Origin of the sequence: Lysobacter gummosus, assembly GCF_001442805.1 — a bacterium.
Classification (GTDB): domain Bacteria; phylum Pseudomonadota; class Gammaproteobacteria; order Xanthomonadales; family Xanthomonadaceae; genus Lysobacter; species Lysobacter gummosus.
Genome location: NZ_CP011131.1, coordinates 1321066 through 1549396, shown reverse-complemented (window position 1 = coordinate 1549396; position 228331 = coordinate 1321066). Strand labels below are relative to the sequence as shown.

General features: G+C 65.9%; 197 protein-coding genes and 8 pseudogenes (2 of these 205 running past the window's edge). 113 read left to right on the top strand and 92 right to left on the bottom strand.

Annotated elements, in window-relative coordinates; genetic code table 11:
* A protein-coding gene (locus tag LG3211_RS06315; protein WP_057942079.1) for a MerC domain-containing protein crosses the window boundary here: on the bottom strand, window positions 1–186 show its beginning. It extends 222 nt beyond the left edge of the window; the window shows 186 of its 408 coding nt (coding positions 1–186); the start codon lies at window positions 184–186; its stop codon lies beyond the left edge, outside the window.
* Between the two features lie 92 nt (window positions 187–278).
* Here LG3211_RS06315 and LG3211_RS06310 point away from each other — a divergent pair, with 92 nt between their 5' ends.
* From LG3211_RS06310 to LG3211_RS06300, 3 genes are all read left to right on the top strand, one after another.
* Window positions 279–2321, top strand: coding sequence for a TonB-dependent receptor (locus tag LG3211_RS06310; protein WP_057942078.1), 2043 nt, complete (start codon window positions 279–281; stop codon window positions 2319–2321).
* A gap of 179 nt (window positions 2322–2500) precedes the next feature.
* Window positions 2501–2983, top strand: coding sequence for a MarR family winged helix-turn-helix transcriptional regulator (locus tag LG3211_RS06305; protein WP_057942077.1), 483 nt, complete (start codon window positions 2501–2503; stop codon window positions 2981–2983).
* A 716-nt stretch (window positions 2984–3699) separates the two neighbouring features.
* On the top strand, window positions 3700–4950 hold the full coding sequence (locus LG3211_RS06300; RefSeq protein WP_057942076.1) for an MFS transporter: 1251 nt from the start codon (window positions 3700–3702) through the stop codon (window positions 4948–4950).
* 148 nt (window positions 4951–5098) lie between these two features.
* On the opposite strand, the gene LG3211_RS06295 is transcribed toward LG3211_RS06300, so the two are convergent.
* Both LG3211_RS06295 and gltX read right to left on the bottom strand, forming a co-directional pair.
* The gene (locus LG3211_RS06295; protein WP_057942075.1) at window positions 5099–5593 is read right to left on the bottom strand and encodes a transcriptional repressor; all 495 of its coding nucleotides are present in this window, start codon (window positions 5591–5593) and stop codon (window positions 5099–5101) included.
* 60 nt (window positions 5594–5653) lie between these two features.
* Window positions 5654–7051 (bottom strand): glutamate--tRNA ligase, encoded by a 1398-nt coding sequence (gltX, locus tag LG3211_RS06290; RefSeq protein WP_057942074.1) that lies wholly within the window; start codon window positions 7049–7051, stop codon window positions 5654–5656.
* A 128-nt stretch (window positions 7052–7179) separates the two neighbouring features.
* Here gltX and lpxH point away from each other — a divergent pair, with 128 nt between their 5' ends.
* A complete protein-coding gene (gene lpxH / locus LG3211_RS06285) occupies window positions 7180–7914 on the top strand; it encodes a UDP-2,3-diacylglucosamine diphosphatase (protein ID WP_057942073.1) in 735 nt (244 codons plus the stop codon).
* A 63-nt stretch (window positions 7915–7977) separates the two neighbouring features.
* Here the strand turns inward: lpxH and LG3211_RS06280 are convergent, their stop codons facing one another.
* From LG3211_RS06280 to serA, 10 genes are all read right to left on the bottom strand, one after another.
* The gene (locus LG3211_RS06280; protein WP_057942072.1) at window positions 7978–9204 is read right to left on the bottom strand and encodes a hypothetical protein; all 1227 of its coding nucleotides are present in this window, start codon (window positions 9202–9204) and stop codon (window positions 7978–7980) included.
* A gap of 223 nt (window positions 9205–9427) precedes the next feature.
* A complete protein-coding gene (locus LG3211_RS06275; protein ID WP_057942071.1) occupies window positions 9428–11707 on the bottom strand; it encodes a TonB-dependent receptor in 2280 nt (759 codons plus the stop codon).
* A gap of 368 nt (window positions 11708–12075) precedes the next feature.
* Complete coding sequence (locus LG3211_RS06270) at window positions 12076–12891, bottom strand: ferritin-like domain-containing protein (protein ID WP_057942070.1); 816 nt, start codon at window positions 12889–12891, stop codon at window positions 12076–12078.
* Window positions 12892–12907: 16 nt separating this feature from the next.
* Window positions 12908–14377, bottom strand: a complete 1470-nt coding sequence (purF, locus tag LG3211_RS06265) for an amidophosphoribosyltransferase (protein ID WP_057942069.1) — start codon at window positions 14375–14377, stop codon at window positions 12908–12910.
* A gap of 212 nt (window positions 14378–14589) precedes the next feature.
* The gene (locus LG3211_RS06260) at window positions 14590–15447 is read right to left on the bottom strand and encodes a CvpA family protein (RefSeq protein WP_057942068.1); all 858 of its coding nucleotides are present in this window, start codon (window positions 15445–15447) and stop codon (window positions 14590–14592) included.
* A 68-nt stretch (window positions 15448–15515) separates the two neighbouring features.
* Window positions 15516–16628, bottom strand: a complete 1113-nt coding sequence (locus LG3211_RS06255; RefSeq protein WP_057942067.1) for an SPOR domain-containing protein — start codon at window positions 16626–16628, stop codon at window positions 15516–15518.
* 234 nt (window positions 16629–16862) lie between these two features.
* Window positions 16863–18152: a bifunctional tetrahydrofolate synthase/dihydrofolate synthase gene (gene folC / locus LG3211_RS06250; protein WP_057942066.1), complete on the bottom strand. Its 1290-nt coding sequence runs from the start codon at window positions 18150–18152 to the stop codon at window positions 16863–16865.
* Window positions 18153–18212: 60 nt separating this feature from the next.
* On the bottom strand, window positions 18213–19157 hold the full coding sequence (locus LG3211_RS06245; protein WP_187313143.1) for an energy transducer TonB: 945 nt from the start codon (window positions 19155–19157) through the stop codon (window positions 18213–18215).
* A 152-nt stretch (window positions 19158–19309) separates the two neighbouring features.
* The gene (locus tag LG3211_RS06240; RefSeq protein WP_057942064.1) at window positions 19310–19954 is read right to left on the bottom strand and encodes a histidine phosphatase family protein; all 645 of its coding nucleotides are present in this window, start codon (window positions 19952–19954) and stop codon (window positions 19310–19312) included.
* Between the two features lie 2 nt (window positions 19955–19956).
* Window positions 19957–21519 carry a phosphoglycerate dehydrogenase gene (gene serA / locus LG3211_RS06235; protein WP_057942063.1) on the bottom strand — a complete coding sequence of 521 codons (1563 nt, stop codon included), beginning with the start codon at window positions 21517–21519 and terminating at the stop codon, window positions 19957–19959.
* 457 nt (window positions 21520–21976) lie between these two features.
* Between serA and LG3211_RS06230 the strand changes: the two genes are divergently transcribed.
* Both LG3211_RS06230 and LG3211_RS06220 read left to right on the top strand, forming a co-directional pair.
* Entirely contained in the window at window positions 21977–22204 is a 228-nt protein-coding gene (locus LG3211_RS06230) for a DUF6289 family protein (protein ID WP_057942062.1), read from the top strand.
* A gap of 334 nt (window positions 22205–22538) precedes the next feature.
* Window positions 22539–22772: a DUF6289 family protein gene (locus LG3211_RS06220; RefSeq protein WP_057942060.1), complete on the top strand. Its 234-nt coding sequence runs from the start codon at window positions 22539–22541 to the stop codon at window positions 22770–22772.
* Window positions 22773–22938: 166 nt separating this feature from the next.
* Here the strand turns inward: LG3211_RS06220 and LG3211_RS06215 are convergent, their stop codons facing one another.
* From LG3211_RS06215 to LG3211_RS06205, 3 genes are all read right to left on the bottom strand, one after another.
* Window positions 22939–25056: a S46 family peptidase gene (locus tag LG3211_RS06215; RefSeq protein WP_187313186.1), complete on the bottom strand. Its 2118-nt coding sequence runs from the start codon at window positions 25054–25056 to the stop codon at window positions 22939–22941.
* Window positions 25057–25541: 485 nt separating this feature from the next.
* Window positions 25542–27632, bottom strand: a complete 2091-nt coding sequence (locus LG3211_RS06210; protein ID WP_187313185.1) for a S46 family peptidase — start codon at window positions 27630–27632, stop codon at window positions 25542–25544.
* A gap of 354 nt (window positions 27633–27986) precedes the next feature.
* On the bottom strand, window positions 27987–30140 hold the full coding sequence (locus tag LG3211_RS06205; protein WP_425479938.1) for a S46 family peptidase: 2154 nt from the start codon (window positions 30138–30140) through the stop codon (window positions 27987–27989).
* A 138-nt stretch (window positions 30141–30278) separates the two neighbouring features.
* Between LG3211_RS06205 and tdh the strand changes: the two genes are divergently transcribed.
* The 3 genes from tdh (at window position 30279) to kbl (ending at window position 33794) form a co-directional block, all read left to right on the top strand.
* Window positions 30279–31313, top strand: a complete 1035-nt coding sequence (gene tdh / locus LG3211_RS06200; RefSeq protein WP_187313142.1) for an L-threonine 3-dehydrogenase — start codon at window positions 30279–30281, stop codon at window positions 31311–31313.
* A 129-nt stretch (window positions 31314–31442) separates the two neighbouring features.
* A complete protein-coding gene (locus LG3211_RS06195; protein ID WP_057942057.1) occupies window positions 31443–32498 on the top strand; it encodes a hypothetical protein in 1056 nt (351 codons plus the stop codon).
* Between the two features lie 90 nt (window positions 32499–32588).
* On the top strand, window positions 32589–33794 hold the full coding sequence (gene kbl, locus LG3211_RS06190; protein WP_237049840.1) for a glycine C-acetyltransferase: 1206 nt from the start codon (window positions 32589–32591) through the stop codon (window positions 33792–33794).
* Between the two features lie 96 nt (window positions 33795–33890).
* On the opposite strand, the gene LG3211_RS06185 is transcribed toward kbl, so the two are convergent.
* The 7 genes from LG3211_RS06185 to LG3211_RS06155 form a co-directional block, all read right to left on the bottom strand.
* Window positions 33891–34421 (bottom strand): hypothetical protein, encoded by a 531-nt coding sequence (locus LG3211_RS06185; RefSeq protein ID WP_148648774.1) that lies wholly within the window; start codon window positions 34419–34421, stop codon window positions 33891–33893.
* Between the two features lie 173 nt (window positions 34422–34594).
* Complete coding sequence (locus tag LG3211_RS06180; RefSeq protein ID WP_057942054.1) at window positions 34595–35065, bottom strand: hypothetical protein; 471 nt, start codon at window positions 35063–35065, stop codon at window positions 34595–34597.
* Between the two features lie 434 nt (window positions 35066–35499).
* Window positions 35500–36237, bottom strand: a complete 738-nt coding sequence (locus tag LG3211_RS06175; protein WP_057942053.1) for a pseudouridine synthase — start codon at window positions 36235–36237, stop codon at window positions 35500–35502.
* Window positions 36238–36634: 397 nt separating this feature from the next.
* A complete protein-coding gene (locus LG3211_RS06170; RefSeq protein ID WP_057942052.1) occupies window positions 36635–37162 on the bottom strand; it encodes a hypothetical protein in 528 nt (175 codons plus the stop codon).
* Window positions 37163–37437: 275 nt separating this feature from the next.
* The gene (locus tag LG3211_RS06165) at window positions 37438–38517 is read right to left on the bottom strand and encodes an OmpA family protein (protein WP_057942051.1); all 1080 of its coding nucleotides are present in this window, start codon (window positions 38515–38517) and stop codon (window positions 37438–37440) included.
* Between the two features lie 408 nt (window positions 38518–38925).
* Entirely contained in the window at window positions 38926–40005 is a 1080-nt protein-coding gene (locus LG3211_RS06160) for an OmpA family protein (RefSeq protein ID WP_057942050.1), read from the bottom strand.
* 246 nt (window positions 40006–40251) lie between these two features.
* Complete coding sequence (locus LG3211_RS06155; protein ID WP_057942049.1) at window positions 40252–41709, bottom strand: bifunctional 2-methylcitrate dehydratase/aconitate hydratase; 1458 nt, start codon at window positions 41707–41709, stop codon at window positions 40252–40254.
* A 231-nt stretch (window positions 41710–41940) separates the two neighbouring features.
* On the opposite strand from LG3211_RS06155, the gene LG3211_RS06150 reads away from it, so the two are divergent.
* Window positions 41941–42732 carry a DODA-type extradiol aromatic ring-opening family dioxygenase gene (locus LG3211_RS06150; protein WP_057942048.1) on the top strand — a complete coding sequence of 264 codons (792 nt, stop codon included), beginning with the start codon at window positions 41941–41943 and terminating at the stop codon, window positions 42730–42732.
* Between the two features lie 206 nt (window positions 42733–42938).
* Here the strand turns inward: LG3211_RS06150 and LG3211_RS06145 are convergent, their stop codons facing one another.
* Window positions 42939–43853: a LysR family transcriptional regulator gene (locus tag LG3211_RS06145; protein ID WP_057942047.1), complete on the bottom strand. Its 915-nt coding sequence runs from the start codon at window positions 43851–43853 to the stop codon at window positions 42939–42941.
* A gap of 100 nt (window positions 43854–43953) precedes the next feature.
* Between LG3211_RS06145 and LG3211_RS06140 the strand changes: the two genes are divergently transcribed.
* Window positions 43954–45234 carry an MFS transporter gene (locus tag LG3211_RS06140; protein WP_187313141.1) on the top strand — a complete coding sequence of 427 codons (1281 nt, stop codon included), beginning with the start codon at window positions 43954–43956 and terminating at the stop codon, window positions 45232–45234.
* A 218-nt stretch (window positions 45235–45452) separates the two neighbouring features.
* Here the strand turns inward: LG3211_RS06140 and LG3211_RS06135 are convergent, their stop codons facing one another.
* Window positions 45453–46358 (bottom strand): LysR family transcriptional regulator, encoded by a 906-nt coding sequence (locus LG3211_RS06135; protein ID WP_057942046.1) that lies wholly within the window; start codon window positions 46356–46358, stop codon window positions 45453–45455.
* A gap of 131 nt (window positions 46359–46489) precedes the next feature.
* Between LG3211_RS06135 and LG3211_RS06130 the strand changes: the two genes are divergently transcribed.
* Together LG3211_RS06130 and LG3211_RS06125 are read left to right on the top strand one after the other, a co-directional pair.
* Window positions 46490–47737, top strand: a complete 1248-nt coding sequence (locus LG3211_RS06130) for an SGNH/GDSL hydrolase family protein (protein ID WP_057942045.1) — start codon at window positions 46490–46492, stop codon at window positions 47735–47737.
* A gap of 107 nt (window positions 47738–47844) precedes the next feature.
* Window positions 47845–48861, top strand: coding sequence for a zinc-binding alcohol dehydrogenase family protein (locus LG3211_RS06125; protein ID WP_057942044.1), 1017 nt, complete (start codon window positions 47845–47847; stop codon window positions 48859–48861).
* 281 nt (window positions 48862–49142) lie between these two features.
* Here LG3211_RS06125 and fusA (LG3211_RS06120) read toward each other — a convergent pair whose 3' ends face one another.
* The 4 genes from fusA (LG3211_RS06120) to LG3211_RS06105 all read right to left on the bottom strand — a co-directional run bounded on the left by fusA (LG3211_RS06120) (window position 49143) and on the right by LG3211_RS06105 (window position 57212).
* A complete protein-coding gene (gene fusA / locus LG3211_RS06120) occupies window positions 49143–51191 on the bottom strand; it encodes an elongation factor G (RefSeq protein ID WP_057942043.1) in 2049 nt (682 codons plus the stop codon).
* A gap of 699 nt (window positions 51192–51890) precedes the next feature.
* Entirely contained in the window at window positions 51891–54695 is a 2805-nt protein-coding gene (locus LG3211_RS06115; protein WP_057942042.1) for an AAA family ATPase, read from the bottom strand.
* Window positions 54688–55680, bottom strand: coding sequence for a hypothetical protein (locus tag LG3211_RS06110; RefSeq protein ID WP_187313140.1), 993 nt, complete (start codon window positions 55678–55680; stop codon window positions 54688–54690). Before LG3211_RS06110 ends, LG3211_RS06115 begins: the two co-directional genes overlap by 8 nt.
* Window positions 55677–57212 (bottom strand): hypothetical protein, encoded by a 1536-nt coding sequence (locus tag LG3211_RS06105; RefSeq protein WP_057942041.1) that lies wholly within the window; start codon window positions 57210–57212, stop codon window positions 55677–55679. The genes LG3211_RS06110 and LG3211_RS06105 overlap by 4 nt, the downstream gene beginning before the upstream one ends.
* Window positions 57213–57426: 214 nt before the next feature.
* Here LG3211_RS06105 and LG3211_RS06100 point away from each other — a divergent pair, with 214 nt between their 5' ends.
* The 3 genes from LG3211_RS06100 (at window position 57427) to LG3211_RS06090 (ending at window position 61500) form a co-directional block, all read left to right on the top strand.
* The gene (locus tag LG3211_RS06100; RefSeq protein ID WP_083512346.1) at window positions 57427–59532 is read left to right on the top strand and encodes an NADPH-dependent 2,4-dienoyl-CoA reductase; all 2106 of its coding nucleotides are present in this window, start codon (window positions 57427–57429) and stop codon (window positions 59530–59532) included.
* A 717-nt stretch (window positions 59533–60249) separates the two neighbouring features.
* A complete protein-coding gene (locus LG3211_RS06095; RefSeq protein ID WP_057942040.1) occupies window positions 60250–60708 on the top strand; it encodes a cell wall hydrolase in 459 nt (152 codons plus the stop codon).
* Window positions 60709–60888: 180 nt separating this feature from the next.
* Window positions 60889–61500 carry a glutathione binding-like protein gene (locus LG3211_RS06090; RefSeq protein ID WP_057942039.1) on the top strand — a complete coding sequence of 204 codons (612 nt, stop codon included), beginning with the start codon at window positions 60889–60891 and terminating at the stop codon, window positions 61498–61500.
* Window positions 61501–61772: 272 nt separating this feature from the next.
* Here LG3211_RS06090 and LG3211_RS06085 read toward each other — a convergent pair whose 3' ends face one another.
* From LG3211_RS06085 to LG3211_RS06050, 8 genes are all read right to left on the bottom strand, one after another.
* Window positions 61773–62282 carry a hypothetical protein gene (locus LG3211_RS06085; protein WP_057942038.1) on the bottom strand — a complete coding sequence of 170 codons (510 nt, stop codon included), beginning with the start codon at window positions 62280–62282 and terminating at the stop codon, window positions 61773–61775.
* Window positions 62283–62577: 295 nt separating this feature from the next.
* A complete protein-coding gene (gene prpC, locus LG3211_RS06080; protein ID WP_057942037.1) occupies window positions 62578–63729 on the bottom strand; it encodes a bifunctional 2-methylcitrate synthase/citrate synthase in 1152 nt (383 codons plus the stop codon).
* 243 nt (window positions 63730–63972) lie between these two features.
* Window positions 63973–64860, bottom strand: a complete 888-nt coding sequence (prpB, locus tag LG3211_RS06075) for a methylisocitrate lyase (protein WP_057942036.1) — start codon at window positions 64858–64860, stop codon at window positions 63973–63975.
* 264 nt (window positions 64861–65124) lie between these two features.
* On the bottom strand, window positions 65125–66207 hold the full coding sequence (locus LG3211_RS06070) for a suppressor of fused domain protein (RefSeq protein ID WP_057942035.1): 1083 nt from the start codon (window positions 66205–66207) through the stop codon (window positions 65125–65127).
* 109 nt (window positions 66208–66316) lie between these two features.
* A complete protein-coding gene (prpE, locus tag LG3211_RS06065; RefSeq protein ID WP_057942034.1) occupies window positions 66317–68212 on the bottom strand; it encodes a propionate--CoA ligase in 1896 nt (631 codons plus the stop codon).
* A gap of 303 nt (window positions 68213–68515) precedes the next feature.
* Window positions 68516–69202: a glycine zipper 2TM domain-containing protein gene (locus LG3211_RS06060; RefSeq protein WP_057942033.1), complete on the bottom strand. Its 687-nt coding sequence runs from the start codon at window positions 69200–69202 to the stop codon at window positions 68516–68518.
* Between the two features lie 103 nt (window positions 69203–69305).
* Complete coding sequence (locus LG3211_RS06055) at window positions 69306–70022, bottom strand: alpha/beta hydrolase (RefSeq protein ID WP_057942032.1); 717 nt, start codon at window positions 70020–70022, stop codon at window positions 69306–69308.
* A gap of 167 nt (window positions 70023–70189) precedes the next feature.
* Window positions 70190–70621, bottom strand: coding sequence for an OsmC family protein (locus tag LG3211_RS06050; RefSeq protein ID WP_057942031.1), 432 nt, complete (start codon window positions 70619–70621; stop codon window positions 70190–70192).
* Between the two features lie 414 nt (window positions 70622–71035).
* Here LG3211_RS06050 and fusA (LG3211_RS06045) point away from each other — a divergent pair, with 414 nt between their 5' ends.
* The 8 genes from fusA (LG3211_RS06045) (at window position 71036) to LG3211_RS06010 (ending at window position 78801) form a co-directional block, all read left to right on the top strand.
* Window positions 71036–73084 carry an elongation factor G gene (gene fusA / locus LG3211_RS06045; RefSeq protein ID WP_057942030.1) on the top strand — a complete coding sequence of 683 codons (2049 nt, stop codon included), beginning with the start codon at window positions 71036–71038 and terminating at the stop codon, window positions 73082–73084.
* Window positions 73085–73118: 34 nt separating this feature from the next.
* Window positions 73119–74021, top strand: coding sequence for a tetratricopeptide repeat protein (locus LG3211_RS06040; protein WP_057942029.1), 903 nt, complete (start codon window positions 73119–73121; stop codon window positions 74019–74021).
* Window positions 74022–74244: 223 nt separating this feature from the next.
* On the top strand, window positions 74245–74616 hold the full coding sequence (locus tag LG3211_RS06035) for a DUF4087 domain-containing protein (RefSeq protein WP_222837579.1): 372 nt from the start codon (window positions 74245–74247) through the stop codon (window positions 74614–74616).
* Between the two features lie 31 nt (window positions 74617–74647).
* The gene (locus tag LG3211_RS06030) at window positions 74648–75919 is read left to right on the top strand and encodes a mechanosensitive ion channel family protein (protein WP_057942028.1); all 1272 of its coding nucleotides are present in this window, start codon (window positions 74648–74650) and stop codon (window positions 75917–75919) included.
* 79 nt (window positions 75920–75998) lie between these two features.
* Window positions 75999–76379, top strand: coding sequence for a thioredoxin family protein (locus LG3211_RS06025; protein WP_057942027.1), 381 nt, complete (start codon window positions 75999–76001; stop codon window positions 76377–76379).
* 221 nt (window positions 76380–76600) lie between these two features.
* Window positions 76601–77233, top strand: coding sequence for a LysE family translocator (locus tag LG3211_RS06020; protein WP_057942026.1), 633 nt, complete (start codon window positions 76601–76603; stop codon window positions 77231–77233).
* A gap of 148 nt (window positions 77234–77381) precedes the next feature.
* On the top strand, window positions 77382–77903 hold the full coding sequence (locus tag LG3211_RS06015; RefSeq protein ID WP_057942025.1) for a hypothetical protein: 522 nt from the start codon (window positions 77382–77384) through the stop codon (window positions 77901–77903).
* Window positions 77904–78093: 190 nt separating this feature from the next.
* Window positions 78094–78801, top strand: a complete 708-nt coding sequence (locus LG3211_RS06010) for a hypothetical protein (protein ID WP_057942024.1) — start codon at window positions 78094–78096, stop codon at window positions 78799–78801.
* Here LG3211_RS06010 and LG3211_RS06005 read toward each other — a convergent pair.
* The 6 genes from LG3211_RS06005 to LG3211_RS05980 form a co-directional block, all read right to left on the bottom strand.
* Entirely contained in the window at window positions 78791–80017 is a 1227-nt protein-coding gene (locus LG3211_RS06005; RefSeq protein ID WP_057942023.1) for a type III PLP-dependent enzyme, read from the bottom strand. The genes LG3211_RS06010 and LG3211_RS06005 overlap by 11 nt on opposite strands.
* Complete coding sequence (locus tag LG3211_RS06000) at window positions 80014–81783, bottom strand: IucA/IucC family protein (RefSeq protein WP_057942022.1); 1770 nt, start codon at window positions 81781–81783, stop codon at window positions 80014–80016. The genes LG3211_RS06005 and LG3211_RS06000 overlap by 4 nt, the downstream gene beginning before the upstream one ends.
* Entirely contained in the window at window positions 81761–82939 is a 1179-nt protein-coding gene (locus LG3211_RS05995) for an MFS transporter (protein WP_057942021.1), read from the bottom strand. The genes LG3211_RS06000 and LG3211_RS05995 overlap by 23 nt, the downstream gene beginning before the upstream one ends.
* Window positions 82936–84771, bottom strand: a complete 1836-nt coding sequence (locus tag LG3211_RS05990; RefSeq protein ID WP_057942020.1) for an IucA/IucC family protein — start codon at window positions 84769–84771, stop codon at window positions 82936–82938. Before LG3211_RS05990 ends, LG3211_RS05995 begins: the two co-directional genes overlap by 4 nt.
* Entirely contained in the window at window positions 84768–85973 is a 1206-nt protein-coding gene (locus tag LG3211_RS05985; protein ID WP_057942019.1) for an ATP-grasp domain-containing protein, read from the bottom strand. The genes LG3211_RS05990 and LG3211_RS05985 overlap by 4 nt, the downstream gene beginning before the upstream one ends.
* A gap of 173 nt (window positions 85974–86146) precedes the next feature.
* A complete protein-coding gene (locus tag LG3211_RS05980; RefSeq protein ID WP_057942018.1) occupies window positions 86147–86875 on the bottom strand; it encodes an HpcH/HpaI aldolase family protein in 729 nt (242 codons plus the stop codon).
* Between the two features lie 343 nt (window positions 86876–87218).
* On the opposite strand from LG3211_RS05980, the gene LG3211_RS05975 reads away from it, so the two are divergent.
* The 4 genes from LG3211_RS05975 (at window position 87219) to LG3211_RS05960 (ending at window position 91855) form a co-directional block, all read left to right on the top strand.
* Window positions 87219–87683: a PIN domain-containing protein gene (locus LG3211_RS05975; protein WP_057942017.1), complete on the top strand. Its 465-nt coding sequence runs from the start codon at window positions 87219–87221 to the stop codon at window positions 87681–87683.
* Between the two features lie 45 nt (window positions 87684–87728).
* The gene (locus LG3211_RS05970; RefSeq protein WP_057942016.1) at window positions 87729–88556 is read left to right on the top strand and encodes an AraC family transcriptional regulator; all 828 of its coding nucleotides are present in this window, start codon (window positions 87729–87731) and stop codon (window positions 88554–88556) included.
* A 58-nt stretch (window positions 88557–88614) separates the two neighbouring features.
* Entirely contained in the window at window positions 88615–89589 is a 975-nt protein-coding gene (locus tag LG3211_RS05965; protein ID WP_057942015.1) for a DMT family transporter, read from the top strand.
* Between the two features lie 202 nt (window positions 89590–89791).
* Window positions 89792–91855, top strand: a complete 2064-nt coding sequence (locus LG3211_RS05960) for a TonB-dependent receptor family protein (RefSeq protein WP_083512345.1) — start codon at window positions 89792–89794, stop codon at window positions 91853–91855.
* Between the two features lie 135 nt (window positions 91856–91990).
* On the opposite strand, the gene LG3211_RS05955 is transcribed toward LG3211_RS05960, so the two are convergent.
* The 4 genes and pseudogenes from LG3211_RS05955 to LG3211_RS05940 all read right to left on the bottom strand — a co-directional run.
* Window positions 91991–94219 (bottom strand): DUF5916 domain-containing protein, encoded by a 2229-nt coding sequence (locus LG3211_RS05955; protein WP_148648773.1) that lies wholly within the window; start codon window positions 94217–94219, stop codon window positions 91991–91993.
* A 406-nt stretch (window positions 94220–94625) separates the two neighbouring features.
* A complete protein-coding gene (locus LG3211_RS05950) occupies window positions 94626–96089 on the bottom strand; it encodes a DUF3734 domain-containing protein (protein ID WP_083512344.1) in 1464 nt (487 codons plus the stop codon).
* A gap of 171 nt (window positions 96090–96260) precedes the next feature.
* Window positions 96261–97046, bottom strand: coding sequence for a 3-hydroxybutyrate dehydrogenase (locus tag LG3211_RS05945; RefSeq protein WP_046655840.1), 786 nt, complete (start codon window positions 97044–97046; stop codon window positions 96261–96263).
* A 511-nt stretch (window positions 97047–97557) separates the two neighbouring features.
* Window positions 97558–98022: pseudogene (locus LG3211_RS05940) on the bottom strand (SET domain-containing protein); the annotation flags it as partial.
* A gap of 274 nt (window positions 98023–98296) precedes the next feature.
* On the opposite strand from LG3211_RS05940, the gene LG3211_RS05935 reads away from it, so the two are divergent.
* From LG3211_RS05935 to LG3211_RS27420, 18 genes are all read left to right on the top strand, one after another.
* Window positions 98297–98755: an SUF system Fe-S cluster assembly regulator gene (locus LG3211_RS05935; RefSeq protein ID WP_057942012.1), complete on the top strand. Its 459-nt coding sequence runs from the start codon at window positions 98297–98299 to the stop codon at window positions 98753–98755.
* Between the two features lie 16 nt (window positions 98756–98771).
* Window positions 98772–100247 carry a Fe-S cluster assembly protein SufB gene (sufB, locus tag LG3211_RS05930; protein WP_057942011.1) on the top strand — a complete coding sequence of 492 codons (1476 nt, stop codon included), beginning with the start codon at window positions 98772–98774 and terminating at the stop codon, window positions 100245–100247.
* Entirely contained in the window at window positions 100244–100447 is a 204-nt protein-coding gene (locus LG3211_RS05925) for a hypothetical protein (RefSeq protein ID WP_057942010.1), read from the top strand. The genes sufB and LG3211_RS05925 overlap by 4 nt, the downstream gene beginning before the upstream one ends.
* Window positions 100431–100877 (top strand): hypothetical protein, encoded by a 447-nt coding sequence (locus LG3211_RS05920; RefSeq protein ID WP_148648771.1) that lies wholly within the window; start codon window positions 100431–100433, stop codon window positions 100875–100877. The genes LG3211_RS05925 and LG3211_RS05920 overlap by 17 nt, the downstream gene beginning before the upstream one ends.
* Before the next feature lie 19 nt (window positions 100878–100896).
* Window positions 100897–101661 carry a Fe-S cluster assembly ATPase SufC gene (gene sufC, locus LG3211_RS05915; RefSeq protein WP_057945310.1) on the top strand — a complete coding sequence of 255 codons (765 nt, stop codon included), beginning with the start codon at window positions 100897–100899 and terminating at the stop codon, window positions 101659–101661.
* 31 nt (window positions 101662–101692) lie between these two features.
* Complete coding sequence (sufD, locus tag LG3211_RS05910; protein WP_057942008.1) at window positions 101693–102988, top strand: Fe-S cluster assembly protein SufD; 1296 nt, start codon at window positions 101693–101695, stop codon at window positions 102986–102988.
* 8 nt (window positions 102989–102996) lie between these two features.
* Entirely contained in the window at window positions 102997–103356 is a 360-nt protein-coding gene (locus LG3211_RS05905; protein ID WP_057942007.1) for a cupin domain-containing protein, read from the top strand.
* Entirely contained in the window at window positions 103353–104600 is a 1248-nt protein-coding gene (locus LG3211_RS05900) for a cysteine desulfurase (RefSeq protein ID WP_057942006.1), read from the top strand. The genes LG3211_RS05905 and LG3211_RS05900 overlap by 4 nt, the downstream gene beginning before the upstream one ends.
* On the top strand, window positions 104597–105133 hold the full coding sequence (locus tag LG3211_RS05895) for a GNAT family N-acetyltransferase (protein WP_057942005.1): 537 nt from the start codon (window positions 104597–104599) through the stop codon (window positions 105131–105133). Before LG3211_RS05900 ends, LG3211_RS05895 begins: the two co-directional genes overlap by 4 nt.
* Before the next feature lie 124 nt (window positions 105134–105257).
* Complete coding sequence (locus tag LG3211_RS05890) at window positions 105258–105581, top strand: Rieske (2Fe-2S) protein (RefSeq protein WP_057942004.1); 324 nt, start codon at window positions 105258–105260, stop codon at window positions 105579–105581.
* A 388-nt stretch (window positions 105582–105969) separates the two neighbouring features.
* Complete coding sequence (locus LG3211_RS05885; protein ID WP_057942003.1) at window positions 105970–108270, top strand: TonB-dependent receptor; 2301 nt, start codon at window positions 105970–105972, stop codon at window positions 108268–108270.
* A 117-nt stretch (window positions 108271–108387) separates the two neighbouring features.
* Complete coding sequence (locus LG3211_RS05880; RefSeq protein WP_057942002.1) at window positions 108388–109074, top strand: Fe2+-dependent dioxygenase; 687 nt, start codon at window positions 108388–108390, stop codon at window positions 109072–109074.
* Between the two features lie 110 nt (window positions 109075–109184).
* A complete protein-coding gene (locus LG3211_RS05875) occupies window positions 109185–109760 on the top strand; it encodes a PepSY-associated TM helix domain-containing protein (RefSeq protein ID WP_057945309.1) in 576 nt (191 codons plus the stop codon).
* Between the two features lie 31 nt (window positions 109761–109791).
* Complete coding sequence (locus tag LG3211_RS05870; RefSeq protein WP_057942001.1) at window positions 109792–110307, top strand: DUF2271 domain-containing protein; 516 nt, start codon at window positions 109792–109794, stop codon at window positions 110305–110307.
* A gap of 140 nt (window positions 110308–110447) precedes the next feature.
* Entirely contained in the window at window positions 110448–111257 is an 810-nt protein-coding gene (locus tag LG3211_RS05865; protein ID WP_057942000.1) for a DUF4198 domain-containing protein, read from the top strand.
* A 126-nt stretch (window positions 111258–111383) separates the two neighbouring features.
* Window positions 111384–112298: an FAD:protein FMN transferase gene (locus LG3211_RS05860; protein WP_425479963.1), complete on the top strand. Its 915-nt coding sequence runs from the start codon at window positions 111384–111386 to the stop codon at window positions 112296–112298.
* 86 nt (window positions 112299–112384) lie between these two features.
* Window positions 112385–113977, top strand: a complete 1593-nt coding sequence (locus tag LG3211_RS05855) for a sulfite reductase subunit alpha (RefSeq protein WP_237049839.1) — start codon at window positions 112385–112387, stop codon at window positions 113975–113977.
* Window positions 113974–114156 (top strand): DUF6053 domain-containing protein, encoded by a 183-nt coding sequence (locus LG3211_RS27420; protein ID WP_222837578.1) that lies wholly within the window; start codon window positions 113974–113976, stop codon window positions 114154–114156. The genes LG3211_RS05855 and LG3211_RS27420 overlap by 4 nt, the downstream gene beginning before the upstream one ends.
* A 1-nt stretch (window position 114157) precedes the next feature.
* Here the strand turns inward: LG3211_RS27420 and LG3211_RS05850 are convergent, their stop codons facing one another.
* Both LG3211_RS05850 and LG3211_RS05845 read right to left on the bottom strand, forming a co-directional pair.
* Window positions 114158–114778 carry a HutD/Ves family protein gene (locus LG3211_RS05850; RefSeq protein ID WP_057941998.1) on the bottom strand — a complete coding sequence of 207 codons (621 nt, stop codon included), beginning with the start codon at window positions 114776–114778 and terminating at the stop codon, window positions 114158–114160.
* A gap of 353 nt (window positions 114779–115131) precedes the next feature.
* On the bottom strand, window positions 115132–115470 hold the full coding sequence (locus tag LG3211_RS05845) for a ComEA family DNA-binding protein (RefSeq protein ID WP_057941997.1): 339 nt from the start codon (window positions 115468–115470) through the stop codon (window positions 115132–115134).
* 221 nt (window positions 115471–115691) lie between these two features.
* Here LG3211_RS05845 and LG3211_RS05835 point away from each other — a divergent pair, with 221 nt between their 5' ends.
* Both LG3211_RS05835 and LG3211_RS05830 read left to right on the top strand, forming a co-directional pair.
* Complete coding sequence (locus LG3211_RS05835; protein ID WP_057941995.1) at window positions 115692–117185, top strand: M20 family metallopeptidase; 1494 nt, start codon at window positions 115692–115694, stop codon at window positions 117183–117185.
* A 302-nt stretch (window positions 117186–117487) separates the two neighbouring features.
* Window positions 117488–117733 carry a GlsB/YeaQ/YmgE family stress response membrane protein gene (locus LG3211_RS05830; protein WP_057941994.1) on the top strand — a complete coding sequence of 82 codons (246 nt, stop codon included), beginning with the start codon at window positions 117488–117490 and terminating at the stop codon, window positions 117731–117733.
* Between the two features lie 94 nt (window positions 117734–117827).
* Here the strand turns inward: LG3211_RS05830 and cysN are convergent, their stop codons facing one another.
* Both cysN and cysD read right to left on the bottom strand, forming a co-directional pair.
* A complete protein-coding gene (gene cysN, locus LG3211_RS05825; protein ID WP_083512340.1) occupies window positions 117828–119825 on the bottom strand; it encodes a sulfate adenylyltransferase subunit CysN in 1998 nt (665 codons plus the stop codon).
* Window positions 119825–120811 carry a sulfate adenylyltransferase subunit CysD gene (gene cysD, locus LG3211_RS05820; protein ID WP_083512339.1) on the bottom strand — a complete coding sequence of 329 codons (987 nt, stop codon included), beginning with the start codon at window positions 120809–120811 and terminating at the stop codon, window positions 119825–119827. The genes cysN and cysD overlap by 1 nt, the downstream gene beginning before the upstream one ends.
* Window positions 120812–121211: 400 nt before the next feature.
* On the opposite strand from cysD, the gene LG3211_RS05815 reads away from it, so the two are divergent.
* Genes LG3211_RS05815 through LG3211_RS05800 form a run of 4 tightly spaced genes read left to right on the top strand, consistent with a single transcriptional unit; the run spans window position 121212 to window position 125795 of the window.
* Window positions 121212–123062: an assimilatory sulfite reductase (NADPH) flavoprotein subunit gene (locus LG3211_RS05815; RefSeq protein WP_237049838.1), complete on the top strand. Its 1851-nt coding sequence runs from the start codon at window positions 121212–121214 to the stop codon at window positions 123060–123062.
* Complete coding sequence (locus tag LG3211_RS05810; protein WP_057941993.1) at window positions 123062–123310, top strand: hypothetical protein; 249 nt, start codon at window positions 123062–123064, stop codon at window positions 123308–123310. Before LG3211_RS05815 ends, LG3211_RS05810 begins: the two co-directional genes overlap by 1 nt.
* Window positions 123307–125046: an assimilatory sulfite reductase (NADPH) hemoprotein subunit gene (gene cysI, locus LG3211_RS05805; RefSeq protein ID WP_057941992.1), complete on the top strand. Its 1740-nt coding sequence runs from the start codon at window positions 123307–123309 to the stop codon at window positions 125044–125046. Before LG3211_RS05810 ends, cysI begins: the two co-directional genes overlap by 4 nt.
* Window positions 125043–125795, top strand: coding sequence for a phosphoadenylyl-sulfate reductase (locus LG3211_RS05800; RefSeq protein WP_057941991.1), 753 nt, complete (start codon window positions 125043–125045; stop codon window positions 125793–125795). Before cysI ends, LG3211_RS05800 begins: the two co-directional genes overlap by 4 nt.
* 220 nt (window positions 125796–126015) lie before the next feature.
* Here the strand turns inward: LG3211_RS05800 and LG3211_RS05795 are convergent, their stop codons facing one another.
* Entirely contained in the window at window positions 126016–126999 is a 984-nt protein-coding gene (locus LG3211_RS05795; protein ID WP_057941990.1) for a LysR family transcriptional regulator, read from the bottom strand.
* Between the two features lie 335 nt (window positions 127000–127334).
* Between LG3211_RS05795 and cysG the strand changes: the two genes are divergently transcribed.
* The 6 genes from cysG (at window position 127335) to LG3211_RS05765 (ending at window position 133143) form a co-directional block, all read left to right on the top strand.
* Window positions 127335–128789, top strand: coding sequence for a siroheme synthase CysG (gene cysG / locus LG3211_RS05790; RefSeq protein WP_057941989.1), 1455 nt, complete (start codon window positions 127335–127337; stop codon window positions 128787–128789).
* 30 nt (window positions 128790–128819) lie between these two features.
* Complete coding sequence (cysK, locus tag LG3211_RS05785; RefSeq protein ID WP_057941988.1) at window positions 128820–129800, top strand: cysteine synthase A; 981 nt, start codon at window positions 128820–128822, stop codon at window positions 129798–129800.
* Between the two features lie 417 nt (window positions 129801–130217).
* On the top strand, window positions 130218–131237 hold the full coding sequence (locus tag LG3211_RS05780; RefSeq protein ID WP_057941987.1) for an aminoglycoside phosphotransferase family protein: 1020 nt from the start codon (window positions 130218–130220) through the stop codon (window positions 131235–131237).
* A complete protein-coding gene (gene murU, locus LG3211_RS05775) occupies window positions 131234–131971 on the top strand; it encodes an N-acetylmuramate alpha-1-phosphate uridylyltransferase MurU (protein WP_057941986.1) in 738 nt (245 codons plus the stop codon). The genes LG3211_RS05780 and murU overlap by 4 nt, the downstream gene beginning before the upstream one ends.
* A 112-nt stretch (window positions 131972–132083) precedes the next feature.
* Window positions 132084–132638, top strand: a complete 555-nt coding sequence (locus LG3211_RS05770; RefSeq protein ID WP_057941985.1) for an RNA 2'-phosphotransferase — start codon at window positions 132084–132086, stop codon at window positions 132636–132638.
* Window positions 132639–132642: 4 nt separating this feature from the next.
* Complete coding sequence (locus tag LG3211_RS05765) at window positions 132643–133143, top strand: O-acetyl-ADP-ribose deacetylase (RefSeq protein ID WP_057941984.1); 501 nt, start codon at window positions 132643–132645, stop codon at window positions 133141–133143.
* 1020 nt (window positions 133144–134163) lie between these two features.
* On the opposite strand, the gene LG3211_RS26280 is transcribed toward LG3211_RS05765, so the two are convergent.
* The 4 genes from LG3211_RS26280 to LG3211_RS05750 form a co-directional block, all read right to left on the bottom strand.
* Window positions 134164–134340, bottom strand: coding sequence for a hypothetical protein (locus tag LG3211_RS26280; protein WP_187313139.1), 177 nt, complete (start codon window positions 134338–134340; stop codon window positions 134164–134166).
* Between the two features lie 114 nt (window positions 134341–134454).
* Window positions 134455–135180 (bottom strand): DnaA regulatory inactivator Hda, encoded by a 726-nt coding sequence (hda, locus tag LG3211_RS05760; protein ID WP_057941983.1) that lies wholly within the window; start codon window positions 135178–135180, stop codon window positions 134455–134457.
* Window positions 135177–136373 (bottom strand): AI-2E family transporter, encoded by a 1197-nt coding sequence (locus LG3211_RS05755; protein ID WP_057941982.1) that lies wholly within the window; start codon window positions 136371–136373, stop codon window positions 135177–135179. Before LG3211_RS05755 ends, hda begins: the two co-directional genes overlap by 4 nt.
* A 3-nt stretch (window positions 136374–136376) precedes the next feature.
* Window positions 136377–137453 carry a DUF2066 domain-containing protein gene (locus tag LG3211_RS05750; protein WP_148648770.1) on the bottom strand — a complete coding sequence of 359 codons (1077 nt, stop codon included), beginning with the start codon at window positions 137451–137453 and terminating at the stop codon, window positions 136377–136379.
* A 320-nt stretch (window positions 137454–137773) separates the two neighbouring features.
* On the opposite strand from LG3211_RS05750, the gene purM reads away from it, so the two are divergent.
* The 9 genes from purM (at window position 137774) to LG3211_RS05705 (ending at window position 144759) form a co-directional block, all read left to right on the top strand.
* Window positions 137774–138838, top strand: a complete 1065-nt coding sequence (purM, locus tag LG3211_RS05745) for a phosphoribosylformylglycinamidine cyclo-ligase (RefSeq protein ID WP_057941980.1) — start codon at window positions 137774–137776, stop codon at window positions 138836–138838.
* 20 nt (window positions 138839–138858) lie between these two features.
* On the top strand, window positions 138859–139488 hold the full coding sequence (locus LG3211_RS05740) for a DUF2238 domain-containing protein (RefSeq protein ID WP_057941979.1): 630 nt from the start codon (window positions 138859–138861) through the stop codon (window positions 139486–139488).
* Between the two features lie 58 nt (window positions 139489–139546).
* Window positions 139547–140014, top strand: a complete 468-nt coding sequence (locus tag LG3211_RS05735; protein WP_237049837.1) for a hypothetical protein — start codon at window positions 139547–139549, stop codon at window positions 140012–140014.
* A 35-nt stretch (window positions 140015–140049) separates the two neighbouring features.
* The gene (locus LG3211_RS05730) at window positions 140050–140460 is read left to right on the top strand and encodes a hypothetical protein (RefSeq protein ID WP_057941978.1); all 411 of its coding nucleotides are present in this window, start codon (window positions 140050–140052) and stop codon (window positions 140458–140460) included.
* 26 nt (window positions 140461–140486) lie between these two features.
* On the top strand, window positions 140487–140915 hold the full coding sequence (locus LG3211_RS05725; RefSeq protein ID WP_057941977.1) for a hypothetical protein: 429 nt from the start codon (window positions 140487–140489) through the stop codon (window positions 140913–140915).
* Window positions 140916–140992: 77 nt separating this feature from the next.
* Window positions 140993–141400, top strand: a complete 408-nt coding sequence (locus LG3211_RS05720; RefSeq protein ID WP_057941976.1) for a DUF4259 domain-containing protein — start codon at window positions 140993–140995, stop codon at window positions 141398–141400.
* Between the two features lie 198 nt (window positions 141401–141598).
* On the top strand, window positions 141599–142288 hold the full coding sequence (locus LG3211_RS05715) for an HAD family hydrolase (RefSeq protein WP_057941975.1): 690 nt from the start codon (window positions 141599–141601) through the stop codon (window positions 142286–142288).
* Window positions 142285–143580: a DUF5690 family protein gene (locus LG3211_RS05710; RefSeq protein ID WP_057941974.1), complete on the top strand. Its 1296-nt coding sequence runs from the start codon at window positions 142285–142287 to the stop codon at window positions 143578–143580. Before LG3211_RS05715 ends, LG3211_RS05710 begins: the two co-directional genes overlap by 4 nt.
* Window positions 143581–143601: 21 nt before the next feature.
* Window positions 143602–144759: a TIGR03364 family FAD-dependent oxidoreductase gene (locus LG3211_RS05705; protein WP_057941973.1), complete on the top strand. Its 1158-nt coding sequence runs from the start codon at window positions 143602–143604 to the stop codon at window positions 144757–144759.
* 128 nt (window positions 144760–144887) lie between these two features.
* On the opposite strand, the gene LG3211_RS05700 is transcribed toward LG3211_RS05705, so the two are convergent.
* On the bottom strand, window positions 144888–145613 hold the full coding sequence (locus LG3211_RS05700; protein WP_057941972.1) for a hypothetical protein: 726 nt from the start codon (window positions 145611–145613) through the stop codon (window positions 144888–144890).
* A gap of 1204 nt (window positions 145614–146817) precedes the next feature.
* On the opposite strand from LG3211_RS05700, the gene LG3211_RS05695 reads away from it, so the two are divergent.
* A complete protein-coding gene (locus LG3211_RS05695) occupies window positions 146818–147261 on the top strand; it encodes a hypothetical protein (RefSeq protein ID WP_057941971.1) in 444 nt (147 codons plus the stop codon).
* A 56-nt stretch (window positions 147262–147317) separates the two neighbouring features.
* Here LG3211_RS05695 and LG3211_RS05690 read toward each other — a convergent pair whose 3' ends face one another.
* From LG3211_RS05690 to phnF, 3 genes are all read right to left on the bottom strand, one after another.
* Window positions 147318–149462: a tetratricopeptide repeat protein gene (locus LG3211_RS05690; RefSeq protein WP_187313138.1), complete on the bottom strand. Its 2145-nt coding sequence runs from the start codon at window positions 149460–149462 to the stop codon at window positions 147318–147320.
* A 220-nt stretch (window positions 149463–149682) separates the two neighbouring features.
* The gene (locus tag LG3211_RS05685) at window positions 149683–151722 is read right to left on the bottom strand and encodes a hemopexin repeat-containing protein (RefSeq protein ID WP_083512338.1); all 2040 of its coding nucleotides are present in this window, start codon (window positions 151720–151722) and stop codon (window positions 149683–149685) included.
* 99 nt (window positions 151723–151821) lie between these two features.
* Entirely contained in the window at window positions 151822–152661 is an 840-nt protein-coding gene (gene phnF / locus LG3211_RS05680) for a phosphonate metabolism transcriptional regulator PhnF (protein WP_057941968.1), read from the bottom strand.
* A gap of 122 nt (window positions 152662–152783) precedes the next feature.
* On the opposite strand from phnF, the gene LG3211_RS05675 reads away from it, so the two are divergent.
* From LG3211_RS05675 to LG3211_RS05655, 5 genes are all read left to right on the top strand, one after another.
* Window positions 152784–153920 (top strand): alpha-D-ribose 1-methylphosphonate 5-triphosphate diphosphatase, encoded by a 1137-nt coding sequence (locus tag LG3211_RS05675; protein ID WP_057941967.1) that lies wholly within the window; start codon window positions 152784–152786, stop codon window positions 153918–153920.
* 376 nt (window positions 153921–154296) lie between these two features.
* Window positions 154297–156573 carry a TonB-dependent receptor gene (locus LG3211_RS05670; RefSeq protein ID WP_057941966.1) on the top strand — a complete coding sequence of 759 codons (2277 nt, stop codon included), beginning with the start codon at window positions 154297–154299 and terminating at the stop codon, window positions 156571–156573.
* Between the two features lie 245 nt (window positions 156574–156818).
* Window positions 156819–157502 (top strand): phosphoribosylglycinamide formyltransferase, encoded by a 684-nt coding sequence (purN, locus tag LG3211_RS05665; protein ID WP_057941965.1) that lies wholly within the window; start codon window positions 156819–156821, stop codon window positions 157500–157502.
* Window positions 157503–157582: 80 nt separating this feature from the next.
* Window positions 157583–158302, top strand: coding sequence for a DUF3108 domain-containing protein (locus LG3211_RS05660; RefSeq protein WP_148648768.1), 720 nt, complete (start codon window positions 157583–157585; stop codon window positions 158300–158302).
* Window positions 158299–158988, top strand: coding sequence for a DUF3108 domain-containing protein (locus tag LG3211_RS05655; RefSeq protein WP_057941964.1), 690 nt, complete (start codon window positions 158299–158301; stop codon window positions 158986–158988). The genes LG3211_RS05660 and LG3211_RS05655 overlap by 4 nt, the downstream gene beginning before the upstream one ends.
* Before the next feature lie 298 nt (window positions 158989–159286).
* Here the strand turns inward: LG3211_RS05655 and murA are convergent, their stop codons facing one another.
* Window positions 159287–160543 carry a UDP-N-acetylglucosamine 1-carboxyvinyltransferase gene (gene murA, locus LG3211_RS05650; protein WP_057941963.1) on the bottom strand — a complete coding sequence of 419 codons (1257 nt, stop codon included), beginning with the start codon at window positions 160541–160543 and terminating at the stop codon, window positions 159287–159289.
* Window positions 160544–160654: 111 nt separating this feature from the next.
* Window positions 160655–160897, bottom strand: a complete 243-nt coding sequence (locus LG3211_RS05645; RefSeq protein WP_057941962.1) for a BolA family protein — start codon at window positions 160895–160897, stop codon at window positions 160655–160657.
* Between the two features lie 244 nt (window positions 160898–161141).
* Here LG3211_RS05645 and LG3211_RS05640 point away from each other — a divergent pair, with 244 nt between their 5' ends.
* From LG3211_RS05640 to ptsP, 15 genes are all read left to right on the top strand, one after another.
* The gene (locus LG3211_RS05640; protein ID WP_057941961.1) at window positions 161142–162164 is read left to right on the top strand and encodes a KpsF/GutQ family sugar-phosphate isomerase; all 1023 of its coding nucleotides are present in this window, start codon (window positions 161142–161144) and stop codon (window positions 162162–162164) included.
* Window positions 162165–162267: 103 nt separating this feature from the next.
* Window positions 162268–162816: a KdsC family phosphatase gene (locus tag LG3211_RS05635; protein WP_057941960.1), complete on the top strand. Its 549-nt coding sequence runs from the start codon at window positions 162268–162270 to the stop codon at window positions 162814–162816.
* Window positions 162813–163379 carry an LPS export ABC transporter periplasmic protein LptC gene (lptC, locus tag LG3211_RS05630; RefSeq protein WP_057941959.1) on the top strand — a complete coding sequence of 189 codons (567 nt, stop codon included), beginning with the start codon at window positions 162813–162815 and terminating at the stop codon, window positions 163377–163379. The genes LG3211_RS05635 and lptC overlap by 4 nt, the downstream gene beginning before the upstream one ends.
* Window positions 163360–163929 (top strand): lipopolysaccharide transport periplasmic protein LptA, encoded by a 570-nt coding sequence (gene lptA, locus LG3211_RS05625; RefSeq protein ID WP_057941958.1) that lies wholly within the window; start codon window positions 163360–163362, stop codon window positions 163927–163929. Before lptC ends, lptA begins: the two co-directional genes overlap by 20 nt.
* Window positions 163929–164648 (top strand): LPS export ABC transporter ATP-binding protein, encoded by a 720-nt coding sequence (gene lptB / locus LG3211_RS05620; protein WP_057941957.1) that lies wholly within the window; start codon window positions 163929–163931, stop codon window positions 164646–164648. The genes lptA and lptB overlap by 1 nt, the downstream gene beginning before the upstream one ends.
* Window positions 164649–164744: 96 nt before the next feature.
* Window positions 164745–166199, top strand: coding sequence for an RNA polymerase factor sigma-54 (locus LG3211_RS05615; RefSeq protein ID WP_057941956.1), 1455 nt, complete (start codon window positions 164745–164747; stop codon window positions 166197–166199).
* A 443-nt stretch (window positions 166200–166642) separates the two neighbouring features.
* Window positions 166643–166969: a ribosome hibernation-promoting factor, HPF/YfiA family gene (hpf, locus tag LG3211_RS05610; RefSeq protein WP_057941955.1), complete on the top strand. Its 327-nt coding sequence runs from the start codon at window positions 166643–166645 to the stop codon at window positions 166967–166969.
* A 56-nt stretch (window positions 166970–167025) separates the two neighbouring features.
* On the top strand, window positions 167026–167490 hold the full coding sequence (locus LG3211_RS05605) for a PTS sugar transporter subunit IIA (RefSeq protein WP_057941954.1): 465 nt from the start codon (window positions 167026–167028) through the stop codon (window positions 167488–167490).
* Window positions 167491–167791: 301 nt separating this feature from the next.
* Entirely contained in the window at window positions 167792–168742 is a 951-nt protein-coding gene (gene hprK / locus LG3211_RS05600; protein WP_057941953.1) for an HPr(Ser) kinase/phosphatase, read from the top strand.
* 77 nt (window positions 168743–168819) lie between these two features.
* Complete coding sequence (rapZ, locus tag LG3211_RS05595) at window positions 168820–169686, top strand: RNase adapter RapZ (protein ID WP_057945302.1); 867 nt, start codon at window positions 168820–168822, stop codon at window positions 169684–169686.
* 273 nt (window positions 169687–169959) lie between these two features.
* Window positions 169960–170343 (top strand): EF-hand domain-containing protein, encoded by a 384-nt coding sequence (locus LG3211_RS05590; protein ID WP_148648767.1) that lies wholly within the window; start codon window positions 169960–169962, stop codon window positions 170341–170343.
* 95 nt (window positions 170344–170438) lie between these two features.
* On the top strand, window positions 170439–170738 hold the full coding sequence (locus tag LG3211_RS05585; protein ID WP_057941951.1) for a hypothetical protein: 300 nt from the start codon (window positions 170439–170441) through the stop codon (window positions 170736–170738).
* 316 nt (window positions 170739–171054) lie between these two features.
* On the top strand, window positions 171055–171447 hold the full coding sequence (locus tag LG3211_RS05580; protein WP_057941950.1) for a PTS sugar transporter subunit IIA: 393 nt from the start codon (window positions 171055–171057) through the stop codon (window positions 171445–171447).
* A gap of 139 nt (window positions 171448–171586) precedes the next feature.
* Window positions 171587–171856 (top strand): HPr family phosphocarrier protein, encoded by a 270-nt coding sequence (locus tag LG3211_RS05575; RefSeq protein WP_057941949.1) that lies wholly within the window; start codon window positions 171587–171589, stop codon window positions 171854–171856.
* Between the two features lie 13 nt (window positions 171857–171869).
* Entirely contained in the window at window positions 171870–173579 is a 1710-nt protein-coding gene (gene ptsP / locus LG3211_RS05570) for a phosphoenolpyruvate--protein phosphotransferase (RefSeq protein ID WP_057941948.1), read from the top strand.
* A gap of 100 nt (window positions 173580–173679) precedes the next feature.
* Here the strand turns inward: ptsP and LG3211_RS05565 are convergent, their stop codons facing one another.
* Complete coding sequence (locus LG3211_RS05565; protein WP_057941947.1) at window positions 173680–174903, bottom strand: hypothetical protein; 1224 nt, start codon at window positions 174901–174903, stop codon at window positions 173680–173682.
* A 342-nt stretch (window positions 174904–175245) separates the two neighbouring features.
* Here LG3211_RS05565 and mgtE point away from each other — a divergent pair, with 342 nt between their 5' ends.
* Window positions 175246–176607 (top strand): magnesium transporter, encoded by a 1362-nt coding sequence (mgtE, locus tag LG3211_RS05560; RefSeq protein WP_057941946.1) that lies wholly within the window; start codon window positions 175246–175248, stop codon window positions 176605–176607.
* Between the two features lie 345 nt (window positions 176608–176952).
* On the opposite strand, the pseudogene LG3211_RS05555 reads toward mgtE, so the two are convergent.
* From LG3211_RS05555 to LG3211_RS05540, 4 genes and pseudogenes are all read right to left on the bottom strand, one after another.
* A pseudogene (locus LG3211_RS05555) lies at window positions 176953–177162 on the bottom strand (alkylphosphonate utilization protein); the annotation flags it as partial.
* A gap of 78 nt (window positions 177163–177240) precedes the next feature.
* Window positions 177241–178176, bottom strand: coding sequence for an aspartate carbamoyltransferase catalytic subunit (locus LG3211_RS05550; RefSeq protein WP_057941945.1), 936 nt, complete (start codon window positions 178174–178176; stop codon window positions 177241–177243).
* A gap of 13 nt (window positions 178177–178189) precedes the next feature.
* Complete coding sequence (ruvX, locus tag LG3211_RS05545) at window positions 178190–178678, bottom strand: Holliday junction resolvase RuvX (RefSeq protein WP_057941944.1); 489 nt, start codon at window positions 178676–178678, stop codon at window positions 178190–178192.
* Window positions 178675–179241, bottom strand: coding sequence for a YqgE/AlgH family protein (locus LG3211_RS05540; RefSeq protein WP_057941943.1), 567 nt, complete (start codon window positions 179239–179241; stop codon window positions 178675–178677). Before LG3211_RS05540 ends, ruvX begins: the two co-directional genes overlap by 4 nt.
* 267 nt (window positions 179242–179508) lie before the next feature.
* Here LG3211_RS05540 and LG3211_RS05535 point away from each other — a divergent pair.
* Window positions 179509–180057 (top strand): annotated as a pseudogene (locus LG3211_RS05535) (DNA-3-methyladenine glycosylase I); the annotation flags it as partial.
* A 319-nt stretch (window positions 180058–180376) separates the two neighbouring features.
* Window positions 180377–182182 (top strand): DUF4153 domain-containing protein, encoded by a 1806-nt coding sequence (locus tag LG3211_RS05530; protein WP_057941942.1) that lies wholly within the window; start codon window positions 180377–180379, stop codon window positions 182180–182182.
* A 66-nt stretch (window positions 182183–182248) separates the two neighbouring features.
* On the opposite strand, the gene LG3211_RS05525 is transcribed toward LG3211_RS05530, so the two are convergent.
* From LG3211_RS05525 to LG3211_RS05515, 3 genes are all read right to left on the bottom strand, one after another.
* The gene (locus LG3211_RS05525; RefSeq protein ID WP_083512335.1) at window positions 182249–183262 is read right to left on the bottom strand and encodes an aromatic ring-hydroxylating oxygenase subunit alpha; all 1014 of its coding nucleotides are present in this window, start codon (window positions 183260–183262) and stop codon (window positions 182249–182251) included.
* Window positions 183263–183335: 73 nt separating this feature from the next.
* A complete protein-coding gene (locus LG3211_RS05520; RefSeq protein WP_057941941.1) occupies window positions 183336–184448 on the bottom strand; it encodes a GNAT family N-acetyltransferase in 1113 nt (370 codons plus the stop codon).
* On the bottom strand, window positions 184445–185602 hold the full coding sequence (locus tag LG3211_RS05515) for an ATP-grasp domain-containing protein (protein WP_057941940.1): 1158 nt from the start codon (window positions 185600–185602) through the stop codon (window positions 184445–184447). Before LG3211_RS05515 ends, LG3211_RS05520 begins: the two co-directional genes overlap by 4 nt.
* Before the next feature lie 462 nt (window positions 185603–186064).
* Between LG3211_RS05515 and LG3211_RS05510 the strand changes: the two genes are divergently transcribed.
* Window positions 186065–186994 (top strand): hypothetical protein, encoded by a 930-nt coding sequence (locus tag LG3211_RS05510; protein WP_057941939.1) that lies wholly within the window; start codon window positions 186065–186067, stop codon window positions 186992–186994.
* A 372-nt stretch (window positions 186995–187366) separates the two neighbouring features.
* Here the strand turns inward: LG3211_RS05510 and LG3211_RS05505 are convergent, their stop codons facing one another.
* The 3 genes from LG3211_RS05505 to LG3211_RS05495 form a co-directional block, all read right to left on the bottom strand.
* A complete protein-coding gene (locus tag LG3211_RS05505; RefSeq protein ID WP_083512334.1) occupies window positions 187367–192226 on the bottom strand; it encodes an RHS repeat-associated core domain-containing protein in 4860 nt (1619 codons plus the stop codon).
* A 271-nt stretch (window positions 192227–192497) separates the two neighbouring features.
* On the bottom strand, window positions 192498–193664 hold the full coding sequence (locus LG3211_RS05500) for a PilT/PilU family type 4a pilus ATPase (RefSeq protein WP_057941937.1): 1167 nt from the start codon (window positions 193662–193664) through the stop codon (window positions 192498–192500).
* A gap of 120 nt (window positions 193665–193784) precedes the next feature.
* A complete protein-coding gene (locus tag LG3211_RS05495) occupies window positions 193785–194822 on the bottom strand; it encodes a type IV pilus twitching motility protein PilT (RefSeq protein ID WP_057941936.1) in 1038 nt (345 codons plus the stop codon).
* 212 nt (window positions 194823–195034) lie between these two features.
* On the opposite strand from LG3211_RS05495, the gene LG3211_RS05490 reads away from it, so the two are divergent.
* From LG3211_RS05490 to LG3211_RS05480, 3 genes are all read left to right on the top strand, one after another.
* Window positions 195035–195709 carry a YggS family pyridoxal phosphate-dependent enzyme gene (locus LG3211_RS05490; RefSeq protein ID WP_057945300.1) on the top strand — a complete coding sequence of 225 codons (675 nt, stop codon included), beginning with the start codon at window positions 195035–195037 and terminating at the stop codon, window positions 195707–195709.
* A gap of 419 nt (window positions 195710–196128) precedes the next feature.
* Window positions 196129–196965, top strand: coding sequence for a pyrroline-5-carboxylate reductase (gene proC / locus LG3211_RS05485; protein ID WP_057941935.1), 837 nt, complete (start codon window positions 196129–196131; stop codon window positions 196963–196965).
* Window positions 196962–197435, top strand: coding sequence for a DUF4426 domain-containing protein (locus LG3211_RS05480; RefSeq protein ID WP_057941934.1), 474 nt, complete (start codon window positions 196962–196964; stop codon window positions 197433–197435). Before proC ends, LG3211_RS05480 begins: the two co-directional genes overlap by 4 nt.
* 13 nt (window positions 197436–197448) lie before the next feature.
* Here LG3211_RS05480 and LG3211_RS05475 read toward each other — a convergent pair whose 3' ends face one another.
* Window positions 197449–198444, bottom strand: a complete 996-nt coding sequence (locus LG3211_RS05475; protein WP_057941933.1) for a lipase secretion chaperone — start codon at window positions 198442–198444, stop codon at window positions 197449–197451.
* A gap of 3 nt (window positions 198445–198447) precedes the next feature.
* Window positions 198448–199392 (bottom strand): lipase family alpha/beta hydrolase, encoded by a 945-nt coding sequence (locus tag LG3211_RS05470; RefSeq protein ID WP_057941932.1) that lies wholly within the window; start codon window positions 199390–199392, stop codon window positions 198448–198450.
* A gap of 253 nt (window positions 199393–199645) precedes the next feature.
* Here LG3211_RS05470 and LG3211_RS05465 point away from each other — a divergent pair.
* Both LG3211_RS05465 and LG3211_RS25465 read left to right on the top strand, forming a co-directional pair.
* A pseudogene (locus tag LG3211_RS05465) lies at window positions 199646–200104 on the top strand (ABC transporter substrate-binding protein); the annotation flags it as partial.
* 269 nt (window positions 200105–200373) lie between these two features.
* A complete protein-coding gene (locus tag LG3211_RS25465; protein WP_148648766.1) occupies window positions 200374–201168 on the top strand; it encodes a hypothetical protein in 795 nt (264 codons plus the stop codon).
* Window positions 201169–201175: 7 nt separating this feature from the next.
* Here LG3211_RS25465 and LG3211_RS05460 read toward each other — a convergent pair.
* The 3 genes from LG3211_RS05460 to LG3211_RS05445 all read right to left on the bottom strand — a co-directional run bounded on the left by LG3211_RS05460 (window position 201176) and on the right by LG3211_RS05445 (window position 202859).
* Window positions 201176–202317, bottom strand: a protein-coding gene (locus LG3211_RS05460) for an IS3 family transposase (protein ID WP_148648703.1) whose coding sequence is annotated in 2 segments (ribosomal slippage) — window positions 201176–202080 and window positions 202080–202317 — 1143 coding nt in all. Because the reading frame shifts where the segments join, the coding sequence is not laid out codon by codon here.
* 60 nt (window positions 202318–202377) lie between these two features.
* Window positions 202378–202566 carry a hypothetical protein gene (locus LG3211_RS05450; protein WP_057941931.1) on the bottom strand — a complete coding sequence of 63 codons (189 nt, stop codon included), beginning with the start codon at window positions 202564–202566 and terminating at the stop codon, window positions 202378–202380.
* Between the two features lie 53 nt (window positions 202567–202619).
* Window positions 202620–202859 carry a hypothetical protein gene (locus tag LG3211_RS05445; protein WP_057945299.1) on the bottom strand — a complete coding sequence of 80 codons (240 nt, stop codon included), beginning with the start codon at window positions 202857–202859 and terminating at the stop codon, window positions 202620–202622.
* 64 nt (window positions 202860–202923) lie between these two features.
* Between LG3211_RS05445 and LG3211_RS05440 the strand changes: the two genes are divergently transcribed.
* The 5 genes from LG3211_RS05440 to LG3211_RS05420 all read left to right on the top strand — a co-directional run bounded on the left by LG3211_RS05440 (window position 202924) and on the right by LG3211_RS05420 (window position 210456).
* Window positions 202924–203532, top strand: a complete 609-nt coding sequence (locus tag LG3211_RS05440) for a restriction endonuclease subunit S (RefSeq protein WP_237049836.1) — start codon at window positions 202924–202926, stop codon at window positions 203530–203532.
* A gap of 19 nt (window positions 203533–203551) precedes the next feature.
* A complete protein-coding gene (locus LG3211_RS05435) occupies window positions 203552–205129 on the top strand; it encodes a type I restriction-modification system subunit M (RefSeq protein ID WP_057941930.1) in 1578 nt (525 codons plus the stop codon).
* A gap of 145 nt (window positions 205130–205274) precedes the next feature.
* Window positions 205275–206417: a restriction endonuclease subunit S gene (locus LG3211_RS05430; RefSeq protein ID WP_148648765.1), complete on the top strand. Its 1143-nt coding sequence runs from the start codon at window positions 205275–205277 to the stop codon at window positions 206415–206417.
* Entirely contained in the window at window positions 206414–209710 is a 3297-nt protein-coding gene (locus LG3211_RS05425) for a type I restriction endonuclease subunit R (RefSeq protein WP_057941928.1), read from the top strand. Before LG3211_RS05430 ends, LG3211_RS05425 begins: the two co-directional genes overlap by 4 nt.
* Complete coding sequence (locus LG3211_RS05420) at window positions 209707–210456, top strand: M48 family metallopeptidase (protein ID WP_057941927.1); 750 nt, start codon at window positions 209707–209709, stop codon at window positions 210454–210456. Before LG3211_RS05425 ends, LG3211_RS05420 begins: the two co-directional genes overlap by 4 nt.
* Window positions 210457–210556: 100 nt before the next feature.
* Here LG3211_RS05420 and LG3211_RS05415 read toward each other — a convergent pair whose 3' ends face one another.
* Complete coding sequence (locus LG3211_RS05415; RefSeq protein WP_148648764.1) at window positions 210557–211102, bottom strand: hypothetical protein; 546 nt, start codon at window positions 211100–211102, stop codon at window positions 210557–210559.
* Between the two features lie 49 nt (window positions 211103–211151).
* Here LG3211_RS05415 and LG3211_RS05410 point away from each other — a divergent pair, with 49 nt between their 5' ends.
* A complete protein-coding gene (locus LG3211_RS05410; protein ID WP_148648763.1) occupies window positions 211152–211952 on the top strand; it encodes a GNAT family N-acetyltransferase in 801 nt (266 codons plus the stop codon).
* Window positions 211953–212361: 409 nt separating this feature from the next.
* Window positions 212362–212649, top strand: coding sequence for a DUF7673 family protein (locus tag LG3211_RS24735; RefSeq protein ID WP_083512332.1), 288 nt, complete (start codon window positions 212362–212364; stop codon window positions 212647–212649).
* A gap of 385 nt (window positions 212650–213034) precedes the next feature.
* Here the strand turns inward: LG3211_RS24735 and LG3211_RS05405 are convergent, their stop codons facing one another.
* The 4 genes from LG3211_RS05405 to LG3211_RS05390 form a co-directional block, all read right to left on the bottom strand.
* Window positions 213035–213403: a DNA-binding protein gene (locus tag LG3211_RS05405; RefSeq protein WP_148648762.1), complete on the bottom strand. Its 369-nt coding sequence runs from the start codon at window positions 213401–213403 to the stop codon at window positions 213035–213037.
* A gap of 366 nt (window positions 213404–213769) precedes the next feature.
* The gene (locus tag LG3211_RS05400) at window positions 213770–214498 is read right to left on the bottom strand and encodes a hypothetical protein (RefSeq protein ID WP_057941923.1); all 729 of its coding nucleotides are present in this window, start codon (window positions 214496–214498) and stop codon (window positions 213770–213772) included.
* A 126-nt stretch (window positions 214499–214624) separates the two neighbouring features.
* Window positions 214625–215053 (bottom strand): helix-turn-helix domain-containing protein, encoded by a 429-nt coding sequence (locus LG3211_RS05395; protein WP_057941922.1) that lies wholly within the window; start codon window positions 215051–215053, stop codon window positions 214625–214627.
* A gap of 78 nt (window positions 215054–215131) precedes the next feature.
* Complete coding sequence (locus LG3211_RS05390) at window positions 215132–216823, bottom strand: AIPR family protein (RefSeq protein ID WP_057941921.1); 1692 nt, start codon at window positions 216821–216823, stop codon at window positions 215132–215134.
* 161 nt (window positions 216824–216984) lie between these two features.
* On the opposite strand from LG3211_RS05390, the pseudogene LG3211_RS27005 reads away from it, so the two are divergent.
* Window positions 216985–217173 (top strand): annotated as a pseudogene (locus tag LG3211_RS27005) (transposase); the annotation flags it as partial.
* A 31-nt stretch (window positions 217174–217204) separates the two neighbouring features.
* Here LG3211_RS27005 and LG3211_RS05380 read toward each other — a convergent pair.
* Together LG3211_RS05380 and LG3211_RS05375 are read right to left on the bottom strand one after the other, a co-directional pair.
* Window positions 217205–218323, bottom strand: a complete 1119-nt coding sequence (locus LG3211_RS05380) for a hypothetical protein (RefSeq protein WP_057941919.1) — start codon at window positions 218321–218323, stop codon at window positions 217205–217207.
* 934 nt (window positions 218324–219257) lie between these two features.
* Window positions 219258–219608 carry a hypothetical protein gene (locus LG3211_RS05375; RefSeq protein ID WP_057941918.1) on the bottom strand — a complete coding sequence of 117 codons (351 nt, stop codon included), beginning with the start codon at window positions 219606–219608 and terminating at the stop codon, window positions 219258–219260.
* An 83-nt stretch (window positions 219609–219691) separates the two neighbouring features.
* On the opposite strand from LG3211_RS05375, the gene LG3211_RS05370 reads away from it, so the two are divergent.
* Window positions 219692–219916, top strand: coding sequence for a helix-turn-helix domain-containing protein (locus LG3211_RS05370; protein WP_057941917.1), 225 nt, complete (start codon window positions 219692–219694; stop codon window positions 219914–219916).
* Window positions 219917–219982: 66 nt separating this feature from the next.
* Here the strand turns inward: LG3211_RS05370 and LG3211_RS05365 are convergent, their stop codons facing one another.
* Entirely contained in the window at window positions 219983–220777 is a 795-nt protein-coding gene (locus tag LG3211_RS05365; protein WP_057941916.1) for a cobalamin-binding protein, read from the bottom strand.
* Between the two features lie 162 nt (window positions 220778–220939).
* Between LG3211_RS05365 and LG3211_RS05360 the strand changes: the two are divergent.
* Together LG3211_RS05360 and LG3211_RS05355 are read left to right on the top strand one after the other, a co-directional pair.
* Window positions 220940–221289, top strand: a pseudogene (locus tag LG3211_RS05360) (ABC transporter substrate-binding protein); the annotation flags it as partial.
* Between the two features lie 189 nt (window positions 221290–221478).
* Window positions 221479–221898 (top strand): GNAT family N-acetyltransferase, encoded by a 420-nt coding sequence (locus tag LG3211_RS05355; protein WP_057941915.1) that lies wholly within the window; start codon window positions 221479–221481, stop codon window positions 221896–221898.
* On the opposite strand, the pseudogene LG3211_RS27415 reads toward LG3211_RS05355, so the two are convergent.
* The 3 genes and pseudogenes from LG3211_RS27415 to pdxH all read right to left on the bottom strand — a co-directional run.
* A pseudogene (locus tag LG3211_RS27415) lies at window positions 221860–221988 on the bottom strand (hypothetical protein); the annotation flags it as partial. The gene LG3211_RS05355 and the pseudogene LG3211_RS27415 overlap by 39 nt on opposite strands.
* A pseudogene (locus tag LG3211_RS05350) lies at window positions 221984–222400 on the bottom strand (GNAT family N-acetyltransferase); the annotation flags it as partial. The pseudogenes LG3211_RS05350 and LG3211_RS27415, both read right to left, overlap by 5 nt.
* The gene (pdxH, locus tag LG3211_RS05345; RefSeq protein ID WP_057941913.1) at window positions 222373–222978 is read right to left on the bottom strand and encodes a pyridoxamine 5'-phosphate oxidase; all 606 of its coding nucleotides are present in this window, start codon (window positions 222976–222978) and stop codon (window positions 222373–222375) included. The pseudogene LG3211_RS05350 and the gene pdxH, both read right to left, overlap by 28 nt.
* Before the next feature lie 17 nt (window positions 222979–222995).
* On the opposite strand from pdxH, the gene LG3211_RS05340 reads away from it, so the two are divergent.
* Together LG3211_RS05340 and LG3211_RS25460 are read left to right on the top strand one after the other, a co-directional pair.
* Entirely contained in the window at window positions 222996–223886 is an 891-nt protein-coding gene (locus LG3211_RS05340; protein WP_237049835.1) for a kinase, read from the top strand.
* Between the two features lie 93 nt (window positions 223887–223979).
* Complete coding sequence (locus LG3211_RS25460; RefSeq protein WP_148648760.1) at window positions 223980–224426, top strand: hypothetical protein; 447 nt, start codon at window positions 223980–223982, stop codon at window positions 224424–224426.
* 184 nt (window positions 224427–224610) lie between these two features.
* Here LG3211_RS25460 and LG3211_RS05335 read toward each other — a convergent pair whose 3' ends face one another.
* Window positions 224611–224814, bottom strand: a complete 204-nt coding sequence (locus LG3211_RS05335) for a dodecin family protein (protein WP_057941912.1) — start codon at window positions 224812–224814, stop codon at window positions 224611–224613.
* Window positions 224815–224968: 154 nt separating this feature from the next.
* Between LG3211_RS05335 and LG3211_RS05330 the strand changes: the two genes are divergently transcribed.
* Both LG3211_RS05330 and aroB read left to right on the top strand, forming a co-directional pair.
* Window positions 224969–225532 carry a shikimate kinase gene (locus LG3211_RS05330; RefSeq protein WP_057941911.1) on the top strand — a complete coding sequence of 188 codons (564 nt, stop codon included), beginning with the start codon at window positions 224969–224971 and terminating at the stop codon, window positions 225530–225532.
* A complete protein-coding gene (gene aroB, locus LG3211_RS05325) occupies window positions 225529–226632 on the top strand; it encodes a 3-dehydroquinate synthase (RefSeq protein WP_057941910.1) in 1104 nt (367 codons plus the stop codon). Before LG3211_RS05330 ends, aroB begins: the two co-directional genes overlap by 4 nt.
* Window positions 226633–226706: 74 nt before the next feature.
* On the opposite strand, the gene LG3211_RS05320 is transcribed toward aroB, so the two are convergent.
* Window positions 226707–227378, bottom strand: coding sequence for a hypothetical protein (locus LG3211_RS05320; RefSeq protein ID WP_057941909.1), 672 nt, complete (start codon window positions 227376–227378; stop codon window positions 226707–226709).
* Between the two features lie 335 nt (window positions 227379–227713).
* On the opposite strand from LG3211_RS05320, the gene LG3211_RS05315 reads away from it, so the two are divergent.
* Window positions 227714–228169, top strand: coding sequence for a hypothetical protein (locus LG3211_RS05315; protein WP_057945296.1), 456 nt, complete (start codon window positions 227714–227716; stop codon window positions 228167–228169).
* A gap of 78 nt (window positions 228170–228247) precedes the next feature.
* Here the strand turns inward: LG3211_RS05315 and LG3211_RS05310 are convergent, their stop codons facing one another.
* Window positions 228248–228331, bottom strand: the end of a protein-coding gene (locus LG3211_RS05310; protein ID WP_057941908.1) for a cysteine hydrolase family protein. 558 nt of this gene lie beyond the right edge of the window; the window shows 84 of its 642 coding nt (coding positions 559–642); the start codon falls outside the window, past its right edge; it ends in the stop codon at window positions 228248–228250.

The following is a 228331-nucleotide window of genomic DNA, read 5'->3' as shown; positions in this document are numbered from 1 at the left end:
GCTGAAACTGCCCAGCAGGGTCGCGAACATCACGAAGCCCATTTCGAAGCCGTCGCCGAACCACACGGCGATACCCAGCGAGGGCAGCACCGCGATCAGCAGCGGCAGGGCAGCGCAATGCACGGCGCAGGCCAGCGAGCCGACAGCGCCGATACGGTCGAGCAGGCCACGTAGGAATGAAGGCATGAGGGGATGACTTCTGGGACGGTTGTCAATCAGGTATTGTTACTCTATAACATTTCAACCTCCCCTGCCAGTTCAGAATCTGCCAATTCGACATGCCCAAGCCCATCGCCAACTCCCGTCGTGTCCGCCGTAGCGCGCTCGCCATCGCATTGACCCTCGCCCTGCCGTTCGGCCAGGCCGCCGCGCAGGACGCGTCCGCCGCCGCTCAGGGCGCCTCTCCCGGCAACCCCAGCGACACCCGACACGACAAGGCTACCAGCCTGGACGCGGTCGTCGTCACGGCCACGCCCCTGCAGTCCAGCGCGGAAGAACTGGCCCAGCCGGTGGAAGTGCTGTCGGGCGAAAAGCTCGATGAAGCGCGCGGCGCCACCCTGGGCGAAACCGTCGGCAAACTGCCCGGCGTGCAGAGCTCCAATTTCGGCGCCGGCGTCGGCCGGCCGATCATCCGCGGCATGGAAGGCCCGCGCGTGGGAGTAATGACCGGCGGCCTGGCCAGCCAGGACGTGTCCACCGTCAGCCAGGACCACAACGTCGCGGTCGAGCCGTTCCTGGCCGACCAGATCGAAGTGCTCAAGGGCCCGGCCACCTTGCTTTACGGCAGCGGCGCGATCGGCGGCGTGGTCAACATCGTCGATGGCCGCATCGCCGAGAAGCCGCTGGAGGAAACCGTCTCCGGCCGCGCCGAAGTGCGCCGCAGCACGGTCAGCGACGGCGTCACCGGCATGGCCCGCGTCGATGCCAGCGGCGCCGACGGCGCGCTGGTGCTGCACGCCGACGGCGTGTACCGCAACAACGACGACTACGAAACCCCGCTCGGCCGCCAGCGCAACAGCTTCGTCGATACCAAGACCGGCGCGCTGGGCGCCTCGCTGGTCGGCGATGTGGGCTTCCTGGGCTTCTCCGCCGCGCGCTACGAAGACAAGTACGGCAATCCCGGCGAGCCGGGCAATGCCGAAGAAGGCGAATCGCCGGTGCATATCGACATGCGCCAGAACCGCTTCGAGCTCAAGGGCGGCATCAACCAGGAATTCGGCATCTTCAGCGGCCTGCGCGCGAGCCTGGCCAACACCGAATACGAGCACACCGAATTCGAAGGCAGCGAGGTCGGCACGCGTTTCCTCAACGACGCCACCGAAGGCCGTTTCGAGCTGACCCACAAGCCGCTGGGCGGCTGGATCGGCGCGCTGGGCGTGCAAGGTTTCGAGCGCACCTTCCAGGCGATCGGCGAAGAAGCCTTCATTCCCAAGACCAAGACCCGCGCGGGCGGTTTGTTCCTGACCGAACAGCGCAAGTGGGATCAGCTGCAGCTCGAACTGGGCGCGCGCGTGGATCGCGTGGAAAGCTCGCCGCAGGGCGAGGCCAAGCGCAGCTTCAGCCCGCTGAGCCTGTCGGCCGGTGTGTTGTGGAAGTTCAACGATGCCTGGCGCCTGACCTTCAACGTCGATCGCGCCGAACGCGCGCCGGCGGAGGAAGAACTGTTCGCCAACGGCCTGCACGCGGCGACCGCGTCGTTCGAGATCGGCGACGCGAATCTGCGCAAGGAGCGCGCCAACCAGTTCGAAGTCGGCCTGCATTACCACGGCTCGATGTTCGAGGCGAAGCTGGCCGCGTACCAGACCCGGTTCGACGGCTTCATCTATCTGGTCGATACCGGCGCCACGGTCGAGGACAACCCGGTGCGCCAGTGGAGCCAGGCCGATGCGAAGTTCACCGGTTTCGAGGGCGAGGCGATCGCGCACCTGTTCGATGGCGCGGCCGGCAAGTTCGACGTGCGCGTGTTCGGCGACACCGTGCGCGCCAAGCTCGACAACGGCGGCGGCAATCTGCCGCGGATCGCGCCGGGTCGCATCGGCGGCGAGCTGCGCTGGGACGCCGACAGCTGGCGCGCCTCGCTCGGCGCGACGCGCTACATGAAGCAGGACAAGGTCGCGGTCAACGAAACCCCCACCGACGGCTACACCCTGGTCGACGCGCACCTGGCCTATCACTGGGACTCGGGCAACCTGGGCTACGAGTTGTTCCTGGACGGCAACAACCTCACCGACGAAACCGCGCGCGTGCACACCTCGTTCCTCAAAGACACCGTGGTGCTGCCCGGCCGCGGCGTGGACTTCGGCGTGCGGGTGTTCTTCTGATCCGCGTGGGGCCGGGCGGCGCGTCGCCTAGCTCCATCGTTTCGGTATCGACCAGCGATTGCACGCGGGGTTGTTTCGACTCTCTCCAAGTCGTCCGGTAGCGCCCTTCCCGCGGCCCCAGACGCCGGCCTTCGCGCCGGCGTTTGCGGTTGCGGACGAAATAGGTGTATATACACACAATGAGCACGATCAGCGAAACCGTCCGCGCCGAGAACGCCGCCCCGAGCGTGTGCACCTGTTTTCGCATGCGCAAACTCGCGCGGCTGATGACTCAGCGCTACGACCAGGCGCTGGCGCCGGCCGGGGTCAACCTCAACCAGTACTCGATCCTGCGCCGCACCGGCGGCCGTGGCCGCCCGCTGGGCGAGGTCGCGCACGAGCTGGGCATGGACCGCAGCACCCTGAGCCGCGACCTCAAGTCGCTGGTGGAATCGGGCTGGATCGAATCGGTGCCCGGCGCCGACGCGCGGCAGCGCTGCCTGCGCATCACCGACAGCGGCCGCGCGGTCATCGAACGCGCGCAGCCGCTGTGGCGGGTGGTGCAGGACGAGATCGATCGCGGTCTGGGCCAGGACGGGATCGATGCGCTGCATGCGCATTTGGATCGGGCGATCGCGCAGTTGCAGGCGGATGCGGCGTCTGTGCAACGGGGTTCGCGGTGATGGTGTTGGCCGCTGCGATGGCGTCGCCGTTTGGTTGCCGTCCGATGGCATCGCCTTCTGGTTACCGTCATTCCCGCGAACGCGGGAATCCAGGGACTTTCGAGCGAGAGCGCTTGAGGTCTTACGCGCTGGCCTTGATGGGGAAAAGCACGCCTACACCGTCGTCCGTCGCATGTGGACGAAAGTCGCTGGATTCCCGCGTTCGCGGGAATGACGGCAAAAACAGAGGCGCGGCGGCTTCGTACTCTTTCGCACGAAAAGCCCTGGATTCCCGCCTTCGCGGGAATGACGGCAAGAGCAGGAACGCGGCGGCTTCGCAGTCTTTCGCACGAAAAGCCCTGGATTCCCGCGTCCGCGGGAATGACGGCAAGAGCAGAGGCGCGGCGGCTTCGTACTCTTTCGTACGAAAAGCCCTGGATTCCCGCGTTCGCGGGAATGACGGCAAGAGCGCGGGCGCTGCGGCCTCACGGTCTTGTGGACGAAAGTCGCTGGATTCCCGCGTCCGCGGGAATGACGGCAAGAGCAGAGGCGCGGCGGCTTCGTACCCTTACGCACGAAGAGCCCTGGATTCCCGCCTACGCGGGAATGACGGCGTGGAGTGTCCGTATTCGCCGGAGTCAGGGAAGACCCACGCCGCAGATAAATAACGGCCCTCCGATCGACCGCATCACCGAACATCCTCCCCTCCCTCCGCCCCACTTGCCGCCGAGACTTCAATGAGCGCCACTGCCCCCGCGTTACCCGGCCAGAAACCCGTCTCTTACTGGCCATTGCTGCTAGCCGCGACCGCGATGCTGATGATCACCATGGGCATCCGCCAATCGCAGGGGCTGCTGATCAAGCCGATCGGCCACAGCACCGGGCTGGGCATCGCCGAAATCAGTTTCGCCCTGGCGATCGGCCAGTTCGTGTGGGGCGCGGTGCAGCCGGTGTTCGGCGCGCTCGCCGATCAGCGCGGGCCGGGGCGCGTGCTGGTGTTCGGCGGCATCTTGCTGATGGCCGGCATGGGCCTGACGCCGTTCGTGTCGTCGCAATGGGGCTTGATGGTCACCCTCGGTATTTTCGGCGCCGCCGGCGCGGGCGCGGGCAGTTTTTCGATATTGATCGGCGCCACCGCGCAAAGCTTGCCGGCCGAAAAACGCTCGATGGCGGCGGGGGTAATCAATGCCGGCGGCTCGCTGGGTCAGTTCCTGTTCGCGCCGCTGGTGCAGGCGGTGATCGCCGCGGCGGGCTGGATGGCGGCGATGTGGACGCTGGCGGCGGCGGCACTGGCGACGTTGCCGCTGGCATGGCCGCTGCGCCGGCGCGAATCGGCGACGCCCTCCGGCGGCGCGGTCGCAACCGCGCCGCCCGGCATCGGTCTGCGCGAGCAGTTGCGCATCGCGCTGCGCGAGCCCAGCTACTGGATGCTGCACCTCGGCTTCTTCACCTGCGGCTTCCACATCGCCTTCCTGGTCACTCACCTGCCCGGCGAAATCGCTCTGTGCGGGCTGTCGGACAACGTCTCGGCGATGTCGCTCGCGCTGATCGGCCTGTTCAATATCGGCGGCAGTCTGGCCGCGGGTTGGCTTGGGCAGCGCTATCGGATGAAGCATCTGCTCGCGTTGATGTATGCCAGCCGCGCGCTGCTGATCGGCATCTATCTGATCTCGCCGCCGACGCCGCTGACGTTCTACTTGTTCGCCGCCGGACTGGGCGTGACCTGGCTGGCGACGGTGCCGCCGACCGCGGGACTGGTCGGAAAATTGTTCGGGCCGCGCTACCTGGGCACGCTGTTCGGTTTCACCTTGCTCTCGCACCAGATCGGCGGCTTCTTCGGCGCCTGGCTCGGCGGTCTGGCGATGGCCAACTTCGGCGACTACACCTGGATGTGGTACGCCGACATCGCGCTGGCGTTGCTGGCCGCGGCGGCGAATCTGCCGATCCGCGAGGCGCGCATGCCGCGTGCGGCGCTGGCGCCGGCCTGACCCGCTGCAAGCAAAGACCCCGCGAAAACGCGGGGTTTTTGTAGGAGGGGCTTCAGCCCCGATGCTGTTCGTTCCGGCGATGCGATCTGAAAGAAAAGCATCGGGGCTGAAGCCCCTCCCACAACAGCGCTGGAAATTCCGCGAGCGGCTAGGCGTTCGCCTTGGCCTGAACGCAATCGGCGCACATGCCGTGCACTTCCAGCGTCTGCGCCTGCGGCACGAAGCCTAGCGCGCGTGCGCGCGCTTCGAGCAGATCGACGATGCGCTCGTCCTCCAGTTCGGTCGCCGACTGGCACGAGTCGCAGATCAGGAACGGCACCGCATGCTGCGCGCCGCCAGGATGATGGCAGCCGACGAAGGCGTTGATCGACGCCAGCTTGTGGATGAAGCCGTGTTCGAGCAGGAAATCCAGGGCCCGGTAGATGGTCGGCGGCGCCGCGGCATCGTGAGTGGCCTTCATCTGGTCAAGCAGATCGTAGGCCTTCATCGGCCGGCCGGCGTCGGCGATCAGGCGCAGCGCGTGCGCGCGGATCGGCGTCAGGCGCAGGCCGCGCTGCTCGCAGGCCCGCTCCACTTCCTGCACGAAGGCGGTGCCGTCGTGGACGTGGTGCTGGGGGTCGGTGCAGGCGTGGCTGGTGCTCATGGCGGGCTCCTCGTTCGCGGCGCGGGTCCTGGCGCCGGCGCAGGGCCGGCGCGAAAACCCCTACGCAGGAATCTTAGTAAGGGCGGCGTCGATACGTTGCAAGGCCTGGGCCTGCCCGGCCAGGTAGACCGTATGCGAGATGTCCGGGCTGACCTGGGTGCCGGTGATGGCCACGCGCAGCGGCTGGGCGACCTTGCCCATGCCCAGTCCCAGCGCTTCTGCGGCCTCGTGCAGGGCCGCGGAGACGCTGTCGGCGCTCCACACCGCCAGCGCGGTCAGACGCGCGCGCGCCTCGCTCAACGGCGCCTGCGCGGCGGCGTTCAGGTGCTTGGCGACCGCGGCCTCGTCGTAAGTCTGCAGCGGGCGATACCAGACCGCCGCGCGCTCGGCCATGTCCTTCAGGGTCTGCACGCGGTCGCGCAGCGCGATCACCACGTCGGCCGGCGCCGGGCCGGCAGCCAGATCCAGGCCCTGCTGGCGCAGATGCCATTCCAGGTGCTTGCCGACCTCGGCCGGATCGTCGCTCTTGAGGTACTGCTGGTTCATCCAGCCCAGCTTGGCCGCGTCCAGGCGCGAGGCGCTGGAGTTGACGTCCACCAGTTGGAACAACCGGGTCATTTCCTCGATCGAGAAAATTTCCTGATCGCCGTGCGACCAGCCCAGGCGGACCAGATAGTTCAGCAGCGCGTGCGGCAGATAGCCTTCGTCGCGGTACTGCATGACGTCGGCCGCGCCGGTGCGCTTGGACAGCTTGGCGCCCTCGGAATCGAGAATCATCGGCAGATGGGCGAAATGCGGCACCGGCGCGCCGAGTGCTTCATAGATGTTGATCTGACGCGGGGTGTTGTTGACGTGGTCGTCGCCGCGCACGACATCGGTGATGCGCATGTCCAGATCATCGACGACGACGGCGAAGTTGTAGGTCGGATAGCCGTCGGCGCGGAAGATCACCAGATCGTCGAGCTCGCTGTTGGCGATCTCGATGCGGCCCTTGACCTTGTCCTCGAACACCACCGTGCCGCCCAGCGGATTCTTGAAGCGGATGACCCGGTTCGGATCGTCGCGGTAGGGCTCGTTGCGATCGCGGTAGGCGCCGTTGTAGCGCGGCTTTTCCTTGGCGGCCAACGCCGCGTCGCGCGCGGCGGCCAGCTCATCGCGGGTTTCGTAGGCGTAGTAGGCGGTGCCGGCCGCGACCATCTGCTCGGCGACCTCGCGGTAACGCTCCAGGCGCTGGGTCTGGTAGATCGGGCCTTCGTCGTAGCTCAGGCCGAGCCAGTCCATCGCCTCCAGGATCGCGTCGATCGCCGCCTGGGTGCTGCGCTCGCGGTCGGTGTCCTCGATGCGCAGTATGAACTGCCCGCCCGCGCGGCGCGCTTCCAGCCAGCAGTACAGCGCGGTGCGCGCGCCGCCGATGTGCAGGTATCCGGTGGGGCTGGGGGCGAAGCGGGTGCGGGTCATGCGGGGCTCGGGTGGATCGGGGAATCGGGCATTTTAGCGGAGTGGCCGTGGGGATGGCGGGAGGATCGCGGAAAACAGCCTTTCGCCGCTTGAAACCGGCCTGGGCGGCCGTGCCCTAAACTATCCCCATGACGACCCTCTTCATCTCCGATCTCCACCTCGACGCCGAGCGCCCGCAGATCACCGAGCTGTTCGGCCGTTTCGTGCGCCATGAAGCGCGCGGCGCCGATGCGCTGTACGTCCTGGGCGATCTGTTCGAAGCCTGGGTCGGCGACGACGATCCGTCCGAGACCGGCGCCTTCGTCGCGCGCGAGCTCAAGGCGCTGGCCGACAGCGGCGTGCCGGTGTATTTCATCCGCGGCAATCGCGATTTCCTGCTCGGCGCCGACTACGCCGCGCGCGCCGGCATGCGCGTGCTGGCCGATCCGTCGGTGATTTCGCTGTACGGCCAGCCGGTGCTGATCGGCCACGGCGATCTGCTGTGCACGGACGATATCGCCTACCAGCAATTCCGCGCCCAGACCCGGCATCCGCTGTGGCAGGCGCAATTCCTCGCTCAGCCGCTGGCGGCGCGGCTGGCCTTCGCGCAGCAGGCGCGCGCGGCGAGCAAGGCGCATCAGGCCGGGCTCAAGGACGAGGGGCGCATGGAAACCATCACCGACGTCGCCCCGGCCACGGTCGCGGAGACCTTCGCCCGCTACGGCATCGACACGATCATCCACGGCCACACCCATCGCCCCGCGGTGCACACGCTGGAGGTCGGCGGACGCGCGCGCACGCGCGTCGTGCTCGGCGACTGGTACGAACAAGGCTCGGTGTTGCGGGTCGATCGCCACGGGATGCAGTTGCAGAATCTGAGCTGAGGCCGGCGGCCGCGCGAGCGGTCGCTAACCGCGCGCGGTCTTCCCGGACTCGACGCGCCCGCGTTATTCCGCCCGCCGCACCGATCGCGCCACCGCTTCGGCCCAATCGCGCGGCGCGCCGATCTCGTTGCTGATGGTCAGCAACAACAGCTGCCCATCGACGGCGAAGGCCGCGTACAGATGCCGCGCCGAATCGGCGGGATCGTCTTCCCAGCGCGCGCTGGCGATGATCGCGTCCTGGGTCCAGCTCAGATCGGCCGGTTCGCCGCGGCCGGCGGTTTCCAGCAGTTCGGCGGCCGGCGGCAGGCTCGCGTCGGCCGAGGTGATGCTCAGCGAACTGACATAGACCGCGCGCCGGTCGCCGACGTATTGCAGGTTGTTGCCGTCGTTGAGCACGTGCTCGATGAAATGCCCCGGCACTTCCACGCTCCACGGCCCGCCGTAGAGGCAGTGGCGGGTCGGCAGGCGCTTGTAGCCCGGGCCTTCGCGATGCGGCAGTTCGATCTCGGCGCCGCGATCGAGCAGCCAATGCAGTTCGTCGCGCAGCGAGGCGTCGAGCGCGTGCGCCGGGTCCAGCGCGGCCGCGCGGCGGTCGTAGTCGAGCACGCGGCGCAAGGTGTCGCGCTCGTTCTGATCGCGCGGGCCGACCCAGGCCACGTCGCACCACACGCCCACCCGCGCCAGTCCGCTCCAGAAATCGGCGCCGAAACCCGGCGTCCACCAGGGAAAGAAGTCCGGCGATGCTGCGCCCGCGGCATCGCGGTTCTCGGCGATCTGGCGCAATCGCGATTCGCTCCAGATTCCCATGGGCGAGCCGACGAAGCCCGGCAGGCGCGGCAACGGCCCGATCGGCATGCACAGGAACAGGTTCTCGGCGCCGCGATGTTCGAACAACACGCCGGCGACCGTATGCAGCCAGCCCGCCATCTGCGCCTGCAGATGCTTCGCGTCGCGAGCGAGCGCGTAACCGCATTCGTCGCCCTCGCCCGCGGCGGCGGCTTCGTCCCAGTTCCAGCGCACGCCCCATTGCGCGGCGATACGGTCCAGCAGCTCGACCAGGAAAGCGTGATAGCCCGGCCCGACCGTGTTGGTCTTGGCCCAGGCGGTCATTCGCCCGTCGGCATGCAGATCGATCGACAGCCCTTCTTCGGCCGGATGCCACGACGCGGTCACCCCGCCCTCGCGTTCCCACACGCTCAGGCACTCGCGCAGCACGCCTTCGGGCAAGGCGTCCAGGTAGGTACGGCGCAGCTCGCGCCCCAGTGCGCGCAGACTCGGTTTGGCCCACATGCGCCGCTTCCACGGCGTGCTGCTGACTTGGAAGCCAAGACCCATGGTCGCCCCGTCACCTTTGATTTCCCCGCCCCAATGCTAGCGATTTGCGCCTTGCCGAACGAGGGGGTTCGAAGGCACAAAACCCACACACGCGAACGCCCGGATTCGACCCGGGCGTTCGCCTGTTGCTCGTGCATTCGCGCGTACCGGCGCTATGCGCGCCGATCCGCGGTTTGCCTCAGAAACGCACTTCCGCGGTCAGGAAGGCCTGGCGCGGCGCGCCCGACTGCAAGGTGTAGTTCAAGCCGAGCGGATCGGAAGCGACGAAACCGTTCGTGCCGATGCTGCCGAAGTATTCCTTGTCGAACAGATTCGTGATGTTCAACTGCAGCTTGAACGAATCGGCCCAGGACACGTCCTTCCACTCGTAGGACGCCGACGCGTCCACCACCCAGAAACCGGACACCTTGGAATCGTTGAGGTAGGTCAGGTAGCGCTTGTCGGTGTACTTGGCGCCCAGTTGCAGCGACAGGCCGTCCTGTTCCCAGCGGATCTCGGTCGCGTACAGACGCTTGGGCGCATCGACCACCTGCTTGCCCTTGGTGCGGACCAGGGTGGTGCCGTCCAGGTAATCGGACTCGTACTGCGAATCGTTGAAGGCCAGCGAGTTGTACCAGCTCAGCCCGGCGATCGGCTTCCACAGCACGGTGACTTCCGCGCCGCGACTTTCCACGTCGCCGACGTTGGCGAAGCTGGACGCACAACCCACGATGCCGGCGCAACGCGCGATGGCGAGCAGGCGGTTCTCGAAGTTGACGCGATACACCGCGACCGAGGCCTCGACGCTGTCGCGGCTGGTGCGCAGGCCGGCTTCCAGAGTCTTGGAGGTTTCCGGTTCAAGCGTCTTCACCGCCGCGTCGAACGCCGCCTGCGAGGTCGAATGCGGGCCGTTGACGCCGGTGCGGAACGCCGACAGATTTTCGCTGTAGGAGCCGAAGATTTCCTCATGCTCGCTGAGCTGCCAGCGCGCGCCCAGTTGCGGCAGGAAGTTGTCTTCCGACACCAGCTTTCCGCTGGCGCGGCTGGCGCCACCGATCAAGGTCTTGCCGTCGGTCTCGACCTTCAGACCCTTGAAGCCGGCGTCGATGGCCAGGCGGCCGTCGGCGAACTCCATGTGGTCGAGCACGTAGTACATGCGCGTGTCGGTGTCGAAGCGCTGGCGGAACACGCGCTGGCTGGGATTGCGGTAGAAGAAGATATCGTCCGGCGGCTCGGTCGCGCTGAGATCGTAGAAGTTGCGCTGCACGCCGTGATCGTTCTTCTCCAGCCACAGGCCGGCCTGCAGGCGGTGATTGCCGATCTGCCAGCTCAGGCTGGGCATGAAGCCGGTGCGCTCGATGTCGTACTCGGTGGTGCGCATGCGGATCGGAACCGTCGGCGACTTCGAATACGGCGTCGCCCAATGGCCCTGGCCTTCGTTGTTGTGGTAGTAGACCGTCGCCGCCAGGGTCAGGTCCGGATTGACGTTCCATTCGCCGCTCAGGTACGCCAGATCGTCGTCGCGCACGCCGCGGGCGATGTAGTACGCATCGTCCAGGCTGGTCACGCCGCCGCGGAAAATGCCGTTGGCCGCGTCGATGGCGCGCTGCCAGTCCTTGGCGTAGTTGTCCCAATCCATGCCCAGACGCTTGGCCGATTCCAGCGACAGATCGGCGTAGTCGGTTTCGCGGCGACGCGAGGAATCGGCGTAACCGGTGATCTTGAAGTCGTCGCCGGCGTAGATGAACTTGCCGTTGAACTGGGTGTTGCGCTGCGGGCCTTCGCCCTTCCACTTGTCGGTGGTGTGGAACACGCCGCTGAGGTAAGCGCTGAAGCCGTTGTGATCGCCGGTGTCCATGCGCACGTAGCTGCGGCTGGTGGAATCGCTGCCGATGGTCTGGGCCAGGCGCACGCCGAAATCGGCCGACGGATCGGCGCTGAAGAAGCGCAGCGTGCCGCCGAGGTTGCCAGAGGACGCGGTGTCGATGGCGCCGCTGCCTTGCGAGAGTTCGGCGCCGGACAGGTTTTCGGCGGTGATCGCGCGGCTGATGTGCAGGCCGTTGTGGTTGCCGTAGCTCATGTCGCCCAGCGGCACGCCGTCGAGGGTGAAGCCGAGCTGCTGCTGCGAAAAGCCGCGGATGCTGAGCTTGCTGGACCACTCGTAGTTGCCCCAGGGATCGGAGCTTTGGAAGTGCACGCCGGGCAGCTTGGCCATGACCTTCAGCGGGCTGGTGCCGGCGGCTTGGCGCTGCAGATCGGCCTTGCCCAGCGCCTGTACCTGGCGGGTCTGGCCGGTGCCGACGACCGAGACTACGTCGAGCGTGGTGGCGTCGTGCGCGGCGTCGGCGGAGCCGGTGGCGGCGCCTGCATCGGCGGCGCTGGCGTCGGGAGTGTTGGGCGCGAGTTCTGCGGCGAGGCCGTTTCCGGCATGCAGGCACAGCAAAATCGAGGCGGCGAGGAGCGTCGTCTTCGTCGTCATGGGACTTCCATTGGTGAGTGGCCGCCGCGTGCGATGCAGAATCCGCTGCGCTTAATCACTCTTGGGCGGCTTGAGAGCGAAGCCCGGAAGTCTGTGGGTGGCGTGTGAAAGGGGTATTTCAGATCGGCGTCAGTTGATCGACTGGCGCTTGGGGTGTGCGGGGGGCTGAAAGAGCAAATCCCCCCTGCCCCCCTTTTTCAAAGGGGGGAACAGCACGGGCTTGGGAGGGGGATCGCTGGCGTGTGCGATCTGGTATTGGCGGCATTCGATCTGAAAGAACGCCGCGTCATGTTGCCCCCTTTGAAAAAGGGGGCGGCGCGTTGCGCAAGTCCAAAACACCCGGAAAACAACCGCGCGGGGGATTCGCTTCAGCGCGCCACGAACGCCTCGAGCATCCGCAGTTCCTCATCGTCGAACCCCGCCGCGCTGCGCGCTTCGAAGTTGAACGGCCCATACAACACCGCGCGCGCGTATTCGGCCAGCAGTTCGCGGAAACGCGGCACCGGGTCGATTCCGGCGCGTTCGCAGTACCAGCGATACCAACGCGAACCGGCGGCGACGTGGGCGACTTCCTCGCGCAGGATCGTTTCCAGGATCGCCACCGTGGCGCTGTCGCCGAGCGAACGCAGCTTGACGATCATCCCCGGCGTCACGTCCAGGCCGCGCGCTTCCAGCACGCGCGGCACCAGCGCCATGCGCGCCAGGCCGTCGTGCGCGGTCTTCTCGGCCATTTCCCACAAGCCGTTATGGGCGTCGAAATCGCCGTAGTCGAAACCCAGCTCGCGCAGGCGCTCGCGCAACAGGCTGAAGTGGCGCGCTTCGTCGTTGGCGACGCCGACCCAGTCGGCATAGAACTGCGCCGGCAGGCCGCGGAAGCGATAGACCGCGTCCCAGCCCAGGTCGATGGCGTTGAATTCGATGTGCGCGATCGCGTGCACGAACGCGGCGCGGCCCTCGGCGGTGCCGAAGCCGCGCTTGGGCAACTCGCGCGGATGCACCAGCGCCGGCCGCGCGGGGCGGCCGGGCATGCGAATGGGTTCGGGCGCCGGCGCGTCGTCGGGAATACACAGTTCGCCGCGCGCGTAGGCCTGCGCGCAGGCGAAGGTCAGTTCGACCTTGGCCTGCGGCGTATCGGCGTCGAGGCAGGCGCGCGCGGCGTCGAACAGCGACTTCGAACTCGACATGGCCGCGCGCCCGCGCTTACGAGGCGCGGCGGGTCTTCTTGGCTTCGTCCGAGCGCAGTTGCTGGATGCGCTCGAAATAGCCCGGTTCCACGCCGGTGACGTATTCGCCGTTGAAGCACGAGGAATCGAAATGGTCGATGCGGTGCTTGGGACCGGACACCGCCTGCTCCAGCGCGTCGAGGTCCTGATAGATCAGCCAGTCGCAACCCAGCAGCGTCTGCACTTCGTCGTCGGTGCGGCCATGCGCGACCAGTTCGTCGGTCGAGGGCATGTCGATGCCGTAGATGTTCGGGAAACGCACCGGCGGCGCGGCCGAGGCCAGGTACACCTTGCGCGCGCCGGCGTCGCGCGCCATCTGCACGATCTGGCGCGAGGTGGTGCCGCGCACGATCGAGTCATCGACCAGGAGCACGACGCGATTGCGGAATTCCAGCGGAATCGGATTGAGCTTGCGCCGCACCGACTTGGCCCGCTCGCCCTGCCCGGGCATGATGAAGGTGCGGCCGACGTAGCGGTTCTTGATGAAGCCTTCGCGGTACTTCACGCCCAGGGTGTTGGCGATTTCCAGGGCCGAGTCGCGCGAGGTATCGGGAATCGGGATGACCACGTCGATGTCGTGCTGCGGACGCAGGCGCAGGATCTTCTCGCCGAGCGTCTGGCCCATGCGCATGCGCGCCTTGTGCACGGAGACGTCGTCCATCATCGAGTCGGGGCGGGCGAAGTACACGTATTCGAAGATGCACGGCGCGTGCTGGCGCGGCTGCGCGCACTGGCGCGAGAACATCTCGCCGCGCGCGTTGATCACGATGCCCTCGCCCGGACGCACGTCGCGCAGGCGTTCGAAGCCGAGCAGGTCCAGCGCCACCGATTCGGACGCGACCGCATATTCGTCCTGGCCGCCGGTGTTGCGCTTGCCCAGCACCAGCGGGCGGATGCCGTGCGGGTCGCGGAACGCGATCAGGCCCAGGCCGAGCACGGTGGCGACCACCGCGTAGCCGCCGATGCAGCGGCGGTTGACGCCTTCGATCGCGCCGAACGCGGCCTCGGCGGTCAGCACGCGCTGGCGGTCGAGCTCGTGCGCGAACACGTTGAGCAGCACTTCCGAATCGGATTCGGTGTTGACGTTGCGGCGATCCTGTTCGAACACTTCGCGGCGCAAAGTGTCGGTGTTGATCAGGTTGCCGTTGTGGGCCAGGGCGATGCCGTAGGGCGAGTTGACGTAGAACGGCTGCGCCTCGTCGGAGCCCTCGCTGCCCGCGGTCGGGTAGCGGCAATGGCCGATGCCGACCCGGCCTTCGAGCAGGCGCATGGCCTTTTCGTCGAACACGTCGCTGACCAGACCGTTGCCCTTGTGCACGCGCAGGCGCGCGCCGTCGGCGGTGGCGATGCCGGCCGCATCCTGGCCGCGATGCTGCAGCACCGTGAGTCCGTCGTAGAGCTGAGCGGCGACATCCGTGTTGCCGACGATACCGAGAATGCCGCACATAGCGCTGGTCCTGCCTGAGTGTCGAAAGTGCCGCGTGGCCGCGGCGGCGAATTATCGCCGCTGCGGACCGGGAATGCAGTGGCCGCGTGGATAGCGGACCGTTTAAGAACGTAGCGCCGCCGTCGTGAGCGGACGGTATCGGGGCGCGAAACCGGATTTCGATGGCGCCGCGCGCGATGTAGCGTTGCGGCGGCGGCGATGGCTGGATCGGATCAATGCACCTGTTTGTCGTCGCGCCGCCTGTCATCGACCTGGGCCGGATCGCCCTCGATCTGGTTGCCTTCGGCGCGGTTCTGCCCAGTTTTTGGCAGCAAATCGCGCATCGCGCCGGGCAGCAGACCGGTCAGGCCGGACAGGTCGCCCGATTGCTGCTCGCCGACCGGTTCGGGCAATACGCCCATCGGTTCGCGCGGATCGCCCTGGGCGTTGCCCTGCGCGTTGCCGCGGCCCAGGCCGCCCAGGCTGCCGGCCATGGCGTCGGTGAAACCACCCGGCAGCGCTCCGCCCGGGACTTTGCTCTTCAGATTCTTTTCCAGATCCTGCGCCTCGGCCTGGACGGTGGCTTGCAGCGAGGTGCCGCGGCCTTCCAGATCGACCTTGCGCGCCATCGCGTCGGGCAAGGCGCTGCGCATCAGCTGGGCGCCGGGCATCAGCACCGCGGCCAGGCCCGAGTCGCGCCAGGCGCGTTCGCGCGGCAGCGTGGTCATGGCCGCGAACACCATCGCCATGCAGGCGAAAATCACCCCGCGCACCGCGCCCAGGCCCAGGCCCATCAGCCGGTCCATCTCCGACAGACCGTAGGAATGCGCGACTCGTCTGATCACCATGCCGATCAGGCCGACGCCGACCCAGATCACCGCGAAGCTCAACGCGTAGCCGCCCAGGTAGGCGCCCCAGCCCAGGTGGCCGTCGGTCAGGCTGCGGCCGACGTCGCCGCCGAACAGGAATGCGCCCAGGCCGGCCAGCAACCACGCCGCCAGCGACACCGCCACGCCGATCAGGCCGCGGGCCATGCCCAGCAGCGCCGACAGGCCGACGATAATCAGCAATCCCCAATCCACAGCCGTCATAGCGCCCCGCTCCCTAGTGTGTCCGGCCGCCGATCACTGGCGGCCCCGCCCGCACCCGCCGTCCGCGTTCACGGATGCGGTTTGACCAGGGCGTCGCCGATCCCGAGCTTGCCCGCGACCTGGGCCTTGAGCTTGTCGGCATCGGCGCGGTTGACCACCGGACCGATGCGCACGCGGTTGAGCGTGCCCTTGTCGGTGCGGACCTGTTCGACGAATGCGCTGAAACCGGCCGCGCGCGCGCGGTCGCGTAATTTGTTCGCCTCATCGGCGTTGCCGAACGCGCCGAGCTGTACCGCGAAACCGGTGCCGGCGGCGGCGGGCTTGGCCGGCTCGGCCGGTTTGGCGGCGACCGGCGCCGGCTTGGGCGTCTCGGCCGGCAGCGGTTCGATCTTGACCGCCTTGGTCGCGGCGGGCTTGGGCGCCTGGGCGACGGGCGGCGCGGGCTTGACCGGTTCGGGCTTGGCGGCCGCAGTCGGCGCGGGCTTGACCGGCTCGGGCTTGGCGGCCTGGGCCACGGGCGGCGCGGGCTTGATCGGTTCCGGCTTGGATACCGCGGCCTCGGGCTTGCTGGGCGTGGCCGCCGGCGAAGCCAGATCGGCCGCGTCGGCGTTGAGCACCACGACCTTGGCGCCGATGTCGTTGCGGACCTTGGTCGAGCTCAGGCGCGCGGCTTCGGCGTCGGCCTGGGTCGCGAACGGCCCGATCCGCACCCGGTACACGGTGCGGCCGTTGGCGCCCGCGGCGGTTTCCTGATAACCCGGCAAACGCGCGGCCTGCAGCGCGGCGATCACCCGGTCGGCGTCGCTGGAGCTGGCGTAGCTGCCGAAACTCACCGCGTAATCGCCGCCGGCGGTGGACGGACGCATCATCGTGTCCTGGCGTCCGGCCGCGGTATCGACCGTCGGCAGCGTCTGGCCGTCGCCGGCCGGCTGCGCGCCGGCATCGGCCGGGGTCGGATGCTCCATGCCGACCATGCCGCCCTGCGGCGCGTCGCCGGGGGTGACCAGGGGCAGTTCGCGGGTTTCGGTATCGCCGGCTTGCGGCTGGTCGGGCAGGGTCAGCGGAACATCGGACGCGCCACTCTGCGGCGCGGGACCCTTGATCAGCATGGGCAGGAAGATGACCGCCAGTGCGATCAGCACCATCGCACCGATCAATCGCTGTTTCAGGGCAGGTTCCATCGCTACTCGATCACTCGCAGGCCGGTTACCGGCGCGAATTATACCCTCGCGCGGGCATCGAGCCGGTGTACGCGGGTGGGCCGGAGCGATGCGTTCAGAAAATCGGCGCGCGGCGAGGCTGCAATTCGCGGCTGCGCGAGAGGCGCGAGCGGCGAACGCGAGCGCTCGGACACGCCGCAAAACGGCCGGTGCGGTCGCGGCTCGCGCCGCCGCCGGCAGCGCGCGGACGACGGCTCAGTCCGGATGCGCCGCCAGCCACTCCAGCGCCGCGGCGGCGGTGTGGAACGAGCCGAACACCAGGATGCGCTCGCCGGCATGGGCCTGCGCGGTGGCCGCCGCCAGCGCCGAGCCGACGTCGGCATGGCGGCTGCCCTCGCCTGCCGCGGTATCGCGCAGGCGTTCGGCGAAGGCCTCCACGCTCACCCCGCGCGGGCCGCTGTCGGCCAGACCGGCCAGATGCCAGGCATCGACCGGCCCGGCCAGCGCCGCGACCACGCCGGGCGCGTCCTTGTCGCCGAGCGCGGCGAACACCGCATGCGTGCGCCGCGCCGGCTGCGCCGCCAGCCACGCCGCCAGCGCGCGCGCGGCCTGCGGGTTGTGGCCGACATCGAGCAGGATCTCGATCCCGCCGCGTTCGAAGCGCTGCAGCCGTCCGGCCACCCGCGCCGCGGCCACGCCTTGCGCCAGTTCCTCGTCGCTGGGCGCGCGCTCCAGCGCGCGCAGCGCGGCGATCGCGACCGCGGCGTTGCGCAGCTGCACCGGCGCGCTCAGTGCCGGCATCGGCAGTTCGGCCTCATAGCCGACTTCGCGCCAGCGCCAATGCGCGCCGTCGTCGCCGGCCTCGAAGAAGAAATCGCAGCCCGCGCGCAGCGCCGAGGCGCCGATCGCATAGGCATGGCGCAACACGCTCGATGGCGGATCGTCGTCGCCCAGCACCAGCGGCTTGAACGCGCGGGCGATGCCGGCCTTCTCGAAGCCGATGCTTTCGCGGTCCTCGCCGAGGTAATCCTGATGATCCAGATCGACGGTGGTGACCACCGCCACGTCGGGATCGACGAGGTTGGTCGCGTCCAGGCGCCCGCCCAGGCCGACTTCCAGGATCGCCAGATCCAGCCCGGCGCGTTCGAACAGCCACAGCGCGGCCAGGGTGCCGTATTCGAAATACGTCAGCGCGATCTGCGCATCCTCGCCGCCGCCCAGGCGCGCGGCTTCGATGGCTTCGAACGCGGCGACGATGTCGGCATCGCCGGCGTCGCGCCCGTCGATGCGGATGCGCTCGTTATAGGCCAGCAAATGCGGCGAGGTGTAGGCGCCGACCTTGCGGCCGCCGGCGCGCGCGATCGCCTCGATGAAGGCCACCGTCGAGCCCTTGCCGTTGGTGCCGCCGACGGTGATCACCTCGCGGCCCGGGCGTTGCAGGCCCAGGCGTTGCCAGACGATGCGGATGCGCTCCAGCCCCATGTCGATGGACTTGGGGTGGATGCGTTCGATGTAGGAGAGCCAGTCGGCGAGAGTGCGTTGCATGGTGCGAATTCTCGCAGATACGCCGGCCCGGTTGCTCGGCCGGCGCGGGCGGACGAAGCCTCAGCCGCGCTGCCACGCCGGACGCGCCGCCGGATCGGTGGGATGGTTGGGATCTTCCGGGACCAGCCGCGAGCGGCCGAGCGGATGCTCCGACGGGGTTCGCCGCGGCGGCGCGGACACCTTCTGCGGCAGCGGATCGCCCGGTTGTTGCCGCGGCCACTTCCGCACCATCTTCTCCAGCTTCGCGCAGTCCGAGGGCTTGGCCGCGCCACACAAAATACGGCTGGCGTAGAAGGATTTCTTCCCGTCGCTGACCAGACGCTGGCGGATCAGCGAGGGCGCGGCCGGATGACTGTCCTCGATCAACAGCCACTGGAATGCGCCGCGGTCGTTGGTGACGCGCACCGCCGGCCAGCCCAGTTCGCCGCCGGGCACCTCGCGGCCTTCGCGCCGCGCACCGTCCATCAAGGACAGCAACTCGGTCGCACTGCCCTCATCCATCGGCGAGGCATCGGGCACGAAACCATCGACGCTGCCGTCGCGCGCGGCGGCCACTTCAGGCACCTGCGCCAGCGACCAGACCAGGTCCCACTTGGCCTGCGCGCGGGCCTGATGGTCGGCCAACTGCTGCGGCGAAGGCGGGGCGAAGTCGACCGGTACGCGCACCCGCGACGGCACCGCGACGCCGTCGCGGAACTCGGGCGTCAGGCGCCATTTCGTTGCCGTCTCGATCGCGGCGCGGTCGAGCGCCTGGTAACCCGAATCGGTCTCGATCCAGAGCTGATCGACCTGACCGCAGCGGTCGAGATCCAACACCAGCGTCACCGTGCCGCTGGCCCCGTAGATCTCGGTCGGATACTTCGGCGGCGGCATCGACTGCCCACCGCCCGGACAGCCGGATGGCATCGGCGCAATGCCGGCGCCGGGAAGAATCGATTGCGCCGCCACCGGCGCGGCGAACAGCACGGCCAGCCACACCGCGCACCCGCATGCGAATTCGAACACCGCCATCCCCTGCTCTTACGCCGCGTCCTGCGGCGACGGGTATTGCACCACAAGCGCGGGCGCGCAGGGCGACCAAGACGACGCAGCCTCAGTCGTTCCAAACAAAAACGGGCGCCTGCGTGCAAGCGCCCGTCCCGCTCAAGCAGAACCCGTCACAAGGCCCGATGCACCGCCTCGCCGAACAACGCCGTGTGATGGCTGCAATCGTTGAGCCGCACCACGTCCAGATGATCGACGTCGTCGCCTTCGAGCAGATTCAACGTGGTCGGCGCCTGCCGGAACGTCCACAGCTTGGCCAGCGGGATGCCGAGTATCTTGCACAGCAACACGCGATTGACCGCGTCGTGGGCGACCACCAGCAAGGTGTCGTCGGCCTGCAGGCCTTCGCAGGCGCGCGCGAACGCCGGCCAGGCGCGATCGAGCACGTGCACGATCGATTCGCCGCCGGGCATCAGCACCTCGTGCGGGGTATCGCGCCAGGCGCGCAGGCGGTCGCCGTCGCGCTCGCGGATTTCGCTGGCCAGCAAGCCTTCCCAGGTGCCGTGGGCGATTTCCATCAGGCCCGGATCGAGCTTGAGCATCGAGGCGCGTTCTTCGCCGAGCGCGAACTGGGCGGTGTGGCGCGCGCGCGACAGCGGCGAGGCCACCGCGCGGGTGATGGAGACTTCGCGCAGGCGCGCGCCGAGCGCACGCGCCTGGGTTTCGCCGACCGGCGACAGGGCGATGTCTTCCTGCCCCTGATAGCGGCCTTCGGCATTCCACGGCGTCTCGCCGTGACGGGCTAACAAAATTCGCATGCTTACACCTGTGCCAGAGAAAGGATGCCCGGGGTCGCGCGCAGCGCGGCGAGCTGTTCGTCGTTGACCGGACGGTCGACGGTGATCGCCGCGCGCGCCTGGCCGTCGCCGGCCGCGCCCAGGGCGAAGTTGACGATATTCACGCCGGCCGCGCCCAGGGTGGAACCGACCACGCCGATCATGCCCGGCCGGTCTTCGTTGCGCAGCAGCAGCACGTGCGCCTGCGGGTCGAATTCGATTTCGACCCCGTCCAGACGCACCACGCGCGGGCCGCGATGCAAGGTGGCCTCGATCTCGCGGGTGCGGTCTTCGCCGACCACGCGCAGCTTGAGCAGACGATCGAAACCGTCGCCGTCGCCGCCGAGGGTTTCCGACACCACCAGACCGCGCGCGGCCGCTTCCTGCAAGGCGTTGACCGGCGTGACGCGGCCCGAGGCGGTGCCCAGCAATGCGGCGACCAACAAACGCGACAGCGGCCGCGTATCCAGCGCTTCGGTGCGGCCGGCGTAGGTGATATCCAGGCGCGTCGGCGCCGGTACCAGACGCGCGGCGAGGCGGCCCAGCGACGACATCAGCGGAATCCACGGGCCGACTTCGCGCGCGGCTTCGGCGGTCAGCGGCGGCAGATTGACGCAGCCGGCGACCGCGCCGGTGGCGACGAAGTCGATGATCTGCCGCGCCAGGATCGTGCTGACCGCTTGCTGCGCTTCGCTGGTGGATGCGCCCAGATGCGGGGTCAGGATCAGCTTGGCATTGCCGCGCAGCGCCGAGTCGGCCGGCAAGGGTTCGGTGACGAAGGTATCGAGCGCGGCGCCGGCGATATGGCCTTCTTCGATCAGCGCCAGCAGCGCGGCTTCATCGACCAGTCCGCCGCGCGCGGCGTTGATCAGGTAGGCGCCCTTCTTCATCGAGCGCATGCTGGTTTCCGACAGCAGGTTGGTGGTTTCCTTCGTGCGCGGGATGTGCAGGGTGACCACGTCCGCCCAGGCCAGCAGCTCGTCGAGCGTCTTCAGCGGCACGCTGCCCTTGCCGGCGGCGGCGGCGGGCAGGAACGGATCGTGCGCGGCCACTTCCATGCCGATGCCCTGCGCCTTGCGCGCGACCGTGCCGCCGATGCGGCCCAGGCCGATCACGCCGAGCTTCTTGCCTTCCAGTTCGAACCCGGTGAGCCCGGCCTTGGGCCATTGCCCGGCCTTCATGCCGGCGTCGGCGCGCGGGATGTGGCGGGCCAGCGCGAACAGCAGCGAAATGGCGTGTTCGGCCGCAGCCAGGGTGTTGCCGTCGGGCGCGTTCATCACCGCGATGCCGCGCTGCGTGGCGGCATCGACATCGATGGTGTCCACGCCGGCGCCGGCGCGGCCGATCACGCGCAGTTGCGCGGCGTCGGTCAGCGCTTCGGCCGGCACCTTGGTCGCCGAACGCACCAGGATCGCGTCCACGTCCTTGAGCGCGGCGGCGAGCGCGGCGGGTTCCTTGATCGGATCGGACACGACGACCTCCCAGCCCGCATCGCGGAACAGGGCCAGGCCGTCTTCGTGGATGCCATCGCAGGCCAGCACTTTCATCGCAGCTCCAGGTCGTGAGGGATCAGACGGGAGACATTGCGGGCCGGCACTGCGGGTAAGAACGCCTGACGGGAGTTCCGGCCTGTTCACCTGGAGGGTGAACGGGGCGGGAGCGCCTGCGGCGGCGCCGCGTCGAAGCGGCATCTGACACGGGTCGGGAGACGGGGCCGGCTGGCATGGGAATCCGCGACTGCCCGCGAAGACTAAGGCAGCGCTGTCGCGCTTGGCAAGCCGCGATGGCGGCGCGTGGGGGCGGCGACGACGCCGTCGCGATTGTCCCGATCGAGCGATTTCGATTGCCGGCCGCGTGCAACCCAAATATGCAGTCACGCCAGCGACGGAACCTCGTCACAAAGATACGTTCAGGTGTTACTTGTCACGTTGAGTAATCACGCACTGCGTCCTAGTTTCGTGGCGCCGGCGATCTGCCGGCACCTTCGAGAGAGAGAACGTCATCATGCGTAAGAAACTCGCTCTGGCGCTCGGCTTGGCGGCGATCGCCGCGGTCGGCGCCGCGGTCGCCGCGATCGGTCCCACCGGTCCGGGCCAGATCTACACGTACTACGACGCCAACGGTTCGGTGGTCGGACAATCCTCCATCCACTGCGACGGCACGCCCGAGTTCTGGGGCAAGGCAACCAAGGATTACGGCGTCGGCTACTACATCTGCGATCCGGAACCGTGATCGGCGCGGATCGGCGCCGTAGTGCTCACGCAGCGCGCGATGCCGATCCGGGACGTCGCTTCCATGCATCGCCGGTTCGCGCGCGTCGCGATATCGGTCGGTCCGGCACGATCCAGACCGGTTCGCACGCCGCGTCGCGTCGCGTGATGCACACGATGCAGACTCAGCAGCAAACGCAACACCGGCTTGAACGATAGCCGCACCGCGCGATTCGCCACGACGCGAGCGACGCCGGAAGCGAGCCGCGCCGCGCTATCGAACCGGCCACCGTCCGCATCGCGGCCTTCGCCGCAACGGACATCCCTCTTTCGCCATTTAGAAACAGGAGTTCGCCATGCGTAAGTCTTTCGCCATCGGTATCGGCCTCGCCGCCGCCCTCGTCGCCACCGTCGCCCTCGCCCGTCCGCCGGGCCCGGATGAAATCGGCGAGTTTTATTTCTATTACGACGCCGCCGGCAATGTCGTCGGCTCGGCCGAGCTGAGCTGCGACGGCGTGCTCACCGAATCGGGTGTGCGCACCGCCAAGTACAGCTCGGGCCACATGATCTGTCCGCCGCCGCGCGACTGATCGAAACCTGCGAAGTAAAACGCAACGGGCCGGCAATGCCGGCCCGTTGTTTTTGCGATGATTGGGTGTTGCAACGAGGTCTTTTGCAGGCGGGGCCGAAGCACCTCCCACAAAAGACTTCGCCGCTGCGTCGCGACTCGACCTCACTTCTCGCTTAAAACCAGAATCACTTCGCCGAAGCCGGCACACCCATCTCCGCCAGCAATCGCGGCGCCGGAAACACTTCCTGCAGGATCCAGCGCATGTAGCGCTGATCGACCGAGATCGTGCGGGTCGCGGCCGGATCGAACAGCCAGCTGGAACTCACCGATTCCCAGTTGTTGTCGAAGGCGATGCCGGCCAGCTTGCCCTGCCCGTCCAGCACCGGCGATCCGGAATTGCCGCCGCTGATGTCCAGGTCGGCAAGAAAATTCACCGGCACCGATTCGAGCCGCTTGTCGAGCAGCGCCACGCTGTAGCGCTTGGCCGCGACCGCATCGAGCAAGGCCTGCGGCGCATTGAACGGCGCGGTGCCGGTGCTGCGCGCGGCGATTTCATCGACGCGGGTGAACGGCAGTTGGCGCACGCCGTTGTCCTTGGTGTACGGGGTGACGGTGCCGTAGCTGACGCGCAAGGAACCGTTGGCATCGGGATAGGCGAGCTTGCCCACGCTCTTGCGGAAATCCGCCAGCGCCTTGAGGTACACCGGCCGCACCAGCAGTGTCTCGCCGGCGCGGCCGCGGATTTCCTGCTCCATCTGCAGCAAGGTCGGCATGATCGCGACCGCGAAGGAAATCGCGCCGTCCTTGCTCGCGTCCTTGCCCTGCTCGAATCCGGCGCGGTCGGTCTTGAGCCAGTTGGCGCGCTGCTCGGGATTGTTCAAGCGCGACTTGGCGATGCGGTCCAGCGCGCGCTTGATCGATTTTTCGTCGTCGCCTTCCAGCCAGGCGTCGATCGCGGCGACGCGATGTTCTTTCGGCAGCTTGACGTATTCGTGCAGCCAGTAATTCTGCAACTGCCGGTCCATGCGCGGATCGGTGCGCCGGTCCATCTGCTTGAGGCCGTTTTCGAAGGCGGCGCGGTCGCGGTCGCGATAGCCGTTTTCGCGCTGCGCATCGGGCTTGGAGCGTTCGATCGCCGAGCGATACAACTGCGAAGCCGCGGCGAGCGAACCGGTCGCCGACAACTGGCCCAGGACCAGATCGCGATCGCGTTGCTCGCGCGCCTGCTGGCCCAGTTCGACCAATCGCGCGTGCGCGGCCAGCGCGGACTGGCCGGTGGCGCCCTTGCCGCGCAGCCATTGCAGCAGCTCGGTTTCTTCGTTGCGCTTGATCTGCGTGGTGCCGGCGCGGCGGATGCTCTCGATCTGGCTTTCGTAGTTCTTCGCCGCGCCCTGCCAACCGCGCAGGGTGGAGGCGTACTTGCTCGCGATCTGCGGATTCTTGCGGCTTTCCGCGTCGATCAGCGCGGCCAGGCGCTTGTAGTGCGCGGCGACGGTGGGATACGTCCACTCGGCGTTGGCCTGGAAATCGTCGGCCATCGCGTAGCGGTTGGTCAGCGAAGGAAAGCCGGCGAGCATGATGAAGTCGCCCGCGCCCAGCGGCTTGTCGGCGATCTTGAGCCAGCGCTTTGGCTGATACGGCACGTTGTCGATCGCATACGGCGCAGGCTTGCCGTCCTTGCCGACGTAGGCGCGGTAGAAAGCGAAATCGCCGCTGTGGCGCGGCCACAGCCAGTTTTCGCTTTCGCCGCCGAAATTGCCGATCGCTTCCGGCGGCGCGTAGACCAGGCGCAGATCGCGGATTTCCAGGCTGCGCTGCAATTCGTAGCGGTTGCCGCCGGAGTAGCTGTACAGGCGGCAGCCGTAGTCGGATTGTTTTTCGCAATCGCCGACCAACTGCCGCTCCAAGGCGTCCAGCGCGGCGATCCGCGCCAACGGATCGGCGGCGCCGTTCAGCGCCGCCTGCACCCTGGCGGTGACGTCCTGGACCGAGTCGAGCACGAAGATGCGCGCGTTCGGGCCGGCCGAGACTTCTTCGTTGTTGGTGCCGCTCTTGAAGCCGTCGCGCGAGAGATTGCGTTGCGGGGTGGAATTGAGCCCGATCGCGCCGAGCGCGCAATGGTGGTTGGTCAGCAGCAGGCCCTTGGGCGAGACGAAGCTGGCGGTGCAACCGCCCAGCGGCACCACCGCGCCGAGCGGATCGCCTTTCGGATCGGCCCATTGCGCCAGTTGCTTGGGCGTGGCGCGCGCGCCCGATTGCTTGAGCTGGGACGCCAGTTCCGGCAATTGCTGGGGTGTCCACATGCCTTCGACCGCCTGCGCGGCCTCGTGCCAGCCCAGCGCGCACAGCAACGTCCCTGTCATGGCCATGGCTCTGGCCAGCACCGTGTATCGCATCAAAACGTCCTGGGTCCGCGGGAGGTCGAGTCTAGCCCGTTGAAATCTGTGAACGCCATGGCGGAAGCGAGAGCTGGCCGGATCGGCATGGGGGTTACGGGTGGGGTTTTAGTTTGCGCTCAGTTTTTGTGGGGATGGGGAGGGTTAAAGCTAAAATTTCGTTAGCGCTTGCGGGAAAAGCTAAATCCCCCCTGCCCTCCGGCCCGCAGGCACAGCCTGCGGGCGTTCAGTGCCGCGCGAACCTGCGGTTCGCAAGCGCGGCCCTTCACCCTTTTTCAAAGGGGGGAACAGCATTGGCAGACTGGGGAACACGTGGCGTGATCGATCACCGCAAACAAAACGCCAGCCGGAAACCCGGCTGGCGTTTGCTTGTGGCGCGATGACCGCGGCGTTTACTTCTTCGCCGGCACGCCCAGTTCGGTCAGCAGCTGCGGCGCCGGGGACACTTCCTGCATGATCCAGCGCATGTAGCGCTGATCGACCGAGATCATGCGGGTCATGGTCGGATCGAACAGCCAGTTCGAGCTCACCGACTCCCAGTTGCCGTCGAACGCCAGGCCCACCAGCTTGCCTTCGCCGTCGAGCACGGGCGAGCCGGAGTTGCCGCCGGTGATGTCCAGGTCCGAAAGGAAATTCACCGGCACCGACTTCAAGCGCTTGTCGGCCAGGCCGCCGTAACGCTTGTCGGCGATGGCTTCCAGCAAGTTGGCGGGCGCGTCGAACGGCGCTTGGCCGGTGGCCTTGGCCGCGACTTCTTCCAGCTTGGTGAAGGCGGCCTGCTTGCTGCCGTCGAGCTTGGTGTAGGCCTTGACGTTGCCGAAGGTGATGCGCAAGGTCGAGTTCGCATCCGGGTACACCGACTGCTTCTTGCTCTTGCGGTAGTCGATCACGCCCTGCAGATACGCTGGACGCGCGGTCAGGGTCTCGCCCTCGATGATCTTCGCGTCCTGCTCCAGGCGCAGCGCCGCCGGCATCAGCGCCTTGGCGAACTGGATCGCCGGGTCCTTGCTCTTGTCCAGGCTGGCGCGGCTGGCGTCGAGCAGGGCCAGACGTTCCTTGCCGCTGCCCAGCTTGGTCTTGGCCAGCTTGTCCAGGCCGCGCTTGATCGCCTTCTCGTCGGAACCGCCGAGCCAACGATCGAGTTCGGCCACGCGCTCGCCGGCCGGCAGCTTCACGTATTCGCGCAGCCAGTACGCCTGCAGCTCACGGTCCATGCGCGGGTCGTAGCGGCGGTCCATCTGCTCCAGCCAGGCCTTGACCGAGGGCAGATCGCGCTGCTGATAACCGGGCTCGCGCTCGGCATCGGGCTTGTCGCGCTCCAGCGCGAAGCGATACAGCTGGCTCGCCGCCGAGATCGCGCCGCCCCGGCGCAACTGGCCGAAGACGAAATCGCGCTGGCGATGGGCGATGGCGCTTTCGCCGAGCGTCACCAGCTTGTCGTGCGCGGCCAGCGCCGGCGCACCCTGAGCGCCGCGCGTGCGCAGCCAGGCGAGCACGGCTTCTTCGTCGGCGCGCTTCTTCTGCGCCGCGCCGATGCGCTTGAAGCCTTCCAGCTGGCCGTCGTAGTTCTTCATCGTGTTCTGCCAGCCGCGCACGGAACTGGCGTACTTCACGCCGATTTCCGGGTCTTTCTTCGCGGTTTCCTCGACCAGCGCGATCAGGTTCTTGTAGTGCGCGGAGGTGGTCGGATAGGTCCAGTTCGCGGTGGCGTCGAAGTCGCTGGCCAGCGCGTAGCGGCTGGTGCGGCCCGGGTAACCGGCGACCATCACGAAGTCGCCCTCGCCCAGCGGCTTGTCGGCGAGCTTGAGGTAACGCTTGGGCTGATACGGGACGTTGTCCTTGGAATACTCGGCCGGCTTGCCGTCCTTGCCGACGTAGGCGCGGTAGAACGAGAAGTCGCCGGTGTGGCGCGGCCACATCCAGTTGTCCACTTCGCCGCCGTAGTTGCCGACGCTGCCGGGCGGCGCGTAGACCAGGCGCACGTCCTTGATCTCGATGCGGCGGAACAAGCGGTAGGTGGCGCCGCCGAAGAAGCTGTACAGCTCGCAGCCGTAACCGGCCTCGGCTTCGCACGAAGCGATCAGGCGCTTTTCGATCGTCTCCAGCGCGTGGGTGCGGTCGATCGGCTCGACCACTTCGTCGATCGCGCTCTTGACCTGCGCGGTCACATCCTGGATCGAATCGAGCACATAGATGCGCGAGGCCGGACCGGCAGACAATTCTTCGCCGGGCGTGGCGGCGTTGAAGCCGTCGCGCATCAGATTCTTCTGCGCGGTCGAGTTGAGCTGGATCGCGCCATAAGCGCAGTGGTGATTGGTCACCACCAGGCCGCGCGGGGACACGAAGCTGGCGGTGCAGCCGCCCAGCGAGACCACCGCGCCCATCGGGTCGCCGGTCAGGTCGGCCAATTGCTTGGCGTTGAGCTTGAGCCCGGCCTTCTTCAACGGCGCGGAGATCTCCGGCAATTGCTGCGGCACCCACATGCCTTCGACGGCGCGCGCCGTGGTCGCGACGCCCAGTGCCAGCGTCCCTGCCGCGACGGCGGCGGCTAATACGGTGTAGCGCATCGTGTTCCCCTTACCCAATGAAATGGCGATGAATCGGTTCGGACGGATCGGTCGGAGCTTCGATTCGAACAAAATCGGCCGGAAAGTCTAGCCCGATCATGCCGGCCCCGCCACGAACGCACTTGCCCCCCGATGGCGCGAAGCCCTTATCAGAAAGGGCTTTCGCGCTGAAAAGCCGGCGGCGCAAGTGGATAAATGCGGTCCTGAAGTGGAGCGCATCACAAATCCGCGCGGCGGCGCCCCGGAGCCGGGGCGCCGCCGCGGACGGGCTCACTGCGCCGGCAGCTTCATTTCCCGCAGCAGCTGCGGCGCCGGATAGACCTTGGCCAGCAGCCAGCGCAGATAGCGCATATCGACGTGGATCGCGCGCTTGTAGCGCGGATCGAACATCCAGCTGGCGCTGACCGCTTCCCAGTTGCTGTCGAAGTTCAGGCCGATCAGCTTGCCGTTGGCGTCCAGCACCGGCGAGCCGGAGTTGCCGCCGGTGGTGTCCAGGTTGGTCAGGAAATCGACGGTCTGGGTCTTGAGCTCGGCATCGACGGTGCTGCCGAAATCGCCGTTGGCGATCGCATCGCGCAAGGCCTGCGGCGCGTCGAAGGGTTTGACGCCGGTGTGTTTCTCGACGATGCCCTGCACCGTGGTCAGCGGGCGATAGCGCACGCCGTCGCGCGGGTCCATGGCGCTGACCGCGCCGAAGCTCACGCGCAGGGTCGAGTTGGCGTCGGGATACACCGCGCGGCCCTGCGATTTGCGGAACGCGATCAGCGCGCGCATGTAGGCCGGACGCAGGCGCAACAGCTCGCCTTCGCGGCTCTTGCTTTCCTCCTCGATCCGCAGCACCGCCGGCAGCAGCGCGGCGGCGGCCTTGAGCAGGCTGTCGTCGCTGGCCTGCAATTGCTTCGCGTCCTGGTTCATCGCCTGCAGGCGCACGGTTTCCTCGCCGAGCTTGGTGCCGGCGTACAAGGCATCCAGGCCGCGCTGCAACGAGGCGCGATCCTCGCCTTCGAACACGCGGTCGAACTCGGTCACCCGCGCGGCTTTCGGCAGCGCCTTGTACTGGCTCAGCAGCTCCAGCAGCAGCGCCTTTTCCACCTGCGGCGCGTAGCGGCGTTGCACCTGCTTGAGCTTGCCGGCGATCAGCGCTTCGTCGCGCTGCTGATAACCCGACTCGCGCTGCGCATCGGGCTTGGCGCGCTCCTGCGCCAGACGCTGCACGGTCAGCGCGGCGTTGAGCAACTGCGGCATGCCGCGGATCGCGCTGAGCAGTTGATCGCGATCGCGCATCGTCGCGCCGGCATCTAACACCTTCTGGGCCGCGTCGATGTCGGCGCGGATCGCTTTCGCATCGGCCTGCTTGTCCAGCCACGCCAGCATCGCCGCCTCATCCGCGCCGCGCACGCGTACCGCGTCGCTGCGGCGCAGGCCGTCGAGTTCGCCCTGGGCGCGCTTGAGCGTGTTCTTGAAACCGGCGACCTGCGCGGCGTAGCGCACCTTGGCTTCGGCATCGCTCGCGCTGGCCGCGTCGATGGTCTTGATCATGTCGCCGTACAGCGCCACGCGCGACGGCAGCTGCCATTGGATCTGCTGCGCGAACTCCGAGGCCATGCGGTGACGGAAGGTCACGCCCGGATAGCCGGCCAGCATGGCGTAATCGCCTTCGCGCACCGGGTCGGTGGAAATCTGCAGATGCCCCGGCGGCGTATACGGCACGTTGTCGGGCGAGTAGTCGGCCGGCTTGCCGTCCTTGCCGACGTAGGCGCGCAGCAGGGTGAAATCGCCGCTGTGGCGCGGCCATACGAAGTTGTCGACCTCATCGCCGTAGTTGCCGATGCTGTTGGGCGGCGCGTACACCAGACGGATATCGCGCAGTTCCAACTGGCGGATCAGATAGAAATCGGTGCCGTAGTACATGTTGGCGACGCTGCAGCGATAACCGGCTTCGCGTTCGCACTCGGCCACCACCGCCTTGGTCGCCGCGTCCACCGCGTCGAAGTAGGCGCGGCCGTGCTTGCCGCGCGCGTCCTTGAGGATGCGATCGGTGACCTTGTCGAAACCGGTCGTCACCAGCACGCGGAAATCCGGATTGGCCGGCAGCTCGGCGGCGCGGTCGGAGGCGACGAAACCGTTGCCGATCAGATCGCGATCGGGCTTGGAGTTGTACTGGATCACGCCGAAGGCGACGTGGTGGTTGGTCAGCACCAGGCCCTCGCCCGATACGAACGAACCGGTCGCGCCGCCGACCTTGACCACCGCGTTCATCGGCGCGCGCGTGAGTTCGGCCAGATCGCTCGGATCGCCCTTGAACCCGGCCGCGCGCAGTTGGCGCGCGATATCGGGCAACTGCGAAGGCATCCACATGCCTTCATCGGCCTGGGCGGTGGTGGCGCACAGCGCCAGGGACAGGGCTAACACACGGGGGCGCATGGACATTCCGTACGGATTCGGGAAGCCGCGACGATAGGCCAAGCCGCCCGGCGCGGGCAAACCCCGACGGGGGCGCGGCGTATAATTCGCGCTTCCCTCCCGCCCGGCGCCGCCGCGGCCCCTAGGTAATCGAGTCCCATGACGCAAATGATGAAGGCCCTGGTCAAGCGCGAAGCCGGCAAGGGCATCTGGCTGGAAGAAGTGCCGGTGCCCGTGCCCGGCCCGAACGAAGTGCTGATCAAGCTGGAAAAGACCGCGATCTGCGGCACTGACCTGCACATCTACCTGTGGGACGAGTGGAGCCAGCGCACGATCAAGCCCGGCCTGGTGATCGGGCATGAATTCGTCGGCCGCGTCGTCGATCTCGGTCCCGGCGTGGTCGGTTACCGCCCCGGCCAGCGTGTCTCGGCCGAAGGCCACATCGTCTGCGGCCATTGCCGCAACTGCCGCGGCGGCCGCCAGCATCTGTGCCCCAACACCACCGGCATCGGCGTCAACCGCAACGGCGCCTTCGCCGAATACATCGTCATGCCGGCCAGCAACCTGTGGCCGATCCCGGACCAGATCCCGAGCGAGCTGGCCGCGTTCTTCGATCCCTACGGCAACGCCGCGCATTGCGCGCTGGAGTTCGACGTGGTCGGCGAGGACGTGCTGATCACCGGCGCCGGCCCCATCGGCATCATCGCCGCGGGCATCTGCAAGCACATCGGCGCGCGCAACGTGGTCGTCACCGACGTCAACGATTTCCGCCTGAAGCTGGCCGCCGACATGGGCGCCACGCGCGTGGTCAACGTCGCCAACCAGTCGCTCAAGGACGTGATGGCCGACCTGCACATGGAAGGCTTCGACGTCGGCCTGGAAATGAGCGGCAACCCGCGCGCGTTCAACGACATGCTCGACTGCATGTACCACGGCGGCAAGATCGCCATGCTCGGCATCATGCCCAAGGGCGCCGGCGCGGACTGGGACAAGATCATCTTCAAGGGCCTGACCCTGCACGGCATCTACGGCCGCAAGATGTACGAGACCTGGTACAAGATGACCCAGCTGGTGCTCGGCGGTTTCCCGCTCGGCAAGGTGCTGACCCATCAGCTGCCGATCGACGATTTCCAGAAAGGCTTCGACCTGATGGAAGCGGGCAAGGCGGGCAAGGTCGTGTTGAGCTGGAACTGACCGCTCGCAGCGCGATTGCACGATCGACCAGGGCGGCCGCGAGGCCGCCCTTTTCGTTGGCCGGCCGCAAATGATGATCCCGGCCCGGGATTGCGGCATGCTGCGCGCGGAACCTCAACAAGGATCGTTATGCGCCTGTCGCTGTCGCTCTGCGCCCTGCTCGCCGCCGCAGCTTCGCCGGTGTTCGCGCAAACCCCGCCACCCTGCCCCGCGCTGCCGGACAGCCTGCCCAAGACCCTGCGCTGCATAGCCACCGAACACGGCTGGTTCTATGCCGACGACGACGCCGAGGCGGCGATGTTCGCCGACGCCGCGCGTCAGGCGGCGGCCAAGTTCGAACGCCTGTTCTCGCGCAAGGCCAGCGTCGGCGCGGTGGTCGCGCTGGACTACGATCAGCCCCTGCCCGACGACGCCACCGCGGCGCTGCGCGAACACGGCGCGCTGTGGGTGCTGCCCTGGGTCAGCGCCGCCAGCATGCGCCAGGAAATCCAGAAGCAGATCCATCGCCAGTACAAGAAGCAAAATCCCAACGCCCGCATGAGCGCCTCGCGCAGCTATGCCAACGACTTCGCCAAGCGGATCGCCGGCGATACCTCCGGCACCGTCCAGCACGAAGTCGGCCACCATCTGTTCGTCGCCGTGTTCTGGCCACGCGAATCGTTCGTGCACGACAAGCTGCGCTACGGCGGTCCGGCGCCGGACTGGCTCGACGAAGGCGTGGCGATGCTGATGGAACCAGCGCCGATGACCGAAGGCCGCCGCACCCTGTTCGCGCAAATGGCCGCCGGCGAACTCAACAGCGCGCAGGTCCAGCCGCTGGGCGCGTTCTTGAACGCGCAACACCCGCGCCTGACCGAACCGGACCTGCCCGATGAGATCAGATCCGGCTCCGACGCCAACCGGGTCAGCATCAGTTTCTCGCTCGACGGCAATCCGACGTTTCTGCGCATGGCCGGCTATTACGCGCAGACCCAGGTGTGGATCGATTTCCTGCGCGAAACCGGCCAGCGCGGCACGCTGACGGCGCTGGCCGAATCCCTCGCCGCGGGCAAGAGCCTGGAAGACTGGCTGGGCCGCGACGGCGCGCAATACGGTCTGCCCACCAGCCTGCCGGCCTTGAACACGCAATGGTCGCAATGGCTGCAGCAGCATTATCCCGGTCCGGGCGCCGGCGCCAAACCGTGACCGCCTGAATCCGCGCCGCCGCGCCGGCGCAAAGTCGCGCGCGGACGACTGGACTAGAATGGCGGCCTTCCCCTCATCGGAATGCCGCCCGTGTCCGACGCAACGAGCCTCACGCAACACTACGCCGACACCCTGGACGAAATCCGCGCCCAGGGCCTGTTCAAGTCCGAGCGCATCATCACCAGCCCGCAGTCGGCGGAAATCACGCTCGAAGACGGCCGCACCGTGCTGAACTTCTGCGCCAACAACTATCTGGGCCTGGCCGATCATCCCGAGGTGATCCAGGCGGCGAAAGACGCGCTCGACACGCACGGCTTCGGCATGGCTTCGGTGCGCTTCATCTGCGGCACGCAGGATCTGCACAAGCGGCTGGAAAAGACCATTTCGGATTTCTTCGGCACGCAAGACACGATTCTTTACGCGGCATGCTTCGACGCCAACGGCGGATTGTTCGAGCCGCTGCTGGGCGAGAACGACGCGATCATCTCCGACGCGCTCAACCACGCCTCGATCATCGACGGCGTGCGCCTGTGCAAGGCCAAGCGTTTCCGCTACGCCAACTGCGACATGGCCGATCTGGAAAAGCAGCTGCAGGCCGCCGACGCCGCCGGTTGCAAGACCAAGCTGATCACCAGCGACGGCGTGTTCTCGATGGACGGCTTCATCGCCCCGCTCGACGAAATCACCGCGCTGGCGAAAAAATACGGCGCGCTGGTGCATATCGACGAATGCCACGCCACCGGTTTCCTCGGCGCCAGCGGCCGCGGCTCGGCCGAGGTCAAGGGCGTGATGGACAAGATCGACATCTTCACCGGCACCCTCGGCAAGGCCATGGGCGGCGCGCTCGGCGGTTTCACCACAGCGAAGAGGGAAGTGATCGAGCTGCTGCGGCAGCGCTCGCGTCCGTACCTGTTCTCGAACTCGTTGCCGCCGCACGTGGTGGCCGCGGGCATCAAGGCGTTCGAGATGCTGTCGGCCGCTGGCGATCTGCGCGAGCAGTTGGCGCAGAACACCGCGTATTTTCGCGAGCAGATGACCAAGGCCGGCTTCGACGTGAAGCCCGGTGTGCACCCGATCAGCCCGGTGATGCTGTACGACGCGCCGCTGGCGCAGAAGTTCGCCTCGCGCCTGCTCGAAGAAGGCATCTACGCGATCGGCTTCTTCTTCCCGGTGGTGCCGCAGGGCCAGGCGCGCATCCGCACGCAGATGTCGGCGGCGCATACGCGCGAACACCTGGATCGCGCGATCGCGGCGTTCATCAAGATCGGGCGCGAGCTTGGGGTGATCAAGGCCTGATCGATCCGATCGGTCCACGACGCGGTGCCGGCACGGCCGGCATCGCGTTGCGAAACCGCTACGGGCGACGGCTGATCCCGCCGCCCGCAACGAGGCTTACTGCTGCGCCGCGATCATCGCCTGTTCCAGTTGCAACAGCTCGGAGGTCAGCTGGGCGATGGCCTGATCGGCCAGGATCAGATCGATCTGCGAGGTCGGCTGTATGCTCAGGATCAGCAGCTTGGTCTGCAGCAACTGCGACTGGCTCTTGGCCACATCGTTGTGCTGGATCGCGCGCTGCTGACTGACGCCGTCGCGATACAGGCCGCGCTGCAGCGTGTCCTGATTCTCGAACAGCGTCGCGGTCAGGTTCGAACTCATCTGCACCGCCTGCGCCCGCGCCATGGAGAACGAGACGGTGGCCGCGGTCGGCTGGCCAATCTGCAGCTGCGTCTTGGCGATCTGGTAATTCTGCTTGAGCAGGGTGAAATTCTGCTTGGCCAGGGCCAGGTTCTGCGTGGCCGCGACCGGTTCGGCCCAGACGCCGTGGCTGATCAACATCAGCAGCGACAGCAGCAGCATGCGCAAGGCGCCGAAGGCGACGCCGCCGCGGCGGGTGGCGACGGGATGTGCGATTGCATGAGACATCGTGTCTTTCTCCATCAGTGAGAGATTCCATAAGCGGCGCGAGCGAATGCATGCGCCGTGCGACGGGTGGACGGCCCGAACGGATCGGGATTACCGAGGCGCGCCGCATCGGCAGCAGCCGTGCGGCGCGCGCCGGTGTCCGCGGTCAGCCCAAGCCGCGCTTGCCGCGCCGCTTATCGCTGCGCGTCGGCCATCGCCTGCTCGATGTTGCGCAGGTCCTGGGTCAGCTGCGTCATCGACATCTCGGCCAAGATCAGGTCGATCTGCGAAGTCGGCTGCATGGTCAGGATTACCAGCTGCGTTTCCAGCACCTGGCAGTGCTGCCTGGCGATGGCGGTAAAGTTGATCGCCCGCTGCTGGCTGGTGCCGTCGCGGTACAGGCCGCGATCGAAGGTGTCCTTGTTATCGTTCAACAGCCGCGCCAGATTCGCCGTCAACCCCGCTGCCTCGATCTGTTCCATGGTGAAGCTGGTCCGGGCGGCGTTCGTATTGCCCTGTTGCAGCTGCAGCTTGGCGATCTGGTGGTCGAGCTTGACGACTTCGAAGCGTTGCTTGGCCGTGCTCAAGGACTGATTGGCCGCGGTCGGATCGGCCAATACGCCGCTGCTGAACATCATCAGCAGCGACAACAACAGCAGCTTCATGCCTGCGATCAGGCCGATACGGTCAGCGCGCGGGGCAGAGTTCGTGAGAGTCGCGGTTCCATAAAACATCGTGTTTCTCCATGTGCACAAGAAGTTGTCGCCGCGCGGGGGCACGCGGCGCCGTGGTGGTATGTTCGATGTCGGCCTCCACACGCGGGCGAGCCCGGGCCGGCGTTGCACCTCCTTGTCGAAACGAATCACGTCCGTGTTGCATGCCGGCGGAATGTCCACGCCGGCGATTGCGACTGTTTGTCGCGGCCGAATCTACACCGCATCCCCGGTGCCGACCGTTATCGCGGTCCAATTTCAGCTGCGCGGAAGCACTTCACGAATTCGTTCGCGCGGCCCGATGCGGCCCGGCCGGCCCTGTTCGAAGCGGGCGCGTCCGCGCGGCTGTCGCGGTCATCGCGCGGCCGGTACGCGCGGCCGGCGGATCATTGCAGGCGCTGCAAATCCTCATCGCCCAGCACACGCCACTGCCCTTTCGGCAATTCGCCCAACTGCAGCTCGCCAATCGCCACCCGGATCAACCGCAGCACGTTCAAGTCGAACCCGGCGAGCAGGCGCCGGATTTGCCGGTTGCGGCCTTCATCGAGCACGATCCGCAGCCACGCGTTCTTCTCGCCGCTGCGCAGCACGGTCGCGGACTTGGCCCGCAGCAGTTCGCCGTCTGCGCTGATGCCGGCGTGCAGCGCGGCCAGTTGTTCGGGGCTCGGGATCGCGTCGATCTGGACGTGGTAGGTCTTGTCCGGGCCGAGCTCGGGGTCGGTGATGCGCGCGGCCCATTGCGGGTCGTTGCAGAACAGCAGCAGGCCTTCGCTGGCCTTGTCGAGCCGCCCCACCGGCGCCAGCCACGGCAGCGGCGCGCCGTCGATGCGGGCCTCGTCCAGGCAGCGGTATACGGTGTCGCGGCCGCGTTCGTCCTGGACGGTGGTGACCAGGCCGCGCGGCTTGTTCAACATCAGGTACAGGCGCGGTGCGGCGTCCAGGGCCTGCTCATCCACTCGGATGCGATGGCGGCCTTGCACGATCGGGAATTCCGCGTCGCGCACGATCCGGCCGTCCACCGACACCCGCCCGGCCGCGATCCACTTCGCCGCCTCGCTGCGCGAGCACAGGCCTTGCTTGGACAGCACGCGGGCCAGGCCGTATCGGGGCGGGGATTTGTTCAAGCGGCGCGATCCTGAGAGCGATGAGGCTTGGTGTTGTGTCCGGCGGCGAACGGGGGCGCTGGGCGATCGCGGCCGCGCGAAACCGGTCGGACGGGACGCTGTCGGGTCGCGGTCGCGATCATCGAAGGGCGAAGCATCGCTCGTACCCGATGCGCGCGAAGCGATGACATCCATTCGCGTCGATGTCCGCCGACCCGCTAACCGCAGACTGCGGGTATCCGGAGCGCGCCATCTGCGACCAGGCACGCGACACCGACACTGCCACGCCATTATCGCAGCCGCCGCGGCCGCAAGATCGCCTCGCGCGCCGATAGAACCCGTGGCGACGGCGCCCCACAAAACAAAACGGCCGCGAGCAAGGCTCGCGACCGTCCGTGTCCGCCGTCGCCGGCGAGGCTTACTTCTTTTTCTTCTTCTCGTCGGCCGGGGCCGGCGCCGGTGCGGGCTCGACGGCCGGGGCCGGCGCGGCGGCGGCGGCCGTGCCGCTGCCCTTGGCCACGCGCACGCCCTTGGCCTTCATCCAGGCGCTGAACTCATCGGCGGTCATGCGCTTGCCGCCCTGGCTCATGTCGAAGCGCCACGGGGTGTTGTCGAATTCGGTCTTGGGCTTGTACGCGGCCGGATCGTTGGCCGAGGGCATGCCGGAGGAGGCCGGCGTGGCCTTGGCGACGTTGCAGCCGTCCAGGCGAATGCGCAGCAGCACCTGATCGACCGACAGCGCTTCATCCAGCGCCTGCGACAGCACGCCGGTCGGCGCGCCGAGCTGATGCGAGGGCGCGACCAGTTCCGGTGCGATCGGTGCGATCAGCGTGGGCTGCACCGGCTGCGCGCGCGAAGCGGTCAGCGAGGCGCAGTTGACGGCGCTTTGTGCCTGCGCCACTCCGGCGATCAGGATCAACGACATGGCGGCAAGCAATCGGCGCATGGGGCTCTCTCTCCAGGTTCGGCGCGAAGGCGAAGCCACTACGCGCGTTTTGAACGATGCGCGCCAGTGTAGGCGCGGCGGCGGGATCGGACAACCCGCAAAATCAGGCGCTTATCGGCGTTTCCTGGAGGCGGCCGCAATTGTGCGGGGCAAGCGCGCGCGGCGATTGCGCAGCCGCCCGTCGCCCTGCGCGGTGGGACACAAAAAAGAAGCCCGGCACGAGGCCGGGCTTCCAGGTCTTGCAGTGCGGGCCGCGAACGGCCCGCGCTTGCCGCTTAGTTCTGAGCGTTGAGCTCGGTGCGGCGGTTCTTTTCGCTCTTGCAGGCCGGGAAGGTCTGCGGGGTCGACTCGAGCGGACGGCTCTCGCCGTAGCCGATCGGACCGGCCAGACGGCCAGCATCGACGCCATTGCTGGTCAGGAAGTCGTACACGGCCTTGGCGCGACGCTCCGACAGCTTCTGGTTGTACGCATCCTTACCGCACAGGTCGGTGTGACCGGCGACTTCGACGCGCAGGCTCGGGTTGCGCTTCAGGATCTCAGCGGCCTCGTTGAGGATGGCCACCGAATCCGGACGCAGCGTCGCCTTGTCGAAATCGAAGTTCACGCCCTTCAGGTCGATCGAGACCGGCACCGGGCAGCCGTCCGGACCGATGGTCTGGCCAGCTTGCGAACCGGGGCACTTGTCGTCGCAGTTGTTGACGCCGTCGCCGTCGTCATCCTTGTCGGCGCAACCCTGCTCGACAACCGGGGCCGGAGCCACGGCAGCGACGGGTTCCGGACCCAGCGGGATCACGATGCCGACCGAAGCCAGCACGTCGCCGAACCAGTCTTCCTGCGGAGCAGCGACGCTGGTGTCGTCGAAGTCGGCGCGGTAGGCCAGCTCGGTGCGGATGCCGACGCGGCCCAGGTCGCCCTGGATACCCACGCCGACCTTGGCGGCGAGGTTGCCGTCCTTACGGTTGCCCGGCGACAGCACGGACGGAAGCAGGTATTCCTCTTCCGAACGCTGATAGCCCAGGCCCATCAGGATGTAGGGGTTCCAGTTGCGGCCGTCGGTCACGAAGTGACGACGCAGGTCCAGCGAGATGCCGTACTGGCTCCAGTTGGCGTCCTGGTTGTCGTCGAACTTCGGGTTCTGATAGTTCAGCTCACCGTCGAGCGACCAGTTCTTGTTCAGGAACTTGCCCAGGCCGATCGCACCGAACGGAGCGTTGCGGGTGCCGCGGTCGTTGTCCTGGATGTTCATGCCGACGGCGCCGGTGACGTACCAACGGTCGTCGAAATCCTGCGCGCTGGCAGCCTGCGAGAAAGCCAAGCCCGCCAACAGGGCGGTGCTCAACATACGAATCTTCATGTGTAACTCCTTCAGATCGATCGGAACGGGGGGTGATCGGGACTGTGTGATCGGGACAGTCTTCTGCGGTGCTGACTCTTGTGACAGAGACACTTTCAGCACTGGCAAGGCCTAGCACCGCGGTCACTGGCGGGGGGATCATACACGCTCAGCAAGTTTGTTAATACCACTTAACGTAGTTCAGTCGAGTGCAAGTCGGTTTGTGTGTAACGCTTCCGCACGCAATACGCCCACTGCGGTTCAGTCGGCCCGACGAACGGTCGATATTTAGAAACAAAATGCGCTGTAAGTCTTATTTTCGAAAATGATTACGACCGCGCATGAAACATAAAAGAAGCCCGGTGCGAGACCGGGCTTCTGAGTGTTGCAGTGCGGACCGCGAGCGGTCCGCACTTGCCGCTCGTCCGATTAGTTCTGGACGTTGAGCTCGGTGCGGCGGTTCTTTTCGCTCTTGCAGGCCGGGAAGGTCTGCGGGGTCGATTCCAGCGGACGGCTCTCGCCGTAGCCGACCGGACCGGTCAGGCGGCCGGCATCCACACCATTGCTGGTCAGGTAGTCGTACGCAGCCTTGGCGCGACGCTCCGACAGCTTCTGGTTGTAGGTGTCCTTGCCGCACAGGTCGGTGTGACCGGCGACTTCGACCTTCAGGTCGGGGTAACGCTTCAGGATCTCGGCGGCCTCGTTGAGGATCGACACCGCGTCAGGACGCAGGGTCGCCTTGTCGAAGTCGAAGTTGACGCCCTTCAGGTCGATGGTGACCGGCACCGCGCAGCCGTCCGGACCGATGGTCTGGCCAGCCTGCGAACCGGGGCACTTGTCGTCGCAGTTGTTGACGCCGTCGCCGTCGTCATCCTTGTCGGCGCAGCCCTGCTCGACAACCGGGGCCGGAGCCACGGCAGCGACGGGTTCCGGACCCAGCGGGATCACGATGCCGACCGAAGCCAGCACGTCGCCGAACCAGTCTTCCTGCGGAGCAGCGACGCTGGTGTCGTCGAAGTCGGCGCGGTAGGCCAGCTCGGTGCGGATGCCGACGCGGCCCAGGTCGCCCTGGATACCCACGCCGACCTTGGCGGCGAGGTTGCCGTCCTTACGGTTGCCCGGCGACAGCACGGACGGAAGCAGGTATTCCTCTTCCGAACGCTGATAGCCCAGGCCCATCAGGATGTAGGGGTTCCAGTTGCGGCCGTCGGTCACGAAGTGACGACGCAGGTCCAGCGAGATGCCGTACTGGCTCCAGTTGGCGTCCTGGTTGTCGTCGAACTTCGGGTTCTGATAGTTCAGTTCACCGTCGAGCGACCAATTCTTGTTCAGGAACTTACCCAGGCCGATGGCGCCGAACGGAGCGTTGCGGGTGCCGCGATCGTTGTCCTGGATGTTCATGCCGGCCGCGCCGGTGATGTACCAACGGTCGTCGAAATCCTGCGCGCTGGCGACCTGCGCAATGCTCAGACCACCCAGCAAGGCGGCACAGAGGAGTTTCTTATTCATTGTTGTAGCTCCTGGTTCTAAAAATATGGAAACCGCGTCTGCGAGGTTTCTACCGTTCAGGACGGCTGCCTGGATGACGCCATCGAGCGAGAGATTAGGTTTGCCAACGTGAAAGCGGTGTTAACAACCGTCTAACATTCGATTCGGTTCCATGAATTCTGGGATCGGGTCGCAATCCATTCAGGTTTGAGAAGGCAGCCCGTTCAGCAACGAACTGCACTTCTCGGGTGCGGATGGCCGGTCGGTTTACTTCGCCGGCTGGGCGAACAGGGCCATGAACTGGGTCACCGGCAGGGCTTCGAGCTCGGCCGGGTTGTTGGCCAGGGCCAGCAGGCGGTCGGCCTGGGCGGCCGGCAGCTTGGCGCGGACGGCGGCTTCGAACTTAGCCATCAGCACCGGAATGCCTTCGGCGCGGCGCTTGCGGTGGCCGATCGGGAAGTCGATGGACACCTTTTCCGTGGACGAGCCGTCCTTGAAGAACACCTGCACCGAGTTGCCGATATAGCGCTTGTCCGGGTCGAAGTAGTCCTTGGTGAACTGCTCGTTCTCCTTGACCGTCATCTTGTCGCGCAGGGCGTCGATACGCGGGTCGGCGGCGATGGCGTCCACGTAGTCGTCGGCGGTCAGGCGGCCGAAGATCAGCGGCACGGCGACCATGTACTGCAGGCAGTGGTCGCGGTCGGCGTAGTTGGCCAGCGGGCCGGTCTTGTCGATGATGCGCACGCCGGCTTCCTGCGTTTCCAGTTCGACGCGCTCGATCTGGTCCAGCTTGTCCTTGACCTGCTCGTGCAGCTTCATCGCGCACTCGACCGCGGTCTGGGCGTGGAACTCGGCCGGGAAGCTGATCTTGAACAGCACGTTCTCCATCACATAGCTGCCGAACGGGCGCTCGAACTCGAACTGCTTGCCCTTGAAGGCGATGTCGTAGAAGCCCCAGGTCTTGACCGACAGCGCGCTCGGGTAGCCGACCACGCCCTTGACGGCGTTGAGGGCGTGGGTGACGGCGCGGCGGCAGGCGTCGCCGGCGGCCCAGCTCTTGCGCGGGCCGGTGTTCGGCGCGTGGCGGTAGGTGCGCAGCACGCCGTTGTCGATCCACGAGTGCGACACGGCGGTCACGATCGCTTCCTTATTGCCGCCCAGCATCTGGGTGGTGACGGCGGTCGAGGCCAGGCGCACCAGGATCACGTGGTCCAGGCCGACCCGGTTGAACGAATTCTTGAGCGCGTAGCCGCCCTGGATTTCGTGCGCCTTGATCGCATGGCCGAGCACGTCGCGCACGGTCATGGCCTTGCCGCCTTCGGCCTCGGCCTTGCGGCCCAGGTAGTCGGCCACGCCGAGGATGGCGCCGAGGTTGTCGGACGGATGGCCCCATTCCGCCGCCAGCCAGGTGTCGTTGAAGTCGAGCCAGCGGATCTGCACGCCGATGTTGTACGCGGCCTGGACCGGGTCGAGTTCATAAGAGGTGTACGGCACGCGCGCGCCGCCGCTCATCTGCGCGCCCGGAACCAGCGGGCCCAGGTGCTTGAGGCATTCCTTATGGTCCATCGCCAGCGCGGCGCAGGCCAGCGAGTCCAGCAGCATGTAGCGGGCGGTGTCGAAGGCTTCCTTCGAATCGATCTGGTAATCGGCGACGTAGTCGGCGATATCGACCATCGGCTTGTCGGGATCGGGGCGGACGGTCGAACGGATGTCGAAGTGGCTCATGTGCACGGGGCCTGCGGACGGGTGAGTGAGCCCGCTATTTTGCCAGACCGCGGGGTCGCGGCGGGACGACGGATTTCCGGTGCGCGCTTGCAGGCGAATTTCAACTTGCGTGGCGCATCGCCCCCAAACTCAACAATCGAGCCGCTTGTTGCGAATTGGTCGCAACAACAGAACGATCCTGCGCGCCGGCTCAACTTGGAAATCGTCCGGACGAGGATCACCCTTCAGTGCATGGACATCCCCACCCGTCTTCCGACCCTGTTCCTTTCCCACGGCTCGCCGATGCTGGCGCTGGAGGATTCGCCCGCCGGGCGCTTCCTCGATTCGCTGGGCCAGCAATTGCCGTGGCCGCGCGCGATCGTGATCGCCTCGGCGCACTTCATGACCGACCGGCCGATGGTCGGCGGTCACCATAAGCCGCACACCGTGCACGACTTCGGCGGCTTTCCGCCGCCGCTGTACCAGATCCGGTACCCGGCGCCGGGCCAGCCGCGCCTGGCCGAACAGATCGCCGCGCGCCTGAGCGACGCCGGCCTCAACGCCAAGCTGCGCGACAACCACGGTCTGGATCATGGCGTGTGGGTGCCGTTACGGCGCATGTATCCGCAGGCGGACATTCCGGTGGTGCCCTTGTCGGTGATGCCGTATGGGACGGCGGCTCAACACTATGCCGTGGGGCAAGCGCTGGCGGCACTGAGAGACGAAGGGGTCTTGGTGATCGGCTCGGGCGGCTTCGTGCACAACCTGGGCGATCTGGACTGGAGCCAGCGCGAAGCGCCGATGCCGTCGTGGGCAGCCGATTTCAGTGCGTGGATGCACGAGAAGCTGGCCGCGGGCGATCGCGAGGCCTTGCTCGACTGGCACGACCGGGCTCCGAACGCGCGTCATGCGCATCCGACCGTCGAGCATCTGATGCCGTTGTTCGTGGCGCTGGGCGCCGCGGGCGATGCGCCGACGGCGCGCACGATTCATCGTTCGCATGAGATGGGGTCGTTGGCGTTGGATGCGTTCGCGTTCGATTGAGGCTTCTTTTGCTCGTCATTCCCGCGAACGCGGGCTCCGCTTTACTTCGGCGGAGCCGAACATCCAGAGACTTCAAACGTTCTCGCACGGAAGGCACTGGATTCCCGCGTTCGCGGGAATGACGGTAGGAGGGAGGGCGAAGGTCCGAGCGAACCAAGTTTCGGTCCACGGCTACGAAGCAAGCGCCATCGACAACAGCGCCCCACTCACTTCCCCCGCTCCCACGGCGGCACCTCCCCAAACGACTCCGCCACGAAATCCACGAACGCCCGCACCCGCAACGGCACGAACCGCCGCTGCGGCATCACCGCGTTGATCGCCGTATCCGGCAATCGATAACCCGGCAACACCTCCACCAACCGCCTGGCGCGCAAGTCTTCGTACACGTGCCAGGCCGAGAAATGCGCGATCCCCAATCCCGCCAGCGCCGCATCGCGCAGCACTTCGCCGAAATTGCTTTCCAACCGGCCGTTGACCCGCACCGTCGTCGCATGCCCGGTCGCATCGACCACGCGCCAGTACTCCATGCGGCCCTGCGCGCCGACCAGCAGCAGGCATTCGTGATCGGCCAAGTCCTCCGGCACCCGCGGCGCGACGCGGTGGCGCAGGTACTCGGGCGAACACGCCAGCACGCGGCGGTTGTCGGCGAGCTTGCGCGCGACCAGGCTCGAATCGTCGAGCGGGCCGATCCGGATCGCCAGATCCATGCCCGAGGCGATCAGGTCCAGGCGCTCGTCGTTGAGGTTCACGCTCAGCCGCACCGCCGGATAGCGGCGCTGGAACTCGGGCAGCAACGGCGAGATGTACATGCGCCCGAACGAGGCCGAGGTGGTCACCCGCAACACCCCGGACGGCTCGCTGCCGGATTGGCGCAGGTCCGAGGTCAGCGCCTCCAGTTCCTCGATCAGGGCCCGGCCGCGTTCGGCCAGGGCCACGCCTTCGGCGGTGGCGTGCAACTGGCGGGTGGTCCGGTGCAGCAGACGCACGCCCAGGTCGCGCTCCAGGCGCTTGAGGCGCTGGCTGGCGACCGCGACCGACAGATCCAGGCTGCGCGCGGCGGCGCTGATCGAGCCCAGGTCGAGCACCCGCAGGAACAGATTCAGGTCGGCGATGCGGTCCATGGCATTTTCAACGAATCGTTGAGAGTGATTCGTCATCCTGCGGGTTTTTCCACAAGATGCAACGGCACAGACTGCCGCATCTTTCCACGGATGCGCCCCCATGCATGCCCCGTCTTCCTCCGCCTCCAGCACCCCGGCCGTCCCCGAAACCGGCCCGGGCGCGCGCAAAGGCCTGCCGATCGCGCTGTACGCGCTGACCGTCGGCGCCTTCGGCATCGGCACCACCGAGTTCGTGATCATGGGCCTGCTGCTGCAGGTCGCGGCCGACCTGCACATCGGCATCGCCGCGGCCGGGCTGCTGATCTCCGGCTACGCGCTGGGCGTGTTCGTCGGCGCGCCGGTGCTGACCGTCGCCACCGGGCGCATGCCGCGCAAGGCGGTGCTGGTGGCGCTGATGCTGATCTTCACCATCGGCAACATCGTCTGTGCGATCGCACCGAACTACACCGTGCTGATGATCGCGCGGGTGATCACCTCGCTCGCGCACGGCACCTTCTTCGGCGTCGGCGCGGTGGTCGCGACCGGCCTGGTGCCGGCCGACAAGAAAGCCTCCGCGATCTCGATCATGTTCACCGGCCTGACCGTCGCCACCTTGCTCGGTGTTCCCGCCGGCGCGTGGCTGGGCCTGCACTACGGCTGGCGCTCGACGTTCTGGGCGGTGACCGTGATCGGCCTGATCGCGACCGTCGTCATCGCCGCGCTGGTGCCGAAGGACAAGCGCAAGCCCGAGCCGGTGGCGCTGCGTCGCGAAGTGAAGGCGGTGGTGCATCCGCAGGTGCTGCTGGGCTTGTTGATGACGGTGCTGGGCTTCGCCGGCGTGTTTACGGTCTACACCTTCATCCAGCCGATTCTTACCCGCATCAGCGGCTTCAGCGAGGCGGCGGTGTCGCCGATTCTGTTGGTCTTCGGCGGCGGCATGATCCTGGGCAACCTGATCGGCGGGCGTCTGGCCGACAAGCGTCTGGCGCCGGCGTTGATCGGCACGCTGATCGCGTTGGCGGCGGTGCTGGGCGTGATGACCTTCGCCCTGCACAACCCGATCGCCGCGATCGCCTTCGTCGGCCTGCTCGGCGTGGCCGCGTTCGCGACGGTGCCGCCGCTGCAGTTGTGGGTGTTGCAGAAGACCGATCCGGCCGGGCAGAACCTGGCTTCCAGCTTGAACATCGGCGCGTTCAACCTGGGCAACGCGCTGGGTGCGTGGCTGGGCGGCGCGGTGATCGAACACGGTCCCGGGCTGGGCGCGGTGACCTGGATCGCTGCTTTGGTGACGCTGTCGGGGCTGGTGCTGGCGGTGTGGGCGGCCAAGTTGGATGCACCTGAGCGGGCGGCGACGCGGGCTGCGCAGGAAGGCGAAGCGGCTGCGGTTTGTGCTGCGGGTTGAGTTCGACTTTCGACCGAAGCCCACCGATGCGAATCGCCGCCTTCGCTTTTGCTCGTCATTCACGCGAAGGCGGGAATCCAGTGACTTGCCTTGAACGTGCACGAAAGTCGCTGGATTCCCGCCTTCGCGGGAATGACGGCTTGGAAGGACGTAATGCGTTCGTGACGAATTCCATGCGTGAAGGCTCTTCCGCCTTCTCGACAAAAGCCCGCCCCCTCTCACTCCACCGCAACAAACCCCGGCAGCTGCGGCAAGCGTTCGCGCAGAAACTCGACCAGCACCCGCGTGCGCAACGGCAAATATCGTCGCGCCGGATACAGCAGATACGCCTCATGCGCCGACGCCTTCCACTGCGGCAACACCCAGGCCAGTTCGCCGCTGTCGATCAGATCCTGCACCAACCACGCCGGCGCCAGGCCCAGGCCCGCGCCGATCAGGAAACTTTCGCGTATCCCCAGCGAGTTGTTGATCCGATAACGCCCGTTCGCCTGCAGCCGCCGCACTTCGCCGCCGGGCCCGTGCAATTCGAAACTCTCGCTGGCCCAGGCGAAACGCAGATAGTTGTGCGCCAGCACATCGTCCGGCGCATCGATGCGCGGATGCTGCGCCAGATAGCCGACCGAGGCCACCAATCCGCGCGGCGACACCGCGACGCGGCGCGCCACCACGTTCGGCGGCAGGTTGGCGCCGAGCCGCAGCGCCACGTCCATGCCTTCCTCGACCAGATCGACGAAGCGGTCGTTGAGGATCAGCTCGATCTCGATCTGCGGATACAGCGCGAGAAATTCCTGCACCAGCCGATTCATCCGCAACACGCCCACGCTGACCGGCGCGCTGATCCGCAGCAGGCCGGCCGGCGTTTCGCTCAGGCCGCGCGCGTCGGCCACCGCTTCGCCGTATTCCTCGATCACCCGCCGCGCGCGTTCGTAAAAGCGCCGGCCCTGTTCGGTCGGCGCCAGATGGGTGGTGCTGCGCTGAAGCAAGCGCACGCCCAGTTCCTGCTCCAGCGCGGCCACGGTCTTGCTGATGGTCGGCTGGGTACTGCCCTGCTCGCGCGCGACCGCCGACAGGCTGCCCAGTTCTACCGCGCGGACGAAGGTCTGCATGCCGCGGAGTGTGTCCATGAGGCTCCCGGGAACTCGCCCACTCATTCCAATATGGAATGGAGCATATGCGATCTTGCCTTCTACCGGGCCAATACAGAAGAACCTAGCTTGAGCGTCGTCGAATCCCCGACGTCTTACGAATTCAGGCCATGACCACTCACTTGCCCAAACCCCTCGCCGCCGCCGCACTCGCGTTGGCCCTGGCCGCCGCCCCGGCGCAGGCCGCCGACTCTACGCGCTGGGTCGGCACCTGGACCGCCAGCCCGCAGGCCGCATTGCCGGCCGGCTTCGTCCTGCCCAACGGCGCGCCGGCGCAGCTGCGCAACCAGACCGTGCGCCAGGTCGCGCGGGTCAGCCTCGGCGGCAAGCAACTGCGCATCGAGCTGTCGAACGCCTACGGCGACCAGCCGGTCACCATCGGCGCGGCGCACATCGCCCGCAGCGGCGGCGGCGCTCGCATCCAGGCCGGCAGCGATCGCGCGATCACCTTCGGCGGCCAGCCGTCGGTGACGATCCAGCCCGGCGCGCCGGTGCTCAGCGATCCCATCGCGCTCGATGTCGCCGCGCTCGGCGAAGTCGCGGTCAGCCTGTACTTGCCGCAGACGACCGCGCTCAAGACCCTGCACTGGGAAGGCCGCCAGGACGCCTACCTCACCTCCGGCAACCGCGCCGCCGATGCGCAACTGCAAGGCGAGACGATCCAGACCCGCCCCTTCCTCAGCGGCGTGTATGTGCAAGCGCCGGCGGCGACGCGCAGCGTGATCGTGCTCGGCGATTCGATCACCGACGGCGCCGCGTCCACGCCCAACCAGAACCGGCGCTGGCCGGACTTTCTCGCCGCGCGTCTGGCCCAGCGCGATGTCGCCGTGCTCAACGCCGGCATTTCCGGCGGCCAGGTGCTCAACGACGGCATGGGCGTAAGCGCGCTGGCGCGCTTCGAGCGCGACGTGCTCGGGCAAAAGGCCGACACCGTCTTCGTCCTGCTCGGCATCAACGACATCGGCTGGCCCGGCAGCAGCTTCGAACCCAAGCGCGCGCCGATGAGCGCGCAGCGCCTGATCGCCGGCTATCGCCAGTTGATCGCGCGTGCGCGCCTGAATTCGTTGCGCATCGTCGGCGCCACGCTGACGCCGTTCGAAGGCGCGCTGGCGGATTCGCCGATCAGCGGCTACTACAACACCGACAAGGACAAGGTGCGCCAGACCGTCAACGCCTGGATCCGCGACAGCGGCGAGTTCGATGCGGTGGTCGATTTCGACGCGATCACCCGCGACCCCGCGCATCCGGCGCGATTCCTGCCGGCCTACGACTCCGGCGATCACCTGCATCCGGGCGACGCCGGTTATCGCGCGATGGCCGAGGCCATCGACGAAGCGGTGTTGTTCGCCCCGCGTTGACGCGGACACCTGTCCGTTTTTCGCAGAACCCTTCGATTCTTTCCCGCACAATCCGGCATCGACGCATCGATGCCGGCCCGCCCCTCCCACGCAGTCTGGAGTTCGCAATGAAAGCCGTAGCCCTCACCCGTTATCTTCCGATCGACGATCCGCAATCGCTGGTGGATGTCGAACTGCCCGCGCCGACCGCCGGCGGCCACGATCTGCTGGTGCGGGTCGAGGCGATCTCGGTCAATCCGGTCGACACCAAGGTGCGCTCGCCCAAGCCGCAGGTGGAAGCGCAGCCGCGCGTGCTGGGCTTTGACGCCGCCGGCATCGTCGAAGCGGTCGGCGAAGACGTCACCCGCTTCAAGGTCGGCGACCGCGTCTACTACGCCGGCGACATCACCCGTCCGGGCACCAACAGCGAACTGCATCTGGTCGATGAGCGCATCGTCGGCGCCGCGCCGGCCTCGCTGAGCGCGGCCCAGGCCGCGGCGCTGCCGCTGACCGCCATCACCGCCTGGGAGCTGCTGTTCCAGCGCATGCCGTTCGATGCGGACAACGGCGGCCGCGGCAAGTCGCTGCTGATCATCGCCGGCGCCGGCGGCGTGGGCTCGATCGCGATCCAGATCGCCAAGCGCGCCGGCTTCAGCGTGATCGCCACCGCCTCGCGCAGCGAAAGCGTCGAGTGGTGCAGGCAGATGGGCGCCGATCACGTGATCGATCACCGCCAGCCGCTGGCGCCGCAACTCAAGGCGCTGGGCTTCGAACAGATCGATGCCGCCTTGAATCTGGCCGACACCGACCGCTATTGGGAAACGCTGGGCGAAGTGCTGGCGCCGCAGGGCCATGTCGGACTGATCGTGGAGCCCTCCGGCGCGCTCAAGATCGGCGACCCGTACAAGGCCAAGTGCATCGGCATCCACTGGGAAATGATGTTCTCCCGGCCGCGCTTCAAGACGCCGGACATGGTCGAACAGGGCAAGATTCTCGATCGCGTGGCGCAGTTGATCGACGCGGGCGAACTCAAGGGCACGCATACCGAAACCCTCGGCAAGATCGATGCGGCGAACATGCGCGAGACGCATCGGCGATTGGAGTCGGGGACGACGATCGGGAAGTTGGTGTTGGCTGGGTGGTGAGGTCGCTGCGTAGTTGAGGTAGGGCGCTTGCCTGGCTCGCAATGAATTCATCCGCGAGGCCCCTCTTTATTGCTCGTCATTCCCGCGAAGGCGGGAATCCAGAGACTTCAGAGTCATGCCGCGGTGAAGCCCTGGATTCCCGCCTTCGCGGGAATGACGAGCAAAAGCGAACGCGGGCCATGTGCAAACAAGCAATCCCGAAAGCAATCCCAAACAAAAAAGGGGCCGGCATGCCGGCCCCTCTCCCTTTCTGCGTACCGCACTTATCTACAGCATGAAACTTACGCGGCCTTCGGCGCACTGCGCGCCTGCTCGTAGCCGTTGAACACCATCGACGCCGAAGCGCGGCCCTGGGTCAGCGACCGCAACGCGGTCGTGTAACCCGACAACTGCGCCAGCGGCGCGCGCGCGGTCACGTCCGTGCGCAGGCCCTTGTCCTCGATGCCGAGCACGCGGCCGGAGCGGCGTTGCAGATCGCCGACCACGTCGCCGACATTGCCGGCGGGCGTATCGATGACCAGCGCCATCACCGGCTCGAGCAGCGTTGTGCCGCTTTCTGCCAGCGCCGCCTTCAGCGCATCGCCCGCCGCGCGTTGGAACGCGAGTTCGGACGAATCCACCGCGTGGGTCTGGCCGTCGGTCAAGATCACCGTCAAACCGACCACCGGATACCCCAACGGCCCTTCCGCCAACGCCAGGCGCAAGCCCTTTTCCGTCGCGTTGACGAAGTTGCGCGGCACCACGCCGCCGGTCGTGCGATCGACGAACTCGAACTGCCCGTCTTCGCGCGGCTCCACGTCGATGACCACACGGGCGAACTGCCCCGTGCCGCCGTTCTGCTTGGACAGCTTGCCTTCGATCCCGCGCACCGCGCGGCTCGGGGTTTCCTGATAAGCCACGCGCGGCGAACCGGTGCGCACCTCGACGTTCCACTCCTGGCGCAGGCGCTCGACCATCACGTCCAGATGCAGTTCGCCCATGCCCCACACCAAGGTCTCGCCGGTTTCCGAATCGGTACCGACGCGGAACGACGGGTCCTCCTGCGCCAGACTCGCCAAGCCCTGGCCCAGACGGATCAGATCGCCCGACTTGCCCGCGGTCAGGCGCCACGACAACACCGCCGGTTGGGCCTGGATCGTGTCCAGCACCAACCGCTCGCCGGTATCGCTCAGGCTCTCGCCGCTGACCGCGTCCTTCCAACCCGGGATCGCGACGATTTCGCCCGCATAGGCGACATCGACATCGTGCCCGCGATTGGCCTGGACCACGACCAGGCGGCCGACGCGCTGCGGCTTGTCGCGACGCGACGCCCACACCGTATCGCCGACCCGCAGCGTGCCCGAGTACAGGCGCACGAACGACAGCGCACCGTGTTCCTGGTGCACGATCTTGAACAGCAAGCCGGCCAGCGGCCCGGACGCATCCGGCGCGAGCGCGACTTCGCCGCGTTCGCTTTCGGCGTGCACCCACGGCCGATCCAGCGGCGAAGGCAGGTAATCGACGATCGCATCCAACAGCGTTTCCACGCCCTTGTTCTTGAACGCCGAACCGCCGAGCACCGGCGTGCCCGCGCCCTTGAGCGTGCCGCGACGCAAGGCCGCCTTGAGCAGCCCGGCATCGATGGCGCGCGCGTCGAGGAAGGCCTCGGCCAGTTCGTCGTCGTGATCGGCGACCGCTTCGATCAGGCGCAGACGCAGCGGCTCGAACTCGCGCGCCTCGTCGTCGTTCCAGGGACGGCGGGACAAGTGGTTGTCCTGGTCCCACAGCACGATGTCGCGGGCGACGTAATCGACCCAGCCTTGCAGCTCGTTTTCGATACCGACCGACCGGCCCAGCGGCCACGGCACCGCGTCGAGCTTCTCGCGCATCTGCGCGAGCGTGCGCTCGAACGAAGCGCCGACGCGATCCATCTTGTTGACGAACGCGATCAGCGGCACGCCGTGCCGGCGCGCCTGGCGCCACACGGTTTCCGATTGCGGCTGCACGCCATCGACCGCGCTGAACACGGCGACCGCGCCGTCGAGCACGCGCAGCGAACGCTCGACTTCGATCGCGAAGTCGATATGGCCGGGCGTGTCGATGATGGTCAGGCGATGTTCGCTCTGGCCTTGCGGCGTCCAGCGCGTCTGCACGGCCGCGGCGCCGATGGTGATGCCGCGGTCTTTCTCGATGCTGGTGAAGTCGGTGGTGGTCGCGCCGTCGTGGACTTCGCCCATGCGATGGATAGCGCCGGTTTTCCACAACAGGCGTTCGGTGAGCGTGGTTTTGCCCGCGTCTACGTGGGCGATGATGCCGAGGTTGCGCCAGCTGGAAGCAATGGTGGTGTTCATAAGGAGATTCACGATGTTGCCAACAAAGGGAGGCCGCGCGTCCCCGGTTGGCGACAGGGCGCGCGGCTAGGTTTGGGTATCGGCCGCGGTATTCACGACACGTTCTCCTCAGGTCTCATGCGACTTCGGTGGATGGAATCCGGCCTTGGCGGTCGGGCTTTTGGAAACGTCAGGCAATAAAAAAGCACCCGTGCGGGTGCTCTGGTCTGGTGTGGCTGCGGCGGGTCGGATTACATCGACCGCGAACCGAAGATCACAGGAGGCAGGCGCACCCGGCCCGCGCTCTCGCGCGAGGCGTGCTGCGATATCAGTAGCGGGAAACGCTTCATGACGGATACGGCCTGAAAGATCGGGTGGTTTTGCGTGTGCATAGAGTAAGGGCGCTGCGGCAGGAGTCAACCGGAGATGGGCTGCTGTGGCTGGGATTTATCGTTCCAGCCGGTGCACGATCCCATGGGCGCTGCTTCCTGCGGACGCAACCCCATCGCCCCCTTTGAAAAAGGGGGCGAGCGCCCGGCGCAATGCCGGCGCAGTTGCGAATCTACAGCGCGGGGGATTTGCTTTTTGCTTGGGGGCGACGGCGGGCTGGAGCCGAAAAGCGAATCCCCCCTGCCCCCCTTTTTCAAAGGGGGGAGGCGTTAGGGAGATTTTTTGGGGCGGGTTGGTTCGAGAACTCCGGGCACCGCAGCAAAGCGACTCTCACGCCGCCTTGCTGTCCTCACGCTGCCGCTTCAACACCGCCACCGCTTCCGCCCACGGGCTGCCGCCGCGGCGCTTGCTGGTGGTCAACACCAGGTCCGACGGATCGAACACGTTGAGGTTGTGCGTGATCGGCGTGGTCAGGATGTACTGCGCGTCGGTCGCGCGCAGGAAGCGCCCGACCTTTTCGATGTTGAACACGTCCAGATGCGCGAAGGGTTCGTCGATGAAGACGAAACCGCCCGGCTGGTCTTCGTCGCGCAGCAAGGCCACCAGCAACAGCAACGACTTCATCACCTGCTGGCCGCCCGAGGCCTCGCCGTCGTCCAGGCCGATCCAGCCCTTGCGGTCGAAATCGAAACGCACGGACAAACCAGCCTGGGCCAGGGCGACGTCGTTGTTGGCCAGTTCCGGCATGTCGGCGTCCACGCCGATGCCGGCCAGCTCGCCCAGCGCGGCGAGGTTCTTCTTGTAGCGGCGAACGGTCGCGCGCAGCACGTTGATGTAGGCGCCGCGCGCTTCCTCGGTCAACCGTTTGGCGCGCTCCAGATGCGCTTCGCGACGGCCGATCGAGCTTTCCAGTTCGTCGTGATCGGCGCCGATCTTGTCGCGCAGGGGAATGCACGATTCGTCGGTGACGAAGCCGCCGCGCGAAAGGCGGTCGTCGATGCGCTCGATCTCGCGACGCACCGCCGAGGCGCTTTCGTACTCGGCGCGCGCCGCTTGCAAGGCCACCGCGCTGCGCCAGGATTCGGGCATCAGCGCGCGCTTGCGCCGATAGTCGACGATGCGCTGGATCAGGCTCTGGCGCTCGCCGTTGATCTGCTGCGCGCGTTCGCGCAGCTCGCGCGCGAGCGCGTCGATCTGGCCCTGGCGCTTGGCCGCGGCGATGCCTTCGGCCTTGTCCTGATCGGCGGCTTCGTCGATCTTCGCCCGCGCCTGCGCCAACGCGGCGGCGGCTTGTCCGGCGGCTTCGGCCAGTTCCGGCAGGCGCGCCTGGGCATCGGCGAATTCGGCCGCGCGGGTGACCAATTCCTGAGTCGCATCCAGCCCGAGCAGGCGCGACTGATCGGCGTCCACGCGCTGATTGAGTTCCTGCAACTCGGCTTCGCGCGACTGCGCGCGCTGCGCGATCACCGCCTGTTCGGCGCGCAGCTCGACCAGTTGCGACTGCCGCGCGCCGGTGCCGAAGTGGTGCTGGTTGCCGCCGATATGGCGACCGCCGCGGCTTTCGCGCAGATAACCCTTCTGGGTGATCCAGTCCTGCCCGGCCGGCAGGCGCGAGCCGTGTTCGATGTCGGTGACGCGGCGGATGCGATCGAGCTGGCGCGGCAACCACGCCGGCGGATCGGCCGAGAAGCGCACCACTTCCAGCAACGAGCCGGCGCTGGCCTTGGTGACCGGCGCGCGTTCGGCGACGATGAAATGGCGGTACTGCTGGCTTTCGCCGAGTTGCCACGCGGCGCGCGCCTGCTTGGGATTTTCCAGCACCAGCAGATGGCGATAAGGCGCCAGCACCGCTTCGACGGCGACCGACCACTGCGGATCGGTGATCTCGACCAGTTCGGTCAACACATGATGGGCGATGCCGGCCTGATCGAGCCCGGCACGGAAATCGCGTTCGAACGGTTCGACGATGCGGCCGCCGCCGCTGAGCGCGGCGGTCTGCGCGGAAATCTCCCCGGCGCGCTTGCGGTCGCGCTCGGCTTCCAGGCGCAATTCGGCCTGGCGGCGGCGTCCGTTCTCGACGCTGGCGCTGAGCGCTTCGACATCGACTTCGCCGCGTTGCGCCTGCAGCTTGGCCAGTTCGTCGCGGCGCTTGACCAGCATCTCGGCGTCGCGCGCGGCGTCGCGGGCCTGGGTGAAGGCCTGTTCGCTGGCGACGACCTGACGGCGCGCTTCGCGAATCGCTTCGGCCAGCACGTCGCGGCCGCTGGAGGCGATCGCGTCCTCACTGCGCATCTCCTCCAGCGCGCGTTCGCGCTCGCGCAGCGCGCGGCGCAGGCCGGTCAGGCGCGGCTTGGCGCCTTCGATCGCGTTGCGCTGGTCGGCCAGTTCCACCTTCGGCGCGATCTCGCTTTCCAGGCGCTGGCGCTGATTGCGCAGCGCATTGCCTTCCTCGAACGAGCGTACGTCGGCCTTGGCCGATTCCAGGCGCAGGTGCAGACCGGCCAGATCCTGACCCAGATGCTGCAATTCCTTTTCGACATCGAACTGCTCGGTGCGCGCGCGCTGATAGTCGTCGAGCACGGCCTTGTCTTCGAACACGTCGAAGATCAGCTGCAGCAGATCGCGCGGCGAGTACTGGCAGAGTTTGTCCGTCGCGCCTTGTTCCAGGGTGAGCACGCGGCAGATCGCGCGGGTCAGGCCGGCACCGGCCAGACGCACGCGGTAGTCGCGCACGCCGAGCCAATCGCCGCCTTGCTCCAGCGTTTCCACCGGCACGTCGCCGCCGACGATCTGGTAGTCGCGGCTCCAGTCGCCGCCGCGCTTGCGGATGCGGCAGGCCAGGGTGACCAGATCGTCCTTGATCGGAAAGAACGGCCTGCCGCCGCGGCGGTCGGGGCGATTGCTGACCACGCCGCGCAGCCATGCATACGGCTTGCCGTTATGGCGCAGATACGTCTTGTAGTCGCGGGCGGTGTCGCGGTCTTCGATCGCGAGCAGGGTGCGCAGCGCATCGAGCAAGGTGGTCTTGCCCGAACCGTTCGGGCCGACCACGGTGACGATGGACGCGTCCAGCGGCAGCTGGAAACGCTGCCAATAGTCCCAGTGCACGACTTCCAGCGAGCGGAATTCAAACATCGGCCGCGGCCTCCTCGTGCTTGGCTTCGGTGTCCGGGGATGATTCCGGGAGTTCGGTGTGTTCGCCATCGCCGGCGCCGCCGGCCTCGGCCAGCTGCGGCAACGGCTCGGCGGCGATGGCTTCGGCGTCGTGCGCATCGAGCGCGGCATCGGCCGGCGCATCGGCGTCGTCTTCTTCCATCAGCGACTGCTCGAACGCCGCGGCGTCGAAATCGATGTAGCCGTCGCTTTCGATCGCCGCTTCATCGGTCGCGTCGTCGATGGCCTCGGCATCGTTCGCCGCCGCAACGGCCGCGTCGTTCTCGCCGGCTTCGGCTTCGGCCGCTTCGATCGCCGCCAGTTCCAATGCGTGCTGACGCGCCTCGGCGACCACATACGACAAGGCGCCGTCCATCACCCGGCCGGCGATGCGTTCGTAATCAAGAGCCAGATCCAGCATCGGCCCTTCATGGATGCGCTCCTTGCGCCGCAGGATGAAGCCCTGCCGCGCCAGTGCGCCGAGATTGAACTGAATACGGGTCTTGCCGCCGAGCTTGTCGCCGAAGTCGGCGAGCAAGGTGCGCTCGTTGATCGGCTCGACCACTTCCGCGCCGACCGGCACCGGCTTGAGCTCGGCGAACATCTGCTCCTGGTCCTGATCGCGGTCGGCCTGTTGTCGGGCGATCTGGCGCTGGCGCTTGGGCAGCACCAGCAGCGCCCACAGCACCACCAGCAGCGCGATCGCGTCGCGGTCGAGCTGCAGGTTGGTCGAGGACCAGGCCTTGGCGCTGCCGAACACCGCCGATTCCTGCGGCCGCGCGATGCATACCGCGATGTTGGCGGCATAAGGATGTTCGAGCAGGCGCAAACCCACCGACGCCAACCGGCGGTCGAGGTCGTTGCGCAATTCGGCGTCGGTGAGCAGTTCGCGCACGGCGATGTCGTCGCGCGGCAGCCAGCGCTCGGCGATCAGCCGCGCGATCAATGAAGCGATAGGGTCGGTCATGGGGTTTCCGCGGTTTCCTTCGCCGCTTTCGCGCGCCGGGCCGGTTGCCCGGTGCCGCGCGCGGAGGCGGTCTTCTTATCGGTTTTCTTGTCGGTCTTGTTCGCTCGCGCGGCGCGTTTGCGCGCGCCGGTCGCGGCGGCCGAATCGTCGTCGCCGTCTTCGATCACCCGCTCCAGTTGGTCGGAGGCTTCGGCTTCGGCGATGTCGGCCCGGGAACGCTTGCGCGGCGCGCGCGCCTGCAAGCGTTCTTCTTCGCTCACCGTCTGCAGGCGGCTGCGGCTCATATAAGCCACGCCGGCGCGTTCGACGATTTCGAATTCGGGCTCGACATGCCAGGCCAGCGGCAAACGCGCCATCGACGCGCTGACGCCTTCGCGGTTTTCCGCGCCGGGATCGCCGATCAGGCCGAGCAGCGACATGCGGTAGGCGCTCAGCGAGAAGCCGTCGCGCGGCACCAGCGCGCTCAACGCCGTCGCTTCGCCATCGGCCGCGGCCAGCGCGGTGAGTTCGTCCAGCCAGTGTTCGGCGAACTGGAAATCGGTGGCCGCCGCCGGCGAGCCTTCGCTGCTGGGCGCGGCCATCGACGGCGGCAGCGACTGGTCTTCGCGCGCTTCGCGTTCGCGTTCGACCAGTTCGTACTCGGCCACGTCCAGGGCGATCGGCGACAGCACGAAGGCCGGAATCGCCGAACGCGCGAGCACGTCGTCGGCGATGGCGGCGAGCGAATCGATGTCCAGATCGCGCAGGAAGCGGTTCACGTCCGAGGACGACAAACCGCTCGCGCCCAGATGCACGCGATGGCGGTCCAGCGTGCTCAGCGCGCGCTGGAACACCGAGGCCTGGCGCAGCATCGCGCTCTGGGCGCGGCCGATCTGCTGGGCGACGCGGTGGGTGTGGCTGTCGAGTTCCAGGTCGGAGGAAATTTCCTCGACGATCTGCGTGCCTTTCTCGATCCAGCGCCAGGCCTGCTGCAAAGTGCCGGCGGCGCGCAGGATGCGGTGTTCCGAGCCGCTGAGCACGGCCTGGTCGAAGTCTTCGCGCAGCTCGTTGAGGCGCGAGAGCAGATGCTGCAGGTCGTCCGGACGCACCCGCCCCACCGCCTGGCCGGCGGCGATCTGCGCGGTGACGTAGGCCAGCTCGTCGCCTTCGCGGTTGAACTGCAGCAGCAGGCCGATCGCCGACAGCGCCTGGCGGCCGGCCGGGCTGATGCGGTAGCGCTGGCTTTCGTTGTCCCACAGCAGCAGATCGTTGTCGCGCAGGCGGCCGATCACGGTGTCGAACTTGACCGGCTCCAGATAGGCGAAGTGTTCGCGCAGTTCCTGCGGGGTCCAGTCCGGCGCCTGGCCGCGTTCGCCGATCGCGCGCAGCACCAGCAACCGCACCATCACCGACTCTTCGCCGCCGTGGAACAGGGTCGAGAACGCGCGCAGCAGTTCGCGCGCGCCCAGCAGGGGCTGCAGGTCGGGCAGATCGGCGGCGACGATGTCGGCGCGCAGGTAGTCCTGGATGCTGGTTTCGGTGACTGGATCCATGGAGTACGGACTACGGGGGGTCGGGCATGTTCGGCCATGCGCCGCACCTGTGACAACCGTTGCGTTCGCCGCCGCCGCGTGCCTGCCTTCGCGCCGCCTTGATCCAGGCCGGCCCGGGCCCGGGCGAATCCGTGGTTCGGGGGAATATTGCCCTTGAATTGCCGCGCTTTTACCGGCATCGTGCGCAATCCATACGCCAGCGTATTCAGCCAGCATGTCCACGGCCGTCCCTTCCGGTTCGAACCCGCCCGCGTCCGCGGCCTCCGACGCCCTGTCCGGCGGTCCGCATCCCTTGTATCCGCACCTGTTCGCGCCCTTGGACCTGGGCTTTTGCACCCTGCCCAACCGCGTGCTGATGGGCTCGATGCACACCGGGCTGGAAGACAAGGCCGCCGACTTCCCCAAGCTGGCGGCGTATTTCGCCGAGCGCGCGGCCGGCGGCGTCGGCCTGATCGTCACCGGCGGCTTCGCCCCGAACATCGTCGGCTGGCTCAAGCCCTTCGGCGGCAAGCTCAGCTGGCCGTGGGAAGCGGGCAAGCACAAGCAGGTGACCCGCGCGGTGCACGAACACGGCGGGCGCATCTGCATGCAGATCCTGCACGCCGGCCGCTACGGCTATCACCCGCTGCAGGTGGCGCCGAGCAAGCTCAAGGCGCCGATCAACCCGTTCACCCCGCGCGCGCTGTCGGCCGGCGGCGTGGAGCGGCAGATCAAGGCTTTCGTCAATTCGGCGCGGCTGGCGCGCGAGGCCGGTTACGACGGCGTCGAGGTGATGGGCTCGGAAGGCTATCTGCTCAATCAGTTCACGGTGCCGCGCACCAACAAGCGCAAGGACGGCTGGGGCGGTGAGGCGCCGCAGCGGTTCCGCTTCAATGTCGAGATCGTGCGCCGCATCCGCGAGGCCTGCGGCCCGGATTTCATCATCGTCTACCGCCTGTCGATGATCGACCTGGTCGATGAAGGCTCGACCTGGAGCGAGGTCATCGCCCAGGCCCGCGCCATCGAAGCGGCCGGCGCCACCCTGATCAACACCGGCATCGGCTGGCACGAGGCGCGGGTGCCGACCATCGCCACCTCGGTCCCGCGCGGCGCCTTCACCGGCATCACCGCGCGGCTGAAACCCGAGGTGCGCATTCCGCTGGTCACCACCAACCGCATCAACATGCCCGATGTCGCCGAGCGCATCCTCGCCTTTGGCGAGGCCGACATGGTGTCGATGGCGCGGCCGCTGCTGGCCGACGCGGACTGGGTCAACAAGGCGCGGCGGCAGCGCGCGGCCGACATCAACACCTGCATCGGCTGCAACCAGGCCTGCCTGGATCACGTGTTCGCGAACAAGCACGCCAGTTGCCTGGTCAATCCGCGCGCCTGCGCCGAGACCGAACTGAACTACCTGCCGACCAAGGCGCCCAAGCGCGTGGCCGTGGTCGGCGCCGGCCCGGCCGGACTGGCCTGCGCCACGGTCGCGGCCGAGCGCGGCCACCGGGTGACCTTGTTCGACAGCGCCGAGCGCATCGGCGGCCAGTTCAATCTGGCCAAGCGGATCCCGGGCAAGGAAGAGTTCTACGAAACCCTGCGCTACTTCGCCGGCCGGATCGAACAGACCGGCATCGACCTGCGCCTGAACACCACCGCCGACGCCGCGGCGCTGGCCGACTTCGACGAGATCGTGCTCGCCTCCGGGATCAAGCCGCGGCAGGTGGCGTTCCCCGGTTCGGACCATGCCAAGGTCTGCTCGTACCTGGACGTGCTGCAGGGCCGGGTGGTGCCGGGCAAGCGCGTGGCCATCATCGGCGCCGGCGGCATCGGCTTCGACGTGGCCGAATTCCTGGTCCACGACGGCCCCCACTCCGACGAACAGCCGCACCACCCCGACCCGGCGCGTTGGCGCGCCGAATGGGGCGTGGACCTGGATTACGGCGACAACCGCGGCGGCCTGAGCGAGCCGCGGCCCGAGCCGCCGGCGCGTCAGGTCTGGCTGCTGCAGCGCAGCCCGGGCAAGCCGGGCGCGAAGCTCGGCAAGACCACCGGCTGGATCCATCGCGCGACCTTGAAGGCCAAGCAGGTACGCATGATCGGCGGGGTCGAGTACCTGGGCCTGGACGAGGAAGGTTTCCGCATCCGCGTGGAAGGCAACGAGCAGGTGCTGCCGGTCGATCAGGTGGTGATCTGCGCCGGCCAGGAACCGTACAAGCCCCTGGCGGCGGCGCTCGCCGACAGCGGCAAGCCGGTGCACGTGATCGGCGGCGCCGACGTCGCGGCCGAACTCGACGCCAAGCGCGCGATCGCGCAGGGCAGCCGGCTCGCGGCCAGTCTGTAATCGGCCGGCGTTGGCGACGCGCGCGATCGACGCGCGTCGTCTTCGCGAACGTGCTCGCGCGTTTTCGCCGATGCAGTCTTCGCGCGTTTGCGTTCGCGCATACATATATATGTGTGCGAGTTGCGTGCACGCGCATGAGCGCGCGTCGGCGCATGCGCCGCCGATCCGGCGCCGCCAACCCCACCTGTAGCCGTCGCGCGAACGCCGACCACGACATCCGGTGGCCCCCTTGCGGGCCGTTTGGCCCTCCTCCCCTGTTCAGATTTGCCGCGAGGGCCGCCAATCCCAGGACGACCCGAGTCCACTGCCGTCCGGAGACGCCAAAACGCGGACCATACGGTCCTGAACCAGCTGGCTCAAACCAGTCTGAGACAGGCCCGGCACGCTTCCTGCCGGGACAAAGCCCTGTAGAACCAAGTACCTAGCGCCTGTTCAGAATAAAAACTCCAACTAAATTAGAAGCTTGGAAATAGACATTCAGGCACGGTTTGGTTAGCCGTCGCTACCTTGCGCCAACTTTTCCGCCGCCCCCTGCAGAGGCGGCACCCACCACCGCCCCGTAGCCCCATTTGGCTCGGATTCCGGTGACGGGGCAAAAGCGCGCCGTTAGAGCCGCTGCCCTCCCCAGTACGCCATGTCGGCCTCACCGCGGTCGCGCTCTCTCGTTCGAGAGATCGACGTCCCCTGTGCGTCCGACGCAACGGAGCAAGGAGTCATATGAAACTGGCTTGGATTTTGTGGCTCGCCTCCGTGCTGCCACCGCAAACCGCCGATTCGCTGTGTTTGAGCACCACCGTGTACCTGGAAGCCCGCGACCAGTCCCAGCGCGGCCAGCAAGCCGTCGCCGAGGTCGCCCTGCGCCGTCGCGACAGCGGCCTGTGGGGCGACACGGTCTGCGAGGTCGTCACCGCCAACAAGCAGTTCGCGCCGACCCTGGTTTCGCCGGGCACGCGTCTGAACAACTCCGAGGCCTGGGCCGAGTCGGTCAACGTGGCCTTGGCCGCCGAACGCAACTGGGCCCTGCCGGCCGGTCAGCGCAAGGAGATCGTGCCGGGCGCGAGCCACTTCGCCGCGCACGCGATCGCGAGCCCGTCGTGGCGCAACGCGTATCAGGTCGCCACCATCGGCGATCACACCTTCTACAAGGTGCAGAAGCTCAAGTCGCGTCGCGGCTGAGTCGAATCCGGGAATCGGGAATGGAGAATCGTGAATCGGCGAACAGCCGCTTTTACGATTCCCGATTCTCCATTCCCGATTCCCGGGCTTCGTAACACTGCGTTGCAGCTCCCTGCTTGAGGATGCGAAGCAGGTCGGTGATAGTCGCCGGCTTGTTTACTTATTCCAGAGGGGATACGGATGAAGCTCTACAGCAAGCCCGGCGCGTGCTCGACCGCGGACCACATCGCATTGCAGTGGACCGGCGGCGCGTTCGAAGTCGAAGTGATGAACAAGGACACGATGAAGGCTGCGGCCTTTCTCGCCATCAATCCGGCCGGCGCGGTGCCGGCGGTGGTCGATGGCGCGTTCGTGCTCACTCAGAACGCGGCGATCATGGGCTACATCGCCGATACGTTTCCGCAAGCGCAATTGACCGGCGACGGCAGCGCGCAACAGCACGCCGAAGCCGCGCGTTGGCTCGCCTTCGTCAATTCCGACCTGCATCCGGCGTACCTGCCGATCTTCGGGCCGGGCAAGTTCCATCCCGATCCCGCCCAGGCCGACACCGTGCGCCAGCACGCGCGCGAACGCGTGCGCGCGATGTACGCCACCGCCGATCAGCGCCTCGCCGATCGCCAATGGCTCGCCGGTTTCCGCAGCTACGCCGATCCGTATCTCTACATCACTCTGCGCTGGGCCGATTCGGTCGGCATCGATCTGTCCGGCTACGCGCATCTGGCCGCGTTCAAGCGCCGCATGGAAGCCGACAGCGGCGTGCAGGCGGCGTTGAAGGCGGAAGGCTTGCTTTGATTTGAGCTGGTGGAATGTTCCCTCTCCCGCTTGCGGGCTGAGCGGACGCGGCTTGCGAGCCGCTGGCTCGCGCGTCCGCGAACGCCCGAAGGCCACGCGTTCGGGCAGGGCGCGGCCAGGGTGAGGGACGTTTTTTCGCTTGATTGCATGCGCTCGCGACATCCGCGATTCGCGCGCCCTCACCCCAACCCCTCTCCCGCAAGCGGGAGAGGGGCCTCATGGATTCGTGCTTGATAAGTACGCAACCGCGACGACTACGCGCCCGCGAATACTCAGCTTCCCGTAGCGAAGCGCGCCTCGATTTCCGCCGCGATATCGTCCTTGCGCACCTTCCCCAGCGCCGCGCTCAGATCCGGCAGCAATTCGGCGAGTTCCTCGCTGTTGCCGCAGCGCTCGATCTTCAACTGCAGGAAATAGCCGCGCAGGCCCAGGTGCTCGCGCACGGTCTCGCTCATCAGGGTGTAGAGCGTGCGATAGCGCTCGGCCGTATCGGCCGGCGCGGCGCCGTTGACCGCGGCCGGCAGCGCAGCCGGCGTCGGCGAATGCGCGAGCTGGGTCGCGGCGACCGCGGCCGAAGAAGCGATCAAACCCATCGTTTCCAGCTGTTCCAGCGCATCGCCCGGCCCGTGCAGGCTGGCGATGAGGTCGCGCAGATGCCGCGCGCTGCGGTCGCCGTCGACGATCAGCAGGATCGATCGCAGCACCGTCGGCAGCTTGCGCGTGCGGTGCTGGATTTCATCGCGACCTTCATTGGTCTTGACCGGAACATCACTGTCGCGCATGGCCTTCCCTCGTGCTCGATCCGTCTCACGACGGAAGTTCCGGAACCCGGCAACGCGGCATCACTCACTGCGAAGATGCATTCGCGCGCTCGGCCAGCACCGACGACTCCGGCTGGCACCGGACTATGACACCCGATTCCATGACGATTCTGTGTCCTATTCGACGATAGTCGTATGCGGACGAACGTCAACCCACAAAGGTCGGATGCAACGAAAAAGGCCAGACGTTCGCCTGGCCTCGTTCGTGTCCGTATTGCGTTTGAAGCGCCGCCGCGCGGGGCCGCGGCGGGCGCGATCAGCGCTTGTCGATCGAAACGTACGGGCGATCTTCCGGGCCGGTGTAGTTGGCGCTCGGGCGGATGATCTTGCCGTCCTCGCGCTGCTCGATCACGTGCGCGCTCCAGCCGGTGGTGCGGGCGATCACGAACAGCGGGGTGAACATCGGCGTGGGAATACCCATCATGTGATAGGCCGAGGCCGAATACCAATCCAGGTTCGGGAACATCTTCTTGCTGTCCCACATCAGGTTCTCGATGCGCTCGCTGACGTCGAACAGCACCTGGTTGCCGCCGTCCTTGCACAGCGCGCGCGAGATTTCCTTGATGATCGGGTTGCGCGGGTCGCCGGTGGTGTAGACCGGATGGCCGAAGCCGATGACGATTTCCTTGCGCTCCACGCGGGCGCGGATGTCGGCCTCGGCCTCATCGGCGCTGCCGTAGCGCGAGATGATGTCCATGGCGACTTCGTTCGCGCCGCCGTGCTTGGGACCGCGCAGCGCGCCGATCGCGCCGGTGATGCACGAATGCATGTCCGAGCCGGTGCCGGCGATGACGCGCGCGGTGAAGGTGCTGGCGTTGAACTCGTGCTCGGCGTAGAGGATCAGCGACTTGTCCAGCGAATCGGCCAGCAGCTGGCTCGGCGGCTCGCCGTGCAGCAGGTGCAGGAAGTGCGCGGCGACCGAGTCGTCGTCGGTCTCGCAATCGATGCGGCGGCCGTTGCGGGTGAAGTGCCACCAGTACAGCAGCATCGAACCGAAGCTGGCGATCAGGCGGTCGGCGATATCGCGCGCCTCGCTGGCCGGATGGCCGTCGCGCTCGGGCAGCACGGTGCCCAGCACCGAGCAGCCGGTGCGCAGCACGTCCATCGGATGGGCGTTGGCCGGAACCAGTTCCAGCGCGTCGGTGACGATCGCCGGCAGGCCGCGCAGGCGCTTGAGCTTGGTCTTGTAGGCCTTGAGCTGCGAAGCGGTCGGCAGCACGCCGTGCACCAGCAGGTGCGAGACTTCCTCGAAGGTGGACTTGGTCGCCAGATCGTGGATGTCGTAGCCGCGGTAATGCAGATCGTTACCGCTGCGGCCGACAGTGCACAGCGCGGTATTGCCCGCGGCGGTGCCGCTGAGGGCAACGGATTTCTTCGGCTTGGGCAGGGTCTGTTGCGTATCGCTCATGGTCCTTCCTCATTAAAGTTGTCTTTTATTCCCTATTCCCTCTCCCGCTTGTGGGGTGAGGGGCCGCGCTTGCGAGCCATTGGCTCGCGCGGCACCGAACGCCCGAGCGCTATGCGCTCGGGCCGGGGTGTGGCAAGGGTGAGGGCGTGCGAATTCCGGCTTACGTCGCTGGCTTGAAGTTTCGCCTGCCCTCATCCGGCCCTTCGGGCCACCTTCTCCCGTAAACGGGAGAAGGGAATTCGGTCAACCGGTTTTCTTCGCGAACAACGCGTCGAGCTTGCCCTCGAACGCGTGATACCCGATCCGGTCGTACAACTCCTCGCGCGTCTGCATGGTCTCGACCACGCCCTTCTGATGCCCGTCGCGACGGATCGACTGATAGACGTTCTCGGCCGCCTTGTTCATCGCGCGGAACGCCGACAGCGGGAACAACTGGATCGCCACGCCGGCCGAGGCCAACTCGTCGCGGGTGAACAACGGCGTCTGCCCGAACTCGGTGATGTTCGCCAACACCGGCACCTTCACCGCATCGACGAAACGGCGGTAGGTCGGAAGGTCGTAGGCGGCCTCGGCGAAGATGCCGTCGGCGCCTGCTTCCACGCAGGCGATGGCGCGCTCGATCGCCGCGTCCACGCCATCGACGGCGATCGCGTCGGTGCGCGCGATCAAAAAGAAATCCGCATCGGTCTTGGCATCGGCCGCGGCCTTCACGCGATCGGCCATTTCGCCGGCCGAAACGATTTCCTTGCCCGGACGATGACCGCAGCGCTTGGCGCCGACCTGGTCTTCGATGTGGCATGCCGCCGCGCCGGCCTTGATCAGCGACTTCACCGTGCGCTCGATGTTGAACGCGCTCGGGCCGAAACCGGTGTCGATGTCCACCAACAACGGCAGATCGCACACGTCGGTGATGCGGCGCACGTCGATCAGCACGTCTTCGAGCGTGTTGATGCCCAGATCCGGCAGCCCCAGCGAGCCCGCGGCGACGCCGCCGCCGGACAGGTAGATGGCGCGGTAGCCGGCGCGCTTGGCCAGCAGGGCGTGATTGGCGTTGATCGCGCCGATGACCTGCAACGGCGATTCTTCGGCGAGCGCGGCGCGGAACTTAGCGCCAGCGGAGGGTAAGGTCATCTTGAAGCTCCGGGTGGCCCGGTCGGGGCGATCCGGACATTTTAACCCGCGGCGCGGACCGGCCGATGACGCCACCGGCCCGGGAGCCGATGGCGGCCGCCGCCGCAAGCGCCTGAATGCGCAAAGTCGCGCGAAAAACGCGCATGGATGCGACCTCGATCGCGATGCCGGGCATCGCCCGCGCCGCCCGTGCCTCCGCGCGACTGCGCCGACCGGGCCGGGCCGCGGCACTTGCGCGCAACGCGACGCGCACCACCGTCTCGCTCAGCCGATCACCTGCTCCACGCTGCCGTCCTGCGCGCGGATCTCGGTCTTTTGCACCTGCAACAGCAGACTCGGGAAACCCTCGACCTCGTACTCGCCGGCCTGTGCGCGCAGGCGCGCGACCAGACTGCGCATCGCGCGATCGTCCAGGCGCAGGTGCAACGCGCCGTCGATGGCTTCCGCGCTGTTGCGCGCGGCCGGCTCGAAGACGATCCGCGCATCCGGCCCGACCACGGTGAAGGCATGCCCGAACGGCAGGCGCAGCGGCAGCAAGGCCAGCAGTTCGCCGACCTGACGCGCGCCGATCGATATCTGGGTCAGCGGCCGCCGCAGCAGACGCTTGCGTTGCTCCCAGCTCAGCTGATCGGTGTAGATCATGCCGACCGAGGAACCCTCGCGCGCGGAGCCTTCCGCCAGCCGCGCGGCGACATCCGAATCGGCCAGCAGCGAACCGCGTTCCAGATCGGTCACCCACAGTGGCAGATAGTCCTTGAACACGTCCAGCACCTTCAAGGTGGACCAGCGCTTGAGAGCGAATTCCTCCTCGTTGGTCAGACCGATCACCTGCAGGAATTCGACCCGGCCGTTTTCGCTGTCGATCGCCGACAGCTCCGGATCGTGCGCGAAGGCGACCGAGCGGATCGCGGTATCGCTGTCGGCGGCGATCGGGCCGTTGGTGTTGAGGTAATGGCCGGCATGGAAAGGATGGCCGCTGTCGAACACGTAGCGCGCCAGGTTCTGCAGGAAATTCAGCGCCCAGGCCGGCGGTTCTTCGCTGTCGTCCGGATCGCTCAGGCGCAAGGTCAGTTCAAAACCGTAGCCGCTGAGCTGCGGATCGTCGGATTGTTTCTCGTACAGCTCGCTGAAACCGTAGGTGACGAAATGCCAATGCGGCACCGGCGTGATGCGCTTGTATGCGCTGATGCCCGGCAGCGGATCGGCGCCGCCCAGAGCTAAGCCGATCAAGGTGCCGTAGTGCTTGGGCTCTTGCCGCGGATAGATCCGGTTCAACGCGTGATTGATCGCGTCCCAGCCGGGGGCGCGATCCTCAGCGGTGGAGTGCTCGGTTTCGGATTGTCGCATCGCGTCCGCCTCGGATTTCGTCGGGCCAGCCATGCTCGCCAAGTGCGCAGATGCTAACGCTATTGCGGGAAAAATTTGTCAACGCGCACATTGGGTGATCAAAGGTGAATCATCCGCCCGCATCGGCACCACGTTCGAGCGCGCGGCGCACTTCGTCCAGGGCCGCCGGATCGTCCAACGTGGACAGATCGCCGGGATCGCGGTCTTCGGCCAGCGCCTGGATCGAACGCCGCAGTAATTTTCCCGACCGGGTCTTGGGCAGCGCATTGACCACGTACACCCGCGCCGGCCGCGCGACCGCGCCGAGCAACTGCACCACGCATTGCTGCATGCCGGCCGCGGCGAGCTTGGGGTCCTGCTCGCCGGACGGCTTCAAAGTGGCGAACACCACCGGCACCTGGCCCTTGAGTTCGTCGTGCACGCCGATCACCGCAGCTTCGGCGACGCTGGCGTAACTGGCGACGGACTCCTCGATCTCGCGCGTGCCCAGGCGATGGCCGGCGACGTTGATGACATCGTCGGTGCGGCCGAGGATGAAGGTGTAGCCGTCGTCGTCGCGGATCGCCCAGTCCAGCGAGCTGTACAGCAGTTCCTTGAAATGGCCGAAATAGCTCGACAGGAAGCGGGCGTCGTCGTTCCACACCGTGGTCATGCAGCCCGGCGGCAGCGGCGGCACGATCACCAGCACGCCTTTTTCGTTGGCGCCGACATCCTTGCCCGTGGCTTCGTCGATCACGCGCAGGTGATAGCCCGGCGTCGGCAAACCGGGCGAACCGAACTTGACCGGTTTCATGTCCAGCCCCGGCATCAGCGCCAGCACCGGCCAGCCGGTTTCGGTTTGCCAATAGTTGTCGATGATGGTCTTGCCGATGCCGTCGGTGATCCAGTGCGCGGTCGGCTCGTCCAACGGCTCGCCGGCGAGGAACAGCCACTGCAGCTGCGACAGATCGTGTTTCTTCAACCACGACGGGTCTTGCTTCTTCAGCACGCGGATGCCGGTCGGCGAGGAGAACATGGTGCGCACGCCGTATTGCTCGCAGATGCGCCACCAGATGCCGGGATCGGGATTCGTCGGCAGGCCTTCGTACAACACCGAGGTGGCGCCGGCGATCAGCGGGCCGTAGACGTTGTAGGAGTGGCCGACCGCCCAGCCGACGTCGGAGGTGGAGAACATCACCTGGCCGGCGCGGATGTCGTAGATCGACCACATCGACAAGGCCAGCGCGACCGCGTAGCCGCCGACATCGCGCTGCACGCCCTTGGGCTTGCCGGTGGTGCCGGAGGTGTAGAGCAGGTAGCTGGGTTCGTTGGACTCCAGCCACTGCACGTCGACTTCGACGCCGTCGTAGCGCGCGCGCAGCGCGGCGTAATCTACATCGCGGCCTTCGACGATGGAGTGATCCGGATCGAGCCCGCGGCCGACGATCAGCACGTGCGGCGGCGGCATGGAGGCCTCGGCGCAGGCGGCATCGACCAGCGGCTTGTACGGGATGACCTTGCCGCCGCGCATGCCGGCGTCGGCGCAGATCAGCAGCTTGGGTTCGGCGTCGTCGATGCGCAGCGCCAGGTTGTGCGCGGCGAAACCGCCGAACACCACCGAATGCACCGCGCCGATGCGCGCGCAGGCCAGCATCGCGAACACCGCTTCGGCCATGTTCGGCATGTAGATCACGACCCGGTCGCCGCGGCCGACATCCAGCGACTTCAGCGCCGCGGCGAAGGTGTTCACCTCGCGATGCAGCTCGCGGTAGCTCAGCTCCCGGGTTTGCCCGGTTTCGCTGGAGACCGCGACCAGGGCCAGTTGATCGCCGCGTTCGTCCAGGTGGCGGTCGATGGCGTTGTAGCAAAGATTGGTTTCGCCGCCGGCGAACCAGCGCCGGAACGGCGGCCGGGAATAGTCCAGGATCTGCTGCGGCGGGGTATGCCAATGGATCGCTTGGGCCTGCTCGGCCCAGAACGCTTCGGGCTGCTCGATCGAGCGGCGGTGAAACTCCTCATAGCGCATGCGACAGTCTCGGCCAGGGCATCCGCCCGCAGGCTAGACCACGGGCGTATCGGATGCGTTACGACCATGGTCTAGGCGCGCGGCCGTTGCGCGGACGTGAAATGCGCTTCGCTGGTCTCGGACGAAGCGATGGCGGGCGAAGCGTAGCCGACGAGCCGCCGCCAACGGAAAACGCCGGGGCCTCGCGGCCCCGGCGTTCACCGGCAAAGGCGGCGCACCGTTCCTTGCGCCGCCGGTTCGCCGATTCGGTTCCGGCGTGTTCGATTGCAGCGCCGCCGCGGTCGCGGCGGCCGAGTGCGAGACTCAGTCCGGACGCACGTCCACGCGCACGCGGATGCGATCGCCCGGGTTGTGGTCGGTGCGGGTGCGATAGGTCTTGCCCGCGTATTCGTAGGTGACGTCGTAGGCGCTGACCGCGCGTTCGCCGCCGGTGGAATAGTAGTTGCCGTTGCTCGACACCGGGTCGCACACCCGCACCGAGCCGGTGCGCGGCTGCTGGCTGCGCTTGTTCTGCTCGTAGATGCTGCGGCCGGCCATGCCGCCGACCATCGAACCGATCGCCGAGGTCGCATAGCGCGCGCTGCCGCCGCCGACCTTGCTGCCGAGCACCGCGCCGACGATGCCGCCGACCACGGTCGCCGCGGTGCGGCCGCCTTCGGTACCGGCGCTGCGGCGCTCGCTGCCGTAGGAGTCGTAATAGGAGTCGCCGTTACCGTTGCCGTCGCCGTAATAGCTGTCGCCCTGCACATAGGTCGGGCGCTCGTAGCAGCGCGGGCCGTTGACCGGCTGGGTGCTGTAGGTTTCGAACACCGGATCGACCCGGATCACCCGCGCGAAATCGATCTGCGAGCTGTAGCTGGCGTTGCTGGTGCTCTGCGGATAGGTGCTCTGCGGATAGCTGTTTTGCGGGTAGCCGTAGGATTGCGCCGAGGCGGCGCCGGTGACGGCGGCCAGCGCCAGGCCCAGGGTGGTGGCGAGCGAGCGGTTCATGGTGGACTCCCGGGCGCCGGGATGGCGCGAAGCGGATCGTCGGTCCGCAGCGGTCAACCCGGGCTGAATGCGGGTAGGCGCGGCGGATGCGGGCTTGCGGCGTTTACCTCGCCGACAGCCAGTCGGCCGCCTGCGCGGCCGTCCGCGCCGCGTCGCGGCCCAACAAGGGGCCGACATGGCTGCCGGGACCGACGATCAGATTGGCGCCGATCGCGGCGGCGAACCGGGCGGTGAGTTGCGGTTCCACGTCTTCGTCGCCCCGCGAGGCGATGCACAGCACCGGGCAGGCCGGCCGCGGCGCTTCGACGCCGGCCAGGGCGCGGCGCAGGACGGCGCCGGATTCGTCGCGCCAGCGGCGCTGGGCGTAGAGGATCGCGGCCTCGTCGGCATCGGGCATGGCGGCGCGGGTCGTGGCCAGGCGCGCATGGCGGCGCCAGGCGATGAGGTCGGGCCATTCGCGCGCGGGGCGCGCCGCGGCGTCGGCGCCTGGGATCGCCGGCCACGCCCACGGTTGCGGCCGCAGCGGGTTGATCAGGACCATCGCATCGGCCAGATCGCCGCACAGCCAGGCCAGCAGGCCGCCGAGGCTGGCGCCGATCACCGCGCGCGGACGCGGCAAGGCCGCCAGCGCGGCGCGCATCTGGTCGCGGTAGTCGTCCAGCGTGGTCGCTTCGATACCTTGCGGCGACGGCTGCAGGTCGGGCGCCAGCGTGTCCACGCCGCGCACGTGCAGCAGATCGCGCCACACATTCCACTCCCAGCCGCCGGCACCGGCGCCGTGGATCAGCAGGGCGTGGCGGATCGGCGGCTGCGAAGGCATTCGTGGGTGTCTGTCCTGAGCCCCTCTCCCGCTTCGCGGGAGAAGGGTTGGGGTGAGGGGCGCTTTGCGGATGCGGCGGCCATTGGCTGTCGCGTGCCCTCATCCGCCCCCCGCCTTCGCGGGGGCAGGCTCTCCGGGCACCTTCTCCCGCCAGCGGGAGAAGGCAGTTACACGAGCTTCGCTTCCAGACTCATCGGCACCGCGATCAGCGCCTTCGACACCGGGCAGTTGGCCTTGGCGTCCTCGGCGATGGCCTGGAACTTGGCCGCGTCGATGCCCGGAACCTCGGCGGTCACCTTGAGCCGGATCTGCGACAGGGTCGGGCCGCCTTCCATCGACAGATCGACTTCGGCGCGGGTGTCGAGCTTGGCCGGCGGATGCCCGGCCTCGGTCAACTTGGCCGACAAGGCCATGGTGAAGCAGCCGGCGTGGGCGGCGGCGATGAGTTCTTCCGGATTGGTGCCCTTCTCGTCGCCGAAGCGGCTGTTGAAACCGTAGCGGGTGTTGTCGAGCAGTCCGCTCTGCGGCGTGCTCAGGCGGCCCTGCCCGCTCTTGAGATCGCCTTCCCAATGCGCGGTGGCGTGACGCGAGATACCCATGTGTGGCTCCGGTGCGATGAGGGGAGGCCTAGGGTAGCCGGCCTGACGTTAAGAGCAGGAGTGAGTTCTCAGGAGTGAGAAATGAGTGGAAGAAAGAAGCGTTCGTCTGGCTCCTGTGCGCTCGTTCGTGTCTTTCTGCCGCAACGCAGCACGTGCATTGCAAAAGAGGTCGGCCACTCACTCCTCACTCCCGCGAACTCGTTCCTGCTCCCCTGCCGCACCGCAACACCCCTAACCGCCAAGCAGCACACGCTTCCCAGCATCGGGCTTGACCCACCCCGCCGCCTGCGGGAGTCTGTGGATCCCGGCGACCCGCCGGCCCGCCATGACCGCCCGCCGAGCGCCACGCTCGGGCGCGCAGCGCGGACAGCCATGACGGCCTTCGCACCCTTACGTCCAGGGAGAAGTCCGCTCATGTCCTACAGCACAGAATCGATTCGCAATGTGGCCTTGGCAGGCCACCCCGGCGCCGGCAAAACCACGCTCTTTGAAGCCCTGCTGCAGGCCGGCGGCGCAGTCCAGACGGCAGGCAGCATCGAACGCGGCACCACGGTGTCGGATTTCGATCCGGTCGAAAAACAACGCGGCCACTCGCTCGACGCCGCCATCGCCAGCACCGATCACGCCGGCATCCACCTCAATCTGATCGACACTCCCGGTTATCCGGATTTCCGCGGCCCCACGCTGTCGGCACTGGCGGCGGTGGAAACCGTCGCGGTGGTGGTGGACGCCGACACCGGCGTCGCCTACGGCACCCGGCGCATGATGGAACACGCCAAGGCGCGCGGCCTGTGCCGGGCGATCGTGATCAACAAGATCGACCACGAAGGCGCCGACGCCGCGCGCGCGCTGGAAGCGGTGCGCGACGCCTTCGGCCCCGAATGCCTGCCCTTGAACCTGCCCGCCGACGGCGGCGGCAGGGTCGTGGACTGCTTCGGCGCCTCCTCCGGCGACAGCGACCTGGGCCCGGTCGGCGACTGGCATCAGAAGATCATCGACCAGGTCGTGGAGATCAACGAAACGGTAATGGAGCATTACCTCGACCTCGGCGAAGGCGGCCTGTCCGGCGAGGAACTGCACCAGGCCTTCGAGCAATGCCTGCGCGAAGGCCATCTGGTGCCGGTGCTGTTCTGCTCGGCGCGCAGCGGCGCGGGAGTCAAGGAACTGCTGGATGTCGCCGAACATCTGTTCCCGCATCCCGGCGAAGCCAACGCGCCGCCGTTCTTCAAGGGCGCCGGCGCGGACGCCAAGCCGATACTGGCCGTGCCCAACGCCAAGGCGCACGTGATCGCGGATGTGTTCAAGATCGTCAACGATCCCTTCGTCGGCAAGCTCGGCGTGTTCCGCGTCTACCAGGGCACGGTCAGGAAAGACACACAGTTGTTCGTGGACGACGGCAAGAAGCCGTTCAAGGTCGGGCATCTGTTCAAGCTCAAGGGCCGCGACCATGTCGAGATCGATCAGGCCATTCCCGGCGATATCGCCGCGGTGGCCAAGGTCGAGGAACTGCATTTCGACGCGGTGCTGCACGACAGCCACGACGAGGACCAAATCCATCTGGCGCCGCTGAATTTCCCGCGGCCGATGTTCGGCCTGGCGGTGGAAGCGGCGAGCAAGGGCCAGGAGCAGAAGCTCGCCACCGCCCTGCACAAACTGTCCGAGGAAGATCCCTGCTTCCAGGTCGAGCACGAAACCGAGACGAACGAAACCGTGATCCGCGGTTTGTCGGACCTGCATCTGCGCATCAACATCGACCGGCTGAAAGACAAGTACGGCGTGGAAGTAACAGCGCGCCCGCCGCGCATCGCCTATCGCGAAACCGTGGCCGGCCGCGCCGAAGGCCATTACCGCCACAAGAAACAGACCGGCGGCGCCGGCCAGTTCGGCGAAGTGTTCCTGCGTGTGGAACCCTTGCCGCGCGGCGGCGGTTTCGAGTTCGTCGATGAGGTCAAGGGCGGCACGATTCCGGGCCAGTTCCTGCCGGCGGTGGAGAAAGGCGTGCGCCAGGTACTGCACGACGGCGCGGTGGCCGGCTATCCGATCCAGGACGTGCGCGTGATCGTCTACGACGGCAAGTACCACAGCGTGGACAGCAAGGAAGTCGCCTTCGTCGCCGCCGGCAAGAAGGCGTTCCTGGACGCGATCAACAAGGCGCGGCCGCAAGTGCTGGAGCCCATCGTCGAATTGGAAGTCAACGCGCCCGAGCAGCACATGGGCGACATCAGCGGCGGGCTGGCCAGCAAGCGCGCGCGCATCAGCGGCACCGACAGCATTCGCGGCGGCGAGATCGTGGTGCGCGCGCAGGTGCCGCTGTCGGAGCTGGAAGGCTACGCCGCCGAACTCAAGTCGGTGACCGCCGGACGCGGCCGGTATTCGCTGGATTTCAGCCACTACGAACCGGTGCCCGGCAACGTCCAGCAGAAACTGGTGGAGGCCTACAAACCCAGGCACGAGGAAGACTGATACCGTTCGCGTTCGTCCATCGCCCTTCTCACCCATGCCCAAGCTGCGCAGCGCCCGCGAACGCGCCGATCTGATCAACACCTACGCCAACCGACTCAGCCACCGCGGCGACGAGGCGCGCGCGCTGCACTGGTACGAGCAGGCGACCCAGGCCGATCCGGCCTGGGCCGTGCCCTGGTTCAACATCGGCCTGGTGCACAAGTACCGCGGCGAATGGGCGCAGTCGCTGGCGGCCAACCGGCAGGCGCTGGAAAGCGACGGCGGCCACGAGGGCGCGTGCTGGAACCTGGGCATCGCCGCGACCGCGCTGCGCGATTGGCCCAGCGCGCGCGAGGCATGGCGGCGTTACGGCATTCCGCTGCCCGAGGGCGAAGGCCCGATCGAAATCGAGGGCAGCCTGGGCGCGGTGCGCATCGACCCGGAAGGCAACGCCGAAGTGGTGTGGTGCGATCGCATCGACCCGGCCCGCGGTCGCATCCGCAACGTGCCCTTCCCGGGCAGCGGCCATCGCTACGCCGACATCGTCCTGCACGACGGCGCGGCCAACGGCAAACGCCGGATCGGCGAGAACGAATATCTGGTGTTCGACGAACTGGAGCTGTGGCAGGCCTCGCCGTATTCCACCTTCGAAGCCTGGATCGCCACGCCCGCGCCGGAGCTGCTGAGCACGCTGGCCGAACGCATCCATCGCGGCGGCGGGCAGATCGAAGACTGGACCCAATCGGTGCGCTACATCTGCAAGGCGTGCTCGGAAGGCGATCCGGATCAGGCCCACGACCATCCGGCGGTCGGCGACAGCAGCGATACACGCTGGATCGGCCTGGCCGCGGTCGAAGAGTCCATGGTCCGCGCGGCCATCGACGACTGGCTGGGCGAGCATCCCGAAGCCAGCCTGGTCGAATTCCGCCGCTCTCTTGCCGCCGGCGTCACGGATTGAACGCAGACAATCGGCTCGGGCCGCATCGCCGCTCAGGCCGATGACGGCCGCCACGCTCGGAAAGCCGGCTTCGATGCCTCGCGCTCACGGCGCGCACGAAGCCGCGTTACTACCATGGACATCGACGGAGGAATGCACGATGCCGACGCTCGCTCGATTCGAACGCAATCGCCATGAGCCGTGCCGGAGGCGGACCGGTGTCGGGCGCCTGGCGATTTTGTTGATGATGCTGGTCGCCGCCTTGCCGGTTCTGGAAGCCGTGGCGAAAGGTAAATCGGCTGCGGCGAAGGCCGCGGTCGAGAATCGCTGCGGTTGGTTCGTCAATCCCTCGCCGGCCAACGCCTGGCTGATCGATCGCGACGGCGAATGGATCATCGCCACCCAGGGCGGCGAGCAGGCCGAAGGCGACTGGCCGCCGCCGATCGCCGAGAAGCAGTGGGTGTCCTACGGCGGCGGCAGCTACGGCCACGGCTGCGCCTGCATGCGCGTGCTGACCGATCGCAAGACCATGCAGGTCAAGCGCATCGTTTCCTCGGCGGGCAAGACGCTGGCCCAATGCCGGCGCGATCCCAAGCTCGCCGAACCGCGCGACTGATCGCGCCCGCCCTTCAACCCACACGATACCGATGGCTCTCGACCTCACTCTCCCGCCCGACCACGGCCCGCCGCTGGAGCACGACCCGGAACTGGCCGAGATCGTGTCCGATGCCCTGGACGTGGTCTCCAATCCGACCGATCTGATCGTGACCGCGCTGGCGCTGATGGCCGCGCTGATCATCGGCGTGCTGGCCACGCGCAAGCTCAAGCTGATGCTGGGCCACCATCGGCCGGTCGTGCGCACGCTGGTCGAGTACCTGTGCACGCCGCTGCTGATGCTGTTGACCCTGGGCCTGCTGAGCCTGTTCGGCGGCACGCTCGACAATCCGCTGATCGGCCTGGCCGGCACCCTGCTCATCCTGTTCGTGATCATCCGTGTGTTCGGCATGGTGGTGGAACTGCTGTTCCGGCCGACCATGCTGCTGAAGATCATGCTGCGGCTGGTAACGGTGGTGTCGTGGCTGGCGCTGGTGTTCGGCGTGTTCAAGGACCGCAGCAAGCTGATCGCGCAGATGTATTCGGCCAAGCTCGAATTCGGCGGCATCGCGCTGTCCAGCGAAGGCGTGCTGCGTGGGCTGGTGGTCGGCGTGGTGATCGCGATCGTCGCGTTGTGGGGCGACAAGGCGGTCACCAACCTGCTGCGCCGCAGCCGCACGCTGCAGCCGAATTTCGTGCTGGCGCTGTCGCGGATTTTCTCCGTCGCGGTATGGATCGGCGCGACCGCGGTGATCTTCTCGATCAGCGGCATCAATCTCACCGCGCTGGCCGCCTTCAGCGGCGCGCTCGGCATCGGCCTGGGGCTGGGCCTGCAAAGACTCGCCGCCAGCTACATCAGCGGCCTGATCGTGCTGTTCGAGCAATCGGTGCGGGTCGGCGACAACATCGCCACCAACAACATCGTCGGCCGGGTCACCCGCATGACCGTGCGCTACACCATGATCCGCACCCGCGACGGCGTGGAGGCCATCGTCCCCAACGACAGCCTGACCAGCAACGTCATCGTCAACCAGTCCTGGTCCGACCGCAATCTGCGCCTGGTCTGCGGCATCCTGGTCAAGGGCGACGCCGACCTGGCCGTGGCGCGCAAATTGTTCGTCGATGCGATGGCGGCGCAGGACCGGGTGCTGCAACAGCCGCCGCCGCACATGTACATCACCGGCGTCAACGACAAGGGCATCCAGCTCGACGGCCATTTCTGGATCAGCGATCCGGAGAACGGCCAGCACAACGTCATTTCGGATATCTACGACGCGACCTTGACGGCGTTCCGCAAGAACGGGATCGGGCTGGTGGCGCAGTAGCCATCGGCGCAACGCAGCGTCGCGATGAACGGCCCGGCGCCGCTGGCTACCCTCGGCGCGCCGGGAGTAGGATGGCCGCGTGACCGACACCACCCATCCGCGGTTTTTCTGGCAGTTTCCGATGAAGCTGGTGCGCCAGGCGCGGCTGGCCGAATTCCTGCCCGAGGACGGTCAACTGCGCATCCTGTTCCTGTGGGGCAAGGACTGCCCGAACTGCGATATCGCCAAGGGCCAGATGCTGCTGGCGCAAGAGCGCTTCAGCTGGCCGGACGTGGAGTGGCTGCACGACAACGTCTACGAAGACCCAAGCATGGGTATCCATTTCGGCCTGCACGGCATCCCGGCATTCCTGGTGTTCCGCGGGGCGAAGAAGCTTGGGCGGATCGGGCAATGGCCAGGGACTGACGCGTTCATCGCTGCGATCGACAAGTTGCGCGGGGAAAGTTACGCGCCGGTGTGATGCGGCGTGCTTGTTCCGCGCCTGTCGTTCTAGGGACCTGATCGAAATCACCTCGGGTTTCGAGCATCTGCGTTTTGCTCGTTGTTCCCGCGAACGCGGATTCCGATTTAGTTCGACGGAGCCGAACATCCAGGATCTTTCGGGCAAGTTCTCGGCCGGGCTTGGAGAAACCTTCGGCTCGGAGCAGACTCCACTTCTTCGTTTGGATCGATTCCGCCGCCATGTTCGACACCGCCACCCTCGCCACGTATCTGGTCGCCGCCGCCATCCTGGTGTTCATCCCCGGGCCCGGCACCGCCTGGATCGTCGCCCAGAGCGCGGCCGGCGGCACCTCGCGCGGCGTGCAGGCGGCGTTCGGCCTGGAGACGGCGACGCTGATCCACGCCCTGGCCGCGGGCCTGGGCCTGTCGGCGTTGCTGGCGACCTCGGCGTTGGCGTTCGAAGTGCTCAAGTACGCCGGCGCGGCCTATTTGATCTGGCTCGGCATCAAAGCCTGGCGCAGCGGCGCGCCGGCGCAGGAAGCGGACGCGGCGCCGGTGCGCACGCAAGTCTCGGCGCGCGATGTGTACCTGCGCTCGGTGGTGACCGGCGTGCTCAATCCCAAGGTCGCGCTGTTCTTCCTGGCGTTCCTGCCGCAGTTCGTGCATCCCGAGCGCGGCATGGTGTGGCTGCAGTTCCTGGTGCTCGGCGGATTGTTGTCGATGATCGGCATGCTCAACAGCCTGATGCTGAGCTTCGCGGTCGGCCGCTTCGGCCGTCGCTTCAAGGCCGGCGGCGGCCGCTGGAAGGAACGCCTGACCGGCAGCGTGTTCATCGCCCTGGGCCTGCGGCTGGCGGTGCAGCAACGCAGCTGACGCGGTCGCGGCGGCGCGGGCCGCGATGGGTGACGCGCGGCGGTTTTTCCGCACCGCCGGTCGGCACGGCGTTCGCAAGCGCCGGCTCGAGCCGTTAGCATCGGCAGGCGGCTGCGAATCGCGCGGCGCCCCACCCGGACCGGCACCGATGCGCATATTGATTCCCGCCCTGCTCGCGCTGACCTTCGTAGGCTGCTCCTGCCAACGCCAGAGCCAGACCGATGCCGACGCCGCGCCGGCACCGGAGCAAACCGCGACGACCGCGTCCGGCCCCACCGCCGCGCAATTGCGCGCCCAGGCGCTGGAGCGGCAACGCCAGCAGGCTTACGTCGAAGCGGTCGATGTGCTGCATACGTATCTGCAGCAACTGGGCAGCGGCAAGCGCGAGGAAGCCGGCAAGCACTGGGCCTATCAGCGCCAGCCGCGCGGCAACGAAGAATCCGATCTGCGAGCGCTGAAGAATCTGCGCGCGGTGCGGATCGAAAACGAAACGCCCAAGCCGCTGGATCAGGAACCGGTGCCGGAACTGCTGGAGATTCCGGTGGATCTGCGGGTCACCCTGGAAAACGGCGAAGGCCGCCGTTACAAGGGCTGGTACCGGATGCGGCGCAACACGGTCGATCGACATTGGGAACTGACCGCGGTGTCGATCGCGGTCGAGTTGAAGTAGCCGCGCGCCGACGTCCGGCCCCAGCCGCCCGTAGCGCCCCACGACCCGCCCGCGGCTCAGCGCGCAGCCAGCTAGCTGAGCGCGCGCCCCGGCCCGACTTGCGGCACATCGCCTAGGCTGCGAGCGCGCCTATACACTCAGCGCATGCGCTGCCGACCCGGCGCGGCGCGACCCGTTCGATGGATCACACATGCGCTCACTTCATCCGCTGACTCTGCCGGCCGCCGCGCTGGCGATCTCGCTCGCCCTGGCCGCCTGCGGCGGCAAAGATCCGGCCGCGGGCGAGAACGCGCAAGGCGAATCCGGGCAATCGCTGCCCGCGCCGGAAGGCGGCCGCGGCGGTGTGACCGGCATGCCGGACAAGCCCGGTCCCGGACAAGTCGGCGCGCCCGCGCAAATGCCGCCGGCCGCTCCGGCGCTGGACGAAAACGGCAATCCGCTGCCGGTCGCCGGCGAGATCGCGCCGAATCCGGACCCCGCCGCGGTCGCGCCCGACGCCGCGCCCATCGACGCCACTGCCACCGAACCCACGCCGGAAGACGCGGTCGCGCTGATCCGCGATTACTACGCCGCCATCAACGGGAAGAATTTCGACCACGCCTACACGCTGTGGTCCGACGGCGGCCGCGCCAGCGGCCAGGACCCGCAGCAGTTCGCGAACGGCTTCGCCCAGACCGCCGGCGTATCGGTCGAAGTGATGCCGCCCGGCCGCGTCGATGCCGGCGCCGGCCAGCGCTATGTCGAAGTGCCGGTGGCGATCACCGCGACCCAGCGCGACGGCAGCCAGCGCAAGTACGTCGGCGGCTACACGCTGCGCCGCGCCGTCGTCGACGGCGCCAGCGCCGAGCAACGCGCCTGGCATATCGCCAGCGCCGACATCCGCGAAGTCAAGCAGTAAGCGCAACCTCATGCGAGGCCGGCATCGTCGGCGGCACCGCACCGGGTTCGAGGAACACCATCCGCGGCGGCGGATGCATCAGGAAGTTCTGATGCGAAATATTCCAGGCATAGGCGCCGGCGAGCGGAAACACCAGGCAATCGCCCACCGCCAATGCCTCGACCGCCTGCCCGCGCGCCAACACGTCCTTGGGCGTGCACAGCTGCCCGACCAGGGTGACCTTCTCCTGTAGCAGCGTTGGCGCGCCGTCGCCGCGCAGCACATGGAAGGGATGGTCGTGGCTCTGCGCAGCCGGCGTGCGGAAGTGATGGGTGCCGCCTCGCGCGACGGCGAAATGCTCGCCATAGCTGCGCTTGATGTCGATCACTTCCATGACGTAGTACCCGCAGGCGACGCTGACGAAGCGGCCGGGCTCGAAGCGGATGCGCAGGCCGTGCCGCTCGGGCAGCGACAGTTCGCGCAAGCCCTCGCAGAAGGCCTGCCAGTCGAACGAATTCGCGTGGTCGGCGTAGTCGATACCGAACCCGCCGCCGGCATTGACCGTGCGCACGTCCAGGCCGTAGCGCTCGCGCCACAGCACCACTGTGCGAACATAGGCCTGCACCAGCTCCAGCTGCATGGCCACGTCGCGTTGATGCGACATCAAGTGGAAGTGGAAGCCCTCCAGGCGCAGCCGCGGATTCTCGCGCAGGCATTGCACCGCCTGCGGCAACGCATCCTCGTCGAGTCCGAACGGCGTCGGTTTGCCGCCCATCATCAGGCGGGTGTCGCGGATGCCGGGCACGGTGATGTTCATGCGCAGGAACACTTGCACGGTCCGGCTCGCCGACGCGGCGATGCGCGCCAGCCGCTGCAGTTCGCCCAGGCTTTCGACGTGCACGGTGCAATCGGGCAAGGACACCGCCTGAGCGAGCTCGCTGTCGAGCTTGCCCGGGCCGCCGAACAACAGCGGGCGGCCGGGCTGTTGTTCGTGCAGCCAGCGCAGCTCGCCGCCGGAAGCGGCCTCGAAGCCGTCCATCCACGGCGCCAGCGTTTGCAGCACCGGGGCCTCGGCATTGGCCTTGGCGGCGTAATAGAGTTCGTAGCCTTGCGGCAGGCAGGACTTCATCCAGCGCGCATGCGCCTGCAGCGAGGCCAGGTCGTAGACGTAGGCGCAGACGCCGTCGCTCGATTGCGCGCGCAGTTGCCCGATGGCGGCGGCGATAGCCGGATTCATGCCGCTTCCTCGGCCGCAGCCCATACGCGGATCGGATTGGCCAGCGCGGTGTAGTCCGAATCGCGATCGGCGCGCTTGAACACGCGGGTGCGCAGATTGTTCTTGCTCGGCAGGCAGTCGCCCTCGACCAGACCCTGCAACAACGGCTGACGGCCGAAGCGTTCCTGCCAATGCACGGCCAGCGCGCCGACCACGCTCCACAAGCGGTCTTCCAGCGCGCTGTCGCCCGCGGCGATATGGAACATCGCTTCGGCCAGATTGTTGACCAGCGCGCAGTAAGCGACGCGGTTCCAGCCGAGCTCGCGCGAATACTGCACCGACTGGCGCGCGCGCTCGGACAATCCCTGCAGCCGCTCGGGCGGCCATTGTTCGGCGACCAGCTTGGTGCCTTCCAGATCGCGGATCCACACCCGCGCCGGCAAGTCGTGGTTGAAGCCGATCAAGGTGTTCTGCAGATGCGGTTCGAGCACGATGCCGTGCTTGAAGAACGCCAGCCATACGCCGTCGAGCAGGCATTTCGCGTAGGCCGCGAACAAGGTCTCGGCGGCGTGGCTGTAACCGCCACCGTGGTGGCGCGCATAACGCTCGACCAGCTCGCGGCAGACGCTGTTGCCGAGCCGGTCGCGGGTGAACAAGGCGCCGGCCACCTGCGGCCGATAGCGTTCCAGCACCAGGGTCTGGAAGCTGTTGCGATAAAGAATGCCGAAGCTCTCGCCGAGTTCGCGTACGTTGGCTTCATCGCCCTCGCCCTCGCCCGCGGCAGCGAAGTCGAGCGTGGTCGCTGCCGGTTCCAGCAACACGTCGAAGCCGGCTGCTCGATTGCGCACATCGTCCCAGGCGCCGGCCAGCAGGTCGGTCAGGGCGACGGCGCTTTCCAGTTCGTACCAGGCGTTCTTGCGCACGCAATTGGTCAGGCGCACGTGGATCGACATCTTGAGAAAGTAATCCGCCTGCGGGTGATACATCGTGCGCACCGAGGATGTCGGCGCGAGCGCCTCGCCCAGCGGGCCGAGCGGTTCGATCAGGCCCTGCGCGCGGGCGCGCTGCCACACCGGATTGGCCATGACGCGCTCGACCTCCCACGGATGGCAGGGATACAGATCGCCCTCGCCGGAGAGCTTCGCGAGCACCTGGGTAACGTCGGCACCGTGGCGCTGCAGCAGTCGCGGATCGATGCGGAACCAGTACAGCGGGAACTCGGTGCGCGCTTCCGGCGAGCAGGCCAGGGCCTGATCGATATCGATGCCCTCGCGACTTTTCGGCGTGGGATGCAAGGCATGACCCCACACCATGCCCTGCTCGGCATCGAGCATCGCGTTTCCGCTCTCGCGCGCATCCGCCGCCAGCGCCAGCAGGCGCGCGTTGACGGCGATGCTGTTGTCGCACTGCACCCGCAGCTCATGGTTGAAGCCACATTCGTCCGCGAGCCGGTCCAGGAGGAAATGGATCAACGTCGCCGCGTCGGCCGATCGCCAGGGCTCGCCGGGCGACTTTAGATAAGGCGAGCCGACATATTCGCAGCGGCCCAGCCGGCTGCCGCGCTGCGCGCGCACCATCAAACGATAGCCGGCCTGGGCGAAGCGGATGCGGATCAACGCGCCGCTGCCTTGATCGAAACGCGCCGGCCGGTCCTGGCCGCGATAATCGAAATCCACTTCCCCGCGCGGCATGGCGAACTCGCGCAGATAGCAGTTCAACCAGCATTCGATGGCGTTGGCCTGGGCCTGGCCGTCGTACCACTGTTCATGCATCGTTTGTCGCGACATGACGTTGCCTCTGAGTCTGGAATCGGAACGTATAGACCGCCAGCGACAGCGCCAGAGCGCTGACCGCGGCGGCCACGAAGAAGGGCATGGACAAGCCATAGCGATGCACCAGGGCGCCGGCGCACACGCCGGCCAGGGCGCCGGCCCATTTGCCGCAGGCATCGAAAGTACCGAACAGGCGCCCGGCCGGACGGCCGCTGGCGCATTCGCTCAAGGCGCGGTTGATGCCGCTGAAGGCCAGCAGCATTCCGGCGCCGTACAACAACCGCACCGGCGCCAGCCACGCGGCGCTGTGCAGCGCGCCATGCGCGGCGCAGGCCAGGGCAAGCAGGAACAAGCCGCCGAACAGCCTGCGCTGCGACGGCGTCTGGCGCGAACGTAGCCACGGCATCGCCAGCAGATACACCAGGTGCGGCAGGCTGTAGAGCAGTCCGGCCATGCTGTCGTTGCCGACCCCCAACCGTTCGCTGTAGGGAATGAAATACGGGAAGGTCACGACCATCGCGAAGCAGAACAGGAATTGCACGCCATACAGGCCGAACAGCTCGCGCCGATCGTCGGCAAACGCCACCGGCCCCTGCCCGGTGCTCGCTTTGGGTTTGGCGGCGATCGTGTCGGTGGGCAGCCACCACGTGATCGCCAGCGCCAGCGCCGGCAATGCGGCCAGATACAGATACAGCTGCAAGGTCTGGCCGACGCCGGTTACCAGCCCGAGCAACGGCGGCGCCGAAACCATCGCCAGGCGCGCGGAGAACTGCGTCCAATCCAGCGATCGCGACAGCGCCGCGCCTTGCGATTGCGTGGACAGATAGGCGTTGGCCGCGGCCATCGATCCGCCGCAGGCGCCCTGCACGATCAAGCCCAGCACGAACACCGCGAGATTCGGCGCGGTGCCGGCCAGGACGAAGCCGATCACCAACCCCGCCTGCGCGCGCATCAGCGACAGCTTGCGGCCGTAGGCATCGGAGAACCTGCCCCACGCGCTCGCCGTGAGCGCGGTGCAGATCGTCGGCAACACGTACAGCACGCCGACCAGCCAATCCGGCGCGCCGGGGGCGAGTTCGGCCAGCACCCGCGGCATGAAGATCGGCAGGCCCAACGCGGTGAAAGCCGCCAGATAGTGCGCCGTCAGAACCGGACCAAGGATGCGCATCAGGCCGCCTCACTCGCAGGTTCGGACGCGGTCCGCGGCGCGGGCACGACACCATCGTCGTCCTCGGCGGTCGCGAGCATGAAGTTCGGACCGCTGTCGCCATAGAACTTGTTGATGTCGGCCGCGCCGGTGGCCTTCTTGCTGTAGAGGCTGCCGGCACACAGCAGGTACTTGACCGGCAGGCGCGGCGCGCGCAGCAGCGCCCAGGCCGGCGCGGTGTCGATGCCTTCGGCCTGCAAGCCCTGCAACGCCGACGACAACGCCTCGCGCAGCGTCCTGTACATCGCGCCGCGCAACGGCGCATCGCCGGCCGCCACGCCCTCCAGCACTGCGACCAGGCACAGCTGCAAGGTGATCGTGCAGAACATGCGCGCCAGGGCATCGTCGTCGCCGACCGCGATGCGCTCGTCGCGCAACGGGCCATGGCGATCGACATCGCTCAAGCGGAAGCGCAGTCGCGACCGCAGCACCCGCGCCGAGTCGTTGTCCTTCATCAGCAGACGCGGCGGCGCATCGGCGCGATAGATCAACACCGCGTTCTGCTGATTAGACTCCAGCGCCACGCCGTAGCTCAGCCAAAGGCGCAGATGCACCTCGCACAACAGTTTCGCGTAGTCCTGCCACCAGGCCAGCAGATCGCCGTCGTGGAAGCGATCGGCCAGATGCTGCGCGAACGGCCGGCCATCGGGCATCGCGCTGCACAGCGCCGCCACCGGCACCAACGTGCCGCCTTCGAGGGATTGCGGGTATTCGCGCACCAGATAGGCCAGATGCTTGGCCTCATCGACATGGCCGCCGTGGGCTTCATCGACATGCAGGAAACGTCCGCGCAACGCCGGATCGGTCGCGCCGATTTCGCTGAGCACGCGCTGGAACCAATGCCCGTCGTACAGCGTCGAGGGCTTGATCAGCCGCAGGTTGAGCGCACCCAGCGTGCGCATCAGCAAGGGCAGCTTGATGTGCTGGCGAGGGTGATCGACCGGCATGACGGTACGCACCGACAGCGTCGGCCGCACGCGCAGATACGCCAGCGGCGCGCGCAAGGTATCGGGCGGCAACGGAAACTCGTCGAGCCGCGACCAAGTCAGCGGATGCACCGGCATGGCCGAATGCGTGGTCTCGAACGATTCCGCCAGTCCCAGCTCGCGCAGGCGCGGCCAGAATGCCGGCGGCGGCGTGGTCTGCGTCAGTGCCTGCTTGGGCACCGCCAGCCAGCGCAGTTCGAAGCTCGGATCGAACTCGGGCGCGTAGGCGCGCAGCGCGGCTTCATCGAAACCGGACTTGGCGCGGGCGGTGGGATAAAAGGGATGGTCGCGATAGCTGGCCACCTGATCGATGCGCAGCGCGCGCTCGGTCCAGCCTTCGCTGTCGAGCACGTTCGCCAGCGCAGGTGCGTTGTGTTCGTAAGCCGTGCGCGCCAAGGCGCGGTGCTGCGCGGCGCAGGCGGCTTCTTCCGCGTAGGCGCGGTGCAGGAGCACGGTTTCCTCGTCCATGCCCCGGCCGATCAGCTCCAGCCAGGCATCGGCGCCGTGTTCCGGCACGACACCGTCGACGCTCTGCCTGACCCAGCCGTCGCTGATCGCGCTCACGTTCTGCATGGCGTCGCTGCGGCGGATCGGCAACCACAACACGCCGACGGGGAGGTGATCGACGCGCCACCACAGTTGCGGCGGCTCGCTTTCGCCCCAGGCCCGGACGACATCGGCCGGCGCAGCCGCTTCGCCGCCTCGGCCGACGATGCCGCGCACATCCTCGCGCAAGCAGCAATCGATGATGCGCCAGGCGACGTAGGCGCGGTCGGCATCGGCATCGCGCACGATCGAGGGCGCGATCATGCGCGGATTTCCCAGTGCAGTTGCGGTTCCACCACGGACAGCGCCTGCGCCAGATCCGCTTCGCTGTCGGCGATAACGCTCAACGCGCCGAGGTAGTCCTTGTTCGATTGACTCAGGCGCACTTCTTCGCCCTGCTTGCGCAAACTGCGGTAAACGGCGTGGGATCGCGGCGATGCCTGCGTGCGATCCTCGCTGGCCTGCACCAGACGGCCGGCATTGCCCGCCACGTAATAGCGCACCAGGCCTTGCTTAGGCGTCTGCCATGCCTGCAGATCCAGCGATTGCCCCAGATGCAGGCGCAGCGCGTGTTCGAACCAGCGACCGTCGAACAAGCGGTCGAGCATGAACTCGCGGCCGTCGCCGATGCTGCGGTAGTTGATTTCGATCAGGACCGGGCCGTTCTCGGTCAGCACGAATTCGCTGTGGCAGACGCCGAAGCCGACGCCGAAGGCCAGCACCTGCGCCAGCGCCTGTTCGCGATGGCGCAGGCCGACGGGGCCGTTCCAGGTCGCTTCCAGTTCGATGAAATGCGGCGGCTCGGACAAGCGCACGGCGAATCCGCCGACGGCGCGGGTGCAGCGGCCGTCGCTGAGCGTTTCCAGAGTGAACAACGGCCCGCGCAGGAAGCTTTCGAGCAGCACGGTGCGGCCCGGGAACCGGCTCCAGTATTTTTGCCCGTAGGCCTGCAGTTCCTCGACCGATGCGCACAGTTGCACGTCCAGGCTGGCGACACCCTCGCGCGGCTTGGCGACCACGGGGAAGCGCGCGTCGGCCGGCAACGGTTGGCCCTGCGTCCAACTGTGGAACCACGGCGTCGGCAGGCCCAGATCGCGCAGACGCTTGCGCATGGCGGCCTTGTTCTTGGCGGCGTAGCACACGCGCCAATCCTTGCCGGGCACGTCGAAGCCTTGCGCCACCAGCGCCGCGGAGGTCTGCAGATGATCGCTGTTGGAGAACACCGCCGCCGGTTGAATGTCCAGCGTGCGCAGCGCGTCGATCGCACTAAGTGGGTTGAACACATCGCACTCGATGATCTGCTGCGGCGCGAATTCGGGATTCGCGCTGAAGTATTCCAGGTGATCGAGGCGGCAATCGGTGAGCAGCACGACCGGAAGCCCCAGACGTTGCGCGGCGGGGATGAATCCCTCCGTGACGGCGGGGTGGCGGACGTGGGTGAGGATCACCAAGGGATTAGCGTCCATTTATGCGGATCCTTGAGGGGAGAAGTCAGGAAGTGAATTCGCGGCATACGGTTCGAACAGGTTGTTCAGCGCGAGCGAGCCTTCTGGAAAGCAAAACAAGGCCGATCACCACACCGAGCCGGCGCTGTCTGGAATGCCCGATCGCCACGAATTCCTTGCGCGGATGGGAGATGTCAGTTCTTGCGCAGCACGCTCAAGTGATTGCGCAACGCGGCTTGCAGAACGCCACGGTCCTCACCGGCCAGCCACCATGTAATGCCCTGTTTTTCCCAGTGTTCGCGCTGTTCGTCGTTGCGCGGATTGGCGCAGAACGCAACGCCGGCCGCGCGGCATCGCTCGGCGATGCGCTGCAGCGCCGTCCATACGTCCGGGTGCGTCGGGTTCGGCCCCAAGCCGAGATCGAGCGCGAGATCCAGCGCGCCTTCCAGCACCATCGATATGCCCGGCACGGCCAGAATCTCGCTCAGCGCCGCCACGCCGGCGGCGCTTTCGATCATCGGTATTACGCGGATTTGGCGATTCGCGGTCTTGATGTATTCGTTCAGCCCGATCTGGCCGAAGCCGGTCACCCGGCCGCCGGTGATTCCGCGCCGTCCCAGCGGAGGAAAACGCGCCGCGCTTACCGCGCGCATCGCCTCATCGACAGTTTCCAGACGCGGAATGACGATGCCTTTCGCGCCGGCATCCAGCACCCGCCCGATCAGTTTCACGTCCACTTCCGGCACCCGCACCCACGGTTCGCAACCGCCGAGTTCGCAGGCGCGGATCGCATGCTGCAGCTGATCCGGAGTCACCAGCAGATGCTCCAGATCCAGCACGATGAAGTCGTAACCCGCGCGCCCGATCATTTCGCACAGCAACGGCGCGGGCAGCGAATTGAGCAATCCGATGTAACGGCTCATGGCGGGGGCGTCAGAGCGAGCGGGAGTCGCACCATATCGTTAATGCGAATGAGTCGCAATTGCTGTTCGTCATCACGAAATGGCCTAATCGATTGAATACAGACACTTTCTTGCCCCAGGACCTGGCGAATCCGGGCCTTTTCGAGCGGCAGCGTGTAACGATTCGCGGGTAAAATAGCGACCCGTTTGTCGCCCGTATCTAATGGGTCGTCCGCAATGAAGGAAGCAACTCGACCGTGACGAACGCTATCCCCAGCAAGACTCGTGTACTCAACGCAGCCGAACCGGCCGCGCCGTTCGCGCGCGCGGAAGGATCTTTGATGCACGCACTCAACCGCAACGCATGAACGCTTCCGCGCCGCGCATCGTCCTGGACAGCAACGTCTGCCTGGATCTGTTCGCCTTCCGCGATCCGGCGGCGGCGCCGTTGCTGGCGGCGTTGCGCGACGGTTCGCTGCATGCGGTCACCGATACCGCCTGCCGCGAAGAATGGCAGCGCATCCTCGACTATCCCAAGCTCGCGCTCGACCCGGCCATGCGCGCGGCGTGCCTGCGCGACTACGACGAATTGCTGCATGGGCACGCGCATTCGCCGCAGGACATCGACGGCGTCGCCTTGCCGCGCTGCGCCGACGCCGACGATCAGAAATTCCTCGAACTGGCGCTGGCCGCGCGGGCGCGCTGGTTGCTGACGCGCGATCACGCTCTGATCGTGCTCGGCCGCCGCACCGCGCGCGAGGGCTGGTTCGAGATCATGACGCCGCGCACCTGGGTGGCGCTGCGCACCTTGCGGCCCGAGGATCGCTGATCGACGGACCAGAACGTGGCCGCCGCCCCATGCGATACTCGCCTTATGCAAGGCGTGCCCGCCCAATTCGTCGATGCCTTCGATGCCGCGCAATTCCGGCAGCCCGCGCATCGCCCGGGCGTCGAGCTGTACCGCGCGCATATCGTCCGCCACGCGTTCGAGCCGCACACCCACGAGGCCTACGGCCTGGGCGCGATCGAATCGGGGGTCGAACGCTTCCGTTACCGCGGCAGCGATCACCTCGCGCCGCCGGACTCGCTGGTGCTGATGAATCCCGACATGCTGCACACCGGCCGCGCCGAAACCGAAGGCGGCTGGCGCTATCGCATGGTCTATGTCGATCCCGACGCCGCCGCCGAAATCACCGGCGAAGCCGGCTGGTGGTTCGACGACGCGGTGCGCCACGATCCGGTCCGCGCGCGTCGCATCAGCGCACGACTGGACTCGCTGTGGCATGCGCGCGATCCGCTGGAGTTCGACAGCCAGCTGTACGCGCTGCTGATCGAATTCCGCGACCATGCCCGCATCCCGCACCGCGTACGCGACGAGGCGGCCGCGCGATTCGCTCCGGTCATCGACTATCTGCGCGCGCATCTGGCCGATCGCCTCACCCTGGACGAACTGGCCGCGGTCGCCGGCCTGAGCCCGTTCCACTTCCTGCGCCGCTTCCGCGCCCAGCATCACGTCACCCCGCAGCAGATGCTGATGGCGCTGCGCCTGCACGAAGCCAAGCGCCTGCTCGCCGCCGGCATCGCCCCGGCGCGCATCGCCGCCGACACCGGCCTCACCGATCAGGCGCATCTGACCCGCGCCTTCCTGCGCCGCTACGGCGTCACACCCGCGCGTTACCAAAGGCAGATCCGCGGCGACTGAGCCGGCAAAGCGCAATCTGCTACAAGACGGCGCCGCGCCGGTGCGGCAAGCTGCGGCCATGCTGCTAGGAACCCTCTACGCTCTTCTCGCCGGCCTGCTCTGGGGACTGGTCTTCGTCGGCCCGCTGCTGTTGCCGGAGTATCCGGCCGCGCTGCAATCGGTCGGCCGTTACCTTGCCTTCGGCCTGATCGCCCTGCCGCTGGCGTGGCTGGATCGCAAGGCGCTGCGGCAACTGACGCGCGTGGACTGGATCGAGGCGCTGAAACTGGCGGCGATCGGCAACCTGCTCTACTACCTGTGCCTGGCCAGCGCGATCCAGCGCGCCGGCGGGCCGTTGCCGACGATGATCATCGGCACCCTGCCGGTGGTGATCGCGATCAGCGCCAACCTGCGCGACGCGCGACGCGACGGCCGCCTGCCGTGGGCGAGCCTGGCGCCGTCGCTGCTGCTGATCGCCGCCGGCATCGGCTGCGTCAACCAGGTGGAATTGCAGGCGCTGCGCGCCGACGCCAATGCCGACATCGGCCGCTACGCGCTCGGCGGCCTGCTCGCCTTCGGCGCGGTCGCGTGCTGGACCTGGTATCCGCTGCGCAACGCCGATTGGCTGCGCGCGCATCCGGGCCGCAGCCCGCGCACCTGGGCCACCGCGCAAGGCATCGCTGTGCTGCCGTTGGCGTTGATCGGCTACATCGCCCTGTGGGCTTACATGGGCGTCAGCCACGACAGTTTCCCGATGCCGTTCGGTCCCAGGCCGGGATTCTTCATCGCCCTGATGGTCGCCATCGGCCTGTTCGCATCGTGGGTCGGCACCTTGTGCTGGAACGAAGCCAGCCAGCGTTTGCCGACCGCGCTGGCCGGGCAGTTGATCGTATTCGAAACCTTGTTCGCGCTGACCTACGCCTTCATCCTGCGCGGCCGCCTCCCGCAGCCGCTGACCTTGCTCGGCATCGCCTTGTTGATCGCCGGCGTCGTGTGGGCATTGCGGGTGAAGCCGGTCGCCTTGCCTGATACACAGGCGGGTTCCGCACACTGAAGTCAGGCGCGCGATTCGATCGCGACGCGTGGCTCGCCGCGTTCGCGTCGATTACGAACGACGCGAAAATCAAGCGGCACTACAAGGTGCGTTACGCAAAATCGCGCGCGCGCCGGACAGTCCCGCCGCTGCGGCGTTATGCCGCACCCTGAGCGATAACGCGCTCACTACCCTGTCCGGCTTCTCAAGCAAGGAAGCCGCCATGCGCGCCGTCACACTTCGTCCCGCCTTGCTCGCGTTCGCCGTCGTTTCCGTCTGCACCGCTCACGCTCAATCACCTGCGCAGCCGGCCAGCGACGGCGCCAAGACCCTCGCCACCGTGCGCGTGCACGGCCGCTCCGAACCTTCGCGCGCGGTGGAGACGCTGCAGCAAGCGCGCATGCGTCTGGACCAACGCGCCGGCGCGACCGGACTGATCGATGCCGAGGCCTATCGCGACCGCCGCGTCGGCACGCTCACCGATGCACTGGGTTATGCGGCCGGCGTGTTCGTGCAGCCGCGCTTCGGCGCGGAGGAAGCGCGGCTGTCGATTCGCGGTTCCGGATTGCAACGCATCTTCCACGGCCGCGGCCTGGAGTTGCTGCAGGACGGCAGCCCGCTCAACCTCGCCGACGGCGGCTTCGATTTCCAGGCGGTCGAACCGCTGTCGGCGCGCTACATCGAGGTGTATCGCGGCGCCAACGCGTTGGAATTCGGCGCGGCCACGCTCGGCGGCGCGATCAACTTCGTCTCGCCCACCGGCTACGACGCCGCGCCACTGACCGTGCGCGCCGAAGCCGGCCACTTCGGCTACCGGCGCGGCCAGATCGCCGTGGCCGGCGTATCCGGGCGGGCCGATGGTTACCTCAGCCTCAGCGGCTTGCGCCAGGACGGTTATCGCGATCACGCCGAGCAGGAGAACTATCGCTTGTTCGCCAACGCCGGCTATCGCTTCAGCGACAGCCTCGATGGACGCGTCTACCTCACCCATGTCGATACGCGCTCGGCTCTGCCCGGCAATCTGACCCGGGCCGAATCGCGCCGCGATCCGCGCCTGGCCGCGCCGGGCAATATCGCCCTGAACCAGCGCCGCGATTACCGACTCGACCGCGTCGCGGGCAAACTCGCCTGGTCGCCATCGCCGGGCGACACGCTGACGCTGTCGGCGTATTACGCGGACAAGTCGCTGGATCATCCGATATTTCAAGTGCTGCGCCAGGACAGCCGTGATTACGGCATCGACCTGCGCTGGCGCGGCGAATCCCAGTGGTTGGGCCTGCGCAACGTGCTGATCGTCGGCGCCGCTGTCGCTCAAGGCGATACCGACGACGAACGCTATTTCAATATCGCCGGCCACGCCGGCGCGCCCAGCAACCGCTTCGATCAGCGCGCGCGCAACAGCAAGCTCTACGCCGAAAACCAGACTTGGTTGAACCCGCAGTGGGTGGTGTCCGTGGGCGCGCAAGCGCTGCGCTCGCAACGACGTTCGCGCGATCTGTTGATCGCCGGCGCCCGCGACGAAAGCTTCGATGCGGATTATTCCGGTATCAGCCCCAAGCTCGGTCTGCGCCATGTAATCGATGAGCACGCACAGTTGTACGCCAACCTCAGCCGCAGCCTGGAACCGCCGAGCTTCGGCGAACTCAGCGGCGGGCCGGGCATCACCCCGGTGGACAAGCAGCGCGCCGACAGCGGCGAGATCGGTCTTCGCCTGAATGGCGATGCCTTGTCGCTGGATGTCGCCCTGTATCGCGCCCGGGTCAAGGGCGAGCTGCTTTCGCTCAGCGACGGCAACGGCAATCCGCTCGGCACCATCAACGCCGGGCGTACCTTGCATCAGGGCATCGAACTGGGCCTGGGCTGGAAATTCGCCGGCGATTTCACTTTGTCCGCGAACTATCTCTACAACGATTTCCGATTCGACGGCGACCGCGTCCACGGCGATAACGACCTGGCCGGCGTCCCGCCCCAGCAACTGCGCGCGGAACTGCGCTGGCAACCCGACCCGCGTTTGTATATCGCGCCCAGCGTGGAATGGACGCCGCAGGATTACTACATCGACCACGCGAACAGCTTCAAGGCTCCGGGCTACACCATCGCGGGGCTACGCGTGGGCGGCCCGATCGCCTCGCAGTGGAGCTGGTTCGCCGATGCGCGCAATCTCGCCGACAAGAAGTGGATCGCCAGCACCAATGTGATCGCCGATGCGCGCGGGTTGGATGGGCGTAATTTTCTGCCGGGCGACGGGCGGGCGGTTTATTTTGGGGTGGAGTGGCGGAAGGATTGAGCCGCGGCGGCGCTGCCCGCATGGGCGGGCGAAGTTTGAGTGGTGGTTATTTCCGGGTTGCGTCTTCTTCTGAAAAGAGAGCATCGGGGCTGAAGCCCCGATGCTTTCCTTTCAGATCGCGGCACCGCAACCTCATCAAATCTCGAACCGATACGACAACTTCACCAGCAACTGCTCGCTGTCGCGCAGATCGAAGGCATCGCTGAACTGCCGCCCCACGTTGTGCTCCTGCATGCCCTCTTCGAACATCTCGCCGCCACGCACATAGGCGACATACAGATACGACAGCGGCGCCAGTTCATAACGATAACGAACCTGGAACCCCAGATTGCGCAGGCTGAAGTCCGGAACCTCTTCCGCGACCACCAGCGCGCGGCCATCGCTGCCGACCCGATAGGCCTGCCGGGTCCGCGCATCCACGCCGATGGTCTCCAGGCGCACGCGCAGTTCCTGCTTGTCGTCGATGAACCACTGCAGGCCGGCGTTGAGGCTGAGCAGGTCGGAGCGGAAGGTTGCGACGCGATTGTCGCCGCGCCACAGCAGCCAGTCGGGGTTGTGGCTGTACTCGATGCCGGCGAACAGCAGCAGGCGGTCGCTGTACTGATAGTTCGGCTCCAGATACAGGCTCAGCTTGCCTTCGTCGATGCCGCCCAGGCCATCGGCGCTGTAGCCGGCCTCGGTGTACAGCGACCACGGGCTCTCGCCCTTGCGCGGGCGCAGGCGCTCGTAGGTCAGGAACATCTTCTCCGGCACCCGCAGCACGCCGTGGCCGCGCGTGATCAGATCGTCGTGGCCGCGGCCCCACACCGCCGCCTCGATGAACTCGCGGCCGCCGTCGCGGGTGTCGCTGCGGCGGTTGACCGCGAAGGCGTCGGCGATATGCACGCCATCGTCGCTGTAGCGGCGCGATACCGCGTAGTGCCAGTCGTGCCCGGCGTAGGCCGAATCGGCCGGCAGATCGGTGACGCGCCGGCCCAGGTCGTAGCGCAGGTAGTTGAAGTTGTTGCGTTCCAGATAGCCGAAGTCGTTGAGCATCAGATCGCGGCCCAGATGCAGGCCGTACAGTTGCTGGCGCCAGCCGCGGCCCATGTCGTAGTCGATGCGGATCTGCCCGCCGCTGTCGCGGAAGCTGCGGCCGGCCTGCTGCACGTCGGAAGCGACCACGGCGCTGCGGATCGCCCACTGCGCGTTCGGGGTCCAGCGCTGATCGAATTCGTACACGTTGGCGTCGCGGTCCAGCCATGGCCGCTCCACCCGCGTGACCATCGCGCCCAGGCCCAGTTGGGCGAAGTCGCGGGTCACCCGGGCGGCGTAGAAGTCGCGGCCGGCTTCGTCGCCTTCGCTCGCCGCGAACACGCCGTAGTTGAATCCGCCCGCGCTGCCGTTGAGCTTGACCGCGGCGGTGACATCGCCCGAACCATCGCCGTCGTCGGCCGGCCCGCCGACGCGGCGGGTGTAGATCAGCCGGCTGTAGTTGTTGTACGAGCCGAACTGCACGTCGAAGAAGCTCTGGTTCTCGGTGAAGAACGGCCGCTTGTCGCTGTTGAAGGTTTCCGTGGCGCTGAAGTTGACGGTGAGTTCGTCGCTTTCGACCTGGCCGAAATCCGGATTCAAGGTCGCGCTGAGCTGGAACTTGCCGCTGGGCTTCCAGAACAGGTCCACGCCGCCGTCGAAGTCGCTGTCGTGGCGCACCGCGTCCTGCACGCCGACCACGTAGGGCGTGATCGCCAGCAGCGATTGTTTGTAGGCCGGTACTTCGATGCGGTTGAACGCCGACAGATAGCGCGCTTGGGTGTAGTGCACTGCGGGCCACGAGGTGCGCTCGCCGGTGGAGGCGATCACCCGGTCCAGTTGGATGCCTAGCGTGCGCATGCCTTCGCGCTGGCGCATCGGCGCGATGTGCCAGGGAATCAGCATCTCGGCCGACCAGCCTTCCTCGTCCTCGCTGGTGGCATGGCGCCAGTCGCCGTCCCAATCGTTGCCGAACAGGTTTTCGCTGGTGATGGTGGCGTCGGTGATGCTGTTGGCCAGGGTCACGGTGAAGTTGTAGCCGGCGCGGCCGTCGCCGTCGAAGTCCACGTACAGGTTGACCCGGTCGACGGTGCCGTCGCCGTCGCGCTGGGTATGCTGGCGCAGGCGCGGCACGCCGGCGGGCTGGTGATTGCGGAACGCGACCGCCAGGCCTTGCGGCGTGGCCATCAGCCAGGCCTCGGTCGGCTGCGAGGCCGGCTCGCGCGACAACGGCTGTGTCAGGCGGAACTCCTGGATGCGCTGGGCCTGGCTCCACTCCTGCGGATCGATGCGGCCGTCGATGTCCAGCGCGTGCGCGCAGGGCGCGGCGAATGCGGCGCAAACCGCGGACATGCAAGTGATCAGGTTGTTGCGCATGGTGCGGCCCCGTGCTGCGGATGAATCGCACCGGCGGCGCATCCCCTGCGCGGCCGGTCACGAGTCGCGGCATACGGCACCGCGACGACGCGCAGACTAGCGGCGTGACGGTCGTTCGCTAAATGGCGTTAGTCATGGCAACCCTCGGCGGCCGGCGTGCATCGCAGCCTTGGGGACTGGATGTTCAGGCCGTCGCATGGTTGCGGGATGACAAAGGTCAGCTGAACTGCGGTGGTCGATCGTGAGCGCAAGTGGCATCGGCGCTGCTTGGCGAAAAGCATCGGGGCTGAAGCCCCTCCCACAATAGACCTCGTGGCTTTGAAGTCTTTTGTGGGAAGGGCTTCAGCCCCGACGCTGTCCGATCAAATCGCCGAGAAGCCACTCAAGGCGCGGTGGCATCGTGCGCGACGAAGGCCGACTCGCCATGTGGCAATTGCAACCACTCCGGATGCGCCAGGGCCCGGGCGATGTCGCTCTGCCCCGACAGCCAATGCTCGCGCATCGCCACGCGCCCGAACTGGTAGTCCTTGAAGTGGCCGATCTTGGCGCGGTCTCGATAGATCAGATGGATCACGCTGTAACGCCGGTCGCAGGCCAGTTCGGCCGCGTGCTGGGCCCAGGGGTTGTGCTTGCGCACGTCCTCGGGGATTTCCTCCAGCAACTCGCGCAGCAGCCGGCGATAGTGCTGGAACACGCGCTGGGTGTCGGTGATCAGGCGGGTGCGGCTGGAATACTGGATTTCCTTCTGCCGCTCGGCCACGTCGAGCAGGTTCTGCGGCAACTCGCCACGCGCGTTCCACAGATCGACCTGGAACACCAGGGTGTCGCGCCGCGGCGATGCGGTCAGCACTTGCGACAACGGCGTGTTCGACACCAGCCCACCGTCCCAGTAGAACTCGCCGTCGATCTCGATCGCCGGAAACGCCGGCGGCAGTGCGCCCGAGGCGAGGATATGGCGCGCATCCAGCCGCATCTGGGTGTTGTCGAAATATTCCAGATTGCCGGTGCGCAGGTTGACCGCGCCGACGCTGACGCGGATGCCGTCGTCGTTGAGCCGGTCGAAATCGACCAGACGTTCGAGCGTGGCGATCATCGGCGAGGTGTCGTAGAAACTCGCCGCGGCCGGGCCCGGCTGCGCAAACGGGTCCTGCCCCAGCCACGTGCGCGGTTGGTAGAACCCGCGCTGGCCTTCGACGATGGCGCGCCAGGCTTCCCAGGTATCGAGCCAGGCGCGGGTGTCGGCGTCGAGGCCGGCGAAATGCGCTTCCTGGCCGAAGGTGGTGGCGGGAAACACGTTGGGCCGCGAGATCGTGTCCCAGAACTCGCGCAGGGCGTCCATGCGTTTTTCCGGCGGATTGCCGGCGATGATCGCGGTGTTGAAGGCGCCGATGGAAATGCCGGCGATCCAGTTCGGAGCGACGCCGGCATCGAACAGCCCTTGGTAGACGCCGGCCTGATAGGCGCCGAGCGCGCCGCCGCCCTGCAGCACCAGGGCGATGTTTTCCGGCAACACCGGCGCGGCGGCGCGGATGCGCGCGCCGGCGGTCTTCGCCGCTTGCGAGGCGGCTTGTTTGCCGGGAGCGCGTGATGCGGCGGTGGTCGAACCGGCCGCGGATTTACTCTTGCCGACAGTGGCCGGCGCGGCGGTCTCGCCAGCCGGATCGATGAATACGGCCGGCGCGCTCTTGCGCTTGGCCGGCGCGGGCTTGGCGGCGGATTTGAGCGGCGCGGCCTTGCCGCGCGCGGATTTCGCCGGCGCAGGCTTGACTGGCGCCGACGATGCCTTGGCGGGTTTTACGCTGCGCTTGCTATCGGCGGATCGGGTCTTGCTTCGTGCGTTCGCCATTGTTGCGCCTCACTGCTGACCGGGCTCATCGCGCTTCGCTCTTGCTCGTCATCCCCGCGAAGGCGGGGATCGAGAGACTTCGCAGTCGTGTCGCGATAAAGCCCTGGATCCCCGCCTACGCGGGGATGACGAGCCCCAACGCCATGCCATGCCCGGCATGACGTCGGCGACTTACTGCATATACCAACCATGGCTGACCACGAAGCTCTGCCCGGTCAGCGCCGCGCTCGGGAACTCGGCCAAAAAGCGCACCGTCTGCGCCACGTCCTCGACCGTGGTGAACACGCCATCGACGGTATTGCCGAGCATGACCTTCTTGATCACCTCGTCCTCGCTGATGCCCAGTTCCTTCGCCTGCTCGGGAATCTGCTTGTCCACCAGCGGCGTGCGCACGAACCCGGGGCAGACCACGTGGCTGCGCACGTTGTGCTTGGCGCCTTCCTTCGCGAGCACGCGCGACAGGCCCAGCAGGCCGTGCTTGGCGGTGACGTAGGCCGACTTCAGCGGCGAGGCCTCGTGCGAATGCACCGAGCCCATGTAGATCACCGTGCCGCCCTTGTCGCCTTTGTACATGTGCGGCAGCGCGGCCTTGGTGGTCAGGAACGCGCCGTCGAGATGGATCGCGAGCATCTTCTTCCAATCGGCGAAGGCGTAGTTCTCGATCGGGTTGACGATCTGGATGCCGGCGTTGGAAACCAGGATGTCGATGCCGCCCAGTTCGGCGACCACACGCTCGATGCCGGCGTTGACCGCGGCCTCGTCGGTGACGTCCATCGCCACGCCGATGGCGCGGCCGCCGTTGCCGACGATTTCGTCCGCCACCGCCTGCGCACCGGCCTGATTGAGGTCGGCGATGGCGATCGCGGCGCCGGCGCGGGCCAGCTCGTGCGCGATTTCCTTCCCGATGCCGCTGGCGGCTCCGGTGACGACGGCGACTTTGCCTTGGATCGAGCTCATGGACGACTGCTCCTGGATGCTAGGGGAGGAAATTTGCGCCGAAGTCGGCGAACCGGCGGCCATTGTCGCCGCGGCGTGTTATCGCGGCGTGGCGGCGGATGCATCGCAGTGTCCCGGTGGAAGACCTTGGGGAGCTATCGGACTTTCGTCCGCGGTCAAAGGTTGACCGCTTGGCTTACGCCCTCTCCCGCTGTGCGGGGTGAGCGGACGCGGCTTGCGCGTCCACTGACGCCCAAGCGCTATGCGTTAGCGCCGGGACGGGGTTGAGGCGAGAGCGGCCGCCGATCGCCTGCCCTCACACCCCAAGGGTGCTTCCTGCGGGGCGTCCGGCCCTTCGGGCCACCTTCTCCCGCAAAGCGGGAGAAGGGAAGTAGAGCGGCCGGCTCAGCCCCCAGCGGCGTCCTCAAACGCCGGGAAACAACCGGCCGAACCCTCAATCCTTCTTCTTGCCCTTCTTGTCCTTCTTCTTTTTCTTGTCCTTCTTCTTGTCTTTCTTCTTGGACTTCTTGTCTTTCTTGGGCTGCAGCATGGTGCCGGTGCAATCCGGCGAGCCGCAGCGGCATTCCCAGATCTTCTTCAGCTCCTTGGTGTGCTTCTCTTCCAAGGTGATGCCGTAGTTGTACGACAGCTCCTCGCCCGGGGCGATCTCGCGGATCGCCTCGATGAACACCCTGTCCTGGCGGCGGTCGTCGCCGTCGTCCTCTTCCAGCACCGCCTCGCAGTTGGGCGAGCAGCTGTGATTGATCCAGCGCGCGGTATTGCCTTCGTAGTTGGCGTCGATCACGTACTCGTCGTTGAGCGTGAACAGGAAGGTGTGGCCCGAGTCGGCATCGCCGGTATCGCCGGCGTCGGCTTCCTCGTGGCTGCGGCGGCGGCCTTTGTATTCGATGACGCGTTCGCCCTTGGCGATCGGGGCGACGGCGAATACACCGTTGCCGTGGATGGCTGAACGACGGGCGGCGATCTTGCGCGGCATAGCGATTTCCAAAATGACGAACGATCATTCTGACCTGAGCAGGGGTTGCGCCGCTATCGTCGGCGATCTCCTTTCCGTTACGCGCCGCCGCGGCCCCCGGGCTGGAACCCGGAATCGGCCCCGCCCCGCCCCGGCAATCCGGCCCGGCCGGGCGGCGCCCGGACTGCCCGCCGCGGCCCGATGAATCGTGCAAAACCGCCCGCTGGCCTCGGCCCGGATAAAACCGTACAATTTCGGTACGAATTACCCCCACCGCCTTCAGCGCCCCACGCCGATGCTCCGCGTCACCAAGCTCACCGATTACGCCACGGTCGTCCTGACCGTCCTGGCGGCCCAGCACGACCGCGTCCTCAGCGCGGCCGAGATGGCCGAGCGCGCGGGCCTGGAAGCGCCGACCGTCAGCAAGGTGCTCAAGCCGCTGGCCCAGGCCGGCCTGGTCGAGGGTTTCCGCGGCGCCAACGGCGGCTATCGCCTGGCGCGGGCGCCGGAGGAAATCGGCCTGATCGAGATCGTCGAGGCGATGGAAGGCCCGCTCGGCATGACCGAATGCAGCGTTCACGAAGGCAACTGCGGCCTGGAGCAACAGTGCGGCGTGCGCGCCAACTGGCGCCGGATCAACGACGTCGTGGTCGAAGCGCTCAGCAACGTCACCCTCGCACAGATGCTCGCCCCCACCTTTTCACCCGAACCCGCCTCCGCCAAGCGCATCGACCTGCGCCTGGCCGGCGCTTAGACAGTAGGCAGCCGACATGGCCACCGACATCAGCAAGACGCCCGCCGCCGCGGGCGACATCGCCAATCGTGAGATCCACGAGCAGCTCGGCCGTCGCTACGAAGCCGGTTTCATCACCGACATCGAGTCCGACAGCCTGCCGCCGGGACTGGACGAGGACGTCATCCGCGCGCTCTCGGCCAAGAAGAACGAGCCCGAGTGGATGACCGACTGGCGCCTCGAGGCCTATCGCCACTGGCTGACCATGCCGATGCCGCATTGGGCCAAGCTCAACATCGCGCCGATCGATTTCCAGGCGCTGAGTTACTACAGCGCGCCCAAGGCCAAGTACGCCTCGCTCGACGAAGTGCCGCAGGAACTGCTGGACACCTACGACAAGCTCGGCGTGCCGCTGCACGAGCGCGCGCGCCTGGCCGGCGTGGCGGTGGACGCGGTGTTCGACTCGGTCTCCGTCGGCACCACCTTCCGCAAGGAACTGGCCGAGAAGGGCGTGATCTTCTGCTCGATGTCCGAGGCGATCCGCGAGCAGCCCGAGCTGGTCAAGAAGTACCTGGGCAGCGTCGTGCCGACCGGCGACAACTTCTTCGCCGCGTTGAACTCGGCGGTGTTCTCCGACGGCAGCTTCGTCTTCATTCCCAAGGGCGTGCGCTGCCCGATGGAGCTGAGCACCTATTTCCGCATCAACGCCGGCCACACCGGCCAGTTCGAGCGCACCCTCATCATTTGCGAAGACAAGGCCTACGTCTCGTACCTGGAAGGCTGCACCGCGCCGATGCGCGACGAAAACCAGCTGCACGCGGCGGTGGTCGAGCTGGTCGCGTTGGAAGACGCCGAGATCAAGTACTCGACGGTGCAGAACTGGTACCCGGGCGACGAGAACGGCAAGGGCGGCATCTACAACTTCGTGACCAAGCGCGGCGAATGTCGCGGCGCGCGCAGCAAGATCAGCTGGACCCAGGTCGAAACCGGCTCGGCGATCACCTGGAAATACCCCAGCTGCGTGCTGCTGGGCGACGATTCCACCGGCGAGTTCTATTCGGTCGCGCTGACCCACCATCGTCAGCAGGCCGACACCGGCACCAAGATGATCCACGTCGGCAAGCGCACCAAGTCGAAAATCATCAGCAAGGGCATCAGCGCCGGCCGCGGCCAGAACACCTATCGCGGCCTGGTCAAGGTCGAGAAGCACGCCGCCGGCGCGCGCAACCATACCCAGTGCGACAGCCTGCTGATCGGCAAGAAGTGCGGCGCGCATACGTTCCCGTACATCGAGGTCAAACACCCCGACGCGACGGTCGAACACGAAGCGACCACCTCCAAGATCAGCGACGACCAGCTGTTCTACTGCCGCAGCCGCGGCATCGGCACCGAGGATGCGGTGTCGATGATCGTCGATGGCTTCTGCAAGAGCGTGTTCCGCGAATTGCCGATGGAGTTCGCGGTCGAGGCCAAGAAGCTGCTGGAAGTGAGCCTGGAAGGTTCGGTCGGATGAATACGCGCATCGCCCGTACCATGCGCTTCGTCGCGCCGGACGAACAAAACGCCCAGAGCCTGCGTTATTGGCGTTCGCGCCCGCCGGAAGAACGTTTGCAGGAGACCTTGAACCTGCATCGGGAAGGGAATGAGTTGTTCAAGAACGGGAACCCGCCTTTCGCTTACGTGATCGAGCTGCGCGATGTCCCAGCTCCCTGACGACTGGCGCGACTTTCTCGCTGCGTTGGGCGCTCATCGCGTCGATTACATGCTGGTCGGCGGCATTGCGCTTGGCGTGCATGGACATGTGCGCTATACCCGGGACATGGACGTCTGGTTCCGCGGCACCGAAGAAAACGCGCAACGCCTGATCGCCGCATTACGCGATTTCGGTTTCACGGACATCAAGGCCAATCCCGCCGATTTCTGCAAACCCCGCGCGATGCTGATGCTTGGCGCGGAACCGAACAAAATCGAACTCATCAACTTCGCCGATGGCGTGGACTTCGACCAGTGCTTCCCGAACCGGATCGTTGTCCCGCTCGCGGGAGCGGAGGTCTCGGTCATCGGTATCGACGACCTGCGCAAGAACAAGAAAGCCGTCGGCCGCCTGCAAGACCTGGCGGACCTGGAACGCCTCGAAGATTGAACCAACCAAGATGCCCACCATGCTCAAGATCGAAAACCTCCACGTCCAAGTCGCCGGCAAGGACATCCTCAAGGGCCTGAGCCTTGACCTGCAGCCGGGTCAGGTGCACGCCATCATGGGGCCCAACGGCGCGGGCAAGTCCACGCTGGGCAACGTGCTCGCCGGCCGCGAAGGCTATGAAGTCACCCAAGGGTCGGTCGAATTCGAAGGCCGCGATCTGCTCGCGCTGGAGCCGGAAGAACGCGCTGCCGCCGGCGTGTTCCTGGCATTCCAGTACCCGGTCGAAATCCCGGGCGTGAACAACACCTACTTCCTGCGCGCCGCGCTCAACGCCCAGCGCAAGGCGCGCGGCGAGGCGGAACTCGATTCCATGCAGTTCCTCAAGCTGGTGCGCGAGAAACTGGCCGTGCTGCACCTGAAGGACGAGCTGCTGCATCGCGGCGTCAACGAAGGCTTCAGCGGCGGCGAGAAGAAGCGCAACGAGATCTTCCAGTTGGCGCTGCTCGAACCCAAGCTGGCGATCCTGGACGAAACCGATTCGGGCCTGGACATCGACGCGCTCAAGGCCGTCGCCCACGGCGTCAACACGCTGCGCTCGGCCGATCGCGCCTTCCTGGTGATCACCCACTATCAGCGCCTGCTCGATTACATCAAGCCCGACGTGGTGCACGTGCTGGCCGACGGCCGCATCGTCGAGACCGGCGGGCCGGAACTGGCGCTGGAACTTGAAGCGCACGGCTACGAATGGCTCAAGGACCGCGTCGCCCCGGAGAACGCGGCGTGATCAGCGCGAATGCAGCCACGGAGCGCGCCCGATGAGCGCCCTGCTCGACGCCTTCGCCGCGTCTTTCGAGGCCCTGCCCGCGCGCGAAGCCGCCGGCCTGGGCGCGACCCGCCGCGCAGCGCTCGACGCCGCGCTGCGCGACGGCCTGCCCGGCCCGCGCACCGAAGCCTGGAAATACACGCCGCTGCGCGCGCTGGAACGGCGCGCCTTCGCTTCGGCCGAAGCGGTGCCGGCCAGCTTCGACAGCGCGGCCATCGCCGGCATTCCGGCACCGCGCATCGTCTTCCACAACGGCCGCTTCGACGCCGCGCGTTCGGACCTGTCCGGCCTGCCCGCGGGCGTGTCGCTGCTGCCGCTGTCGCAGGTGCTGGCCACCGACGACGCGCGCGAAGCCAACTTCCTCGCCCGCCGTTTCGAGCGCGCGGACGAAATCTTCGCCCGCCTCAACGCGGCGCTGGCCGATGAAGGCGCGGTGCTGCGCGTGGACGCCGGCGTGCAGGCGCCGGGCACGGTGCATCTGGTGTTCGTCGGCAGCCCCAACGCCGGCGATCTGGCCTGGCATCTGCGCCATCTGATCGAACTGCGCGAAGGCGCCTCGCTCAGCGTGGTCGAGCATCAGATCGCCACCGACATCCACAACCACCTGTCCAACAGCCTGACCCACGTCCACCTGGCGCCCAACGCCACGCTGTCGCATGCGCGGGTGCAGGACGAAGCGCTCGGCGCGACCGTGTTCGCGCGCACCGACGCGGTGCTGGCGCGCGGCGCGCGCTATCGCCGCATCGACCTGGAACTGGGCGCCGCGCTGGCGCGTCACGAACTCAACGCCGCGCTGCATGGCGAAGGCGCGCAGGTCCAGGCCAACGGCGTGCTGCTGGCGAGCGGCCGCCGCCATCTCGACACCCGCCTGGGCATCGATCACGTCGGCCGCGACACCCAGTGCGAACTGGTCTGGCGCGGTCTCGGCGCCGGCCGTTCGCGCGCCGCGTTCCACGGCGGCATCCTGATCCGCGAAGGCGCCGACGGCAGCAACGCGTCGTTGTCGAACAAGAACCTGCTGCTCAGCGAAGGCGCGGAAATCGACACCCAGCCGGTGCTGGAAATCCATGCCGACGAAGTCCAGGCCGCGCACGGCGCCACCGTCGGACAGCTCGACGCCAACGCCCTGTTCTACCTGCGTTCGCGCGGCCTGCCGGTGGAAACCGCGCGCGCGCTGCTGACCGCCGCATTCTGCCGCGAGACTCTGACGGTGATCGAAGACGACAGCGCTCGGGCGATGCTGGAAGTGCGCTTGAATCTGGCCCTGGAACGCCTGCAACTCACCTGACCTGCGCCATGAGCGAAACCGTCGCCAAGATCGATACCGGTACCGCGCGCCACTATCGCTGGGGCGAGGTCTGCGACGGTTGGCATCTGCTAGAAGGCGACGATCTGAGCGTGATCGAAGAGCAGGTGCCTCCGGGCGCGGCCGAAATCCGCCACCGTCACGCGCGTTCGCGCCAGTTCTTCTACGTGCTCGACGGTGTCGCCACGCTCGAAGTCTGCGGCGTGGCGCACGTCCTTCAGCGCGGACAGGGCCTGCACGTGCCGCCGGGCGCGGCCCACCAACTGCGCAACGACAGCGACTCGAACACGAGGTTTCTCGTGATCTCCTCCCCCAAGAGCCACGGCGACCGCGAGACCGTATCCGAATGAACGCCGCTCACCCCGTTTCCCCCTCCGCCGCCATCGACTGGGCCGCAGTCCGCGCCGATTTCCCGGTGTTGACGCGCGAAGTCCACGGCAAGCCGCTGATCTACTTCGACTCGGCCAACACCGGGCAGAAACCCAACGCGGTGATCGATGCGGTGGACGATTTCTATCGCCACCACAACGCCAACGTCAGCCGCGCCGTGCATACGCTGGGCACCGAGGCGACCGAGACGTACGAAGGCGCGCGCAGCAAGCTCGCGCGCTTCCTCAACGTGCGCGTGGACGAGTTGGTGCTGTGCAGCGGCACGACCTTCGCCATCAACCTGGTCGCTTACTCGTGGGCGTTGCCGCGATTGAAGGCAGGCGATGCGATCGTGCTCACGCGCATGGAGCACCACGCCAACATCGTGCCCTGGCAACTGGTCGCGCAGCGCACGGGCGCCACGATCAAGGTCGCGGAGATCGACGAACGCGGCGCGTTGAATCTGGATCAGCTGTACTCGCTGCTCACCCCCGAAGTGAAGTTGCTGGCCTTGACCCACGTGTCGAACGTGCTCGGCACCGTCAACCCGGTGCGCGAGATCTGCCGCGAAGCGCGCAAGCGCGGCATCGCAACGCTGGTCGACGGCTCGCAGGCCGCGCCGCACCGGGCGCTGGACATCGCCGCGATCGGCTGCGATTTCTACGCGATCACCGGCCACAAGATGAGCGGGCCGACCGGCACCGGCGCGCTATGGGCGCGACGCGAACACCTGGAAGCGATGCCGCCGTTCATCGGCGGCGGCGAGATGATCAAGGAAGTGCGGTTCGAAGGCACGGTCTTCGCCGACGGCCCCCGCCGGTTCGAGGCCGGCACGCCGAACATCGCCGGTTTCGCCGGGCTCGGCGCGGCGGTGGACTATCTGTCGGCGCTGGGCATGGCCAACATCGACGCTCGCGAACAGGCCCTGCTGGCGCGCTTCACCCAGGCGCTGCGCGAGGTCCCCGGCCTGCGCATTTTCGGCGAGGCGGCGGAAAAGGCCGCGGTGGTCAGCTTTTTGATCGAAGGCGCGCATGCGCACGATCTGGCCACCCTGCTCGATCTGGAAGGCGTGGCGATCCGTTCCGGCCATCACTGCGCGCATCCGCTGATGCAACACTTCGGCGTGCCGGCGACCTGCCGCGCATCGCTGGCGTACTACAACACGTTCGAAGAAATCGACGCCTTCGTGGCGGCGCTGAACAAGGTCCGCAAGCTGCTCGCATGAACCAAGAAGCCCTGACTTTCCGCGCCGCGACCGCGGCCGATATCGATGCGATCGTCGCTCTGGCCGAATCGGCCTACCGCGGCGACTCCGGCCGCCGCGGCTGGACCACCGAATCCGATCTGCTCGGCGGCCGCCGTACCGGGCCGGACGAAATCGAAGACTTCCTGTGCAAGCCGCGCAGCATGGTCCTGCTCGGCGAACTCGGCGATCCGCCCGCGTTGGTGGCCTGCGCCCATATCGCGGCCCACGACGAGGTCGGTTATCTCGGCCTGTTCACGGTCGATCCGACCCTGCAGGGCGCCGGCATCGGCAAGCGCGTATTGGAAGAGGCCGAACGCATCGTGCGCGACGATTGGCGCTTGTCCACCATCGAGATGACGGTGATCAACGTGCGCGAGGAACTGATCCAGTACTACCTGCGCCGCGGCTTCAGGCGCACCGGCAAGTTCCTGCCGTTCCCGTACGGCGATGCCCGCTTCGGCCTGCCCAAGCGCGACGACCTGAGCTTCGAAGTGCTGGAAAAGACGCTCTGAGCCGCTGACGCGGGCAACCGCCGGACTGTCGCGGATTGCGCGCCATGACCGGCGCCGCTGTTACCGCCGCCGCCGAGCTTTTAAACTAGCGCCATCGCACCGCCAGCCACGGGAACAGCACGTCATGGGCGATTGGATTTTCGTCTGCGCCACCTCGCAATTGTTGCCGGGCGAGTCCACCGTCGCCTGGGACGGCGACACCGCTATCTTCGTCTGCAATTACGACGGCGATTACTACGCGCTGGAAGATCGCTGTTCGCACGAGGATTTCGAACTGTCCTCGGGCACCTTCGACGGCGAGCAGGCCAGTATCGAATGCGTGTTGCACGGCGCGCGCTTCGATGTGCGCGACGGCCGGCCGCTGTGTCCGCCGGCGTATGAACCGGTGGCGAAGTTTCCGGTCAAGGTCGAGGACGGCGGGGTGTGGACCCGCGATGATCGCGAGTAAGCGCGGCTAGCGGCGCCGGTTCGAGGCCGCGCGAGGCTTCGGAATTTCTTGTGGGAGGGGCTTCAGCCCCGATGCTTTTTTCTCAGATCGCTGCATCGCCTCGATCTGCCTGGAAAGCTCCGCCACCGCACTGCGATCCGAAAGAAAGGCATCGGGGCTTCAGCCCCTCCTACAAAAGACCTCTCTTTTCGAGGCTCCACCCCTTACTCAGCCCAAAAACGCGACCGGCCGCCCACTCAGCGGCCCGTTTACGCACATCCATGCGACGAAAACGGTTACAGCCGACTCTCCGCATTTACTTTTCGTTGCAAATGAGAATTCATCTCATTAAGATCGCGGCCTGACGCCGCCTTGCGGCTGCCTATTCCCCGCACTCCCAGAGATTCTCATGCCGACCACGAAGTTCGTCGTGTCGCCGCTTGCCGGCGCGCTCGCTCTAGCCATCAGCCTGCCCGTGTTCGCCGCGCCCGCGCCCGAGCCGCAGGCCAAGGACGTCGAAGGCGTCGCCGTACATGGCCATCGCGTGCAGAAGGCCAGCAGCGGCAAGTACACCGCGAACCTGCGCGACACGCCGCAGACGATCACCGTGATCGACCGCAACACCATCGACGGCCAGAACCTGCTGTCGCTGACCGACATCCTCAGCACCCTGCCCGGCATCACCTTCGGCGCCGGCGAGGGCGGCGGCGGCTTCGGCGACAAGATCAACCTGCGCGGCTTCAACGCCGACAGCGACATCACCGTCGACGGCGTGCGCGACAGCGGTCTGTACAGCCGCACCGATCCGTTCAATCTGGAATCGGTGGAAGTCATCAACGGCGCGAACTCGGTGTACTCCGGCGCCGGCTCGGTCGGCGGCACCATCAACCTGGTCAGCAAGACCGCCGGCCTCAACGAGTTCCACAAAGCCTCCATCGCCGCCGGCACCGACAGCTACGCGCGCATGACCACCGACAGCAACTTCGTGCTCGGCGAAAGCACCGCGCTGCGCCTGAATGCGATGGCGCACCAGAACGACGTGCCGGGCCGCGACGTCGAAAGCAATGAGCGCTGGGGCGTGGCCGCCTCGCTGGCCTTCGGCCTGGGCGGCGACACCACCTGGACCTTGAACTACCTGCACCAGGAAGACGACAACACCCCGCAATACGGCCTGCCGTTCTTCAACGGCGACGGCCTGCCGGGCGTGGACCGCGGCAACTACTACGGCTACAGCAACATCGACAAGCAGGACATCGATCTGAATTCGCTGACCTCGACCATCGAGCATTCCTTCAACGATGGCTTCAAGGTCCGCAACCTGACGCGTTGGCAACAGGTCGATCAATTCTCGCTGGTCGATGCCGTGCAGGGCACCTGGTGCCTGGCCAACAACCTCACCCCGACCGGCGCGTCCTGCGGCGCCACGCGCCCGGGCAACTACAGCCCGAGCGGCCCGCGCGGTTACGGCCGCGACACGCGCAACACCACGATCTACAACCAGACCGATCTGACCACCACCTTCAACACCGGTGCGATCGAACACAATCTGGTCGCGGGTTTCTCGATCCTGCACGAAAAGTTCGACCTCGACGTCACCAGCGATTTCCGCAATCCCAACGGCACCAACCCGTACATCACCGGGCTGCCGCAGATGAACATCGCCAATCCGGACCACATCTATCGCGGCCCGCTCAACCGCACCCTCACCGGCCGCACCGAGGGCGAACTGGACAACCGCGCGTTGTACGTGTTCGACACGCTGAAGTTCAACGAGCAATGGCAGTTGAGCCTGGGCGCGCGCTACGAGCGCAACGAAGGCAAGACCAGCAACGCCGTCGTCGTGCTCGCGCCGACCACCGTCGGCGGCGCGCTGCCGCCGCAGCCGATCGGCACCGTCACCGGTTATGGCGTGCCGTTCAAGAGCAACGACGACCTGTTCTCCTACCGCGCCGGCCTGGTGTTCAAGCCGGTCGAGAACGGCAGCATCTACATCGCTTACGGCAACTCGAAGACGCCGTCTAAGGCCTCGGTCAACGGCTCGTGCACCGCGCAGACCTGCTCGGTCGATCCGGAAACCGCGGTCAATTACGAAATCGGCACCAAGTGGGACTTCCTCGACGGCCGCCTGGCGCTGACCGGTTCGGTGTTCCGCAACGATCGCAAGAACTACAAGGTCGCCGACCTCGACAACCCGGCCAACCTGTCCGGCCTGCAGCAGCTCGACGGCCAGGCGCGCGTGGACGGCGTGATGCTGGGCCTGTCCGGCCTGATCACCGACCAGTGGGCGGTCTACGCCAACTACGCCTTCCTCGACAGCGAAGTGCTGCAGGGCGTGTCCGACCGTCAGTCCGGCCTGGGCCTGGACTACACCAAGGGCGATCGCCTGACCTCGGTGCCGGAGCATTCCTTCAGCCTGTGGACCACCTACGACCTCAGCCCCAAGTGGCAGATCGGTTATGGCGCGACCTACCAGGGCAAGATCTGGCTGACCCAGCACAGCGCGACCAACGTCAACGGCCCGCTGACCACCTACGGCAGCTACTGGACCCATCGCGCGATGGTCGCCTACAAGATCAACCGCTCCGCGCAACTGCAGCTCAACGTCAACAACCTGACCGACGAGGATTACTTCACCCGTATCCGCAACAACGGTTGGGCGACGCCGGGCGACGGCCGCCAGGTGGTGCTGAGCGCCAATTTCGCGTTCTAAGCGGTGCCGGGCGCGACGGGCAACTGGCACGCCGCGCCGACTTCACGTTCTAATCGGACTTCCATAGTCCGCGCGCGCCGCCCGGGTCCGTCCCGGGCGGCCGCATCGAGGAAACCCATGCTGCTGCACGTCCCCAAGGTACTCACCGCCGAACAGCTCGCCCATTGCCGGGCGCGTCTGGATCAGGCCGGCTGGGCCGATGGACGCATCACCGCCGGCCATCAGTCGGCCAAGGCCAAGGACAACGCGCAGCTGCCCGAGAACGATCCGGTCGCGCGCGAGCTGGGCCCGCTGATTCTCGAGGCGCTGTCGAAGAATCCAACCTTCTTCTCCGCGGCGCTGCCGCAGCGCGTGTATCCGCCGCTGTTCAATCGCTACGCCGGCGGCCAGTCGTTCGGCTTCCACGTCGACAACGCGATCCGTTACGACCGCAGCCGCGGCGGCATGGACGCGGTGCGCACCGATCTGTCGGCGACCTTGTTCCTCAGCGCGCCGGAGGAATACGACGGCGGCGAACTGATCATCGAAGACACCTACGGCACCCACAGCGTCAAGCTCGCCGCCGGCGATCTGGTCCTGTATCCGGGCACCAGCCTGCACCGGGTCACGCCGGTGACGCGCGGCGCTCGCATCGCGTCGTTCTTCTGGATCCAGAGTCTGGTCAGCGAAGACGCGCAGCGCCGGCTGATGTTCGAACTGGATGTGTCGATCCGCCGCCTGACCGCCGACGTCCCCGATCATCCCTCGCTGGTGCAACTCACCGGCGTCTATCACAACCTGCTGCGGCGCTGGAGCCAGCCGTGAAGGCGGCCAGCGGCGATCGCGCGGTTGACGCCGGCTCGGTTAAAGCCGGACCGGTTAAGCCTACTTCGGGGACGGTCGATGCTAATCGTCGTTCCTTTTGGCTCAAGACCCTGCACCGCTGGCATTGGATCAGCGCCGCGGTCAGCCTGATCGCGCTGCTGCTGTTCTCGATCACCGGCATCACCTTGAACCACGCCGCGCAGATCGAATCCGAGCCGCGCGTGGTCAACCTCAAGGAAACCCTGCCCGCCAGCCTGTTGCGCGGCCTCAAGGGCGAGCACCCCACCGACGCGCCGCTGCCGGGCGCTGTCAACGATTGGCTCACTGATGCGTTGGATGTGCGCGCCGCCGGTCGCAAGGGCGAATGGTCCGACAGCGAGGTCTACGTTTCTCTGCCGCGTCCGGGCGGCGATGCCTGGATCAGCATCGACCGCCAGAGCGGCGCGATCGAGTACGAACGCACCGACCGCGGCTGGATCGCCTGGCTCAACGATCTGCACAAGGGCCGCAACACCGGCGCGGCGTGGCGCTGGTTCATCGATCTGTTCGCGATCGCCTGCCTGCTGTTCGCCTTCACCGGCCTGTGGCTGCTGCAACTGCACGCGCGCCAGCGCGGCAAGACCTGGCCGCTGGTCGCGCTGGGCCTGGCGGTGCCGCTACTGGTCATCATCGTCTTCATGCATTGAACAAACGTCTTTAGTCCTCCAGGAGCGATCCATGAAATTGTCGTCGTTCAAGGTTCTGATCCCCGCGCTGGCGCTGCCGCTGCCCGCGTTCGCGGCCGATCTGGAACTCAATATCGAGATTCCGCGGATCAACGCCGCCGAGTACCACCGCCCCTATGTCGCCGCGTGGATCGAAAAATCCGACAACACCGTGGCCGGCGATCTGGCGGTCTGGTACGACCTGGACAAGAAGAACGGCGAAGGCACCAAGTGGCTCAAGGACATGCGCCAGTGGTGGCGCCGCAGCGGCCGCACGCTGAGCATGCCGGTCGATGGCGTCAGCGGCGCGACCCGTCCGGTCGGCGCGCACGCTTTGTCGTTCAAGGGCAACAGCAAGCAGCTCAGCAGCCTGGCCCCGGGCAACTACACCTTGGTCGTGGAAGCCGCGCGCGAAGTCGGCGGCCGCGAAATGCTGACGATTCCGTTCGAGTGGCCCGGCAAGGCGCAGAACCTTTCCGCTCAGGGCAAGACCGAGCTGGGCAAGGTCAAGGTGGTGGTGAAGCCTTGAGGGCCGGGAATCGGGAATGGGGAATGGGGAATCGCAAAAAGCGATGTTTCCGATCTCATCCATTCACCGACGCCCACATGCCTTTGCTCTAACGATTCCCGACTCCCAATTCCCCATTCTCCATTCCCGGACCCATCGCCATGAACCTCAAGCTTCTAGTCGCCGCAACCGTCGCCACATTCGCTCTCGCCGGCACCGCGCAAGCGCACAAGGCCTGGCTGCAGCCGTCGCAGACCGTGTTCTCCGACAAGGGCTCGTGGATGACGGTCGATGCGGCCGTGTCCAACGACCTGTTCTACTTCAACCACGTGCCGCTGCCGCTGGAACGCCTGCAAGTCACCGCGCCCGACGGCAGCAAGGTCGAGCCCCAGAACGGCGCCACCGGCAAGCTGCGCACCGTGTTCGATCTGCAACTGCAGCAGGAAGGCACGTACAAGATCGCGATGAACAACGAAGGCATGTTCGCCAGCTACAAGTTCGGCGGCGAAGCCAAGCGCTGGCGCGGCAAGGCCAGCGAGTTCAAGACCGCCATTCCGGCCGGTGCGACCGAAATCAGCGCCTCGGAAAGCCTGGGCCGGGTGGAAACCTTCGCCACCGTCGGCAAGCCCAGCAGCGGCGTGTTCAAGACCAGCGGCAAGGGCATCGAGCTGGTTCCGGTGACCCATCCTAACGATCTGTTCGCCGGCGAAGCGGCGACGTTCCAGTTGTTGCTCGACGGCAAGCCGGCTTCGGGCCTGAAGATCGAGATCGTGCCGGGCGCGACCCGCTATCGCGATCAGCAGAGCGAAATCCACGCCACCACCGGCGCCGACGGCAAGTTCGAAGTGAAGTGGCCGCAAGCCGGCATGTACTGGCTGGAAACCACCAGCGAAGACAACAAGACCAGCCTGCCGGACGCGAAGCAGCGCCGCCTGAGCTACGTCGCCGTGGTCGAAGTGCTGCCGCAGTAAACGATGAGCCAGCGCGTGCCGCCAGCGATGGGGTCGTGGACGGGCGCGCCAAGCGCGCCCGCGGCCTGGTCGCGGCCGGGCATCATCACCGCCGCGCCGAGCTTGCATACTCTGCGCGGCCTGACGATGGGCACGAGCTGGTCGGTCAAGCTGATCGCCGCCGCTTCGCAATTGCAACGGCTCGAACGCGGCATCCAGGCGCGCCTGGATGAAGTCGTCGCGCAGATGAGTACGTGGCAGGCCGACTCCGACATCAGTCGTTACAACCGCGCGCCATCCGGCAGCGTGCATGCGTTGCCGGCCGAATTCGCGCAGGTGCTGGCCGCGGCGCTCGCGCTCGCGGCCGATACCGACGGCGCTTACGATCCGAGCATCGGGCCGTTGACCGATCTGTGGGGCTTCGGCCCGGCCGGCGCTTGCGCACACACACCGGCGACGCACACGCTTGCGCAGGCGCGCGAGCGGGTCGACTGGCGGCGCCTGCGCTTCGATGCCGCGCAGCGGACTTTGCTGCAACCCGGCGGCGCCTATCTCGACTTGTCCTCGATCGCGAAGGGCTATGGCGTCGATCGCGTCGCCGATTGGCTGCTGGCGCAGGATGTCGCCGATTGCCTGATCGAAGTCGGCGGCGAACTGCGCGCGCATGGGCGCAAACCCGATGGCTCGCAGTGGCGGGTCGCGGTCGAGCAACCCGGCGGCGGCGACGACGAAGCCGCGGCGGTGATCGCGCTCGACGGCTTGGCGATCGCGACCTCGGGCGATTACCGCCGCTATTTCGACGCCGGCGAACGCCGTTATTCGCATACCCTCGATCCGCGCAGCGGCGCGCCGATCGATAACACCGTCGCTTCGGTGACGGTGTTGCACCAGCACTGCATGCAGGCCGACGCCCTGGCGACCGCGCTGACCGTGCTCGGCGCGCATGCCGGCATCGCCTACGCCAACCGTCGCAGCCTCGCCGCGTTGTTCGTGTTGCGCGAAGGCGACCGCTTCGTCACCCGCACCACACCGGGCTTCGTCGCCTGTCAGCGCGCCGCATGAATTCGCTGCCCTCTTCCGAACCGCCCGCACCGAAGGCGTCCGCATCCCGGTCGCGTGGTTTCGATCTGTCGTCGATTGGCAACGCCGTGATTCTGGCCGCGCTGGCGGCGTTGGCGATCGCCTTGTCGCAGTGGCAGGCCGAGCCATGGAACTGGGTCGCGCCGGGACGCGGACGCTTGTGGGCCGCGGCGGCGCTGCTCGCCGCTTACGCGGGATTCGTGATCAGCGTGGCGGTGTCGCGCGCGCGCAGCGCTCGCGCGCAGGCCTTGCCGCAGCTCGCGCAGGATCGGCGTGGCGATTGGTTGGTCGCCTTCGCCAGCCAGACCGGTTTCGCGGAACAACTGGCGCGTCGTAGCTGCGACGCGCTGCGCGATGCCGGATTGCGCGCCGATCTGGCCATGCTCGGCAGCCTCGATGCGCGCCAGCTCGGCCACTACTCGCGTGTGCTGTTCGTGGTCAGCACCACCGGCGAAGGCGATGCGCCCGACAGCGCCGCGGCCTTCGTGCGCCGGGTGATGGGCGGCGGCGCGGCGCTGGCCGGGCTGGGCTATGGCGTGCTCGCGCTGGGCGATCGCGACTACAACGAATACTGCGCGTTCGGCCATCGCCTCGATCATTGGCTGCGTCATGCCGGCGCGCAGCCGCTGTTCGATCTGGTCGAAGTCGATAACGGCGAAGCCGGCGCGCTGCGCCATTGGCAACATCACCTGGGCCTGCTCGCCGGACGCACCGACCTGCCCGACTGGAGCGCGCCCGCGTACACGCCGTGGCGTTTGCGCGAGCGTCGCGTGTCCAACCCGGGCAGCGCCGGCGCGCCGGCGTTTCATATCGAACTGGTGCCGGCCGATGCCGCGCTGTTGCAATGGGACGCGGGCGATATCGCCGAGATCGGGCCGCGCAATGGCGCCGATGACGTTGCACTGTGGCTGGCGTCCGCCGCGGCGGACGGCGCGACGCACGTGCGTCGCGACGAAGCTGATCTCACTCTGGCCGAGTTGCTGGCGCGTTCGCACCTGCCCGATCCGGCCGCGCTGCGCGGGCAAAGCGCGCAGGCGATCGCCGCCACGCTGGCGCCGTTGCCGCATCGTGAATATTCGATCGCCTCGATCGCCGCGGAAGGTTCGCTGCGGCTGCTGGTCCGGCAGATGCGCCGCGACGACGGCAGCCTGGGCGTGGGCAGCGGCTGGCTGAGCGAGTACGCGCCGCTGGATTCGTCGATCGACCTTCGCATCCGCAGCAATGCCTCTTTCCACGCGCCGGGCGATGCGCGGCCGATGATCCTGATCGGCAACGGCACCGGCCTGGCGGGCTTGCGCGCCTTGCTCAAGACGCGCATCGCCGCGGGCCATCATCGCAACTGGCTGTTGTTCGGCGAACGCAATGCGGCCTGCGATCTGCACTATCGCGATGAACTCGAAGCCTGGCTGGCGCAGGGTTCGATCGAGCGCGCCGACTATGCGTTCTCGCGCGACGGACGATCGCGTGTCTATGTTCAACAGTTGCTGCGCGAGCACGTCGATGAGGTGCGCGCGTGGATCGGCGCGGGCGCGTCTGTTTATGTCTGCGGCAGTCTGGAAGGCATGGCGCCGGGGGTGGAGGCGGCGCTGGTGGAGGCCGTGGGCGTGGACGCCCTGGAAACGATGGCGGCCGAGGGCCGTTACCGGCGCGATGTTTATTGAGGTTAGGTTGCGGGTTCGCGGCGAGCGGATCGGAAAGCATCGGGGCTGAAGCCCCTCCCACAAAAGACTTCGTACGCTCGAAGCATATTGTGGGAGGGGCTTCAGCCCCGATGCTTTCGGTTCAGTGCCCGATGATCTTGCGGCACAAAGAACAAGGCGCGGTTCCAGCGCCTGGCTGACTCACTCAACCGCAGCCACGCGCACCAGCAGCACTTCCCCGCCACCTTCGAGCACATGCCGCAGACGTTCGCTGCCGGCGGCGAGAATCGCGGTATCGCCGGCGTGCAGTGGCGGCAGACCCGAGTCGTCGGCAAATCGCGCTTGCCCGGCGAGCAGATGCACAGCCCAGCTGTGGTGCGGTTCGGCGAAGATCACCATCGGGCCTACCAGCGGCCGGTGCCACAGCTCCGCGCGGACGCGGTCGCGGCGCCACATCAGGTTGAAGTCGTGGGTCGGGCCGTCGAGCAGTTCGCCGAGCACCTCGCGCTCGCCGGGAAAGCGCAGCTTGTCGTGCGGCGGCAACAGTTCGTGGGCTTCGCCATCGTTGAAGCGCAGGCGCAGGCCGTTGCCGCTGAGCAGCACCAGTTCGCGATCGATGCCGGGGAAGGCCGAAAACGGCGCGTCGCGCTCGATTTCCGCGATCGACAGGCGCCAGTCCCAGTCCTCGCCTTCGGCCGGGCGATCGACACCGCCGGTCTGGCGGCTCATGCGCACGATCTCGCGGGTCCAGCCGAACTGATTGCGCCAGCGTTCGCGGCGGTACTCGTTGGCGGGGATGGACCAGGACAGGCTGTCGGACATGGCGGTGGGAGGCTGCGGGCTGACGCGCAGTCTAGGGGCTGGATGCGGTCTGGCCCAGGTGGGGTTGGGGAGCAAGAGCGAATCCCCCTGCCCCCCTTTTTCAAAGGGGGGAAGCTTCGGGGGTGGTTCTCGGAGGGATGGGGGACTGCGGCTTCGGCCGCCAGGGGCGCCGACTCCCGACTCCCGATTCCCGATTCCCGATTCCCGATTCCCCAAAAAGGATGTGCCCCACCGCGGATCCATCCGCGGCGGGGCGACGTACTTCCGTGTCCAGGGACCTCCCCCCGAATCCTTCGGGCATCCTTGCCCGATTAACTACCGACTCCGCATCCGTACGGTGCCGGCAGGTTGTTTCAGCGCTTGCTGGCGGCGCGCGGTGCTGCGATCGCGCCGGCGGTGTTGGTCGGCCGGCCTTGCGGCGCGCCACCCACCACGATTCGGTCCCGGTTCTTTTCGACCGTCTTCAGACCGATTCCCTTGACCAAGGCCAGCTGTTCGACGCTGCGGAAGGCTCCGTTGGCCTTGCGGTAGGCGACGATGGCTTCGGCCTTGGACGCTCCGACGTTAAGCAGCACGCGATCCAGCGTGGCAGCGTCGGCGCTGTTGATATTGACCTGCTCCGAGGCGTAGGCGCTGCCAGCCAGCAGCAACGACAGAACCAACGACTTGGCGATGAGGGCAAACGATTTCATGACTTTAGCTCCTGAGATTGGATTCCTTTCCGATCCGGCGGACGTACATCCCTGAGTCCTTGTGTCCGCCGGTGGAGACAGTGTCCATGTCTCGATGGGCACAGGTTATCGCCAGGCAGGCCTGCGCGAAGTCGGGCGTAGCCGCAGCGCAGGGTAGGAAAAGTCCTACACGGTCCCGGAGGGGTAAACTGGCGTCTTTCCCAGCTTCGAAGGCCCCGATGATGGACGCCAGCAAGGTCGATCGTTACGTGAGCGGCAAGTGGGACGACGAAATCGTCCCGCAATTGGTCGAATACATCCGCATTCCCAACAAGTCGCCGATGTTCGACGCCGACTGGGTCAAGCACGGCTACATGGACGATGCGGTCAAGCTGATGGAGTCCTGGGCCAAGTCCCAGTCGATCCCCGGCATGCAGGTCGAGGTGGTGCGCCTGGAAGGCCGCACGCCGTTGATCTTCCTCGACATTCCCGCCGCCCACGGCGGCAGCAATGAGGATTGCGTGCTGCTCTACGGCCACCTGGACAAGCAGCCGGAGATGACCGGCTGGGACGACGACCTGGGCCCGTGGAAGCCGGTGATCAAGGGCGACAAGCTGTACGGCCGCGGCGGCGCCGACGACGGTTACGCGATCTTCGGCTCGCTGGCCGCGATCCTGGCCCTGCAGGAACAGCAGATTCCGCACTCGCGCTGCGTGATCCTGATCGAGGCCTGCGAGGAATCGGGCAGCTACGACCTGCCGGCCTATGTCGATCACCTCGCCGAGCGGATCGGCCAGCCCTCGCTGGTGGTGTGCCTGGATTCGGGCTGCGGCAACTACGACCAACTGTGGTGCACGACCTCGCTGCGCGGCCTGGCCGGCGGCAATTTCACCGTCAAGGTGCTCAGCGAAGGCGTGCACTCGGGCGACGCGTCCGGCATCGTGCCGTCGAGTTTCCGCCTGCTGCGCCAGCTGCTCTCGCGCCTTGAGGACGAAACCAGCGGCAAGATCCTGATCGAAGGCCTGTACGTGGACGTGCCGGAAGAACGCCTGGAGCAGGCCCGCCAGGCCGCCAAGGTGCTGGGCACGGCGATCTACGACAAGTTCCCGTTCCTGCCCGGCATGAAGCCGATGGCCGAGGGCCTGTCGGAACTGGTGCTCAACCGCACTTGGCGTCCGGCGCTGTCGGTCACCGGCGTTGACGGCATGCCGTCGCTGGCTTCGGCCGGCAACGTGCTGCGTCCGCACACCTCGGTAAAGCTGTCGTTGCGCCTGCCGCCGACCCTGGACGGCAAGCGCGCCGGCGAACTGCTCAAGGAAGTGCTGCTGCGCGATCCGCCCAACGGCGCGCAGGTCACGCTGGAACTGGAGAAGTCCTCCAGCGGTTGGAACGCGCCGGCGATGTCGTCGTGGTTGTCGAAGGCGATCGACACCTCCAGCCGCGATTTCTTCGGCCAGCCGGCGATGTACATGGGCGAAGGCGGCTCGATTCCGTTCATGGGCATGCTCGGCGAAAAGTTCCCGGGCGCGCAGTTCATGATCACCGGCGTGCTGGGCCCGCATTCCAACGCGCACGGCCCGAACGAGTTCCTGCACATCCCGATGGGCAAGCGCGTGACCGCGTGCGTGGCGCGCGTGGTGGCCGAGCATCATGAAGCCAGCCAGCGCGGCGAGACCACCGGCGTCGCCGTCGCGGCCGACAGCGGCGATCGTCACGGCGATCACGGCTGCTGCTGATCCGCTGATCTTCGCTGCGACAAAAAGGCGGGCCCCTCATTGGGCCCGCCTTTTTTATTTCGCGATGCCGTTGCGCTCAAGCCTGCGGATTACCCGGGCGCGATCCAGTGCACGCAGCGCGCGCGGTCGCCAGAACCGATACGTCACCGCTACCGGCACGCAAGCGACTTCGAAGCCTTTTTCGCGCCATGGCGCACTGGCTTAACCGCTGGACAACCCAAACCGCCGCCCTCACACGGCAGCGACGGCGCCAGTCACATGATCCTGCCGCGTTCCCACCTATCCTCCTGAGGAGGCAAGCCATGTTCGGCGGCATTATTTCCACGATCATCATCGGCGCAGTCATCGGCATCCTCGCGCGCTTCTTCAAGCCCGGCGCGGACCCGATGGGCTGGATCCTGACCATCCTGCTCGGCATCGCCGGCGCCTATATCGGCAGCCTGTTCTATGCCGGCGGCGGCTTCATCGGCATCATCATCTCGGTGGTGTGCGCGGTGGTGCTGTTGTTCCTGTACGAGATGATTCGCAGCAAGACCGCGAAGGGCTGACGCCCGAGCGCAGCGCAGCGCTGCGAACGAGAACGCCCCGGTTTCGGCCGGGGCGTTTTTTATTTGCGCGATCGCTCGATGCTGGACAACGCCGTCAGTCCCGCAGGTAATCCACCACCCGCTGCGCCAGCGCCTGCGCATCTTCCTCCAGGGTGTCGAGCCGCAGCTCCGGCGACTCGGGCGCTTCGTACGGCGAATCGATGCCGGTGAAGTTCGGGATCTTGCCGGCGCGCGCCTTCGCGTACAGGCCCTTGACGTCGCGCCGCTCGGCCTCGCCCAACGGCGTATCGACGAACACTTCCACGAACTCGCCATCGCCGAACAGCTCGCGCGCCAACCGGCGCTCGGCGCGGAACGGCGAAATGAAGCTGACCAGCACGATCAGGCCGGCGTCGGTCATCAACTTGGCGACCTCGGCGACGCGGCGGATGTTCTCGACCCGATCCGCGTCGGTGAAGCCCAGGTCCTTGTTGAGCCCGTGACGCACGTTGTCGCCATCGAGAATGAAGGTGTGGTGGCCCAATGCGTGCAGCTGCTTGTCGACCAGATTGGCGATGGTCGATTTGCCCGAACCCGACAGACCGGTGAACCACACGCAGCGCGGCGTTTGTTGCTTGCTGCGCGAGCGCGCGGCCTTGTCTACATCGACCGGCTGCCAGTGAATGTTCTCCGCGCGGCGCAGGGCGAAGTCGAGCGTGCCGGCGGCGACGGTGGCGTTGGTCTGACGGTCGATCAACACGAAACCGCCGAGATCGCGATTGTCGCGATAAACCTCGAACGCGATCGGCTGATCCAGGCTGAGATTGCAGTACGCGACTTCGTTGAGTTCCAACTGCCGCGCCGCCAGCTGCGCCTGGGTGTTGACGTCGATCTTGTGCTTGATCTCGGTGATGCTGACCGCGACCGTGCGGGTGCCGATCTTCAGCCAATACGAACGGCTCGGCAGCAGCGGCTTGGCGTCCATCCACAGCAGATGCGCGGCGAACTGATCGGCCACCTGCGCCGGCTGCGCCGCGCTGGCGATCACGTCGCCGCGGCTGATATCGAGTTCGTCCGCCAGCGTCAGCGTGACCGCCTGCCCGGCGAAGGCCTGGGCCAGATCGCCGTCGGCGGTGACGATGCGTTGCACGCGTGAGCGACGCCCCGACGGCAGCGCGACGATTTCGTCGCCCGGCCGCACCGAGCCGGCGGTGATGGTGCCGGCGAAGCCGCGGAAGTCCTGGTGCGGACGATTGACCCATTGCACCGGCAGGCGTAAGCCGATCTCGGCCGCGCGATGCGAGACATCGACCGTTTCCAGGTGTTCGAGCACGCTCGGCCCGGTGTACCAGGGCGTGGACGCCGAAGCAGCGGTGAGGTTGTCGCCGTTGAGCGCCGACAGCGGCACCGCCTGCACGTGATCGATGCCGAGCTTCGCCGCGAGTTCGCGGTATTCGCCGACGATGCGGTCGAACACGTCCTGATCGAAATCGACCAGATCCATCTTGTTCACCGCCAGCAGCACATGGCGGATGCCCAGTAGCGAAACGATATAGCTGTGGCGGCGCGTCTGCGTCAGCAGGCCCTTGCGCGCATCCACCAACACCACCGCCAGATCGGCGGTGGACGCGCCGGTGGCCATGTTGCGGGTGTACTGCTCATGGCCCGGGCAGTCGGCGACGATGAACTTGCGCTGGTCGGTGCCGAAATAGCGATAGGCGACATCGATGGTGATGCCCTGCTCGCGCTCGGCGGCCAGGCCATCGACCAACAAGGCGTAATCGACTTCGCCGTTGCGGGTGCCGTGACGGCGGCTGTCGGCGTCGAGCGCGGCCAGCTGGTCTTCGAACAGGCGCTGGGTGTCGTGCAGCAGGCGGCCGATCAGCGTGCTCTTGCCGTCGTCCACGCTGCCGCAGGTGATGAAGCGCAGCAGGCTCTTGCGTTCGTGCTGCTGCAGGTAGGCGGCGATGGCGTCGCCCGCGAAATCGGGGATTCGCGATTCGGGATTGGCGAAAGCCAACACGCTCGCCTCCGCCTTGTCCGTCGAACCCTCGGCCGCCCCGCCGCGCGCTTGCGCGAATCCCGAATCGCGAATTTCCAGTCCCGGCTTCATCAGAAATAGCCCTCCTGCTTCTTGCGCTCCATCGAGGCGGACGGATCGTGATCGATCATCCGGCCCTGGCGTTCGGAGGTGGTGGCGACCAGCATCTCGGCGATGATTTTTTCCAGCGTATCGGCTTCGGATTCGATCGCGCCGGTCAGCGGATAGCAGCCCAGGGTGCGGAAACGCACCTTGCGCATCTGCGGCGTTTCGCCGTCGCGCAGCGGTAGACGCCCGTCATCGACCAGGATCAGGCTGCCCTCGCGCTCCACCACCGGACGCGGCGCGGCGAAGTACAGCGACGGCACCGGGATGCGCTCGCGATAGATGTACAGCCACACGTCCAGCTCGGTCCAGTTGGAGATCGGAAACACGCGCACGCTTTCGCCGCTGTGGATGCGGGTGTTGTACAGATTCCACAGCTCCGGGCGCTGGTTCTTCGGGTCCCAGCGATGCTGCGGATTGCGGAACGAGAAGATGCGCTCCTTGGCCCGCGATTTTTCTTCGTCGCGGCGGGCGCCGCCAATGGCGGCGTCGAACTTGTTCCAGTCCAGCGCCTGCTTGAGGCCCTGAGTCTTCATCACATCGGTATGCACCGCCGCGCCGTGACTGACCGGGCCGATGCCCTGGGCCAGACCGTCGGGATTGATGTGCACGCGCAGGTCCACGCCGGTTTCGCGCGCGCGCTGGTCGCGGAAGGAAATCATTTCGCCGAACTTCCAGCCGGTGTCCACGTGCAGCAGCGGAATCGGCGGACGCGCGGGATAAAAGGCCTTGAGCAGCAGATGCAGCAGCACCGAACTGTCCTTGCCGACCGAGTACAGCATCACCGGATTGCGGAACTCGGCGGCGACCTCGCGCAGGATGTGGATGCTCTCGGCTTCCAGCTTGTCCAGATGACTCAACGCATGCGGCGCCAGCCGCGGTCCGCCATGCACTGGCGTCTCCACGGCGGCGGACGGGTCGAACAGGACACTCAGATCGGGTGACGCACTCATCTCAGGCGGACTCGCAAGCAAAGCCGCGTTCCAGGATCGGCCGGGCGACGCGGCGGCGCCTGGCCTGTAGCGGTGATTCCGGTTCCCGGGACGTCGCCGGGGATTGCCCGCCGCGCCCATCGAACCAACCGAAGTAACGAAACACAAGGTCAATGCCGCCTCCGAAGCCCGGCCCCACCACCCACCGGACCCACCCGAACCCGCGCACCCGACCCGTCTGCAGCCGCCCCGAAACCGGGCCCATACCCAGTCCCAGCGACCGCTTCGACACGGTCCATTAGAAATCCCCCCGGATTCGGGGAGAAATGAGCGCAGGTCATGAACGCATAACCGAGCATCCTTTCCGGACGGGGGTTTCCGGCTCGTAGCCTGCAGTCTCCCAAGCCAGACGCCGACCGCCGTGCCCGCCGCCGCCACCACGATCGCCCCCGCTGTGCTCGCCACTCCGCTGCCCGCGGACCGGCTCGATTCGCTCGCCCGTCTCACCGACGGCCTGGACAGCAACAGTCTGTGGTGGCTGTCCGGCTACGCCGCCGGCCTGGCCCGTTCCGGCGCCGGCACGCTCGCCACCGCGGTCGCGGCGGCCCTGCCGGAAGCCAGGAGCAGCGAGCGCCTGACCATCGTCTATGGCAGCCAGACCGGCAACGCCAAGCGATTGGCCGAGCAGCTCGCCAGCCAGGCCGAGGCCGCCGGACTGGGCGTGCGCCTGCTCCGCGCCGACGCCTACCCGACCCGCGAACTCAAGAACGAGCGCCTGCTCTACATCGTCATCAGCACCCAGGGCGACGGCGATCCGCCGGACGACGCGCGCGGTCTGGTCGAATTCCTTGCCGGCAAGCGCGCGCCCGAGCTCAAGAACCTGAGCTACGCCGTGCTGGGCCTGGGCGATTCCAGCTACCCGCAGTTCTGCGCGATCGGCAGCAAGCTCGACACGCGCCTGGCCGAACTGGGCGCCACGCGTCTGTTCGCGCGCGGCGAAGCCGACCTGGATTTCGAAACCGTCTCCACGCCGTGGCTGCAGCAGGCGCTGACCCAGGCGAAGGAAACCCTGAAGCCGGCGGCCGCGCATCTGGCCACGGTGACGCCGCTGCGGCCGCTGCCGGCGGCGCCGGCGTTCCATCGCGACGCGCCGTTCGCGGCCGAGCTGATCGCCAACCGCCGCCTGATCGCGCGCGGCACCAGCGCGCGCGGCGCGTACAGCGCCGACAAGGACATCCGTCATATCGAACTGTCGCTGGAAGGCTCCGGCCTGCACTATCAGCCCGGCGACGCGCTTGGCCTGTGGCCGCGCAACCCGCCCGAGCTGGTGCAGGCGGTGCTGGAGACGCTGGAACTCGACGGCGACGCCTCGGTCAGCCACGGCGGCCACAATCTGCCGCTGCGGCAGTGGCTGGGCGAAAAGCGCGAACTCACCAAGCTGGCGCGGCCGTTCATCGCCAGCCACGCCGCGCACGCGCGCAGCGACGAACTCAACCGCCTGCTCGCGCCGGACAACGCCGCGCAATTGGCCGATCTGCTGTCGCGCACGCAGGTGATCGACCTGCTGCAGCGCTACGACGGCCAGTGGTCGGCGGAAGAACTGGTCGCCGCGCTGCGTCCGCTGACGCCGCGGCTGTATTCGATCGCTTCCAGCCAGAAGGCCGTCGGCGAAGAAGCGCATCTGACCGTCGCCCATCTGCAATACGAAAGCGAACACGGCCCGCGCTGGGGTGCGGCCTCGCATCTGCTGGCCGCAGCGGAGGAAGGCGAGCGCCTGCCGGTGTTCATCGAACACAACGAGCGCTTCCGCCTGCCCGCCGACGGCAATCGCGACATCGTCATGATCGGCCCGGGCACCGGCGTGGCGCCGTTCCGCGGCTTCGTCCAGGACCGCGCCGCCGACGGCGCCGGCGGCCGCAACTGGTTGCTGTTCGGCAATCCGCATTTCCGCACCGATTTCCTCTACCAGACCGAATGGCAGGCGGCGCTGAAGTCGGGCCAGCTGCATCGGCTCGATCTGGCCTTCTCGCGCGATCAGGCGCAAAAGGTCTACGTGCAGCATCGCCTGCGCGAACACGGCCGCGACCTGTACGACTGGCTGCAGGGCGGCGCGCACCTGTACGTGTGCGGCGACGCCACCCGAATGGCCCGCGACGTGCACGCCGCGTTGCTGTCGGTCATCGCCGAACACGGCGGCAAGAGCGCGGAAGCCGCCGAAGAGTATCTGAACGAGTTGCAGCAACAGGGCCGTTACGCCCGGGACGTTTATTGATGTACGCGCAGCGCCTGTATTTCCTCGAACGCCATTTCATCGAATCGGGCCGCGCGTCGCAGGTCGCCGCGCCGCCGTTGATGTCTACTGACCGCCACGCAGTGCAAGTTGCCCCGGCAGTCCGGATGGAACGCGGACGAGTTTCCGCCGCCGTGGTCGAGCGCGTCGCCAAGAGCGCGCCGTCGCGAGCGGGCCGCGTTCTGTTCGGGCTGCATCCGCTGCGCTCGCGCGCCGGAGCGCCGGCATGAGCGCGCATTCGGTCGAGGACATCAAACAGTCCAGCGCGCGTCTGCGCGGCACCTTGCTGGAAAGTCTGGCCAACCCGGTCACCGGCGCGCTGAACGACGACGACCAGACCCTGATCAAGTACCACGGCAGCTATCAGCAGGACGATCGCGACGTGCGCGAGGAGCGCCGTCAGGCGCTGCTGGAGCCGGCCTACAGCTTCATGATCCGCACCCGCACGCCCGGCGGCGTGGTGTCGCCCGAGCAATGGCTCAAGCTCGACGGCATCGCCACCCGCTACGCCGAGCGCGGCCTGCGCGTCACCACCCGCCAGGCCTTCCAGTTCCACGGCGTGATCAAGACCGAGCTCAAGCCGACCATGCAGGCGATCAACGCCACGCTGATCGACACTCTGGCCGCCTGCGGCGACGTCAACCGCAATGTCGCGGTCGCCGCCAATCCGCAGCTGTCGGCCTCGCACGCGGCGGTGTTCGCCCAGGCCGCGGCGCTGTCGGAGCATCTGCTGCCAAACACCCGCGCCTACTACGAAATCTGGCTGGACGAAGAACGCATCGCCGGCAGCGGCAGCGAGGACGAGCCGATCTACGGCAAGGCCTACCTGCCGCGCAAGTTCAAGATCGGCTTCGCGATTCCGCCGTACAACGATGTCGATGTGTTCGCGCAGGACCTGGGCTACATCGCGATCATCGAAGACGGAGAACTGCTCGGCTACAACGTCACCGTCGGCGGCGGCATGGGCGCGACTCACGGCGACGCCGAAACCTATCCGCGCGTGGCCGACGTGATCGGCTTCGTCGCGCCGGGTCAGGTGATCGCGGTCGGCGAAGCGGTGGTGACAGCGCAGCGCGATTTCGGCAATCGCGAAGTGCGCAAGCGCGCGCGTCTGAAGTACACCATCGACGATCGCGGGCTGGACTGGTTCAAATCGGAAGTCGAACGCCGCGCCGGATTCTCTCTCCAGCCGGCGCGGCCGTTCGCCTTCCGCCACAACGGCGACCGCTTCGGCTGGGTCGAAGGCGACGACGGCCGCGCGCATCTGACCTTGCGCATTCCGGCCGGGCGCATCGTCGACGGCGCGCTCGACGGTCTGGGCGCGGCGGTCACTCATCTGAGCGGCCTGCGCGAAATCGCGCAACTGCTCAGCGGCCACGACGGCGCCGAATTCCGCATGACGCCGAACCAGAATCTGGTGATCGCCGGGGTGCCCGCGGACTTGCGCGCGCAAGTCGATGCGCTGGTCGCCCGGCATGGCCTGGACGGCTATATCCAGGCCAGCCCGGTGCGCCGCAATGCCCTGGCCTGCGTGGCGCTGCCGACCTGCGGCCTGGCGATGGCCGAGGCCGAACGTTATCTGCCCGATTTCGTCGGCGAAGTCGAAAAGCTGCTGGCGCGCCATGCGATTCCCGATGCCGCGATCAACCTGCGCATCAGCGGCTGCCCGAATGGTTGTTCGCGCCCGTACCTGGGCGAGATCGCCCTGGTCGGCAAGGCGCCCGGCCGCTACAACCTGATGCTGGGCGCCGATCATCGCGGCCAGCGCTTGAACACGTTGTACCGCGAGAACATCGCCGAACCCGAAATCCTGGCCGCGCTCGATCCCTTGTTCGCCGGTTATGCAAGCGAGCGCATCGGCGACGAAGGTTTCGGCGATTACCTGGTCCGCAGCGAAGTCGTATCCGTCCCCTATCCCACTCCCACCGGCATTCCGGTCGTTCTGGTTACCGAGGCCCACGCATGAGCGCACCCACCGACCCTGTCACCGCCGCCGAATCCCCGCGCGCGCTGGCCGAACTCAACGCCTGGCTGGGCACCCAGTCGGCGCAGCAGCGCATCGCCTGGGCGCTGGAAAACACCGCGGGCGAACACGCGCTGTCGTCGAGTTTCGGCGCGCAGTCGGCGGTGTCGCTGCACATGGTGACCGCGCAGGCGCCGAAGATTCCCGTGATCGTGGTCGATACCGGTTATCTGTTTCCGGAGACCTATCGCTTCATCGACCAGCTCGGCGAGCGCCTCGATCTCAATCTGAAGGTGTATCGCCCGCAGATGGGCGTGGCCTGGATGGAAGCGCGATTCGGTCGCTTGTGGGAACAGGGCGTGGAAGGCATCGAGCGCTACAACCGCCTGCGCAAGGTCGAGCCGATGCAACGCGCCTTGAGCGAACTGGGCGTGCGCACCTGGATCGCCGGCCTGCGCCGCAGCCAGTCGGGTAGCCGCGCCAACATCGATTTCGTGCAGTTGAAGGACGGCCGCTGGAAGCTGCATCCGCTGGCGGACTGGACCGATCGCGATATCTGGCAGTATTTGCAGACTCATGATCTGCCTTACCACCCGTTGTGGCACGACGGCTATGTGTCGATCGGCGACACCCACACTACGCGGCGGCTGGAGCCGGGCATGCGCGAGGAGGACACGCGCTTCTTCGGGCTAAAGCGCGAATGCGGGCTGCATTTCGATAGTGAGCCGGTGGCGGAAGATAAGGCCGCTTGATCGTTGCGGGGCGCTGCTGGACTTAAGAGCAAATCCCCCTCAATCCCCCTTTTTCAAAGGGGGAAGTTCGGTAGGCGGGATCGTGGTCGCGGGTAGCCACCGAAGCGCGTTGCGCACGAAGCGATAATTCCCAAGCCCCTTCACCCCACCCCGAAGAGTTCCCCCCTTTGAAAAAGGGGGGCCAGGGGGATTTGCCTTTGCTTTCACCGCACCGCCGACCTCAAGAACTAATCGGCTGAGTCAATTCAACCCAAGTAGGCGCCTTAGGCCACTGCGGTTCCAGATTGCCTTCCAGCACCCGCCGCAGATCGCGCCGGTCGATCTGCGGCGCCAGGCCGTGCAGCAACTCCAGCGCGTAATCGCGCAACACCCGCGCACGCGGGATCACCGCCCAGGTGATGCACTCGGGAAATGCGTCCGGCGCGACCAGCGCCTTGAGGTCCTCATCGCGCGAGGTCACCGCCATCTCCGCCAGCACGCCCACGCCGAGACCGGCGCGCACGTAAGTCTTGATCAAGTCCGCATCGCGCGCGGTCATCGCCAGCTGCGGCTCGTGGCCGCCGGCGCTGAAGGCGCGGCGCAACGAGGATTCCGGACGCGTCGAAGATTCGTAACTGATCAAAGGATGCGCCGCCAGTTCGGCCAGCGTCGGCGCGCGATCGAGCTTGGCCAGCGCATGCGCGCGCGGCACCAGCACCACCCGGCGCCAACGGAACAGCGGCACCGCCAGCCCGCCTTCGGGCGGCGCGCCGGCGGTGCTGATCACCGCCAGATCGGCGTTGCCGTGCGACAGATGCGACAGCACCTCGCCGTCGGCCGCCGCTTGCAGATGCACGCTGACTTGCGGGAAGTCGCGCTTGACCTGGGCGATGATCGGCGGCAGCACGTAGCGCGCCTGCGTGTGCGTGGTGGACAGCACCAGGCGCCCGGCGTGCTGGCCGCGCTCATTGGCGGCATAGGCGCGGATATTGCCGGCTTCTTCGAGAATGCGGCGCGCGTGTTCGAGCACGCGCTCGCCGGCCGGCGCGATCGCTTCCAGGCTGCGGCCCTTGCGCACGAACAACAAGAAGCCCAATTCGTCCTCCAGTTGCTTGAGCTGCTTGGACAAACCGGGCTGGGTGGCGTGAACGCGTTCGGCGGCGAGGGTGATGTTGAGGCCGGAATCGGCGATGGCGACCAGATAGCGCAGCTGGGTCAGGGTCATGGCGAAGCGATCCAGAATAAGAGTCGGGGCGGAACGGAACCGGGCACGGCGAGTCGGGGCGAGCGACAACAGCCTGCGGCCGCGGGTTTGCGGTCGTTACGGCGGTCAAATCGCATCCCGGACATTCGCTGGCACTCCGCGTCCACTTATTTATCGCTCTATTCGGATAAAGGGATTTATAGGCTAGCCGGCGTATGGCGGCCTTGTCCAGTATCCGCCCCGCAACGCAGCGACTCATTACGTGACGGCATGTGCAAAGGCAGCCCCGTCATTTCCGGTCCCCGGCCGCGGGCCGTAGGGTCGCCTCATCGTCCCCGGATTGCCCTCTCGCCGCCATGACCAGCCCCCTGTTTCCGCTGTTTGCCGACCTGCGCGGACGCACCGTGCTCGTGGTCGGCGGCGGAGCGGTGGCGCTGCGCAAGGCCGCGGCATTGCTCGAAGCCGGCGCCCGGGTGCGCGTGGGCGCACCGCAGCTGCTGCCGGCGCTGGCCGAATGGGCGGCGCAGGGACGGATCGAACACTTATCCGGACACTTCCAGCCCGAATGGCTGGACCAGGCCTGGCTGGCGATCGCCGCCACCGACGATGGCGCGGTCAACCGCGCCGTCGCCGAGGCCGGCGAAGCGCGCCGGGTCTGGGTCAACGTCGTGGACGATCTGGAGGCCTCCAGCTTTCACGTCCCGGCCCGGGTAGAACGCGGCCCGGTGCAGATCGCCATCTCCAGCGGCGGCGGCGCGCCGATGCTGGCGCGGCATCTGCGCGAAACCCTGGAAACCCAGTTCGACGAATCGCTCGGCGAACTCGCGCGCCTGCTCAGCCGCGAACGCGCGCGCATCCGCCGCCACTATCCGGACATGGCGGTGCGGCGGCGTTTCTTCGATCGCGTGCTGTCCGGGCCGATTCCCTCGCTGCTGCGCGAAGGCCGCCTGGACGAAGCGCAGCGCGCGTTCGGCGTAGCCTTGATCGACGACAAGCCCGATGCGCCGCCGGCAGGTTCGGTCGCGCTGGTCGGCGCCGGTCCGGGCGACGCGGGCTTGATGACCTTGCGTGGTCTGCGCGTATTGAACGAAGCCGATGTGATTCTGCATGACCGCTTGGTCAGCGCCGACGTGCTGCGCCTGGCGCGCCGCGACGCGGAGCTGATCGAAGTCGGCAAGCAGGCCGGCAATCATCACACCACGCAGGATCGCATCCACGAGTTGATGCTCGAACACGCCCGCGCCGGCAAGCGCGTGGTGCGGCTCAAGGGCGGCGATCCGTTCGTGTTCGGCCGCGGCGGCGAAGAACTGGAAGTGCTGGCCGATGCCGGCATCGCCTTCGAAGTCGTGCCGGGCATCACCGCCGCCGTGGCCTGCGCCGCTTACGCAGGTGTCCCACTGACGCATCGCGAGCATGCTCAATCGCTGCGCTTGGTCACCGCGCATCTGAAGGACTCGACCGACACCCTCGATTGGCAGGCGCTGGCGCAGGAAAAGCAGACGCTGGCGGTCTACATGGGCGTGTCCGGGCTGGATCTGCTGCGCGACAAACTGATTCAACACGGCCGCGCGGCATCCACGCCGTTCGCGCTGATCGAAAACGGTTCGCGCCGCGAGCAGCGCGTGGTCACCGGCACGCTGGCCGATCTGGCCGAACGCGCGCGTGGGCACCAGGTGCAGTCGCCGGCCTTGCTGATCGTCGGCGAAGTCGCCGCGCTGGCGCAGCGCCTGCACTGGTTCGGCGATGCGCCGCTGACCGATTTCGCCGATGCGCCGATCTCCAGCGACACCGCGTTCGCCGCGGCCGCCTGACCCTCACACCCACGCCACGGGAGAACTTCCATGCCTTTGTACGACAGCATCCTCGACACCATCGGCAACACGCCGATCGTCAAACTGCATCGCCTCGCGCCCAAGCATGTGTCGCTGTACGCGAAGGTCGAATCCTTCAATCCCGGCGGCTCGGTCAAGGACCGCCTGGCGCTGGCGATCGTGCTCGACGCCGAACGCAGCGGCGCGCTCAAGCCCGGCCAGACCATCGTGGAAGCGACTTCGGGCAATACCGGCATCGCGCTGGCGCTGGTCGCGGCCGCGCGCGGTTATCCCTTCGTCGCGGTGATGACGGAAACCTTCTCGATCGAACGGCGCAAGCTGATGCGCGCCTACGGCGCGAAAGTGATCCTGACCCCGGCCGCCGAACGCGGCACCGGCATGGTCCGCAAAGCCGCGGAACTGGCGGAAAAACATGGCTGGTTCCTGGCCCAGCAGTTCGAGAATCCGGCCAACCCGGCTTATCACCGCAGCACCACCGGCCCGGAAATCCTGCGCGATTTCGCCGGCAAGCGCCTGGACTTCTTCGTCACCGGCTGGGGCACGGGCGGCACGCTCACCGGCGCCGGGCAAGTGCTCAAGCTGGCGCGTCCGGATCTGAAGATCATCACCTCCGAGCCGGCCGGCGCGTCCTTGCTCAGCGGCGCGGCCTGGCAGCCGCACAAGATTCAGGGCTGGACGCCGGACTTCGTGCCCGGCGTGCTCGATCGCGGCGTCGCGGACGAAATCCGTCCGGTCGATGACGTGACCGCCCGCGACACCGCCCGCCGGCTCGCCGCCGAGGAAGGTCTGTTCGTCGGTATCTCCGCCGGCGCGACCGTGGCCGCGGCGCTGCAGGTCGCGCAAACCGCGCCGGAAGGCTCGGTGCTGCTGGCGATGCTGCCCGACACCGGCGAGCGCTATCTGTCCACGTTCTTGTTCGAAGGCGTGTCGGAAGGTTCCGACGACGAATGGCTGGCCTCGCTGGATCAGAAGGAGTCCGTCGCGGCCTGATGAGCAACAGGCGGAGCGGAGCCGCGCGCGCCGGGTTTCGGAGCGCACGTGCCGCCGCATCGAAGCAGGCGTAGCGCGCCGGCTCCGCTCCGCGCTTTACCGAGTTTTGCAGTACTACCCGGGCACCCGTAGGGCGGGGTCCGCGGCGCAGGGAATCCTAAAGCGGCGGTGGCGACTGCTTTCGGGGGATCTGCGGCGTGGGCTTCGCCCTACTCTTCTCGATGGTGGTCGCGCGCTGCGCCGGTGGTTCGCGCCCTCACCCCAACCCTCTCCCGCAAGCGGGAGAGGGAGCGATTCGCGTCCTTCTCCCGCTTGCAGGAGAAGGGTGGATGAGGGCACAGGCGTCGGCGACATTCACCCACGCCCTCCACCCGTTTACCCTGTGCACCTGCGGCCCGTCCGGCCGCCGGAGCCCGCATGACCCAGCCACACCCCACCGACCGCGACGCCGACCGCCTGAACTGGGCCCGCGCCGCGACCGGCGACGACCGCCTCGAACTCGCCCGAGCCTCCTTCGACGCGGGTTTCCGCAGCTATTGGCGCGGCCAGACCGGCGCCGGCAGCGTCATCGTCATGGACTCCCCGCCCGAGCTGGAAGACGCGCGCCCGTGGCTGCGCATCCGCGAGATGCTGCTCGCCGGCGGCGTGCGCGTGCCGCAGGTGCGCGCGCAGGATCTGGAACGCGGCTTCCTGCTGCTGGAAGACCTCGGCCAGCAGACCTTCCTGCAAGCCTTCGAAGCCGGCCACGCCGACGCCGATGCGCTGTTCGACGCGGCCTTCGGCGAACTGCTGAAAATTCAGGCGCTGCCCTGCCCCGAGGATCTGGCGCCCTACGACGAAGCCTTCCTGAGCCGCGAGCTGCGTCTGTTCGACGAATGGTTCCTGGGCCGGCACCTGGGCCTGACCCTGGATGGCGGCGATCTGGAACGGCTCGATCTGGCCTATCGCCGCATCCTCGACAACGTCCTCGCCCAGCCGCAGGTCTTCGTGCATCGCGACTACATGCCGCGCAATCTGATGCCGGTGGACGGCGGCGTGGCGGTGATCGATTTCCAGGGCGCGCTGAAAGGCCCGATCGCCTACGACCCGATCAGCCTGTTCCGCGATGCCTTCATCAGCTGGCCGGAAGAGCGCGTGGACGTCTGGCTCGCGCGCTACCACGCGCGCGCCATCTCCGCCGGCATTCCCCTGCCCGAGTTCGCGCGCTTCCGCCGCGACGCGGATTTCGCCGGCCTGCAGCGCCACATCAAGATCCTCGGCCTGTTCGCGCGGCTCAACCATCGCGACGGCAAGCCCAAGTACCTGGCCGATGCGCCGCGCTTCCTGCGCTATCTCGACATCGTCCTGCCGCGCTATCCCGAATTGGCGCCGCTGGCCGAGATCGTCGAACGCTACGTGCGTCCCGCGCTGGCGCCCGCGACCGGCGTGCCGGCATGAAAGCGCTGATCTTCGCCGCCGGCCTGGGCGAGCGCATGCGGCCGTTGTCGCTGCACACGCCCAAGCCCTTGCTCGCGGTCGGCGGCAAGCGCCTGATCGAATGGCATCTGGAAAAGCTCGCCGGGATCGGCGTGCGCGAAGTCGTGATCAACACCTCCTGGCTGGCCGAGCAGTTTCCGGCCACCCTCGGCGACGGCGCGCGCTGGGGCCTGCGCCTGCGTTTTTCCTACGAGGGCGACACGCCGCTGGAAACCGGCGGCGGCATGCTGCACGCGCTGGAGCTGCTGCACGAAGGCGTCGATCCGCACGCACCGTTCATCGTCGCCAACGGCGATATCTGGACCGACTACGATTTCGCCGCGTTGCCGCGCGAGTTCGACGGCGATGCCCATCTGCTGCTGGTGGACAATCCGGTGCAACGGCCGCTGGGCGATTTTCAGCTGGAAAACGGCCGTATCGACAACGAAGGCGAATCGCGCCTGACCTACTCCGGCATCGGCTTGTATCGCGCTTCGCTGTTCGACGATTGGCGCGCGGTCTTGAACGCCGCACTGGGCGACACCGCAGACGCGCATCGCACGCCGCCGCGTTTCAGTACCGTGCCGCTGTTGCGCGCCAGCGCCGCGCGCGGCCGCATCGGCGGCGAACATCATCGCGGCCGCTGGACCGACGTCGGCACGCCGGAGCGTCTGCAGCAGCTCGACGCGGCGCTGACCGCGGAACAACACGCCTGACCCTCAGCGCCGAACACCCGCCCCGCGCCTCGGGCCGGAGCCGCGGACACCACAACGACGAGCGCGGCGCGATATCGCCAGCCGCGCCGCCCCACACGACATCGGACACCCCATGACCGCCGTAAGCCTCACCAAGACCAGCAAATTCCTCAGCCTCGTGCTGCGCCACGAACCGGAAGCGATCGGCCTGACCCTCGACGCCAACGGCTGGGCCGACATCGAGGAACTCATCGACCTGGCCAACGCCAGCGGCAAGCCGGTCACCCGCGCATTGATCGACGAAGTAGTGCGCGACAACGACAAGCAGCGTTTCGCGATCAGCGAAGACGGCTTGCGCATCCGCGCCAATCAGGGCCATTCGATCGAGGTCGATCTGGCCCTGACCGCGCTGGAACCGCCGGCCACGCTCTACCACGGCACCGCGACCCGCTTCGCCAAGTCGATCCGCAACCTGGGCCTGGTCAAGCAAAGCCGCCAGCACGTGCATCTGTCGTCCGATCAAGCCACCGCGATCAAGGTCGGCAGCCGCCACGGCAAGCCGCTGGTGCTGAAGATCCGTTCCGGCGAGATGCATGCGCGCGGGCTGGCGTTCTTCCGCTCGGAAAACGGCGTATGGCTGACCGACGCGGTCGCGGCGGAATTCATCGACTGGCCGGAGCAAGGTTGAGCCGATGCAACTGAGCGCGATCCAGGGCGACATCACCACATTGGCGGTCGATGCGATCGTCAACGCGGCCAATTCGTCCTTGCTCGGCGGCGGCGGCGTGGACGGCGCGATCCATCGCGCCGCCGGCCCGGACCTGGTCGCCGAATGCCGGCTGCTCGGCGGCTGCAAGACCGGCGAGGCCAAGCTCACCGGCGCTTATCGGTTGCCGGCGAAGTACATCATTCACACCGTCGGCCCGGTGTGGCGCGGCGGCGGCGAAGGCGAGCCGGCGCTGCTGGCCTCTTGCTACCGGCGTTCGCTCGAACTCGCGGCGAGCCGCGGCGTCGCCAGCATTGTGTTTCCGTGTATCAGCACGGGCATTTTCGGTTACCCGTTGCGGGCTGCGGCGCAGATCGCGATCGATACTGCGCGGGCGCATGCCGATGATCCGGGATCGATCGAGCGGATCGTCTTCTGCTGTTTTTCTGCCGCCGACTTGGCGGTTTATCGCGAGCTGTTGGGTTAGAAACCCGCGATTCTTCGCCTTGTTCGCATCGACATAATCGCTGCGACGAGGGTACGCCGCGCTTCTTCGCGACAACGTGTTCTTGCCGTTGCCGTTGCCGTTGCCGTTGCCGTTGCCGTTGCCGTTGCCGTTGCCGTTGCCGAGATTTTGCTTTGCCTCGGTTCCGCTTTGCTGTGCTTCGGCTTTGCTGTGCTCCGGCTCCGGCTCCGGCTCCGTCTTTTCTGTTGCTGTTGCTGTTGCCCGGCGCAGCTTGTAACTCGCGAGACCAGGGACACCCGGAGGGCGGCGCACATGGACGTGCGCCGGGTCCCGCCGTGGGCAGGATGCCCACTGCGGGACCTGCCTGCGCAAGCTACGCACTCGTGGCTTTTGACTCGAAACAGTCCAAAGCCCCTTCTTTGGTTACTTTTGACCGAAGGAAATCCCGTGGGACTTTGTGGCTTTGGACAAAGAAAGTGACCCGCCGCTCTATGGCGGAAGCTTTAGGCGTTTGATCTTACTCTCGCTCTCGCTCTCGCTCTCGCTCTCGCTTGAGGCTTCTGCTTTTTGCTCGTCATTCCCGCGAAGGCGGGAATCCAGCGACTTCAAGCGTTCTCGCACGAAAGGCACTGGATTCCCGCTTTCGCGGGAATGACGACAGGAGGGAGTGCGCTGGCATGGTTGTTTCGATCAGGGGCTTTCAGGTTCCTTAGAAGCCTAAAGAAAGATCAAACTCTCCAAGCAAGGTCAACCGCTACAAGCAAGATCAAACGCTTCAAGCAAGATCAAATGCTTCAAGCAAGATCAAACGCTAAACGCTTCCGTCATGGAGCGGCGGGTCACTTTCTTTGTCCAAGCGACAAAGTCCCACGGGATTTCCTTCGGTCAAAAGTAACCAAAGAAAAGGCTTTTGGCTGTTTCGAATCAAGAGCCACGAGTGCGATGCTTTCGTGGGCAGGTCCCACATTGGGCATCCTGCCCAAGGTGGGACCCGGCGCACGTCCATGTGCGCCGCCCTCCGGGTGTCCCTGGTCTCGCGAGTTACAAGCCGCGCCCAGCAACGGCAAAAGCAAAGCCGAGGCGAAGCAAAATCTCGGCAACGGCAACGGCAAAGCTGAAGCGGAAGCGGAAGCGGAAGCGGAAGCAAAATCTTGGCAGTGACCGCAGCAAAAAAATTTCGGCTCTCGCCGGAGTAACGAATACATCGGTCACGTTCACGCAACGCAATCACAACGGCTCGGCTCGGCTCGGCTCGGCTCGGCAACAACACAAGCACACAAACGCCGCGATCAACGACGATCGCCTATCGATCTCTAGATCCCCGACACCGCCCTACTCCGCCCCGAGCGTCTGCCTCAAGAACGGCACCGTAATCCGCCGCTGCGCAGCCAGCGAAGCGCGGTCGAGCTTATCGAGCAACGCGGTCAACCCGCCCAGATCGCGATCGACCCGCTTGAGCAACCAATCCAGCGCCGCTTCATCCAACGCCAGCCCACGCCGCTGCGCACGCTGCCGCAGCACCTCGCCGCGGCCCGCGTCGTCCAGCGGCGACAGCACGATGCGCGTGCATTGCGACAAGCGCGAACGCAGGTCCGGCAGGCTCAACGGCAACTCATCGGGATTTTCGCGCGCCGCGTAGATCAGGGCGATGCCGGCCTGACGCGCGCGGTTGTGCGTGTCGAACAAGGCGACTTCGTCGTCGCGATCGCCGGCGATCGCCTCGATGCCGTCCAGCGCCAGCAGATCGTTGCCTTCCAGCGCGAACAAGGCATCGCGCAGACGGCCGCTGGCGGCGCTCAGAGGCAGATAGGCGGCGCGGCGGCCGGCGGCTTCCGCGGCCGCGCAGGCGCCGAGCAAAAGATGCGTCTTGCCCACGCCGGCCGGGCCGGCGAGGTAGACCCAGTCGGCGCCGGTCGGGTCCAGATAACCGGCCGTCTCGTGGGTCTGCGTGGCCAGCGCGCGCAACTGCGCGATCGCGCCGTCGGGTGCATCGACATACGTGTCCAAACGCTGGTCCGGCGGATAGCGCAGGGCCAGCGGCAACTGCGGAACGCTCACTGAGTTTCGCGCTCCGCGCCGGCTGCGCCGTTGCCGTTGCCGTTATCGCCGGCCGGCGTGGCCGCGTCCGCCTTCGGCGCGGTCGCCGGATCGAGCAGGTCGGCCGGATGATCGCCCGCATACAGACGGCTGTGGGTGTAGCGCTCCTGCGCATAGCGCAACAGCACGTTGGCCACCGCCGCGATCGGCAACGCCAGCAGCATGCCGAGGAAACCGAACAAGGTGCCGCCGGCGAGCACGGCGAAGATCACCGCGACCGGATGCAGGCCGATGCGATCGCCGACCAGCTTCGGGGTGAGCCAATAGCTTTCGATGACCTGGCCGACGCCGAACACCGCCAGCACGCCGGCCACGTATTTCCAGTCGCCGTACTGCACCAATGCCGCGATCACGCCCAGGACGATGCCGCTGGCCGGGCCCAGGTACGGCACGAAGGTCAGCAGGCCGGCGATGATGCCGATCAGGATGCCCAGGTCCAGGCCGACGCCCCACAGGCCGATGCCGTACATCACGCCCAGGGTGACCATCACCAGGAACTGGCCGCGCAGGAACGCGCCGAGCACGTCGCTGGAGGCCTTGGCCAGACGGCTGGCGGTGGCCAGATGATCGCGCGGGATCAGCGAGGCGACCCGCTCGACCAGCACGTCCCAGTCGCGCAGGAAGAAGAACGTCAGCACCGGCAGCAGGGCGATGTTGGCGATCATCGCCATCACCGCGAAGCCCGAACGCGACAGATAGCCCAGCAGCGTGGTGGCGACGCCGCCGGCGCGCTCCCAGTTGCTGCGCACCAGTTCGATCAGGTGATTCAGATCGAGCCAGTCGCTGATCTCAAGGCGGGTGCGCTGCTCCAGCCACGGAATCGCGATGCCGGTGAACCAGTCGCGATAGCGCGGCAGCGACACGATCAGGGTGCTGATCTGGCGCTCGATCAACGGCACCAGCAGCACCAGGATCAGCAGCACCAGCAAGGCCATCGAGGTGAACACCAGGATCACCGAGGTGTTGCGCGAGCGGCCGGTGCGTTCGAGCCGATCGACCAGCGGGTCGCCGAGCCAGCCCAGCATCGCGGCGACCACGAACGGGGTCAGCACCGGCGCCAGGACCCACAGCAGCCAGCACGCGCCCACGCCGAGCGCCGTCCATTGCAGACGGCGCAGGAACTGGGCGATGTCTTCCAGAGGAGTGCGTTCCATGCGTCAGTGCAACTGATACACGGGGGGCTGGCCTTCCAGGCCATCGAGCGCCACCAGGGTGCTGCCGGCATCGACCATGCGCTTGAGGCCGGGCAGGCCCGACAGCAGCTCCAGGTCGAACTCCAGGCTTTCCGGGGTGGTGCGCACCGGGGTGATCTTGCGGATCACCGCCAGGCCCTGCAGGTAGCCGGCCAGGCGGATGTAGTCGTCGGCGCTGCGCACCCCGGTGAACACGACGCGGTAGGTGCCCGGCGGACCGGCCACGCTGCGCTTGGCGTAGCGCTTCATCAGCGCATCGGCGGCACCGTCGGCGCCGCCGGACATGACCTTGCGCGCGTCCGCATCGGTGCTGGTCCAGCTGTTGAGTACCTTGCCGCCGTCCACGAAGCTCCATTCGCCCTTCCAGCCGCCGGCCTTGACCCGGTACAGCTTGCCGATCAGCTGCATCGGCGGGCTGTAGCGCGCCGAGGCGCGGGCCACCGCGGCGGCGTCGCCGCGCCAGATGGCGCCGACGCTGGCCTGTTCGGCCGCGCTGCCGGTCGGCAGGCCGAGCTTGTAGCCGCGTTCGATCGCGCGATTGAGCGCCGCGCGCGCGGCGTTGGCCTGCGCCAGACCGACCAGGCGCGGGCCGCTGCCGTCGTCGATCGCCATCCACAGCACCGGCTTGGGCCGCGGCTGCGGCCAGATCGGCAGGCCCAGGGTCGAGGCGAGGTTATCGACCTTCTCCTGGTCGAAATTGACGATCAAGGTGGTCTGGAAGGTCGGCGCGCCTGTGGATTGCGACACGCCCTCGTCCTGGCGGTAGTCGTAGCCCAGGGCGTAGTCCTTGGCCCGGCGCAGCTCCTGGCCGACGCCCGGGCGGCTGGCCGCGGTGCGGTCGCCGGACATCTTGCTGAGCACCTGGGCCAGCGCACGCGCCATCGCGCCGTTGCGCTCGTTCTCGCTCTGGCCGCCGACCGGCACCTCGGCCGAGTACGCGCCTTCGGCCTGGGCGCGGTCGCCTTCCACGCGCTGCGCGCTCGCGGCGAAGCTCGCCAGCAGCAGCATCGCCGCCATCCAGCCCCGAATTGCCTTACCCATCGACAAGCCCATCGCTATCCCTATCCGTATGAGGAGCGGGCATCCGGCCCGCATGGCGAGCCGCTGACCCGGCTCGAAGGCCGTTCGCGGCCGTCAGGCCGGTGCGGGCGTTCAAGGTCGGAAATGTTGCCGTAGTGGAGCCGGATCGTCCATTCGGGACCTGAACGGCTTTGGGGCGAGAAACGAGTTCAGAGGAGTGAGGAGTGAGTAAAAGCGCCGCGGCGCCTGCCTTTACTCACTCCTCACTCCTCTGAACTCACTTCTAGCCACCCCCCGCCTGCTAAAATCCCGCGTTTCCTTCCGCGACCGCCGGGGCCGCCGTGACCGCATCTCCTTCCGACACCTCCCCCAAGCCGCTGACTTACCGCGACGCGGGCGTCGATATCGACGCCGGCAACGAGGTCGTCGAACGCATCAAGCCGCTGGTCAAGCGCAGCTTCCGTCCCGAAGTCATGGGCGGGCTGGGCGGCTTCGGCGCGCTGTTCGATCTGTCGGGCAAGTACCGCGAACCGGTGCTGGTCTCCGGCACCGACGGCGTCGGCACCAAGCTCAAGCTCGCGCAGGAACTCAACCGCCACGAGACCATCGGCATCGATCTGGTCGGCATGTGCGTCAACGACGTGCTGGTGCAGGGCGCCGAGCCCTTGTTCTTCCTGGACTACTTCGCCACCGGCAAGCTCGACGTGGACACCACGGTCGCCGTGGTCGGCGGCATCGCGCGCGGCTGCGAACTCGCCGGCTGCGCGCTGATCGGCGGGGAAACCGCGGAAATGCCCGACATGTATCCGCCGGGCGAATACGATCTGGCCGGCTTCACCGTCGGCGCGGTGGAGAAGTCGCAGATCCTCGACGGCTCGCGCGTGGCCAAGGGCGACGTGCTGATCGGCATCGCCTCCAGCGGCCCGCACTCCAACGGCTATTCGCTGATCCGCCGCATCTTCGACCGCGCCGGCCGTCCGGGCGACGTCGCCGTCGGCGGCGTGCGCCTGATCGACGCGCTGATGGAGCCGACCGCGCTGTACGTCAAGCCGATCCTGGAACTGCTGCGCGCCAACGGCGGCCAGCACTCCATCCACGCCATGGCCCACATCACCGGCGGCGGCCTGACCGAAAACATCATCCGCGTGATTCCCGACGGCCTCGGCCTGGATATCCGCACCGCCACCTGGAACCTGCCGCCGGTGTTCGACTGGCTGCAGCGCGAAGGCGCGGTGCAGCGCGAGGAAATGTGGCGCACCTTCAACTGCGGCATCGGCTTCGTGCTGGTGGTGCCCGACGATGCGGTCGCCGCGACCGAAGCCGATCTCAAGCGCCTGGGCCTGAGCCACTGGCGCATCGGCGAAGTGGTCGGCCACAGCGAAGGCGAGCGCGTCCACATCGGATGAGCCACGCATCGCAGGGACGCATGAGCGCGATCAAGAAGATCGCATTGGGTCTGGTGCTGGCGGTGTTCGCCGTCACCTGGATCTCGCCGAAGAGCCCGTTCGAACAAGGCATGCACAGCGTGCTGACCGTCGTCGGGCTGTTCTGGCTGTGGCGCCACGATCGCCGATGGGGTATCCGCAACGGCCACTTCGTCGCGATCTGCGTGTTCATGACCGCGCATTGCATCGCCGCGCGCTGGCTGTACTCGTACGTGCCTTACGACCAGTGGATCCAGTGGCTCACCGGCGGCTGGTCGCTGAACCAGGCCTTCGGCTTCGAGCGCAATCACTTCGACCGTTTCATCCACTTCCTGTACGGCGTGTGCTTCGCGCCGGCCGTGCGCGAGTACTTCCGCCAACGCTGGCCGGCGCTGTCGCCGCGGCAGGCGTTCGTGCTCGCGGTCGTGGCGATCATGTGCACCAGCCTGATCTACGAATGGATCGAATGGGCGATCGCGCTGACCATGTCGCCGGCGGACGCGGAGTCCTACAACGGCCAGCAGGGCGATGTCTGGGACGCGCACACCGATATGTTTCTTGCGACACTGGGCGCGCTGGCGGCCTGGCCGCGAGCGCGCGAGCCCGCGCCGCGGGCCGGCCGCGCCTCTTGATCGCCGGCCGCGGCCGGCATCGCGCCGATCGACATCGTTCTGAAGGAGAGCCTGTGTCATGAACACGCCCGATCCTTCCACCTCTGACTCCGGCAGCCTGGACGTGCGGCCGCCGGTCGAAGCGCCCGTCGTCGTCCCGCCGGCCCATCAGCTCGATATCCTCGGCATCCTCTACTACGTGCTCGCCGCGTTGACTGGCTTGTTCTCGCTGATTCCGATCGCCCATGTGGTAATGGGCCTGGCGATGATCGGCGGCCGCTTCGAGCAGGGCTCCAACCCGCCGCCGCCGATGGTCGGCTGGATATTCCTGATCATGGGCGCGACGTTCATCCTCGGCGGACTGACCTGCGCGGCCCTGTTCGCCATGACCGGACAGCGGCTGCGCCAGCGCCGCGGCTACACCTTTTGCCTGGTAGTCAGCGCGATCAGCTGCACCTTGATGCCGTTCGGCACGATCCTCGGCATATTCGCCCTGATCGAGCTGACCAAGCCGCACGTCAAAGCCTTGTTCGCTCCCGCGCGTTGAACACCCCGCAGCCTGCGCGATCAGGGACCACCGACATGGCCTGGAAGCATTCGCCCGCCAGCCGCGATCCGGCCGCTTCGCTGCATCGGCTGAGTCTTTGGTTCTATGTGCTTGTGGGGTTGGACGTCGCGGCGGCGGTGATGTTCGGCCAGTTCGCGCGCTCGATACGCGACAGCTACGCAGCGGCGGCATTAGCGACCGAACCTGGGCAATTGGGCAACCTCGCGATCGCGCTGTGCACGATGATGCTGGCGATCAACACGGTGTTCGCGCTGCTGCATCTGGCGACCGCGTTGAGCCTGCGCCGGCCGCGCTCGCGCGCGCTGTGCATCGGGGTGTCGGCGCTGAGTTGCCTGCTGTTTCCGTTCGGCGCCATTGCCGGCGCATACGCCCTGACCCTCTTGCGCGCAACGCCGATCAAGGCGTTGTTCGCTTCCGCGCGATGAGCGCGCCCTCCACAGGAGACACCGGAATGTCCCAGACCGACCCGCGTGCGACGGCCAACGCCGAAGACGCTTCGCATCTGCAGATCCTCAGCATCGTCTATTACGTGTTCGCCGCACTCGACCTGTTGTCGATCGGCTTCATCGCGCTGTACGGCGCGATGATGTCGAGCATGTTCAGCATGGACCAGGCCTCGAACGCGAGTTCGGCGCCGCCGCAGGCGTTCATCAACATGATCGTCGGCTTCTGCGCGTTCGTCGCGCTGTTGTCCCTGCTGTTCGCGGCGCTGCATTTCGCCACCGCGCGGCGCCTGCGCGACCGTCGCGGCCTGGGCTTCTGCCAGGTCGTCGCCGGCCTGACCTGCCTGTCGGTTCCGCTGGGCACGACGCTGGGCGTATTCACTTTCATCGTGTTGGGACGGCCTTCGGTGAAGGCATTGTTCCAGGCACGATCCTGAGCGCATCGGCTCGCCGCGACCGCGGCGGCCGCTCGCCGACTCATCAGCGATATTTCATTGGCAGTAAGGAGCGAGACATGGGCGCGTGGGGTTTTGGCAGTTTCGAGAACGACGACGCCGCCGATTGGCTGGACGAGTTGGGCGACCATCAGAGTCTGGCGCTGGTGCGCGAAACCATCGCCGCGGTGCTGGAGGCGGAGGAACAATTGGAAGCGCCCGAAGCCTGCGCGGGCATCGCCGCGGGCGAGCTGATCGCCGCCGCCATCGGCCGGCCCTCGGGCGCCGCGCGCAAGCAGGAAGAGTTGATGATCTGGATTTCGAAGATGCGGCCGTCGCCGGACGCGGCCTTGATCGCCGACGCGGTCAGCGCGATCGATCGTATCCTCGGCCCGGAATCGGAACTGCGCGAGCTGTGGGCGGAAACCGACGACTTCGCCGCGTGGCAGGCGGATGTGGCGCAGTTGCGCTCGCGCTTGGCGTTCTGAGCGGCCCTAGAACGTATCGACATCGCCCCGGGCGGTAGCCGCGCGAGCTATCTGCACCGAACCCGGCCGGGGCGGCCGTGGAACCCTGAACACAACCGGACCGACTAGACAGGTCCACCCGGTTGTCCCCGCCCTGTCATCACCGGGTTGCGCTCGCCGCCCAAGCTGGACGCCTGTTCCTCAGCGCTTCCGGCCGTCATGACCTACCGTCTCGCCTTGTTCGATATCGCCGGCACCACCGTGTCGGATCCGGGCTTCGTCGCCCAGGCTTTCGTCGGCGCGATGACCGCCGCCGGCCATCCGATCGACCACGAGGCCTGTCGGCCGCTGATGGGCTATCCCAAGCCGCTGGCGATCGCGCGTCTGCTCGGCGATCGGGCCAGCGACGCGGCGGTCAAGGCGATCCACGAAGATTTCGTCCAGCGCATGCTGGTGTGCTATCGCGAATGGCCGGGCATCGAACCGCTGCCGGGCGCGGAATCGATCTTCGCCCTGCTGCGCGCCAACGGCATCAAGGTCGCGCTCAACACCGGTTTCTCGCGCGACATCGCCGACGCCATCATCGAGCGCCTGCGCTGGGCCGATCGCATCGACGCGCTGATCGCCAGCGACGAAGTCGCCCAAGGCCGGCCCGCGCCGGACATGGCGCAGGCCTTGATGCAGCGGTTCGCCATCGACGATCCGGCGCAACTGGTCAAGGTCGGCGACACCGAAGTCGATATCGGCGAAGGCCGCAACGCCAGGACCGGATTGGTAGTGTCGGTCACCACCGGCGCCTTCACCCGCGCCGAACTGGAGCCATACCGGCCCGACCGCATCATCGATTCCTTGTTCGAACTGCCGGCGCTGCTCGGCCTCGCCGACGGCGCGCGCAACGCCGCGGCATGAAGCGCGTGCGCGCCCACACCGGCGAGGGCATGCGCCAGTGGCAGGTGACCCTGCTCGCCGGCGGCGCGGCGCTGGTCACCTACGCGTGCATGTACGCGTTCCGCAAACCGTTCGCGGCCGCGTCGTTCCAGGGCCAGCAATGGCTGGATGTCGATTACAAAGTGTGGCTGGTGGTCGCGCAGATCCTGGGCTACATGTGCAGCAAGTTCATCGGCATCGGCGTGATCGGCGGACTGCGCCGCGACCGCCGCGCGCGCCTGCTGCTGATGTTGATCGGCGTGGCGTGGCTGGCTTTGCTCGGCTTCGCCCTGGTGCCGGCGCCGTGGAATATCCCGTTCCTGTTCCTCAACGGCCTGCCGCTGGGCATGGTCTGGGGCCTGGTGTTCAGCTATCTGGAAGGCCGCCGCACCACCGAGGCGATGGGCGCGATCCTGGCGTCGAGTTTCATCATGGCCTCGGGCATCGTCAAAAGCGTCGGCAAGTGGCTGCTGCTGACGGGGGTGAGCGAATTCTGGATGCCGTTCCTGACCGGGCTGTTGTTCCTGCCGCCGCTGGTGATCGCGCTGCATTTCCTCGAACGCATCCCCGAGCCCGACGCCGACGATCGCCGCGAACGCAGCGAGCGCCTGCCGATGAACCGCAACGAGCGGCGCGCCTTCGTGCGCCGGTTCCTGCCGGGATTGGCGCTGATGATCCTGTGCTACGTGGCGCTGACCGTGGTGCGCGACTTTCGCGACAACTTCGAGGCCGAGCTGTTCAACGATCTGGGCTACGGCGGCAATGCGGGCGTGTTCGCGTTGATCGAGACGCCCATCGCCTTGGCGGTGCTCGCGTTGACCGCTGGGCTGACGTGGTTCCGCGACAACCTGCGCGGCCTGATGGCGCTGCACGGGCTGATGTTCGCCGGCCTCGCCGTCGCCGGTGTCAGCACGCTCGCGTTCCAGTCCGGCACGTTGCCGCCGCTGTGGTGGCTGGCGTTGGTCGGATTCGGCCTGTACCTGGCCTATGTGCCGTTCAACTGCGTGTTCTACGAACGATTGATCGCGACCTTCCGCGTCGCCGGCAACGTCGGTTTCCTGATGTATCTGTCGGATGCCTTCGGCTATCTGGGCAGCGTCGCGGTGCTGCTGACGAAGGAATTCTCCGGCCTGCAGCTGTCGTGGACGCAATTCTTCGCCCAGACCGTGCTGGCCCTGGCCGCGCTCGGCGGCGCCTGCCTGCTGCTGTCGGCGGTATATTTCCATCATCGCGCGACGCGCCGCTCCAGCGCGCCGACGCTCGCGCCCATCTGAACTTTCGCCAACGCATCGTCCATGAAATCCGAATCCGCTCTCGTCATCGGCGCCGGCATCGTCGGCCTGTCCATCGCCCGCGCGCTCGCCGTGCGCGGCCACCGCGTCACCGTCCTGGAACGCTACGACCGCGCGGTCGGCGCTTCGGTGCGCAACTTCGGCATGATCTGGCCGATCGGCGTGACCAACGGTGCCGCCTACGAGCGCGCCCTGCGTTCGCGCGCGATCTGGCAAGAAGTTATCGACGGCGCCAAGCTCTGGCACGACCCCTGCGGCTCGCTGCACATGGCCTACGAGCAAGACGAATGGGAGGTGCTGGAACAATACGCGGCCTCCAACCGTTCGCTGCGTCCGTGTTCGCTGCTCGATCGCGACGCGGCGCTGGCGATCTCGCCGGCGCTGGTCGGCGAGAACCTGCGCGGCGCGCTGTTCAACCGCGACGAGATGATCGTCGATCCGCGCCAGGCCCTGGCTGCGCTGCCGGGCTATCTGCACGAACGCTACGGCGTGGAATTTCATTGGCGCACGCCGGTGACCGCGGTGGAAAGCGGACGCGCGCATTCGGGCGCGCGCCGCTTCGAGGCCGACCGGGTGTTCGTGTGCAACGGCCCTGACTTCGAACAGTTGTATCCGCAGGTGTATGCGGCGGCGCCGCTGACCCGCTGCAAGCTGCAGATGATGCGGCTGGCGGCGCAGCCGGACGGTTTCCGCCTGGGCTCGGCGCTGTGCGGCGGCTTGTCGCTGGTGCATTACGCCGGCTTCCAGCAGGCCGCCGACGTGGCGCCGCTGCGCGCGCGCTATCAGGAACAGTTCGGCGAACTGATCGAACTGGGCATCCACGTGATGGCGGCGCAGAACGGCCGCGGCGAAATCACCATCGGCGACTCGCACGCCTACGCGCATACGCACGACCCGTTCGACGAGCACAGCATCAACGCCAAGGTGCTGGATTACCTGGGCCGGTTCCTGCGCCTGCCCGATCCGCGCGTGATCCAGACCTGGCACGGCATCTATCCCAAGCTCACCGACGGCAGCAGCGAATTCGTCGCCGAGCCGGCGCCGGGCGTGACCATCGTCAACGCCATTGGCGGCGGCGGACTGGGCATGACCTTGAGCTTCGGGCTGGCGGAAGAAATCGTCGATGGCCGCTACGGTGCGGTGCGCCGGTCGGCGGCCTGAAAAATTCGAGACCGCAACAACACGACGCAAAAATCTCCGCGCCGACCATTCCTGCCGGCGCGGAGACGTTGCACGACTATCGGCTCATGATCGGGCCGATGTCCGCATCGTGCGGATCGATGCGTCGATCAATTGCCCCACAGCTCTTCGACGCCGCCCGAACATGCGGCCGACGCGGCACCGGCCGCGACCGCGCCGCCCGGGATCGCGCTCACGCCGACCGCGCAACCCACGTCGGCGCCGACCACGGTGATGACCTGCAGCACGACCTGCCACCACTTGCGCCGGGCGTGCTGGACCTGACCGGCGTCGGCTTCGACGTCATAGCGCTTGTTCCAGAATTCCAGCGAATGGCGCGCGGTGCTCAGGCCGGCGAGCACGGCCTGGCCGCCCTGGCTCTTCGGGTCGAGCTGGACGATCGCTTCGTTTTCGATCTTGGCCAGCTGCGCGTCGATCTCGGCCGCCGATTGCGCGTCGGTGGACAAGGCGCGATCGATGCGATCCAGGAACGCGGCTTCGCGCGTATCGAAATACTTGCGGAACGGCGCGACGCGCTCGCCGAAGCGCAGGTCGCGCTGGGTCGGCATGTACGGGGCGTAGGTGGCGATGAATTCCTCGCGCGAACCTTCCGGACGGTAGCCGCACAGATCCACCACGTCTTCCAGCAAGCTGCCCTTGCGCGTGCCGTTGTCGCTCTGCGCGACCAGGCAGCCCAGATATGCGTTGTGTTCCGCGCCGACCGTGTCCATCGGGTTGCCGGCCAGCGCGGGCGCGCAGGCTCCGGCCAACAGCGCCACGCCGATCCAGCGGCCCATGCGCGTTCCATGCTTGGCGATCGAATGCTTGATATCCATTGCGTTGCGATTCCTTGGAGTGAATGGAGTGAAAGGACTCGAACCTGAGTCGTGTATGGTCCGCGGCGCTTTTGGGCGACTTCGGCGACATGCGCGGGGCGATGTGCGAAGCGTCGATGCGATAGAAGAGCGCCGCCGACATCGATCATTTACCGACGCGTCGCGGCGATTTACGAGGAAGGAGTCGGGATCGAATCGGGCCTGCGCGGGTCGCGGCGGGTACATTCGCGGCGTACGCGAAGCCGAGCGCGAACTGCGTCACAGGCGCGATGCACGCGCGGCGAATGCGGCGGACACGCGACGACGCGCTGCGCACATCGAGCGCAACGAAAAGTAATAAGTGACCGGAGTCGGAATTCGAAGCAGTCCGGGATTCGCCGACGCGATCGCGCGCGACGGCCTTGCGCCGTCGTCCATCCGAACATGCAGTGCGATATGCCTCGCCAATCCAATCGCGGGCTATGGCGTCCTGATACGCCATAGCCCGCGGCGTCCAGCCCGCTGGCTCCCCCGTCGGACTGACCGCACCCGCCAACGCCGCGCTGCAAGCGCCGCATGACCGACCGCAGCGGCATCCGTGCCGATACGGGGCGGGCTGCATATCCCTATGCCCAACCGGTCCGGCGCATTCGCGCGGTCCGCCCGTGAGGCTCGCGATGGAGCCGCGGACGACGCGATCGCGCGCCGAACCCGATGGTTTCGCACCCGCCGCATGCGCGGCGGATGTTGCCGGGTCCGTTCCCGGGACCCGGGCCTTCCCTAGCCGACCTCAGCGAACCGCGCCCCGGTGCGGCCCGGGGCGCGATCCGATGAGCCGCCGTGCCCCGCTCCTTCCGGGAGCGTTCCTTCCGGAGCGGATCGCGACGGAAACCGATGACGTGTTCGCCTTCCTTGGCCGGCGCAACATCGTTCGATCGTGTCCGGATCGGGTCGATGTCCGCGCTTCAGCGACGTCTTTATTTACCGCTGCGCGGCGCCGTTTTGCGAGGAAGGATGTGGGACCGAACCGGGACGAAATGGGAAGATTTCCAGCACCATGCGACGGCACACTGGCCCATAGCGCAAACGCGATCACAATCCGATCGTGTCCGCACGCAAGTTCATCCGGAAACGTTCCCACTTTGTGCCCGCTATTTGTTTGGACGCGCCGCCGAGCGGGTTCGTAGGCTGGGCGCTCCTGATCACTCGCCTACAGGGGGCGATAATGAAAACCTTATTTGCGACGCTGGCGCTGTGCGCGGCGCTTGTGGCCAGCACCGCCACTTCGGCTCACGACAACGACGCGGCCTGTCTGGATCCGGGCGCGCAGGTGATCGACGCGGGCTCGTTCAGCTTCACCCCGACCCAGCTGACCCAGTTCGAGGCGCTGCACAGCGGCAGCGGCGGCATGTGCACGCCGACCAGTTGCGGCATCGTCGATGACCATTGGGCGATCGCGACCTTGATGATCGCCAACTACTGCCAGGACAAGTCGCCCGGCAGCACGCCGCAGGTGATCTCGCCGTCGGTCTACAACGATGTGCAGTACCACCACAGCGGCTACAGCTTCAGCGGCCGCGGTGCGCAGAATCTGGTCGGCCGCTGCGTCTACTGCAAGCTTCCCAGCGATACGCCGATCAAGCCGTCGGCCGTCGCCGGCGGTCACTGAGTAACCCCGCGCCGCCACGCGCCGGTGTGCCGCCCGCCTGCGGGGGCAGCCTGGGCTCACACCAGCGCGTGGCGTCGTGTATAGGCCAGCACCGCATCGACGTGGCGCTGGAGTTCGTCGCGCACCGGCTCCTCCAGCGCGCATTCGGCCAGGACGTAGTAGCCCGAGCGCAGCACGTCGCGCCAGCGCGGTTGGCGCGGCAGCTTGGACAGGCTCAGGTAACGCTCCATCGCCCGTGCGCGCAGACGGCCGTCGTCGACGGTGACGCGCCAGATCCGGCTCTTTTCCGCCAGTTCCAGTCGGCCCTGGCCGGTGCTGCGTTCCCAGGCTTCGACCACCGCCAGCATCAGTTCCACCAGCGCGCGGCGGAACGACAAACGTAGTTCTTCGTCGGCCATCGCCGGCGCTTCCACGCCCAACGGATCGGCTCCGGCGTTTTCGCCCGCGGTCGTCGCGCCATCGTGCGCGGCGGAGGATTTCAGCCCCAGCACGATCAGGCCTTCGCCCTGCCCGCTTTCGCTGAGCTGCGCGCGCAGGGGTTCGGCCTGCGCGCCGAGTCTGAAATCGAAGCCCTGCGGCGCGGAGGATTCGTCCAGATGCTCCAGCGCCTGGGCGAAACGCAGGGCGTCGGGTTCGTCCAGCAGTTCGCCGAACGCGCGTCCGGCCAGCGGTGCGGCTTGCGAGGGTTGCAGCAATTCGCCGGCGCTGCGGTTGGCCGCCAGCACCTGGCCGCCGGCATCGAGCACCAGCACCGCGTCGTCGCGGCTGTCGAGCGCGGCCTGCAGGCGCGCGCGATCGACGCCGAGTTCGGCGGCGGCGCGGCGGTAGTAATCGACCTCCTCCGCCAAGCGCGCCTGACGCGCCGCTTCGGCCACGCGCGCGCGATGCTGCCGGCGCAGGAAGAACACCGTCAGCCCCAGCAAGGCCGCCAGCGCCGATACCACCGTCAGCCACAACGCCAGCGTGCGCTGCTTCAGGCTCAGCGCGCGCACCTGGTTCTGCGTCGCCAGCGCGGCGATGGTGCGGTCGCGTTCGGCGGTTTCGAAACGCAGTTGCATCCACTTCATCTCGCGGTCGTAACGCGCCTCGCGCAGCGCGCGCGCGGCGTCCTCGGATTCACGCAGCGCGGCCATCGCCTGCGGCCATTCGCCCAGCGCTTCGAAGTCGCGCGCCAGTTCCGCCAGCAGGTCCGGACGATCGCTGTCCTGCACCGCCAATGCGTTCAAGGCCTGGCTCATGCGCTGCTGAGCGGCGCGCGCCTGGCCGCGCAGGCGGTCGCCGCGCGCGGCCTGCAATTGCAGCGGCGCCGGCACGATGGTCTTGGCGTCTTGCGCCGCGATCGCCAGGCCGCTGTCGGTCCAGCGCTTGGCTGCGGCCACATCGCCGCGTTCGATCGCGGCGCGGCCGAGTTCGCTGTAGGTGCGCATCAGGTATTTCTTGTCGCCGGCCTGGATCAGCTCGTCGCGCGCCTGGGTCAGCAGGCTTTCCCCGCGCTGCAGCTCGCCGTTGTTCAGCGCCAGCACGCCCAGGCTCGACAGCACGTGGCCGGCCTCGGCCTTGTTGCCGTCGCGCAGGAATTCGGCGCGGGCCTGATCGTAGTGACGGATCGCGTTGGCGTTCTCGCCCAGGTCGCGATAGATGTCGGCGATGTTGTTCAAGGTCTTGCCGGCCTCGGCCTGCGGCAGGCCGCGCTGCAGCTCCAGGCTGGTCATCAGCGCCTGCAGCGCGCCGCGGTAATCACCGAGCCGGCGCAGCGCCGAACCGATGTTGTTCCAGGTCTTGGATTGCGCCGGGCGGTCCTCGTTGCGCTCGGCCAGCTTCAGCGCGCGCTTGAATTTTTCCAGCGCCTGCGCCGGGCATTCGCGCCGGTAATCGAGCACGCCGCGGCGACGCAGCAACTCGTGTTCGATCGCCGCGGCCGGATGCGCGCCGGCGGCCGACTCGGCGCAATCGAGCACCGCCGCGGCGGCGGCGAATTCGCCTTTGTTCTGCAGCTCGACGCTGCGCTCGTACAACGCCGTCAGCGTCGCCGGCATGTCACCGTCGGGCTCGCGCCGGTAACGGCGCAGGCATTCGGCCGGATCGGGCAGCACCACCGCCTGTTCCAAGCACGTCGCCGCGCCCGCCTCATTGCCCTGTGCGGTCTGTGCCAGCGCCACCGACGGCGCGATCAACGCCGCCCACATCCACACCCACCGCATCGCCCTGTCCGTGCCCACGCTCGCCCCCGTGCCGCCGCAGCCGGCAGCTTTGCCGATTCGGGCTGGAAGCGGAAGCTGAGCGGCGGGGCGCGATCGCCGCCGCGGGGCGACTTCACGCGCTGCGTCACAGTAACGGCGGGCCGCCATCGCAATCGCGGTGGCTCGGGCCCGCTGGCCGGGCCACCGCCGGACCGGCTCGCGCCGGTCCGGCAGGGTCGGCTCAGCGCTCGATCGTCAGACCCAGCTTGTCCGCGAACGCATCGCCGGTGGCGTTGCCGTGCTCGAAGCGGATTTCCACTTCGGCCCATTGCGCGTCGGCCGGGACGCGGCCCTGCAACGCGTAGGTCTGCAAGGCGCCGTTGCCGCCGGCGGGCGCGAGTTCGAACGCGCTGCCGGTGTAGAGCGCTTGCAGGCCCGGCCAGCTGGAGGCGCTGATCGCCGCCGGATAACCGGCGTCGGCGCGATCGAGCACGCGGTCGTAACGCAGATACTCGCCGGGCTTGAAGACGTACGACTTGCTGTTGGCGAAGTTCAGCGCGCCCGACCAGTTCGCCGGCCAGTAGCCGCTGCCCGGCCAGGTGGCGTCGGACAGATAGCCGGGGTAATAGCTGTCGGCGCGATCGCTATCGAGGTTGTAGCGGATGTACTGATCGCCCTTGAAGAAATACAGCTTGCTGCGGCTGAAGAAGAACGTCGCTTCGATGTCGCGCGCGCCGCCGGCGAATTTCTCCAGGCCCGGCCAGCTGCCGGCGATCGCCGCGGGATAGCCCGGGTCGGCGCGGCGCGCGGCCAGGTCGTAGCGCAGGTACTGCGCGTCCTTGAAGAAGTACACCTTGCCGTTGCCGGCTTCGAAAGCCGCGTCGATATCGCGCGCGCCGCCGGCGAATTTCTCCAGCCCCGGCCAGTTGGCGGCGATGGATTGCGGATAACCGCTGGCGACGCGGTCGGCGGCGATGTCGTAGCGATAGTAGTCGCTGCCGCGGAACACGTGGCCGATGCCGGCGGCGCTGAAGCTGGCCAGTCCGCGCAGATCGTAGAAGCGCAGGAACACCCGCGCGCGATGGCCGCTGGATGCGCCCAGATCGGCGTTGAACTTGAACGTCGCCGCGCCGTCGCTGAGGTTCAGCCCGCGCAAGTCCACACGCTGGCTCAGAGTATTGCTGCGCGAGGTATCGCGACCGATCAGCAGATTCGCGCCGCCGCCGCTGGGCCGCGCCGGCAACCACGCGTACTGCGCGTAGTTCACCACTTGTCCGCCGTTGCCCTTGCGCCAGCCCGGCACGTCGCTGTCGTAGGCGCGATCGATGCGGCCTTGCGAATATTCGGCATCGGCGTTGGCAAGCAGATTCACGCCGAACGCCGGCGCGGCTTCGCGCGCGGGCTTGTGCATCGGCCGGCCGTCGAGACCGGCCGGCACCGCCAGGCCCAGATGGGCGAGGATGCTCGGCGCGACATCGACCTGGCGCGGCGCCAGACGCAGCGGCTCCAGGCCGAGCTTGGGCACGGATTCGCCGCTGAAGGCGATCAGCGCCTTGCGGTCTTCCGGCGTGTTGTGGCCGTGATGGATCGAGCCGCCGTGATCGGTGCCGACGATGATCAGCCAGTCTTCGTTGGCGTAGTTCGCACGCGCGCGCAGCTTGGCCGTGAGCTGGCCGATGTAGCCGTCGATGCCGCGGATCGCTGCGGTATAGCCGCTGGCGTCGCGGTTGAAGTACGCGCCGGCGTGGCCGGCTTCATCGGGTTGATTGAAATCCAGCAGCAGCACATCCGGACCGGCCGCCTCGCCGAGCAGTTCCAGCCCCTTGCTCAGCACGTTTGCGTCGCTGCCGGCGTTGTAGACCGTGTCGGCCTTCCACGGAATCTCGGTAGCCAGCGGCGACCACGACAAGGCCGCGGCGGTGCGCTTGCCCGGCGCGACCGCTTCGACGCGGCTCAGCACGTCGGGCCATGCAGCGTAATTCTTGCCCTTGAAGCTGTTGTCGTAGACGCCGTGCTTGTCGCGCTCCACGCCGGTGAACAGCGACGACCACCCGGTGCCGCTGATGGCGGTGTCGGCGGTGAGTCCTTCGCGGCCGAGATAACCGTCGGCGACCAGGGCGTCGAGGTTCGGCGTGGGCGTGGTGCCGTACACGTCGCCGCGAAACCCGTCGGTGCCGATGAACAACACCTTCGGCGTCTTGGCCATGGCCGGCGCGGCGCAGGCCAGCGCCAGAAGGATGGAAGCAGCGATACTGGAACAATGCAATCGGGAACGCGGCATGCGGTGCTCCTGCGGTGAAAGGAGCCCGCAGGCTAGGACGCATCGCCAGCCACTGGCGTGACTCAAACCGCGCAACCGCCAGGGCCTGGCAAGTTCATGTCACGAATCGGTCATCACCATCAGCTGCACCCAGTCGCCGGCGAAGGAAGTCACGCCGAACTGCACCGGCACGCCCTGGGTATCGACGTTGAGCGAGTGCACGCACAACACCGGCCGGCGCGTGGACTGGCCGAGCACGCGCGCGACTTCGGCGCCGGGCAGGCGCGCCATCACCGAGGTGTGCTTGCGCAGATAATCGCGTACGCCGAATTCGGCCAGGGTGCGGGTCACCGACAATTGTTCGGCGAATACACGGTCCAGGCCGGGGAAACGCGAGGCCGGAAACCAGGCCTCGCTGTGGTCGACGGTGCGGCCTTCGACTTCGCTGGAATAGACGATGCGGTGCACGCGTTCGCCCGAGATCAGCCCCAGCGAGCGCGAGACCTGGCGCGGCGGCGTCTGGATGCCCGCTTCGATCAGGCGATAGCGGCTTTCCACGTTGAGGTCGTGCATGGCCTTGCCGAAGCGGGTGCGGCGGCCGATCGGATAGTGATAAGGATGCTCCTGCACGAAGCTGCCGCGGCCGGTTTCGGTGCGCAGGAAGCCGCGTTCTTCCAGGGCTTCGATGGCGCGGCGCACGGTGTGGCGGTTGACGCCGAAGCGCTTGGCCAGATCGAACGCCGACGGCAGTTTGTCGCCTTCGCTCAGGTTGCCGGCGCGGATGTCCTTCAGCAACGAGGCCTCGATCTGTTGCCACAGCGGCAGCGCGGCATCGCGCTGGGCGGGGTGATCGCCCGCGGCGGCGTCGCCCTCGCGATGCGGGTTTTCGTCCGGCGCGAACAGCGCGGCGGCCGTGTCGGCGGAGTCGCTGGCTACGACGGCTCGCTGGGTGGATGTCATACAACCTCCATCTGCGCCTGTTTGACTAGACAGGTCGGGCTCGGCATCAGCGGCCATGAGAACGCGTCGGCGTTGCATGGCCGTGACAGAACCCGCCGCCGTGCCGCTTCCCGTTTAGGCAGATGACCGAACTGTTGCTCGACAACGCACGACTGATCCTGCCCGAGGCGGTGATCGCCGGGCATGTGCTGATCGCCGACGGCCTGATCCGACAGATCGGCCAGGGCCGCAGCCACTCGCCGGCCGCGCTGGATTGCGAAGGCGATTACCTGCTGCCCGGCCTGGTCGAGCTGCACACCGACAATCTGGAAAAACACCTGCTGCCGCGCCCCGGCGCGCACTGGCCGGCCGCCGCCGCGCTGCGCGCGCACGATGCGCAGCTGCTGGCCGCCGGCATCACCACCGCGCTCAACGCCATCTCGGTAGGCGAAGAGGACGCCGAGGAAGCGGTCGATCCTCAGGCGTTGTTGACGGCGCTGGCCGAAGCGCGCGAAGACGGCGGCCTGCGGGTCGAGCACGCCGTGCATCTGCGCTGCGAACTGCCCTGCCCGGATCTGCCGGCGCGGCTGCAACCGCTGTTGCGCACGACCGGGCTGCGGCTGATGTCGTTGATGGATCACACGCCCGGGCAGCGGCAATTCCACGATCTGGAGCTGTATCGCGGCTACAGCGCGCGCCACGGCAACGCCCGCGATCACGAGCAGTTCCAGGCGCGCGTGCAGCATCTGCAGCAATTGCAGCGGCGTCATGCCGATGCCCATCGCCGCGTGGTGCTGGCCATGGCGCGCGATCTCGGCCTGCCGCTGGCCAGCCACGACGATTCGGATCTGAACCACATCGCCGAAGCGGTCGAAGCCGGCGCGTGCATCGCCGAATTCCCGGTCAACCTGGCCACCGCCAACGCCGCGCATGCAGCCGGTCTGCAAGTGCTGGCGGGCGCGCCGAATCTGGTTCGCGGCGGTTCGCACAGCGGCAACGTCGCCGCCAGCGATCTGGCGCGCGCGGGCGTGCTCGACGTGTTGTCGTCGGATTACGTGCCCGGCAGTTTGCTGATGGCGGCGTTCCAGTTGGGCGAGTGGGAATCGATCGGCCTGGCGCGCGCGGTCGCTATGGTTACGCGCACGCCGGCGCGGGCGGTGGGTTATCGCGATCGCGGCGAGATCGCTCCGGGCCTGCGCGCGGATCTGCTGCGCGTGCGGGTGTCGCGCGGCTTGCCGCAGATCGAGGCGGTGTGGGTAGGCGGCAAGCAACGCTACTGACAAACCACTCCGCGCCTCTCTCCCACCCATCGCCAGCAGTTCCCCCCTTTGAAAAAGGGGGGGGTAGGGGGGATTTGCTGTTGCTGTTGCTGTTGCTGTTGCGCACGCAAAAGCAAATCCCCCGCGCTCCAATCATTCCCTTCGAAACTCACTCGCGCCGGGCGCTCGCCCCCCTTTTTCAAAGGGGGAAAATTTAAGGGCGGCCACAGCAGAAAACACCCTTTTCGAAACCCACGCCACAAACTGAACGCGCCGCCCATCACGACCGACTAGACAGGTACGCCGCGCAGTCCGTCCCGCGCGTACGGGCCTTCATATCGCCTCGCTGTAATGCCGCCAGACGCCGCAGCCGTGGCGCGCATTCCTCGAGAACCGCATGAAAACCCCGACCCGCACTCCCCTGGCGCTGGCGCTGCTCGCCGTGCTGCCCCTGGTCTGTCAGGCACAAACCCCGTCCACGCCCGCCGACGCCGGCGTGCGCAACGCCAGCACCGCCGCGGTCGTCGCCGGTGGCGCGCCGCTGGAAACCGCAGCGACCCTGGATACGATCTCGGTGATCGGCCATCGCGAGGTGCGCCAGGTCCAGCACATCGGCAAGGTCGAGCTGCAGGCCAGCGCGCTGGGCACCAATCCGGTCAAGGTGCTGGAGAAACTGCCCGGCGTGCACTTCGTCTCCTCCGATCCGTGGGGCAGCTACGAGTGGTCCAACCGCATCGCCATCCGCGGTTTCGCCCAGAACCAACTGGGCTACACGCTCGACGATCTGCCTCTGGGCGACAACAGCTACGCGAACAACAACGGCCTGTCGCCCAATCGCGCGATCCTGCCGGAGAACATCGCGCAGCTCGAACTCGCGCAAGGCTCCGGCGCGTTGCGCATTCCCTCCACCAGCAATCTGGGCGGCGCGTTGTTGCTGCATTCGTCCGACCCGGAAAGCGAATTCGGCGCGCGCGTCAACCTCGCCTACGGCGACAACGCCACCTTGCGCAGCTTCGTGCGCGTGGACACCGGCGATCACGGCGGCTTCAGCGCCTACGTCTCGGGCATGCACAGTCAAGCCGATCGCTGGAAAGGCGCCGGCGTGCAGGAGCAGCAACAGTTCAACGGCAAGGCGGTCTATCAGTGGGATCGCGGCCGCGTCGCCGCGTGGCTGTCCACTTCGCGCCGCAATGAGACCGATGATCAGGACATGTCGCTCGACCTGATCCGCCGCTGCGGCTACGACTGGGACAACTACGCACCCGACTGGCAGCGCGCGCTCGCCGCCGCCAAGGGCCAGTTCAGCGGTTGCATGAAAACCAAGGACGATGCGTATTACCTCGCGCGCGGCATGCGCAACGACGATCTGGCCAGCGTGTCGGGCGAGTTCGATCTCAACGACCAGCTGCGCCTGAACGCCACCGCCTACTACCATCGCAACGAAGGCCAGGGCCACTGGTTCACGCCCTACATCAGCTCGCCGACGATCCCGATGGCGCTGCGCATCACCAGCTACGACATCGAACGCAGCGGCTTGAACGCGCGTCTGGCCTACACCCTGGACCAGCACACGCTGGAAGGCGGCTTCTGGTTCGAAGACAGCGTGCACGGCGCCGGCCGCAGCTTCGTCAATATCGCCGGGCCCATCGACGATCAGCGCTTCTTCGATCCGAGCGAGTTCGCCCAGCGCCTGTTCCGCCAGCGTTTCGATACCCGCACGCGGCAGTGGTTCCTGCAGGACACGATGCGTTTGCTCGACGAACGCCTGACCATCAACGCCGGTTTCAAGGGCCAGGACGTGGTCACCGACGGCACCGTGGTGGTTCCCGGCCGCGCCGGCGGACGCCTGAGCACGCGCGACAATTTCCTGCCGCAGCTCGGCCTGTCGTGGAAGTTGAACGAGCAAAGCGACGTGTTCGCCAACTACGCGGAAAACCAGGCGGCGTTCCGTCCCGGCGTCAACGGCGCGTGGTCGCTGACCCAGGCGTCCTTCGACCTCAGCCGCGCCAGCGCCAAGCCGGAGGAGTCCAAGACCCTGGAACTGGGCTGGCGTTACGGCGACGATCGCTATCAGCTGTCCACCACCTTGTACGGGGTCAACTTCGATAACCGCCAGTTGGTGATCGTGCCCTGCCCCGGCGTGGTCAGCTGTCCGAACCAGTTCGCCAACGTCGGCAAGGTGCGCACGCTCGGCGGCGAATTCGCCTTCGTGTGGACGCCGACCGAACACCTGCGCTGGCTCACCAGCTATGCCTACAACGATTCGCAGTACCGCTCGAATTACCTCAGCAGCGGCAAGCTGGTGCAGGTGCGCGGCAAGCAGGTGGTGGATACGCCCAAGCAGTTGTTCGCCACCGAGATCAGCTACGGCGCCGGCGATTTCGAACTGCGCCTGGGCGGCAAGTACACCGGCAAGCGTTACTACACCTACACCAACGACGCCGGCACCGACGCGTTCTGGCTGTGGGACGCGGGAGTGAGCTGGCAGCGCAAGGACGTGGGACAGATCAAGTCGCTGCGGGTTGGGCTGAACGTCTACAACCTGCTGGACAAGACTTATATCGCCACCTTGGGCAGCAACGGCTTTCGCGACACCGATCCGCAGGGGACGTTCCAGACCTTGCTGACAGGCGCGCCGCGGCAGTGGTTTGTTTCGGTGGATGCGAAATTCTGAGTTCTTGCGGATTCGCGCCCCTCACCCCGGCCCTCTCCCGCAAGCGGGAGAGGGAGCAAAAAGCGGCTCTTGAACCCCTCTCCCACTTGCGGGGTCAGGGGCCGTGCTTGCGAGCCATTGGCTCGCGCGGCACCGAACGCCCGAACGCTACGCGTTCGGGCCGGGGTGGGCCGGGGTAAGGGCCGCCCCGCCCAATGCCGCCGGATCGCCTAAAATGCCGCTCCGCACCCACCGCGCAGCCTGCAATGCCCCAACCGCTCCCCCGCATCGCCGTCCTCGCATCGGGCCGCGGCAGCAACCTGCAGGCCGTCATCGACGCCATCGCCGCCGGCACGCTGGCCGGCGAGATCGTCGGGGTCTACTCCGACAAGCCCGGCGCGGTCGCGCTGCAACGCGTCCCCGAGGCGCTGCGCTGGTCGGCCGAGGCCAAACGCTTCCCCAGCCGCGAGGCCTTCGACGCCGAACTCGCCGACGCGGTCGCCGCCTCGCGCCCGGACTGGGTGCTGTGCGCGGGCTACCTGCGCATCCTCGGCGACGCCTTCGTCCAGCGCTTCCGCGGCCGCACCATCAACATCCACCCCTCGCTGCTGCCCAAGTTCCGCGGCCTGCGCACCCATGCGCGAGCCATCGAGGAAGGCGAGCAAGAACACGGCGCCAGCGTGCATTTCGTGATCCCGGAACTCGACGCGGGCGCGTTGATCGCGCAGGCCGTGGTGCCGATCCACAGCGGCGATACAGCCGACTTGCTTGCCGAACGTGTCCTCAGCGTGGAACACCCCTTATTGCTGGCGGTAATGAGACTGGCGACCCTCGGCCGGCTGGCTGAACACGGCGCAACCGTGAGCCTGGACGGTCATCCGCTATTTACGCCGCTGCGTTTAGATTTCGCCGGCCGATTGACCGACCCGGGCAACGGCAGCGCGGTGTGAACGCCGCGCCCGCGGCGGCAACGCGCGGCCCGGGCACGCACTCTCCCCTCGCGCTGCACGCCCCAGGACTTACCCGCGTCATGAAGTCCCTCCTGCCCCTGTTCCTGGCCGCCCTGACCGGCGTGGCCGCCCCCGGCAGCGCGCTCGCGCTGGAACCGTTCGTGGCCAATTACCAGGTCTTCAACGGCGGCAAGGCGCTGGGCGATGCGACCATGCAGGTCAAGTCCGAATCCGGCCATTGGCGCATCGACCTCGACATCCGCGCCGAGCACGGCATGATGGGCTTCACCGGCGCGGCCGCGCAGCAGAGCACGCTGTTCGACTTGGTCGGCGACACTTACCGGCCGTTGAGCCAGACGATGGTACGCAAGGTGCTGTTCTCCAAGCGCACCATCACCGGCACCTACGACTGGAGCAAGCACGCCGCGCAATGGAGCGGCGACATCAAGGAGCACCGGCGCAAGCCCATCGCGCTGGAGGACGGCGACATGAGCGGCCTGCTGATCAACCTGGCGGTGGTCCGCGACGCCCAGCCCGGCAAGACCTTGAACTATCGCTTCGTGGATTCCGGGCGTTTGCGCCCCCATCAATACCTGGTGGCCCAGGAGCTGGAAGGCGTCAAGGTAGACGACATGAGCTTCAACGCGATGCGCGTCAACCGCGTGCAGAGCGGCAACGAGGAAACCTCGATCTGGGTGGTCGATGGCGTTCCCACCCCCGTGCGCATCCTGCAGCGCGAAGATGGCCAGGACACCTACGATTTACGTCTGGTCGAATACAAAGGAGTCAACGAACAATGACGACCCACCTGTCCACCAAGATTCGCTTCGCCGCCCTGGCCTTCGCCCTGGCCGCGGCCAGCGCCCCGGCCGCGGCGGTCAAGCCGTTCAGCGCCGACTATCAGGCCAGCTACATGGGCATCCAGGGCGCCGGCCGCATGAGCCTGGCCCAGGCCGACGGCAACCGCTGGAAGTACAACCTGTCGATCTCCAGCCCGCTGGCGGAACTGCAGCAGAGCACCACCTTCGACGAAAACGGCGGCCAACTGCGTCCGCTCAGCGGCAGCGATTCCAGCAAAGTGCTGACCAAGAAGAAGACCAAGAACGCCAGCTACGACTGGTCGCGCGGCGTGGCGACCTGGAGCGGCGACGTCAAGCCCGACCGCGCCGGCCCGATCAAGCTGCAGTCCGGCGATCTGGACGCGCTGCTGATCAACCTGGCGCTGGTGCGCGACGCCAACGCCGGCAAACCGATGAGCTACCGCATGGTCGAAGACGGCCGCACCAAGCAGCTGACCTACACCGTGGTGGGCAAGGAAGCGATCACCATCGGCGGCAAGTCGCAACAGGCGACCAAGGTGTCGAGCAAGAACGGCGACAAGGAAACCATCGCCTGGGTGGTGCCGGGCATGCCGGTGCCGGCGCGGATTCTGCAGCGCGAGAACGGCAACGATGCGATCGATCTGCGGGTGCAGGCGGTGCGTTGAGGCGGGCGATGGCGTAACCATCTGACTGGTTGGATCGCAGTATCGGCCAGACGAAAAAGCCCCGCGGATGCGGGGCTTTTTCTTTGACGCATCCGGCGTTCATCGCTACGGCGCTTGTCCCCCTCTCCCGCTTGCGGGAGAGGGCTGGGGTGAGGGGATGAGCGCCGCAGGCGCGAATGCCTTTGCTTGGCGCCTTCGACAACAAAAGCGAGAAGCAAAAGCGCCCTCACCCTAACCCTCTCCCGCAAGCGGGAGAGGGAAAGCATTCGTCAAGCGCGTAGCCCGCCGCGGCGTTGCCTCACCCAACCCGAGAAATCTTCGCCCCAAGCTTCGACAACTTCTCTTCGATGTTCTCGTAGCCGCGGTCGAGGTGATAAATGCGATCGATCGTGGTCTCGCCCTGCGCCACCAGTCCGGCCAGGATCAACGACGCCGAAGCGCGCAGATCCGTCGCCATCACCGGCGCGCCGCTGAGCTTGGCGACGCCGCGCACCACCGCGGTGTGGCCGTCCACGCGAATGTCCGCGCCCAGGCGCAGCAGTTCGTTGACGTGCATGAAGCGGTTTTCGAAGATGGTCTCGTTGATCACGCCCGCGCCTTCGGCGATGCAGTTGAGCGCCATGAACTGCGCCTGCATGTCGGTCGGGAACGCCGGGTACGGCGCGGTCACCAGATCCACCGCGCGCGCGCGGCGGCCGCCCATGTCCAGGGTAATGCGGTCGCCATCGACCTCGATCTTCGCGCCCGCGTCGCGCAGCTTGTCGAGCACCGAATCCAGGGTGTCGGCGCGGCTGCCGGTGATCGTCACGCGGCCTCCGGTCATCGCCGCGGCGACCAGGAAGGTGCCGGTTTCGATGCGGTCGGGCAGGACGTCGTGGCTGCCGCCGTGCAGTTTTTCCACACCGTGGACCACGATCCGGCCGCTGCCGGCGTGCTCGATGTTGGCGCCCAGGGCGTTGAGGCAATCGGCCAGATCGACGACTTCCGGCTCCATCGCCGCGTTTTCCAGCACGCTGGTGCCTTCGGCCAGAACCGCGGCCATCAGCACGTTCTCGGTGCCGGTCACCGTCACCACGTCGAAGACGAAGCGCGCGCCCTTCAGGCGGCCGTTACGCTGCGCCTTGATGTAGCCGTTCTCGACCGTGATCTCAGCGCCCAGCGCCTGCAGCCCCTTGATGTGCTGATCGACCGGTCGCGAACCGATCGCGCAACCGCCCGGCAGCGAGACCTCGGCCTGGCCGTACTTGGCCAGCAGCGGCCCCAGTACCAGCACCGAGGCGCGCATGGTCTTGACCAGCTCGTACGGCGCGACGTGGCTGTTGACCGTGGTCGGATCGACCGTGATCGTCGCCCCTTCGCTGCTCACGCCCGCACCAAGCTCGCCCAGCAGCTTGGCGGTGGTCAGCACGTCGTGCAGGCGCGGCACGTTGCGGATCGTCACCGGCGCGTCGGCCAGCAAGGTCGCGCACAGGATCGGCAGGACAGCGTTCTTGGCGCCGGAAATCTTGACTTCGCCGTTGAGCGGCTGGCCGCCTTCGACCACGATTTTTTGCATTGGGGAGCCGGGAATGAGATGGGAGGAGCGGAATGCCGTAAGCGGCAATGGTAAAAGCCCGCCGCGGCGCGTGGGTGAGGCGACGGTGAAGTCGGCCCCCGCCCTCGGCGCTTACGACTTGCCGAATTGGGCCTCTTCCGGCGTCATCGTCTTCAGCGCCAGAGCGTGGATCTCGCCGCCCATGCGCTCGCCCAAGGTCGCATAGACCAGGCGGTGACGGGCCAGCGGCAGCTTGCCGCGGAACGCCTCGGCCACGACGGTGGCCTCGAAATGGACGCCGTCGTCGCCTCGCACCTGCGCTTGCGCGCCGGGCAGGCCTTGTTCGATCAGGGTGCGGATGGTTTCGGCGTTCAACTCAGAGCCTCTGGACGGTACGGCCCGGGGACGGGCCGAAGGGGAAAAAGCGGCGACCGGGTCGGCGCAGCCTGGCTGCGCGGGCCCGAGGCCGGCTGAATGCGGATGGCCATACGGCGCGGATGTGCCGGCCGGAACGGCGCTGGGCGGACGAACCGCTTAGAATTGGCGGATTAGCCTAGCGGAAAGCCCTTCGGTTCGAAATGGCGACCTTCGACACGGCACCTCTATGACCGGCCTCCCCATGACCCGACCCGTCCCCGCCAGCGACCCCAATGCCTTGCTCGTCGGCCGCGCCGAAACCGGGCTGGCCGAGAGCGGCCGGCGCGTGTTCGAAATCGAGGCCCAGGCCCTGGCCGCGGTGGCCGAGCGCATCGACGGCGACTTCACCGCGGCCTGCAAGCTGATCCTGGGCGCCCATGGCCGCGTGGTTTGCACCGGAATGGGCAAGTCCGGGCACATCGCGCGCAAGATCGCGGCGACCCTGGCCTCCACCGGCACGCCCTCGTTCTATGTCCATCCCGGCGAGGCCGGCCACGGCGACCTGGGCATGATCACCGACGCCGACGTGGTCCTGGCCCTGTCCTACTCGGGCGAAAGCGACGAAGTGCTGATGCTGCTGCCGGTGCTCAAGCGCCAGGGCAACGCGGTGATCGCCATGACCGGGCGCCCGCAATCCACCCTGGCGCGCGAATCGGACGTGCACCTGGACGTCAGCGTCCCGGCCGAGGCCTGCCCGCTGGCGTTGGCGCCGACCTCCAGCACCACCGCCTCGCTGGCGATGGGCGATGCGCTCGCCGTCGCGTTGCTGGAAGCGCGCGGCTTCACCGCCGACGACTTCGCCCGCTCGCATCCGGCCGGCGCGCTCGGCCGCCGGCTGCTGCTGCACATCACCGACATCATGCACGCCGGCGAAGAAGTGCCGCGCGTGTCCGCGCAAGCCACCGTCAGCGAAGCGCTGGTGGAGATGAGCCACAAGCGCCTGGGCATGACCGCGGTGGTCGACGACGACCAGCGCCTGATCGGTCTGTACACCGACGGCGACTTGCGCCGCACCCTCGACGATCCCGGCGTGGACCTGCGTTCGACCCGGATCAAGGAAGTGATGACGCGTTCGCCGAAGACCATCGGCGCCGACGCGCTGGCGGTGGAGGCCGCGCAGCTCATGGAAACTCACAAGATCAGCGGCTTGCTGGTCGTGGATACTGAACGACGCGTGGTCGGCGCGCTCAACATTCACGACTTGTTGCGGGCCCGAGTGGTTTAACGGCCGGGATTGGGGATTTGGGATTCGTGATTCGCAAAGGCGGACTCGACGATTCCACCCCGCTTCCGCTTGCACCAATCCCGAATCCCAAATCCCCAATCCCGTGCCTTATAGCCACCTCAACGACTACCCCGCCGACATCCGCGAACGCGCCGCCCGCATTCGGCTGGCCTGCTTCGACGTGGATGGCACGCTGACCGATGGCCGGCTGACTTTCGACAGCAACGGGCGCGAATACAAAAGCTTCCACGTCCAGGACGGCCAGGGCCTGTCGCTGTTGCGCAAGGCCGGGATCGCCGTGCATTTCGTCACCGCGCGCGGCGGCGCCATCGCCGCGCATCGCGCCGCCGAGCTCGGCGCGACCTCGCACGGCGATGTCAAAGACAAGCTGGTCTGCGTCAAGCTGATCGCGGAAGGCTTGGGCCTGACCCTGGAGCAAGTGGCGTTCATGGGCGACGACCTCGCCGATCTGCGCATCCTGCCGCACGTCGGCCTGGCGGTCGCGCCGGCCAACGCGCACGCCTGGGTGCGCGAGCGCGTGCACTGGCGCACCCATGCGCGCGGCGGCGAAGGCGCGGCGCGCGAGCTGTGCGATCTGCTGCTGGGCGCGCAAGGCCATGCCGAAGACATCTTGCACGGAGCGCTGGGATGAGCTGGCGCGGATGGTTCACCCTGATCCTGCTCACCGCCGCCGCGCTCAGCGGCTGGGCGCTGTGGTCGCAGCGCGACAAGCCGCTGGCCGGCAAGGCCAACGTGCAGCCCGACTACGTGCTCAACGATTTCGAAGTGGTCGTGCTCGACAAGACCGGCAAGGAATCGTTCACCCTGCGCGCACCCACGCTGACCCGCGATCCCAACATCAAGACCATGGACATCACCACGCCCTTGTTCCTGATTCCACCCAAGCCCGGCAGCCAGGGCGGCGCCTGGGAAGTGCGCTCGCAGCGCGGCTGGGTCAGCGCCGAGGCCGATGAAGTGCGGCTGCGCGGACAGGTCAAGGCCGACAGCACCAACGCCGAAGGCAAGCCGATCAAGATCGCCACCGAAGAGCTGAACGTGTTCCCGGACTCGAACAAGGCCACCTCGGCCGTCGCGGTCAACATGGTCCAGCCGGGCACTATACTGAGCGGTCTGGGCCTTGAGGCCGACCTCGAGACCAAGAACGTGATCCTCAAATCCAACGTCAAGGCGCGCTATGAAGCGAAAGCCCGCTAATCATTTGCCGGCCCTGTGCCTGGCCGCGCTGCTGATGGCGCCGGCCGTGGGCGTTCAGGCCCGTTCGTCCGACCGCAATCAGCCGCTGGATGCCGATGCCGACCAGAGCAGCTGCCAGGTAAGCAACGATGCCGGCCCCTGCGTATTGACCGGCAATGTCAAGATCGTCCAGGGCACCTTGGTGATCAACGCCGCCAAGGCCGATATCAAGCGCAGCAACGGCGACATCAGTTTCGTCACGCTGACCGGTTCGCAAGTCACCCTGAAACAGGAACTCGACGACGGTAAACCGTTCAACGGTCGCGCCAACAAGATCGATTACGACATGCCCAAGGACACCGTGACACTCACGGGTAATGCCTTCGTGGACAACGCCGGTCAAACCATTACCAGCGGGCGCATCGTCTACAACACCAAGACCGGCCAGGTCGACAGCGGCGGCGTGGGCAGCCGTGTGAGCATACGCATGCCCCCCAAAACCCAGGACAAACCGGCACCGCCGGCTAACAAGCCGAGCCCGACCAAGCCTGCGCCCAAGGGAGGCGGCTGATGCTGGTCGCCCAAGGCCTGCGCAAGGCCTACCGCCAGCGCGAGGTCGTGCGCGATTTCGGCCTGACCCTGGACGCGGGCGAAGTGGTCGGCCTGCTCGGCCCCAACGGCGCCGGCAAGACCACCTGCTTCTACATGATCGTCGGCCTGGTCCCGGCCGACGCCGGCACCATCGTGCTCGACGGCAAGGACATCACCGCCGAGCCGATGTACGCGCGCGCCAAGTACGGCGTCGGCTACCTGCCGCAGGAACCGTCCGTGTTCCGCAAGCTCAGCGTGGCCGACAATCTGCGCCTGGTGCTGGAGCTGCGCGACGACCTCGACCGCCGCGGCATCGAGCGCGAACTGGCCAGCCTGATGGACGAATTGCAGGTGACCCACGTCGCCGACCAGCTCGGCGCCAGCCTGTCCGGCGGCGAGCGCCGCCGCGTGGAAATCGCGCGCGCCCTGGCCGCCCGCCCGCGCCTGATGCTGCTGGACGAGCCTTTCGCCGGTGTCGACCCCATTTCGGTCGGCGAAATCCAGCGAATCGTGCGCCATCTCAAGAATCGCGGGATCGGCGTCCTCATCACGGACCATAACGTTCGCGAAACCTTGGGCATTTGCGATCGGGCGTATATCCTGAACGACGGCGGCGTGCTCGCGCAGGGGGCTCCGGACGCGCTGCTGGCCAATCCCGATGTCCGTCGCGTCTACCTGGGCGAAACCTTCCGTCTGTAACCTTCCGGTTGCCGGGCGTGAAAGACGCCCGCGATGCACGACTCGGCCGACTGACATTTCAGGTCGTTGCCTTTCAGGTCGCGTCAGCCATCGAACATGAAGCCCCGCCTCCAAGCCTCTCTCGGACAACAGCTCGTAATGACGCCGCAATTGCGGCAGGCGATCCGCCTGCTGCAGCTGTCGGCTGTGGAACTGGAAGCTGAACTGGCGAGCGCGGTAGAGAGCAACCCGCTGCTGGACTGGACCGAGCCGTCCGCGCCGGGCAGCGAGGACGAAATCCGTCCGCCGCCGACCTCGGCCTCGGCCAGCGAAGACGCCGACCACGGCGAAGGCCCCGGCCCCGGCAGCGACGCGCCCACGCCCGAGCCGGAATGGACGATGGACGACGGCGAGACTTGGTACGACCGGGTCGGCCCGTCCGACAACGACGAAGACTCGCCCGCGGCCGAACAGGTCGCCGAGGCCGAAACCCTGCTCGATCACCTGCTGTGGCAGCTGCACCTGAGCCCGCTGTCGTTGCGCGACCGCAGCATCGGCGTGGCCCTGATCGAAGCCATCGACGACGACGGTTACCTGCGCGAGCCGCTGCAGGCCATCGCCGATTCGCTCGCCCCGGAACTCACCGTCGGCGAAGACGAAGTGCTGACGGTGCTGCATCAGGTCCAGCGTTTCGACCCGGTCGGCACCGGCGCGCGCTCGCTCGGCGAATGCCTGAGCCTGCAATTGAGCACCCTGCCCGACGACACGCCGGGCAAGGCGCTGGCGCTGCAGATCTGCGCCGGCCCGCTGGAACGGCTGCCGCGCGTGGGCGCGGCCGGGCTGGCTTCCGAATTCAAGCTGGAGGTCGCCGAGGTCGATATCGCGGTGCAGTTGCTGCGCTCGCTCGATCCGCGCCCGGGCGCGCAGATGGGCGCGATCTCCACCGACACCTACGTCACTCCCGATGTCGTGATCTGGCGCCAGCGCGGCCTGTGGCGCGTGGCCTTGTCGGAAACGATGCGGCCGCGCATTTCCATCCATCGCGGCTACGAAGGCATGATCCGCCACGCCAGCGCCTCCGACGCCAGCTATTTGCGCGGGCATCTGCAGGAAGCGCGCTGGTTGCTCAAGAGCCTGGAAGCACGCGGCGACACCTTGCTGAAAGTCGCGCGCTGCCTGCTCAAGCAGCAGGCCGCGTTCCTGGAATTCGGCGACAGCGCCTTGCGCCCGCTGACCTTGCGTGAAGTCGCGAACGAAGTCGGATTGCACGAATCCACCGTCTCGCGGGCGATCGCGCGCAAGTACGCGCGCACCCCGCGCGGCACCGTGCCGCTGCGGGCGTTCTTCGCCTCGGGTATCGATACTGGCTCGGGCGGCGAAGCGTCCAGCACCGCGATCCAGGCCATGATCCGGCGCCTGATCGAAGCGGAAAACCCGCGCAAGCCCCTGTCCGACGCGCGCCTGGCCGAGACCTTGAAAGCCACCGGCGTGCCGGTCGCGCGCCGCACCGTCGCCAAATATCGCGAGGCGATGAGCATCCCCTCGTCTCAGGATCGCGTGCGCATGGCTTGAGGGCTTGTTGCCCTGGCCCCGATCCCCTTTCCCCTCCGGCGTTCCCTTCTCCCGCCTGCGGGAGAAGGTGCCCCGAAGGGGCGGATGAGGGCCCGCGCCGCATCGAGCCACCGCGCCATCGCTCCCCTTTCCTCAGCGGCGCAACAGGCGCTTGCCCAGACATTTCCACGCTCAGCGTGCCCCGCTTCCGCCAACCCCGTGGCTTATGCCTTTTGCCGCGAATCACATTGCAAAACTTTTACATCGCGCAAAAAACTCAGCCGTATCAAGACCTTCCAGCGCGGCTACTACCAAAGGACCAAGTCGGGCCCTTGCGCCGCAGACTCAGCGTGAGATGCTGGACTTCCTGGCTCCGGCCAGGGCGTCACCCGGTTCCGTTTCGGTCCGGCAAGACCGGGCGGAACACGTTTCTGCATTCACCCGCGACGTGAAGGAGGTCCCCGATGCGTATCGAAACCCACGGCCAGCAGCTCGAAGTCACCGCAGCTCTGCGCGACTACGTTGAAACCAAGCTGGCCCGTCTGCAACGACACTACGACCATCCCTTCGACGTGCGAACCCAGCTCAGTCTCGACAAGCCCGACCATCGAGCCGAAGCCACCATCCTCATCGCCGGCCGCACCCTGCACTGCGATGCCGCCGCGATCGACATGTACGCCGCCATCGACCTGCTCGCGGACAAGCTCGACCGGTTGCTGATGAAGCACAAGAGCAAGCAAGTGGACCACCACCGCGGCGAGAGCCTCGCCCGCAACGGCGAACTCACCTGAGCCCATAGCGTAAACTCCGCGCCAGCCACGTACCGCAAGCCACCTACAACGCCGTCATGCCGCTTTACGAACTGTTGAGCGCGGAGCGCGTTGCGATCCTGGTAGAACCCGGCGATCGCAACGCGGTGCTCGAAACCGCCGCGCGCATGCTGTCCGAAGGCAGCCCGCTGGTCACCGCCGCGCTCAGCGCCGGCTTGCAGGAACGCGAGAAACTCGCCAGCACCGCGATCGGCTACGGGGTCGCGATTCCGCATGGCCGCTCGCCCTTGTTCGAAAGCAGCCGCGGCGTATTCCTGCGGCTGGCGCAGCCGGTGGATTTCGGCGCTTCCGACGGCCAGCCGGTGGATCTGGTGCTGGCGATGGCGGTGCCCGAGCATCACGTTCAACAGCATCTGCAGCTGCTCGCCGAGCTCGCCGAGCGCTTCGCCGACGCCGGTTTTCGCGAGCGATTGCGCTCTGCGCCGAATGTGGCGGAGTTGAGTTATCGCCTGCTCGATCATTGCCGGCGCAGCGCGGCGTAAGTTGTCGCCGGCTATAGCCGCGTAACGCCCCGCCCTACCGAACCCCGCCTACCGATTCCTCCCTTTGAAAAAGGGGGGCCAGGGGGGATTTGCTTTTGCCCTGCCCAAAAGCAAAAGCAAATCCCCCGCTCCCCGATCGTTGACCTGAAACGCACCGGCGCCGGGCGCTCGCCCCCCTTTTTCAAAGGGGGCAATTTTTCGAAGGGCTGCGGTCGCATTCGCGCCAACCGCGCGGCCCCCTTCACAGCCCCACCCCAGCCCACGCAGGCGCCGTCATCGCTTTACTCGTAAACTTCCCCGCATGAGCAAAAGCATCCGTGCAGGCGAACTGTTCGAACAGCAGCGCGAGCGGCTCGCCCTGCGCTGGCTGGCCGGCCAACGCGGCGACGGGCGGCTGGTCGAGGCGGTCAATACCGTCGCCCGCCGGCCCTCGCTGGCCGGCTACCTCAACGCGATCTATCCGAACAAAGTGCAGATCCTCGGCACCGAGGAGCTGACCTGGCTCGACGGCCTGGACTCGCGGCTGCGCTGGGAAACCATCGAAAAGATCATCCAGTTCCGGCCGCTGGCCCTGGTCATCAGCAAGGACCAGCCCTGCCCGGAAGACCTGCGCATCGCCGCGGAGGAAACCGATACGCCGCTGTGGGTGTCGCCGCGACGCGGCCACGAGTTGCTCAATCACCTGCAATACCACCTGGCGCGTGCGCTGGCGCCGCAGATCACGCTGCACGGCGTGTTCATGGAAATCTATTCGATCGGCGTGCTGATCACCGGCGAATCGGGCTCGGGCAAAAGCGAACTCGCGCTGGAACTGGTGACGCGCGGGCATCGGCTGGTCGCCGACGACGCGCCCGAATTCACCCAGATCGCACCCGACGTGCTCGACGGCACCTGCCCGGACATGCTCCAGGACCTGCTGGAAGTGCGCGGCCTGGGCGTACTCAACATCCGCCAGATGTTCGGCGACACCGCGGTCAAGAACAACAAATACCTGCGCCTGATCGTGCACCTGACCAAGCCCATGAGCGAGCCCAAGCCGGCCGGCATCGAGCGCCTGACCGGCGACACCGGCCTGCGCCGCGTGCTCGATCTGGACGTGCCGATGATCACCCTGCCGGTCATGCCCGGCCGCAACCTGGCGGTGCTCACCGAAGCGGCCACGCGCCTGCACAGCCTGCGCATGAAAGGCCTGGACCCGGCCGCGGCCTTCATCGCCCGGCACAGCAACTTCCTGGAGCGCGGCGAATCGTGAGCGGCATCGAATCCCATCCCAATCCCGAAGCGGCCAACGAAGCGCGTTCCGGCGCCGAAGCCGCGCCGGAAGCGAGCATGTTCACCCTGGTCATCGTCAGCGGCATGTCCGGCTCGGGCAAATCGGTGGCGCTCAATACCTTCGAAGACCTGGGTTTCTACTGCGTCGATAACCTGCCGGCCGAGTTGCTGCCGCAGTTCGTGCAGAACGTGATCAAGGCCGAGGACGGCATGCCGACCAAGCTCGCGGTCGGCATCGACGTGCGCAACCGCCACAGCGATCTGGCGAATATTCCCGAGTGGCTGTCGGCGGTCGGCGCGCTCGGCGCGGACCCGAAGTTGGTGTTCTTCGAATCCAGCGACTCGGTGTTGCTCAAGCGTTATGCCGACACGCGCCGGCGCCATCCGCTGAGCCAGTTCGGCCTGGCCCTGGCCGATGCGATTTCGCTCGAACGCCAGGTGCTCAAGCCGCTGCGCCAGATCGCCGATGCGATCGTCGATACCAGCGAGCTCAATGTCCATCAGCTGCGCCGCCATGTCATCACCGAGTTCGGCCTGGGCGGCGAGGCCGGCATGTCGTTGCTGTTCGAGTCCTTCGCCTACCGCCGCGGCGTGCCGGCCGATGCCGACTTCGTCTTCGACGCGCGCGCGCTGCCCAATCCGCACTGGAATCCGGCGCTGCGTCCGCTGTCGGGCCGCGACGGCGGCGTGCGCGACTACATGGAAGCGCAGGACGACGTGAAGCTGTATGTCGAGCAGATCAGCCAGTTCCTCGACACCTGGCTGCCGCGGCTGCAATCGGACAGCACGCGCAGTTACGCGACGATCGCCTTCGGCTGCACCGGCGGGCGGCATCGGTCGGTGTATCTGGCCGAACGGCTCGCCGAGCATGCGCGGTTGCGTGGGTGGAATGAGGTGGCGGTGCATCATCGGGAGTTGGATTGAGGCGGGTTTTGCGTTGGCTTGATGCAAAAGCTAAATCCCCCCTCCCCCCTTTTTCAAAGGGGGGAACAGCAACAGCGCTGATGTGGGAGTGCAACGTCGAATTCGTTCTGCCATCACCTTCGACATGAATCGGCAGTGACCATATCGCCGCATGAATCGCCGCCGCTTACGAAATTTTCCCATCTCCGTGCCGAAATGCTTGCACGCCGCACCGTAGGTTTCGAACTACGCCGATAGCGTGATCCGGCGTTCCCGCAACCACGGAGCAGCGACATGAAACCCATGATCCGCAGCCTCAGTCCGATGCTGCTCGCCTTGCTGACCGGTCTGTCCGCGTCGGCGGCCTTCGCGCAGAACGGTTCTCCGCCCGGGTCGCGTCCCGCCGATCCGATGCCGACGTCCGATCCGATGCAACGCACCGAACCGCCGGTCAACGATCCGCGACGCGACGCGCGCACGCCGCCGCCCAGCGACGCTATCGGCCCGGCCACCTTCACCGAACTCGACAGCAACGGCGATCAGAAGATCAGCCGCGACGAGGCCGCGCTCGATGCGCGCCTGGCCGCGAACTTCTCCACCCACGACCTCGACGGCGACGGCTCGCTGTCGCTGTCGGAATATCAGGCCGGGCAGAACAAGCGCGTCGGCGACAAATAACCCAACCTCGCCGCGGCCCGGCCGGACGATCGCGATCGCCGGCCCCGCCGGCCCGATAGCTCCCCCACTGGCTGACCCATCAGCAAAGGATCGACATGACCACCACCCTTCCCCGTCCGCACCGCCTCGGCCTGCTGCTGAGCGCGTTGTTCGCCGCCGGCCTGCTCAGCGCCTGCAACAAGCCCGCCGACGCGCCGCCGGATGCCGGCGCCGGCCCGGCGCCCGCGGCTCCGGCCGACACCACCCCGCCGCCGGCGGACACCACACCTCCGGCGGACATGCCGCCGCCGGCCGATACGCCGCCCACCGACACCCCGCCGTCCGACCCGATGCCGGCCGACAGCGCCACCACGCCGCCGGACAAGGGCAAGACCGAGACGCCGCCGAAGCAGTAAGCCGGCGCGCCGCTCGCACCGGAACGGGCCGCTCGCGCGGCCCGTTCTTTTTTCGGCCCTGGCCGGCCGGGTGACCGCCCGCGCAGGCGAACGCACGCGAACTCCACCGGCTGCGCTGCACGGTCGCGGCCAGGCGCGGCGCAAACCGAACATTTGCCGCAGCGCAGCGAGGATTGCGGCCGCTCATGAGACGACGCGCTCGCGGCACGCCTGTCTTCGGCCCGTCGCCAACCGCGCTCCGCCCACCGCGACCGAAATCGTCAAGCGACCGTCCGGACGCTTTCGGCGCGTCACCGTGCTCTGTTAAGTTGTCGCCATGTCCGTCGGTATCCTACTCATCACCCATTCCGGAATCGGCAGCGCGCTGGTCGCTGTCGCCGGCCGTTTGTTGAACCCGTTGCCGCTGCGCACCGAAGCGCTGGAGGTGCCGTTCGACGCGGACCTCGATCAGCTGCTGCCGGTCGCCAGCGCGGCCCTGCGCCGCGTGGACGACGGCGACGGCGTGCTGGTGCTCACCGATCTGTACGGCGCATCGCCCAGCAACCTCGCCGCGCGCGTGGCCCAGTTGGGCACGCCGGTGCGGCGCGTATCGGCGTTGAATCTGCCGATGCTGATGCGGGTGATGAACTATTCCGAATTGGCGCTGGAGCAATTGCCCGCGGTCGCCGCGGCCGGCGCCCGCAACGGCGTCATCCTCGACGATGCGTGAGCCCGGCCACGTTTGCGCGATACCACCACCGCACGCCCCTTGAATGCATGATCCGAACCGCAATAAGGCACTATCGCCACAGCATCACCGCAAACCGTATCGAGTTCGATGCGTTTGACCATTGCCTGAGGACCCCGACATGATCGAACGCGACCTGACCGTCTCCAACCGACTGGGCCTGCACGCCCGCGCCACCGCCAAGCTGGTGCAGGTGCTGTCGGGTTTTCGCAGCAACGCCACGCTCACCGCCAAGGGCCGCGAGGTCAACGCCAAGAGCATCATGGGCGTGATGCTGCTCGCCGCCGGCCAAGGCACCCAGGTCAAACTGCGCGTGGACGGCGAAGACGAGGCCAACGCCGCCGACGCGGTGACCGCCTTGTTCGATCGTCGTTTCGACGAAGACAGCTGAGCCGGAGGCGCGGATGCGGCAGGAATTCCAAGGTCACGGCGCGTCACGAGGCAGTGCGCTGGGCCGCGCCCGGGTCCGGCTGCCGCATGCGCTGGAAGTCGCCGAAGAGCGCATCACCCACGAGCAGGTCGAAGGCGAGCTGGGGCGTCTGCACGCGGCCATCGACACCGTGCGCAACGAAATGCACGCCTTGCGCGACCGCCTGCACGGCGCGCTGGCGCACGAGGTCGGCGAGTTCCTCGACCTGCACACGTTGTTGCTGGACGATCCAGAGCTGCTGCAAGGCCTGGACGAGCTGATCCGCACCGGCCACTACGCCGCCGACTACGCCCTGCGCCTGCAGCGCGACCGCATCGCCTCGGTGTTCGAGGCGATGGACGACGCCTATTTCCGCAGCCGCGTGGACGATATCGACCAGGTCATCGGCCGCATCCACGCCGCGCTGCACCGCCGCGATCACGATACCTCCGGCGTGGCCGGCGAGATTCTCGTCACCGACAACGTCGCCCCGGCCGAACTGGCGCAGTTGCAGGCGCAGGGCGTGATGGCGATCGTCACCGCCGCCGGCAGCGCCCTGTCGCACAGCGCGATCCTGGCGCGCAGCCTGCACCTGCCGCTGATCGTCGGCGCCTCGCAGGCGCTGCTGAAGATCAACGACGGCGACGCGCTGGTGGTCGATGGCGCCACCGGCACGGTCATTCTCGAACCCAACGCCGAAGACCTGCGCGCGCACCGCGCCCGCACCCGCGAGCTGGCGCGCGAACGCAAGCAGCTGCACCGCCTGCGCCGCGAGCCCACGCGCACGCTCGACGGCATCGACATCAAGCTCTACGCCAACGCCGAATCGCGCGAGGACGTGGCCGAGGCGCATGCGCTCGGCGCGGCCGGGGTCGGCCTGTACCGCACCGAATTCCTGTTCCTGCAGCGCAACGAACTGCCGGACGAAGACGAACAGTTCCGCGTCTACCGCGACGTCGTGCTCGGCATGACCGGCCGCACCGTCACCATCCGCACCCTGGATCTGGGCGCGGACAAGGCGGACAAGACCGGTCTGGCGCTGCGCGACGAACCCAACCCCGCGCTCGGCGTGCGCGGCGTGCGCCTGTCGCTGGCGCGCGAAGGCCTGCTGGAGACCCAGCTGCGCGCGATCCTGCGCGCGTCGGGCTACGGTCCGGTGCGGGTGCTGGTGCCGATGGTCAGCTCGACCGAGGAAGTGCGCACGGTACGCACACTGCTCAAGAAAGTGGCCGCGGACCTGCGCAAGCAGGGCCACGAGATCGCCGAGCACGTGCCGCTGGGCGCGATGATCGAAGTCCCGGCCGCGGCGATCGCCCTGCCCGGCTTCATCGGCCTGATCGATTTCCTCTCCATCGGCACCAACGATCTGGTCCAGTACCTGCTGGCGGTGGATCGCAACAACGAAGCGCTCAGCGATCTGTACACGCCGCTGCATCCGGCGGTGCTGCGGGTGATCCGCGACGTGATCCGCCTGGCCAAATCGCGCGGCAAGCCGGTCGCGGTGTGCGGCGAAATGGCCGGCGACGCCAACTTCGCGCCGCTGCTGCTGGCGCTGGGGCTGGAGGAATTCAGCCTGCACCCGGCGACCTTGCTGGAACTGCGCCGGGCGATCCGCGGCTTGAATCTGGAAGCGTTGCGCAAGCGCGCGCCGGCGCTGCTGCGGGCGAAGGACCGCATGGGCATCGAGGCCTGGCTTCGGGCCTGATCCCGGACACGGCCGGCATCCATCCGCCGCGCCGCGATCCGCAACGCCAGGTAGAACGGGCCCGCGGGCCCGTTCTTCGTTGCGCCCCGGCGTTACCGCATCATTGCCAGGTCACGTTGAGATTGCTGAAGTAGACCGAGTAATCGGCCTGGTCCATCGTCGCCGGGACCATGAAGTAACCGGTCTCGCTGCTCGGAAAACCATAGTTCTTGCCGGTGAACAGGCCGTTGCCGTCGACCACGTCGCTGGCGACCTGGGCGATGATCATGCCGCTCGGCGAGATGCTCTTGACCGTGTAGCTGATCATGCCGCTGTCGCTCACCGAGATCTGGAAGCGGTAGGTCTGGTTGTTGAGCAGATTACCCTGGCCGTTGCACGGCGAGAGATTGTTGCCGGTCGGCCAGAACGCCTCCACCCGCACGTTGATGCCGCACGAGGACGCGCCGATGATGATTCCCAGGGCGTGATGGTTGTTGGCCGGCACCGTGGTGTTGTCGATGTCGCTTAGATTGATGTTCCAGCGCCCGTGCAGGCCGATGGCGATGTGATCGATCTGGCCCGGCTTGAAGTAGTCCGGCGTGAACAGGTCGAAGCTCATGACCTGCGTGGTCTTGCCGGCCGGCTTGGTGGTGAAGCCGACGAACTTGTAGCCGTTGTAGCCGTTGCGGAACGAAGCGCCGCCCGGGCAGGTCGCGACCGGCCCGCACCGGCGCGCCATGACGTGACCGCCGGGGAAGTACGGATAGCCGCCGATGAACTGGGAGTTCACCGTCCACTTGGGCACGTAGCCTTCAATGTGGTCCAGCGTCCAGCCCTGCGCCATCAGCGAGTTCTTCTCGGTTTCGGACACGGTGAACTTGTGCACCAGATCGTTGTTGGTGCCGTCGAACTTGACCAAGCGGTACAGCGGATTCATGGCGCCCAGCAGTTGCGGCGCCTGATTCTCGACCAGGCTCTTGGGATAGAGGTAACCGGCGATGCCCTCGTAGGTGTAGCCGGCGCTGTTGACGTTGATCAGATCCTGCGGGTACTGGTCCGGAGTGATGTAGACGTGCTCGGTGCTCGGCGAACCTTTCCAGTAGCGGTGCAGCGCGATGGTGTGGGCCAGCGGATACTGTTCGACATAGAACGGCTTTTTCAGATCGCCGTAGCCGGCGGACATCGCGTTGTAGGCTTCCGGGTAGTGGGTGGTGTAGAGGTAGTCGGTGATCGACGGGTTGTAGACTTCGTGCATGCCCAGATAAGACGGACGCGGCACATACGGGGTGGCCGTAGCGAGGATCGGCGCACCCAACAGGAGGGCGGCGGCGAGAAGCTTCTTCATGGATCGTCCTTAATGTAGTGGTTCGAATCAGGTGCGGTCGATCGACCGCGATCGGTCGGTTGCGACTAGACAGGGGCCCGAGCCGGCGAAGCGGCGCGGAAACCCTCCTTGGCCGAAGCCCTGCCGGCAGCACGGATCTGCCCGGCATCCATCACTCGCGATCCCGGCCCGGAACGGCTCACGCGGCGCGGCCGCTCCACCCGACTCGCCATGGACGGCGCCCATCCCCACCCGGCGGCGTCGTCACTGGGCTTTGCTGGTCGTGCAGGCGATAATGCCGACACGATCGTTCGACCCTCGCCGGCTTCGTGGCCGCGTCCGTCACCTGCAGGAAGTACCGCATTGGCCGAAGCCGTCCGCCACGACAAAACCGCACGTCAGCTGCGCCTGCTTTCCGACGCGCTCGACAGCGGCCGTCTGGGCCCGGTGCGGCGGCTGGTCAACACGCTCTCCCCGGCCGAGATCGGCAACCTGCTGGAGTCCTTGCCCCCGGGCAAGCGCGTGATCGTGTGGGGCCTGGTCGATCCGGAAGACGACGGCGAGGTGCTGGTCCACGTCGGCGAAGAAGTGCGCGAAAGCCTGCTCGCGGACATGGACACGGACGAAATCGTCGCCGCGGTCGAAGACCTCGATATCGACGACTTGGCCGATCTGGTCGAAGACCTGCCCGACACCGTTATCGACGAAGTGCTCAAGTCGATGGATCGCGAGAACCGCGAACGGCTCGAGCAAGTGCTGTCGTATCCGGAAGACACCGCCGGCCGACTGATGAATCCCGACGTGGTGACGGTGCGCGCCGACACCACCATCGATGTGGTCCTGCGCTACCTGCGCCTGCGCGGCGAGCTGCCTGAACACACCGATCATCTGTACGTGGTGAGCCGCCGCCATCAATACCTGGGCCGCATCGCCCTGGCCGCGTTGCTCACGCACGAGCCCGGCACCGCGATCAACAAACTGATCGACGACGAACAGCCGGCCATCGACGTCGGCGAAACCGCCGGCGAAGTCGCGCGCCAGTTCTCCGACCACGACTGGATCAGCGCCCCGGTCGTGGACGACAACAACATCCTGCTCGGCCGCATCACCATCGACGACGTGGTCGATATCATCCGCGAAGAGGCCGAACACCAGGCCTTGAGCGCGGCCGGCCTGGACGAAGACGAAGACTTGTTCAGCCCGGTACGGCGCGCGTTCCGGCGCCGGCTGATCTGGCTCAGCGTCAACCTGTGCACGGCGTTCCTGGCCGCCAGCGTGGTCGGCCAGTTCGAAGACAGCATCGCCAAGCTGGTCGCCCTGGCCGCGCTGATGCCGATCGTCGCCGGCATGGGCGGCAACGCCGGCACTCAGGTGCTGGCGTTGATGATCCGCGGTCTGGCCCTGGGCCAGATCGGCGCCTCCAACGTCGCCGTGCTGCTGCGCAAGGAATTGTCGGTCGCGTTGATCAACGGCCTGGTGCTCGGCGTCGGCCTGGGCCTGATCGTGCTGATCTGGTTCCGCCAACCCGGCCTGTCGCTGGTGATCGGCGCCGCGCTCACCATCAACCTGCTGACCGCCGCGGCCGGCGGCGTGCTGGTGCCGGTCACGCTGAAGCGACTGGGCTTCGACCCGGCCCTGGCCGGCGGCGTGGTCCTGACCACCCTGACCGACGTGATGGGTTTCCTCAGCTTCCTTGGTTTGGCGACGCTGATTTTGATTCACTGAAGGGCGGCGCGGCGCCCATGCTTCGGTGCAGTTCGAACTCTACGTCGATGCGCTGCCGTACAAGCGAATTTCCGCAGGCCGATCACAACTCCTGGGATTCGGCTTATGCGACCAAGGAGTTGTGGCCTTGGTTGCTTGCGCAGCATCGGTGATGTGGCGCTTGGGGGAAAGCTTAAAAGCGAATCCCCCTTAATCCCCCTTTTTCATAGGGGGAAACTGCAGCGAGGGGCGGTGGTCGCGTGTCGGTAAAGCGAAGAAGTCGCCCGCCAAGCCCTAACGCACGTCCCGAAGGATTTCCCCCTTTGAAAAAGGGGGATTAAGGGGGATTTGCTTTTACCCGCCCCCTCAAGCCTTCTTCAAAAACTCCGTCCGCAACACCAACCCCTTGACCTTATCGACATTGCATTCGATCTCGTCCTCCTCATCGGTCAGGCGAATGTTCTTGCACAGCGTGCCGCGCTTGAGCGTCACCGACGTGCCCTTCACCTTCAGGTCCTTGATGAGCAAAACCGAGTCGCCGTCGGCGAGCACGGTGCCGTTGCTGTCTTTTACGATCATGTCGAGTGATTCCGAATAAACCAAAACGTATCGGCCGCACAACCGCGCGGCCGTAAGAAAATCGCGCCCGCGCGATCAGCCCTTGAGCAGCATCTCCAGCACCGCCATGCGCGTGGCGACGCCGTTGGCGACCTGGGTCAGGATCAGCGATTGCGGGCCGTCGGCGACTTCATCCGTGATTTCCACGCCACGATTCATCGGACCGGGATGCATCACCACCGCGTCGGCGGCCGCGCGCTTGAGCCGCGAAGCGGTCAGGCCGTAGTCGCGGTGATAGTCGTCCAGCGACGCCACCAGCCCTTCTTCCATGCGCTCGCGCTGCAGGCGCAGCATCATCACCGCGTCCACGCCGTCGAGCGCGGCGTCGAAATCCTGCGTCGCCACGCAACCGTCCAGGGTGCCGTCGTCGGGCAACAGCGAGGCCGGGCCGCATACGCGGATCTCGCCCGCACCGAGCGCGCGCAAGGCCTGCAGGTCCGAGCGCGCGACGCGCGAGTGCTTGACGTCGCCGATCATCGCCACGCGCAAGCGCGAGAAATCCGTGCCCTTGGCCTGGCGCAGCGTCAGCATGTCCAGCAGGCCCTGGGTCGGATGGGCGCTGCGGCCGTCGCCGGCATTGACCAGGCAGGTGCCGGCGCGTGCCTGCGCCGCCAGCGCCGCCACCGCGCCGTCTTCGCGATGGCGGATCACGAAACCGCGCACGCCCATCGCCTCGATGTTCTTCAAAGTATCCAGCGCGGTCTCGCCCTTGCTGGTCGATGAGGTGGAGGCATCGAAGTTCAGCACATGCGCGCCGAGCTGCTGCGCGGCCAGCTGGAAGCTCAGGCGCGTGCGCGTGGACGGCTCGAAAAACAAGGTGCACACCGCGGTGCCGGCCAGCGCGCGGCTGTCGTAATGGCCTTCGGCGAAGGCCTGGGCGCGGATCAGCAAGGCTTCGAGCGATTCGCGCGAGGCTTCGCGCAAGCTCAACAGGTGACGCGAACCGCCGTCGGCGGAAACGAAGGTAGTCATGATGTGCGGTGCTTCAAGGATGCGAAATGTGTTCGATGTCGGTGGCGTCGTCGGGCGCGGCGAGCCAGCGCTCGACGATCACCGCCGCCGCCACTGCGTCCAACGCTTCGGCGTCGCGGCGGCGCTTGCGCCCTTCGGCGCGATCGGCGGCGAAACGGTGCGCGGCTTCGATCGAGCTGGAACGCTCATCGACCAGCACCACCGGTAATTTGTAGCGCGCGCGCAGCTGGCGGGCGAAGGCGTGCGCGCGAAGGCGCGCGGGCTGGTCACCGCCTTCCAGGGTCATCGGGTCGCCGACGATCAGGCCGTCCGGACGCCATTCTTTATAGACGCGATCGATCGCGTTCCAGTCCGGGCCGGCGCCGTGCACGTCGATCACCGCCAGCGCGCGGGCCCCGTGGCCGAAGGCGCTGCCGACGGCGACGCCGATCCGGCGCGCGCCGACATCGAATCCGAGGACGGTGCCGTCGCGTCGGATTGCGTCGGAGGCGCCGGTGCTCATGCGTGTCCGGCGTAATCGGCCAGGTGGGCGAAATCCACCCCGATGCGTCCGGCCGCGGCCTGCCAGCGCACGTCCAGCGGCAGTTCGAACAGCAGCTCGGCATCGGCCGGCGCGGTCAGCCAGTCGTTCTCGGTGATCTCGTGTTCGAGCTGTCCCGAACCCCAGCCGGCGCAGCCCAGCGCGACGATCGCGTTGTCCGGGCCCTCGCCCTTGGCCATGGCTTCCAGGATGTCGCGCGAGGTGGTCAGGTACAGGTCCGAGCCGATCACCAGGGTGGAATCCCAGCGGGTGCCGCCGTCGTGCAGCACGAAGCCGCGCTCGGGATGGACCGGGCCGCCGGCCAATACGATCTGGGCGCGCAGCGATTCATCGCCGCCGTCCACGCCCATCTGGCCGAAGACCTCGCCCAGGGTGTACTCGGACGGGCGATTGACCACGATGCCCATCGCGCCGTCGTCGTCGTGCTGGCAAATCAGCGCGACGCTGCGGGAAAAATTGGTGTCGGCCAGCGCGGGAAGCGCGATCAGGACCTGACTGGCGAGGGGCGTGGGCATCACGGGCATGAGGCCATTCTAGCGTGCCGGGCGCGGCTGCGGGACGTGAAAACGCGCAGGGCTCCGCAGGTCCGGGGTCGGCGCGGGCCGTGCCGATACGGTGAATCGGGCCGGCCCCGGCCAGGGCCGCGGCGTCTTGTCCCACAAAAGCTTTCCCACAGAAGGTCTCGCGCAAAAGTATTGTCGTTGAAAGACCTCCCGCATTCGCACCACGCCCTGGATTCCCGCTCCCACGCCACCCACAATCGACCCGACCGCCCCCCAGACGAGGACCGCATGTCCGGTTACTGCGACATCGCCCCCGGCCATCCCATCCATGGCCAGTACCACGACCGCGAATACGGTTTTCCGCAGCGCGACGAATCCGATCTGTTCGAACGCCTGATCCTGGAAATCAACCAGGCCGGCCTGAGCTGGGAAACCATCCTGCGCAAGCGCGAAGGCTTCCGCCGCGCCTACAGCGGCTTCGATGTCGATGCAGTCGCCGGTTACGGCGAAGCCGATCGCCTGCGCCTGCTCGAAGATGCCGGCATCATCCGCAACCGGCTCAAGGTCGATGCGGCGATCCACAACGCCCAGGTGGTCCAGCAACTGCGCGACAGCCACGGCGGCTTCGCGCAATGGCTCGACGCGCATCAACTGCTCGACGGCAAGCCGCGCGACAAGACCGGCTGGATCAAACTGTTCAAGCAGACCTTCCGCTTCACCGGCGGCGAGATCACGAACGAATTCCTGATGAGCCTGAGCTATCTGCCCGGCGCGCATCGCGAAAGCTGCCCGGCGTATCAGCGCATCGACAAACTCAAGCCGTACTGGCGCCGCGCCGAGGCCCTGGCGAAGAGCGCGCCGAACGCATCCGGCGCGAGCGGCGCAGCCAAGCCCGCGCCCGTCAAGGCCGCCAAGGCGCCGGCGCGGACGGCGGCGAGCAAGACCGCGACGGCCAGGAAGAAAACCGTGGCGAAGAAAACCGTTCGCGGCAAACGCGGTTGATCGCGCGCGGCGGCTGATCCGCGATCCAGCCGCCGCGCCGCCACAACCGCTTCATACCGCCCTCACCCAAGCCCACTAGCTTGCGCGGATTATCCCGCGAACCCGCGGCCGCGCACCGCGCCGCTGCGATCGCCGGCCATCGCAAAGGAACCGCATGTCCACCTCGCCAACCGCCGCCGTCACGCTCTCGCGCGCGACCAAGTCCTTCATCGTCCTGATCGCTCTGCTGCAGGGTTTGGCGCTGTATCTGATCCGGATCGGCGCGCGCCCGGACTCCGGCTTCGAAATCTATTGGTACGTGATGGCGTTGTCCGTGCCCACGCTGATGCTGCTGTCGGTGCAGCGCCTGGACGATCGCCGTTTCTGGACCAACGCCCTCGGCGTGGCCGCGATCTACCTGCTGCTGGCGCTGTGGGCCGGCTGGAGCGCGACCGGCGCGCCCGACATCAAGGCCGCCGCGGTGCTGTGGCCGTTCGGAGCGACGCTGGCGATCGCCTTGTTCATCGCCCTGCCCTATCTGCAATGCCGGCTCGACCACGGCCGCTGGCGCGCACCGTACAGCGCCTTGTTCGAACACGGCTGGCAGAACGCGCTGACCTTGCTGCTCACCGCCGTGTTCGTCGGCATCTGCTGGGGCGTGCTCGGCTTGTGCGCGGTGCTGTTCAAGCTGATCGGCATTCAATTCTTCGCCGATCTGTTCACCACCCGCAGCTTCGCCCACCTGGCCACCGGCATCATGGTCGGCCTGGGCGTGCTGGTCGGCCGCACCCAACAGCGGCCAGTGCAGGTGGCGCGGCAGATTCTGTTCGCGATCTTCAAGGGTCTGTTACCGCTGGTGTCACTGATCGCGCTGTTGTTCGTGATCAGCCTGCCGTTCACCGGCCTGGACGCACTGTGGCGCACGCGCTCGGCGACCTTGATCCTGATGAGCCTGATCGCGGTGATGGTGCTGTTCGTCAACGCCGTCTACCAGGACGGCGACGACGCGCCACCCTACCCGCGCTGGCTGCGCCACGTGGTCGATGCGGCGCTGCTGATTTTGCCGATCTACGCCGGCCTGGGCCTGTACGCGCTGAGCCTGCGCATCGGCCAGTACGGCTGGACCGCGGAACGTTTCTGGGCCGTGCTCGCCTCGGTCGTGCTCAGCGCTTACGCCGTGGGCTACGCGGTGGCGGCGCTGCGCCCGCGCGCCGGGTGGCTGCACGATCTCAAGCGCGTCAACGTCGGCGTGTCGCTGGTGATCCTGGCGCTGACGGTCGCGGCCAACTCGTGGCTGCTCGATCCGCACCGGTTGAGCGTCAACGATCAACTCGCGCGCCTGCGCGACGGCCGCAGCGAGCGCGAGCGCTTCGACCTGAGCCATCTGCGCTTCGACAGCGGCCGCCGCGGCTATCTGGCGCTGCAGGCGCTGGCCGGCGACAGCAAGCTGTTCGACGCCAAGGAGCGCGCGCAGATCCAGCGCCTGCTGACGATGAAGAACAGCTGGGAATATCGCCAGGACGACAAACGCGATCAGCAGGCGCGCACCGCCGCCGAAGCGCTGCGCCATATCAAGCCCGCCGCCGGCGTCGCCGCGCCCGATCCGCTGTGGCTGCAAACGCTGGTCAGCGACAAGCTGCCGACGCCCGACTGCCTCAACGCCGATTCCGAATGCGTGCTGATGACGCCGGACCTGGACAGCGACGGCCAGGCCGACTACCTGCTGTGCAACGCCAAGCAATGGGGCCCGGTCTGCTTCGTCTACGCGCGCGAGGAAGGCGTGTGGAGCAAGATCGGCCGCAACAGCAGCAGCTATCTCAACACCGAAGCCAGCGCAGTCGCGCCGGCGATGCGCGCCAATCAACTGCGCGTGGTGCCGCGGCGCTGGGCGGATTTCCAGCTCGGGGAGACGGGCCCGGTGATGCAGTTGGAAGTCGAGCCGGCACCGAAGAGCGATTGCGGGCGCACGCACTGCGACTGATAAGGCGATCGTATTTTCCAGCGAAGACGCGATAACGCCGGCGTTGTGCGCCGGCGCTTCATGCGATCACAGCAGCAGACGCACCTCTCGCGACGGCGCGTCTTCGGGCGCGGCGCCGGTGATCCAGAACGTCTCGACCCACGGCCGCACCAGATCGAGCTGGGTCGATGCGCCGCGCACTGGCGGAAAACGTCGCAGGTTGTCGGCCTGCAAGGCCAGCATGCGCGCGTCCTGATCGTTCACGCGCTTGAGCAGCGGCCACACCAGCGCGCGCACCAGCCACGCCGGCGCCCAGCGGTTCTCGACATGCAAGGTCGCGAACACCGCCGTCTGTTCGGCGCTGATCGGGGTGAAATGCAGACTGATGCGGACGATGCCGCCGTTGAGGTAGCGGTATTCGATCTGCGCGCTGCCTGGCGCATCGAACAGAGCCCGCTCGCTTTCTCGCGGCGATTCGAACAGGCGGTAGAGCAGGCCGGATTGTTGCGGCTGGCCTCGGTAGGACACACTGAAACCGGTATCGGTCGATTCGAAGTGCGCGGTCATGGCCTCGCGCGCCCCGCCGCGCCGCACCAACCCGGGATGAATCCAGTGCGTATGCATCGGATCGAGAAAGTTCTCGATCGCATCGATCACATGCGCGCGCCACTGCGTCTGCCAGAGGAATCGACGCGAGCCGGCGGGATTGCGTAGCACCATGGCCGGCAGTTCGCCGTCATCGCGCCCATCCAATCGCAGCCAGATCAAACCATCGTGTTCGCGCACCGCGACCGCGCGCACGCGCACCTGCGGCAAGGCGCATTCCGGCGGCATGCCGGGAATCGCGCACAAGCGCCCCTGCGAATCGAACCGCCAGCCGTGATACGGACAGGCGATGCCGCCGCCGGTGGCGACGCCGGCCGATAACGGCGCATGCCGATGCGGGCAGCGATCTTCCAGAGCGAACGCGCGGCCACTTTCGTCGCGGACCAGCACCACCGGCCGATCGAGCACCGTCACCGCTACCGGCGCGCGCTCCAGCCGGTTCGCGCACAAGACAGGGAACCAGCGCGCGTAATGCGAGGGATGCCAGTCGCTCATGCTCGCCCACCGGCTTGCGCGATGTCTGGCCGCATCGGGATGTCCAACGCTCGATGGAAGGCAAGTGGCGACGTCATAGCTCGAATCTTCGCATGAGCGGCACCCCGAGCCGGCGGGTCAGCGCCGACAACCACGCCAACGTCTCTCGGGTCCTGGCCGGCAGATGGCGCGCATAGACCGCGCTGTACTCGATGCTGGGACGCCCGCCGCGCAAGCGCTTGAACCCGGCCGCGCCGGCGCTGAAGTTGATGTCGCAGCCATCGCGGATCGCATGTTCGAACGTCATCGCGGTCGACAGCCGGTACAAGCCCAGACGCTGCGGCAGCGCCGTGTCGTAACCGACGATGGGCGTGGTCAGCGTCCGGCCCTGGCGGAACTGCCCCGCGATGCAGATCAACTGGCCTTCTTCGCCGCGGAATCCGTCGAACTGCAGCAATCCCGCGCAATGCCATCGACGCATGAACTCGGCGGTGTAGTGCGGGTTGCAGCGCGAGTACTTGCTTATGTACAGCTGCCCGTACAACCCGGCGATGCGCGCGTAATCGTCTTCGCCAATATCGTCGTCGCCGGCCCGGCGCGCTTGCTTCGCCGCCAGCTTGAGATCGACCTTGAGGTTATGCCGTTGCCGCGCGAGCGCGGCCACATCGCGGAACAGATACACCTGACGGCTCGGGATCAGCACGAAGCCCAGGCGCTCGCACTCGGCCAGCCAATCGCAGTGATCGACATCGTTGAGCGAACGCAGCCAGATCGCGTGGCTTGGCCAGCGCTGCAGGGCCTCATCGAGCAATTGCGGAACCGACACCTGCGAATGCGACGGATACAGATTGGTCGATAAGCACCAGTTGTTGATCGCGACGGCGTGATCGATTCGCGCCGCGCGCAGGCCGGCATCGACGCCGCGACCGACGACGCTCAGCAGCGGCGCCGCGATCTTTGGCGCATAGCGTTCGGCCTCTTCGATCGCGTAGCGGCCGTAGGTGGTTCGCGGCGAGCAGACCCAGGCGTTGTCCGGTTCATCGTCGTTGATCGTGACCGGAAACAGCGCCTCGCCGCTGCCGATACGATCCACCCGGGTGCGCAGATTCGAGACCAAGTCCTGCGCCGCCGCTTGCGCGTGCACTTGCAGGAACGCCCGCGCCCGCGCGTTGAAGTCGTCGATATCGTGCGCGGACACCGGGCTCATAGATCCGGAAGATCCTCGCCATCCCATTCGATGTCCCACGTCGCCGCCTCGCGCAGACTGCAGCCGCGCGTGAGCGCGATCCGCGCAAACGCGCCGACATCCACCAGCCCGCCGAGCGGCGGCAGGCGATCGCCGGGCAACGACAAGACGTCGTCCGCGCGCCGATAGTCGTGCCACCACTGTTTCACGCTGCCGCGCCTGAGCGCCTGCGCGAACCCGGCGCTGAGCATCACGCCCGCCAACATCTTCGGCCGCGGCGCGCTCGGCTCGATGCACGCCGTGCTCTCGCCCATCAACGCCGCCGGCAAGCCATCGCCGGGCGCGAACAGATGCACGCCGCTGATCGCACGCGGATTGCATTCCAGCACCGTCGCCGAGCCGTCGTCGCCGATGATCCAGTCGAAGGAAATCTGCCCGGTGAAATCGATCTGACGCACGAAGCGCTCGACGAAGCGGCGTATCGTCGTGTTCGGCGTCGGTTCGAAATAGAAACTGGAACTGCGGCTGATCCGGTACGCCGGCCGATACACGCAGTGCGCGAGCAGCCGGCCGCGATCGGCGATGCTGTACGAACACAGCTCGGTGCCGACATGGAAACGCTGTGCGATCCAGGTCTGCGCGAGCCCCAGCGGCGGCGCGTCCTTCGGCATGCCGTGCGGATACAGACGCACGTGCACGCCGAAGCGGGAATATTCCGGTTTCAGCACCAACGGCCACCCATCGGCCCAGTTGCGTGCTTCGTGCAGATTCGCAACAGCCAGACTGTCCGGAACGTTGGCGCCGCAATCCCGCGCCAGTTCGAGGAAACGCCGTTTGCTGTGCAGCGCCTTGAGCTTATCGAAATCGTCCACGAGCACGCGCAAGGACTGCGGCAGCGCGCTGCGGTAACGCGAAAGCGCGAAGACCTCCTCGCAGGTGGGCACCAGCAGGTCGATGCGCTCGTCCGCGACGATCCGCGACAGCGCAGCGACGAACCCGGCCGGTTGCGAACGCGGCGGCGGCAAGCGATGCGCGCGCCTCACCGAACGCGACCACGCACTCAAGCGGCAAGACACGCTGTCGGCGACGTGAGCGGTCCATGCCGCGCGATCGAAGTGTCGCGCCAACTCCAAGGCGGCGGGGGCTCTGGGGCCCAGTATGAGTACCTTGGCCATGTGTCGTTCCGGTCTGGCGCACCGCCGACCGTCAGCTGTCCCTTTGCTTGCGTTTCGTTGTCCGGGCGCGTGCATTAGGCCGGATTGGGGAAACAAAAGAAAAGGCCGGCGCGGCGCCGCGGCTGGCCGATCGGCAGTCGTCCGCCGCCATCCGACGCTTTGTCCTTGTGCGACGACTCGGGCGCTGACTGCGTTCGCCGCTGCATCGTTCACGCCGGACACTAGCATGGCCGCCTCCGATTTCGACGTTGGGCGACTATCGGTCCAAGCGCGTACAGACAGCGATGAAACGAGCAAGACCGTGAAAATCCCGCTTAATCAGTCACCTACGCAGCCATCGAGAGACTAGGGTCCGCCCCAGGTGTATTCATCGGGATCGGGTTGTTACGGTGCGGCTGCTGAAAACGCTTTCATCCGGGGACCGCTAACCAAGGCAGTATCCAAGGATCAAGGAGCACTCTCATGGCAGACGCAAGTTCCGGCGTATCGGGCTCTTCGCAGAACTCCTCGCAAAATTCCGCCGCCTCCGCGCAGCAGAGCCAGGCCGCCGCCGAAACCACCGAAGCGCGGTTGGCCGGCGCCACCGCCGTCAACGCCCCCGCTACGCCCGCTATCGACGCGGTCACGGCCGCGCCCGTAGACCTCAGCGTCTCGGTCAGCGCACTCGCGCAACTCAACACCATGACCGTTAACACGCCGGCCCTGGATTTCTCGCTGCCGGCGACACTCGGCGGCGTTCCAACCGCCACCTACGCCGACATCGCACTGTCCGCGCCGACGACAGCGGTCACAACGCCCGCCGTCGAAGAATTCAACGCCTTCTCGCCGACCTTCAGCATCGACGGCTTCAACGCCGCCGACATCGACAACACCGACATCGCCAATGTCGGCGTCAACCTCGGCGTGAGCTACACCGGTGACGTCAACGCCACCTTGAACGCACGCATGGGCCTGACCTCCCCGCCGGGCGTGACCATTAGCGGAAGCATCGGCTTCAACAACGGCTTCGACACCCTCGACCTCAGCGCCACCGCCGGCCCCTTCGGCACCGCCGCCGCCCCCAACTACAGCGCGACGGTCAAGGGCAGCCTGGACCTCGGCAACCTCAACGCCTTCGACTTCGCCGGCACGGCGAACTTCAACACCGCGCAGGGCTTTCAGAACGGCAACGTCAGCCTAGGGCTGACCCGCAACTTCTCTGAGAATCTCAGCGGCTATACGCGCGGCACTGTGGGGTTTGATCGGGAGGGAGTGAATAGTGTGACCGGGGAGGTTGGGCTAAATTACAACGAGAACGGCATCAGCGCTGGGTTTACCGGGCGCAGCAGTGTGGATACGAGGACTGGGGATACTACTAGCTATTTTGGGGTGCGAGCTGGGGGCAAGTTCTGATCATTAGGCCAGATTATTTTTACGCCATAAGAAAGAGCCGACGCGAAGCGTCGGCTCTTTCTTGTTATAGGCCAAAGGAAACAACCACATCCTCCTAAAATTAATCACGGCAAATGTGCCAAATCATCAATTTCCACTACCGACCGAATCGCTTCGATATAAAATAGGTAGCCATGGCCAAAATTAGACTCAGAGGTAAGAGCGCAATCCACCACCACTCTAAAAAAACAGCACTGATACTACAAACCATTAGCACGCTCGCTTGACAGCTGGAAAAATGATAATCAGTCACCAATGGAATGGAGACTCCAACCAATAACGAGAGCAAGACAAAGTAAAAAAATAGCAATGCAAAAATTTTTATGGCGACCTTCAAGGCTCGTCTCTCGAAATACCATTCCCTATATATGGAACCCCTCTGGCCTTAGCTTTTCCAATCAAAGATTCCCATGGCATTTCGCATTTATCACAATCCTTTCCCATCTCTCTATTCAAACTAGATATCTTCTGACGCATCACAGAAAGCATTTCAGCGGCTTGAGATTCAGAATACGCTTCTCCAGCGTAGGGACTACCTGCCCCCCATCCATTAGCATCAAAAAGAGCACTCAAGTTACTATCGAACGCGCGGCAAGCACACTTGTTGACGGCATCCACATCTCCGGTAGGACGCTCCCTCGCAACTTGGCGCTTTCTGATCTTACCTAACCACGGCAGTCGCTGAAACGCATTATCCGCGTGATCAATAGGCGAATTCCCCAGCAGGCAAGACTGGTGAAAGCGGAACCGGAATCGCCATTCTCCGGTATACAGCTGGAAGGCATACATCGAAAACATGCCGGTAGGATCAACACCAGTCATTGGCGAGGATTCAACATAAGAATATGTACTAACTCCCGCCTGTAAGCCAATCGGATCAGATTGAGCATAGCGCCCTACTCGCGCGTCGTAGTCGCGACGCACATTGTAATTTAGTCCGCTCAGGCCATCATAAATTTGACCCGGGAAACGAAGATCGAACTGGAGCAAAACACCATCCTGATCGGAATCCGGGTTTGGCGGACTATTACCAAACGCCTCACCCTTCAGATCCCAATTCCAAACCGTTACATTCCGAACTGGATCAACTATCACCCGCGGCGTTCCGAGGTGGTCCGGCTCAATGTAATGCAATGTCTGTTGAGCGCCATTACCCACCAATAGACCAATCGGCAGTTCGTCCATCCAAATCAACTGCTGAATCACATTAGCGTTACCATCGTACTCACCCAGCCACCGACCGGACTCGTCGTAAAGCATGTAACGCTCAGTGGCTGCCGTGTATTTCCGGAGTTGCTCACCCCGGCCGTTGTACAAATAGGTCTGAACGAGGGTTGAGCCTTGTTTCAACTCGCTGCTACGTCCAGCCTCGTTATAAACGAAGGTATTACTTCCTATCTGTATGGAGTTGCCGCTCGCGTCGTAATTGCGCGAACCATCGGAACCTGCTTGAGCCAGACGATGACTGCCGACCGGATACGTATACGTTTTGGTGCCGCTGGCGGTAGTCACGCTCAAGCGGTTGCCGGTCGCATCATAGGCATAAGACTCAATTGCCGTATTGGTGGGGCCGTCACGCAGACTGCTCAACCGGTTGAGCGCATCGTAGCCGTAGATCAGCAATGCGTTAGTTGTTCCTACTTGCGTGAGCTTGTCGATATTGTCTACCGCATCGAAGCCGAAGCCGAATGACAGGCCGCCGGCAGCCGGATCGTGTACCGCGATCGTGCGGTAATCCAGATCGACCGGACGCGCCATGGTTCGGCCATTGCCGTAGGCCCAGCCAGCCGTCGGACCGAAGGGATGGTATGTCACTTGGCTCAACAACGTTTCCGTCGATGCGCCCGCGACGCCACGCTTGGTATCGATCTGACTTATGCGCCCCTGCGCATCGCGCTGATAGCTAACTATTGCGCCGTCCGGATAGGTGACGCTACTCAGCTGTCCAGCCAACGTGTACGTATAACCCACCGCAAAAATCTTGCCGTTGGTGGTCTGAACCTTGCGAGCCGTTCGGCCCAAGCGATCGTAGCAGTACTGCGTAGTTCCGCTGGAATCGGTCATCAAGGTCAGACGACCGACGGTGAACGTTTCGCCGGGCAAACACACGGCGGGGACACTGTCGTAGGTGTAACCGACATTGAGGCTCGTCGTCGGATAGCTGACGCTGACCACTCGGTTGAGCAGGTCGTAGCCATAGACACGTGTAATGCCGCGCGCATCAGTCTCGGTCTTACGATTACCGGCACTGTCGTAGGTAAAGGTGCTGGTCCCGGTGTCCGGGCTCTTCAGCTGAACCTGATCCCCAAATCCGTTGTAACCATAGGTCGTATCGAGTCCCTTCGGATCGGTTACTTTGGTCAGCCGATCCAGGGCGTCGTATTTAAACTCGGACTTTGCATTGATGCCACCGACGTCCTGAAGCGTCTTGGCCAACCGATTCAAAGGATCGTAATCGTTATCCGCTTTCCGGCCCAACGCGTCGGTAGTGACATCGCCGTTGCCGCTGGCATCGTAGGTAAAGTCGGTCGGGTGGTCGTACGCGGTCTTGGCCGTCTTCAGCTGACCCAGTTGGTTGTAGATGCGCGACAGCGTGCGCTTGAGGTTGCCGCTGGTATCGCTCGTATCTTCCTTGGTCCGATTGCCGGCGTTATCGAGCGTGTAATGGATACGATTTCCGGCACTGTCGTAGATGTCGGTCAGACGATGAGCAGTGTCGTAGTCGTAGCGCACGAACACGCCATCGGGCTGCGTGACTTTCTTCACCTGCCCGATCAAGTCGTACTCGTAACGGGTGATTGCGTCGTCCGCTTCCGATGCCGCATTCGCGCCGCGCACCTTGCTGGCTTGCAACCAACCGCGCGGAGTGTATTCGAAATCGGTAACTACGCCGTTCGGATTCTTGCTCGACAGCAGACGGCCAGCGAAGTCGTAGCGCAGGTTCTCGGCCACGTGCCCGGCGGCGTTCGTGACCTTCCACAAGTCGCCCTTGCGGTAAGCGCAGGTTGCGGGCGCGGAGGAACATGCCGGGTCGTCGGCGGCGCGGTATGTGTATGTTGTGATGTCGGCGACGTCGGTACGCGGGCCGTCAACGGATTTTACCAGCCCCACCAGTGGACAAATGCCGGCGGTTACATCGGCTGCTTCGCAGTAAGTCGTGGTGACGACACGCGACTCGCCCGTTGCGGGGTCGATTTGAGTCGATGTCAGCACCTGACCTCGATCGTTGTAGGTCCACTGCGACTTGGCAACTAGCGCATTGGTGTTGTTCAACACCCGGCGCTCGGTAGGAATCGAGTAACCCAACAGCCAATCGGTCTGGATCGTTCTGGTCAGCGCAGTTTCGCCGCCCCATTGATCCAGCCCCTCTTTGCGACTGATCTGCTGAAACGAGTTGTAGGTATAATTCGTCCGGGCACCTGCGGCCGTTCTGTTCCAGTCCCGCCGCCCTTCCGAATAACGCGCGGTGCTGGCCGCAATCGTCGAACCGTCGGTTGTCGAGTAAGCAATCTGCTCCGGGTTACGGAACCCCGACGAAAAGCTGTACACCTTAGTGGCGCCCGTGGGCAACGTGACCGTGGTCGGGCCGGAGACGACATAAGCCAAGGTGACCTTACCAGCGCCACCCGCATGATCGCTGATCGTTACCCGCTCAAGCTCGTCGTAGTCGTAGGTAGCGTAACGGCTGCCATTCTCGTCGATGACGCCTGTCAGCAAATAGGGATAGAGAGACGCATTGCAACCGGCAATGACAACACCGGTTGCGTTCCTGCAAAGATGGGATGCTTCTGCGTACAGATATTCCGGACCTTCGCCTGCCGCCGCCCCACCTTTACTGGCGTGAGTGAGCCGACCGAGCGTGTCGTATACGTACTCGACCTGTACCGCCCCATCCGCAAGGATGCGGGCGATTCTGACGCCGAGGTCGCCAGCAACCGGAGTTGTCGCAGCCACATACTGGAACGTCAACGCACGCCCCAAAGGACTGCGTACACGCGCCAAATTACCGACCGCCAAACACGCTCCGCTTTGCACATCGGATTCTGTGCAGTAATCCAGCCGAAAAATGTTGCCGCCACGATCGAAACTTACGAGCCGTCCCGACTCATCGAACCATAGCAGTTCGCCTGACGCCGTAGAAAGTCGCCACCGCCCTAGTGTCGCAGCCCTGGCATCGGGCTCCCGAATTATGATGACCCCTTCTCGATGGAGTGAGCGATAGCCGCCCTCGGCCACCCCATTCATGGTTTCGTAATAGCCGTCGGATCGTATCCAGGTATTCGGCCAACCGTCATAGATCAACAATCGAGTCGAGAAAGAGTGCGCCCAGTTGTCGCCCAACCCGGATTGCAGAGAGAAATCGCGAATCGAGTTATAGGCGCGACCGAAATCCCCACCTTCCCATAAGAAATCCGAATCGCGGTATTCCTTATTCCCTGTCGCAGCAACCGCCGGATTGCCGTCTTTGCAACACGAATCGTACTGAACCGACTTAACGGCGATCTGCCCATACGACCCGTTGTTGCAAACCTTCGGCCATTGCACTCCGGGATTCGGGTGCATGCTTGTGAAAAGCGCTGGACAACGAAACCAGTCCACGCGATTGACTGGCCAATAATCGATATGGCCGTTGACATTGACGCCATAGACCCGGCGCTCCGGGTCGGCATTACGATCGACCGCGACGTAGCCGCTACCGCCAGCATTCCAGGTAACCGGCGTACTAAGATTGTAGATTCCGGAGTACAGCCCGGGATAGGGCGTCCCTGAGTAGTACCACGAGTCGATAATGCTTTGCTTCAAACTCGTTTCGTCATCGCACCACATCTGGTTATCGGGCCCAAGCACGCCGCCTGGGCTCATGTTGGTGCACTGCATTTTGGTCCCGCTGTAGGTGGCCTGATAGAAATCTCCCACAAAGGAGTCGGCCGCCCGTGGCTTGACTGCGTACTCGTAGAGAAAGGTGCCGCCGTCCAATCGACGCTCCACCACCCGCTCCAGCATTGCGTTGCCGATTGGGGTGGCTGGTTCCGTTCGGATATAACTCTCGGCCTGCGCCAATGTGTCGAAACATTGACCTTCCTGCTGGGGCATCCTCCTTGTTGCGCAATATTTGTCCGCGGCCTGCGATGCTTGTGCCAAGGTCAGCGCAAAGAGCAGGAATACGAAGCGAAACAAGGCACTGGGAACCATGGCAGGTCATCCGATGAAAGAATGCCGCAACCGCGGCAAGAACGTCCTTGGTCCTGCACCATCGATGCTTCTGCATTCGGATGTGCTCAGCCGACCCAAGAGCAATTTGAATCAAGTTCAATGATCGCCGTTACGAATATCACCTTTCAAGACACCCGCTTTGCGCTTTATGTACTCATGAGTGGCTGGTCACATTCAGGCTTCACCGCACACCACACCAACAAAAAAGCCCGGACATGCCGGGCTTTTTCTGTCTGAACGGGCTGAAGACTTACCTGACCTCAGCCACCTCAACCCCATCCAACCCCTGCGACAAGGTCCGCGCATCGCCGCCCTGCGCCAACTTGATGCGCAACCGCACCTCGTTCTGCGAGTCGGCATACCGCAGCGCGTCTTCGTAGCTGATCTCGCCGGCCTGATACAGCTCGAACAGGGCCTGGTCGAAGGTCTTCATGCCGAGCTGCACGGAATCCTTCATCAGTTCCTTGAGCTTGTGGATCTCGCCGTCGCGGATGTAGTCCTGCGCCAGCGGGGTGCCGAGCAGAATTTCCATCGCCACGCGGCGGCCCTTGCCGTCGGGGGTCGGAATCAGCTGCTGGGCGACCACGCCCTTGAGGTTCAGCGACAAGTCCATCAGCAGCTGGTTGCGGCGCTCTTCGGGGAAGAAGTTGATCATGCGGTCCATCGCCTGATTGGCGTTGTTGGCATGCAGGGTGCACAGCACCAGGTGGCCGGTTTCGGCGAAGGCGATGGCGTGGTCCATGCCTTCGCGGGTGCGGATTTCGCCGATCATGATCACGTCCGGCGCCTGGCGCAGGGTGTTCTTGAGCGCGGCTTCCCAGCTGTCGGTGTCGATGCCGACTTCGCGCTGGGTGATGATGCAGCCCTCGTGGCGATGGACGAATTCGATCGGGTCTTCGATGGTGATGATGTGGCCGGTCGAATTCAGGTTGCGGTAGCCGATCATCGCCGCCAGCGAAGTCGATTTACCGGTACCGGTCGCGCCGACGAACAGGATGATGCCGCGCTTGGTCATCGCCAGCGTCTTGATGATCGGCGGCAGGTTCAGTTCTTCGACGGTCGGGATCTTGGTCTCGATCCGGCGCAGCACCATGCCGACCTGATTACGCTGGTAGAAGCAGCTCACGCGGAAGCGGCCGATGCCGGTCACGCCGATGGCGAAGTTGCACTCGTGGGTCTTTTCGAACTCTTCGCGCTGCTGCGGGTTCATCACGTTGAGCACGAGATCGCGACTTTGTTGCGGCGTCAGCGGATTCTGCGTGATCGGGCTGATCTTGCCGTGGACCTTCATCGACGGGGGCATGCCCGCGGTGATGAACAAGTCCGAGGCGCGCTGGTGCGCCATCAGCTTGAGGAAGGAAGTGAAGTCGATCGCACCGGAGGCGGTGGTCGGATTGGTCGGGGCCGGGTTGTTCATGGGCTACCTCCTCGGGAGGTTTAAAGCGGCGATGTAGTAGCCGGGGGATGTGGTGCGCACAACGTGCTGCTGCGGCGGGAACGGACCGGAGGCGCGGACAGTCGCGCCGCCGGCGGTCGGTCATTCGAACAGTCGCTTGTCCTTGGCGTATTCGCGCGCCTGCGGACGCAGGATCATGCCGCGCTTGACCAAGTCCTGCAGATGCTGGTCCAGGGTCATCATGCCGTGGGCCTGACCGGTCTGGATCGACGAATACATCTGCGCGACCTTGTCTTCGCGGATCAGGTTACGGATGGCCGGGATGCCCACCATGATTTCCCAGGCCGCGGTACGGCCGCCGCCGACTTTCTTCAGCAGCGCCTGCGAGATCACCGCGCGCAACGATTCCGACAGCATCGAGCGCACCATCGGCTTTTCACCGGAGGGGAACACGTCGATGATTCGGTCCACCGTCTTGGCCGCCGAGGAGGTGTGCAGGGTGCCGAACACCAGGTGGCCGGTTTCCGCCGCGGTCAGCGCCAGGCGGATGGTTTCCAGGTCGCGCAACTCGCCGACCAGGATGTAGTCGGGGTCTTCGCGCAGGGCCGAGCGCAGGGCCTCGTTGAAGCCGTGCGTGTCGCGATGCACTTCGCGCTGGTTGATCAGGCACTTCTGCGAGGTGTGCACGAATTCGATCGGGTCTTCGACCGAGAGAATGTGCGCGTACTCGTTCTTGTTGATGTGATCGATCATCGCCGCGAGCGTGGTCGATTTGCCCGAGCCGGTCGGGCCGGTCACCAAGATCAAGCCCTGCGGCTGTTCGATTAGCTGGCGGAAGATCGGCGGGCAGCCCAGGTCTTCCAGCGACAGCACTTCGGACGGAATGGTACGGAACACGGCGCCGGCGCCGCGGTTCTGGTTGAAGGCGTTGACGCGGAAACGCGCCAGGCCGGGGATCTCGAATGAGAAGTCGACCTCGAGGAATTCTTCGAAGTCGCGCCGCTGCTTGTCCGACATGATGTCGTAGACCAGCGCGTGGACCTGTTTGTGGTCCAGGGCCGGGATGTTGATCCGGCGCACGTCGCCATCGACGCGGATCATCGGCGGCAGGCCCGCCGAAAGATGCAAGTCGGATGCTTTGTTCTTAACCGAGAACGCCAAAAGTTCGGCGATGTCCATGCGTGCTCCCCGCACTGCAGGGACCCGTAATCCGGGTCCGTGAAAAGCCAGCCACTAGGGCCCAGCCGCTTTGTGGTCAGATGCAACTCTAAGCTGGAACCAAACCACCCCCAAGAGGCAGTATAGCCCCCGGACGGCACGCCCGATCCAGCCCCCTCATCACAGGATTCCCCCACGTGCACGAGCACGTCTTGCACGACATCTTGCATCAGTTGCAGCGCGCGGCGCATGACGCCGGCAGGCCGGTTCCTCGATTGCTTGCGGTCAGTAAGACCCAAGATGAGACCGCGGTCGCGAATCTGGCTTTACAGGGTCAAACGGCGTTCGGCGAGAACTACGTCCAGGAGGCGGTCGCCAAGCATGCGGCGATGGCGTCCACGGCGGCGGCCGGGCGGGCGCTGGAGTGGCATCTGATCGGTCATCTGCAGTCCAACAAGGCCGCCGACGCGGCGGCGCTGTTCGACTGGGTGCAGACCGTGGACCGGCCCAAGCTGGCGACGGCGCTGGCGCGGCATCGCGCGGCGCGGCCGGCGCTGGCGCCGTTGAACGTCCTGATCCAGGTCAATATCGACGATGAGGCCAGCAAGCACGGCTGCTCCCCGGCCGAGGTGCCGGCGCTGGCGGCGGCGATCGCGGCCGAGGCTTCGTTGCGGCTGCGTGGGGTGATGGTGATCCCGACGCCGCACGCCGACCCGGAACTGCGGCGTCCTGCGTTCCGCGATGCCAAGGCGCTGTTCGATGCGCTGGCGGCGCAGTACGGGGCGGCGGTGGATACCTTGTCGATGGGGATGAGCGACGACTATCGGGTCGCTATTGCTGAAGGGGCGACGATGGTGCGGATCGGGACGGCGTTGTTCGGGGCTCGGGTCAGAGCGGCCGGGGTCTGAAGTTCGCCTCTGGAATTCGCCCCCTTTGAAAAAGGGGGCTGGCGCCTGCGTTGGCTGGGTGCTGCGCATGGCGGCTGCGCCGGGGGATTTGCTTCGCAGAGCTTAAGAGCGCCCCCCCTTCCCCCCTTTTTCAAAGGGGGGAACAGCAGCGGCCGGGGTCTGAAATTCGCCGCCTGGAATTCGCCTCCTTTGAAAAAGGGGGCTGGCGCCTGCGTTGGGTGGTTGCGCTGCGTGGTGGCTGCGCCGGGGGATTTGCTTCTCAGAGCGAAGAGCGAATCCCCCCTGCCCCCCCCTTTTTCAAAGGGGGGAACAGCAAAGGCTCTGGTACTCACCAGGCGCGTTGCAGCCACGCACCGAAGCGAGCGCACGTTAGCGCAGCGATTGTTATCCTGCGTGAGTTTCAACCCGCCAGGTCGCACATGTCCGAATCCACCGCACTTCCTTCCGGCCCGGTCGCCTTCATCGGCGGCGGCAACATGGCGCGCAGCCTGATCGGCGGCCTCGTCGCGCGCGGTTTCGCGCCTGCCGGCATCCGCGTGGCCGAGCCGGTCGAGGCCTTGCGCGCGGAGCTGCAGCGCGATTTCGGCGTGGCCTGTTTCGACAACGCGCAAGCGGCGGCCGAGGGCGCGGCGGTGTGGCTGCTGGCGGTCAAGCCGCAGGTGATGCGCGAGGTCTGCGCCGCCCTGGCCGCGCAGGCGCGCGCGCAGCGGCCGCTGGCGATTTCCATCGCCGCCGGCATCACCGCCGGACAGCTCGACCGCTGGCTCGGCGGCGAAGTCGCGGTGGTGCGGGCGATGCCCAATACGCCGGCGCTGCTCGGCGCCGGCATCACCGGTCTGTACGCCAACGCCGCCGCGAAGTCGCGATTCGAACAGGCCGCCGGCCTGCTCGCCGCGGTCGGCCCGACCGTGCGCATCGACGATGAGGCGCAGATGGACGCGGTCACGGCGGTGTCCGGCAGCGGCCCGGCCTATGTGTTCCTGCTGGCCGAAGCCATGCAGCAGGCCGGCGTGGCGCAGGGCCTGAGCGCGGAGGCGGCGCGCACACTGGTCCAGCAGACGCTGTTCGGCGCGGCGACCATGCTCACCCGCAGCGAAGAGCCGGCCGAGGTGCTGCGCGCGCGCGTCACCTCGCCCGGCGGCACCACCCAGGCCGCGATCGAAACCTTCGAAGCCGGCGGCTTCCGCGCCCTGGTCGATCGCGCGATCGCGGCGGCCACCGAACGTGGCCGGCAATTGTCGGCGGCGAACGAATGACGGCGCGCCGCCTGCTGGCATCGATGCTGTGCGCGGCCGCACTGCTGAGCGGCTGCGGGCGCGAAGCCTCGGCGCCGCCGCCGCAAGTCGGCCACACCGCCAGCAACGAGGCGGTGCGCATCGGCGATGCGGTCATGAACATCAGCGCGATCCAGACCGACAAACTGCCGGCGCAGATCGTGCAACGCTACGGCGCCGAACGTAACGCGCGCACCGTGCTGATCGTCGTCGCCATGCGTTTCGGCGAAGACGCCACCGCCACGTCGGTGCCCCTGGACAAGGTGCAGGTGGTCGTCACCGACCTGCTCGGCCGCAAGCAGGAGATCGCGATGCGCGAAGTGCGCGAGGGCGACTCGATCGATTACGTCGGCACGGTCACGGTGTCGCCGCCGGATACCCTGCGTTTCCAGGTGAAGGCGTCGAACAGCCACGGCATCTATCCGGCGCAGTTCAACCGCGATTTCTTCTAAGCCGCCCTCCGGCTCACTGCCCCGGCAGCTTTCCGTTACGCGTCAAGGCATCCACCCGCCTTTGTTCGTTGGCGTCGAAGCGCGCGAGCAGCGCGTCCAGCCGCTGCTGACGCTGGCTCTGGCTGAGCGCGTTGTCGGCGAGCACGCTCTGGCGCTGCGCGGCGTAACTGCGCAGCCGTAGTTGCCATTGCGCGCGGCGCTGATCCAGTTCGCCCAGGCGCTGCGCGGCCTGCGCGCCGAACTGTGCTTCGCGCTCGGCATAACGGGTGGCGGCATCGACGCCGGCAAGTTCGAACTCGCGGTTCTGCCGCAGCGCCTCGTCCAGTTGCGCCGCCTGCGGCGTCGCATCGGCCGACATGGCGTTGAGTTCGGCCAGGCGCCGGTTGCGTTCGGCCTCGCTCAAGCCGCGCTCGGCCAACAGTTTGCTGCGCGCATCCGCCAGTTCGAAGGCACGCTCTTCTTCCCCGTACCAGGCATCGGCCAGGGCTTCGCCCAGGCGCTCGCGGCGCAGCGAGCGCACTCGCGCGAAGGTGTGCTCGCGGTCGTCGCTGGCCTGCGCCAGCGTCGCCGAATCGTGTTCCAGCAGCAGATACGCATCGAACCACGCCAGCACCGTCGCCAACGCCGGCGGCGCCAATCGCGATTGCAGATGTTCGAGCAAGGCCGAGCGGATCGCTTCGGGCGACTGCTCGCCGCTGCGGCTCAGGAAGTAATCGAACAGGCGGCGCAGCTCGCGATCCGGAATCGGCTGGCCTTGCGCGTCCAGGCGCACCGCGCCGTCCACATCGGTGTCGCGCAGCGAGTCGCCCACGGCGACAGCGGCCGGATCGTCGACGGCATTGCGTTCGCCGCCGATGTCGGGATCGGAAATGCGACTGGCCGGCCCGCTGCTGACCACCGGCGCCGCCCACAGCCGCGGCGTTTCGAACCAGCGCCCGACCGCGAAGATTGCCGCGATCGCAAGCACCGCGGCGCAGGCCATCGCGAAAATCGATGCGACCGAGCGCATGGCTTACAGGCCCGCGTTCTTGAGCCGGTTGACCTGCGCGCGGTAGACGCTGGTCGGGTTCGAGCTGAAAACGCCGCGCAGGCCGGCGATCTGGTTGACCTCGTCGAGATGGTTCCAGTCGTAGTCGTCGCGGATCACCTGGCCCCAGTGCGAGGAACAGCGACCGACCAGGCCGTCGTTGGCTTCGCCGCCGAACAGCAGGCCGCCGGCGATCATCGCGATATCGGAGCCGTCGAAGAAGTTCGTCGAGTTCGAAGTACCGCCGAAGGAGTAATAGGCGATTCCGTCGACCTTGCCCGCGCCCGCGCCACAGGCCGTCGCCGGCTTGCCTTGCGGATAGCGCGCGTTGAAGCGCGCCGCGCCGGCGCTGTCGAGCGCTTTGAGCGCCGCCAGCGAATCCTGGCTGTTGTTGCTGCCCGACAACAATCCGATCAGATCGGCGAAGGCGTTGACGAACGACGCCACCAGCGGCCGCAACGGCGAGCCTTCGGGCAGCGTGGTGCCGACGAAATCGGCGACCTTGCTGCCGGCGTGCGGCGAGCCGACCGAGGTCATCGACGCGACCAGATCCGGACGCACCGAGGCGACATAGCGCGCGGTCGGGCCGCCCTGGCTATGGCCGATCAGATTGAACTTGGCGTAGCCGTGCAGAGCCCGCAGGGTTTCGAGCTGATCGATCAGTTCTTCGCCGCGCACTTCATTCGAATTGGCCGCGGTGACCTGGGCCACGTAGACCTCGGCGCCGCCGGAGCGCAAAGCCTGCGGGATGCCGAACCAGTAGTCGTAGACGCCGCCGATGGCGTCGAAGCCGAACAAGCCGTGCACCAGCACCACCGGATAGCGGGTCTTGGTGTAGTCGTCGGCCGACGCGGGGAACGCGCTGGCGCACAACAGCAGCGCCAGCAGCAACGGCGCGCCGATCAGGCGGCCCAGATGGAGTCGCGACATGATCCCTCCCGGTCGTGTGTGGACGTCGGCAGCCGACGACCCGACTGTACGAACAGGTATGGAACACACACGCCGCGCTGCACCATAGCCACGTGAATTGTGACTTCGAGATATGAATGGGGCTCGACGAAGCTGAATTCGGCCCCGGAATTGCTGCACTGCGGCGAAATTGCGCGATCCGGACACCCGCCCTCGCTCGCGCTTGCCCGCTCGCTGGCCGACAATCCCCCTCCCGCCGTCAGCCGTTGGATTCATGGGCCCGCAACGCATCGTCTGCCTCACCGAGGAACCCACCGAGACCTTGTATCTGCTCGGCGAGCAGCACCGCATCGTCGGCATCAGCGGTTTCACCGTGCGCCCGGCGATCGCGCGCAAGGAAAAGCCCAAGGTCAGCGCCTTCACCAGCGCCAAGATCGGCGAAATCCTCAAGCTGAAGCCCGACTTCGTCGTCGGCTTTTCCGACATTCAGGCCGAGATCGCCAGCGAGCTGATCAAGCACGGCATCGAGGTGTGGATCAGCAATCACCGCAGCGTCGAGGGCATCGTCGATTACGTGCGCCGGCTAGGCGCGCTGGTCGGCGCCGGCGACCGCGCGGCGGAACTGGCCGCCGATCTGGAACGCCGCATCGCCGTTGCGCGCGAACGCGCCGCCGCGCTGCCGCGGCGGCCGCGGGTGTATTTCGAAGAATGGGACACGCCGCAGATCACCGGTTAGTTGCCCCTACCGATTTCATATCCTGAAGGGAGTTTGAGCCCCGAATGGCAGCTAGGGATCGTGCACCAAGCTGTGGCTAATACCCCTATGTGGTAGCGTTCCCTTGCCGCTCGCCATTGGGTGGCAAATAGCGCATGCCCTTGACTGCAATGGTCGGGGCTTTTTTCTATTAGTGATGCCATCGCGCCAGCGCTTGCCGATGCCTCACCCAAGAAAACCGATTCGGTATTGGGTTCGGACCAGAAGTGGTTCGGGAGGCATTTTGTATGGCATTGCAAGGCTTTTTACGAACGCTACCAGACGGCATAACCACGGCTGAGGTGACGCGCGCGGATGGTGCTGTTGCACCCGCGATTTGGGTCGGGGGGCAGGATCAAGTTGAGGTGCTCGCTGAGCCTCTGTCGATGGCCTTTGCGGAGGTGGATCGGCAACGGCCTTACCAGCGAATTACGCACTTGGTCAGCAGCATTGCTCACTTGGTTCGGTACTACATATCCGAGAAGCGGCCCACGCTCGATGAGCAAGGACTCCGGCGACTCCTAGAGAGTTACATCCTCAAGCGTGCGAAGGGTGACCCCGACCTTGGTTGGGTTCCAATGTCCCGCAAAGCCTTGGAAATCGAGGTCCGAAACATAGGGGCGTACAGTGATTTTTGCGAAAGAGCGTATGGTTACCTGCCTATCCTAGGGTCCCAGACTGTACCTCTGCCTGCTCCCACTAAGGACCAGCGCAGCTTCTGGCGTTTGATGGCTTGCAATGAGCGTGATTTCTTTAGCCATTTAGCGATACGAAGAGGGCCAAAGCAGGAACGCATCAGAATCCCGAGAAGGACCAGCAGTCGCGGCGGCGCGGACGGATTCGCAGGCATGACAGAAGAATTTGCTTGGAATTTAATCCAGGCAGAGAAAAATCCGACCTTCAAAGCAATTTGGCTGCTTGCATTTTTTGGAGGGCCTCGCCTATCCGAGCTTCTAAACCTGTGGGCGTGTGATGTGCTGCCAGGGATGTGCCGGAAGTATTGGTTTCAGGGCGATATCTTTGAATCGCCCAGGTTTTTGTAGACAGTCGTCAGCCGTTTAGTGCGTACCGCCTTTCAAACTCTATCGGGGACAGGCCATTGTTGGAACTGTGCCGTCGTTTGGGGTTGTAGAACAGCTCGATGTAATCGAACACATCGCCTCGTGCTTTGTCATGGGTATGGTAGATCCGTTGCTTAACCCGTTCGCGCTTGAGCAACTGGAAGAAGCTTTCCATCGCGGCGTTGTCGTGACAGTTACCGCGTCGGCTCATGCTGCACACGATGCCGTGGGCCTTCAAAAAGCTCTGCCAGTCTTCGCTCGTGAACTGACTGCCTTGATCCGAGTGCAAGAGCAAACCAGGCGCGGGCTTGCGTCGCCACACCGCCGCTAGCAGCGCCTGCAGCACCAGATCGGAGTGCTGCGTTGGACGCGTGGCCCAGCCCACGATCCTGCGGGAGAACAGATCGAGCACGACGGCCAAGTACAAGAAGCCTTCGTGGGTGCGAATGTAGGTGATGTCGGTCACCCAGGCCCGATTGGGTTCTTGCGCTGTGAACTCACGCGCCAGCACGTTGTTGGCGACGGCGCCGATCGGCCCGCTCAACGGCCGCGGCCGCCGGCCGTAGCCCACCATGGCGCGCAGCCCTTCTTGCTTCATCAAACGCGCAACGCGGTGTTTGCTGCACGTTTCACCCAACTCGCGCAGGTCCGTGGTGATCTTGCGATGGCCGTAGATCGAGCCGCTTTCCAACCAACTGTGCTTGATCAATCCCAACAGACGTTGGTCGTCGCGTGCACGCGCACTGGCCGGCGCGTGAAGCCAAGCGTAGTAACCGCTGCGGTTTATGCCCAAGACACGGCACATTGCGGCCAGGCCGAACTCGTCGGCGTGCTGCTTCATGAAGGCGTACTTCACCTTTACCCCTTGGCAAAGTACGCGGCGGCTTTTTTTAGGATGTCTCGTTCTTCAGTCACGCGCCGAAGTTCTGCCTTCAGGCGTCGCACGTCCGCGTTCTGATCTTTTTCCACACGACGAACCACATCGCTTTTGCCTTGCTGACGCCGCCAGCCGTACAGGCTGTGCACCGACACGCCCAGGCGCTCGGCTACTTCGGCCACCGGCCGCCCGTACTCCACGATCTGACGGACCGCTTCGATCTTGAACTCATCGGTGTATCGCTTCGCGCTCATAACCACCTCCACTTAAGCCATAGTTTATGGCTGCGAGATGTCTACGAAACCCTGGGCGATTCAAACCTTTGCTGACGCCAGTCGAGCATCGCGGCTAGTAGTGACCACCCCGGTGATTGCTTCGTAGGCCTGCTTGGCCCGCTCAAACTGGGTAGGCGTGATATCGAGCGAATCGGCCACCCGCCCCAACAGCTGCGCGGCGAGCGCCTCACGAAGAACCACATTGTCCGACGGGGCCAAGCTATCCATCTTTGCTGTCTCGAGTAGGGGCCCGCCGCCGATAGGGTGGCGGGCCTGTGGGGTTACTTCCGCTTTTGCGTCAGCACGCTACCGGCCAGGGTCTTGGTAGTCCGGCTGCTGCGGCCGTCATCCAGGGCCTTGGCGGCCTTGGTGGCGACCGAGCCCGACGTTTCCTTGGAAGTCTTGGCTTGGGACAGGGCGCTGCCAGCCAATGACTTGGCGGTCTGGCTGGCGCCCGAATCTCTCAGGACGCTCGAGGCGGTACGGGCGACACGCGGGGAGGACTTCTCGTTCTTTGCCACAACGGTCTCCTTATTAAGCATCATTGACGATGGTGCATAAAAACAATAGTTGACGTTCGGCTAGATGTCAATCATTATTCGCATCATGCGAAATGACGCAAAAATAATCACTTTGGGGGCTGTCGCTGACGTGAGGCAGGGTTACCCCTTTCGCGGCGCCATCCCCGAGGCACCCACCGGCAATGTCCGAGTCATTCAGATGAAGGATTTAACCCGGGCGGGTCTCAGGGACTGCGACTCACTCATTACGACGGAGGTGGATGGTCGGAAGGGGCCAGATTGGCTGCGCGACCAGGATCTGCTTTTTGTTGCCCGTGGCACGAGCAACTACGCCGTATTGCTAGACGATCCCCCGCAGCGGACGGTCTGCTCGCCCCATCTCTATGTAATTCGGGTAACGCAGCTGCAGCGCCTGCTTCCCGGCTTCCTGGCCTGGCAGCTCAATCAGCTACCGGCGCAGCGATACCTGCATCAGTCGGCCGAAGGCAGTCACCAACTCAGCATCCGCCGCACAGAGCTGGAGAAAGTCGAAATCCGGATTCCCCCGATCGAGCAGCAGCGCGCCGTCATCGAACTCGAGCGCACTGCAAACGCGGAGCGAGAAGCCCTGAAGGCCCTGATCAACAACCGCGAGGCTGAACTCGCGGCTGTCGCCGAGCGTCTGCTCGGCTAACCACCACACGGATTAACAAATGAGCACAACCGACATCGCCCAAGACACCATCAATGCAACCGTGTGGGCCGCATGCGACACCTTCCGCAGTGTCGTAGACCCAGGCGTCTATAAGGACTACGTCCTGACTATGCTGTTCCTGAAGTACGTCTCTGACGTCTGGCAGGATCATTACGACGAGTACAAGGCCCAGTACGGCGATCACGCTGAGTTGATTGAGGAAATGCTCAAGAACGAACGCTTCGTGCTGCCCGCCAAGGCTAATTTCTATGCGCTGCACGACAAGCGCCACTCGCCTGGGAACGGCGAACGTATCGACAAGGCCCTGCACGCCATCGAGGACGCCAACATTGGCAAGCTGCGCGATGTGTTCCAGGACATCAGCTTCAACTCCAACAAGTTGGGCGACGAGCAGCAGAAGAACGACATCCTGCGTCATTTGCTGGAAGATTTCGCCAAGCCGGAACTCAACCTGCGCCCAAGCCGTATCGGCCAACTCGACATCATTGGCAATGCCTACGAGTTCCTGATCAAGAATTTCGCTTCCACAAGCGGCAAGAAGGCCGGCGAGTTCTACACCCCACCGGAAGTCTCCACTCTGATGGCGCGCCTTATGGAGCCAAAGGAAGGCGACGAAATCTGCGATCCCACCTGCGGTTCCGGCTCACTGCTGATGAAGTGTGGTCGCCTGATCCGCGAGCGCACCGGCTCACGCAAGTACGCCTTGTACGGACAGGAGGCCATCGGCAGCACCTGGGCGCTGGCTAAGATGAATATGTTCCTGCACGGCGAGGACAACCACCGTATTGAGTGGGGCGACACGATTCGCAATCCGAAGCTGCTGGATAGCGATGCTCGGGAATCCCCCTTTGTCGTCAACGGCAAGTCGAAGCAAGCCCCGAAGCAGGCGTTAAAGCCAGTCAGCCTCAAACATTTCGATATCGTCGTCGCCAATCCACCGTTCTCGCTGGAGAAATGGGGGCATGACGGTGCCGATGGCGATCCCTACGGCCGCTTCCGGCGTGGTGTGCCACCTCGAACCAAAGGCGACTACGCCTTCATCCTGCACATGATCGAAACCATGAAGCCGCGGAGCGGCCGTATGGCGGTCGTAGTGCCGCATGGCGTGCTGTTCCGCGGCGCTGCCGAGGGACGTATCCGCAAGCTGTTGATCGAAGAGAACCTGCTCGATGTGGTCATTGGCTTACCGGAGAAGTTGTTCTACGGCACCGGCATTCCCGCAGCCGTTCTCGTGTTCCGCAAGAAGAAGGCGGACGACAAGGTGCTGTTTATCGATGCAAGCGGCGACTACCAAGACGGCAAGAATCAGAACTACCTGCGCGAAGGCGACTTGCAGCGCATTCTTGATACCGTCAAGGCGCGCAAGAGCGTCGACAAGTACGCCTACTTGGCCAGCCCAGCGGAGATGGCGGAGAACGATTACAACCTCAACATCCCACGCTATGTCGATACCTTCGAGGAAGAAGAAGGTGTCGACCTGATGGCCGTGCGCAAGCAGCGCGAGCAGCTCAAGACTGAATTGGCCCGGCTGGAACAGCAGATGACGGGTTACCTGCGGGAGCTGGGCTATGACTGAGTGCCTCACTACCCAGTTGTCGCCGATGGATCAGGAAGCTTCGTCAATGGCTTGTTCGAAAGATAGGAGGGCCTGAGTGATTTATCAGGGCAACTGCCGACTTGGTGACCTATTCGAGAGCCGACGGGAAAGAGGGCGGCCAGGATTGCCGCTGTTCTCGGTAACCATGAACGACGGGCTGGTCGATCGGGAGCAACTCGAGCGCAAGCAGGAAACCAACCTATCCGCGAAAGAACATCTTCTCGTCAAGCCCGGAGACATCGCATACAACACCATGCGGATGTGGCAAGGCGCCTTTGGGCTGGCTGACCGCGAAGGGCTTGTTAGCCCAGCATATGTGGTCCTAAAGCCACGGGCAGATGTGGATCCGCTGTACGCGTCATACCTTTTCAAGACGCCGCGTATGAGCTACCTATTCTGGGCGTACTCATATGGTCTGACAGACGATCGCCTGCGACTCTATCCAGACGATTTCATGCGCATTCCGGTGAGCATTCCGGCCCTTCCTGTGCAAATGCGCACGGCCCGTCTTTTGTCAGAATGGGATCAGGCCATCAGCGCCACCGAGCGCCTATTTTCGCTACAAACGGACCTCCATAAGAAGATTCTTGCTGACCTTACAGTTGGCCGTCAGCGTCTGCCCGGTTTCGAGTCTGAGTGGGCTTCGGTGCGGCTTGGAGCAATTGGGGGAACTTATGGAGGATTGTCGGGAAAGTCACGCGAAGACTTCGGTCACGGGAAGCCGTTTGTTCCGTACGCCAATATATTTGCGAATAGCAAGATAGATTTGACGGCACTTGACCTGGTCGACGTCCGAAAGGGGGAAGCTCAGAATGCCTGCCGATATGGCGATATCTTCTTCACGGCATCATCGGAAACTCCGGAAGAGTTAGGCACGGCTTCTGTTCTGTTAGAGGAAGTTGAAGAGCTTTACCTAAATAGTTTCTGCGTTGGCTTCCGGCTGCACAATTTCAGCGTGCTACTGCCCGAATTCGCCAGGTTCCTGTTTAGGGGGCCTGCGCTGCGTCGAAGTCTCGATCAGATCGCACAGGGATACACACGTTTTAATCTGTCCAAACCGCAGCTAATGAAGTTGCACATTCATGTGCCTGCTATCGAAGAGCAGAGAAGGATTGCGGCTTTGCTCGATACAAGTGAACGGCAAGTGCTTGCGCATGCCGAGCAGATTTCGTCACTTAAGAGCGAGAAATTCGCCTTGATGCAAAGGCTTCTTGGCGGCAAGCGAGGCACTCCAACGGACGAGTTGCTTGAGGCTGAGTCCGCATGAACGATAGCGCCCCCGATACCCGCGAGCAGGTCAGCGCACAACTACCCGCACTGCACTTGTTGGTCAACCTCGGTTGGCACTACCTCGGTGTCGCTGATTGTCTGGCGCTACGCGGCGGTACCCGCGAGGTGCTGCTGAAGCCGCGTCTGATCGAAGTCCTGCAGCAGCGACGCTTCGACTACAAGGGCGAGCGCTATCCGCTGTCGCCTAGCGCAATCGACCAGATCGTGCGTGAACTTTCGGCACTGCCGCTGGGCGAGGGTCTGCTTGCTGCTAACGAACACTTGTACGCCAAGCTGGCATTCGGCATCACCGTTACCGAGTTCATGCCCGACGGCAAGAAGCACCAGCCCACCATTCCGATCATCGACTGGGTCGATCCGGCCGCCAACCTGTGGGATGTGACTGAAGAGTGCGATGTACTGTCCATGCACGGCACGCACCACCGCACGCCGGACATCGTGGGCTATGTCAACGGTCTTCCACTGATGGTGATCGAGGCCAAGCGTCCGGAATCCGGGCATGGCGGCAAAGCCATGGTGGTCGAGGGCATTAGCCAGCACCTGCGCAACCAGCGCCAGGATGAGATTCCGCAGTTGTACGCCTACGCGCAACTGCTGTTGTCGATCAGCCAGACCGATGGCCGCTATGGCACTACTCATACTGCGGCCAAGTTCTGGGCACGCTGGCGAGAGGAACAATTCGACGACGCGCAGCTGTCCATGCTCAAGAACCGCATCCTGCCGGCGGCCACGCAAGACGCGCTATTCCACGACAAGCCGCCGCGACTGCGGGCCTACTTCGCGTCCTTGTGGTCGCAACCCATGTTGCCCACGGATCAGGATCGCCTGCTGGCTGGCTTGCTGACGCCAGGGCGGATGCTGGAAATGCTGCGCGGTTTCGTGCTGTTCGATCGCAAGGTCGGCAAGGTGGTGGCGCGCTACCAGCAGTTCTTTGGTATTCGCGCCCTACTAGCGCGGATTCGCCAGCTCCGTCCCGACGGCGGCCGCGAGGGTGGCGTGCTCTGGCACACCACCGGTTCGGGCAAGAGTTTCACGATGGTGTTCTTGAGCAAGGCACTGCTACTCGAGGACGCCTTGAAAGAGTGCCGGGTAGTGGTTGTGACCGACCGCATCGACCTGGAGACCCAACTCTCGCGCAACTTCATCACCGGCGGCGCGTTCGGTTCATCGGTCGCGACCAAGAAGGAGGGCGAGCGCAGCAAGGCAACCACCGGTCGCGATCTAGCCAAGCGCATCGGTCACGGCAGCGAACGCATCACCTTCTCGCTGGTGCAGAAGTTCAACACGGCATCCAAGTTGCCGGAATGCCGTAATGATTCGCCAAATCTGATTGTCCTGGTGGATGAAGGTCACCGCAGCCACGGTGGCGAGACTCATGAGCGCATGCGGAAGGCATTGCCGAAAGCCGCCTACATCGCTTTTACCGGCACCCCGTTGCTGAAGGACGAAAAGACTTCCAACAAGTTCGGCCCGATAGTTCACGCGTATTCGATGCAGCGGGCGGTTGAGGACGAGACGGTAGCGCCGCTGCTATACGAGGAGCGCGTGCCGGAATTGGACATCAATCAGGAAGCAGTCAACCGCTGGTTCGACAAGATCACCGCTGGGCTATCCGAGGCGCAAAGTTCGGACCTGAAGAAGAAGTTCGCCAGCAAGCGCGCCGTCTATGGCGCCGCCAACCGAATCGAACTGATCGCCTGGGATATCGCTACACACTTCGACCAGAACATCAAACAACTAGATCTCGGCCTGAAGGGGCAGGTCGCAACCGACAGCAAGCAGGACGCGATCCGCTACAAACGTGCCCTCGATGAAACCGGGTTGGTCAGTAGTGCTGTGGTGATCTCTGCCCCGGACACCCGCGAGGGCAATAGCGAGGTGGACGAAGATGCGCTGCCTGAGGTGCAGAAATGGTGGAAGCAGACCATCATCGATCATAGGCTCGATCCGGAGCAGTACGAGAAGGATGTGCTGCAGAACTTCGGCAGCGACGGCGATCCGGACTTGTTGATCGTCGTCGACAAGCTGTTGACCGGCTTCGACGAACCGCGCAATGCCGTGCTCTACATCGACAAACCGCTCAAGGGGCACAACCTGATTCAGGCTGTGGCGCGGGTCAATCGTCTGCATGACGCCAAGCGCTACGGCGTGTTGGTGGACTATCGCGGAATCCTGGAAGAGTTGGATACCGCCGTCCGTGCCTACCAAGACTTGGAGTCGCGAACCCAGGGTGGGTTTGACATCGCTGATATTGAAGGGCTCTACCAGTCTTTCAGCACGGAGTACAAGCAGCTGCCGGGACTGCACGATAGGTTGTGGTCGTTCTTCAGAGGCGTGGCCAACCGCAAGGACACAGAGCAGTACCGCCAGGTGCTGAGCCCGCGGTTCGTCTCCGACGGCGAGGGCGAGGAATATGACGAGCGCCAGAAGCTGCGCGACGACTTCTATGCGGCGCTGACCGAGTTTGGCCTGTGCCTGCAGACTGCTTTGTCTTCGCGCAACTTCTTCGAGGACCGCAGCTTCTCCGAGGACCTGATCCGCCGCTACAAAGATGACCTGCGTTTCTTCTCTGACCTGCGCAAGATCGCTCGTCGCGACGCGATGGAGACTGTGGACTACAGCGTCTACGAGGAGCAGATCAGACGGCTGGTGGACAAGCAGGTCATTGGCAAGGAAGTGCGCGAGCCCGAAGGTGTGTATGTGGTGCATCAGCTAGGGCAGGCTGAGGATCCGGAGACATGGTCCGAGGACAAGACCCGCAACGAAACCGACATCATTCGAACCCGCGTGCGCAGGACCATTGAGCAGGACCTTGCGACTGATCCGTATGCGCAGACAGTCTTCGGTGAATTGCTGAAACAGGCTATCGCCGAGGCTGAGGCGATGTTCGAACACCCTTTGAAGCAGTACGCATTGTTCAAGAAGTTCGCGGACCGCTTGGAAAGTCTTGAAACTCCAGGCATCCCCAACAGGTTTGATGGGAATCGACCAGCTAAGGCGTACTACGGGGTTATCCGGATGACGCTGGGCGAGGACGTGATCGAGGCCATGCCAGAGTCCGACAGGAACCAGTTCATTGATCTCTCCTTCGCGATCGACAAAGTGGTGCGCGATGCCGTCGCAGAGAACTCGCTGAATCCGCAGAGCATCGAGGCGGCGATTCGCAAGAAGCTGTTGCCGGACCTTTTTCCGCGGATAGGACTGGACCATGCGCGATCGGCGGTCGAGCAGATCATTCAGATCACCAGGGTTGGGCTTAGCCGCGAATGAAACATTCCCAAGAATCTCGGTCGAGTCTGGCCCTCCGGTATGGAGAGCACAGGATTAGATGTGCGGTTCGTCGATCCGACTCGCGTACGAAGGGCAGCATTTCAATTCACATTGAGCCTAGCGGACGAGTACTGATAGATGCCCCTGCTCTTGCTTCCGATTCGGAGATCAGGCTCGCAGCAATGAGGCGTGTGACCTGGATCTACAAGCGCCTATCTGAGATTGAAGATCGACTGAGGCTCGCTACAACAAGGGAGTATGTGAGCGGAGAGACGATCTACTACCTCGGCCGCCGATATCGCTTGAAAGTTATAGGGGAGTCGAACGCTAGGTCTGTTCGAATTCGGGGCGGGTACATTGAAGTCAGTACCGTTGACAGTTCGCCAGCATCGGTAAAGAAGGCCCTGCATGATTGGTATCGAAACCGCGCAAGATCTGTCCTGGCAGATCGGCTTGCAGAGGTTTCCAAGCAGTTGCGATGGGTGAAGGTGATGCCACCTGTATCGTTTAGGGCGATGAAGGTGCAATGGGGGAGTTGTTCGCCACGAGGTCGAATCACGCTTAATCCGGATTTGGTTCGGGCTCCGAAGCAGTGCATTGACTACGTGCTTACGCACGAGCTTTGCCACCTGAAAGAGCATAACCATGGAGCGAGGTTCTATCGGTTGCTAGACATGCACCTGCCGGGGTGGCGCCGAATCAAGATCCGTTTGGACGATATGGCAGACGCTATTCTCGCTACCTAGAGGCTCTGTCGGCTTCTTGCGTCGTCGCGACCTCTCCATCGTGGCCGTCCCTGTTCTGAGAACACCAACTCGGTGCGCTGATCAGTGAGACTAAATCCACTTAGCCATTTCCGATATCGTTCGACAGAGCGTCACTTGGCGTCCAGTTGTCGTCAACAACGCTTACATCCCAGCCGTCTGCGGCGAGCTTCTCTTGCATGCTGGCGACATGCCACGCCCCTAGAACTAGCAAGGAAGGCGAATCCAGCAGGCTGAGTCGCCGTATCCATTCCACTTCACGCTCATTGAAGCGTTCTGCGCTGAGGCGCTGGGCCAAGTCCATGTCGCCCTCATTCTCGGCTCGCTTCGAAGAGAGACTGTCTGGTATGCCAAGGCGAATGCATTCTTCGTCAGTCAGGTCAAACGCCAGATAATGAAGCCCCCGCGAATCGCACCACTGCCCGAGCGCCGAGCTTCCTCCGAACGCATCCTTAGCAAACGCGCCAATCGACTCCTGAGACGCCTCCTCACCTACGGCCGTCAATCCAAACTCCGAGACAATCTCCGCGCATCGGTTCACAAATTCGCGCACATGGGTTGGAATCCATGCTGGTGCGAGCCCGTGAAAATCGTGCCGCGTGCCGAGCAGCCAAACCGTCTTTGACATTTACTGTCTCACCTACAGAATTGATGTTCGCTTATACACGGACACACTCATGACAAACGCAGGACGGCCCAAGTTGCGCCAGCGGTCATCGATCAGGCGGTCGCGGGCGACGGATATCAAGGCGATTCGCCAATGGCTTGAGGAAGAAGAAGCTCAGAGCGTTCCTGGCAACTTTCTATGCAACTGGTCAATCATCGAGCGGTCGGATCGTGATGGGGAACTGCTCGTATATATCGACGGGGCCACTGGACTCCCTGTGGCGTTTCAACTCGGCCGCCTGCTCCACTCGGGAATCTTACAGGTTAAGTACGACTATCGAGGCCGCGGCATAGGCCGGAAAATGGTCGAACACTGCGTGCAATTGGCGTTGCGGGACGATCAGTGCCTCCTGCATATCCAGTGCAAACCATCCTGCTCAATACCCTTCTGGCAGCGAATGGGATTCAAAGTAGTTAAAGACAACATGGGTCGAAACAACGCGTTCCGCATTCTGCCAAAGCACCTTCCTCTGCCGGATGGGGGTGCGCACACTAGAGTAGTCATCCGGTTCTATCCCGAAAATAGGAAGTGGACCGAATCCGCAGAGCCCTTCTCTGAACAGATCACTGCGGGAAGGAAGCTTTCCTGCGGCACGGTGAAGCTGGACGAGCGTGTCTTGTTCCACGAGACCCCCCACCCCGACGCTGGAGATGTTGTCGTAGAGATCGAAGTCGACGGCAAGCGGCTGCACCTTGACAAGGCCAAGTACGAGGAATCCCAAGCCATTGGCGTTGTGCGGTGCAAGAACGGCTGGTTTATTGATCAGATCATCAATGCAGCGCCTGGGATGCGTGAGCGCGATTCCGGTTGACCGCGGTAGCATTGGAATAGAGGGTTTTGCCCCATCGGCTTCGCTGGAGTTCGTCATGCTTGCTATCGAGATGCTGCGATATCTGACGGCAATGAACGATGGCTGCTGGTATACGAGCAGGCAGCAGGTAGCGCATTGGATTCGAGCTCGCCCGCCACTGGGGCTCTCGCAACTCACGCGAGGCTTGCGAATAGGATCTTTGGCGCCTCGGATGGCGAGCAATTCTGGTTCCCCGCCTTTCAATTTGACCGCGACGGCGCTCCGCGGGCTCAGATCGGTGAGCTCATCTCCGCACTTCGGCGGGAACGCGATGGAAGCATTGGATTAGACGCTGCGCTGTGGATTGCCTCGCCCGACCTTCGACCGCGAACCGATTCGGATCTGCTGAGAAATTCAAACGGAGGAAAACGTGAACGACGAAATAAAGAAGGATTTGGAGCTGTTAATCGACGTCGCGAGCAACGACACGGGGCAGAGCCGCCGTGTTGCTAACCTTCTATTGTCTTGGTGGAATGCAGACGAATGCGGGGGATTCGACCCAACTGATCTGTGGTGCCTAGACTCTAACATTAGAGACAGCGCGCTCAGGCTGATCATCTATGTGGCGAAAGTGCAAAGGCATCCGGACAAACTTGGCTATGCGCGACAATTTGAGCGACTCGTACGGACCTGGCGACCGCACTTGATTACGGAATGACCTCTTGAGCCAGTCGGCGGCAAATCTCTTCGATGCCACTCGCCACCGCTGCCCCTCTGCCGGGAGCCCCACACTGAAACACGGCGATTCATCGCGGTTTCGGCCAGCTTCGCGCGAGCGGTGTAGCATCAGCACGCCGGACAGTGCTTGCGACGTCGGGGGTTTTGTGCGGCAAAAAGATCCATCTCCGCATAATCATGGCTAAAGCGGTCGAATGGCTGCTATCGACCTATTCCGTTGAAAAACTCCGAGCGGCTCGCGGAGACGTCAGTCGGTTTCCAGCGGAATTTCGTGCTTAGAGCAATCCGACGAAGTTCCTCGAGGGGTTCTATCCGGACCTCATTCGGTGAATGCGCCTCTATTGGAACGGCACCAAGAAATGGCGCTATCCGGACTGACCGCCAGAGATCGTCTGTAAGTAGCGTAGGGCCTCTTGGGAATCGTTGTCCTTCACTGCCTCGAACAGCGTGCGATGGCTCAACACGCGGATCGGCGTGTTCTTCATGTGGAATGCCGCCGCAATGGGATCTGGCCTGAGTTCCAATAGACGAGCGAATACACCCGAAAAAGCACTGAGGCGGCTTTGAACGCGTTCATCCTCGGGGTGCAAGCGCAGCACGTTGAGATGCACCCCAAGCGCCGAAGCGAGCTCCATTTCCGTGATATCCAACAATTTTGCGAAACGTGTGGGCGAGAGACCTTCTTGACCCGACTCACGAAAGAGCTCGCTGGATTCCTGAATCTCGGACGCCATAGTGAGGACCTCCAAATGTGTAGTTTGCAGCTTACGCCGCTGCCCCGAGCATAGGTCCCCGGGACTCGAGATCAGCCGGAAGCCGATGCGTTTAGCCAACGCTCGTTCGCCGCGCCGTCGTTGCGCCAGATCTGCCTGATGATGGTTGTCAGCCACGTCAGTAGGCGTCTGAACCGAGTTGCAATCCTCAGACTGCGAGATCGTCTTGCAACGCCGGCGTGGCCCTTCTCCACAAACCTGGTTGTGGGCCGATCTGGATACTCCGCCGGACGTCGACGTTGCCGATCGCCTTTGGATGGATCGGCGCTCCCTAGTTGCTAGCATCCTTGGCCGTGGACAGGTTCACGAGGCGACCGTCAACTCCGCTCATGCTTGAGCCAGCTCCTTGCTTCGCCAGCAGTCGTAGAAGAACGTTCGGTCAAACGGGCTAGTCAATGCACTACTGTCAAAGCCGTAGGCTTCGTCGAATATCTCAGCGGACTTCCCCTGGCGCGCGTAGATCAGCAGCCAGTACTCGTCACAACCCATCTGCCGATACACACCCAATTCCACGCCTTTCTTGTCGATGATTGGTTGCAGCCGGTCAACGGTAATTCCCTGCACCCATGCGGAGATGGGCGACTGCCAAACGGTGCTCTGCGCGCCTTCTACCGGAAACGCGCGAACTTGGCTGACGACCCGCCGGACCGCTTGCGATAGCTGTTCGCCGCGGATAATCGTTGTCCCCGAAGGTTCCCGCCAGAGCACCGCCAGGTCCTGGGCCAGCTCAACGCCCAGCGCCTGCCCGCGAAGTCCCCTGACGGCGAACCTAGGGCGCAGCGAGACCATCACCATTCCGGTGTTGCCGCCAAGCTCCGCGTACCGTGTCCGCGCAGCGTCCAGTAAGTAGTCGGCGAAGCTGTCGAACACGGCTTGGTCTCCGTCGACGGCTCGCGTCAACTCGATACCGATTCGCTTACCTTCGAACCTTACACACACGTCGGGTCTGCTGCTGGTGGGTAGGGTCTCAAACTCAGGCAAAAGTCCGAAGTGGTGGTGGAAGAAGCGGGCGGCGTACTCCACTTCCTCCTTCCGCTGCAACTCCTCACGGTTCATGGGCTACCTCTGCCGCCCAGGTGCCGCTAACCGATGCGACCCAGGAAGACGCTAGACTACGAAACACCGACCGAACGATATCAACAATCTGTTGCGTCGATCGATTGAATCCGCAGGCGAGAGCGGTCACACCAACGCTTCGAGACGTCTTATGGCCTCGCGCTTGCCGAGGCTGCGAATTGCGGCAAGGGCCGCCTGCTGAGCTTCGCGGGGCACCGTCTTGCCTGCCTCCCAGTTGTAGACCGACTGGCCACTAGCCCCAACAAGCAACCCGAAGTCGGAGGCCGACAGGCCGAGTCGCGCTCTAAGCGACTTCAATCCATTGGGTACAAAGCGCGTGTTACCCGCCGGCTCCTCGGCCGCTGCGACGCGGCCCCTTGATGATTTGGACGACGCCTTAAGATCTCGCTGCAGCGATGCAATTTTCCGCTTCAGTTCCGCGATCTCGCGGCGGTAGCCCGCATTCGCTCTACGAAGCGGATCGATTGCGCCTTTGATTTCCTTGCGCGCTAGGCGCGTGATCTCGCTCTTGAGGACAGAACTAAGGTTAGGCATTGACGAGGCCGAAGATTTGGAACCGCCAGTCTACTTCCGCCTTCGGCCAGAAGCGGACATTCAAACGGTGAATGCATGTCATTCTGCGACAGAAAGGCCCAAACAAAGAGCGCCAATTGGCTCAGCTTTCTTCCGCATTACGTCTTTGGAGTATTGTGCGACCAACCTCGCTGAAATCTTCTTGCACCAGGTTGGACTCTTGAGCTCGTTTTTGTAGTCAAACGTCTCCGCGTCCTCGCCGACAATTTCAGCATTTAGATCGAATGCGAGTGACTTGGCGAGGCTCCCAAAGATCTCGACAAGTTCTGCCAGTCGTCCAGACGTGAGAATCCCCTCCATGTTCTTTAGCATTGCCACGCCAGCCTGTTCAGTTCGGATGAGACTGACAACTGCATAGGCCAAGAAGTATTTCGTAAGGTTGTAGTAGGCGAAATGTTTGTCTTGGATAGCGTCAAGCGCCGACTCAATTGACTTGAAGCACTCCCAGTAGCCCAGAATCCTCGCTCCCGTGACATCAGGCCTGCCGAAAATATCTGAGTGAAGTTCATCCATCACCTTATATTTCTGGTGACAGCTCCACGGCTGCGCAAGATCCATTGCGAGCAGGATCAGGCCTGCGGACTCGTTTGTTAGAACTGCCTTGCCTTTGTTGACCTCGCCCTGCTTAATTTCATACGCAACAGTGTCATTGCTGACGGCACTAACTTCAGCCTTTAGCCGTTGCTGAATGTTGTGGTTGGATTTCAAATCACGCGCCTTGATCGCGTTCTGGTTGTTGCTGTTCGTAGTAATCCGCTGGGAAAGAGCTGTGTCACCTTTTGTCTCAATCAGCTTCACCAATATCTTGAGATCGTCTGTGATCTTCGACTTCTCGGCCATCAACGACGTGAGGCTTTGGGCGCCGTTGACCACCACGTAGTCCTCGACTTCGATCCGCTCCTCTGTTTCAGAAACAACCTTCCTGCAGAGAACGTTGATTCCGTTGTGATACAGCGGGAAGTTCTTGTGCTCTCCCTTGTCCTTGATGCTTTCTCTTAATCCTTTGTTGACCTTGGTATTGCCCAGGGCCAATCGGACGTTCTGCTCGAAGAGACGCCCATCCGCGATTCCGTCCATCTTGAGCAGGTTGAGGGCTGGGGCCAGAAATAGCCGGGCAGCGGCACCGCCAGCGTCATATTCGATGACATCAGAGTCAGAAACATCGAAGTAGTAGCTGCCCTTGATGCCACCATCGACATCTAAATCGACGTAATCATTGGCTATCGCGACGGCGTCAAATAGTTCAATTTTTGGCAGTTTGGCGAGAATCGCCTTTGCATCGTCGTTTGCCCGTGCATTGCTTATGAAGACACCACGCACGTCATACCCGCTGTCCACCTTTGCGGCAAGACCCGTTCTCACAATGGTCTGCTTCAGCTTGTCGTTCTTCGTCTCGGAAAAAACTTCGTCAATCTTCTTTTTGCTATCGAATTGCTGGAGAGTTCCGTAGAACTCCTTGAGTTCGGTGTCGCCGAACTCAGCTTTGTCCTTTGTCTTGGTCTTCGCTTGGATGATGAAGACAGCCTCAGAGACATCGTCAACATAGATGGCATCCACGCCCTTATCGTGCTTGGCATCCACGCAGGCATCATCGGCATCAATCTCTTCCAATCGATAGATGTGCTCTAAGAACCATCTAACAAATCGCCCAGAGAAGTCGGGCGCCCGCTTCTCATAGGGTTTAAGTTGGTGCTCGGAGAAGGCGTTGTGATTGAGATCGTCGACTTTCATGGGCCTTCCTCGTTCGCGTGGATCAGAGATCTTGCCGTAAGTTCGGTGTTTCGACCAACAGCAGCTGTCCGCTCTGGGTCTATTCCGTTGAAAAACTCGGTTGAATCGGTCATCTGATGCTGATTCACTGACGTCCCATCGATCGAGCGGAAGTCGACGCGATGATGGGACGCCAGGAAGCCGGCCAAGTGCCGCTGTTCTATGCCTTCAACCTTGAAGATCACGTTCCAGCGAACCATTTGCTCCGCGGCATTGATCAGTTCCTGGACCTGAGCGAACTGCATCGGCACCTCGCTCCGCATTACAGCCATACCGGCCGCCTCTCCGTCGATCCGGCGCTGCTGATCCGGCCTGAGACGCAGGCGCTCGCCGGCGTCCCCGTCAGCTGCGATCACGCTGGGCGTTTATCCGAGCGAATAGCTGCTCGGCCGTCTGGCGCGCGGCGGCGTCGGCGTTGCCCGAGAGCTGGTTCAAATCGATGCCCTCGTAGCCGCCGACGTAAGCAGCCCCCCCTATGTCATCGTCGTAGGGCGTGCCGTCCTCGTTGATCGCTTCGTACCGATCCTGACTCAGGTCGTCCTCCAGCAAGCGAGACAGATGCATCCACACCCACGCCTGCTCGTTTGACTCGTCATGGTCGAGGATCAGCTCGCGCATTGCGCCGATGTCCCCCTCCTGCGCAGCCACCGTGAGCCAATAACGCACCTTCTCTCCATTCCCGTGCTCGCCAGCGATCTCGACCATACTCATCGAATCCATTTCATCCGACGGCGCTTGTTCGAGCACCGCAGGGTCGCCGTAGCGCTCGGCCGTTTCCATTAGCGCGCGAATGTCTCCGCCCCGGGCCGCGGCCAGCAGGTGGTGGCGGTGTTTTTCTTCCGCGCGCAGTCCGTTGGCCTCTACATCTACGAAGCTCACGAACGGGCTCGTCCACGTGCCCTCGCGCATTACTTGCCTTCTCATTCGTTCTTCTTCGTCGCCAAACAGCATTGCTTCGGACTCGAGCAGCTTCGCGATGGCCAAGTGCGCGGTCGGCGCCCCGCGTTGGGCCGCCGCCTCTAAGCCTTCCAGCAACAACCGCTGGTGTTCGAAGTAGAGGTCCAAAGCCCCATGCGTGGGCTCGACTACGCGCGTCCATACCCACTCGTGCCGGTCTGGGTCATCTTCAAGACCTTCGACCGCAGCAATGAGGGCATCGAACCGCACCGGCGCGTAGCCGGCGTCGTGCAGAAAAATAGGCAGCCCCTCTACGACTCGCTCACTCTCGTCCGCAGGAAGACCGAGTTCTCGGCAGCGGACCTGCATGGCGCTTGGGTCGGGTTCGATGCCGGAGAGGCTAAATGGCACGTCGCACCAGGTCGCGTCGTGCTGGAACGCGGCGTGGGTGGCATAGCCCACCGCGGCGGCGAGCAGTTCGTGGACATGGCTGCGCTTGAGTGACGTGACGCCGCGTGCCTGAAGGAAAGCGTGTGCACGGTAGGCCTGTTCTTTGATGGTCATGATTCGCCCTCGATGGCCAAGCCGATCCGGGTCAGGCGCACACGTTTAAATCCCCGGCAGCCGGGCCAGAAGTCGAATCGATCTAGGGATCAGACCTGTTTTTGCTCGTGTGCAAGCAGGGCGGGCGCCGCGGCCAGTCTATTCCCAGTGGCGGTCGATTCCAACCGCTGCAGTCCGCTTTCGGCCCTTCCTACCATTCAGAACCAAAACTCGGGCCGCGCCAAGGCCTATTAAAGGTAGACGCCTGTAGTCATCTGACCCAGCAGCGATCTTCTGCAAATAGCTCAGCTGCTGTTTTTCCCCTCGCCACACCAGACTCGTCGTAGTCCCTTCTGCAGTCGAGACGTCAGCAAGGGCTGCCAAAGTTAGCAATCTTCACTTCATCGACTTCACTGAGTGCTCTTTCATTGCCCAGGTTTCAGTTCTTCCCGGTTCGGCTGCAACACCACCACGAGATCGCGTCTGCGTAACGGATCGACGAACTGGATGACCATTTCGATCGGTACGATCTATGTGCAATGAATCGTCAGCGGCCAGCGGATGCCTTACTGCGACGATCTCTGCTGGTGTCCAAGACTGGACCGTGTAAACGAGTACATTTGAGACAAGCTCGCTAGGACTTCCATCTCGGCCTGGCCGGACGTCAGCGATTGACATGACGCATGCTCCCGCTCTTTGGAAGCATTTAATCGAGAATGCATTGGCAGCATGAGGGTAGATGTATTGGCCATTCTTAACAGGGCTGGTTTGGACCCACTGCCCCTCGATTTCAACATCAGCCTCCAATTGGAAGCCCAGATCCTTGTCTGTGGCCTCTTGATACCTTCGGCTGTACTTGGATGGCATCGGGTCATGCGCGAGCGCAGGTAGGCAGACGGCAAGTGCGGCAGAAAGTAGCGCGACACGGCGCATGGTGAAGTCCCGAGTTGATTGGCTAGGCAAGCTTTTTCTGTTCGCGTCTTGCTTTGGACTGTTGAGAGTGAGTCTCTAGGAACTCATGCATATGTCCCCGATATCGAAGTACCTCGGGTGGAATTGCGACATCCAGTTGTTTCGACAGGGCCATTGCAAAAGAGACCTGTGCTGGTGTCGGCTCCTTGATGTCCCAGTCAATTGAGTCCGGGATCACGCTGTCGAGCTGCTGGGTCATCCTCCGGCAGAAGGCATCCCTGGATGCTCGGTCCGTAAGCCGTTCCCACTGGAGAGCTAGGGCTTTTTCGACTTGGTCTGAGACGAAGAGCTCGATGGATAGGTCGATCCCGGGAGCTATCAGGTACAGGCTCATGGCTGGGGGCCCTGATGGAATATATATATAGACTACATTTAAGGGCGTAGTCATAGAAGTAGCAGGCCCCTAGCTTCGCCCAGATGGACGAAGCTGCGCTGCGCGTGAAACTGGGAGCCGCTATTAGGGAGCGGCGGATGGCATTGGCGGTGAGCCAGGAAGGGTTTGCCGACGCAATCCAGATGCATCGGACCTACTACAGCAGCATTGAGCGGGGAGAGCGGAACCTGACGCTGGTAACCCTCTGGAGGGTGGCCGAAGGCCTTGAGGTCAAGGTGTCCCAACTGCTTCGAGACGCCGGCCTCTGATGGCTGAAGGCGTCGATTTTTTGCTTCGCGATGCCCCGACGACGTCGGGCTCCAAGACCCAAACAATTAGTCTTGCCGTGATGCCCACCGCCGCACGATTACCTTGAGTGCCTCCAGCCCGTCAGTCAGAGCAGCAGGGCCCGGCTGAAGAATGATCGGGGATTTGATCTCGTGCAGCTCGCCGTCGCGCACAGCAGGGATCGCGTTCCAGCCGTCTCGCGCGACCACCTGTTCAGGCCGGAACTTCTTACCGCACCAGCTCCCAATGATGATGTCTGGCGCTCTGCCGATTACGTCTGAGGGATCGGCAAGTATCCGATCGCGGGCGAGAGGCATGACTGCGCGCTCAGGGTAAATATCATCGCCACCGGCGATCTGAACCAGCTCGGAAACCCAGCGAATTCCGGAAATTTGGGGCGAATCCCACTCCTCGAAATAGACCTTGGGTCGATGTGGCAACTTCGCTGCCTCGGCCTGGATTGCGTCCACCCCGCGGCGCAACTCGTCGGCATAGGCATTGGCACGGTCGCCAGCGCCAACAAGCGCACCCAGCCGGCGTATGTATTCGAAGATTCCCTCGACGCTGCGATGGTTGCTGATCCACACCTCGATGCCGTTGCGGATCAGTTCGGCGGCGATGTCGGCCTGGATGTCGGAAAAGCCGATCACGAAGTCCGGCTGCAGCTTTAGTATCTCGCCGATCTTGGCGCTGGTGAACGCACTGACCTTAGGCTTTTCCTTGCGTGCAATCGTCGGTCGCACGGTGAAACCGCTGATACCGACGATGCGGTCCTGCTCACCGAGGGCGTAGAGCGTCTCGGTGGGCTCTTCGGTGAGGCAGACGATGCGTTTTGGTCCCATGGCCCAGAGTCGATTAAAACGGAGGACACATTGTCGGCCATTGGGTAGCGCTTCAGTGCGGTGCAACAAATGCGGCTGAAAGGTTGGGGCTACACCATAGGCTCTGTCCGGGTGAACCTAAGCTATTGATATCTATATATACACTACAGTTTGTAGGGGTATATACGGCGAATCCGCTGGGTGTCGGAACTGGTCGGCATCGCCGGCGGCGACGACGTGTTCCCCGAGCACGCGGCGATGTCGCTGGCGCGCGACCGCATCCTGGCCGATCCGCTGGAAGTCGTGCGGCGCGCGCCGGATCTGATCCTGGGCAGTTGGTGCGGGAAAAATTCCGCCCCGAACAGGTCGTCGCCCGTCCGGGCTGGGACGCCGTGCCGGCGGTGCGCGACGGCGAACTGCATGAGATCAAGTCGCCGATCATCCTGCAGCCTGGGCCGGCGGCGCTGACCACGGGGCTGGATGCATTGGGCGATGTGATCCAAGGTTGGGCGGCGCGGCGCGCGACGCGTTAGACACTCCGCTCGCGAGCGGCGCCACGAGGTCTTTTGTAGGAGGGGTTTCAGCCCCGATGCCCTTCTGCCGGATCATCGCGGCGGATCGAAAGGCATCGGGGCTAAAGCCCCTCCCACAAAAGAAGCTCGCCTCGAACCTGGGGCGTACCGCAATTGTATCGCCCCCACCGCGATGCGATCGTGCCGCGAATGAGCCCAACCGACGCCGTCGTCTATACCCGCGAAGCCACCATAGCGGTCGCCGATTTCCAGCGCGTGCTGGTCGATTCCGGCCTCGGCGCGATCCGTCCGGTGGACGATCTGCCGCGTCTGCAAACCATGCTCGACAACGCCAACCTGATCGTGACCGCGCGGCGCGGCGATGGCGAACTGATCGGCGTGGCGCGCTGCTTCACGGATTTTTCCTGGTCGTGTTACCTGTCGGAGCTGGCGGTGTCGCCGCGCGCGCAAGGCCTGGGCATCGGCAAGGGCCTGCTCGACGAAACCCGGCGCCAGCTCGGGCCCACGGTCAGCCTGATTCTGGCGTCGGTGCCGGAAGCGGTCGGTTTCTACGAACGCGCCGGCATGGCGCGCATAAACGAATCGTTCTGGTACAAGCGCGAACGTTGAGCGGCGGCTGGGGTTCGGCTCAGACCAGCGAGCGGCGGAAATACACCACCCGCTCGGTCTCCTCGAACCCGCAACCCTCATGCGCCCGATGCGCCTGCGGGTTGTCGAGCAAGGCGTCCGAAGCCAGTTCGCTGCAGCCGCGCTCGCGCGCCCAGGCCGCGACCGCGTCGATCAAGGCGCGGCCGACGCCGCGATGCTGCCGCTGCGGCCGCACATACCAGCCTTCCAGAAACGCGACCGGCGAGCTGTCGGTGCCGTTGACGTAATCCGTGCGCAGGCTGGCTTCGGCGAAACCGAACAGCCCGCCGCTCTCATCGGCCGCCACGAACGCGGCGAAGCGTTCGCCGCGCGCCAGCATTGCTTCGATATCGTCGGCGTGCCGCGACGGATCTTCGTCCGGCCACAAGGCCTGTCGCAATTGGGCCCACGCCTGCAGATCGGCCCGCGCCGCCGCGCGCACGAGCCAGGTTTCGCTCACGGATACAGCATCCGCTTCGACCATTCGCCGGCGCGATCGCATTCGTACAGCCAGCGCTCGTGCAGGCGGAAATCGGCGCCGTACCAGAACTCGATCTTGTCCGCGCGCACGCGCAGCCCGGTCCAGCGCGGCGGCCGGGTCACTTCGCGGCCTTCGAATTTCGCCTCGGCCTCGGCCAGGCGCTGCTCAAAGCTGGCCTGATCGGGCAAGGTCTCCGATTGCTTCGATGCCCACGCGCCCAACTGGCTGCCGCGCGCGCGGGTGGCGAAGTAGGCGTCGGCCTCGGCGTCGGCGACGATTTCCACCGCACCTTCGATGCGCACCTGCACGCCGTGGCGCACGCGCGGCCAGTGGAACAACAACGCCGCATGCGGATTGGCCTGCAGCTCGCGGCCCTTGCGGCCGTCCAGATGGGTGTAGAAGACGAAACCGCGCGCGTCGTGCGCCTTCAGCAGCACCGTGCGCAGCGACGGCCGCGCGTCGAGCGAGGCGGTGGCGAGGCTCATCGCGGTCGGATCGGGCTCGCCGGCGGCATGCGCTTGTTCGAACAGCGCATCGAAGGTGGCGAGGGCTTCGTCGAGGAGGGGGGCGGTCGGGTTCATTGCGCTATTGTGATCCCATGTCGCCGCGTCCGCATCCGTCCGCCGCAATCGGCAAATCCGCCGCAACCGAGCCCGCGCGCACAGGCGGCTTCGATGCGGATTTCGTCGCCCGCGTGCTCGACGACGCGCTCGCCGCCGACGCCCGCGTGTACGCGATCAGCGGCCTGCAGGGCAGCGGCAAATCGACGCTGGCCGCGCAGCTCGCGGCGGCGGCGCGCGCACGCGGGCTGCGCACGGCGGTGCTGTCGATCGACGATTTTTACCTCGGCCGGCGCGAGCGCCTGCGACTGGGCCGGCGCGTGCATCCGCTGCTGGCCACGCGCGGGCCGCCCGGCACCCACGAGGTCGCCCTGGCCTGCGACGTGCTCGACCGCCTGCGCGACGGCCACCCCGTGCGCCTGCCGCGCTTCGACAAGCTGCGCGACACGCGCCTGCCGCCGTCGCGATGGGGGCGCGCCGAGGCGGTCGATCTGACCGTGTTCGAAGGCTGGTTCCTGGGCACCCCGGCCCAGGACGAGGCCGAGCTGCGCGCGCCGGTCAACGCGCTGGAGCGCGAGCAGGATCCGGACGGCGTGTGGCGCGGCTACTGCAATCGCGCCCTCGCCCAGGACTACCCCGCGTTGTGGTCGCGCCTGCGGCGCATGCTGTTCCTGCGTCCGCCCGGCTTCGACATCGTGCTGGAGTGGCGCTGGCAACAGGAACAAGCGCTGCAGGCGCGCCGGCCGCAGGCGCGGGCGATGAGCCGCGCGCAGGTCGAGCGCTTCGTGCGCGTATTCGAGCGAGTCAGCCGGCAGGCCTTGGCGCGACTGCCGGACATCGCCGACTGGACGGTGGATCTGGACCGGCAGCGGCGGGTGATTGCGTCGGGGAGTGGGACAGGCCCGTCTGAAAGCCGTCGGCGCGCTTGAACATCGGACTCGAGGAGGAGGCTTTGACATGGAAAAAATCGATGCTCAGGCCGTCAGCCTCGTACACGACGAGTACCGTATTGCATGCGTTCCATGAATATCGCCCTGCAACTAAAGCTATCAGGCATTTTGCTCGCGGGCGCGATATGCCTTGGCTCGTGTGGTCACGACCCTAACAAGATATATGTGCAAGCCCAATTCGAGACTTTGGCACGCGATGGACGCTTGCCGGATGAAAAACATATCGCGGTAGCCGCATGCATCCGCGCGCATCCTCACGGCATGGAGCTAACCGATTGCTCCGCTAAAGACGCGGGAATTCCGCTCGAATCGTCTGACACGTCCACGCGCTCAGGCCATGCGCGCTTCTACGAAATGGCGCTTCGTTCGCAGGTAGAATCCAAGCCGCCGCCGAAAGTTTATATATGCGGAGCGTTCCATCTTGCTTCGCGAGGAAATGGGCAATGGATTGTCGTGGAGTCTATGAACAGTAATAGCTTTCCTGCGGAATGCCGAATCCATGGGCGGACGACACACTGATTTAAGTCTATCGGCCTAAACCATTGATCTGCCTGCGATTGAATGCGGAGCCTTTTGGCTCCGCGGTCTTTTGGAAGCCAATTCTCTCGCCGCAAACTCATCATCCTGTGCCTACAGAGAATGCACCCCCGCCGCGGGCCGGGCTGTTCGACGCCCGGCCTGTCCGGCATGAACGCCCCCGCCCTCACTTCACCACGAAGGTGACCTTCAGGTTGACCCGCCATTCGCGGATATTGCCGTTCTCGTCGGTGACGACCTTGATCTCGTTGACCCAGGCGCCCTGAATGTTCTTGACCGACTCGGCGCACTTGGCCAGGCCGGACTTCACAGCATCCTCGATGCCGGTGCTGGAAGAGGTGGTGAGTTCGATGACCTTGGCGACCGACATGGGCTTTCTCCTTGCGAAACAGGGATAAGTGAGGCGCCGCCGTCGCGGCGGCGCGCAGGTCCGGCGCCGAACGCGCGGCGACGTGGCCCTGAGCCTAGGCGCGGCCGCGTTAAGGCCACGCAAGCGCGGGCGCCGCGTGCCCTACAATCGGCGCATGAATCCGGCCAGCAATCTGATCCTGGTCGGCCCGATGGGGGCCGGCAAAACCTGCATCGGCAAGCGCCTGGCCGAACGCTTCGGCCTGCGCCTGCTCGATGCCGACCGCGAAATCGAGCAACGCACCGGCGCCAGCGTCGCGGCGATCTTCGAGCACGAAGGCGAAGCCGGTTTCCGCGCCCGCGAAAGCGCGGTGCTGGCCGAGCTGCTGGCCGACGACGGCCTGCTGCTGGCGACCGGCGGCGGCGCGGTGCTGGCCGAGGACAACCGGCGCCTGCTGCGCGAGCGCGGCTATGTCGTGCAGTTGCTGGTCAGCGTGGAGCAGCAGCTCGAACGCCTGGCGCTGGACCGCAGCCGCCCGCTGCTGGCCCGCGGCGATCGCGAGCAGGTCCTGCAACAACTGGCGCTCACGCGCGCGCCGCTGTACGCGCAGGTCGCCGATCTGCGCTTCGATACGGGCGCCATGAGCGCCGCCGATGCCGCGCTCAAGCTGGCGCTCGAACTCGATCTTCATTGGCGGCGTCCGCCGCCGTCTTCTTCAGTCTCCGGAGTCAATGCATGAGCGCGGTACGTAAGGTCGAGGTTGCCGGCGAGAACGGCTACAGCATCGAGATCGGCCCCGGCCTGCTCGAAGACGGCGCACGCCTGAGCAAGCCCTTGCGCGGACGCCATGCGTTGATCGTCAGCGACGGCAATGTCGCGCCGCTGTATCTGGACTCCGTCGAGACGACGCTGCACGCGGCCAGGCCGGATCTGACCCTGGCGCGATTCGTGATGCCGGCGGGCGAACACGAAAAAACCCTGGCCCGCTTCGGCGAATGCCTGCACGCGCTGGCCGCGCTCGGCGCGACCCGCGACGCGACCGTGATCGCCCTGGGCGGCGGGGTGATCGGCGATCTCGCCGGCTTCGCCGCGGCCTGCTGGATGCGCGGGATCGATTGCGTGCAGTTGCCGACCACGTTGCTGGCGATGGTCGACTCATCGGTCGGCGGAAAGACCGCGGTCGACCTGCCCAGCGGCAAGAATCTGGTCGGCGCCTTCCACCCGCCGCGCGCGGTGATCGCCGACACCGCCGCGCTGCGCAGCCTGCCCGAGCGCGAACTGCGCGCGGGATTGGCCGAAGTCGTCAAATATGGCGCGATCTTCGACGCGACCTTCCTGGATTGGCTGGAAGCGCACGCCGACGCCCTGCTCGCCCGCGACGACGACGCCCTGGCCGAGGCGATCGCGCGCAGTTGCGCGTACAAGGCCGAAGTGGTGGCGCGCGATCCGTTCGAACGCGGCGATCGCGCCATGCTCAACTTCGGCCACACCTTCGGCCATGCGATCGAAACCGAACAAGGCTATGCCGGCACCAGCGGCGACGGCCTCAATCACGGCGAAGCGGTCGCGGTCGGCATGGTGCTGGCCGCGCGGTTGTCCGCGGCGCTGGGCCGCGCGAGCCTCGCCGATGCCGAGCGTCTGCAACGTCTGCTGCAGCGCCTGGGCCTGCCGACCGCGATTCCGCCCGGACTGCCGCCGCAGGCGCTGCTCGCGCGCATGCGCCTGGACAAGAAGGCCGATGCCGCGGGTCTGCGTTTCGTGCTGTGGGACCGGGCCGGCGCGGCGCGGATCGTGTCGGGCGTGCCCGATCAAGATGTGCTGGCGGTGCTCGCCGCCTGAGGCGCAACCGATGCGGCGAGCGCGTACCACCGCTCGCCGCATCGCCGCCCCGCAGCGCGCGGCGCGCGCCGGTTTCAGTCCGGCCAGCCGGCCGCGTGCCGCAGATATTCGATATGCCCGTCCTGCAACTCGGTGACGTACACCGTGGTCAGGATCGGATGATTGCCCCACACCAGGCCGCAACGCGTATTGACCGGATTGACGCCGGCATCGCGTTGGACGTACTGCACCTGCGGGTAATCGGGCTGGCCGACATTGTTCGCGATGCTCAAGGCCCAATGCTCCCAGGTGTACCAGTGGTCGGACGCCATCACGATCGCGTAGCGCGTCGGCGCGGTGCCGTTTTCGTCCGATAACGTCAACCCGGCGAGGACCAGGCTCAAGCGCGCCAACGCGCCGGTGCAGGCTTCCTGCGCCGCATCGTCGAGATCGATGAACGCTTCCTGGAAGTTGTCCGCGAACACCTGCGCCTGGGCATCGGCGGCGGCGTTGTCGAAGGTGTCGTGCACCCACGCCACGAAGTCGGGATTCATGCCGGTCATGATGCCGGCGTCGTTGAACGTGATGGCCTGCTCGAAGATAGTCGGCGGCGTGTTGGCGGCCAGACCGCCGGGACCGCCGAACAGGGCGAAACCCCAGCACGGCGAATCGGGATACGGATCGGGCCAGTCCGGATCGATTTCGGTGCCGGCATCGAGTTCTTCTGCGGCGAGTCCTTGCAACTGCGCGTTGGTCAGTACCGGCATGGGTCGAGCTCCTGGGATGGAAAGTCGGCGCAAGCGATACCTGCGCGTCACTGCATCCAACGCGGCCCGACGGTGCCTGTGAATCCAGCGCGACCGCGATCGATCGGCGGCGACGGCCGTAACTACAACGCGCTTCACACAAGCCGCACCGCCTCGTTCTTCCGCCATGCACCGACCACACCGGGGACTCGCGACGCATGGCCTTGAACCCGCTTCATCTGCTGCTTTTGCAAGGCGTGGCGACCCGGCAGGCACGCGGGTCCGGCGCGCCGGCCGCGCCCGCCTCGACGACCGCCGCTTCAGCCGCTTCTACCCCAACCAGCAAGGATCCGATCGTGGCCAATCAATTCGAATTCCTCGACAAGCACTTCGATCCCACCGACATTCCCGAGGTCGCCGCGCAGACCGCGTACGAGCGCTTCGGCAACTACCCCAACGCGCGCGTCAGCACGGTGATTTTCGGCATCGGCTGGACCGTGCTGACCGATTCGATCAAGCACGCGGTGCTGAACTACGTCAACGGCGGCGTGTACGGCAATTCGGCCTACGCCACCTTGGACATGGATCGCAATCAGTGGAACATCGTCCTGACCGGACTGCAGTTCGTGAACGCCACGCGCGTGGTGGTACGCGGCCGCGCGGAGTATCAGATCGACGAATACAACAACGGCTCGGTCTTCGTCAAAGCCGAGGCGCTGGGCGGGCAGTTGCTCGGAGACATAGTGCATCTGGAGACCGGCTTCGGCACCTGGGTCCAGGAGGTCAAGCTCAAGAACTCCGCGAATTTCTGATCGCATCGGCCGGCGCGATGAGCGCCGGCCGTGCGTGCTGCCCGTATCGGCCCGATGCGGACGGCGATTGCCGAAGGCTCAGGCCGCGACCTTGGCCCGCGCCCGCGCGCGCTGGTTCGACGCATAGGGGTTGTCAATCTGCAGCGTGGCGCCTTCGCGCAC

What these genes read in the sequence shown, in the direction of transcription:
- LG3211_RS06310 (WP_057942078.1), top strand. Translation starts at nt 279, where the DNA reads ATGCCCAAGCCCATCGCCAACTCCCGTCGTGTCCGCCGTAGCGCGCTC.
- LG3211_RS06305 (WP_057942077.1), top strand. Translation starts at nt 2,501, where the DNA reads ATGAGCACGATCAGCGAAACCGTCCGCGCCGAGAACGCCGCCCCGAGC.
- LG3211_RS06300 (WP_057942076.1), top strand. Translation starts at nt 3,700, where the DNA reads ATGAGCGCCACTGCCCCCGCGTTACCCGGCCAGAAACCCGTCTCTTAC.
- LG3211_RS06295 (WP_057942075.1), bottom strand. Translation starts at nt 5,593, where the DNA reads ATGAGCACCAGCCACGCCTGCACCGACCCCCAGCACCACGTCCACGAC.
- gltX (WP_057942074.1), bottom strand. Translation starts at nt 7,051, where the DNA reads ATGACCCGCACCCGCTTCGCCCCCAGCCCCACCGGATACCTGCACATC.
- lpxH (WP_057942073.1), top strand. Translation starts at nt 7,180, where the DNA reads ATGACGACCCTCTTCATCTCCGATCTCCACCTCGACGCCGAGCGCCCG.
- LG3211_RS06280 (WP_057942072.1), bottom strand. Translation starts at nt 9,204, where the DNA reads ATGTGGGCCAAACCGAGTCTGCGCGCACTGGGGCGCGAGCTGCGCCGT.
- LG3211_RS06275 (WP_057942071.1), bottom strand. Translation starts at nt 11,707, where the DNA reads ATGACGACGAAGACGACGCTCCTCGCCGCCTCGATTTTGCTGTGCCTG.
- LG3211_RS06270 (WP_057942070.1), bottom strand. Translation starts at nt 12,891, where the DNA reads ATGTCGAGTTCGAAGTCGCTGTTCGACGCCGCGCGCGCCTGCCTCGAC.
- purF (WP_057942069.1), bottom strand. Translation starts at nt 14,377, where the DNA reads ATGTGCGGCATTCTCGGTATCGTCGGCAACACGGATGTCGCCGCTCAG.
- LG3211_RS06260 (WP_057942068.1), bottom strand. Translation starts at nt 15,447, where the DNA reads ATGACGGCTGTGGATTGGGGATTGCTGATTATCGTCGGCCTGTCGGCG.
- LG3211_RS06255 (WP_057942067.1), bottom strand. Translation starts at nt 16,628, where the DNA reads ATGGAACCTGCCCTGAAACAGCGATTGATCGGTGCGATGGTGCTGATC.
- folC (WP_057942066.1), bottom strand. Translation starts at nt 18,152, where the DNA reads ATGCAACGCACTCTCGCCGACTGGCTCTCCTACATCGAACGCATCCAC.
- LG3211_RS06240 (WP_057942064.1), bottom strand. Translation starts at nt 19,954, where the DNA reads ATGCGAATTTTGTTAGCCCGTCACGGCGAGACGCCGTGGAATGCCGAA.
- serA (WP_057942063.1), bottom strand. Translation starts at nt 21,519, where the DNA reads ATGAAAGTGCTGGCCTGCGATGGCATCCACGAAGACGGCCTGGCCCTG.
- LG3211_RS06230 (WP_057942062.1), top strand. Translation starts at nt 21,977, where the DNA reads ATGCGTAAGAAACTCGCTCTGGCGCTCGGCTTGGCGGCGATCGCCGCG.
- LG3211_RS06220 (WP_057942060.1), top strand. Translation starts at nt 22,539, where the DNA reads ATGCGTAAGTCTTTCGCCATCGGTATCGGCCTCGCCGCCGCCCTCGTC.
- LG3211_RS06215 (WP_187313186.1), bottom strand. Translation starts at nt 25,056, where the DNA reads ATGTGGACACCCCAGCAATTGCCGGAACTGGCGTCCCAGCTCAAGCAA.
- LG3211_RS06210 (WP_187313185.1), bottom strand. Translation starts at nt 27,632, where the DNA reads ATGTGGGTGCCGCAGCAATTGCCGGAGATCTCCGCGCCGTTGAAGAAG.
- LG3211_RS06205 (WP_425479938.1), bottom strand. Translation starts at nt 30,140, where the DNA reads ATGCGCCCCCGTGTGTTAGCCCTGTCCCTGGCGCTGTGCGCCACCACC.
- tdh (WP_187313142.1), top strand. Translation starts at nt 30,279, where the DNA reads ATGACGCAAATGATGAAGGCCCTGGTCAAGCGCGAAGCCGGCAAGGGC.
- LG3211_RS06195 (WP_057942057.1), top strand. Translation starts at nt 31,443, where the DNA reads ATGCGCCTGTCGCTGTCGCTCTGCGCCCTGCTCGCCGCCGCAGCTTCG.
- LG3211_RS06185 (WP_148648774.1), bottom strand. Translation starts at nt 34,421, where the DNA reads ATGTCTCATGCAATCGCACATCCCGTCGCCACCCGCCGCGGCGGCGTC.
- LG3211_RS06180 (WP_057942054.1), bottom strand. Translation starts at nt 35,065, where the DNA reads ATGAAGCTGCTGTTGTTGTCGCTGCTGATGATGTTCAGCAGCGGCGTA.
- LG3211_RS06170 (WP_057942052.1), bottom strand. Translation starts at nt 37,162, where the DNA reads ATGCGCCGATTGCTTGCCGCCATGTCGTTGATCCTGATCGCCGGAGTG.
- LG3211_RS06165 (WP_057942051.1), bottom strand. Translation starts at nt 38,517, where the DNA reads ATGAAGATTCGTATGTTGAGCACCGCCCTGTTGGCGGGCTTGGCTTTC.
- LG3211_RS06160 (WP_057942050.1), bottom strand. Translation starts at nt 40,005, where the DNA reads ATGAATAAGAAACTCCTCTGTGCCGCCTTGCTGGGTGGTCTGAGCATT.
- LG3211_RS06155 (WP_057942049.1), bottom strand. Translation starts at nt 41,709, where the DNA reads ATGAGCCACTTCGACATCCGTTCGACCGTCCGCCCCGATCCCGACAAG.
- LG3211_RS06150 (WP_057942048.1), top strand. Translation starts at nt 41,941, where the DNA reads ATGGACATCCCCACCCGTCTTCCGACCCTGTTCCTTTCCCACGGCTCG.
- LG3211_RS06145 (WP_057942047.1), bottom strand. Translation starts at nt 43,853, where the DNA reads ATGGACCGCATCGCCGACCTGAATCTGTTCCTGCGGGTGCTCGACCTG.
- LG3211_RS06140 (WP_187313141.1), top strand. Translation starts at nt 43,954, where the DNA reads ATGCATGCCCCGTCTTCCTCCGCCTCCAGCACCCCGGCCGTCCCCGAA.
- LG3211_RS06135 (WP_057942046.1), bottom strand. Translation starts at nt 46,358, where the DNA reads ATGGACACACTCCGCGGCATGCAGACCTTCGTCCGCGCGGTAGAACTG.
- LG3211_RS06130 (WP_057942045.1), top strand. Translation starts at nt 46,490, where the DNA reads ATGACCACTCACTTGCCCAAACCCCTCGCCGCCGCCGCACTCGCGTTG.
- LG3211_RS06125 (WP_057942044.1), top strand. Translation starts at nt 47,845, where the DNA reads ATGAAAGCCGTAGCCCTCACCCGTTATCTTCCGATCGACGATCCGCAA.
- fusA (WP_057942043.1), bottom strand. Translation starts at nt 51,191, where the DNA reads ATGAACACCACCATTGCTTCCAGCTGGCGCAACCTCGGCATCATCGCC.
- LG3211_RS06115 (WP_057942042.1), bottom strand. Translation starts at nt 54,695, where the DNA reads ATGTTTGAATTCCGCTCGCTGGAAGTCGTGCACTGGGACTATTGGCAG.
- LG3211_RS06110 (WP_187313140.1), bottom strand. Translation starts at nt 55,680, where the DNA reads ATGACCGACCCTATCGCTTCATTGATCGCGCGGCTGATCGCCGAGCGC.
- LG3211_RS06105 (WP_057942041.1), bottom strand. Translation starts at nt 57,212, where the DNA reads ATGGATCCAGTCACCGAAACCAGCATCCAGGACTACCTGCGCGCCGAC.
- LG3211_RS06100 (WP_083512346.1), top strand. Translation starts at nt 57,427, where the DNA reads ATGTCCACGGCCGTCCCTTCCGGTTCGAACCCGCCCGCGTCCGCGGCC.
- LG3211_RS06095 (WP_057942040.1), top strand. Translation starts at nt 60,250, where the DNA reads ATGAAACTGGCTTGGATTTTGTGGCTCGCCTCCGTGCTGCCACCGCAA.
- LG3211_RS06090 (WP_057942039.1), top strand. Translation starts at nt 60,889, where the DNA reads ATGAAGCTCTACAGCAAGCCCGGCGCGTGCTCGACCGCGGACCACATC.
- LG3211_RS06085 (WP_057942038.1), bottom strand. Translation starts at nt 62,282, where the DNA reads ATGCGCGACAGTGATGTTCCGGTCAAGACCAATGAAGGTCGCGATGAA.
- prpC (WP_057942037.1), bottom strand. Translation starts at nt 63,729, where the DNA reads ATGAGCGATACGCAACAGACCCTGCCCAAGCCGAAGAAATCCGTTGCC.
- prpB (WP_057942036.1), bottom strand. Translation starts at nt 64,860, where the DNA reads ATGACCTTACCCTCCGCTGGCGCTAAGTTCCGCGCCGCGCTCGCCGAA.
- LG3211_RS06070 (WP_057942035.1), bottom strand. Translation starts at nt 66,207, where the DNA reads ATGCGACAATCCGAAACCGAGCACTCCACCGCTGAGGATCGCGCCCCC.
- prpE (WP_057942034.1), bottom strand. Translation starts at nt 68,212, where the DNA reads ATGCGCTATGAGGAGTTTCACCGCCGCTCGATCGAGCAGCCCGAAGCG.
- LG3211_RS06060 (WP_057942033.1), bottom strand. Translation starts at nt 69,202, where the DNA reads ATGAACCGCTCGCTCGCCACCACCCTGGGCCTGGCGCTGGCCGCCGTC.
- LG3211_RS06055 (WP_057942032.1), bottom strand. Translation starts at nt 70,022, where the DNA reads ATGCCTTCGCAGCCGCCGATCCGCCACGCCCTGCTGATCCACGGCGCC.
- LG3211_RS06050 (WP_057942031.1), bottom strand. Translation starts at nt 70,621, where the DNA reads ATGGGTATCTCGCGTCACGCCACCGCGCATTGGGAAGGCGATCTCAAG.
- fusA (WP_057942030.1), top strand. Translation starts at nt 71,036, where the DNA reads ATGTCCTACAGCACAGAATCGATTCGCAATGTGGCCTTGGCAGGCCAC.
- LG3211_RS06040 (WP_057942029.1), top strand. Translation starts at nt 73,119, where the DNA reads ATGCCCAAGCTGCGCAGCGCCCGCGAACGCGCCGATCTGATCAACACC.
- LG3211_RS06035 (WP_222837579.1), top strand. Translation starts at nt 74,245, where the DNA reads ATGATGCTGGTCGCCGCCTTGCCGGTTCTGGAAGCCGTGGCGAAAGGT.
- LG3211_RS06030 (WP_057942028.1), top strand. Translation starts at nt 74,648, where the DNA reads ATGGCTCTCGACCTCACTCTCCCGCCCGACCACGGCCCGCCGCTGGAG.
- LG3211_RS06020 (WP_057942026.1), top strand. Translation starts at nt 76,601, where the DNA reads ATGTTCGACACCGCCACCCTCGCCACGTATCTGGTCGCCGCCGCCATC.
- LG3211_RS06015 (WP_057942025.1), top strand. Translation starts at nt 77,382, where the DNA reads ATGCGCATATTGATTCCCGCCCTGCTCGCGCTGACCTTCGTAGGCTGC.
- LG3211_RS06010 (WP_057942024.1), top strand. Translation starts at nt 78,094, where the DNA reads ATGCGCTCACTTCATCCGCTGACTCTGCCGGCCGCCGCGCTGGCGATC.
- LG3211_RS06005 (WP_057942023.1), bottom strand. Translation starts at nt 80,017, where the DNA reads ATGAATCCGGCTATCGCCGCCGCCATCGGGCAACTGCGCGCGCAATCG.
- LG3211_RS06000 (WP_057942022.1), bottom strand. Translation starts at nt 81,783, where the DNA reads ATGTCGCGACAAACGATGCATGAACAGTGGTACGACGGCCAGGCCCAG.
- LG3211_RS05990 (WP_057942020.1), bottom strand. Translation starts at nt 84,771, where the DNA reads ATGATCGCGCCCTCGATCGTGCGCGATGCCGATGCCGACCGCGCCTAC.
- LG3211_RS05985 (WP_057942019.1), bottom strand. Translation starts at nt 85,973, where the DNA reads ATGGACGCTAATCCCTTGGTGATCCTCACCCACGTCCGCCACCCCGCC.
- LG3211_RS05980 (WP_057942018.1), bottom strand. Translation starts at nt 86,875, where the DNA reads ATGAGCCGTTACATCGGATTGCTCAATTCGCTGCCCGCGCCGTTGCTG.
- LG3211_RS05975 (WP_057942017.1), top strand. Translation starts at nt 87,219, where the DNA reads ATGAACGCTTCCGCGCCGCGCATCGTCCTGGACAGCAACGTCTGCCTG.
- LG3211_RS05970 (WP_057942016.1), top strand. Translation starts at nt 87,729, where the DNA reads ATGCAAGGCGTGCCCGCCCAATTCGTCGATGCCTTCGATGCCGCGCAA.
- LG3211_RS05965 (WP_057942015.1), top strand. Translation starts at nt 88,615, where the DNA reads ATGCTGCTAGGAACCCTCTACGCTCTTCTCGCCGGCCTGCTCTGGGGA.
- LG3211_RS05960 (WP_083512345.1), top strand. Translation starts at nt 89,792, where the DNA reads ATGCGCGCCGTCACACTTCGTCCCGCCTTGCTCGCGTTCGCCGTCGTT.
- LG3211_RS05955 (WP_148648773.1), bottom strand. Translation starts at nt 94,219, where the DNA reads ATGTCCGCGGTTTGCGCCGCATTCGCCGCGCCCTGCGCGCACGCGCTG.
- LG3211_RS05950 (WP_083512344.1), bottom strand. Translation starts at nt 96,089, where the DNA reads ATGGCGAACGCACGAAGCAAGACCCGATCCGCCGATAGCAAGCGCAGC.
- LG3211_RS05945 (WP_046655840.1), bottom strand. Translation starts at nt 97,046, where the DNA reads ATGAGCTCGATCCAAGGCAAAGTCGCCGTCGTCACCGGAGCCGCCAGC.
- LG3211_RS05935 (WP_057942012.1), top strand. Translation starts at nt 98,297, where the DNA reads ATGCTCCGCGTCACCAAGCTCACCGATTACGCCACGGTCGTCCTGACC.
- sufB (WP_057942011.1), top strand. Translation starts at nt 98,772, where the DNA reads ATGGCCACCGACATCAGCAAGACGCCCGCCGCCGCGGGCGACATCGCC.
- LG3211_RS05925 (WP_057942010.1), top strand. Translation starts at nt 100,244, where the DNA reads ATGAATACGCGCATCGCCCGTACCATGCGCTTCGTCGCGCCGGACGAA.
- LG3211_RS05920 (WP_148648771.1), top strand. Translation starts at nt 100,431, where the DNA reads ATGTCCCAGCTCCCTGACGACTGGCGCGACTTTCTCGCTGCGTTGGGC.
- sufC (WP_057945310.1), top strand. Translation starts at nt 100,897, where the DNA reads ATGCTCAAGATCGAAAACCTCCACGTCCAAGTCGCCGGCAAGGACATC.
- sufD (WP_057942008.1), top strand. Translation starts at nt 101,693, where the DNA reads ATGAGCGCCCTGCTCGACGCCTTCGCCGCGTCTTTCGAGGCCCTGCCC.
- LG3211_RS05905 (WP_057942007.1), top strand. Translation starts at nt 102,997, where the DNA reads ATGAGCGAAACCGTCGCCAAGATCGATACCGGTACCGCGCGCCACTAT.
- LG3211_RS05900 (WP_057942006.1), top strand. Translation starts at nt 103,353, where the DNA reads ATGAACGCCGCTCACCCCGTTTCCCCCTCCGCCGCCATCGACTGGGCC.
- LG3211_RS05895 (WP_057942005.1), top strand. Translation starts at nt 104,597, where the DNA reads ATGAACCAAGAAGCCCTGACTTTCCGCGCCGCGACCGCGGCCGATATC.
- LG3211_RS05890 (WP_057942004.1), top strand. Translation starts at nt 105,258, where the DNA reads ATGGGCGATTGGATTTTCGTCTGCGCCACCTCGCAATTGTTGCCGGGC.
- LG3211_RS05885 (WP_057942003.1), top strand. Translation starts at nt 105,970, where the DNA reads ATGCCGACCACGAAGTTCGTCGTGTCGCCGCTTGCCGGCGCGCTCGCT.
- LG3211_RS05880 (WP_057942002.1), top strand. Translation starts at nt 108,388, where the DNA reads ATGCTGCTGCACGTCCCCAAGGTACTCACCGCCGAACAGCTCGCCCAT.
- LG3211_RS05870 (WP_057942001.1), top strand. Translation starts at nt 109,792, where the DNA reads ATGAAATTGTCGTCGTTCAAGGTTCTGATCCCCGCGCTGGCGCTGCCG.
- LG3211_RS05865 (WP_057942000.1), top strand. Translation starts at nt 110,448, where the DNA reads ATGAACCTCAAGCTTCTAGTCGCCGCAACCGTCGCCACATTCGCTCTC.
- LG3211_RS05860 (WP_425479963.1), top strand. Translation starts at nt 111,384, where the DNA reads ATGGGCACGAGCTGGTCGGTCAAGCTGATCGCCGCCGCTTCGCAATTG.
- LG3211_RS05850 (WP_057941998.1), bottom strand. Translation starts at nt 114,778, where the DNA reads ATGTCCGACAGCCTGTCCTGGTCCATCCCCGCCAACGAGTACCGCCGC.
- LG3211_RS05845 (WP_057941997.1), bottom strand. Translation starts at nt 115,470, where the DNA reads ATGAAATCGTTTGCCCTCATCGCCAAGTCGTTGGTTCTGTCGTTGCTG.
- LG3211_RS05835 (WP_057941995.1), top strand. Translation starts at nt 115,692, where the DNA reads ATGGACGCCAGCAAGGTCGATCGTTACGTGAGCGGCAAGTGGGACGAC.
- LG3211_RS05830 (WP_057941994.1), top strand. Translation starts at nt 117,488, where the DNA reads ATGTTCGGCGGCATTATTTCCACGATCATCATCGGCGCAGTCATCGGC.
- cysN (WP_083512340.1), bottom strand. Translation starts at nt 119,825, where the DNA reads ATGAAGCCGGGACTGGAAATTCGCGATTCGGGATTCGCGCAAGCGCGC.
- cysD (WP_083512339.1), bottom strand. Translation starts at nt 120,811, where the DNA reads ATGAGTGCGTCACCCGATCTGAGTGTCCTGTTCGACCCGTCCGCCGCC.
- LG3211_RS05810 (WP_057941993.1), top strand. Translation starts at nt 123,062, where the DNA reads ATGTACGCGCAGCGCCTGTATTTCCTCGAACGCCATTTCATCGAATCG.
- cysI (WP_057941992.1), top strand. Translation starts at nt 123,307, where the DNA reads ATGAGCGCGCATTCGGTCGAGGACATCAAACAGTCCAGCGCGCGTCTG.
- LG3211_RS05800 (WP_057941991.1), top strand. Translation starts at nt 125,043, where the DNA reads ATGAGCGCACCCACCGACCCTGTCACCGCCGCCGAATCCCCGCGCGCG.
- LG3211_RS05795 (WP_057941990.1), bottom strand. Translation starts at nt 126,999, where the DNA reads ATGACCCTGACCCAGCTGCGCTATCTGGTCGCCATCGCCGATTCCGGC.
- cysG (WP_057941989.1), top strand. Translation starts at nt 127,335, where the DNA reads ATGACCAGCCCCCTGTTTCCGCTGTTTGCCGACCTGCGCGGACGCACC.
- cysK (WP_057941988.1), top strand. Translation starts at nt 128,820, where the DNA reads ATGCCTTTGTACGACAGCATCCTCGACACCATCGGCAACACGCCGATC.
- LG3211_RS05780 (WP_057941987.1), top strand. Translation starts at nt 130,218, where the DNA reads ATGACCCAGCCACACCCCACCGACCGCGACGCCGACCGCCTGAACTGG.
- murU (WP_057941986.1), top strand. Translation starts at nt 131,234, where the DNA reads ATGAAAGCGCTGATCTTCGCCGCCGGCCTGGGCGAGCGCATGCGGCCG.
- LG3211_RS05770 (WP_057941985.1), top strand. Translation starts at nt 132,084, where the DNA reads ATGACCGCCGTAAGCCTCACCAAGACCAGCAAATTCCTCAGCCTCGTG.
- LG3211_RS05765 (WP_057941984.1), top strand. Translation starts at nt 132,643, where the DNA reads ATGCAACTGAGCGCGATCCAGGGCGACATCACCACATTGGCGGTCGAT.
- LG3211_RS05755 (WP_057941982.1), bottom strand. Translation starts at nt 136,373, where the DNA reads ATGGAACGCACTCCTCTGGAAGACATCGCCCAGTTCCTGCGCCGTCTG.
- LG3211_RS05750 (WP_148648770.1), bottom strand. Translation starts at nt 137,453, where the DNA reads ATGGGTAAGGCAATTCGGGGCTGGATGGCGGCGATGCTGCTGCTGGCG.
- LG3211_RS05740 (WP_057941979.1), top strand. Translation starts at nt 138,859, where the DNA reads ATGAGCGCGATCAAGAAGATCGCATTGGGTCTGGTGCTGGCGGTGTTC.
- LG3211_RS05735 (WP_237049837.1), top strand. Translation starts at nt 139,547, where the DNA reads ATGAACACGCCCGATCCTTCCACCTCTGACTCCGGCAGCCTGGACGTG.
- LG3211_RS05730 (WP_057941978.1), top strand. Translation starts at nt 140,050, where the DNA reads ATGGCCTGGAAGCATTCGCCCGCCAGCCGCGATCCGGCCGCTTCGCTG.
- LG3211_RS05725 (WP_057941977.1), top strand. Translation starts at nt 140,487, where the DNA reads ATGTCCCAGACCGACCCGCGTGCGACGGCCAACGCCGAAGACGCTTCG.
- LG3211_RS05720 (WP_057941976.1), top strand. Translation starts at nt 140,993, where the DNA reads ATGGGCGCGTGGGGTTTTGGCAGTTTCGAGAACGACGACGCCGCCGAT.
- LG3211_RS05715 (WP_057941975.1), top strand. Translation starts at nt 141,599, where the DNA reads ATGACCTACCGTCTCGCCTTGTTCGATATCGCCGGCACCACCGTGTCG.
- LG3211_RS05710 (WP_057941974.1), top strand. Translation starts at nt 142,285, where the DNA reads ATGAAGCGCGTGCGCGCCCACACCGGCGAGGGCATGCGCCAGTGGCAG.
- LG3211_RS05705 (WP_057941973.1), top strand. Translation starts at nt 143,602, where the DNA reads ATGAAATCCGAATCCGCTCTCGTCATCGGCGCCGGCATCGTCGGCCTG.
- LG3211_RS05700 (WP_057941972.1), bottom strand. Translation starts at nt 145,613, where the DNA reads ATGGATATCAAGCATTCGATCGCCAAGCATGGAACGCGCATGGGCCGC.
- LG3211_RS05695 (WP_057941971.1), top strand. Translation starts at nt 146,818, where the DNA reads ATGAAAACCTTATTTGCGACGCTGGCGCTGTGCGCGGCGCTTGTGGCC.
- LG3211_RS05690 (WP_187313138.1), bottom strand. Translation starts at nt 149,462, where the DNA reads ATGCGGTGGGTGTGGATGTGGGCGGCGTTGATCGCGCCGTCGGTGGCG.
- LG3211_RS05685 (WP_083512338.1), bottom strand. Translation starts at nt 151,722, where the DNA reads ATGCCGCGTTCCCGATTGCATTGTTCCAGTATCGCTGCTTCCATCCTT.
- phnF (WP_057941968.1), bottom strand. Translation starts at nt 152,661, where the DNA reads ATGACATCCACCCAGCGAGCCGTCGTAGCCAGCGACTCCGCCGACACG.
- LG3211_RS05675 (WP_057941967.1), top strand. Translation starts at nt 152,784, where the DNA reads ATGACCGAACTGTTGCTCGACAACGCACGACTGATCCTGCCCGAGGCG.
- LG3211_RS05670 (WP_057941966.1), top strand. Translation starts at nt 154,297, where the DNA reads ATGAAAACCCCGACCCGCACTCCCCTGGCGCTGGCGCTGCTCGCCGTG.
- purN (WP_057941965.1), top strand. Translation starts at nt 156,819, where the DNA reads ATGCCCCAACCGCTCCCCCGCATCGCCGTCCTCGCATCGGGCCGCGGC.
- LG3211_RS05660 (WP_148648768.1), top strand. Translation starts at nt 157,583, where the DNA reads ATGAAGTCCCTCCTGCCCCTGTTCCTGGCCGCCCTGACCGGCGTGGCC.
- LG3211_RS05655 (WP_057941964.1), top strand. Translation starts at nt 158,299, where the DNA reads ATGACGACCCACCTGTCCACCAAGATTCGCTTCGCCGCCCTGGCCTTC.
- murA (WP_057941963.1), bottom strand. Translation starts at nt 160,543, where the DNA reads ATGCAAAAAATCGTGGTCGAAGGCGGCCAGCCGCTCAACGGCGAAGTC.
- LG3211_RS05640 (WP_057941961.1), top strand. Translation starts at nt 161,142, where the DNA reads ATGACCCGACCCGTCCCCGCCAGCGACCCCAATGCCTTGCTCGTCGGC.
- lptC (WP_057941959.1), top strand. Translation starts at nt 162,813, where the DNA reads ATGAGCTGGCGCGGATGGTTCACCCTGATCCTGCTCACCGCCGCCGCG.
- lptA (WP_057941958.1), top strand. Translation starts at nt 163,360, where the DNA reads ATGAAGCGAAAGCCCGCTAATCATTTGCCGGCCCTGTGCCTGGCCGCG.
- lptB (WP_057941957.1), top strand. Translation starts at nt 163,929, where the DNA reads ATGCTGGTCGCCCAAGGCCTGCGCAAGGCCTACCGCCAGCGCGAGGTC.
- LG3211_RS05615 (WP_057941956.1), top strand. Translation starts at nt 164,745, where the DNA reads ATGAAGCCCCGCCTCCAAGCCTCTCTCGGACAACAGCTCGTAATGACG.
- hpf (WP_057941955.1), top strand. Translation starts at nt 166,643, where the DNA reads ATGCGTATCGAAACCCACGGCCAGCAGCTCGAAGTCACCGCAGCTCTG.
- LG3211_RS05605 (WP_057941954.1), top strand. Translation starts at nt 167,026, where the DNA reads ATGCCGCTTTACGAACTGTTGAGCGCGGAGCGCGTTGCGATCCTGGTA.
- hprK (WP_057941953.1), top strand. Translation starts at nt 167,792, where the DNA reads ATGAGCAAAAGCATCCGTGCAGGCGAACTGTTCGAACAGCAGCGCGAG.
- rapZ (WP_057945302.1), top strand. Translation starts at nt 168,820, where the DNA reads ATGTTCACCCTGGTCATCGTCAGCGGCATGTCCGGCTCGGGCAAATCG.
- LG3211_RS05590 (WP_148648767.1), top strand. Translation starts at nt 169,960, where the DNA reads ATGAAACCCATGATCCGCAGCCTCAGTCCGATGCTGCTCGCCTTGCTG.
- LG3211_RS05585 (WP_057941951.1), top strand. Translation starts at nt 170,439, where the DNA reads ATGACCACCACCCTTCCCCGTCCGCACCGCCTCGGCCTGCTGCTGAGC.
- LG3211_RS05580 (WP_057941950.1), top strand. Translation starts at nt 171,055, where the DNA reads ATGTCCGTCGGTATCCTACTCATCACCCATTCCGGAATCGGCAGCGCG.
- LG3211_RS05575 (WP_057941949.1), top strand. Translation starts at nt 171,587, where the DNA reads ATGATCGAACGCGACCTGACCGTCTCCAACCGACTGGGCCTGCACGCC.
- ptsP (WP_057941948.1), top strand. Translation starts at nt 171,870, where the DNA reads ATGCGGCAGGAATTCCAAGGTCACGGCGCGTCACGAGGCAGTGCGCTG.
- LG3211_RS05565 (WP_057941947.1), bottom strand. Translation starts at nt 174,903, where the DNA reads ATGAAGAAGCTTCTCGCCGCCGCCCTCCTGTTGGGTGCGCCGATCCTC.
- LG3211_RS05550 (WP_057941945.1), bottom strand. Translation starts at nt 178,176, where the DNA reads ATGACTACCTTCGTTTCCGCCGACGGCGGTTCGCGTCACCTGTTGAGC.
- ruvX (WP_057941944.1), bottom strand. Translation starts at nt 178,678, where the DNA reads ATGAGCACCGGCGCCTCCGACGCAATCCGACGCGACGGCACCGTCCTC.
- LG3211_RS05540 (WP_057941943.1), bottom strand. Translation starts at nt 179,241, where the DNA reads ATGCCCGTGATGCCCACGCCCCTCGCCAGTCAGGTCCTGATCGCGCTT.
- LG3211_RS05530 (WP_057941942.1), top strand. Translation starts at nt 180,377, where the DNA reads ATGTCCACCTCGCCAACCGCCGCCGTCACGCTCTCGCGCGCGACCAAG.
- LG3211_RS05525 (WP_083512335.1), bottom strand. Translation starts at nt 183,262, where the DNA reads ATGAGCGACTGGCATCCCTCGCATTACGCGCGCTGGTTCCCTGTCTTG.
- LG3211_RS05520 (WP_057941941.1), bottom strand. Translation starts at nt 184,448, where the DNA reads ATGAGCCCGGTGTCCGCGCACGATATCGACGACTTCAACGCGCGGGCG.
- LG3211_RS05515 (WP_057941940.1), bottom strand. Translation starts at nt 185,602, where the DNA reads ATGGCCAAGGTACTCATACTGGGCCCCAGAGCCCCCGCCGCCTTGGAG.
- LG3211_RS05510 (WP_057941939.1), top strand. Translation starts at nt 186,065, where the DNA reads ATGGCAGACGCAAGTTCCGGCGTATCGGGCTCTTCGCAGAACTCCTCG.
- LG3211_RS05505 (WP_083512334.1), bottom strand. Translation starts at nt 192,226, where the DNA reads ATGGTTCCCAGTGCCTTGTTTCGCTTCGTATTCCTGCTCTTTGCGCTG.
- LG3211_RS05500 (WP_057941937.1), bottom strand. Translation starts at nt 193,664, where the DNA reads ATGAACAACCCGGCCCCGACCAATCCGACCACCGCCTCCGGTGCGATC.
- LG3211_RS05495 (WP_057941936.1), bottom strand. Translation starts at nt 194,822, where the DNA reads ATGGACATCGCCGAACTTTTGGCGTTCTCGGTTAAGAACAAAGCATCC.
- proC (WP_057941935.1), top strand. Translation starts at nt 196,129, where the DNA reads ATGTCCGAATCCACCGCACTTCCTTCCGGCCCGGTCGCCTTCATCGGC.
- LG3211_RS05480 (WP_057941934.1), top strand. Translation starts at nt 196,962, where the DNA reads ATGACGGCGCGCCGCCTGCTGGCATCGATGCTGTGCGCGGCCGCACTG.
- LG3211_RS05475 (WP_057941933.1), bottom strand. Translation starts at nt 198,444, where the DNA reads ATGCGCTCGGTCGCATCGATTTTCGCGATGGCCTGCGCCGCGGTGCTT.
- LG3211_RS05470 (WP_057941932.1), bottom strand. Translation starts at nt 199,392, where the DNA reads ATGTCGCGACTCCATCTGGGCCGCCTGATCGGCGCGCCGTTGCTGCTG.
- LG3211_RS25465 (WP_148648766.1), top strand. Translation starts at nt 200,374, where the DNA reads ATGGCATTGCAAGGCTTTTTACGAACGCTACCAGACGGCATAACCACG.
- LG3211_RS05450 (WP_057941931.1), bottom strand. Translation starts at nt 202,566, where the DNA reads ATGGATAGCTTGGCCCCGTCGGACAATGTGGTTCTTCGTGAGGCGCTC.
- LG3211_RS05440 (WP_237049836.1), top strand. Translation starts at nt 202,924, where the DNA reads ATGTCAATCATTATTCGCATCATGCGAAATGACGCAAAAATAATCACT.
- LG3211_RS05435 (WP_057941930.1), top strand. Translation starts at nt 203,552, where the DNA reads ATGAGCACAACCGACATCGCCCAAGACACCATCAATGCAACCGTGTGG.
- LG3211_RS05425 (WP_057941928.1), top strand. Translation starts at nt 206,414, where the DNA reads ATGAACGATAGCGCCCCCGATACCCGCGAGCAGGTCAGCGCACAACTA.
- LG3211_RS05420 (WP_057941927.1), top strand. Translation starts at nt 209,707, where the DNA reads ATGAAACATTCCCAAGAATCTCGGTCGAGTCTGGCCCTCCGGTATGGA.
- LG3211_RS05415 (WP_148648764.1), bottom strand. Translation starts at nt 211,102, where the DNA reads ATGTCAAAGACGGTTTGGCTGCTCGGCACGCGGCACGATTTTCACGGG.
- LG3211_RS05410 (WP_148648763.1), top strand. Translation starts at nt 211,152, where the DNA reads ATGACAAACGCAGGACGGCCCAAGTTGCGCCAGCGGTCATCGATCAGG.
- LG3211_RS05405 (WP_148648762.1), bottom strand. Translation starts at nt 213,403, where the DNA reads ATGGCGTCCGAGATTCAGGAATCCAGCGAGCTCTTTCGTGAGTCGGGT.
- LG3211_RS05400 (WP_057941923.1), bottom strand. Translation starts at nt 214,498, where the DNA reads ATGAACCGTGAGGAGTTGCAGCGGAAGGAGGAAGTGGAGTACGCCGCC.
- LG3211_RS05395 (WP_057941922.1), bottom strand. Translation starts at nt 215,053, where the DNA reads ATGCCTAACCTTAGTTCTGTCCTCAAGAGCGAGATCACGCGCCTAGCG.
- LG3211_RS05390 (WP_057941921.1), bottom strand. Translation starts at nt 216,823, where the DNA reads ATGAAAGTCGACGATCTCAATCACAACGCCTTCTCCGAGCACCAACTT.
- LG3211_RS05380 (WP_057941919.1), bottom strand. Translation starts at nt 218,323, where the DNA reads ATGACCATCAAAGAACAGGCCTACCGTGCACACGCTTTCCTTCAGGCA.
- LG3211_RS05375 (WP_057941918.1), bottom strand. Translation starts at nt 219,608, where the DNA reads ATGAGCCTGTACCTGATAGCTCCCGGGATCGACCTATCCATCGAGCTC.
- LG3211_RS05370 (WP_057941917.1), top strand. Translation starts at nt 219,692, where the DNA reads ATGGACGAAGCTGCGCTGCGCGTGAAACTGGGAGCCGCTATTAGGGAG.
- LG3211_RS05365 (WP_057941916.1), bottom strand. Translation starts at nt 220,777, where the DNA reads ATGGGACCAAAACGCATCGTCTGCCTCACCGAAGAGCCCACCGAGACG.
- LG3211_RS05355 (WP_057941915.1), top strand. Translation starts at nt 221,479, where the DNA reads ATGAGCCCAACCGACGCCGTCGTCTATACCCGCGAAGCCACCATAGCG.
- pdxH (WP_057941913.1), bottom strand. Translation starts at nt 222,978, where the DNA reads ATGAACCCGACCGCCCCCCTCCTCGACGAAGCCCTCGCCACCTTCGAT.
- LG3211_RS05340 (WP_237049835.1), top strand. Translation starts at nt 222,996, where the DNA reads ATGTCGCCGCGTCCGCATCCGTCCGCCGCAATCGGCAAATCCGCCGCA.
- LG3211_RS25460 (WP_148648760.1), top strand. Translation starts at nt 223,980, where the DNA reads ATGAATATCGCCCTGCAACTAAAGCTATCAGGCATTTTGCTCGCGGGC.
- LG3211_RS05335 (WP_057941912.1), bottom strand. Translation starts at nt 224,814, where the DNA reads ATGTCGGTCGCCAAGGTCATCGAACTCACCACCTCTTCCAGCACCGGC.
- LG3211_RS05330 (WP_057941911.1), top strand. Translation starts at nt 224,969, where the DNA reads ATGAATCCGGCCAGCAATCTGATCCTGGTCGGCCCGATGGGGGCCGGC.
- aroB (WP_057941910.1), top strand. Translation starts at nt 225,529, where the DNA reads ATGAGCGCGGTACGTAAGGTCGAGGTTGCCGGCGAGAACGGCTACAGC.
- LG3211_RS05320 (WP_057941909.1), bottom strand. Translation starts at nt 227,378, where the DNA reads ATGCCGGTACTGACCAACGCGCAGTTGCAAGGACTCGCCGCAGAAGAA.